Origin of the sequence: Methylobacterium sp. 275MFSha3.1 (genome assembly GCF_900108435.1) — a bacterium.
GTDB lineage: Bacteria > Pseudomonadota > Alphaproteobacteria > Rhizobiales > Beijerinckiaceae > Methylobacterium.
In genome coordinates, this window is the sequence record NZ_FNWP01000005.1 from 57,672 (window position 1) to 279,525 (window position 221,854).

Annotated in this window: 216 protein-coding genes and 2 tRNA genes (1 of these 218 running past the window's edge); 105 read left to right on the forward strand and 113 right to left on the reverse strand. The window is 71.4% G+C overall.

The window, feature by feature from the left end:
* Positions 1-600, forward strand: partial view of a methyl-accepting chemotaxis protein gene (locus BLW78_RS06660; RefSeq protein ID WP_091677827.1) — the end only. It extends 885 nt beyond the left edge of the window; 600 of the gene's 1,485 nt are visible here — the last part of the coding sequence; the start codon falls outside the window, past its left edge; its stop codon occupies positions 598-600.
* A 25-nt stretch (positions 601-625) separates the two neighbouring features.
* Here BLW78_RS06660 and BLW78_RS06665 read toward each other — a convergent pair whose 3' ends face one another.
* Positions 626-1,345, reverse strand: a complete 720-nt coding sequence (locus BLW78_RS06665) for an HWE histidine kinase domain-containing protein (RefSeq protein WP_091677830.1) — start codon at positions 1,343-1,345, stop codon at positions 626-628.
* A gap of 215 nt (positions 1,346-1,560) precedes the next feature.
* Positions 1,561-1,749, reverse strand: a complete 189-nt coding sequence (locus BLW78_RS30910) for a hypothetical protein (RefSeq protein WP_139215618.1) — start codon at positions 1,747-1,749, stop codon at positions 1,561-1,563.
* A 996-nt stretch (positions 1,750-2,745) separates the two neighbouring features.
* Here BLW78_RS30910 and BLW78_RS06670 point away from each other — a divergent pair.
* Together BLW78_RS06670 and BLW78_RS06675 are read left to right on the forward strand one after the other, a co-directional pair.
* Positions 2,746-4,374 carry a methyl-accepting chemotaxis protein gene (locus tag BLW78_RS06670; protein WP_091678271.1) on the forward strand — a complete coding sequence of 543 codons (1,629 nt, stop codon included), beginning with the start codon at positions 2,746-2,748 and terminating at the stop codon, positions 4,372-4,374.
* Between the two features lie 36 nt (positions 4,375-4,410).
* On the forward strand, positions 4,411-5,361 hold the full coding sequence (locus BLW78_RS06675) for a substrate-binding domain-containing protein (protein WP_091677833.1): 951 nt from the start codon (positions 4,411-4,413) through the stop codon (positions 5,359-5,361).
* A 48-nt stretch (positions 5,362-5,409) separates the two neighbouring features.
* Here the strand turns inward: BLW78_RS06675 and BLW78_RS31995 are convergent, their stop codons facing one another.
* Positions 5,410-5,538 carry a hypothetical protein gene (locus BLW78_RS31995; RefSeq protein WP_280142451.1) on the reverse strand — a complete coding sequence of 43 codons (129 nt, stop codon included), beginning with the start codon at positions 5,536-5,538 and terminating at the stop codon, positions 5,410-5,412.
* Between the two features lie 55 nt (positions 5,539-5,593).
* On the opposite strand from BLW78_RS31995, the gene BLW78_RS06680 reads away from it, so the two are divergent.
* Positions 5,594-7,036: a cytochrome ubiquinol oxidase subunit I gene (locus tag BLW78_RS06680; protein WP_091677835.1), complete on the forward strand. Its 1,443-nt coding sequence runs from the start codon at positions 5,594-5,596 to the stop codon at positions 7,034-7,036.
* A gap of 4 nt (positions 7,037-7,040) precedes the next feature.
* Positions 7,041-8,054 (forward strand): cytochrome d ubiquinol oxidase subunit II, encoded by a 1,014-nt coding sequence (cydB, locus tag BLW78_RS06685; protein ID WP_091677838.1) that lies wholly within the window; start codon positions 7,041-7,043, stop codon positions 8,052-8,054.
* Between the two features lie 72 nt (positions 8,055-8,126).
* Here the strand turns inward: cydB and BLW78_RS06690 are convergent, their stop codons facing one another.
* The 8 genes from BLW78_RS06690 to BLW78_RS06725 all read right to left on the reverse strand — a co-directional run bounded on the left by BLW78_RS06690 (position 8,127) and on the right by BLW78_RS06725 (position 17,854).
* Entirely contained in the window at positions 8,127-8,951 is an 825-nt protein-coding gene (locus BLW78_RS06690; RefSeq protein WP_091677841.1) for an alpha/beta hydrolase, read from the reverse strand.
* A gap of 64 nt (positions 8,952-9,015) precedes the next feature.
* On the reverse strand, positions 9,016-10,299 hold the full coding sequence (locus BLW78_RS06695) for a hypothetical protein (RefSeq protein ID WP_091677844.1): 1,284 nt from the start codon (positions 10,297-10,299) through the stop codon (positions 9,016-9,018).
* Entirely contained in the window at positions 10,296-12,080 is a 1,785-nt protein-coding gene (locus tag BLW78_RS06700) for an alpha/beta fold hydrolase (protein WP_091677846.1), read from the reverse strand. The genes BLW78_RS06695 and BLW78_RS06700 overlap by 4 nt, the downstream gene beginning before the upstream one ends.
* Complete coding sequence (locus BLW78_RS06705) at positions 12,070-14,505, reverse strand: glycosyl hydrolase 2 galactose-binding domain-containing protein (protein WP_091677849.1); 2,436 nt, start codon at positions 14,503-14,505, stop codon at positions 12,070-12,072. The genes BLW78_RS06700 and BLW78_RS06705 overlap by 11 nt, the downstream gene beginning before the upstream one ends.
* Before the next feature lie 8 nt (positions 14,506-14,513).
* Positions 14,514-15,485, reverse strand: coding sequence for a DUF1839 family protein (locus tag BLW78_RS06710; protein ID WP_091677852.1), 972 nt, complete (start codon positions 15,483-15,485; stop codon positions 14,514-14,516).
* Positions 15,486-15,489: 4 nt separating this feature from the next.
* Positions 15,490-16,446, reverse strand: a complete 957-nt coding sequence (locus BLW78_RS06715; protein WP_170855110.1) for an amino acid--[acyl-carrier-protein] ligase — start codon at positions 16,444-16,446, stop codon at positions 15,490-15,492.
* Positions 16,446-17,609 (reverse strand): acyl-CoA dehydrogenase family protein, encoded by a 1,164-nt coding sequence (locus BLW78_RS06720; RefSeq protein ID WP_091677854.1) that lies wholly within the window; start codon positions 17,607-17,609, stop codon positions 16,446-16,448. The genes BLW78_RS06715 and BLW78_RS06720 overlap by 1 nt, the downstream gene beginning before the upstream one ends.
* Positions 17,606-17,854: an acyl carrier protein gene (locus BLW78_RS06725; protein WP_170855117.1), complete on the reverse strand. Its 249-nt coding sequence runs from the start codon at positions 17,852-17,854 to the stop codon at positions 17,606-17,608. The genes BLW78_RS06720 and BLW78_RS06725 overlap by 4 nt, the downstream gene beginning before the upstream one ends.
* Before the next feature lie 390 nt (positions 17,855-18,244).
* Between BLW78_RS06725 and BLW78_RS06730 the strand changes: the two genes are divergently transcribed.
* From BLW78_RS06730 to BLW78_RS06770, 9 genes are all read left to right on the forward strand, one after another.
* Positions 18,245-19,333: an acyltransferase family protein gene (locus tag BLW78_RS06730; protein WP_091677857.1), complete on the forward strand. Its 1,089-nt coding sequence runs from the start codon at positions 18,245-18,247 to the stop codon at positions 19,331-19,333.
* A gap of 309 nt (positions 19,334-19,642) precedes the next feature.
* On the forward strand, positions 19,643-20,812 hold the full coding sequence (locus BLW78_RS06735; protein WP_091677860.1) for a glycosyltransferase: 1,170 nt from the start codon (positions 19,643-19,645) through the stop codon (positions 20,810-20,812).
* Between the two features lie 11 nt (positions 20,813-20,823).
* A complete protein-coding gene (locus BLW78_RS06740) occupies positions 20,824-23,019 on the forward strand; it encodes a GumC family protein (RefSeq protein WP_091677863.1) in 2,196 nt (731 codons plus the stop codon).
* The gene (locus tag BLW78_RS06745; protein ID WP_170855111.1) at positions 23,016-24,242 is read left to right on the forward strand and encodes a glycosyltransferase; all 1,227 of its coding nucleotides are present in this window, start codon (positions 23,016-23,018) and stop codon (positions 24,240-24,242) included. Before BLW78_RS06740 ends, BLW78_RS06745 begins: the two co-directional genes overlap by 4 nt.
* A 44-nt stretch (positions 24,243-24,286) precedes the next feature.
* Positions 24,287-25,423, forward strand: coding sequence for a glycosyltransferase family 4 protein (locus BLW78_RS06750; protein ID WP_091677865.1), 1,137 nt, complete (start codon positions 24,287-24,289; stop codon positions 25,421-25,423).
* Positions 25,404-26,660, forward strand: coding sequence for a glycosyltransferase family 4 protein (locus tag BLW78_RS06755; RefSeq protein WP_091677868.1), 1,257 nt, complete (start codon positions 25,404-25,406; stop codon positions 26,658-26,660). The genes BLW78_RS06750 and BLW78_RS06755 overlap by 20 nt, the downstream gene beginning before the upstream one ends.
* A gap of 110 nt (positions 26,661-26,770) precedes the next feature.
* Positions 26,771-27,994: a glycosyltransferase gene (locus tag BLW78_RS06760; protein WP_170855118.1), complete on the forward strand. Its 1,224-nt coding sequence runs from the start codon at positions 26,771-26,773 to the stop codon at positions 27,992-27,994.
* Positions 27,991-29,502 carry a lipopolysaccharide biosynthesis protein gene (locus BLW78_RS06765; protein ID WP_091677873.1) on the forward strand — a complete coding sequence of 504 codons (1,512 nt, stop codon included), beginning with the start codon at positions 27,991-27,993 and terminating at the stop codon, positions 29,500-29,502. Before BLW78_RS06760 ends, BLW78_RS06765 begins: the two co-directional genes overlap by 4 nt.
* Positions 29,503-29,602: 100 nt before the next feature.
* Positions 29,603-30,847: an O-antigen ligase family protein gene (locus BLW78_RS06770; RefSeq protein WP_091677876.1), complete on the forward strand. Its 1,245-nt coding sequence runs from the start codon at positions 29,603-29,605 to the stop codon at positions 30,845-30,847.
* Between the two features lie 38 nt (positions 30,848-30,885).
* On the opposite strand, the gene BLW78_RS06775 is transcribed toward BLW78_RS06770, so the two are convergent.
* The 8 genes from BLW78_RS06775 to mdcA all read right to left on the reverse strand — a co-directional run bounded on the left by BLW78_RS06775 (position 30,886) and on the right by mdcA (position 38,799).
* Entirely contained in the window at positions 30,886-32,367 is a 1,482-nt protein-coding gene (locus BLW78_RS06775; RefSeq protein ID WP_091677877.1) for an aldehyde dehydrogenase, read from the reverse strand.
* Positions 32,368-32,435: 68 nt separating this feature from the next.
* Positions 32,436-33,419, reverse strand: coding sequence for a GDP-mannose 4,6-dehydratase (gene gmd, locus BLW78_RS06780; RefSeq protein ID WP_091677880.1), 984 nt, complete (start codon positions 33,417-33,419; stop codon positions 32,436-32,438).
* 176 nt (positions 33,420-33,595) lie between these two features.
* Positions 33,596-34,522: an acyltransferase domain-containing protein gene (locus BLW78_RS06785; protein WP_091677882.1), complete on the reverse strand. Its 927-nt coding sequence runs from the start codon at positions 34,520-34,522 to the stop codon at positions 33,596-33,598.
* A complete protein-coding gene (mdcG, locus tag BLW78_RS06790) occupies positions 34,519-35,178 on the reverse strand; it encodes a malonate decarboxylase holo-[acyl-carrier-protein] synthase (RefSeq protein ID WP_091677885.1) in 660 nt (219 codons plus the stop codon). The genes BLW78_RS06785 and mdcG overlap by 4 nt, the downstream gene beginning before the upstream one ends.
* Positions 35,171-35,887: a biotin-independent malonate decarboxylase subunit gamma gene (mdcE, locus tag BLW78_RS06795; protein ID WP_091677888.1), complete on the reverse strand. Its 717-nt coding sequence runs from the start codon at positions 35,885-35,887 to the stop codon at positions 35,171-35,173. The genes mdcG and mdcE overlap by 8 nt, the downstream gene beginning before the upstream one ends.
* Entirely contained in the window at positions 35,874-36,803 is a 930-nt protein-coding gene (locus tag BLW78_RS06800; RefSeq protein ID WP_091677891.1) for a biotin-independent malonate decarboxylase subunit beta, read from the reverse strand. Before BLW78_RS06800 ends, mdcE begins: the two co-directional genes overlap by 14 nt.
* A 2-nt stretch (positions 36,804-36,805) precedes the next feature.
* Positions 36,806-37,114: a malonate decarboxylase acyl carrier protein gene (gene mdcC, locus BLW78_RS06805; protein ID WP_091677894.1), complete on the reverse strand. Its 309-nt coding sequence runs from the start codon at positions 37,112-37,114 to the stop codon at positions 36,806-36,808.
* Positions 37,115-37,152: 38 nt separating this feature from the next.
* Positions 37,153-38,799 carry a malonate decarboxylase subunit alpha gene (gene mdcA, locus BLW78_RS06810; RefSeq protein WP_091677896.1) on the reverse strand — a complete coding sequence of 549 codons (1,647 nt, stop codon included), beginning with the start codon at positions 38,797-38,799 and terminating at the stop codon, positions 37,153-37,155.
* A gap of 227 nt (positions 38,800-39,026) precedes the next feature.
* Between mdcA and madL the strand changes: the two genes are divergently transcribed.
* The 3 genes from madL to BLW78_RS06825 all read left to right on the forward strand — a co-directional run bounded on the left by madL (position 39,027) and on the right by BLW78_RS06825 (position 41,031).
* Positions 39,027-39,458 (forward strand): malonate transporter subunit MadL, encoded by a 432-nt coding sequence (gene madL / locus BLW78_RS06815; RefSeq protein ID WP_091677899.1) that lies wholly within the window; start codon positions 39,027-39,029, stop codon positions 39,456-39,458.
* Between the two features lie 17 nt (positions 39,459-39,475).
* Entirely contained in the window at positions 39,476-40,240 is a 765-nt protein-coding gene (madM, locus tag BLW78_RS06820) for a malonate transporter subunit MadM (RefSeq protein ID WP_091678279.1), read from the forward strand.
* A 122-nt stretch (positions 40,241-40,362) separates the two neighbouring features.
* Complete coding sequence (locus BLW78_RS06825) at positions 40,363-41,031, forward strand: GntR family transcriptional regulator (RefSeq protein WP_020091534.1); 669 nt, start codon at positions 40,363-40,365, stop codon at positions 41,029-41,031.
* Positions 41,032-41,046: 15 nt separating this feature from the next.
* Here the strand turns inward: BLW78_RS06825 and BLW78_RS06830 are convergent, their stop codons facing one another.
* Entirely contained in the window at positions 41,047-41,931 is an 885-nt protein-coding gene (locus BLW78_RS06830) for an NmrA family NAD(P)-binding protein (protein ID WP_091677902.1), read from the reverse strand.
* A 74-nt stretch (positions 41,932-42,005) separates the two neighbouring features.
* Between BLW78_RS06830 and BLW78_RS06835 the strand changes: the two genes are divergently transcribed.
* Positions 42,006-42,440 carry a winged helix-turn-helix transcriptional regulator gene (locus BLW78_RS06835; protein WP_091677906.1) on the forward strand — a complete coding sequence of 145 codons (435 nt, stop codon included), beginning with the start codon at positions 42,006-42,008 and terminating at the stop codon, positions 42,438-42,440.
* A 72-nt stretch (positions 42,441-42,512) separates the two neighbouring features.
* Here BLW78_RS06835 and BLW78_RS06840 read toward each other — a convergent pair whose 3' ends face one another.
* Positions 42,513-42,884 (reverse strand): cell division protein ZapA, encoded by a 372-nt coding sequence (locus BLW78_RS06840; RefSeq protein ID WP_020091531.1) that lies wholly within the window; start codon positions 42,882-42,884, stop codon positions 42,513-42,515.
* Positions 42,885-42,926: 42 nt separating this feature from the next.
* Positions 42,927-43,211 (reverse strand): DUF4164 domain-containing protein, encoded by a 285-nt coding sequence (locus tag BLW78_RS06845; RefSeq protein ID WP_091677909.1) that lies wholly within the window; start codon positions 43,209-43,211, stop codon positions 42,927-42,929.
* Between the two features lie 452 nt (positions 43,212-43,663).
* Between BLW78_RS06845 and gap the strand changes: the two genes are divergently transcribed.
* The 7 genes from gap to BLW78_RS06880 all read left to right on the forward strand — a co-directional run bounded on the left by gap (position 43,664) and on the right by BLW78_RS06880 (position 49,652).
* Entirely contained in the window at positions 43,664-44,668 is a 1,005-nt protein-coding gene (gap, locus tag BLW78_RS06850) for a type I glyceraldehyde-3-phosphate dehydrogenase (RefSeq protein WP_091677911.1), read from the forward strand.
* Between the two features lie 89 nt (positions 44,669-44,757).
* The gene (locus BLW78_RS06855; RefSeq protein WP_026604681.1) at positions 44,758-45,252 is read left to right on the forward strand and encodes a hypothetical protein; all 495 of its coding nucleotides are present in this window, start codon (positions 44,758-44,760) and stop codon (positions 45,250-45,252) included.
* Positions 45,253-45,286: 34 nt separating this feature from the next.
* Positions 45,287-46,489, forward strand: a complete 1,203-nt coding sequence (locus tag BLW78_RS06860; RefSeq protein WP_091677914.1) for a phosphoglycerate kinase — start codon at positions 45,287-45,289, stop codon at positions 46,487-46,489.
* Between the two features lie 91 nt (positions 46,490-46,580).
* A complete protein-coding gene (locus BLW78_RS06865) occupies positions 46,581-46,805 on the forward strand; it encodes a hypothetical protein (protein WP_139307679.1) in 225 nt (74 codons plus the stop codon).
* Between the two features lie 63 nt (positions 46,806-46,868).
* Positions 46,869-47,939 carry a class II fructose-bisphosphate aldolase gene (gene fba, locus BLW78_RS06870; protein WP_020091526.1) on the forward strand — a complete coding sequence of 357 codons (1,071 nt, stop codon included), beginning with the start codon at positions 46,869-46,871 and terminating at the stop codon, positions 47,937-47,939.
* A gap of 19 nt (positions 47,940-47,958) precedes the next feature.
* Complete coding sequence (locus BLW78_RS06875) at positions 47,959-48,603, forward strand: thiamine phosphate synthase (protein ID WP_091677919.1); 645 nt, start codon at positions 47,959-47,961, stop codon at positions 48,601-48,603.
* A gap of 17 nt (positions 48,604-48,620) precedes the next feature.
* Entirely contained in the window at positions 48,621-49,652 is a 1,032-nt protein-coding gene (locus BLW78_RS06880; RefSeq protein ID WP_020091524.1) for a tetratricopeptide repeat protein, read from the forward strand.
* 4 nt (positions 49,653-49,656) lie between these two features.
* Here BLW78_RS06880 and BLW78_RS06885 read toward each other — a convergent pair whose 3' ends face one another.
* From BLW78_RS06885 to BLW78_RS32000, 9 genes are all read right to left on the reverse strand, one after another.
* Positions 49,657-50,097: a cupin domain-containing protein gene (locus tag BLW78_RS06885; protein WP_091677922.1), complete on the reverse strand. Its 441-nt coding sequence runs from the start codon at positions 50,095-50,097 to the stop codon at positions 49,657-49,659.
* Positions 50,094-50,507, reverse strand: a complete 414-nt coding sequence (locus BLW78_RS06890) for a carboxymuconolactone decarboxylase family protein (RefSeq protein WP_091677924.1) — start codon at positions 50,505-50,507, stop codon at positions 50,094-50,096. The genes BLW78_RS06885 and BLW78_RS06890 overlap by 4 nt, the downstream gene beginning before the upstream one ends.
* Before the next feature lie 28 nt (positions 50,508-50,535).
* Complete coding sequence (locus tag BLW78_RS06895) at positions 50,536-50,961, reverse strand: DUF779 domain-containing protein (protein ID WP_026604679.1); 426 nt, start codon at positions 50,959-50,961, stop codon at positions 50,536-50,538.
* Between the two features lie 162 nt (positions 50,962-51,123).
* A complete protein-coding gene (gene adh / locus BLW78_RS06900) occupies positions 51,124-52,647 on the reverse strand; it encodes an aldehyde dehydrogenase (RefSeq protein WP_020091519.1) in 1,524 nt (507 codons plus the stop codon).
* A gap of 308 nt (positions 52,648-52,955) precedes the next feature.
* Positions 52,956-53,303: a DUF3325 domain-containing protein gene (locus BLW78_RS06905; protein WP_020091518.1), complete on the reverse strand. Its 348-nt coding sequence runs from the start codon at positions 53,301-53,303 to the stop codon at positions 52,956-52,958.
* The gene (locus tag BLW78_RS06910) at positions 53,300-54,793 is read right to left on the reverse strand and encodes a PepSY-associated TM helix domain-containing protein (RefSeq protein ID WP_091677927.1); all 1,494 of its coding nucleotides are present in this window, start codon (positions 54,791-54,793) and stop codon (positions 53,300-53,302) included. The genes BLW78_RS06905 and BLW78_RS06910 overlap by 4 nt, the downstream gene beginning before the upstream one ends.
* 26 nt (positions 54,794-54,819) lie before the next feature.
* Complete coding sequence (locus BLW78_RS06915; RefSeq protein ID WP_091677930.1) at positions 54,820-55,131, reverse strand: iron transporter; 312 nt, start codon at positions 55,129-55,131, stop codon at positions 54,820-54,822.
* A gap of 161 nt (positions 55,132-55,292) precedes the next feature.
* On the reverse strand, positions 55,293-55,547 hold the full coding sequence (locus tag BLW78_RS06920; protein ID WP_244526817.1) for a hypothetical protein: 255 nt from the start codon (positions 55,545-55,547) through the stop codon (positions 55,293-55,295).
* Between the two features lie 108 nt (positions 55,548-55,655).
* Complete coding sequence (locus BLW78_RS32000) at positions 55,656-56,438, reverse strand: cold-shock protein (RefSeq protein WP_091677933.1); 783 nt, start codon at positions 56,436-56,438, stop codon at positions 55,656-55,658.
* A 314-nt stretch (positions 56,439-56,752) separates the two neighbouring features.
* Between BLW78_RS32000 and BLW78_RS06930 the strand changes: the two genes are divergently transcribed.
* The 4 genes from BLW78_RS06930 to BLW78_RS06945 all read left to right on the forward strand — a co-directional run bounded on the left by BLW78_RS06930 (position 56,753) and on the right by BLW78_RS06945 (position 59,928).
* Positions 56,753-57,226, forward strand: coding sequence for a response regulator (locus tag BLW78_RS06930; protein WP_012317168.1), 474 nt, complete (start codon positions 56,753-56,755; stop codon positions 57,224-57,226).
* A 110-nt stretch (positions 57,227-57,336) separates the two neighbouring features.
* Positions 57,337-58,419, forward strand: coding sequence for a Ppx/GppA phosphatase family protein (locus tag BLW78_RS06935; RefSeq protein WP_020091512.1), 1,083 nt, complete (start codon positions 57,337-57,339; stop codon positions 58,417-58,419).
* Positions 58,420-58,429: 10 nt separating this feature from the next.
* Entirely contained in the window at positions 58,430-59,155 is a 726-nt protein-coding gene (locus BLW78_RS06940) for an RlmE family RNA methyltransferase (RefSeq protein WP_020091511.1), read from the forward strand.
* A gap of 11 nt (positions 59,156-59,166) precedes the next feature.
* Positions 59,167-59,928, forward strand: a complete 762-nt coding sequence (locus BLW78_RS06945; RefSeq protein ID WP_091677936.1) for a hypothetical protein — start codon at positions 59,167-59,169, stop codon at positions 59,926-59,928.
* A gap of 69 nt (positions 59,929-59,997) precedes the next feature.
* Here the strand turns inward: BLW78_RS06945 and BLW78_RS06950 are convergent, their stop codons facing one another.
* The 5 genes from BLW78_RS06950 to BLW78_RS06970 all read right to left on the reverse strand — a co-directional run bounded on the left by BLW78_RS06950 (position 59,998) and on the right by BLW78_RS06970 (position 67,369).
* Positions 59,998-61,050: a DUF4167 domain-containing protein gene (locus BLW78_RS06950; protein WP_091677939.1), complete on the reverse strand. Its 1,053-nt coding sequence runs from the start codon at positions 61,048-61,050 to the stop codon at positions 59,998-60,000.
* Positions 61,051-61,470: 420 nt separating this feature from the next.
* Entirely contained in the window at positions 61,471-62,370 is a 900-nt protein-coding gene (gene prmC / locus BLW78_RS06955) for a peptide chain release factor N(5)-glutamine methyltransferase (RefSeq protein ID WP_091677941.1), read from the reverse strand.
* 8 nt (positions 62,371-62,378) lie between these two features.
* Positions 62,379-63,464: a peptide chain release factor 1 gene (gene prfA / locus BLW78_RS06960; protein WP_056521837.1), complete on the reverse strand. Its 1,086-nt coding sequence runs from the start codon at positions 63,462-63,464 to the stop codon at positions 62,379-62,381.
* A 221-nt stretch (positions 63,465-63,685) separates the two neighbouring features.
* Positions 63,686-65,947, reverse strand: coding sequence for a phosphoenolpyruvate--protein phosphotransferase (ptsP, locus tag BLW78_RS06965; protein WP_020091506.1), 2,262 nt, complete (start codon positions 65,945-65,947; stop codon positions 63,686-63,688).
* A gap of 186 nt (positions 65,948-66,133) precedes the next feature.
* The gene (locus BLW78_RS06970; protein ID WP_091677944.1) at positions 66,134-67,369 is read right to left on the reverse strand and encodes an aspartate kinase; all 1,236 of its coding nucleotides are present in this window, start codon (positions 67,367-67,369) and stop codon (positions 66,134-66,136) included.
* Between the two features lie 226 nt (positions 67,370-67,595).
* Here BLW78_RS06970 and ubiG point away from each other — a divergent pair, with 226 nt between their 5' ends.
* From ubiG to BLW78_RS07000, 6 genes are all read left to right on the forward strand, one after another.
* Complete coding sequence (gene ubiG, locus BLW78_RS06975; RefSeq protein WP_091677946.1) at positions 67,596-68,357, forward strand: bifunctional 2-polyprenyl-6-hydroxyphenol methylase/3-demethylubiquinol 3-O-methyltransferase UbiG; 762 nt, start codon at positions 67,596-67,598, stop codon at positions 68,355-68,357.
* 46 nt (positions 68,358-68,403) lie between these two features.
* Positions 68,404-68,976: a YbhB/YbcL family Raf kinase inhibitor-like protein gene (locus tag BLW78_RS06980; RefSeq protein ID WP_091677949.1), complete on the forward strand. Its 573-nt coding sequence runs from the start codon at positions 68,404-68,406 to the stop codon at positions 68,974-68,976.
* Between the two features lie 133 nt (positions 68,977-69,109).
* Positions 69,110-69,730, forward strand: a complete 621-nt coding sequence (locus BLW78_RS06985) for a PAS domain-containing protein (RefSeq protein ID WP_091677951.1) — start codon at positions 69,110-69,112, stop codon at positions 69,728-69,730.
* Between the two features lie 175 nt (positions 69,731-69,905).
* Entirely contained in the window at positions 69,906-70,031 is a 126-nt protein-coding gene (gene ykgO, locus BLW78_RS06990) for a type B 50S ribosomal protein L36 (RefSeq protein ID WP_003601867.1), read from the forward strand.
* Positions 70,032-70,164: 133 nt separating this feature from the next.
* The gene (locus BLW78_RS06995) at positions 70,165-70,776 is read left to right on the forward strand and encodes a tetratricopeptide repeat protein (protein WP_091677954.1); all 612 of its coding nucleotides are present in this window, start codon (positions 70,165-70,167) and stop codon (positions 70,774-70,776) included.
* Positions 70,773-71,789 carry an alpha/beta fold hydrolase gene (locus BLW78_RS07000; RefSeq protein ID WP_091677957.1) on the forward strand — a complete coding sequence of 339 codons (1,017 nt, stop codon included), beginning with the start codon at positions 70,773-70,775 and terminating at the stop codon, positions 71,787-71,789. The genes BLW78_RS06995 and BLW78_RS07000 overlap by 4 nt, the downstream gene beginning before the upstream one ends.
* 36 nt (positions 71,790-71,825) lie before the next feature.
* On the opposite strand, the gene pyk is transcribed toward BLW78_RS07000, so the two are convergent.
* The 3 genes from pyk to BLW78_RS07015 form a co-directional block, all read right to left on the reverse strand.
* Complete coding sequence (pyk, locus tag BLW78_RS07005) at positions 71,826-73,262, reverse strand: pyruvate kinase (RefSeq protein WP_056521857.1); 1,437 nt, start codon at positions 73,260-73,262, stop codon at positions 71,826-71,828.
* Positions 73,263-73,401: 139 nt separating this feature from the next.
* Positions 73,402-73,884 (reverse strand): DUF1036 domain-containing protein, encoded by a 483-nt coding sequence (locus BLW78_RS07010; RefSeq protein ID WP_026604677.1) that lies wholly within the window; start codon positions 73,882-73,884, stop codon positions 73,402-73,404.
* Positions 73,850-75,169, reverse strand: coding sequence for a glycerate kinase type-2 family protein (locus BLW78_RS07015; RefSeq protein ID WP_091677959.1), 1,320 nt, complete (start codon positions 75,167-75,169; stop codon positions 73,850-73,852). Before BLW78_RS07015 ends, BLW78_RS07010 begins: the two co-directional genes overlap by 35 nt.
* A gap of 190 nt (positions 75,170-75,359) precedes the next feature.
* Between BLW78_RS07015 and BLW78_RS07020 the strand changes: the two genes are divergently transcribed.
* The 3 genes from BLW78_RS07020 to BLW78_RS07030 all read left to right on the forward strand — a co-directional run bounded on the left by BLW78_RS07020 (position 75,360) and on the right by BLW78_RS07030 (position 76,904).
* Positions 75,360-76,124: an N-formylglutamate amidohydrolase gene (locus BLW78_RS07020; protein ID WP_091677962.1), complete on the forward strand. Its 765-nt coding sequence runs from the start codon at positions 75,360-75,362 to the stop codon at positions 76,122-76,124.
* Positions 76,125-76,186: 62 nt separating this feature from the next.
* Positions 76,187-76,495: a DUF1244 domain-containing protein gene (locus tag BLW78_RS07025; RefSeq protein WP_091677964.1), complete on the forward strand. Its 309-nt coding sequence runs from the start codon at positions 76,187-76,189 to the stop codon at positions 76,493-76,495.
* Positions 76,496-76,625: 130 nt separating this feature from the next.
* The gene (locus tag BLW78_RS07030) at positions 76,626-76,904 is read left to right on the forward strand and encodes a DUF2312 domain-containing protein (RefSeq protein WP_026604676.1); all 279 of its coding nucleotides are present in this window, start codon (positions 76,626-76,628) and stop codon (positions 76,902-76,904) included.
* 360 nt (positions 76,905-77,264) lie between these two features.
* Here the strand turns inward: BLW78_RS07030 and BLW78_RS07035 are convergent, their stop codons facing one another.
* Complete coding sequence (locus tag BLW78_RS07035; RefSeq protein ID WP_020091495.1) at positions 77,265-78,302, reverse strand: aspartate-semialdehyde dehydrogenase; 1,038 nt, start codon at positions 78,300-78,302, stop codon at positions 77,265-77,267.
* 361 nt (positions 78,303-78,663) lie between these two features.
* Here BLW78_RS07035 and BLW78_RS07040 point away from each other — a divergent pair, with 361 nt between their 5' ends.
* The 3 genes from BLW78_RS07040 to BLW78_RS07050 all read left to right on the forward strand — a co-directional run bounded on the left by BLW78_RS07040 (position 78,664) and on the right by BLW78_RS07050 (position 81,803).
* Complete coding sequence (locus BLW78_RS07040; RefSeq protein ID WP_091677967.1) at positions 78,664-79,467, forward strand: hypothetical protein; 804 nt, start codon at positions 78,664-78,666, stop codon at positions 79,465-79,467.
* Between the two features lie 136 nt (positions 79,468-79,603).
* Positions 79,604-80,026, forward strand: coding sequence for a hypothetical protein (locus tag BLW78_RS07045; protein ID WP_020091493.1), 423 nt, complete (start codon positions 79,604-79,606; stop codon positions 80,024-80,026).
* A gap of 157 nt (positions 80,027-80,183) precedes the next feature.
* Positions 80,184-81,803 carry a gamma-glutamyltransferase family protein gene (locus tag BLW78_RS07050; RefSeq protein WP_091677971.1) on the forward strand — a complete coding sequence of 540 codons (1,620 nt, stop codon included), beginning with the start codon at positions 80,184-80,186 and terminating at the stop codon, positions 81,801-81,803.
* Positions 81,804-81,807: 4 nt separating this feature from the next.
* Here the strand turns inward: BLW78_RS07050 and BLW78_RS07055 are convergent, their stop codons facing one another.
* From BLW78_RS07055 to ruvA, 8 genes are all read right to left on the reverse strand, one after another.
* Entirely contained in the window at positions 81,808-82,776 is a 969-nt protein-coding gene (locus tag BLW78_RS07055) for a hypothetical protein (protein ID WP_091677974.1), read from the reverse strand.
* A gap of 75 nt (positions 82,777-82,851) precedes the next feature.
* Entirely contained in the window at positions 82,852-84,210 is a 1,359-nt protein-coding gene (locus tag BLW78_RS32160) for a DUF817 family protein (protein ID WP_091677976.1), read from the reverse strand.
* A 13-nt stretch (positions 84,211-84,223) separates the two neighbouring features.
* Complete coding sequence (locus tag BLW78_RS07065) at positions 84,224-84,871, reverse strand: alpha-ketoglutarate-dependent dioxygenase AlkB (protein ID WP_091677979.1); 648 nt, start codon at positions 84,869-84,871, stop codon at positions 84,224-84,226.
* Positions 84,872-85,510: a 2,3-bisphosphoglycerate-dependent phosphoglycerate mutase gene (locus BLW78_RS07070; protein WP_091678281.1), complete on the reverse strand. Its 639-nt coding sequence runs from the start codon at positions 85,508-85,510 to the stop codon at positions 84,872-84,874.
* A 17-nt stretch (positions 85,511-85,527) separates the two neighbouring features.
* Entirely contained in the window at positions 85,528-86,325 is a 798-nt protein-coding gene (gene dapB / locus BLW78_RS07075; RefSeq protein WP_091677982.1) for a 4-hydroxy-tetrahydrodipicolinate reductase, read from the reverse strand.
* 119 nt (positions 86,326-86,444) lie between these two features.
* A complete protein-coding gene (bfr, locus tag BLW78_RS07080; protein WP_012317139.1) occupies positions 86,445-86,942 on the reverse strand; it encodes a bacterioferritin in 498 nt (165 codons plus the stop codon).
* A 44-nt stretch (positions 86,943-86,986) separates the two neighbouring features.
* Positions 86,987-87,259, reverse strand: coding sequence for a (2Fe-2S)-binding protein (locus BLW78_RS31725; protein WP_083916283.1), 273 nt, complete (start codon positions 87,257-87,259; stop codon positions 86,987-86,989).
* Positions 87,260-87,452: 193 nt separating this feature from the next.
* A complete protein-coding gene (ruvA, locus tag BLW78_RS07090) occupies positions 87,453-88,070 on the reverse strand; it encodes a Holliday junction branch migration protein RuvA (protein WP_020091486.1) in 618 nt (205 codons plus the stop codon).
* Between the two features lie 131 nt (positions 88,071-88,201).
* Between ruvA and BLW78_RS07095 the strand changes: the two genes are divergently transcribed.
* The 16 genes from BLW78_RS07095 (at position 88,202) to BLW78_RS07170 (ending at position 101,909) form a co-directional block, all read left to right on the forward strand.
* Complete coding sequence (locus BLW78_RS07095; RefSeq protein WP_091677984.1) at positions 88,202-88,834, forward strand: YceI family protein; 633 nt, start codon at positions 88,202-88,204, stop codon at positions 88,832-88,834.
* A 197-nt stretch (positions 88,835-89,031) separates the two neighbouring features.
* A complete protein-coding gene (locus tag BLW78_RS07100; RefSeq protein WP_234081062.1) occupies positions 89,032-89,436 on the forward strand; it encodes a hypothetical protein in 405 nt (134 codons plus the stop codon).
* Between the two features lie 190 nt (positions 89,437-89,626).
* A complete protein-coding gene (rplU, locus tag BLW78_RS07105; RefSeq protein ID WP_010683509.1) occupies positions 89,627-89,941 on the forward strand; it encodes a 50S ribosomal protein L21 in 315 nt (104 codons plus the stop codon).
* 86 nt (positions 89,942-90,027) lie between these two features.
* Positions 90,028-90,294 carry a 50S ribosomal protein L27 gene (rpmA, locus tag BLW78_RS07110; protein WP_012317134.1) on the forward strand — a complete coding sequence of 89 codons (267 nt, stop codon included), beginning with the start codon at positions 90,028-90,030 and terminating at the stop codon, positions 90,292-90,294.
* 186 nt (positions 90,295-90,480) lie between these two features.
* A complete protein-coding gene (locus BLW78_RS07115) occupies positions 90,481-91,077 on the forward strand; it encodes a GNAT family N-acetyltransferase (RefSeq protein WP_091677987.1) in 597 nt (198 codons plus the stop codon).
* A gap of 88 nt (positions 91,078-91,165) precedes the next feature.
* Entirely contained in the window at positions 91,166-92,194 is a 1,029-nt protein-coding gene (gene obgE, locus BLW78_RS07120; protein WP_091678284.1) for a GTPase ObgE, read from the forward strand.
* A gap of 70 nt (positions 92,195-92,264) precedes the next feature.
* Positions 92,265-93,380, forward strand: a complete 1,116-nt coding sequence (proB, locus tag BLW78_RS07125; RefSeq protein WP_091677989.1) for a glutamate 5-kinase — start codon at positions 92,265-92,267, stop codon at positions 93,378-93,380.
* 157 nt (positions 93,381-93,537) lie between these two features.
* Positions 93,538-94,836 carry a glutamate-5-semialdehyde dehydrogenase gene (locus tag BLW78_RS07130; RefSeq protein WP_091677992.1) on the forward strand — a complete coding sequence of 433 codons (1,299 nt, stop codon included), beginning with the start codon at positions 93,538-93,540 and terminating at the stop codon, positions 94,834-94,836.
* A gap of 19 nt (positions 94,837-94,855) precedes the next feature.
* The gene (locus BLW78_RS07135; RefSeq protein ID WP_091677995.1) at positions 94,856-95,515 is read left to right on the forward strand and encodes a nicotinate-nucleotide adenylyltransferase; all 660 of its coding nucleotides are present in this window, start codon (positions 94,856-94,858) and stop codon (positions 95,513-95,515) included.
* A gap of 129 nt (positions 95,516-95,644) precedes the next feature.
* Positions 95,645-95,977, forward strand: a complete 333-nt coding sequence (rsfS, locus tag BLW78_RS07140; RefSeq protein ID WP_085986769.1) for a ribosome silencing factor — start codon at positions 95,645-95,647, stop codon at positions 95,975-95,977.
* Between the two features lie 15 nt (positions 95,978-95,992).
* Positions 95,993-96,487 carry a 23S rRNA (pseudouridine(1915)-N(3))-methyltransferase RlmH gene (gene rlmH, locus BLW78_RS07145; protein WP_091677997.1) on the forward strand — a complete coding sequence of 165 codons (495 nt, stop codon included), beginning with the start codon at positions 95,993-95,995 and terminating at the stop codon, positions 96,485-96,487.
* 12 nt (positions 96,488-96,499) lie between these two features.
* A complete protein-coding gene (locus BLW78_RS07150) occupies positions 96,500-97,855 on the forward strand; it encodes a murein hydrolase activator EnvC family protein (protein ID WP_091678000.1) in 1,356 nt (451 codons plus the stop codon).
* A complete protein-coding gene (locus BLW78_RS07155; RefSeq protein WP_056521910.1) occupies positions 97,855-99,195 on the forward strand; it encodes a S41 family peptidase in 1,341 nt (446 codons plus the stop codon). The genes BLW78_RS07150 and BLW78_RS07155 overlap by 1 nt, the downstream gene beginning before the upstream one ends.
* Before the next feature lie 175 nt (positions 99,196-99,370).
* On the forward strand, positions 99,371-100,606 hold the full coding sequence (locus tag BLW78_RS07160; RefSeq protein WP_091678001.1) for a divergent polysaccharide deacetylase family protein: 1,236 nt from the start codon (positions 99,371-99,373) through the stop codon (positions 100,604-100,606).
* Between the two features lie 94 nt (positions 100,607-100,700).
* Positions 100,701-101,255, forward strand: coding sequence for an RNA pyrophosphohydrolase (locus tag BLW78_RS07165; protein ID WP_091678004.1), 555 nt, complete (start codon positions 100,701-100,703; stop codon positions 101,253-101,255).
* 24 nt (positions 101,256-101,279) lie between these two features.
* On the forward strand, positions 101,280-101,909 hold the full coding sequence (locus tag BLW78_RS07170; protein WP_020091472.1) for a DUF2939 domain-containing protein: 630 nt from the start codon (positions 101,280-101,282) through the stop codon (positions 101,907-101,909).
* Positions 101,910-101,938: 29 nt separating this feature from the next.
* Here BLW78_RS07170 and BLW78_RS07175 read toward each other — a convergent pair whose 3' ends face one another.
* Positions 101,939-102,325 (reverse strand): photosystem reaction center subunit H, encoded by a 387-nt coding sequence (locus tag BLW78_RS07175; RefSeq protein ID WP_091678006.1) that lies wholly within the window; start codon positions 102,323-102,325, stop codon positions 101,939-101,941.
* A gap of 24 nt (positions 102,326-102,349) precedes the next feature.
* Positions 102,350-102,781, reverse strand: coding sequence for a response regulator (locus BLW78_RS07180; protein WP_020091470.1), 432 nt, complete (start codon positions 102,779-102,781; stop codon positions 102,350-102,352).
* A 207-nt stretch (positions 102,782-102,988) separates the two neighbouring features.
* Here BLW78_RS07180 and BLW78_RS07185 point away from each other — a divergent pair, with 207 nt between their 5' ends.
* From BLW78_RS07185 to BLW78_RS07200, 4 genes are all read left to right on the forward strand, one after another.
* On the forward strand, positions 102,989-103,663 hold the full coding sequence (locus tag BLW78_RS07185; protein WP_026604673.1) for a YoaK family protein: 675 nt from the start codon (positions 102,989-102,991) through the stop codon (positions 103,661-103,663).
* The gene (locus BLW78_RS07190; RefSeq protein WP_091678009.1) at positions 103,660-104,673 is read left to right on the forward strand and encodes a WD40 repeat domain-containing protein; all 1,014 of its coding nucleotides are present in this window, start codon (positions 103,660-103,662) and stop codon (positions 104,671-104,673) included. Before BLW78_RS07185 ends, BLW78_RS07190 begins: the two co-directional genes overlap by 4 nt.
* 93 nt (positions 104,674-104,766) lie before the next feature.
* Positions 104,767-105,291, forward strand: coding sequence for a DUF2937 family protein (locus BLW78_RS07195; RefSeq protein ID WP_091678012.1), 525 nt, complete (start codon positions 104,767-104,769; stop codon positions 105,289-105,291).
* A gap of 106 nt (positions 105,292-105,397) precedes the next feature.
* On the forward strand, positions 105,398-106,636 hold the full coding sequence (locus tag BLW78_RS07200) for a hypothetical protein (protein WP_056521927.1): 1,239 nt from the start codon (positions 105,398-105,400) through the stop codon (positions 106,634-106,636).
* 4 nt (positions 106,637-106,640) lie between these two features.
* Here the strand turns inward: BLW78_RS07200 and BLW78_RS07205 are convergent, their stop codons facing one another.
* Positions 106,641-107,654, reverse strand: coding sequence for an alpha/beta hydrolase (locus BLW78_RS07205; RefSeq protein WP_091678014.1), 1,014 nt, complete (start codon positions 107,652-107,654; stop codon positions 106,641-106,643).
* 115 nt (positions 107,655-107,769) lie between these two features.
* The gene (locus BLW78_RS07210) at positions 107,770-109,152 is read right to left on the reverse strand and encodes an RsmB/NOP family class I SAM-dependent RNA methyltransferase (RefSeq protein ID WP_244526819.1); all 1,383 of its coding nucleotides are present in this window, start codon (positions 109,150-109,152) and stop codon (positions 107,770-107,772) included.
* A 155-nt stretch (positions 109,153-109,307) separates the two neighbouring features.
* Between BLW78_RS07210 and BLW78_RS31305 the strand changes: the two genes are divergently transcribed.
* Entirely contained in the window at positions 109,308-109,481 is a 174-nt protein-coding gene (locus BLW78_RS31305) for a hypothetical protein (RefSeq protein ID WP_165923052.1), read from the forward strand.
* A gap of 21 nt (positions 109,482-109,502) precedes the next feature.
* On the opposite strand, the gene panE is transcribed toward BLW78_RS31305, so the two are convergent.
* The 3 genes from panE to BLW78_RS07225 form a co-directional block, all read right to left on the reverse strand.
* Positions 109,503-110,447 (reverse strand): 2-dehydropantoate 2-reductase, encoded by a 945-nt coding sequence (panE, locus tag BLW78_RS07215; RefSeq protein ID WP_091678017.1) that lies wholly within the window; start codon positions 110,445-110,447, stop codon positions 109,503-109,505.
* A gap of 7 nt (positions 110,448-110,454) precedes the next feature.
* The gene (gene guaB, locus BLW78_RS07220; protein WP_091678020.1) at positions 110,455-111,948 is read right to left on the reverse strand and encodes an IMP dehydrogenase; all 1,494 of its coding nucleotides are present in this window, start codon (positions 111,946-111,948) and stop codon (positions 110,455-110,457) included.
* Between the two features lie 218 nt (positions 111,949-112,166).
* On the reverse strand, positions 112,167-113,057 hold the full coding sequence (locus BLW78_RS07225) for a DUF3313 domain-containing protein (RefSeq protein WP_091678023.1): 891 nt from the start codon (positions 113,055-113,057) through the stop codon (positions 112,167-112,169).
* A gap of 207 nt (positions 113,058-113,264) precedes the next feature.
* On the opposite strand from BLW78_RS07225, the gene BLW78_RS07230 reads away from it, so the two are divergent.
* Entirely contained in the window at positions 113,265-114,713 is a 1,449-nt protein-coding gene (locus tag BLW78_RS07230) for an MFS transporter (RefSeq protein ID WP_091678293.1), read from the forward strand.
* Here the strand turns inward: BLW78_RS07230 and BLW78_RS07235 are convergent, their stop codons facing one another.
* The 4 genes from BLW78_RS07235 to BLW78_RS07250 all read right to left on the reverse strand — a co-directional run bounded on the left by BLW78_RS07235 (position 114,714) and on the right by BLW78_RS07250 (position 118,419).
* Positions 114,714-115,241: a DoxX family protein gene (locus tag BLW78_RS07235; protein ID WP_091678025.1), complete on the reverse strand. Its 528-nt coding sequence runs from the start codon at positions 115,239-115,241 to the stop codon at positions 114,714-114,716.
* A gap of 86 nt (positions 115,242-115,327) precedes the next feature.
* Positions 115,328-116,494 carry a multidrug effflux MFS transporter gene (locus tag BLW78_RS07240; RefSeq protein ID WP_091678296.1) on the reverse strand — a complete coding sequence of 389 codons (1,167 nt, stop codon included), beginning with the start codon at positions 116,492-116,494 and terminating at the stop codon, positions 115,328-115,330.
* Positions 116,495-116,686: 192 nt separating this feature from the next.
* Positions 116,687-117,973 carry an MFS transporter gene (locus BLW78_RS07245; protein WP_091678028.1) on the reverse strand — a complete coding sequence of 429 codons (1,287 nt, stop codon included), beginning with the start codon at positions 117,971-117,973 and terminating at the stop codon, positions 116,687-116,689.
* A 29-nt stretch (positions 117,974-118,002) separates the two neighbouring features.
* The gene (locus BLW78_RS07250) at positions 118,003-118,419 is read right to left on the reverse strand and encodes a MarR family winged helix-turn-helix transcriptional regulator (protein WP_091678033.1); all 417 of its coding nucleotides are present in this window, start codon (positions 118,417-118,419) and stop codon (positions 118,003-118,005) included.
* A gap of 159 nt (positions 118,420-118,578) precedes the next feature.
* Here BLW78_RS07250 and BLW78_RS07255 point away from each other — a divergent pair, with 159 nt between their 5' ends.
* Positions 118,579-123,423 carry an NAD-glutamate dehydrogenase gene (locus tag BLW78_RS07255; protein ID WP_091678036.1) on the forward strand — a complete coding sequence of 1,615 codons (4,845 nt, stop codon included), beginning with the start codon at positions 118,579-118,581 and terminating at the stop codon, positions 123,421-123,423.
* Positions 123,424-123,427: 4 nt separating this feature from the next.
* On the opposite strand, the gene BLW78_RS07260 is transcribed toward BLW78_RS07255, so the two are convergent.
* Both BLW78_RS07260 and BLW78_RS07265 read right to left on the reverse strand, forming a co-directional pair.
* Positions 123,428-124,603 (reverse strand): MFS transporter, encoded by a 1,176-nt coding sequence (locus BLW78_RS07260; RefSeq protein ID WP_020091453.1) that lies wholly within the window; start codon positions 124,601-124,603, stop codon positions 123,428-123,430.
* 153 nt (positions 124,604-124,756) lie between these two features.
* On the reverse strand, positions 124,757-125,257 hold the full coding sequence (locus BLW78_RS07265) for a Ros/MucR family transcriptional regulator (protein WP_091678299.1): 501 nt from the start codon (positions 125,255-125,257) through the stop codon (positions 124,757-124,759).
* Between the two features lie 316 nt (positions 125,258-125,573).
* Between BLW78_RS07265 and BLW78_RS07270 the strand changes: the two genes are divergently transcribed.
* Positions 125,574-127,352: an outer membrane beta-barrel protein gene (locus BLW78_RS07270; RefSeq protein WP_091678037.1), complete on the forward strand. Its 1,779-nt coding sequence runs from the start codon at positions 125,574-125,576 to the stop codon at positions 127,350-127,352.
* Positions 127,353-127,359: 7 nt separating this feature from the next.
* Here the strand turns inward: BLW78_RS07270 and BLW78_RS07275 are convergent, their stop codons facing one another.
* Both BLW78_RS07275 and BLW78_RS07280 read right to left on the reverse strand, forming a co-directional pair.
* On the reverse strand, positions 127,360-128,064 hold the full coding sequence (locus BLW78_RS07275; RefSeq protein WP_091678040.1) for an SDR family oxidoreductase: 705 nt from the start codon (positions 128,062-128,064) through the stop codon (positions 127,360-127,362).
* Between the two features lie 58 nt (positions 128,065-128,122).
* On the reverse strand, positions 128,123-128,611 hold the full coding sequence (locus tag BLW78_RS07280; RefSeq protein ID WP_020091449.1) for a nucleoside deaminase: 489 nt from the start codon (positions 128,609-128,611) through the stop codon (positions 128,123-128,125).
* Positions 128,612-128,757: 146 nt separating this feature from the next.
* Between BLW78_RS07280 and BLW78_RS07285 the strand changes: the two genes are divergently transcribed.
* From BLW78_RS07285 to rsmD, 4 genes are all read left to right on the forward strand, one after another.
* On the forward strand, positions 128,758-128,949 hold the full coding sequence (locus BLW78_RS07285) for a CsbD family protein (RefSeq protein WP_020091448.1): 192 nt from the start codon (positions 128,758-128,760) through the stop codon (positions 128,947-128,949).
* A gap of 77 nt (positions 128,950-129,026) precedes the next feature.
* Positions 129,027-129,203, forward strand: coding sequence for a DUF1328 domain-containing protein (locus tag BLW78_RS07290; protein WP_012317097.1), 177 nt, complete (start codon positions 129,027-129,029; stop codon positions 129,201-129,203).
* 132 nt (positions 129,204-129,335) lie between these two features.
* Positions 129,336-131,165, forward strand: coding sequence for a pseudouridine synthase (locus BLW78_RS07295; protein WP_091678042.1), 1,830 nt, complete (start codon positions 129,336-129,338; stop codon positions 131,163-131,165).
* On the forward strand, positions 131,162-131,719 hold the full coding sequence (gene rsmD, locus BLW78_RS07300) for a 16S rRNA (guanine(966)-N(2))-methyltransferase RsmD (RefSeq protein WP_091678045.1): 558 nt from the start codon (positions 131,162-131,164) through the stop codon (positions 131,717-131,719). Before BLW78_RS07295 ends, rsmD begins: the two co-directional genes overlap by 4 nt.
* Before the next feature lie 7 nt (positions 131,720-131,726).
* Here rsmD and BLW78_RS07305 read toward each other — a convergent pair whose 3' ends face one another.
* From BLW78_RS07305 to BLW78_RS07320, 4 genes are all read right to left on the reverse strand, one after another.
* The gene (locus tag BLW78_RS07305; protein ID WP_091678048.1) at positions 131,727-132,101 is read right to left on the reverse strand and encodes a cupin domain-containing protein; all 375 of its coding nucleotides are present in this window, start codon (positions 132,099-132,101) and stop codon (positions 131,727-131,729) included.
* A gap of 56 nt (positions 132,102-132,157) precedes the next feature.
* The gene (locus BLW78_RS07310; protein WP_056521969.1) at positions 132,158-132,598 is read right to left on the reverse strand and encodes a helix-turn-helix domain-containing protein; all 441 of its coding nucleotides are present in this window, start codon (positions 132,596-132,598) and stop codon (positions 132,158-132,160) included.
* 397 nt (positions 132,599-132,995) lie between these two features.
* On the reverse strand, positions 132,996-133,934 hold the full coding sequence (locus BLW78_RS07315) for an alpha/beta fold hydrolase (protein ID WP_091678051.1): 939 nt from the start codon (positions 133,932-133,934) through the stop codon (positions 132,996-132,998).
* Complete coding sequence (locus BLW78_RS07320) at positions 133,931-134,470, reverse strand: phasin family protein (RefSeq protein ID WP_091678054.1); 540 nt, start codon at positions 134,468-134,470, stop codon at positions 133,931-133,933. Before BLW78_RS07320 ends, BLW78_RS07315 begins: the two co-directional genes overlap by 4 nt.
* A 220-nt stretch (positions 134,471-134,690) precedes the next feature.
* On the opposite strand from BLW78_RS07320, the gene BLW78_RS07325 reads away from it, so the two are divergent.
* Complete coding sequence (locus BLW78_RS07325) at positions 134,691-136,343, forward strand: AMP-binding protein (protein ID WP_091678056.1); 1,653 nt, start codon at positions 134,691-134,693, stop codon at positions 136,341-136,343.
* A 40-nt stretch (positions 136,344-136,383) separates the two neighbouring features.
* On the opposite strand, the gene BLW78_RS07330 is transcribed toward BLW78_RS07325, so the two are convergent.
* The 8 genes from BLW78_RS07330 to BLW78_RS07365 all read right to left on the reverse strand — a co-directional run bounded on the left by BLW78_RS07330 (position 136,384) and on the right by BLW78_RS07365 (position 144,556).
* Positions 136,384-137,151: an SDR family NAD(P)-dependent oxidoreductase gene (locus tag BLW78_RS07330; RefSeq protein ID WP_091678059.1), complete on the reverse strand. Its 768-nt coding sequence runs from the start codon at positions 137,149-137,151 to the stop codon at positions 136,384-136,386.
* Positions 137,152-137,326: 175 nt separating this feature from the next.
* Entirely contained in the window at positions 137,327-139,273 is a 1,947-nt protein-coding gene (gene mutL, locus BLW78_RS07335; RefSeq protein WP_091678062.1) for a DNA mismatch repair endonuclease MutL, read from the reverse strand.
* A 58-nt stretch (positions 139,274-139,331) separates the two neighbouring features.
* Positions 139,332-139,685, reverse strand: coding sequence for a hypothetical protein (locus BLW78_RS07340; protein WP_020091438.1), 354 nt, complete (start codon positions 139,683-139,685; stop codon positions 139,332-139,334).
* Between the two features lie 144 nt (positions 139,686-139,829).
* A complete protein-coding gene (locus tag BLW78_RS07345) occupies positions 139,830-140,816 on the reverse strand; it encodes a branched-chain amino acid ABC transporter permease (protein ID WP_020091437.1) in 987 nt (328 codons plus the stop codon).
* 20 nt (positions 140,817-140,836) lie between these two features.
* A complete protein-coding gene (locus tag BLW78_RS07350) occupies positions 140,837-141,724 on the reverse strand; it encodes a branched-chain amino acid ABC transporter permease (protein WP_043380394.1) in 888 nt (295 codons plus the stop codon).
* 28 nt (positions 141,725-141,752) lie between these two features.
* On the reverse strand, positions 141,753-142,970 hold the full coding sequence (locus BLW78_RS07355) for an ABC transporter substrate-binding protein (RefSeq protein ID WP_020091435.1): 1,218 nt from the start codon (positions 142,968-142,970) through the stop codon (positions 141,753-141,755).
* Between the two features lie 94 nt (positions 142,971-143,064).
* Entirely contained in the window at positions 143,065-143,805 is a 741-nt protein-coding gene (locus tag BLW78_RS07360) for an ABC transporter ATP-binding protein (protein ID WP_042674624.1), read from the reverse strand.
* Entirely contained in the window at positions 143,798-144,556 is a 759-nt protein-coding gene (locus BLW78_RS07365) for an ABC transporter ATP-binding protein (RefSeq protein WP_026604669.1), read from the reverse strand. The genes BLW78_RS07360 and BLW78_RS07365 overlap by 8 nt, the downstream gene beginning before the upstream one ends.
* 211 nt (positions 144,557-144,767) lie before the next feature.
* On the opposite strand from BLW78_RS07365, the gene BLW78_RS07370 reads away from it, so the two are divergent.
* Together BLW78_RS07370 and BLW78_RS07375 are read left to right on the forward strand one after the other, a co-directional pair.
* On the forward strand, positions 144,768-145,646 hold the full coding sequence (locus BLW78_RS07370; RefSeq protein ID WP_091678065.1) for a 2-dehydro-3-deoxygalactonokinase: 879 nt from the start codon (positions 144,768-144,770) through the stop codon (positions 145,644-145,646).
* Positions 145,643-146,278, forward strand: a complete 636-nt coding sequence (locus BLW78_RS07375; protein WP_091678067.1) for a 2-dehydro-3-deoxy-6-phosphogalactonate aldolase — start codon at positions 145,643-145,645, stop codon at positions 146,276-146,278. The genes BLW78_RS07370 and BLW78_RS07375 overlap by 4 nt, the downstream gene beginning before the upstream one ends.
* Positions 146,279-146,487: 209 nt before the next feature.
* Here BLW78_RS07375 and BLW78_RS07380 read toward each other — a convergent pair whose 3' ends face one another.
* The 5 genes from BLW78_RS07380 to BLW78_RS07395 form a co-directional block, all read right to left on the reverse strand.
* Positions 146,488-146,730, reverse strand: coding sequence for a hypothetical protein (locus BLW78_RS07380; protein ID WP_091678070.1), 243 nt, complete (start codon positions 146,728-146,730; stop codon positions 146,488-146,490).
* 143 nt (positions 146,731-146,873) lie between these two features.
* Complete coding sequence (locus BLW78_RS31310; RefSeq protein WP_165923050.1) at positions 146,874-147,047, reverse strand: hypothetical protein; 174 nt, start codon at positions 147,045-147,047, stop codon at positions 146,874-146,876.
* Between the two features lie 185 nt (positions 147,048-147,232).
* Positions 147,233-148,153, reverse strand: coding sequence for a histone deacetylase family protein (locus BLW78_RS07385; protein WP_170855113.1), 921 nt, complete (start codon positions 148,151-148,153; stop codon positions 147,233-147,235).
* Positions 148,150-149,091: an NAD(P)/FAD-dependent oxidoreductase gene (locus BLW78_RS07390; protein ID WP_280142452.1), complete on the reverse strand. Its 942-nt coding sequence runs from the start codon at positions 149,089-149,091 to the stop codon at positions 148,150-148,152. Before BLW78_RS07390 ends, BLW78_RS07385 begins: the two co-directional genes overlap by 4 nt.
* Before the next feature lie 171 nt (positions 149,092-149,262).
* Positions 149,263-149,347 (reverse strand) — tRNA-Leu (locus tag BLW78_RS07395).
* A gap of 124 nt (positions 149,348-149,471) precedes the next feature.
* On the opposite strand from BLW78_RS07395, the gene BLW78_RS07400 reads away from it, so the two are divergent.
* Positions 149,472-150,053 (forward strand): YqaA family protein, encoded by a 582-nt coding sequence (locus tag BLW78_RS07400; RefSeq protein WP_056522002.1) that lies wholly within the window; start codon positions 149,472-149,474, stop codon positions 150,051-150,053.
* A gap of 2 nt (positions 150,054-150,055) precedes the next feature.
* Complete coding sequence (locus BLW78_RS07405; protein ID WP_020091425.1) at positions 150,056-150,544, forward strand: disulfide bond formation protein B; 489 nt, start codon at positions 150,056-150,058, stop codon at positions 150,542-150,544.
* Positions 150,545-150,567: 23 nt separating this feature from the next.
* Here BLW78_RS07405 and BLW78_RS07410 read toward each other — a convergent pair whose 3' ends face one another.
* The 4 genes from BLW78_RS07410 to BLW78_RS07425 all read right to left on the reverse strand — a co-directional run bounded on the left by BLW78_RS07410 (position 150,568) and on the right by BLW78_RS07425 (position 152,633).
* Positions 150,568-151,020: a DUF1178 family protein gene (locus tag BLW78_RS07410; RefSeq protein WP_091678075.1), complete on the reverse strand. Its 453-nt coding sequence runs from the start codon at positions 151,018-151,020 to the stop codon at positions 150,568-150,570.
* Positions 151,021-151,040: 20 nt separating this feature from the next.
* On the reverse strand, positions 151,041-151,898 hold the full coding sequence (locus BLW78_RS07415) for a carbon-nitrogen hydrolase family protein (protein WP_091678078.1): 858 nt from the start codon (positions 151,896-151,898) through the stop codon (positions 151,041-151,043).
* Positions 151,891-152,160, reverse strand: a complete 270-nt coding sequence (gene grxC / locus BLW78_RS07420; protein WP_091678081.1) for a glutaredoxin 3 — start codon at positions 152,158-152,160, stop codon at positions 151,891-151,893. The genes BLW78_RS07415 and grxC overlap by 8 nt, the downstream gene beginning before the upstream one ends.
* 116 nt (positions 152,161-152,276) lie before the next feature.
* Complete coding sequence (locus BLW78_RS07425; RefSeq protein ID WP_003603128.1) at positions 152,277-152,633, reverse strand: cell cycle two-component system response regulator CpdR; 357 nt, start codon at positions 152,631-152,633, stop codon at positions 152,277-152,279.
* A 206-nt stretch (positions 152,634-152,839) separates the two neighbouring features.
* Here BLW78_RS07425 and BLW78_RS07430 point away from each other — a divergent pair, with 206 nt between their 5' ends.
* Positions 152,840-153,742 (forward strand): N-formylglutamate amidohydrolase, encoded by a 903-nt coding sequence (locus BLW78_RS07430; RefSeq protein ID WP_056522017.1) that lies wholly within the window; start codon positions 152,840-152,842, stop codon positions 153,740-153,742.
* 339 nt (positions 153,743-154,081) lie between these two features.
* Here the strand turns inward: BLW78_RS07430 and galU are convergent, their stop codons facing one another.
* A complete protein-coding gene (gene galU, locus BLW78_RS07435; protein ID WP_020091420.1) occupies positions 154,082-154,951 on the reverse strand; it encodes a UTP--glucose-1-phosphate uridylyltransferase GalU in 870 nt (289 codons plus the stop codon).
* Between the two features lie 171 nt (positions 154,952-155,122).
* On the opposite strand from galU, the gene galE reads away from it, so the two are divergent.
* From galE to BLW78_RS07450, 3 genes are all read left to right on the forward strand, one after another.
* Entirely contained in the window at positions 155,123-156,115 is a 993-nt protein-coding gene (galE, locus tag BLW78_RS07440) for a UDP-glucose 4-epimerase GalE (RefSeq protein ID WP_091678083.1), read from the forward strand.
* A 4-nt stretch (positions 156,116-156,119) separates the two neighbouring features.
* Complete coding sequence (locus BLW78_RS07445; protein ID WP_091678086.1) at positions 156,120-157,307, forward strand: lytic murein transglycosylase; 1,188 nt, start codon at positions 156,120-156,122, stop codon at positions 157,305-157,307.
* A gap of 93 nt (positions 157,308-157,400) precedes the next feature.
* A complete protein-coding gene (locus tag BLW78_RS07450) occupies positions 157,401-158,828 on the forward strand; it encodes an SGNH/GDSL hydrolase family protein (protein WP_091678304.1) in 1,428 nt (475 codons plus the stop codon).
* 35 nt (positions 158,829-158,863) lie between these two features.
* Here the strand turns inward: BLW78_RS07450 and BLW78_RS07455 are convergent, their stop codons facing one another.
* The gene (locus tag BLW78_RS07455) at positions 158,864-160,297 is read right to left on the reverse strand and encodes a glutamate synthase subunit beta (RefSeq protein WP_091678088.1); all 1,434 of its coding nucleotides are present in this window, start codon (positions 160,295-160,297) and stop codon (positions 158,864-158,866) included.
* Between the two features lie 102 nt (positions 160,298-160,399).
* Entirely contained in the window at positions 160,400-165,115 is a 4,716-nt protein-coding gene (gltB, locus tag BLW78_RS07460) for a glutamate synthase large subunit (RefSeq protein WP_091678091.1), read from the reverse strand.
* Positions 165,116-165,664: 549 nt separating this feature from the next.
* Here gltB and BLW78_RS07465 point away from each other — a divergent pair.
* Positions 165,665-166,525, forward strand: coding sequence for a hypothetical protein (locus BLW78_RS07465; protein ID WP_244526821.1), 861 nt, complete (start codon positions 165,665-165,667; stop codon positions 166,523-166,525).
* A 23-nt stretch (positions 166,526-166,548) separates the two neighbouring features.
* Here the strand turns inward: BLW78_RS07465 and fdhD are convergent, their stop codons facing one another.
* Positions 166,549-167,322 (reverse strand): formate dehydrogenase accessory sulfurtransferase FdhD, encoded by a 774-nt coding sequence (gene fdhD / locus BLW78_RS07470; RefSeq protein ID WP_244526839.1) that lies wholly within the window; start codon positions 167,320-167,322, stop codon positions 166,549-166,551.
* A 370-nt stretch (positions 167,323-167,692) separates the two neighbouring features.
* Here fdhD and coxB point away from each other — a divergent pair, with 370 nt between their 5' ends.
* The 10 genes from coxB (at position 167,693) to BLW78_RS07515 (ending at position 177,094) form a co-directional block, all read left to right on the forward strand.
* A complete protein-coding gene (gene coxB / locus BLW78_RS07475) occupies positions 167,693-168,532 on the forward strand; it encodes a cytochrome c oxidase subunit II (RefSeq protein WP_056522032.1) in 840 nt (279 codons plus the stop codon).
* Between the two features lie 50 nt (positions 168,533-168,582).
* The gene (gene ctaD, locus BLW78_RS07480) at positions 168,583-170,211 is read left to right on the forward strand and encodes a cytochrome c oxidase subunit I (RefSeq protein ID WP_020091411.1); all 1,629 of its coding nucleotides are present in this window, start codon (positions 168,583-168,585) and stop codon (positions 170,209-170,211) included.
* Positions 170,212-170,426: 215 nt separating this feature from the next.
* On the forward strand, positions 170,427-171,377 hold the full coding sequence (locus BLW78_RS07485) for a heme o synthase (protein WP_020091410.1): 951 nt from the start codon (positions 170,427-170,429) through the stop codon (positions 171,375-171,377).
* A gap of 5 nt (positions 171,378-171,382) precedes the next feature.
* Complete coding sequence (locus BLW78_RS31315; protein ID WP_020091409.1) at positions 171,383-171,547, forward strand: hypothetical protein; 165 nt, start codon at positions 171,383-171,385, stop codon at positions 171,545-171,547.
* 10 nt (positions 171,548-171,557) lie between these two features.
* Positions 171,558-172,169 carry a cytochrome c oxidase assembly protein gene (locus BLW78_RS07490; RefSeq protein ID WP_091678098.1) on the forward strand — a complete coding sequence of 204 codons (612 nt, stop codon included), beginning with the start codon at positions 171,558-171,560 and terminating at the stop codon, positions 172,167-172,169.
* Positions 172,170-172,316: 147 nt separating this feature from the next.
* Positions 172,317-173,180, forward strand: a complete 864-nt coding sequence (locus tag BLW78_RS07495; RefSeq protein WP_020091407.1) for a cytochrome c oxidase subunit 3 — start codon at positions 172,317-172,319, stop codon at positions 173,178-173,180.
* Between the two features lie 115 nt (positions 173,181-173,295).
* Complete coding sequence (locus BLW78_RS07500) at positions 173,296-173,706, forward strand: DUF983 domain-containing protein (protein WP_170855114.1); 411 nt, start codon at positions 173,296-173,298, stop codon at positions 173,704-173,706.
* Entirely contained in the window at positions 173,703-174,467 is a 765-nt protein-coding gene (locus BLW78_RS07505; RefSeq protein WP_091678101.1) for an SURF1 family protein, read from the forward strand. The genes BLW78_RS07500 and BLW78_RS07505 overlap by 4 nt, the downstream gene beginning before the upstream one ends.
* 212 nt (positions 174,468-174,679) lie before the next feature.
* Positions 174,680-175,795 carry a dimethylsulfone monooxygenase SfnG gene (gene sfnG, locus BLW78_RS07510; RefSeq protein ID WP_091678104.1) on the forward strand — a complete coding sequence of 372 codons (1,116 nt, stop codon included), beginning with the start codon at positions 174,680-174,682 and terminating at the stop codon, positions 175,793-175,795.
* A gap of 42 nt (positions 175,796-175,837) precedes the next feature.
* The gene (locus tag BLW78_RS07515; protein ID WP_091678107.1) at positions 175,838-177,094 is read left to right on the forward strand and encodes an SfnB family sulfur acquisition oxidoreductase; all 1,257 of its coding nucleotides are present in this window, start codon (positions 175,838-175,840) and stop codon (positions 177,092-177,094) included.
* Between the two features lie 8 nt (positions 177,095-177,102).
* Here the strand turns inward: BLW78_RS07515 and BLW78_RS07520 are convergent, their stop codons facing one another.
* The 3 genes from BLW78_RS07520 to BLW78_RS07530 all read right to left on the reverse strand — a co-directional run bounded on the left by BLW78_RS07520 (position 177,103) and on the right by BLW78_RS07530 (position 178,560).
* Positions 177,103-177,990 carry a cation diffusion facilitator family transporter gene (locus BLW78_RS07520; RefSeq protein WP_056522056.1) on the reverse strand — a complete coding sequence of 296 codons (888 nt, stop codon included), beginning with the start codon at positions 177,988-177,990 and terminating at the stop codon, positions 177,103-177,105.
* A 97-nt stretch (positions 177,991-178,087) separates the two neighbouring features.
* A complete protein-coding gene (locus tag BLW78_RS07525) occupies positions 178,088-178,306 on the reverse strand; it encodes a hypothetical protein (RefSeq protein WP_020091401.1) in 219 nt (72 codons plus the stop codon).
* Positions 178,303-178,560 (reverse strand): hypothetical protein, encoded by a 258-nt coding sequence (locus BLW78_RS07530; RefSeq protein ID WP_091678110.1) that lies wholly within the window; start codon positions 178,558-178,560, stop codon positions 178,303-178,305. Before BLW78_RS07530 ends, BLW78_RS07525 begins: the two co-directional genes overlap by 4 nt.
* Before the next feature lie 98 nt (positions 178,561-178,658).
* Here BLW78_RS07530 and queA point away from each other — a divergent pair, with 98 nt between their 5' ends.
* Together queA and tgt are read left to right on the forward strand one after the other, a co-directional pair.
* Positions 178,659-179,723 (forward strand): tRNA preQ1(34) S-adenosylmethionine ribosyltransferase-isomerase QueA, encoded by a 1,065-nt coding sequence (gene queA / locus BLW78_RS07535; RefSeq protein WP_091678112.1) that lies wholly within the window; start codon positions 178,659-178,661, stop codon positions 179,721-179,723.
* Complete coding sequence (gene tgt, locus BLW78_RS07540; protein ID WP_091678115.1) at positions 179,720-180,856, forward strand: tRNA guanosine(34) transglycosylase Tgt; 1,137 nt, start codon at positions 179,720-179,722, stop codon at positions 180,854-180,856. Before queA ends, tgt begins: the two co-directional genes overlap by 4 nt.
* A 7-nt stretch (positions 180,857-180,863) precedes the next feature.
* On the opposite strand, the gene BLW78_RS07545 is transcribed toward tgt, so the two are convergent.
* Positions 180,864-181,907 (reverse strand): hypothetical protein, encoded by a 1,044-nt coding sequence (locus tag BLW78_RS07545; protein WP_091678117.1) that lies wholly within the window; start codon positions 181,905-181,907, stop codon positions 180,864-180,866.
* Positions 181,908-182,118: 211 nt separating this feature from the next.
* Here BLW78_RS07545 and BLW78_RS07550 point away from each other — a divergent pair, with 211 nt between their 5' ends.
* Both BLW78_RS07550 and BLW78_RS07555 read left to right on the forward strand, forming a co-directional pair.
* The gene (locus BLW78_RS07550) at positions 182,119-182,871 is read left to right on the forward strand and encodes a class I SAM-dependent methyltransferase (RefSeq protein WP_091678120.1); all 753 of its coding nucleotides are present in this window, start codon (positions 182,119-182,121) and stop codon (positions 182,869-182,871) included.
* A gap of 148 nt (positions 182,872-183,019) precedes the next feature.
* Positions 183,020-183,730, forward strand: coding sequence for a restriction endonuclease (locus BLW78_RS07555; RefSeq protein ID WP_091678122.1), 711 nt, complete (start codon positions 183,020-183,022; stop codon positions 183,728-183,730).
* Positions 183,731-184,513: 783 nt separating this feature from the next.
* Here BLW78_RS07555 and BLW78_RS07565 read toward each other — a convergent pair.
* Positions 184,514-184,590, reverse strand: a tRNA-Pro gene (locus tag BLW78_RS07565).
* An 85-nt stretch (positions 184,591-184,675) separates the two neighbouring features.
* Positions 184,676-185,392, reverse strand: a complete 717-nt coding sequence (locus tag BLW78_RS07570) for a 4'-phosphopantetheinyl transferase family protein (protein WP_091678127.1) — start codon at positions 185,390-185,392, stop codon at positions 184,676-184,678.
* A gap of 130 nt (positions 185,393-185,522) precedes the next feature.
* On the opposite strand from BLW78_RS07570, the gene BLW78_RS07575 reads away from it, so the two are divergent.
* The 3 genes from BLW78_RS07575 to BLW78_RS07585 all read left to right on the forward strand — a co-directional run bounded on the left by BLW78_RS07575 (position 185,523) and on the right by BLW78_RS07585 (position 190,254).
* Positions 185,523-186,815 (forward strand): MFS transporter, encoded by a 1,293-nt coding sequence (locus BLW78_RS07575; RefSeq protein WP_091678130.1) that lies wholly within the window; start codon positions 185,523-185,525, stop codon positions 186,813-186,815.
* Positions 186,816-186,879: 64 nt separating this feature from the next.
* On the forward strand, positions 186,880-189,312 hold the full coding sequence (gene ligA / locus BLW78_RS07580) for an NAD-dependent DNA ligase LigA (RefSeq protein WP_091678133.1): 2,433 nt from the start codon (positions 186,880-186,882) through the stop codon (positions 189,310-189,312).
* A gap of 72 nt (positions 189,313-189,384) precedes the next feature.
* Positions 189,385-190,254 carry a 3'-5' exonuclease gene (locus tag BLW78_RS07585; RefSeq protein ID WP_091678135.1) on the forward strand — a complete coding sequence of 290 codons (870 nt, stop codon included), beginning with the start codon at positions 189,385-189,387 and terminating at the stop codon, positions 190,252-190,254.
* A gap of 6 nt (positions 190,255-190,260) precedes the next feature.
* On the opposite strand, the gene BLW78_RS07590 is transcribed toward BLW78_RS07585, so the two are convergent.
* Both BLW78_RS07590 and BLW78_RS07595 read right to left on the reverse strand, forming a co-directional pair.
* Positions 190,261-191,319, reverse strand: coding sequence for a GntG family PLP-dependent aldolase (locus tag BLW78_RS07590; RefSeq protein WP_091678138.1), 1,059 nt, complete (start codon positions 191,317-191,319; stop codon positions 190,261-190,263).
* Between the two features lie 15 nt (positions 191,320-191,334).
* Positions 191,335-192,219, reverse strand: coding sequence for an amino acid ABC transporter substrate-binding protein (locus tag BLW78_RS07595; protein ID WP_244526823.1), 885 nt, complete (start codon positions 192,217-192,219; stop codon positions 191,335-191,337).
* A gap of 170 nt (positions 192,220-192,389) precedes the next feature.
* Here BLW78_RS07595 and BLW78_RS07600 point away from each other — a divergent pair, with 170 nt between their 5' ends.
* Positions 192,390-193,367: a LysR substrate-binding domain-containing protein gene (locus BLW78_RS07600; protein ID WP_091678143.1), complete on the forward strand. Its 978-nt coding sequence runs from the start codon at positions 192,390-192,392 to the stop codon at positions 193,365-193,367.
* Here BLW78_RS07600 and BLW78_RS07605 read toward each other — a convergent pair.
* A complete protein-coding gene (locus BLW78_RS07605; protein WP_091678146.1) occupies positions 193,337-195,538 on the reverse strand; it encodes a 3-hydroxyacyl-CoA dehydrogenase NAD-binding domain-containing protein in 2,202 nt (733 codons plus the stop codon). The two genes, BLW78_RS07600 and BLW78_RS07605, sit on opposite strands and share 31 nt — an antisense overlap.
* Before the next feature lie 113 nt (positions 195,539-195,651).
* Between BLW78_RS07605 and BLW78_RS07610 the strand changes: the two genes are divergently transcribed.
* Positions 195,652-196,431: an EAL domain-containing protein gene (locus BLW78_RS07610; RefSeq protein ID WP_091678149.1), complete on the forward strand. Its 780-nt coding sequence runs from the start codon at positions 195,652-195,654 to the stop codon at positions 196,429-196,431.
* A gap of 30 nt (positions 196,432-196,461) precedes the next feature.
* On the opposite strand, the gene BLW78_RS07615 is transcribed toward BLW78_RS07610, so the two are convergent.
* The 6 genes from BLW78_RS07615 to ccmA form a co-directional block, all read right to left on the reverse strand.
* Positions 196,462-196,977 (reverse strand): hypothetical protein, encoded by a 516-nt coding sequence (locus tag BLW78_RS07615; protein ID WP_056522105.1) that lies wholly within the window; start codon positions 196,975-196,977, stop codon positions 196,462-196,464.
* Positions 196,978-197,097: 120 nt separating this feature from the next.
* The gene (locus BLW78_RS07620; protein ID WP_091678307.1) at positions 197,098-198,306 is read right to left on the reverse strand and encodes an acetyl-CoA C-acetyltransferase; all 1,209 of its coding nucleotides are present in this window, start codon (positions 198,304-198,306) and stop codon (positions 197,098-197,100) included.
* A 279-nt stretch (positions 198,307-198,585) separates the two neighbouring features.
* The gene (gene dnaA, locus BLW78_RS07625) at positions 198,586-200,085 is read right to left on the reverse strand and encodes a chromosomal replication initiator protein DnaA (protein ID WP_091678152.1); all 1,500 of its coding nucleotides are present in this window, start codon (positions 200,083-200,085) and stop codon (positions 198,586-198,588) included.
* Between the two features lie 489 nt (positions 200,086-200,574).
* Entirely contained in the window at positions 200,575-200,841 is a 267-nt protein-coding gene (gene rpsT / locus BLW78_RS07630) for a 30S ribosomal protein S20 (RefSeq protein ID WP_007561677.1), read from the reverse strand.
* 311 nt (positions 200,842-201,152) lie between these two features.
* Positions 201,153-201,821 (reverse strand): heme exporter protein CcmB, encoded by a 669-nt coding sequence (gene ccmB / locus BLW78_RS07635; RefSeq protein ID WP_056522298.1) that lies wholly within the window; start codon positions 201,819-201,821, stop codon positions 201,153-201,155.
* Positions 201,818-202,456, reverse strand: coding sequence for a heme ABC exporter ATP-binding protein CcmA (ccmA, locus tag BLW78_RS07640; protein WP_091678155.1), 639 nt, complete (start codon positions 202,454-202,456; stop codon positions 201,818-201,820). The genes ccmB and ccmA overlap by 4 nt, the downstream gene beginning before the upstream one ends.
* A gap of 127 nt (positions 202,457-202,583) precedes the next feature.
* Between ccmA and BLW78_RS07645 the strand changes: the two genes are divergently transcribed.
* On the forward strand, positions 202,584-202,769 hold the full coding sequence (locus BLW78_RS07645; protein WP_056522110.1) for a hypothetical protein: 186 nt from the start codon (positions 202,584-202,586) through the stop codon (positions 202,767-202,769).
* Here BLW78_RS07645 and BLW78_RS07650 read toward each other — a convergent pair whose 3' ends face one another.
* Complete coding sequence (locus BLW78_RS07650; protein WP_091678157.1) at positions 202,770-203,555, reverse strand: RNA methyltransferase; 786 nt, start codon at positions 203,553-203,555, stop codon at positions 202,770-202,772. It abuts the gene before it with no gap.
* A gap of 206 nt (positions 203,556-203,761) precedes the next feature.
* Here BLW78_RS07650 and BLW78_RS07655 point away from each other — a divergent pair, with 206 nt between their 5' ends.
* The gene (locus BLW78_RS07655) at positions 203,762-204,976 is read left to right on the forward strand and encodes an NADP-dependent isocitrate dehydrogenase (protein WP_020091377.1); all 1,215 of its coding nucleotides are present in this window, start codon (positions 203,762-203,764) and stop codon (positions 204,974-204,976) included.
* A gap of 78 nt (positions 204,977-205,054) precedes the next feature.
* Here the strand turns inward: BLW78_RS07655 and BLW78_RS07660 are convergent, their stop codons facing one another.
* The 3 genes from BLW78_RS07660 to BLW78_RS07670 all read right to left on the reverse strand — a co-directional run bounded on the left by BLW78_RS07660 (position 205,055) and on the right by BLW78_RS07670 (position 206,764).
* Entirely contained in the window at positions 205,055-205,234 is a 180-nt protein-coding gene (locus BLW78_RS07660; RefSeq protein ID WP_020091376.1) for a hypothetical protein, read from the reverse strand.
* Between the two features lie 2 nt (positions 205,235-205,236).
* On the reverse strand, positions 205,237-205,860 hold the full coding sequence (locus tag BLW78_RS07665; protein WP_091678309.1) for an acyl-homoserine-lactone synthase: 624 nt from the start codon (positions 205,858-205,860) through the stop codon (positions 205,237-205,239).
* Positions 205,861-206,035: 175 nt separating this feature from the next.
* Positions 206,036-206,764 carry an autoinducer binding domain-containing protein gene (locus BLW78_RS07670; protein WP_020091374.1) on the reverse strand — a complete coding sequence of 243 codons (729 nt, stop codon included), beginning with the start codon at positions 206,762-206,764 and terminating at the stop codon, positions 206,036-206,038.
* Between the two features lie 150 nt (positions 206,765-206,914).
* Here BLW78_RS07670 and BLW78_RS07675 point away from each other — a divergent pair, with 150 nt between their 5' ends.
* The gene (locus BLW78_RS07675) at positions 206,915-207,145 is read left to right on the forward strand and encodes a hypothetical protein (protein WP_020091373.1); all 231 of its coding nucleotides are present in this window, start codon (positions 206,915-206,917) and stop codon (positions 207,143-207,145) included.
* 31 nt (positions 207,146-207,176) lie between these two features.
* Here the strand turns inward: BLW78_RS07675 and BLW78_RS07680 are convergent, their stop codons facing one another.
* Together BLW78_RS07680 and BLW78_RS07685 are read right to left on the reverse strand one after the other, a co-directional pair.
* Positions 207,177-207,614 (reverse strand): DUF3429 domain-containing protein, encoded by a 438-nt coding sequence (locus BLW78_RS07680; RefSeq protein WP_020091372.1) that lies wholly within the window; start codon positions 207,612-207,614, stop codon positions 207,177-207,179.
* Between the two features lie 138 nt (positions 207,615-207,752).
* Positions 207,753-211,010, reverse strand: coding sequence for an SEL1-like repeat protein (locus tag BLW78_RS07685; protein ID WP_091678160.1), 3,258 nt, complete (start codon positions 211,008-211,010; stop codon positions 207,753-207,755).
* 301 nt (positions 211,011-211,311) lie between these two features.
* Between BLW78_RS07685 and BLW78_RS07690 the strand changes: the two genes are divergently transcribed.
* Positions 211,312-213,099, forward strand: a complete 1,788-nt coding sequence (locus BLW78_RS07690) for an acyl-CoA dehydrogenase C-terminal domain-containing protein (protein ID WP_091678163.1) — start codon at positions 211,312-211,314, stop codon at positions 213,097-213,099.
* 163 nt (positions 213,100-213,262) lie between these two features.
* Here BLW78_RS07690 and BLW78_RS07695 read toward each other — a convergent pair whose 3' ends face one another.
* From BLW78_RS07695 to BLW78_RS07705, 3 genes are all read right to left on the reverse strand, one after another.
* Positions 213,263-214,543 carry an O-acetylhomoserine aminocarboxypropyltransferase gene (locus BLW78_RS07695; protein WP_020091369.1) on the reverse strand — a complete coding sequence of 427 codons (1,281 nt, stop codon included), beginning with the start codon at positions 214,541-214,543 and terminating at the stop codon, positions 213,263-213,265.
* Between the two features lie 101 nt (positions 214,544-214,644).
* A complete protein-coding gene (locus tag BLW78_RS07700) occupies positions 214,645-214,860 on the reverse strand; it encodes a hypothetical protein (RefSeq protein WP_056522126.1) in 216 nt (71 codons plus the stop codon).
* A gap of 34 nt (positions 214,861-214,894) precedes the next feature.
* The gene (locus tag BLW78_RS07705) at positions 214,895-215,137 is read right to left on the reverse strand and encodes a hypothetical protein (RefSeq protein WP_020091367.1); all 243 of its coding nucleotides are present in this window, start codon (positions 215,135-215,137) and stop codon (positions 214,895-214,897) included.
* A 190-nt stretch (positions 215,138-215,327) separates the two neighbouring features.
* On the opposite strand from BLW78_RS07705, the gene BLW78_RS07710 reads away from it, so the two are divergent.
* The 3 genes from BLW78_RS07710 to BLW78_RS07720 all read left to right on the forward strand — a co-directional run bounded on the left by BLW78_RS07710 (position 215,328) and on the right by BLW78_RS07720 (position 219,342).
* Complete coding sequence (locus BLW78_RS07710) at positions 215,328-215,528, forward strand: hypothetical protein (protein WP_056522129.1); 201 nt, start codon at positions 215,328-215,330, stop codon at positions 215,526-215,528.
* 290 nt (positions 215,529-215,818) lie between these two features.
* Positions 215,819-217,657 (forward strand): ATP-binding protein, encoded by a 1,839-nt coding sequence (locus BLW78_RS07715; protein WP_091678165.1) that lies wholly within the window; start codon positions 215,819-215,821, stop codon positions 217,655-217,657.
* Positions 217,654-219,342, forward strand: coding sequence for a putative bifunctional diguanylate cyclase/phosphodiesterase (locus BLW78_RS07720; RefSeq protein WP_091678168.1), 1,689 nt, complete (start codon positions 217,654-217,656; stop codon positions 219,340-219,342). The genes BLW78_RS07715 and BLW78_RS07720 overlap by 4 nt, the downstream gene beginning before the upstream one ends.
* Before the next feature lie 26 nt (positions 219,343-219,368).
* On the opposite strand, the gene BLW78_RS07725 is transcribed toward BLW78_RS07720, so the two are convergent.
* The gene (locus BLW78_RS07725) at positions 219,369-221,243 is read right to left on the reverse strand and encodes a Hint domain-containing protein (RefSeq protein WP_091678170.1); all 1,875 of its coding nucleotides are present in this window, start codon (positions 221,241-221,243) and stop codon (positions 219,369-219,371) included.
* Between the last annotated feature and the right edge of the window lie 611 nt (positions 221,244-221,854).

Genomic DNA, 221,854 nt, shown 5'->3' on the forward strand with positions numbered 1-221,854 from the left:
TCGGTGGCCACCGGCGCGGAGCAGCTGTCGGCCTCGGTGGACGAGATCAGCCAGCAGGTGAGCCACGCCGCCGAGATGGCCGGGCAGGCCGTGGAGCAGGCGCAGCGCACCGGCCGGATCGTGACCGGCCTCAGCGACCAGGCCGCGCAGATCGGCGCGGTGCTGAGCCTCATCTCCGGCATCGCCGCCCAGACCAATCTCCTCGCGCTCAACGCCACCATCGAGGCGGCCCGTGCCGGCGAGGCCGGTCGCGGCTTCGCGGTGGTGGCGTCGGAGGTGAAGACACTGGCCGCGCAGACGGGGCGCGCGACGGAACAGATCCGCCAGCAGATCGCCTCGACGCAGGCGGCGACCCGGGAGGCCGTCGACGCCATCGACACGATCCAGGGCACGATCCGGACCCTGGACGCGGCCTCGTCGACCATCGCGGCAGCCGTCGAGGAGCAATCCGCGGTGATGCGCGAGATGTCGGGCACCATGCAGACCGCCGCACAGGACGTCTCCGCGATCTCCGGCGGGATGACCACGATCGCGCGGGCGAGCGGCCGTGCCGACCGCGCGACGCGGCAGGTCCGGGAGACCGCGCGGGCTTTCGGCTGAGGCGATCCGGGCGGTCGCCGCCGGGTCAGCCCGGATCGCCGCCTTCGTCCGCGCGCTCGTCCTCGACCAAGCGCCCGATCCGGGGGATCAGCGGGCAGGTGACCGTGCAGCGCAGGCCGTCGGGCTCGAAGGCGAGCGCGACGGTTGCCCGCAGCTCGTAGCTCAGCATCTCGGTGAGCACCTGCATGCCGAAGCCGCGCCGGCTCGGCTGCGCGACGCCCGACCCTCCCGATTCCTTCCAGACGAGCGTCAGGTCGCCGGGCGGGCTCGCCCCGGCGCCGGCGACGGCCCAGGTGACGTCGACGCCCCCCTTCGAGAGACCGAAGGCGCCGTGCTCGATCGCGTTGCTGCAGAGTTCGTGGACCGCGAGGGCCATGAGTTGCGCGGCCTTCGGCCGGAGGCGCACGGTCGGCCCCGCCAGCGTCGCCTGCTCGCCTTCGCGGATCAGGTGGATCATCAGCTCGTCGGAGATGAGCGTGTGCAGGCTGACCTCGCCGAACGTGTCTGCCGCGACCCGCACGCGCGCGATGGCGTCCAGCCGACCTTCGAGATGCGTCGCGTAGCCGTCGACGGTCTCGGCGGTCTCGGCCGAGAGACGCAGGACCGCCCGCAGCATCGCCAGCGTGTCGCGCAAGCCGTGACGCAGACCGTCCGGTGTCCCGGACTCGTCCAGGAGGCGGCGAAGACGGGCGTTGTCCGCTTCGAGGTGCGCGACGCGCGCGGCCATTGCTTGAGGCTCTGCCATGTTCGCTCTCTCAGCGCCGAAAGCCAGGAGGTTCCGTTCAGCTCACATAACGTATCGCGGACCTGCGCCAGCATCACAGACCGGAGATTTTCGCTGAACCGGGCGGGAAGTGCCGGCTCGTGCCCGTCTGACCTGAACACGCCCCGCCGCGGAGCGATCATCGAGCTCCGAGATGCTGTCAGCCAATGCCGGCAATCATTCGTCCAGGTTTCAGGCTACGTTCTGACCAGAGGCCGATCTTCGACGAAGCACCTCCGAGCCGCACGCAAAGCTTCGGCCTTGATCACCCCGAGCGACAGTCCGGCCGCGTCGACGGTCGCGATCATCCCGAGCCGGCCGAATGCCGGATGGCGGTTTCGGCATGATCCGAGCGTCGTCGTCGGGCCCGGTTCGACCTGCACCATCCGCCGGCGATCCGGAAAACGCCAGCGGTAGGGCGGCGGACGCGCCCGCCCAGGGGGCCTCGCATACGCCCCACGCCGGGCCGGAGTCCGACCCTTGTTTCGGTTCGGCTAACCATCCCTGCCCCGGTCGCCTACCCGTGGCCGCACTTCGATGTGTGGGAGACGGATGCGTGGCGGGACAAAGCTTGCGGAAAGCAGGACGGCTGAAGCGGCTCTGGCCCGGGCGCGCGGCTGCCCTTCCGCCGGCACCGCGTTCGCCGAAACTGGCCGACCTGCCTGAACCGCCGCCGCCGCGCGGTCTCACGGCCTCCGAGCTGATCGCCATGGCGCGCCAAGCCCGGGCCATGTCCGATCAGAGGGATCCGGCAAAAACCACGAGCGTTTCCTGAGGTCCGCTGCACGCTGTCGGGAGGTCGTCATGGGGCTGGTCGCCTTCATCGTCTTCGTCTGTCCCTGGATGGGCATCGCCGGCCTGCTGTGGATGCGGGCACAGCAGGCCAAGCCGCTCTGACCGAGGCTCCGTCGCCGCGTCGCCCGGCGATCGTCTCGGCTGCGATATGCCCTCCGAGCAGCCCGCCCGGAGGCACGCCATGGCCCGCGCGTCGGCCTGTATCGAGCCGGTCCTGAAGCTCACTGACGAGCACGGCCGCGCGGCTCTCCGGCAGCGGCAGAATCGGACGCCTAGCAGCTTCCCCTACAATAATGCATCGCCATCTCGCTCGCCATTCCGATATTTGTCTTATATAGTTTGCTCGTGTAAATCATAAGTCTGCCGATATAAGCATATGATCCAGCTTAACCGAGGGTCGAAGCGAAATTTCAAAAATTTTGACACATTTGTTGGCCCATTGAAGGCAATTGATTTTTTCCGGTCCTTAAAATAGACGCACCCTGGTGATCCTTCATAGGGTCAGGATTGTGGTGCCATTCATTATCCGAACAACCCATCGCTGCACCCCGCGTTTCAGAACGATCGTGATCGTCTTCGCAGGGTCGATGACCTCGCTCACATTTGGAATTGTCTACGTCCTGCTATTGCAGGTCGGCGCGATCGACGCTGCCAGCCGCACTCTGGCTCAGGAGATCGGGGCTGTCCGGGCTCTCGGCACCATGAAGCAGCGGACACAGGAGCTCGGTGCGTCGGAACGTCCCGCGCGCGCCGTATCGTCCGAGGCCGACCCTCGGGAGGACATCGACCGGACAATTGAGCCGCACGAGGCATTCCTCAAGGCCTGGACCACCTATGTGGCGACGATCAGGACGGCGGACGAGCAGGAGCGCGCTCGAGGTCTGTGGGACGCGTGGCAGCATTTCCTCGCCGTGGAGGCGGAAGCGGCCGCCCTCGACAGGGCTGGGGAACGCGATCTCGCCGACAGGGTGCGGGCGACGGCGCTTCAGGCCGACGCGGCAGCCGTCGCACGGGATGTCGACGCGCTGCTGACCGACCGCGACGCCTCGGTCGCCGAGCAACTCGGAGCTGTCGACGCCGCCGGCTCGACCTTGCGCCCGAGTCTCGTGGCCGGCCTGTCCGCTGCTGCACTGGCTGCCCTGGTCGCGGTGCAGGCCATCCTGCGCGGCGTCGGGCAGCCGATGACAGCGCTCGCCTGCGCCATGCAGCGACTGGCCGACCACGATCTCACCGTCGCGGTCCCGGCAGCAGCGGGCTGCACCGAACTCGGCGTCATGGCGGCCGCGACGAGAGCTGTTCAGGAAACGCTGCGGCAGGCCGTGTTGCGGGACGCGGAGGCCGATCGGTCGCGCGCTCAGAGCGAGCAGCGCCGCGCCGTGATCGAGCACGCGACCGAGCGGGTCGAGACCACGATCGGTGGCATGGTCGAGGCTGTGTCTTCGACCGCCGCGGCACTGCGCGTCACCGCCGACGACGTCGGCCAAGCGATCCGCGATGGGGCGGTTCGATCGACCACGTTGGGCGCCGCGCTCGCGCAGACGCGATCGAAGGTCCGGCAGATCACCGTCTCTGCCGAGACGTTCGGCGCGGCGGTCGAAGACGTCGGGGCGCAGGCTGAGGCCACCGCGGCCCTGGCCGGAAGCGCCGCGGCGGACGCGGCCCGGACGACCGCCCGCGTTCAGGCGCTGAGCAGCGCCGTCGACCGGATCGGCGACGAGGTCCGCCTCATCGCCAAGATCGCCGCACAGACGAACCTGCTGGCCCTCAACGCCACGATCGAGGCCGCCCGGGCCGGCGACGCGGGCCGCGGCTTCGCGGTGGTCGCCTCAGAAGTGAAGGCCCTGGCCGCGCAGACCAGGGAGGCCACCGAGATCATCGGCCAGCACGTCTCCGAGATCCGAGGCTCGACCGACGCGGCGGTGTCGGCGATCGCGGGCATCACGGCGCGGGTCGAGGACATGAGCCGCGCGGCGAACGCCATCGTCGAGTCCGTGGAGCGGCAGGGTGCGACCGCGCGGGAGATCGTGACGGCCATCGCGGAGGCGACCGACGGCACCGAGGGGTTCGACGCGGAGGGCGCGGGCGTCGCCGAGATTCCCGGGGCGGCCGAGCCCACGACGACGGCCGTGTTGACCGCGGCCGACGGCCTGACCCAGGACGCCGCCCGTCTCGGCGAGGCGCTCGCTGACCTCCTGGAGAGTCTCCGTGCGGCGTGAGGCGGGGCGCGCTGAGAGCGGGACGGAACAGGCCGCATGAACTGGATTGAGTGGGCACGCGGCCGCTCGATCGGCGGGTCGCTCTGGAGGGGATCCCTCGTCCTCGCTCTCGCGGCTTGGGCGCTGCCGGCCTCGGCCACCACCATCGCGTTCCTGACACCGGCAGGCGTCGCCCGGCGCCTGCACGATGGCCTCGACGAGCAGGCGCGCGCGCGGGGCGTCGCGACTCGCTTCGCCTACGCGCCCGACGGTGCGGGCGACGAGCAGATCGCGCAGGCGCGGCGGCTGATCGCCGAGAGAGCCGACGCCCTCGTGGTCGTGCCGGTCGACTCCGCGGCGCGCGAGGAGATCACCCGGCTGGCCCTGGAAGCCGACGTACCGCTCGTCCTCATCGGCCACGGCGCACGGACTGACTGGTTCGCCGGACGCGTCACCCAGGTCGTGCCGAGCGATCTCGTCGCCGGGCGGCTGCAGATGCGGAAGCTCGCCCAGATGTCGGGTGGGGCCGGGCGCGTCGCGATCCTCGCGGGCAGCGCCACCGATCCCGTCTCGGCGCTCCGCAGCAGGGGTGCCAGGGAGGTGCTGGCGGAGAGCCCGCGCCTCCGCCTGGTCGCGGAGGCCGCGACGGATGCGAGCCGCACGACGGCGCGGGCCACCGTCGCCGGGTGGCTCGCCCGAGGCATCGGCATCGACGCGATCGCCGCGACCAGCGACGAGATGGCGCTCGGCGCCGCCGAGGCGGTCGAAGCTGCCAGGATTCCGGCGGGCCGGATCCGCATCGGCGGGGTGGATGCCACCGCCGAGGGCATGCAGGCGATGCAGGACCTGCGCCTCGCCGTGACGATCTTCCAGGACGCGGGCGTCCAGGGCCGGCGCGCGGTCGACGACGCCCTGGCGCTGATCCGTCGCGAGCCGGCTCCGCCCAGCGACTGGGTCCCGTCCGAGCTGATCACGGACCGCATGTCGACCACGCACTTCTCGCGCTAGACCGCGCCGGCGGGCAAACGCCAGTCGTCCCGGCGCCGGTTCGGCCCGTCAGTGCGCCATGAGGCAGCAGAGGGTGCACGCCTGCAGGATGTCGCGGGTGGCGCGGGCGAGGGCCTTGATCCAGCGCAATCGCGCCGACGCCCTCAGATTCACGGCACCGGCCTTGAGCTGAATCAACGCGTCGCGATCCGGGCCACGGCAGAGCTGCCGCGTTCGTCCCCTGGAGACCGCGATGTCCGCTCTCGAACTGCCGAGTGCAGTCAATCTCGCGCGAGCCCAATTCGCGCTCACCGTCGTCTGGCACTTCCTGTTCCCGGCCTTCACCATCGGGCTCGCGAGCTACCTCGCCGTGCTCGAAGGCTTCTGGCTGCGCACCGGGAGGGCCGTCTATCTGGACACCTACCGCTACTGGCTCCGCATCTTCGCGGTTGCCTTCGCGATGGGCGTCGTGTCCGGCCTGGTCATGAGCTACCAGTTCGGCACGAACTGGTCGGTCTTCGCCGACCGGACGGCGCCGGTGCTCGGGCCGCTTCTCGGCTACGAGGTGCTCACGGCCTTCTTCCTGGAGGCGGGCTTCCTCGGCGTCATGCTGTTCGGCCTCGAGCGGGTCGGCAAAGGGCTCCACTTCCTGGCGACCTGCCTCGTCGCCGTCGGCACCCTGACCTCCGCGTTCTGGATCCTCTCGGCCAATTCCTGGATGCAGACACCCACCGGCCACGTCGTCGCGCCGGACGGCCGCTTCAACCCGGCCGACTGGTGGGCGATCGTCTTCAACCCGTCCTTCCCCTACCGCTTCGCCCACACGGTCACCGGGGCCTACCTCACCACCGCGATGATCGTCGGCGCCGTGGGCGCGTGGCACCTGCTGCGGGACCGGGCCAATCCCCGGGCCCGGCTGATGTTCTCGATGGCCATGTGGATGGCCGCCGCTGTGGCTCCGGCCCAGCTGGTGATCGGCGACCTGCACGGCGGCAATTCCTACGCGCACCAGCCCGCCAAGGTCGCCGCCATGGAGGGTCATTTCCGGACGGAGCGCCGGGCCCCCGCGATCCTGTTCGGGTGGCCGGACGCGGAGGCGGGCGCGGTGCGGGGCCGGATCGAGATTCCCGGCCTCGCCAGCCTCTACCTGACCCACGATCTCGACGGTGAGGTCCGCGGGCTCAACGACATGCCGCGCGACCTCTGGCCGACCAACCTCCCCCTGGTGTTCTGGTCGTTCCGGATCATGGTCGGCCTCGGCCTGCTGATGATCGCCCTCGGTCTCGCCGCGCTCTGGCTGCGCCACTGCGGGCGGCTCTACGACACGCCCTGGCTGCACCGCTTCGCGGTCGGCATGGGGCCGTCCGGCCTGATCGCCGTCACGGCCGGCTGGACGGTGACCGAGGCGGGGCGTCAGCCCTTCACCGTCTACGGCGCGCTGCGCACCGTCGACAGCGTGTCACCGGTGGCGGCCCCGGCCGTCGCCGCCTCGCTGGCGGCCTTCGCGGCGGTCTACCTCGCGGTGTTCGGCGCGGGCATCTGGTACCTCCTGCACCTGTTCAATCAGGCGCCGCACGCCCACGAGCCCGGCCCGCCGCCCGGACAGCCGATCCGCACCGCCGGCATCACGCCCGCCCCCGCCCTCGTCGCCGGCGCTCCGACTGCCGGCCGCCCCCTAGCGCAGCCTGCGGAGTAGCCCGATGCCCCTCGATCTCACGCTCATCTGGGCGCTCCTCATCGCCACGGCGGTCTTCCTCTACGTGGTGATGGACGGCTTCGACCTCGGTGTCGGCATCCTGTTCCCGGCGGTGCGCGGCAAGGCGGACCGGGACGTCATGGTCAACACCGTGGCGCCGGTCTGGGACGGGAACGAGACCTGGCTCATCCTCGGCGGCGGCGGGCTGTTCGCGGTGTTCCCGCTGGCCTACGCCACGATCCTGCCGGCGCTCTACATGCCGCTGATCCTGATGCTCCTCGCGCTGGTCTTCCGCGGCGTCGCCTTCGAGATGCGGTTCCGCGCGGCCTCGCCCGCGAGCCAGCGGACCTGGGACCGATCCTTCTCGTGGGGCAGCTACGTGGCGACTTTCTGCCAGGGCATCTGCCTCGGGGCCCTGGTCCAGGGCATCCGGGTCGAGGGTCGCGCCTACGCGGGCGGCTGGTGGGACTGGCTGACGCCGTTCTCGGTGCTGACCGGGGCCGCCCTGGTCGCCGGCTACGGTCTGCTCGGCGCCTGCTGGCTGATCTGGAAGACAGAGGGCGAGCTCCAGCTTCGGGCCTACCGGCTCGCGCGCCGGCTCGGTCTCGTCACGCTGGTGGCCATCGTGGTCATCTCGGCGGCGATGCCGATCCTCAGCGACGCGTTCCGCGCGCGGTGGTTGTCCTGGCCGAATCTCGCCTTGGCCGCGCCGGTGCCGGCCCTGGTCGCGCTGCTGGCGTGGCGCTTCTTCGTCGCGCTCGATCGGCGGGCCGAAGTGACGCCGTTCCTCTGCGCCCTGGGCCTGTTCCTCATGTCGTATGTCGGGCTCGGCATCAGTCTGTGGCCGATGATCGTCCCGCCGGTGGTCACGATCTGGGACGCGGCGACCCACCCGAGCAGCCAGGCGTTCCTTCTGGCCGGCGCGGTGATCCTGGTCCCGATGATCCTGGCTTACACCGGCTACGTCTACTGGCTGTTCCGCGGCAAGGTCGCGGCGGGCGCGCCGGGCTATCACTGAGACCCGCGGCCCGTCGAATGGGGACGCAGGGATCGGCGCGCCGCGCCGGTCCCTGCCCTCGCGCGCTCGGCCTCAAGGGCCGGCACGGGCGCCCTTAACGAAACGCGCGACGTCGTCCGCGATCGAGTACCGGAGACTGAACGGGAAGCTCATCGCGTGGACGATCTGCCCGTGCCCGAGACCCGGGTAGGTCTTCATCGTCTCCCTGCCGTCGAAGCCGCGCAGCGCCCGGTCGAGCGACAGGGTTCCGGCGGGGTTTACGTCGAGATCGGCCGCGCCGGTGGCCAGCAGCATCGCCGGATGGGGATCCGCGGCGTGGTTGATCGGCTGCAGGGCCGGATCGCTGCCCGCGAACACCTGGCGATCCAGCGGATCGGTCAGCGCCGAAGTTGCGTAGGGTCCGGCCAGCCCGACGATCCCGGCGAGCTTGGCGGGACTGGAACCGGCCCGCTGGAGCCAGGTCGCGTCGAGGCCCAGCATCGCGGCGGCCCAGGCCCCTGAGGAATGCCCCACGACGGTGACGCGGGCGGGATCGCCGCCGTACTCGGCCGCGTGCGCGAGGGTCCAGGCGACGGCGGCGGCGTTGTCCGCGAGGATGTCCTGGAGGCTCGCCGCCGGCACGTGGCGGTGCTCGGGGATGACCGCGACGACGCCCCGCCGCGCGAAGGCCGCGCCCACGTAGGCAACCTCGTCCTTCGATCCGGTCCGCCACCCGCCGCCGTACAGGAACACGGCGACCGGACGCGGCTTCCCGGCGGCTGGCCGGTAGATGTCGGCGCGGTGCGCGCTCCCGTCGGCATAGGGGACGCCCTTGTCCACGTGGACTTCGAGCGGCGCCAGCGCGTTCAGGACCGCGAGGGTCAGGCCGACGATCGTGTCACCCAGGTAGCTCAGCATGGATCAGGCCTCCGCGAGGGTCGGAGATCGGGCGCGTCACGGAACGCCTCCGTCGGCGGCGACCCTAGGTGAGCTCGACGACGCCGAGGCGGTCCGTGACCGGGACCGGCACCCGCCTGTCCGCGGGAAGCTCCACCACGCTCACGGCGCCGTCGTCGTCGAAGCGATGGAGGCGCACCCGCCGGGGCTGCCGTGACAGCCGGAGCTCGGCGGTCCGCGCCGGAAAGTCCGGCCGGGGTGCCCGGCTACGCCGGTCCCAGCCGTCGAGGCCGAGCCAGATCGGGACGAGCGTCGCCCCGTCTCGCCGCGCGAACCGCGCGGTGATGAGATCGGGAACGGGGCTGCCGAGCGTGACGTCGCGATCGGCCGGAACGACGGCGATCTCCCCGGCGGGGGCGCCGAACAGCCGGACGAGGTTGCGCACCGCCGCAAAGGCGGGTGTGGGGCGACCGTCGTGGGCGAGAAGGCCGAAGCGGCTCTCGGGATCGGCGTCGCCGCGGTCGAAGCTGGAGATCAGCTCGTACAGGTAGGTCCGCCGCACGCCCTGGAGGTAGCTCCAGAGCAGCATCCGCGGGAGGTAGCGGGCGCGCAGTCCCGGCGAGATCGGCAGGTGGGCGCTGCCGGTGGCGAGCGCCGTGTGGTAGCCGTTCTCGGTCGCGATCACGGGCGCGTCGCCGAAGACCGGGCGCGCGGCCGCGACGAAGCGCGCGAGGCTGCCGCCGCCGTCGGTTTCCGGGTGCTCGGCCCCGGGATAGGCGTGGATGTTGGCGAGGTCGACGACCGCCGCGAGGTTCTGCGCCGCCGCGACGTTACCCTGGATGTAGCTCGGTCCGGCCACGCGGACGGCCTCGGCCCGCGTGTCCGCCCGCACCGCGCGGAACAGGGCCGCCTGATGATCGGCCGAGAGCCGCGCGAGGCCCGGCCGCGCCGCGACCGGCGGCTCGTTGCCGCCCTCCGCCACGATGAGCCCGTCGCCGGCCCAGCCGGCGATCTCGGCGAAGCGCTCCGGCGGCACCCGCGGCCCCGGCGTGAGCCCGTCGTAGAAGATCAGGCTGAAACGGTAGCCCCGGTCGGCCAGATCGGCGATGCGCTCGAACTGCCCGGCCGGCTCGTCGCCGACGAGCACGATGTCGTCGCGCAGGTGCCGGATCCCGAGTTCGTCGAGCGCCTGGGCGCAGGCGGCGAAGCGGTCGACGTAGGGGGTGCCGCGATGGCCGAGATGCACGTTGACGCCGATCGAGTCGATCAGCGCCTCGCAGCGGTGCAGCGGCTCGGCCGCGGCGGCCCGACCGGCCGCGAGCGCGCCCGCCGCCAGTGCGAGGGCCGACCGGCGCGTGAGTCGGGTCACGTCCGGCCCGCCAGGGTGAGACCGCTTCCCGGCGCGGCAGCCTTCGCCGCGACGGTGCGCGTCGCGTGGGCGCGGCGGACGGCGCGCAGGAGGTCCTGCAGCGCCTCCGCGACCCGGGCCTGGGCCTCGCGGGAACCGAAATTGTGGTCCACGCCCGGTACCACCGTCACGGGCGCTCCGACACGGCGGTCGGCCGGTCCGGGCGAGCGTCCCAGATGGCGGCGGACGGCCGCGAGGCCCGGATCGCCCGCGCTGTAGAGCAGGCGGATCTCCGCGCCCCGCCGACGGAGGGCCGCGACCCGCCGGGCGGGCGAGCCCCCGAGCGGACTGGGGCGGAGAGCCCGGCGCAGGCGGCGGATCCCGGCCTCGATGCCGCGCCGGGCGAGGACCGAGGCGATGGCGGCGATCCGGATCTCGCCGCGGATCAGCCGGCGCCAGGTCGCGCCCCGCTTGAGCAGGGCCGCGTAGGTGGACGCGCTTCCGAAGGTCTGCCGGATGACCTGGTCGAGGTCCTGATCCGGGTCCCAGTCGAAGCAGTAGAGGTTGAGCAGGAGCGCGCCGTCGATCCGGCGGTCCCGGCAGAGCGCGTGGAAGGCCGCGTAGGCGCCGCTGCACCCGCCCACCAGCAGGATCGGGCCGCCCGCGCCGGCGATCAGGTCGACCGCCGCCGTGACGTCGGCGAAGCCGTCCGCGGCGAAGAGGGGCTTGCGGCCGTCCGGCCGCTCGTCGCTGTCGCCGATGCCGCGCAGGTCGAACCGGACCGACGCGATCCCCTCCGCGGCGAGGCGCCGGGCGAGATCCGTGGTCTGGCGCCCCCATCCGGAATGCACGCTCATGCCCGTCGAGACGAACAGGATCGTCGGCGCCGCGCTCTCCGCCCGGTCGGGCCGGCAGCGGATGCCGATCAGGCCGCGCCCGAAGCGGACCGGCGCCTCCGCCCAGCCCGGTCCGGTCAGCCCGTTCCGGCGCCCGTCGATGGCGATGCCGCCGGGTCGCGGCCCGGCGGCCGCCATCCCGTCGGTCGCGAAGCCGATGACGCGGGCGAAATCCGCGGTCGGGACATCCGAGAAGATCGGATCGGCGACGAGCGCCGCGAGACCCGGGAACGCTCCCGTCGCCACGTCGCAGCCGAGAGCGCCGAGGTTCGCGGCCAGCGCCTTGGTCTCGGGTGCGAGGAGCAACGCGTGGCGGGCCGGCGCCCGCGCGAGCCGCGCGAGGTTCAGGTCGGCGAGATCGGTGAGGAACGCCGCCTCCATCCGGAAGCCGCCCACGGTGAGGCTGTCCGGCTCCTGCGCCGGGGCGGACCCGTCCGGCAGGCGGCCGATCGTCTGCGCCCGCAGCCGCATCTCGCGCAGATACGCGCGCCCGGTCGTGACCGGCGCCAGCAGGACGAGGCGGTCGACGGCCTCCGCCTCGCCGGCCAGAGCCGCGAAGGTCGCGCCGAGCCGCAGGCCGACGACGACGATCTCCGCGACGCCGGTCGTCGCGCGCAGGTACGCGATGGCCCCACGCACCGCAGCGACGCAGCCAGCGACCCGCGCCTCGTCCAGATCGGCCGAGTCGCCCTCGCCCGGATAGTCGAAGCGCAGCGTCGGGCAGCCCGCCGCGGCGAGGCCCTCGGCCAGGGAGCGCCAGGGCCGATGCGCGGCCATCTGCTCGAAGCCGTAGGCCCCACAGAGGACGACGCCCCGCGTCCCGGCCGCCGGATGAAGCCACCCGAACAGCCCGTCGAAGGTCACCGGCACCGACACCGCGGCCTCGGACCCGACTTCACCCGTCATGACCGAATTCCACGATCTCGTCGCTGTTGATGGCCCGCACCCGCCCGCGCGGGAACCGGGCGGCCTCCGCGAAGGTGATGATCCGGCTCGACCCCGGGGCGACGTGGAAGCCGCTGTCGGTCGGCCGTGCCCCCGGGGCCAGCACCTGGACGCCGCGGGCGAAGCGCTCGGTGCTGATCCGCAGACCCGGCCCCGCCGCGGTCGCGACAGCTTCGGCCCGGAGGCCGACGGCCGACCGGTCGAGCGGCCCCGCGCTCAGGATGTGGAAGCTCTCGGCGATCACGCGCCCGTCGGAGTCGGTCAGCCGCGCGTGCGCGAGATCGTGGATCCGGGGCCCGAATCGGTAGCTGTCGGTGGCGTCGAAGAAGCGCCCGAGAAGGGTCGCGGAGGTGAACGTGAGCGCCGCCCGCGGGCCGGCCACGAGATCGCGCTCGGCGCGCGCCGCGACGCGGCCCGCCACATCGCAGAAGATCAGGGACAGCGTCAGCGCCCGGGCCGTCGCAGTCTCGTTGAGGACGTGGACATGGAGGCCGTCGAGGCCCTCATCGGTGAGGAGGACTTGGACCGGACGGAAGGCGCGCCTCAGCGCGTACCAGGCCGATTTCGGGCGCTGCGTCCAGTCGATCACGCCCCAGCCGGCTCCGGGCGCGAGGTCGCGCATCATCAGGACGAGGCCGCCGGCCGTCGGCGAGCGCGGCCGGCGCCACTCGGAGAAAGTCGCCTCCATGACCTCGGCCACCGCGGCGCGGCCGAGCTCGAGGTAGCGGTCCGGGTCCTCGGCGCGCAGGGACGCCGGATCGACGCCGTAGAGCGCGCCGACGTAGTGGTCGCGCACCGTCTCGAAGTCCCAATCGGCGCCGCGGTCCTGCGGGATGCCGGCCTGCCAGAGCGGGTCGGCCGGTCCGGTCGGGCCCGGCGTGCCGGGTTCGGGCGGGTTGGCGAAGGCGAGGCACTCGCTGGCGAAGCCGACCTCGGCCCGGCGGGCATCTTCCAGGGGCCGTCGATAGGCGCCGACGCCGAAATAGTGCGTGCAACCCCCGCGCGGCGAGAACGGCACGTCGCCGCCGGAGGGCGAGTTCGGCACGACGACGAGATCGGGCCGCCACGCTGCCACCCGCTCCGCCAGCGTCTCCGCGCAGTAGGCGTCGGCCCAGACGGCGCGCGGCGCCCCGAGCATCGCCGCCTGCTGCCAGACCTCGCTGCCGCCGCAGACGACGCAGAGCGACGGCGCGGTCTGCGTGCGGTCGAGGAATCCGGTCAACTCGCGGTCGAGCGCGGCCGCGAAGGCCGGTTCGGCGTGCGGGTAGTCGAAGTTGGCGAGCATCAAGTCCTGCCAAACCAGGATGCCGAGCTCGTCGCAGAGATCGTAGAAATCCGGGGCCGGATAGAGCGTCGTCCCGGGCACGCGCAGCATGTTCATGCCGGCCTCGCGCGCCAGCTCGAGCAAGGCGCGGGTGCCGTCCGAGCCCAGCCCGACGAGGTCCGGCGGCGTCCAGACGGCGCCCCGGCAGAAGAGCGGCACGCCGTTCACGGCCAGCGCGAGCCCCTCCGCGAACGGCCGCGTGAGCGACAAGGTCCGGAAGCCGACGCGGCCCAGGTCGATTTGCGCCCCGTCGACGCGGACTTCGACCGGGTGGAGGTTCGGTGCGCCGTGGGTATGCGGCCACCAGGGCGCGATGCCGGGCAGCGCCAGCGCGCCCGCGAACAGGCCCGGCTCGACCTCCGCGAGCGGGGCTTCGCCGCCGCCGCATCGGAGGAGGACGGTGCCGACCGGACCGTCGACCCGCAGGCGCACGGCCACCCGGCCGACGGCGCCGTCGAGGGTCGTACGCACATCCGCGGCGCTCGCGCGGGGGCGGACCGGCTCGACGGTTATCGGGCGGTAGGGCCCGACGAGGTCGATCTCGGGACACCAGCCCGGCATGAAGCCGAGGACGCTGGCGCGCACATGGCGCAGCGACCCGGGCGTGATCATCCGCGGCCGCCAGCGCCCGCGCTTGGCCGGGCGGTCGAGTTCCGCGCGGAGCGCGCGGAAGCACAGCGCGAGGTCGGAGGCGCCGCCGAGGTCCACGTCGACGACGTGCTCCTCGAACATCGCGCGGGCGCACAGGACTGGGACACCGTCGAGCCAGACCTCGGCGAGGGTGGCGAGGCCCCCGAAGCGCAGCCGGGCCAGGCCGGAACCGGAGATGCGTGTCCGATACCAGACGTCGCGGTCGTGGATCGGCTCCGGCGCCGCCTCGCTCCAGCGTCCGGCGGCTCGAAGGGCGTCGGCGGCGGTGCCCGGAACCTCGGCGCCGATCCAGTCGGTGACCCCGTCCAGATCGCCGGGACCCGCGCAGGCGCCCGGCGGCGTCGCGGCGAGCCGCCAGGGCCCGAATCGGACCTCCGGCGCGCGGTCGTCAACGCTGCGGATGCGGGCCATGACGCCTCTCAGCGGTCCAGCGCGCGGTCGAGATCCGCGAAGACGCGGTCGTAGGTCGCCGCGAGGCGGTCGAGGCGCGGCGCCAGGCCCTCGGCCGAGCGGCGATGGAACGCGCGGGCGAGCTGGAACTGGAAGGCCTTGGCCTCGCGGCTCAGGTCCGCGGCGGCCGCGGCGGCTGGCCCGAATCCGCCGGCCTCCCGGGCCTCGAGCCACGTGAGATGGCTGGCGAGCATCTCGAAGTTGCCGCCAAGCTGGCGCGTCGTGCTGAAGGCGTAGGCGTGGAACACGCTGAGCGGCCGGACGACCAGCTCCGCGGCCGTCGCCGCGAGGGTGTCGCGGAACGCCAGGACGGGGTTGCGCCGGGGCGCCCGGGCGCGATGCCGGACGAGCAGTTCGCGCGCGACCGCCGGCAGATCCGCCGGGCCGAGCGACGGTGCGACGGTCTTCACGAACTCGGCGTAGGGCGGCAGCGTCGCCGGCCCGAAGATCCCGGCGTAATCCTTCCCGGCGAGGCGGAAGCGACCCGCATTGTGCAGGTAATCGAGCTCCTGCGCGGCCGTATCGAGGGCCAGGATCCCGATCGTGGTCTTGCCGTGCTCGCGTCCGTAGGTGGTCCCCTGGGTGTCCGGCAGGTAGATCGCGTCGACCTCGACCAGCACGGGCCGGCCGGCCGCGGCCTGGATCACGGCGTGGTTCTCGAGGCCGCCGTAGACCGCGAGTTCCAGCACCTCCAGACCGTAGAGGCGCTCGATATCGCCGGTCGGCGGTTTGAAGAAGGTGAACTGGTCGCCCTCGAAATCCTGCCTCACGGTGAAGCCCAGCATCGCCTCCGGCACGAGGCCGCGTCCGTGCAGGAGCTCGATCCAGAGGTCGACGTAGCAGTTCGTCTCCGGCCAGTCGCGGCCGGAATCGTGGAGCGGGTGCGGGACGTAGGGTCCCGCGGCTCCGAGACCCTCCGGCAGGCGTAGCGCGGCGGTCACCGCCTCAGCCCCACAGCTCGGCGCGCACGGCGGCCGGCCACGCGGCGAGATCGAGCCCGTGGTGGCGCAGGAGCGCCAGCGTGATCCGCTCCAGGCCGAAACCGACGCAGGCCGTGTGGGCGACCTCGCCGTCGGCCTGGCGCAGCTCCCAGGTGCTGCCGAAATGGTCCTGGTGATAGTTGAAGCTGAGGCAGGCCGTCGGCTTGTCGACGCTGTTGACCGGGACGTTCAGCTCGAACTTCAGTCCCTGCGCCCGCTGGTTGTTGGCGAGCATCCGGCCGGCGCGGCCGAAGAACGGGTCGTTGGCCGCGTCGATCGCGAGCGGGAGACCGAGGGCGCGGATCATGGCCGTGCCGCGCTCGAGCCAGGCTTCGCGGAAGGCCAGGACCTGCTCGGGGCTGCCCATGCGCACGTATTCGCGCATCCGGAACAGCTGCATCCGGGTCGGCTCGAGCGAGGGCTCGCGCCGGAAGCAGTAGGATTGCAGGTCGAACAGGCGGCCTTCGGCCGGCAGCGCGCCCCGCGCGGCGGCGACCGGGTAGACCGGGTAGCAGGCCGCGGGCGTCAGCACGATGTCGGTGGCCTCCTGCTGCCCGGTCCAGTCGGTCCCGGCTTCGAGGCAGGCGAGGATCTCGGCGTGGCCGCGCGCGTCGCCGCAGAAGCTGTGTACGGTGCCGGCGAGGTTCGGGAAGCCCTTCAGGTAGCCGCTGCGCTCGAAGGCCGGGCGGCTCATGGCCGGCGGGAAGCGCAGCACCTCGGCCTCCTCGGCGGCTCCGAGTCGCGTGATCATCCGGTCGAGGGCGTCGACGACGCTCTCGAAGCCGCCGCTGCGGCCGTAGAGGCCTTCGACGCCGGTCCGGACGAGCAGGCCGTGATCGAACAGGCGGTCGAGGAAGGTCGGGCCGCCGGCCGGCTCGTCCTCGAGCACGACGTCGCCGGGGGGAGAGGAGATCGATTCCATCACGCGCTCATGAGCTGGCCGCTGCCCTTCTGCACGAGCAGGAGCTTGGCGGTGTTGGCGAGGATGCGGTCGTTGCCGATCATCAGCGGCGCGGAGAGGACGTCGCGCAGCGGCCGGCCCAGGCTGAAGGGCGTGTCGTTGCGGTAGCCGGCGAGGCCGACGATCGCGAGCGCCCGCCGGACGATGTCGACCGCCATGTCGGAGACGGTGATCTTCAGGTTGTTGAGCATCACGCAGAAGCCGACGGAGCCGATCGTGTCGGCGTCGCCGTGGGCGTCCTCGAAGCGGCGCAGGGCCCACACGATGGTGCCGCGCATGGCCTGGTGCGCGCTGGAGACCTCGGCGAGGCGCGTCGCGGTCGGCGGGACCTGCCCGGGCCGGCGCCGCGCCTCGGCCTGCACGAAGGCGCGGGCGCGGTCGACCGCGTAGGTCGCGATCCCGTACCAGACGCTGCTCCACAGCAGGTGCGAGGAGGCCAGCATCGACTGGGCGGCGATCTCCGCGAACGGCTTCGGCAGGATCTGCTCGACCGGGACATTTCGGGCCTCCAGGCGGAAGCCGTCGCTGCAGGTCCCGCGCATCCCGAGCGTGTCCCAGTCGCCCGTTCGCGCGAGGGAGATCTGGTCGGCCATCAGCGCGACGAGGACCTGATCGGACGTCGCGGCGTCCGGATGGCGCCGGGCCGTGGCGAGGATCAGGTCGGCCTGTGCGCCGTAGGAGATCACCGACGCGTCCTTGCCGAGGGCGAAGACCTCGCCGGTCGTCTCCACGGCGCAGAGGCTGTTGCGCAGGTCCCCGCCGATGCCCGCCTCCGTGGTCGAGGAGGCGACCAGCAGCTGCTCGCGCGCGACGCGCTCCATCAGGCGCCCGTGCCACGGGCTGTCGATGCCGTGGGTCACGAGGCTGGAGACCTTGATGTGGTGCATCGCGAAGACCATCGCGGCCGCGCTGCAGGCCTGACCGAGCGTGCTGCACAGCTCGGCGATCTGCGTCAGCCCGGCGCCCTCGCCGCCGAACTGGCCGGGGATCTGGAGGCCGAGCAGCCGCTCGGACCTCATCGCGGCCACGGCCTCCTCGGGAAAGCGGCCTTCGCGGTCGACGGCGTCGGCGTGGCGGGCCGCGACCGCCGCGGCCCGCTCGGCGCGCGCGGCGAGCGTGCTCATGCGGCTTCCTGCTGGATCAGGGTGGAGACGGCCTCGCGGATCGCGCGGATCGACGAGAACGACTTGCGGTTCAGGAGCTCGTCGGGGAACTCGATGCTGAAACGCTCCTCGAGGCCCAGCATCAGCTGGACGGAACCGAACGAGTCCAGCCCGAGATCGAACAGGCTGTCATCCTCGGAGAGCTGGTCGGCCTTCCCGGCGAAGGCTTCGTTCGCCCCGAGAATCTCACGGATGTCTTGAGCGATGTTCAAGGCGGAACTCCTTATTCCAGTTATCACGACGCTATTGAACGGATCGGCTCGGCGTCAAATTATCTATTGATTAATAGTAAATAGCGGTCCGTAGAGGGCGACACAGGGTTGCGCGCCGTGCAGACAGGAACCGGATGTGGCCGGCGGCCTACATTCGGCCGCGCCACCTTTACGATCACTTTCCAGCTCTTGCTTTCGTGATCGTCCGTCCAGAGATTTCGCGGATTTAGCAACTCATGCGTGTAAATGCCCTGCCTGATCTTAAATTCGAGACGCGGGCCATTTAGGACGTTTCCGGACTCGTCGTGACGCGGCGGGGCCATCTCGGCCATAAGGGCGCGACGTCGCCCGTCCCGGGCGGGCCCAGCGATCAGCCGGCGCGCGATGATCTACAACCTTCAAATCCTGCGCGCCGTCGCCTCGTACCTCGTCTTCCTCACGCATTTCGGACTCTACATCGGCCCCGTGCTGCCGAGGCCGGATCTGTTCGCCTTCGGCGCGAGCGGGGTCGACGTGTTCTTCGTGCTCTCCGGGTTCATCATGTTCGTGAGCACGAGCGGGCGCCGCGAGAGCCCGGGCGAGTTCTTGCTCCGCCGCGCGTCGCGCGTTGTCCCGGTCTACTGGCTCGTCACGCTCGCCCTGGCGCTGATCGCGCTGACGGGCCTGAAGCCCATCGGGATCGTGGAGATCCGGCCAGATTACGTCGTCCAGTCCCTGGTGTTCCTGCCGTTCTCACGCGGCGGCTTCGTCGAGCCGCTCAACTCCGTGGGCTGGACACTCAATTACGAAATGTTCTTCTACGTGGTCTTCGCGGCGCTGCTCATGGTGCCGAGACCCGCCTTCCGGGCGATCGGTGCGGCCGCGATCTTCCTGGCGCTGATCCTGCTCGGATTGCTGCCCGCGTCGAATCTCTACTGGGCGTACTACACGAAGCCGATCCTGATCGAGTTCGCCGCCGGCATCGGGCTGGGATACGCCTACCTGCGGCTCCGGGCGCCGGCCGCGGGCTTCCCGGTCCGGCGCTTGGCGTGCGCGGCCGTCGCGGCCGCTCTTCTGCTCATCCTCGGCGGCCAGATCGTGACCGACGCGCTCGGCGTCAGCCCCGAGCTGTCCGGGTTCGCGCGCCCGCTGATCTGGGGGTCAGCGGCCGTCCTGATCGTCGGTGCGATGCTGCTGCTGGAGCGGGGCGGCATCGCCCTGAAGTCGCGCTGGCTGCTGTCGCAGGGCAATGCCAGCTATTCCTTCTACCTGGTCCACAACCTGCTGCTGCACAGCGTCGCCAAGATCGCGGCGCTCGTCGTCGCGCCCGGCTTCGCGCGCGCCGCCCTGATCTTCGCGATCGCGTTCCCGGCGGCGGTCGCCGCCGGCGAGTTGCTGTTCCGGTATGTCGAGACGCCGGTGATCGCGGCCCTGCGGCGCCGGCTCGACCGGCGGCCCTCGCCCGATCCCCTGCCCGTTCCGGCCGCTTCGTAGGCCGCGCAGCCGGGCCCCCGCCGCCGGTGTGCCGACCCGGCGCAGCGGGCACCCACGGGGAGTCATGCCGAAGATTGCAGGTCTGAGAACACCCTTCGCTTAACGTTAATTATTGGCAAAAATTAAGTTTACACGCCGCGTCTCGCGTCTAAACAGGCCCTATTTTCGACTGTTGCTGCGGCAGTGACCCCTTTTTTACAGATCACGCTGCTATTACCCTCTCGTGTGTGCCTTGGCCCGCTGTCACCGGCGGGACCGGCGGGACGGAATGCATGGTCCAGCGTCCGGCGCACCGACGAGGAAGCTGTGATGCGTGTCGCGATCGTTCACGACTGGTTGTACATCGTCGGTGGCGCCGAGCGTGTCCTCGAGCAGCTGCTGCGGATCTACCGGGACGCGGATGTCTTCGCGCTCTTCGACTTCCTGCCCGAAGCGGACCGGGCGCGGCTGGGCTACACCCAGGCGCATACGAGCTTCATCCAGCGCATGCCCTTCGCGCGGACGCGGCACCGCAACTACCTGCCGCTGATGCCGCTCGCGATCGAGCAGTTCGACCTGTCGGCCTACGATCTCGTCATCTCGAGCAGCTACGCGGTGGCGAAGGGCGTCCTCACCGGGCCCGACCAGCTCCACGTCTCCTACATCCACTCGCCCATGCGCTACGCCTGGGACATGCAGCACACCTACCTGCGGGAGAGCGGCTGCGACGCGGGCATGAAGAGCGTGCTCGCCCGGCTGATCCTGCACCGGATGCGCGTCTGGGATTTTCGCACGGCGGCCGGTCCCAACGCGATCGTGGCCAACTCCGCCTTCGTCGCCCGCCGCATCCACAAGGTCTACGGCCGCACCGCCGAGGTCATCCACCCGCCGATCACGCTGCCGAGCCAGCGGTATGACGGGCCGCGCGGCAACCACTTCCTCGTGGCCAGCCGGCTCGTGCCGTACAAGAACGTCGAGGCGGTGATCCGCGCGTTCGCGTTGCTCCCCGACCTCGAACTCGTGGTGGCGGGCACCGGGCCCGATGCCGCGCGGCTGCGCGAGATCGCGGGGCCGAACGTGTCGTTCTCCGGCTTCGTGCCCGACGCGGAGCTGCGCCACCTCATGGCCACGGCCCGCGCCTTCATCTTCGCGGCCGAGGAGGATTTCGGGATCATCGTGGTCGAGGCCACGTCGGAGGGCACGCCGGTCCTCGCGCTGGGCCGCGGGGGCGCCCGCGAGACGGTCCAGACCCGCGGCCCGCAGCGCACCGGGATGTTCTTCGACACGCCCGAGCCCGTGGCGATCGCCGAGTGCGTCCAGCGCTTCCTGCTGCAGGAGAGCCACTTCACCCGCGAGGCCTGCTGGGCACAGGCCGAGCAGTTCTCGGCCGAGCTGTTCCGCAGCCGGTTCTCGACCTTCGTCGACGACCAGATGGCGATGCACCGGGCCGCCTGCGAGACGCGCCCGCGGATCCTACCGCGCCTCGAAGCCGTCGGCTGAGGACGCGCCGCATGTCCTTCCTGACTGTCGATCTGGCCGACCGGACGCCGGTTCGCGCCCTCGCCCAGGAGCCGGCGCGCGGCGGTCCGCTGGCCGCGGCCCTCGCCCGGATCTGGCAGCGCCGCTACCTGTTCGCGGCGGTGTTCGCCACCGTCCTCGGCCTCGCCGTGACCGCCCTGCTGATGATCCAGCGGCAATACGTGGCGAGCGGCTCGGTCATCGTGGCCGAGGCGGAACCGGGCGCCAACAACGCCTCGATGGCCTGGATCCAGAAGATCGGCGACCCGGCCGACATTGAGAGTCAGATCCTGGTGATCCGCTCGCCGCGGCTCCTGCGCCTCGCGATCGACGACAACCTCGTCGCCGCGGTGCTGGCCGAATGCCGCTACGCGGCCTCGGGCGGGCATCCCGACCGGATCAGCGAGAAGAAGGACGCCGCCTGCACGAAGCTCACGACCGACCGCAACGCGCTCGTCGAGTACCTGCAGAAGCGCTACACGGTCCTGAGCTCCGGCCGCTCGCGCATCATCACCATCGGCTACAAGTCGCCGCTGCCCGAGACGGCGCAGACGATGGCCAACGGTCTGATCAACGCCTTCCTGGACGACCAGCGCGAGGCGCAGGCCTCGAGCCGCAAGGCCGCGGCCGACTGGCTGCACACCGAGATCAGCCAGCTGGACGCCTCGATCCGGGCCGACGAGACCCGCATCCAGACCTTCCGGCGCCGCAAGGGCCTGCTGAAGGGCTCGCTCGCCCCGATCAGCGCGGAGCGGCTCACCAGCATCAGCCAGCAACTCGCCGCGGCCGAGACCGCCAAGGCGGACGCGGCCGCGCGGCTCTCCGAGATCGAGGCCAAGGGTGCCCGCGGTGCCGACAGCGCCCCGGCCGTCCTGGCGAGCCCCACGGTCGTCTCGCTGAAGCAGCAGCTCAGCGGCGTCAGCGCGCAGCTCGCCAACCAGAGCACCCTGCTGGGCACGAACCACCCGGTGATCCGGGCGCTCGAGACCGAGCAGGCGAGTCTGCGCGCTCGAATCGAGCAGGAGATTGGCAACGTCGCCAAGGGCCTGCGCAAGTCCTACGAGGCTTCGAACGCCCTGGCCAAGTCGCTGCGCGCCCAGCTCGAGGCGGCGAAGACCGACGCCGCCGCCGCCATGGACGACGAGGCGTCGATCGAGGGCATGGTGCGCAACGCCGAGATCAAGCGCACCCGCTACGCCGATCTGGTCAAGCGGGCGGGCGAGCTGGAGACCGAGCGGCGCATCCTCACCGGCAGCACGCGGCTCGTCAGCCTCGCCGAGCTGCCGCAGGAGCCGTTCTCGCCCAAGGCCGTGCCGTTCCTGGCGGGCGGCATCGTGCTGGCGGGCGTGCTCGCGGCCGCCGCCGCGCTGCTGCGCGACTACACCGACCGGCGCGTGCGCACCTCGGCGCAGCTCATGGCCGGCACCGGCGCCCCGGTCTTCGCGCAGCTGCCGAGCCTGGAGCCCGCCGGCCTCGTCGGCCGCTTCTCCGAGCGGCAGCGCGAGCTCGACCTCGCGGAGGCCCTGGCTCGGGCGCGGGTCGACCCGGTGATGCAGAACGTCCTGCGCAACCTGCACGCCCATCTCGTGCTGGCGGGCGCCGGCAAGTCCCGCGTCATCCTGGTGACTTCAGCGAAGCCGCGGGAGGGCAAGTCGTTCACGGCCTTCGCGCTGGCCGGCATCGGCGCAGCGAGCGGCCGCCGGGTGCTGGTGGTCGAGTGCGACCTGCGGCGGCCGAACTTCGAGGCCTCCCTCGGGCTCGGCCGCGGCCCCGGCCTCGGCGGCGTGCTCCGCGGCGAGATCGACCCGGCCGACGTGGTGGTCCAGGCCGGACGCTTCGACGTCATCCCCGCGGGAACGCCGACGGCCGACTCGACCGAGCTCCTGATGGGCGACCGGATGGCCGACTTCCTCAAGTGGAGCCGCCGCTACGACCTCGTCCTCCTGGACACCCCGCCGACCAGCCTCCTGATGGATGCGGCGATGCTGGCCCGCCACGTCGACGGCGTGCTCTGCTGCGCCCGCTACGGGCGCTCGCAGCTCTCCGACACGGTCGAGACCGTGGCGAACCTGCGCCGCGCCGGCGGACACGTCCTCGGGATCGCCATGACGATGGTCCGCCCGGGCATCCAGTCGACCTACGACGTGATGCCGCTGCCCGATCCCCGCACGGCCGCGAGCGCGCGATGACCGAAGTGCTCCCCGCCGACGCGCTCGCGAAGCGCGGCCTCCTGGACCGGGCGCAGGCCGCGCGGTCCGTCGTCGCCGCGCGGCCGCGGGTCCTGTTCGTGAGCCATACCGGAACGATGTCCGGTGCCGAGCTGGTGCTCCGCGACGCAGTTCGGCCTTGGGCGGGCTCCAGCGCCTTCCTGTTCGAGGACGGCGCGCTGACCGCGGCCCTCCGCGACGCGGGTCTGGAGATCCGTCTCGCGCGCCGCCGGTCCGCCCTGGCAGGCCTCCGGCGGGACGTGTCACCGCTGAGCGCGCTACCGGTCCTTGGACAGCTCGGTTCCCTGGCGCTGGAGATCGCCCGATCGGCCCGGTCCTGCGACGTGGTCTACGCCAACTCGCAGAAGGCTTTCCTGCTCTCGTCCCTGGCCGCCTGCGCCGCCGGGCGCCCCCTGATCTGGCACCTCCATGACATCCTCGACGGGGCGCATTTCGGCCGGGCGCAGCGCATCCTGCAGATCCGGCTCGCCAATCTCTGCGCCACCCGGGTGATCGTTCCCTCCGAGGCCGCCGCGCGGGCCTTCGTCCAGTCCGGCGGGCGCCGGTCGCTGATCCGCGTCGTGCCGAACGGCCTCGACGTCGATCCGGCACCCTGCTCCGCCGCCGTTCTGCGCGCGGAACTCGGCCTGCCGGACGGCCCCCTCGTCGGCGTCTTCAGCCGCCTCGCGCCCTGGAAGGGGCAGGACGTTCTGATCGAGGCGCTGGCGACCCTGTCCGGCCTCCGCTGCGTCGTGGTCGGGGCGCCGCTCTTCGGCGAGGATGCCTACGCGGCGCACCTGCGCGACCTCGCGGCGCGGCGCGGCCTCTCGGACCGGGTGCTGTTCCTCGGACAGCGCGACGACGTCCCCCGGCTGATGCAGGCGGTCGACGCGGTCGTGCACCCCTCGGTCGATCCCGAACCGTTCGGTCGCACCCTGGTCGAGGCGATGCTGGTCGGCGTGCCGGTGATCGCCACCGACGCCGGCGCCTCCGCCGAGATCCTCGACGGCGGCGCGGCCGGGACGCTGCTGCCGCCGCGTCGGCCGGATCGACTCGCGGCGGCCCTGTCGGCGCTGTTCGCCGATCCCGGCGCCTTCAGGGCGCGCGCCGCGCTCGCGCGCGAGCGGGCGCTGTCCCGCTACGGCGCGGAGCGCATGCAGCGCGATCTCGCCGACATCATCCTCCAGGTCGCCGGCCGGGCCTGACGGGCCGGCGATCCCCCCTCCCGTTCGGAGCCGTCAGACCCGCCATGCCGCGCGTCCTCGTCAACATGCCGAGCCAGCATGCCGGTCGGCCGTCGGGCGTCGCGCTCGTCGCCTTCCGGGTGATCGCCGGCCTGGTCGCGCGCGGCACCTTCGCGGTGGTGCTCCGCTCCCCGTGGCGCCGCGACCAGCTGCCGGCGTCGATCCGCGACCGCGTCGAGGTCGTGACGGTGCCGCGGCCGCGGATCATGCTGCTCGACGTCCTGCGCCAGTGCCTCGCTGTCCCGCGGCTGTGCCGCGCCGGCGCCATCGACGTGGTGCTGAACATCGACCCGTACGGGGCGGCCTTCGGCGGCCGCGCCCGCGTCAGCGTGGTGCACGACCTCTATTTCCGCACCCTGCCCGAGCGCATACGCTCCCGCGAGGCCCTGACCACCGACCCGATCTTCCGCCTGGTCCTCGGCAACAGCGCCCGGGTAATCGCCGTCTCGGACGCGACACGGCGCGATCTGGAGTACCATTACCCGCGGCTCCGCGGCCGGACGCGCACCGTGCCGTCCGCGGCCATGCTGGACCCCTCGGCGGGCGGATCCGCCGCCGGTGTCCCGGCGGCGCCCTACGTGCTGGCCGTCGGCAACGCCCTCTACAACAAGAACTTCGCGACCCTTGCGCGCGCCGTGGTCGCGCTCGGGAGGCCGGGGATCGGGATCGTCCACGTCGGCGAGGATTCCGACGAGGCCATCGCCGCCGCACTCGGCGACGCGCCGGTCCCCCTGACCCGCCTGTCGGGCATCGGCGACGACAGGCTGGCGGCCCTCTATCGCGGCGCGCTGTGCCTGTGCGTCCCGTCCTTCGCCGAGGGATTCTGCCTGCCCGTTCTGGAGGCGCAGGCCCTCGACTGTCCGGTGATCTGCTCGGACCGCTCCGCGACGCCCGAGATCGCGGGAGCCGGCGCCCTCACCTTCGATCCCGACGACGCGGCGGCGCTGACCGAATGCCTGCGCCGCCTGCTCGACGAGTCGGGACTCAGGGCCGCGCTGATCGCCCGCGGCCGCGACAATGTCCGGCGCTACGACTGGGCCGAGACCGCGCGCCGCTACGAGACACTGCTGCTCGACGCGCTGCAAGACGGCGCGGCGGCGCGTTCCGCCCGGGAGGTGCCGCATGCGCATCCTGCACCTTAGCTCGCTCTACGCGCCCGAGCAGGTCGGCGGCGCCGAACTGATGGTCGAGACGCTCGCCCGGACCCAGGCGGATCTCGGCCACAGCGTCGCCGTTGCCTGCGCGGCGCGGACCGAAGGCGGACCGGTTCTGCAGGACGGCGTCACGGTTTACCGGATCGGCTACGGGACGCCGTTCCACATCCTCGATTGGCCGCAGCGCGGGCGGGTCGAGCGCCTCCGCTACAAGGTCGCGGCGCAGTGGAACCGCCACGCCGTCGACCGAATGGCGCGGGCGGTCCGGGACTTCGCCCCCGACCTCGTGAACACGCATTCCATCTCCGAGCTGCCGCCAGCGCTCTGGCCGATGCTCCGGCGGCTCCGGGTGCCGGTCGTGCACACGCTGCACGACTTCACCAGCCTCTGCACCAACGGCGCGATGGTGCGCCACGGGCGTCCCTGCGCCCAGCAGCATCTCAAGTGCCGCCTCTACGCCGCGCCGCACCGGCGCTGCCAGCGCGCCGTGACGGCCGTCGCCGCCGTGGGCTCGGACATCCTCGACCGCCACCTCGCGGCCGGCCTCTTCACCCACGTGCCGCCGGCGCTGCGCCGGGTGATCTGGAACCCGATCCCGCCCGGCTCGCCGGTGACGCGGGCGAAGCGGGCGCCCGGCGCGCCGGTCCGGTTCGGCTATCTGGGCCGGATCGAGGGTGCGAAGGGACTCGATGTCCTCCTCGAGGCCTGCCGGCGCCTGCCGGAGGCGGGCTGGCGCCTCGCTGTTGCGGGTCGCGCCGTGGACGGACTGGACCGCTACCGAGCCCTGGCCGAGGGCCTGCCTGTGACCTTCCCGGGCTACGCCGAGCGCGACGCCTTCCTGGACGATCTCGACTGCCTCGTGGTCCCGCCGATCTGGCCCGAGCCTTTCGGCCGGACGGTGGCAGAGGCCTACGGGCGCGGCGTCCCGGTGATCGGCACCGCGACCGGCGGCATCGGCGAGCAGGTCGGGTCCGGCCCCTGGCTGGTCCCGCCCGGCGACGCGCCGGCGCTCGCCGCCGCGATGGCCCGGATCATCGCGGAGCCGGCCCGTCTCGCCGAGGGGCTCGCCCGCGCCGCACGCATCCGCGTTGGCACCGAGCCGGTCGCTGTGGCGACCGCCTATCTCGATCTCTACGCCGCGACCCGCGACGCGGCCTCCATCGAACCGCTTCCCGAGCCTTCCGCCCGCGCGGAGCGCCCGCACCTCAGCGAGTGCCGTTCATGATGACCCCCACCCTGTCGTCGAGCTACGCCCGGGTCCTCTCGGAGGAACCCCGCGCCCAGGACCGGGACCGCCCGAGGGATCAGGCGGCCGCACGCGCGGTGACCGGCCCCCTGCGGATCCTGCATCTCAGCGCCCTCTACCCGCCCTACATCGTGGGCGGCGCCGAGCGCTCGGTGGAGCACCTCGCCGAGGAACTCGTCGCGGCCGGCCACACGGTGGCGGCGGCCTGCATCGCCCGGGAGCCCGAGCCCAAGAGCGTGCGCGGCGGCGTCACTGTCTACCGCATGGCCCACCACAACGATTTCTGGCTCGAGGACTGGCCCCAGGCGAGCCGCTTCGGCCGCGCCTGGGCGAAGCTCAAGCAGCAGTGGAATTTCGCCGTCGCGGCCGAGTTCGGCCGCGTCCTCGACGATTTCCGGCCCGACATCGTGAACACGCACTCGCTGCTCGACGTCTCGACTCTCGTCTGGCGCGAGGCGGCCAAGCGCGGGATCCCGATCGTCCACACGGTCTGCGAGTACGACCTGATCTGCGGCAACGCCGCGATGTTCAGGGACGGCAAGCCGTGCGACCGCTGGCACCTGGGCTGCAAGGTGGTCAACGCCGCCAAGCAGATCACGAACCGGTCGGTGGACGCGGTCGTCAGCGTCGGGACCGAGATCCTCAAGACCCATGTCGACCACGGGTTGTTCGCGCATCTCGCGCCCGAGCGGCGCCGGGTGATTTTCTATTCCTGCACCGTCCCAGAGGGCGACCCGGAGGCCAGGCGCCGGATCGACCGGACCGGCCAGCCGATAACCTTCGGCTATCTCGGCCGGATCAACACCGAGAAGGGGGTCGGCACGATGATCGACGCCTTTCGGCGGATCGGTCCCGGCGATTGGCGCTGCCTCGTTGCCGGCCACGCGATGGACGACTCGATCGAGCGGTTCAAGGCGCAGGCCGAGGGCCTGCCCATCGACTTCGTCGGCTGGGCGAAACCCGCCGAGTTCCTCAGCGCGATCGACGTGCTCATCGTCCCGTCGTTCTGGGCCGAGCCGTCGCCGCGGACGATCTACGAGGCCTACACGATGGGCGTTCCGGTGATCGGGGCGGGCTCGGGCGGCATCCCCGAGCTGATCGGCGAGGACAACGCCGACTGGCTGTTCACGCCGGGCGACGACGCCGACCTCGCCGCACGGCTGCGGACCGTGATCGCCCGCGGCCGCGGTGACCTGCCGGACGAGCGCGCCTTCCAGCACGTCATCCGCGAGTCGACCTCGGAGCGCGTCGCCGAGAAGTACCTCGATCTCTACGCCGAACTCGTTGCCGAGCGTCGGACGAGCCGCCCGTGAGCGCCGCCGCGCCGGTCCTGTCGGAGGCGGCCGCCGCCGAGGAGGAGCCGGGGCTCGCCTCCGGCGCCGCAGTGACGCGGCGCTCGTTCGACGCCGCGCGCTGGGTGGCGGTGGCCTCGGTCGGCAACGTGGTCCTCAGCTTCGGGGTGTTCCTCGTGCTCGCCCGCCTCATCGGGCCCGCCGAGTTCGGTATGGTGGCGATCGCCGCGGTCTTCATCGACATCCTGCAGATCGTCGCCCGCTGCGGCCTGCCCGACGCGGTGGTCCAGCGCGCCGACCTCGACGAGGACTTCGCCGGCACCGCCTTCTGGGTGATGCTCGCCACGGGTGTCCTGTGCGCCGTGGGCCTCGTGGCCCTGGCCGGCCCGATCGCCTGGATCTTCGACCTACCGGCGCTGCGGCCGGTCCTGTGCGCGCTCTCCGCCTGTTTCGTCATCACCGCAGCGGGTGCGATCCACGAAGCGCGGCTCCAGCGGAGCTTCGGCTTCCGCAAGCTCGCCCTGCGGGCGCTCGGCGCCAACGTGCTCGGCGGCGCCGCGGCCCTCGTTCTGGCCCTCGACGGCTACGGCGTCTGGAGCCTGGTGGTGCAGCGGCTCGTCGCCGCGACCGCGACCACGCTCCTGACCTGGGCGGCGGCCCGCTGGATTCCGCCGCTGCGGCTGCACCTCGCCTCCGTGCGCGAGCAGATCGCGTTCGGCTCGCGGCTGTTCTGCACCTATCTTCTGCTCGTCGCCTCTATCCGGAGCCAGGAAGTCATCGCGGCCTACTTCCTGTCCGCCACCGATGTCGGCTACCTGCGCCTCGCGTGGCGCTGCATCGACCTTGTGAGCCAGGTCGCGGTCATCCCGCTGACCACGGTCGGGCTGACCACCTACGCGCGCCTCCAGGACCGTCCGGGCGAGCTGGCCGCGGCCTTCCACGGATTCACCGAGGCCTCCGCGTTCCTAGCCGTGCCCGCCTTCTTCGGCATGGCGGCCGTCGCCCCGACCCTCATCCCGTTCCTGTTCGGCGACCAGTGGCACGACGCGGCGCCGGTACTGCGGACGCTCGCGCTCCTCGCCCCGGAATTCGTCGCCACCTCGATGCTGTGGATGATCTTCACGGCCCTGGGCCGCAACGGCACGGCCCTGCGGCTCGCCGGCGCGCAGTTCGGCCTCGGCGCCGCGGCGGCCCTCGTCACCGCGCCCTTCGGCCTCGCCGCCCTGGTCGCCGGGCATGTGGTGAGGGCCTACCTGTTCACGCCCGCGATCGTCGCCAGCGTCGGGCGCGTCGTCCCGGTCACGAACGGGCGGCTCGTGCGGCTCCTCGCGCCGATCACGCTCTGCGCCGGCGCGATGGCCGGGCTGGTGCTGGTCGTCCAGGGGCCGATCCACGCCGCCCTGGGGGACCGGGTCGGCCTGTTCGCGGCGGTCGGAATCGGGATCGCGGCCTATCTGGGCCTCGCCTGGATCTTCATGCGCGGCACGCTCCGCACGGCCGTCGGTCTGTTCCTGAGACGCCCCGCCTGATCTGCACCCTCCGCCAACCTTTGTGGGCGACACTGCCCGCTAGAGGCCGCGGCCGGCGGAGGGTTCATCGGCGGTCGATGCGCGGGGACGGTGCAGGGTGATGGCGGAACAGGCGTTGCCGATCGAGACGCGTGCGCCGGCCGCGTCCCTCCTCGCGGACCGCGTCGCCGTGTTCCTGCTTGGCGCCGCCCTGAACTTCAACGTCCTGACCTCGACCTTCGGGCTGCCGTTCCAGCGCCTGTCCGACCTGCTGCCGTTCCTGCTCATCCCCTGGCTCGGGTTGCGCCGCGCCGTCGTCGCGGAGGCACTGCGGCAGGCCGCGCCCCTCGCCGGCATCCTGGCGCTAATCGCGGCCTCGTTGGTGCTGAAGGCGCACAAGCAGGCGGGCGACGTCTACCTGACCCTCGTCCTGCTGCTCTACGTGGTCCAGGCGTTCATCCTGCTGGTGATGTTCCGCGACCGGCGCGTCGAGGACGCATTCTGCGTCGGCCTGCTCGCCGGAATGCTCGCCTCCCTCGCGGTCCTGCTGCTCGCCGCCTCCGGCATGCCGCTCGACCGGTTCGGACTCGCCGTTCCCACGGACGGGCTCGACGAGGAGCTGAAGCTGTTCGTGCAGGACAAGCAGGGCGGCCTCTGGGCCTCGGGCAACGAGACCGGCCACGTCTTCGCCCTGGCCGGGGCCGCGGCCCTGCTGCTCAGCCTGCGCTATCGCCTGAAGATCGTCTATCTCGCCTACTTCGCGGCCCTCCTGGCGAGCTTCCCGTTCACCAACAACCGCGCCGGCCTGTTCATGCCGATCCTGTTCCTCGGCCTGCTGATGCGGCGGAACCTCAAGGCGCCCGCGGTGCTGGCCGCGCTCGGCGTCCTGGGCGTCCTGCTCGTGGCCTGGGCGGTGACGGGGGAGATCCCGCTGCCGGGGACGCTGTCCCAGGCGATCGAGCGGCGCTTCGCCGAGGACCACAACGTCACGGGCAATTTCGACGAACGGTTCCTGTCCGGCGTGACCGCGCTCCAGCTGGTCCTCGAGTACCCGTTCGGTGTCGGCGAGGTCGCCCGCCGGGAGGAGCTGCAGGCCCTGACCGGGCTCGTGACACCACACAACGGCTTCGTGTCGCTGGCACTCCAGAGCGGCATCGCCGCGGCGCTGCTGCTCGTCGCCGGCCTCGGGCGGATCCTGCTGGCGCCCGCCGCCTTCGGGCCGTTCCTGACCTACAGCGCGGTGTTCCTGATCCCGTCGCTCATGTTCGAGGAACTGTCGGTCAACCAGTACTTCCTCTTCTTCATGGGCTTCGTCCTGGCATCCCTCGCGCTGCCGCCGGACCGCGCCCAATCGGCCCCGGTTTAGGGACCGCGCCGCCACGGATCGCGGCGCGGCCCGCGGGCTCAGCGCATGACGAAGGGGTTCTCCGGCGCGTCGCGGCTCGTGGAGATCCAGACGCTCTTGGTCTCCAAGTACTCGCGGATCGACTCGATGCCGCTCTCGCGGCCGATGCCCGAGCGCTTCATGCCGCCGAACGGCATCATGTAGCTCACCGCCCGGTAGGTGTTCACCCAGACGGTGCCGGCTCGCAGCCCCTTCGACATCCGCATCGCGCGGCCGATATCCTGGGTCCAGACGCCGGCCGCGAGCCCGTAGATCACGTCGTTGCCGACTCTCAGCGCCTCGGCCTCGTCTTCGAAGCCGATGATCGACAGCACCGGGCCGAACACCTCCTCCTGGGCGATGCGCATGTCGTTGGTGACGCCCGTGAAGATCGTCGGCTCGACGAACTGGCCGCCGAGCACGCCGGGACCGGAGGCGGGATTGCCGCCGAACACGCAGCGCGCGCCCTCGCTCTTGGCGAGCGCGATGTAGTCGAGCACCTTTGTGTACTGGGGCGGCGTCGTGATCGGCCCGATATTGGTGTCGGCCTGCATCGGGTCGCCGAGCTTGGCGGTCCGGGCGAGCTCGATCAGGCGCTCAGTGAATTCCTGGCGGATGCTGTTCTGCACCAGCAGGCGCGATCCGGCGATGCAGGTCTGCCCGGTGGCCGCGAAGATGCCCGAGATCGCGCCGGCGGCGGCGGCCTTCAGGTCGGCATCGGCGAAGACGATGTTGGGCGACTTCCCGCCGAGTTCCAGGGACACGCGCTTGATCTGGCGGGCGGCCGCCTCGTAGACCTTCGCGCCGGTGACGTCCGAGCCCGTGAAGGTGATCTTGGCGACGTCCGGATGCTCGACGATGGCGGTGCCGGCCTCGCCGCCGTAGCCGGTGACGACGTTGAACATGCCGTCGGGCAGCCCGGCCTCCTTGGTCAGGCGGGCGAATTCCAGCGTGCTGGCGGAGGCGAATTCCGAGGGCTTCACCACGACCGCGCAGCCGGCCGCGAGCGCGGGCGCGCATTTCCAGGCGACGAACAGGAGCGGCGAGTTCCACGCCGTCAGCGCTCCGACCACGCCCACCGGCTCGTGCCGGGTGAACGCGAAGGTCTCGGGCTTGTCGATCGGCACCTGGGCGCCCTCGACCTTGTCGGCGAGGCCCCCGTAGTACCACCACCATTCCGGCTGGTAGCGGGTCTGGCCGTACATCTCGGCGAAGAGCTTGCCGTTGTCGCGGACCTCGATCTTGGCCAGCGCCTCGGCCTCGCGCTCGACGAGATCGCCGATCCGGCGCAGGACCTTGCCGCGGGCCGAGGCCGTCATGGTCGCCCAGGGTCCGTCCCACATGGCGCGCTTGGCCGCGGCTACCGCCCGGTCGACGTCGGCCCGCCCGGCACGCGGGATCCGGGCCCAGGGCTCGCCGCGATAGGGGTCGATGGACTCGAACCACGAGCCCTCGACCGGATCGACGGACTGGCCGTCGATGTAGAGCTGGTAGGTCTTCACGGCGCGCCTCTCCGTCCGGGGATGCGCGCCATATGGACCCGGAGCCCGCCCGCGGCGAGCCCGACGGCTCAGGCGTTGGCGCTGAGGCGCTTGATGTCGGCGTCGACCATCTCAGTGATCAGCGCCTCCAGGCTGGTCTCGGCCTCCCAGCCGAAGGTCGCCTTGGCCTTGGCGGGGTTGCCCAGCAGCACCTCGACCTCCGCCGGGCGGAACAGCGCCGGGTCGACGATCAGGTGGTCGTCCACCTTTAGGCCGACATGCTTGAACGCGATCTCGCACATGTCCCGCACCGTCGTGGTCCGGCCGGTGGCGATCACGTAATCGTCCGGGCGGTCCTGCTGCAGCATCAGCCACATCGCCTTCACGTAGTCGCGGGCGTGGCCCCAGTCGCGCTTGGCGTCGATGTTGCCCAGCCGCAGCTCCCTCTGCTGGCCGAGCTTGATCCGCGCCACCGCGTCGGTGACCTTGCGGGTCACGAACTCGACGCCGCGCAGCGGGCTCTCGTGGTTGAACAGGATGCCGTTCGACGCGTGCAGCCCGAAGCTCTCGCGGTAGTTGATGGTCATCCAGTGCGCGTAGAGCTTGGCCACGCCGTAGGGCGAGCGCGGGTAGAACGGCGTCGACTCGCTCTGCTTGGCCTCCTGGATCAGGCCGAACATCTCCGAGGTCGAGGCCTGGTAGTAGCGCGCCTGGGGGGCCGCCGAGCGCAGGCATTCGAGCATGTGCACGGCGCCGAGGCCGGTCACCTGCCCGGTGAGCAGCGGCTGCTGCCAGGACGAGGTCACGAACGACTGGGCGGCGAGGTTGTAGATCTCGTCGGGCTTCGTGGCCTGGACGATGCGCAGCAGGGCGGACTGGTCGAGCAGGTTGCCGTCGACCAGCTCGACATCGTCGGTGATGCCGAGCCACTTCAACCGGTGGTCGAAGACGCCGGCATGGCTGGAGCGCCGCACGATGCCGGTGACGGCGTAGCCCTTCTGCAGGAGCAGCTGCGCCAGATACGCGCCGTCCTGGCCCGTCACACCCGTGATCAGCGCTCGCTTGGCCGTCATGAACCCGTCCCGTCCCGAAGATGCCCGGCTGCTACGACCGCAACGGGCCGCGCGTCAAGGCGATGTGTCGACATCAGTATTGCGCCAAGCAAGCGGAGCCGGAGCGGCACATCGCCAGACTAGCGTCGCAACTCGACAGCCTACTGCAATGGTCGTGCGGCCCCAGTGCGGCACGGCTAAGGTCGCGCGAGCCAGTCCGCCACGCCGTCGAGCGAGCGGAATTCCTCGACGGCGTGGACGCGCGCCGCCGGGAGCGCGGCCCGGGCCATGGTGGCGAGGGCGTGGCCCGGCCCGAGTTCGAGCACGCGGTCCGCGCCGTACTCGCGGCACGCTTCCAGGCAGGCGGCCCAGTCGATCGTGCGCGAGATCTGGAGCGCCAGCTTGTCGCGACCCTCGGCATCCCGAAACACCGTGCTTCCGTCCAGCCCACTGACCAGCCGGGGCATGCGAGGGGGCGGGCGGCGCGGCGGTACCGCGGCGAGCGCGTCCCGGAAGGCCGCCGTCGCAGCGTCCAGCAGCGGCGTGTGCGACGGGGTGTGGACGGGCAGGACCACGGCACGCTGCGCGCCGGCGCCGGTCGCCTCTCGGCACAGCGCCACCAGCGCCGCGCGCGGACCGCCGACGACGCCGCTGTCGGCCGCGTTGCGGATGGCGAGGTGGCAGCCGTGTCGCGCCGCGAGATCCTCGAGCGTCGCGAGGCTCAGGCCGCGGATCCCCGCCAGCCCGAACCCCGCGCCGGACGCGGCGTCCATGGCCTCCGCACGCCGGGCGGCCAGGGCGAGCACGTCCGCGGTGTCGAGGCGCCCGGCGACGCCCCAGGCGGCCAGATCGCCGATGCTGTACCCGGCCACGATCGACCGGTCCGGCATCGCCTCGGCCAGGGCCCGCCACGCCGACAGGGCGGCGACGCAGCAAAGGATCTGGCCGGTCCGATTGGCGTTCAGGGTGTCGCCGCCCGCGCGGGCCAGGTCGCGCGGGTCGGCGCCGTCGAGGAGCGGTCTCGCGGCCGCGAACACGTCCTGGGTCGCCGGATGTTCGGCCGTGATGTCGAACATCGCCGGGTGCTGGCCGCCCTGGCCGGAGAGGAGGATCGCGAGGGTCATGCCGGGGGCGCGCCCCGCAGGCTCCCGACCGGCCGCAGGACCAGCCGGTCCAGGCTCTTGGCGAGCACCGAACCGTCCTCCGGCGCGTCGCGCAGCTCGCGCCAGTGCAGACCGGCGCCGTCCGGCAGCAGGATCTCGCCGTCGATGCCCATCGGCGCCGTCTCCGCCACGGCGGCGATGCCGTCGAGAAGGTCGACCGGCACCGGTGGTGGGCACGGCCAGAGCAGGTCGAGATCGGAGCTGGCGCTCAGGTAGGTCAGGCCGGTGACCGCCTGCCAGAGCAGGCTGCCGAAGGGGCGCGGCACGAGGCCGTGCCGTCGGCCGAGCGCCGTCAGGGCGTCGAGGCTCGGGCCCCAGGCCGCCGGCGCGCGGGCGACGGCCTCGGCGAGGGTCACCACCGGTGCGGGCGCCAGTGCCGAAGCCGGCAGCGCTAGCCCGATCCGCCGCTTGCCGTCCGCGGGCGGCAGCGGCAGGCCGAGCGGCACCGCGTCGCCGGTCTCTCCGGGGACGCGGCGGCGGACGATCAGCGGCCGGCCCGCAGCGGCCCACCCCTCGAGATGGGGGACGGCGCCGAGGTCGGGCCGGTCCGCGCGCCACGCCGCCCAGGCCGCCGGATCGACCCGGACGAGGTCGTGGCGTCGGAACGGCTCAGCCAAGACGGGCTTGGTCGGCCACGGCCGCCGCGACGGTGCGGGCGACCGGGCGACCGCCCCGCTCGGCGCCCAGCCGGTCGCGGATATCCTCCGCCGGCAGGGTATCGATCACCGCGCGGATCTGGCCCTCCAGGGACAGGTCCGGGTTTAGAACCACGTGGACGGCGCCGGTCGCCACCATGTTGTCGAGGCCGGGCGCGAAGACGGGCGTCGACTTCGCCATGTCCTTCAGCGTGTCGAGCGGCAGCTTGGTCACCCGGGCGACGGACGGCAGGTCCATCACGCTCGGGTTCGCCCCGGGTAGGGCCGCGAGGACCCGCGTCGCGAGCGCCGTGGCGATGAAGGCGCCGGCGGCCGAGTGGCCGTAGATCAGCCCGATCGTGGGATGGCCCGACCGGTCGGCCAGGAGCAGCGCCTTGGCGAGATGCGCGAGGCACTCGTTGAGACCCAGCAACTCGTCGCGGCGGCTCATGCGCTGGCTGTCGGAATCCACCGCCACGAGGATCGGCGCGCGGTCGCCGGCCCGGACGGCGTCGAGCACGGCGCGCGACAGGACCAGCGCCCCGTCGACGCCCAGGGGCGTGTCGCCGTCGACGCCCACGACGTGCATCCGGCCGTCCGCGAAGGGGCCGGTGCCGGTCACGAGGCCGTCGCGCACCGCCACCGCGTGTCCCCGCGGGAACAGGGAGGCGAGGATCTCAGCGAGCGTCATGGTCTGCCTCCGGGCTCCGGGCCACGGTCTCGTCGAAGGCGGGCGTGTCCATCGCCGGCACCGCGTCGGGATCGTTCACGCCGAGGCGCGCCCAGACCTCGGTGGCGTCGCGGCAATCGCCGAATCGCTCGATCCGGGCCTCCAGGCGCGCCTGCTCGGCGTCCAGGGTCGCCAGATCGAAGGCCGCCGCTCGGCCGACGAGGTCGCGGGCGGCCGCGCGGAAGGCCGCGACCGTGTCGGCGCAGAAGGCGTCGGCGCCCCCGATCAGGCGACGGTGCTTGCCACCCATGGTCCGCCAGACCAGAGCGCGGTCGCGGGAATCGAACTCCTCGGCGCCCTTGTTGGTCTCGATCACCTCGGGGCCGGAGACCGAGATGCGCCCGCTCTCCGACACGGCGAGCCGCGAGCAGGTGCCGGCGATGAGGCCGCCGCCGCCGTAGCAGCCGGCCCGCCCGCCGATCAGCCCGACGACCGGGATGCCGGCCGCGCGGACGTCGACGATGGCCCGCATGGTCTCGGCGATGGCCGTCTCGCCGGCATTGGCCTCCTGGAGGCGGACGCCGCCGGTGTCGAACAAGATAAGGACCGCCTTCGGCTTCAGCTCCAAGGCCGCGCGGAGCAGGCCGACCAGCTTGCCGCCGTGCACCTCGCCGAAAGCGCCGCCCATGAAGCGGCCCTCCTGGGCGGCGACCAGGACCGGGTCGCCGTCGAGGCGCGCGCTCCCGACCACGATACCGTCGTCGAAGGCGCGGGGCAGGTCGAAGAGCGGCAGGTGCGGGCTCATCCGCCGCTCGGTCGGCGGCAGGAACTCGCGGAAGCTTCCCGGATCGGTGAGCGCCAGCACGCGCTGGCGGGCGGTGGCCTCGTACCAGCTCAGGGCGTCCGGATCGAAGCGCGCGGCGCGGTCGGCAGCCATGGTCAGGCCTCCATCAGCCGCGCGCCCTGGAGCAGGCGCAGCGACACGGTGTCGGGGCGGGCGCCGCCGTCGTTGATGCTGATGCGGAGGCCGCCCGGCTGCGCCCGGGCAACGAAATCGGCCACCACCGCCTCCCAGACGTCGCCGAAGCCGGCGATCGGGGTCTCGATGGCCACCTCGCAGGCATCCGGCGGCAGCACCCGCTCCAGCAGGATCTCCAGGTTGCCGGAGGCGACGACGCCGGTGATCGCGCTCGGCGCCGAGCCGGCCAGCGGCTTCCTGGTGGTGTGGCGGAAGGTCAGGGATTCCATCGCCGGCTCCTCGGGTGCGGATACGTCATCGCGCGACGCTACCAGTTCCGGAAGCGGGCGGGCGGCTCGTAGAGCCCGCCGGACCAGTGCACGAGATCCTTGATCGACTTCGCGGCGAGCAGTGCGCGGTCGGCGTCGAGCGGCTCGATGCCCAGATCCTCCGGGCGTCGGATGACGCCCCGGGCGCGCAGTTCCTCGACCTTCGCCCGGTCTCGACCGCGACCGACCTCGGTGTAGCCGGCCACGCCCCGGATCGCCTGCTCGCGCTCGTCGGCGTCGCGGCAGAGCAGGAGGTTGGCGATGCCTTCCTCGGTGACGATGTGAGTGACGTCGTCCGCGTAGATCATGACCGGCGCCAGCTCGAGGCCGATCTTTTTGGCCAGCTCGAGGGCGTCGAGCTTCTCCACGAAGGTCGGCACCAGCTTGTCGCCGAAGGTCTCGACCAGCTGCACGACGAGCTTTCGCCCGCGCATCAGTGCCGGATCGCCGACGATCTGGCCCTCGCGGCCGGCCTTCATCCAAGCGTCGGAGGGGTGGCGTCGTCCGTGCGGGTCCGACCCCATGTTGGGCGCCCCGCCGAAGCCCGCCACCCGCGACTGCGTGATGGTCGAGGAATGGCCCATCAGGTCGATCTGCAGGGTCGCACCGATGAACATGTCGCAGGCGTAGAGGCCGGCGGTCTGGCAGAAGGCCCGGTTCGAGCGCAGGCTCCCGTCGGCGCCGGTGAAGAAGACGTCCGGACGCTCGCGGATGTAGCGGTCCATCCCGACCTCGGAGCCGAAGCAGTGGACCTGCTTGACCCATCCGGACTCGATCGCCGGGATCAGGGTCGGGTGCGGATTCAGCGCCCAGTGCGTGGCGATCTTGCCCTTGAGGCCGAGCTTCTCGCCGTAGGTCGGCAGCAGCAGCTCGATCGCGGCCGTGCCGAACCCGATGCCGTGGTTGAGCCGCTTGATGCCGTACTCCGCGTAGATGCCCTTGATCGCCATCATGGCGATCAGGATCTGCGTCTCGGTCATCGCCGCCGGGTCGCGGGTGAAGAGCGGCTCCACGTAGAAGGGCCTGTCGGCCTCGACCACGAAGTCGATCCGGTCGCCCGGGATGTCGACTCGCGGGACCGCGTCGACGATCTCGTTGACCTGCGCAACCACGACGCCGTTCTTGAAGGCGGTCGCCTCCACGACGGTCGGCGTGTCCTCGGTGTTCGGCCCCGTATACAGGTTGCCGTTCCGGTCGGCCGAGACGCCGGCGATCAGCGCCACGTTGGGCGTCAGGTCGACGAAGTAGCGGGCGAACAGCTCCAGGTAGGTGTGCACCGCCCCGAGCTCGATCTGGCCGCCGTAGAGCATCCTGGCGATGCGGGCGCCCTGCGGGCCCGAATACGAGTAGTCGAGCCGCTTGGCGATCCCGGTCTCGAACACGTCGAGGTGCTCGGGCAGCACGATCCCCGACTGGACCATGTGCAGGTCGTGGATCTTCCCGGGATCGCAGGCGCTCAGGCCGCGGGCGAGGCAGTCGGCCTGCTTCTGGTTGTCGCCCTCGAGGCAGACGCGGTCGCCGGGCCGCAGGATGGCCTCCAAGAGGTCGACCACGGCTCCGGCCGGCACGACCTTGCCGTCCGCATGGGCGCGCCCCGCCGCGATCCGCGCGTCGCGCGCCTGCCTCTCACCGCGCCACTCGCCCATCCGCGTGCTCCCACCGGTGTACCGAACGTCATATAGCGGGCGCTCTGGTATTCTCAAACCCTTAGTTATCACAGTTTCGTATACGGGATTGCGCGCCTGTCAACATCTTGCATACTTTCACCAACGGCCCCCGAGGCCGATCTGGGAGGGCAACGCGCCATGTCGCACGCGTCCATACGGCCGTCGGATGCGGCCGGAAGAGCCGCTTCCTGGAAGGGGCAACGCCGATGATCGTCCTCGGTGTCGCCCTGCTCGCCGCCTGCACGCTGGTCGGCGTGTATCTCGGCGATCTCCTCGGCCTGGCCCTCGGCGTGAAGGCCAATGTCGGCGGCGTCGGCATCGCCATGATCCTGCTCATCGCCGCGCGCTTGTGGCTGTCCCGCCGGGGCCGCCTGACGAAGGGCGTTCAGTTCGGCGTCGAGTTCTGGGCGGGGATGTACATCCCGATCGTGGTCGCCATGGCGGCCCAGCAGAACGTCGTCGCCGCCGTGAGCGGCGGCCCGATCGTGCTGATCGCCGCGACCGGCTCCCTGGTCCTGTGCTTCGGCGCGGTCGCCCTGCTGAGCCGGATCGGCCGGCGCGATCCCGGAAGTGGCCCCGTCGAGCACGGCGGATCCGTGATCGACGGCGACGCCGAACCCGTCGCCAGGAAGGGGTGATCGCCATGGGACACGACATCTGGCACGGCATCGAGCACGTCTTAGTCGAGCAGAGCCTCGTGGCCGCCTTCGCGGTGGTCGGCGCGCTGATCCTGGTCTCGAACTTCGCCGCCAAGCACCTGACCAACGGCCGGGTCCACGGCTCCGCGATCGCGATCGTGCTCGGTCTGGTGCTCGCCTATGTCGGCGGGCTCTACACGGGCGGGAAGAAGGGCCTCGCCGACATCCCGGCGCTCGCCGGGATCGGCCTCATGGGCGGGGCGATGCTGCGCGACTTCGCCATCGTCGCCACCGCCTTCGAGGTCGACGTGATCGAGGCGAGGCGCGCGGGCCTACTGGGTGTCCTGGCGCTGGCGCTGGGCACGATCCTGCCGTTCATCGTCGGCACCCTGACCGCTGTGGCTTTCGGCTATCACGACGCGGTCTCGATCACGACGATCGGCGCCGGGGCGATCACCTACATCGTCGGGCCCGTCACCGGCGCGGCGATCGGCGCGGATTCCACCGTGATGGCGCTGTCCATCGCCACCGGAGTGACCAAGGCGGTGATGGTGATGGTCGGAACGCCCCTGGTCGCCCGGCTGATCGGCCTCGACAACCCGCGCTCGGCCATGGCGTATGGCGGCCTGATGGGTACGGTCAGCGGAGTCGCCGGGGGCCTCGCGGCGACGGATCCGAAGCTCGTACCCTACGGCGCACTGACGGCGACGTTCCACACCGGCATCGGTTGCCTCGTCGGACCCTCGATCCTGTTCCTGACGGTGCGGGCCCTGGTCGGCTGACGCGTCGGCTCACCGGCTTCCCGGCCGAACAGCGGATCCGCACGCGCGGATTAGGGTATGGTCCCGCATCGTCTTCCCGAGGACGGGCAGGCGCCGCTCACGGGACGCTCGAGGAACGGCGGATGCACGGCGACTTCCAGAAGATCGACAGCGGGCTGCTCTCGGACCGGATCCGCGACGCGCTCACCGACGCCATCGCGTCGGGGACGATCGCGGCCGGCACGGCCCTCGACGAGCAGAACCTCGCCGATCGCTACGGCGCATCGCGCACGCCCGTCCGTGAGGCGCTGCGCCAGCTCGCGGCCTCGGGCCTCGTGGAGATCCGGCCCCGGCGGGGCGTGGTGGTGGCGCGCCTGACGCCGCAGCGGATCGCCGACATGTTCGAGACGACCGCCGAGATCGAGGCGATGTGCGCCCGGCTGGCCACCTACCGGATGACGCCCCTCGAGCGCGGCGAGCTGATGGAGCTCCACGAAGAATCCGCCAAGGCGGTCGAGGCGGGCGACGTCGACGCCTACGACCGATTCAACCGCGCCTTCCACGAGGCACTCTACACGGCGACGCACAACGGCTTCATGGCCGAGCAGGCTCTGGCGATCCGCGAGCGGCTGGCCGCGTTCCGGCGCACGCAGCTCCGCCACGCCGACCGGATCCGCCGCTCGCGGGAGGAGCACGGCGAGATCCTGTCGGCCATCGCCGAGGGGGACGGCGAGACGGCCGCCCGTCGCATGCGCGCCCACATGCTCCGGGCCGCGGCGGCGCTGGGGCGCTACATCGCCGAGACGGAGTGACGGGCCGGCGCGGGTTCAGAGCCGTGCGACGGCGTCGCGCACCGTGGACCGGTAGGGCGTCGTCGGCCTGCCGATCAGCGCGCTCAGCTGACGCGTGTCGTCGTTGAGGGCGCCGCGGGCCGCGGCCGCGTCCGAGTCGGCGAGCAGCGCTGCGAGATCCTCCGGCAGGCCGGCGGCCACCAGCGCCGCGCGGTACTCGGCCTGCGGCAGATCGCGGTACGCGACCGGCCTGCTCGCGGCGGCAGAGATCGCAGCGGCGAACTCGGTCAGCGTGTAGGCCTCGTCGCCCGCCAGCTCGTAGATGCGGCCACTCTGCCCGTCGGCGGTGAGGACCGAGGCTGCCGCCGCGGCGTAGTCGGCGCGCGCGGCCGAGGCGATGCGCCCGTCGCTCGCGCAGCCGAGGGCGGCGCCGTGGGCGAGCGCCGACGCGATCCCGGCGGCGTAGTTCTCCGTGTACCAGCCGTTGCGCAGCAGGACGAACGGCACGCCGGAGGATTCGAGCAGCCGCTCGGTCCGGCGATGCTCCTCGGCCAGGGCGAGGGCCGACGTGTCGGCGTGCAGGACGCTCGTGTAGGCGATCAGGCCGACACCGACCCGCTTGGCGCTGTCGATGACGTTGCGATGCTGCGCCACGCGCCGGCCGATCTCGCTGGACGAGATTAGCAGGAGTCGCTGGATGCCCTCGAGCGCCGCGTCCAGGCTCGTCGGGTCCGCGTAGTCGGCCCGTCGGACCGCGACGCCGAGCCTTCGCAGGCTCCGTGCAGCCTCGCCTTCGGTGTCGCGCGCGCCGGCCACCACCGCGCTGGCCGGTACGCGCTGAAGGAGCGCCGCGACGACTTGGCGGCCGAGTTGGCCCGTGGCGCCGGTCACGAAGTAGGTCGGCTGACTGGTCGGGCTCATGCTCGCTCCTCATGGTTCAATATCGGAGCAAGGTCACTAGATGAGACCGCCAGCGCGGTGAAGGAGGCAGGATTTTGGGACCAGGTTACTCGGAGGAAACCGCGGTGCCGCTCGCCCGCGCCGAGCTGGCGGCCAAGTACGCGGCCTGGCAGGCCGGAACCCTCGATCCGGCGGCGTGCCCGGTGCGGGACGTGCTGGATCGGGTCGGCGACAAGTGGTCGATGCTGCTCCTGATCGCCCTGGCCGACGGGCCGCACCGGTTCAGCGCCCTCCTCCGGACGCTGCCCGACATCTCGAAGCGGATGCTGACGCAGACGCTCCGGGACCTGGAGCGGGACGGTTTCGTCGCGCGGACCGTGTTCCCGACGAAGCCGCCCAGCGTCGAGTACCGGCTCACGGATCTCGGGGCCGCCTTGCTCGAGCCGCTGGCGCGCCTCGTGCAATGGGCGGAGGAGCGTCACGGCGCAATCCGGGCGGCGCGGACCCGGTTCGACGCGGAGCCCTTCTAGGAGCGTCGCGCGCGGCCTGCCACGGCTTCTTGAGGACGTCCGGCCTCGCGCTGTCCGCCCGCGCGAAGAGGGTCAGGCCCGCGGCGCCGATCCGCCGAGGGCGTCGGCGAGCCGCCCGATATGCTCGGCCGCCCGGCCGATCCCGAACGCCGCCCGCTCGGCATCGTCGACCCGCCCGCGCTCCGCGGTCTCGGCGGCGGCGCGCAGCTCCGCCACGCTGCTCTCCAGCGACGCGATCCGCGACCGCAGTTCCGCGAGTTCGTCGGCGATGGTCAGCGCCGCCATGACCTGCAGGCGCATATCGCCGATCTCACCGAAGCTCTTGCGCATCTCGCCGATGCGCCCGTCGAGGAGGGCGGCGAGACCGGTGAGATGCGCCTCCTCACCCTCGCCGCAGGCCATGCGGTAGCTGCGGCCGTCGATGGTCACGTTGATCTGCGGCAAGGATCGCTCCGGTGGTCGCTCCGACAGGCTTGAGCGTTGGTGTCAGGCGCGTCCGAGCACATCCTGAACGGTCTCGATGGCCCGGTCGAGCCGGTGGCCGACCTCCCCGGTCGTCGCCGAGACCGTGGCGAGGCGGGCGCTCGCCGTGTCCAGGGCGGCGGCGAGCCGGGCCCGGTCCTCGTCCATCAGGGCGAGTTCCGCGTCCCGGTCGTCGGGCTGCGCGTCGGTCTCGAGGCGATGCTGGACGACGGCGTCGAGGCGGTTGATCGCCGCTTCGAGCCGGTTGAGGGCGTCGTCGATGGAACGGGTCTCGGTCTCGTCGGCCATGGTTCTTCGTCTACCCCGACGCGAAGCTTTCCGTCGAATGCAGGCGAAATTCCAGCGCGAAAACGCGTTCGATCCCCGATCCGGTCGCTGATCGAATGGATCGTCGCGATCCCTGTTTATTGGTCGGTGGATCGAAGGTCTTTGTCACAGCCACGCGTTTGACAGGTCGAGGCTCCATGCTAGACAGCCGCGCGATCCCGAGAGGGACCGCGCGAGACATGCCGGAGGGCCGGTCCGCGACAGTTCCGAGGCCTCAGCCAGCACCGTCCGAATTGACGGTCACGGGCGTGGAAGCCCGGCCTCTCCCGGTCCGGTTCATCGCAGGTTCAAACCCGCCCGCCCAGATCCCGCCCGGCCCGGCCCGGACGGTATGGCGGGCCGCCGAGACCGCTCCGCGGACCGCCCCCCTGAGGTCCGGCGCGCGGCGAGCCGCATCAGGAAGGAGTCACGCCGTGACGAAGGTTGCCATCAACGGGTTCGGGCGCATCGGCCGCAACGTCCTGCGCGCGATCGCGGAAGCCGGCCGCAGCGACATCGAGGTCGTGGCGATCAACGATCTCGGCCCGGTGGAGACCAACGCCCACCTGCTCCGCTACGATTCCGTGCACGGCCGCTTCCCCGGCGAGGTCGCGGTCGACGGCGAGTTCCTCGTGGTCAACGGCAAGCGCATCAAGGTCACGGCCGTGCGCAACCCGGCCGAGCTGCCGCACCGCGACCTCGGCGTCGACATCGCCCTGGAATGCACCGGTATCTTCACCTCGAAGGACAAGGCGAAGGCCCATCTCGACGCCGGCGCCAAGCGCGTTCTCGTCTCGGCCCCGGCCGACGGCGCCGACCTGACGGTGGTCTACGGCGTCAACCACGACAAGCTCACGGGCGAGCACCACGTCGTCTCGAACGCCTCCTGCACCACGAACTGCCTCGCCCCGGTGGCGAAGGTTCTGGACGAGGCCGTCGGCATCGAGCGCGGCTTCATGACCACGATCCACTCCTACACCAACGACCAGCCCTCGCTGGACCAGATGCACAAGGATCTCTACCGGGCCCGCGCCGCGGCGCTCTCGATGATCCCGACCTCGACCGGCGCCGCCAAGGCCGTCGGCCTCGTGCTCCCGGAGCTGAAGGGCAAGCTCGACGGCACCGCGATCCGCGTGCCGACCCCGAACGTCTCGGCGGTCGACCTCGTGTTTACGGCCAAGCGCGCGACCACGGCCCAGGAGATCAACGACGCCATCAAGGCGGCCGCCTCCGGCCCGCTCAAGGGCGTCCTCGGCGTCACCGACCGGCCGAACGTCTCGATCGACTTCAACCACGATCCGCACTCGTCGACCTTCCACCTCGATCAGACCAAGGTCATGGACGGCGTGCTGGTGCGCATCCTGACCTGGTACGACAACGAGTGGGGCTTCTCGAACCGCATGGCCGACACGGCCGTGGCGATGGCCAAGCTCATCTGAGCCGGACTTGAGCGGTCGCCGCCTCCCTTGAGGCCGGCGGCCGCACCTCTCTTCGGACGGCCTTTCTTCGAACCAGGGACTCTCCAGGGATGACCGACGCTTCGCAGGGCACGTCGAGCGGGCCGGCTGCCGTGCCGCCCGCCCCCAGGCCGGCTCCGCCGCCGCCCACCACCCAGACCGCACCACCTCCCGTGGCGACCGCCGCACCCGCCGCCTCCGCGCTCCCGTCCCACGCGCTCCCGGCCAACCAGCTCTTCGATCAGCTCGCGCGCATCGAGGACAAGTGCTCGCGCATTGAGGACAAGTACGCCCGCTCCGAGGCGCTGCTGTCCCGCGTCGAGGACAAGGTCGAGAACGCCGCGAACCGGATGAACGAGTCCGCGCGCCAGTCCGACCTCGCAGCGCTCCGCACGGAGATGCGCGGCCTCGCCGAGCGCACCCGGCGCCTGCCCGGGACCGGCGCCCTCGTCCTCACCGCCGTGATCACCGCCATCCTGACCGTGGTCCTGATGGTCGCCGTCCAGCGGCTCAACCTCGACCGCCTACTGCCGCAGCGGGCCACCATCGGTACCACCGCGCAGTAACCGCCCCGCCCCGAACAGGACCGCACCAGACCGCATGAGCGCCTTCCGCACCCTCGACGATGCCGGCTCCCTCAAGGGTAAGCGGGTCCTCATGCGCGTCGACCTGAACGTGCCCATGGAGAACGGGCGGGTGACCGACGCGACCCGCATCGAGCGCGTGGCGCCGACGATCCGCGAGGTCGCCGAGCAGGGTGCCAAGGTGATCCTGCTCGCCCATTTCGGCCGCCCGAAGGGCAAGCGCGAGCCGAAGGATTCGCTGGAGCCGGTGGTCCCCGCCCTCGGCGCGGCCCTGGGGCGCAGCGTCGCGTTCGCGGCGGACTGCGTCGGCGACGCGGCCGCGCAGGCGGTGGCGGCCCTGAAGGACGGCGATGTCCTCCTGCTCGAGAACACCCGCTACCACGCGGGCGAGGAGAAGAACGACGCGGCCTTCGCGGACGCCCTGGCGGCGAACGGCGACGTCTACGTCAACGAGGCCTTCTCGGCGGCTCACCGCGCGCACGCCTCCACCGAGGGTCTGGCGCACCGGCTGCCGGCCTACGCGGGCCGCGAGATGCAGGCCGAACTCGACGCGCTGACCAAGGGCCTGGAATCGCCCCAGCGCCCGGTGATCGCGCTGGTCGGCGGCGCCAAGGTCTCCTCGAAGATCGACCTCCTCGAGAACCTCGTCGCCAAGGTCGACATGCTGGTGATCGGCGGCGGCATGGCCAACACCTTCCTGCACGCGCAGGGCAAGGCGGTGGGCAAGTCCCTCTGCGAGAAGGATCTCGCAGAGACCGCCACGCGCATCCTGGCGGCGGCAGAGAAGGCCGGCTGCCGGATCATCCTGCCGGTCGATGCCGTCGCCGCGACCGAATTCAAGGCGCAGGCCCCGCACGAGACCGTGCCGGTCGATGCCGTGCCGGACGCGAGCATGATCCTCGACGCCGGTCCGCGCTCGGTCGCCGAAATCAACGCGGCCATCGACGGGGCCAAGACCCTGGTGTGGAACGGCCCGCTGGGCGCCTTCGAGCTCGCCCCGTTCGACGCCGCGACCGTGGCCGCCGCCAAGCACGCGGCGTCCCAGACCAAGGCCGGCCAGCTCGTCTCGGTGGCGGGCGGTGGCGACACGGTGGCCGCACTCAACCATGCCGGCGTGGCGCAAGACTTCACCTACGTCTCGACCGCCGGCGGTGCCTTCCTCGAGTGGCTGGAAGGCAAGGCCCTCCCGGGCGTCGAGGCGCTGCGGGCGAAGGGCTGAGAAAGCCGCCTTGCTCTCCTCGCCCTCCGACCGAGCCCTATCTACTGGACCGGCCTTCATCGGCTGGGGGGCCGAGTCGATCGGTGACGACGTGGCGAACGCGACCTTCGAGATCCTGAAGGGCATCCGGGCGCGCGTGGCGATGCCGGCTATGGCGGGCGGCTTCGACGCGCGTGTCAGCGCGATCGCGGAGGCCGTCGTTGCCCTGGAGAACCGGTCCAGGTGCCGATCATCCGCCGAAAGAATGCCCTGCGCCGCGTCGGAGATTGACCGAAAGCAAGGCACTCGGCAGAGCGACACGATACAGCTCAGCTGAGGGCCTGACGGCAACTCCGGCGATCGGGCGGACGACGAAACGGGAAACGGGAAGACACGCACGATGGCACGCATCACCCTCCGGCAGCTCCTCGATCACGCCGCTGAGTACGAGTACGGCGTGCCCGCCTTCAACCTGAACAACATGGAGCAGGGGCTCGCCATCATGGCGGCCGCCGACGCCACCGACTCGCCGGTGATCCTCCAAGCGAGCCGCGGCGCCCGCGCGTACGCCAACGACGTCGTGCTCGCGAAGCTGATCGACGGCCTCGTCGAGATCTACCCGCACATCCCGGTCTGCATGCATCTCGACCACGGCAACAACGAAGCCACCTGCGCCACCGCCATCCAGTACGGCTTCACCTCGGTGATGATGGACGGCTCGCTGAAGGCCGACGGCAAGACCCCGGCCGATTACAACTACAACGTCGAGATCACCCGCAACGTCACCAAGATGGCCCATTGGGCCGGCGTCTCGGTCGAGGGCGAGCTGGGCGTGCTCGGCTCGCTGGAGAGCGGCCAGGGCGAGGCCGAGGACGGCCACGGCGCCGAGGGCACCCTCAGCCACGACCAGCTCCTGACCGACCCGGACGAGGCGGTGAAGTTCGTCGAGGCGACCAAGGTGGACGCGCTGGCGGTCGCCATGGGCACGAGCCACGGCGCCTACAAGTTCACCCGCAAGCCCGACGGCGAGGTGCTGGCGATGAACGTGATCGAGGAGATCCACCGCCGCCTGCCGACGACCCACCTCGTCATGCACGGCTCCTCCTCGGTGCCGCAGGACCTACAGGACATCATCAACCAGTACGGCGGCCAGATGAAGCCGACCTGGGGCGTCCCGGTCGAGGAGATCCAGCGCGGCATCAAGCACGGTGTGCGCAAGATCAACATCGACACCGACAACCGCATGGCGATGACCGGCCAGATCCGGAAGGTGCTCACCGAGAACCCCTCCGAGTTCGACCCGCGCAAGTACCTGAAGCCCGCCATGGAGGCGATGACGAAGCTCTGCAAGCAGCGCTTCGAGGAGTTCAACACCGCCGGGAAAGGCTCGAAGCTCCGCCCGATCTCCGTCGCCGAGATGGCCAAGCGCTACGCCAGCGGCGCCCTCGACCCGAAGATCGGCCCGCAGTAGGCGCGAGTTCTCGGTTTCCATGAGCAACAGCGCCCGTCTCGCCCTGCTCGGACCGCACGGTCTCGACGCGGAGGGCATCGCGGATTTCGTGACGGCCCTGAAGGCCGCCTGCGAAGCCGGCGACGTCGCCGCCGTGATCCTGCGGCTCGCCGCCACCGACGAGCGCGGGCTGACGGCCCGCGTCAAGTCGGTCGCCCCGATCGTGCAAGAGCGCGGCGCGGCGCTGGTCGTCGCCTGCCCGGGCTTCACCGGCGACCTCGCCACGGTGGCGATCCGCGGCGGGGCCGACGGCATCCACATCGACAAGCCGCGCGACCTGAAGGACCTGCGCGGCCGGCTCCGGGACGGGCGCATCCTCGGCGCCGGCGGCCTCGAGACCAAGCACGGCGCGATGGAGGCCGGCGAGGCCGGCATCGACTACCTGATGTTCGGCGGCCTCTACCCGGACGGCGTCGCGCCCGAGGCGGAGACGGTCCGGGCCCGCGCCGCGTGGTGGGCCGAGATCTTCGAGACGCCCTGCATCGCGGTGGCGGCCGCCGCCGACGAGATCGCGCCGCTCGCCGCGACGGGCGCGGAGTTCGTCGGCCTCGAGAGTGGCCTCTGGATGCAGGATTCCGGCGCGGTCGAGCGGGCCCAGCGCGCCGTCCGGGAGATCGAGGCGTGAGGGGCCGCGACGTTCGCTTGGCGGCTGCTCTCGCCGGGGCCGCGCTGCTGGCGGCGCCGGCCTGGGCGGCCTCGGGGCCGGCCGATCCGGCCCGGACCGCGGCGCCCGGCTCGCTCGGACCCGCGGCGCAGACCGGCAAGGCGTCGATGCCGGAGCTGCCGAGCCCCTACACGCCGAACTACGCGCGGGGCGCCGTGCCGCCGCCGGGCAGCCAGCCGCCGGATTTCGCCTACGGCGCCTACCAGAAGGGCCAGTACGTCACCGCCTTCCGCGAGGCGACGAAGCGCATCGAGGCGAATCCCAAGGACGCCGCCGCCATGACGCTGCTCGGGGAACTGTACAATCAGGGCCTCGGCGTGAAGCAGGATCCGGTGAAGGCGGCCGACTGGTACCGCCTGGCCGCGGCGCAGAACGACGCCTCCGCCATGGCGTCCCTCGGGTTGATGGCCCTCGACGGCCGCGGCATGCCGAAGGACCCGAAGGGCGGGCGGCGCTGGCTCGAGCAGGCGACGGCCCAAGGTTCGCCGACCGCGGCCTACAATCTCGGACTGATCCTGATTGGCACCGGCGCGACCGCCGACGAGGCGGCGGCGGCGGCGCAGTTCCGCAAGGCGGCCGACGCCGAGATCGGCCCGGCCCAGCACGACCTCGGCGTGCTCTACCTGCAGGGCCGCGGCGTGCCCAAGGACCCGTCGAAGGCCGCGGAGCTGTTCCGGCGCGGCGCCGACAACGGCGATCTCGCCAGCGAGGTCGAGTACGCGATCCTGCTGTTCAACGGCACCGGCGTCACCAAGGACGAGCGGGCGGCCGCGCGGTACTTCTTGCATGCGGCCTCGCGCGGCAACGCCATCGCGCAGAACCGCGTCGCGCGGCTCTACGCCGTGGGTCGCGGTGTCGCCAAGAATCCCGTGGAGGCGGCCGCCTGGAACCTCGCGGCGGCCGGACAGGGCCTGTCCGACGCGTGGCTGGATCAGACCCTCTCCGGTCTCTCGGCCGACGAGCGCACCCGGGCGGAGCGTCTCGCCAACGAGCGGATCGAGCAGCGCTGAGCCGCTAGACCTCGGCCTTCGACCAGTCGACGCCGGCCTCGAGGTGCGGCAGCAGGACGACGCTCTCCTGCTCGTTCGGGTCCGTCCGGGCGATCACCGCGGTGACGGGTTCCGTCTGGCTGCGGTTGTAGGGCAGGTGTGGCACGTCGGCGGCGATGTAGACGAACTCGCCGGCGCTCGCGATCGCGTGGTTCTCCAGCCGCTCGCCCCAGAAGCAGCCGGACACGCCCGACAGCACGTAGATCGCCGTCTCGTGGGATTCGTGCTTGTGAGCGTGGGCCCGCTCCCCGGGCGGGATCTCCAGGAGCTGCATGTGCAGCGCCTTCGAAGCCACGGACTCGGCCGAGACGGCCGGTCGGTAGATGTGCCCCTGCTTGCCGCGGAACGGCGCACTCTCGTGCACCACCCGGAACCCCTGCTTGTCCGTGCCGGACGCGGAACTCATGGACCTTCCTCCACTCTGAAGGCGGGATCGACGGGGATCTGCATGCCGTTGACCAGTGCGTTCGTCTGGTTGGCCATCCCGACGACCGCCAGGAACTCGCCGTGCTGGGCCTCCGTCAAGCCCTTGGCCCGTGCCGCCGCGGTGTGGGAATGGATGCAATAGGGGCAGCCATTCGCGATCGACACCGCGATGTAGACCAATTCCTTCGTCAGGGGATCGAGGGTTCCCAGGCCCATGACGGTCTTGAGCGTCGACCAAGTCCGCTCCAGCAGTGCCGGATCGTTGGCCAGGCCCCGCCAGAAGTTGTTGACGAAGTCGGATCCGCGGGTCGCCCGGATGTCGGCGAAGACCGCGCGGACGCGCGGGTCGGCCTCGACCTCGGAATCGGACCAGAGTTTCACGGTCGCCATCGCAGTCCCTTCCTCGAAGCTCGCGCCGTCAGAGCCTGCACGCCTCCTCGAGCGCCCGGTTCTCCGCTTCGGAGAACAGGCGCGAGCGGATGTGGAAGCGCTTCTCCCGCCCGTTCTCCAGCGAGAACATGCCACCGCGGCCCGGCACCACGTCGAGGATCAGGTGCGTGTGCTTCCAGACCTCGAACTGCGACCGGCTGATGTAGAAGTCCGCGCCGCCGACGGTGCCGAGATGGACGTCGCCGTCGCTCACCAGGAAATCGCCGACGGGATAGCACATGGGAGACGAGCCGTCGCAGCAGCCACCCGACTGGTGGAACATGACCGGACCGTACTCGCCCCGCAATTCGTCGATCAGCGCGAGGGCCGCCGGGGTTGCGGTGACCCGCAGCGGCGTCCCGTCGGCGCCGGCCTGCTCGGCGACGTTGGCGTCCACACTCTGCTCCGAACTCATGCGATCCTCCCGGTCGATGCCTGAATATGCGTGCGCGCCGGCCGGTTTCCACTGCGGCGCCCTTCGGAGCGCGGAGTGCATAGTCACCGGGTCCGGGATCGAAAAAGCCCCGGCCTTGCGGCCGGGGCTGAAGTTGTCTCGGGGGTTGACCCGGGAAGAAACTCAGAAGAACCCGAGCTTCTTGGCCGAGTAGCTGACCAGCATGTTCTTGGTCTGCTGGTAGTGATCGAGCATCATCTTGTGGGTCTCGCGGCCGATGCCGGACTGCTTGTAGCCGCCGAAGGCCGCGTGGGCCGGGTAGGCGTGGTAGCAGTTCGTCCAGACGCGGCCGGCCTGGATCGCCCGGCCGAAGCGGTAGGCGCGGGTCCCGTCGCGGGTCCAGACGCCAGCGCCGAGGCCGTAGAGCGTGTCGTTGGCGATGGAGAGCGCCTCGGCATCGTCCTTGAAGGTCGTGACCGACAGGACCGGCCCGAAGATCTCCTCCTGGAAGATGCGCATCTTGTTGTGGCCGCGGAACACGGTCGGCTTCACGTAGAAGCCCTCGGCGAACTCGCCGTCCTTGACGTTCCGCTCACCGCCCGTGAGCAACTGCGCGCCCTCCTGCCGGCCGATGTCGATATAGGAGAGGATCTTCTCCATCTGCTCGCCCGAGGCCTGGGCGCCGATCATCGTGGCCGGATCCAGCGGCGAGCCCTGGGTGATCGCCTCGACGCGCTTCACTGCGCGCTCCATGAACCGGTCGTAGATCGACTCGTGCACGAGCGCGCGGCTCGGGCAGGTGCAGACCTCGCCCTGGTTGAGGGCGAACATCGTGAAGCCCTCGAGGGCCTTGTCGAGGAAGTCGTCGTCCTCGTTCGCCACGTCGGCGAAGAAGATGTTCGGCGACTTGCCGCCGAGCTCCAGCGTCACTGGGATCAGGTTCTGCGAGGCGTACTGCATGATGAGGCGGCCGGTGGTCGTCTCACCCGTGAAGGCGATCTTGGCGATCCGCGGCGACGAGGCGAGCGGCTTGCCGGCCTCGAGGCCGAAGCCGTTGACGATGTTCAGCACGCCCGGGGGCAGCAGGTCGCCGACGATCTCGGCCAGCACCAGCACCGAGGCAGGGGTCTGCTCGGCGGGCTTCAGGACCACGCAGTTGCCGGCGGCGAGCGCCGGGGCGAGCTTCCACACCGCCATCAGGATCGGGAAGTTCCACGGGATGATCTGGCCGACGACGCCCAGCGGCTCGTGGAAGTGGTACGCGACGGTGTCGTGGTCGATCTCGGAGATCGAGCCTTCCTGCGCCCGCACGCAGCCGGCGAAGTAGCGGAAGTGGTCGATCGCCAGCGGGATGTCCGCGTGGGTCGTCTCGCGGATCGGCTTGCCGTTGTCCCAGGTCTCGGCCAGGGCGAGCAGATCGAGATTCTCCTCCATCCGGTCGGCCATCTTGAGGAGGATGCGGGCGCGCTCGGCCGGCGCCGTCTGGCCCCAGGCCTCCCGGGCGGCGTGGGCGGCGTCGAGGGCCTTCTCGACGTCCTGGGCGTCGGAGCGGGCGACCTCGCACACCACCTTGCCGGTGATCGGCGAGGTGTTCTCGAAGTAGCGGCCGGCCGCGGGGGCGACCCACTGGCCGCCGATGAAGTTGTCGTAGCGGGCCGAGAAGGGCGACTTGACCTTCGAGTCGCCGAGGAATTCCGGCTTGTTCATCGCTGTGTTCCCTCCGTGGGCCCCGGCCTCGCGAACCGCGGCTCTTGGGCTTAAGCTGGCGCTCGGGCGACCGATCCTGGGGGCCGCATCCGCTTCCGCTCTGTTCGCAGCCAATGGCTTTTGGCCTGCCGAATCAAGGTGGACTTTTGGCCAGTGCGCGAGTGCGCCGATCCTACGCGCTTCCCGGCATCACCGCGAGCGGGCAAAAGAGCCTCGTCTCCGGCACCGTCCGGCCGGCCGCCGGGCGACGATCGGCCGGACCCGGCGACCGGCCGAATCGATGATGTGCCGAATCGGCGCGCCGTCCCTCAGCCGAGCAGGGCCAGCGGAACGGACGCCGCCGCGAGCGGGAGCGCCGCCAGGGCCGCGTTCCGCAGCCACGTGGGCCGGTACGCGACGATCGCCACCACGGCGAGGGCGGAGCCCGTCAGCGATCCGACCCACTGTACCGGGCCGAAATTCCAGCCCCCCGCCGCGACGGCCGCCGCGAACGAGAGGCCGAGCCCGCACCAGCCCGCCATCCGCAGGCTGCCGACCCGCGCTTTCGGCACGCCGACGCGGTAGGCGGCCCGATGGTGCCGGTCGAGGCTGAGGGCCAGGGCCGCGAAGCCGGAGAAGCTCAGGAGCAGGCTGAGGATCAGCGCGGCGGCTGTCATGCTTCGATCGTCCGGGACAGGGTTACCTTGGCCGGACGGGCCGCGGCCACGCCCCGCCGCGTGGCCAGCCGGGCCGCGAGGCCGAGCGCGAGGCCGACGGCCGCCATGGCGGCGTCGAAGGCGAGGAAGCGCTGCTGGCCGATGAGGATCACGTCCACCAGCGGGATCGCCAGGAAGGCGCAGGCCGGCACCGCCAGGGCGAGCGACCACGCGCGCCGTCGCGGGTACAGGGACGCCGCGAGGGCGGCCACGAGCCAGGCGGCGAAGAAGGCGCGCACCTCCCAGTCCGCCCGGGCCCCGAGCCCGTCGGGCAGCAGCCGGTTCGCCAGGAAATACGCGGCGAGGCCCACCGGCAGACCCGCGATGGTGCCGAGGTTGAGGAACCGCACGAGACGCAGGCCGAAACCCTCGGGATCCGCGCCCTTCGGCGCCCGGGCCACGGTCCAGAGCACGAGGCCGCTGGCGACCGTGGCGGCACCCATCACGCCGCAGAGGAAGAACAGGAGGCGCAGTGGGGCGGCGGCGAAGTGCGCCTCGTGCAGCCCCACCATCACGGCCCCGGTCCGGGTCGCCGCGCCGGCCTCGCCGACCCGGGCGATCTCCGAACCGGTATCGGCCGCGTAGGCGATCTGCGGGTGCAGGTGCGCGAGCCCGTGCGGCTCCTCGAAATACGCCGTCACGGTGGCGCCGGCGTCGCCCGGCCGCGTGACCAGCACCACCTCAGGCACCTCGCCCCCGGCGGCCGTGGCGCGCGCGACGATCTCGCCGAGCGGCAGCGGCGTGCCGGGGCGCCCGACCGGGGCCGCGCCCGGGATCGCCAGGCCGGCCTCGGCGTAGTAGCGCAGCATGTCGTCGCCGTAGACGGCCTTCATGCCCCAGGGCATCAGCATCGCCGACAGGGTGACGAGGCCCGTGTAGACGATCATCAGGTGGAACGGCAGCGCCAGGACGCCGACCACGTTGTGGGCGTCGAGCCAGCCGCGCTGCGCCGAGCGGTCGCGCCGGAAGGTGAAGAAGTCGGCGAAGATGCGCCGGTGCGTCACGATCCCGGAGATCAGCGCGATCAGCAGGACCATGGCGCAGGCCGAGACGATCCAGCGCCCCCAGATCGGCGGCAGGCTCAGCTCGAAGTGGAATCGGTAGAGGAAGTCGCCGCCGCGCGTGTCGCGGATGCGCGCGGGCTCGCCCGTGGCGGGATCGAGGAGCGCGTGGTGGAACGGGCCACCCGGACGCGGCCACCAGTAGACCTCGACGGCCGGGGTCTCGGCATTCGGCAGCTTGACCGACCATCCGGCCGCGTCCGGCATGGTCCGGCGCAGGAACGCCCCGGCCCGCGTCGCCGCTGCGGCGGGATCCGGTGCGGTCGCGGACAGTTCGGGCCGCATCCAGTGCGAGATGTCGGTGCGATAATAGCTGGCGGTGCCGGTGACGAAGATCGCGAACAGCACCCAGCCGACCACGAGGCCGGACCACGTGTGCAGCCACGCCATCGCCTGGCGGACACTCCGCGCCGGGCTCACGCGGCCGCCCCGTGCGCGAAGGCGCCGGCGAGCCACAGGGCACCGGTCAGCAGGAGCGCCGTCAGGCCCAGGACGACGGCCGCCCGGCCGAGCGTGCGGGCCGCGAACACCCAGATCGCCGCCGCCGCCATGATGGCGAAGCTCGCCAGCGTCCCGGCCGAGACCGCCTCGGCCCGCGGGAAGGGAAGAACCAGGGCCAGCAGCGCGCTCGACAGGGCGGCGACCCCGTAGCCGCCGAGGATCGCGAGCAGTACCCGGCCGGCGACCGCCGCGCGGTTTGCCAGCGTCGGCATGGCGCGGGCGCTCATGGCGCCATCCCTCGTTCCCGTGAGCCCATGGCGCGACGTACCAGCGGTCCGGGCCGCCGCGCAACGCCTATGTTCCGGAACGATTCCAGTGTGAAAAGAGGCGTTTAGGACGCCGGAAAGCGGCGCGCTCCGAGGTCGGGTCCGACGCTCGCCGCCCCGCGCTACGGGCCGGCGGTTCCCGACGCGCCGTCGCGGCTCGGCCTGCGGATCGCCACCGCCGCATTCCGCGCGCTCGGCGGCAGATCGGCCCCGGGATCGGGTTTGCTGAACGCCGCGGCCGATCCGGACGCCGGGCCGACCGCGCGGCCGTCGCGCGCGTGTCCCCAGCCGTAGCCGGCGTTGATCCCCGCATAGAAGCCCGTGAAGTCCTCCGCTCGCGCAGTTCCCGCGAGCAGCACCAGGGCCGTGGACAGCACAAGGCGGCGCATCGATCGTCCCCGAACGAGAAAGGCGGCGGCCCCGCTCGGAGCCGCCGCCTCATGATCTTCGCGGAACGCGGCGGCAAAGAGACCGCCGCGGGATCCTCAATCCTCGACGTTGATGCTCTGGGCCTCACGACCCTTCTGGCCCTCGACCACGCCGAGCGTGACCTGCTGGCCCTCGGCGAGCGAATCGAGACCGGCGCGGGACAGCGCGGAGCGGTGCACGAACACGTCCTTGCCGCCGTCGTTGACCGAGACGAAGCCGAAGCCCTTGGCGGGATCGTACCACTTCACGGTGCCGCTCATCTCGACCGACGGGCCGCTGGCGAAACGGCCACCGCCGCCACCACCGCCGCCGCCGTAGCCGCCGCCACCGCCGTAACCACCGCGATCGCGGTCGCCGTAGCCGCCGCCGGCCCCGGCGCCGAAGCCGCCGGTGCGCGGACGGAACTCACGCCGGGGCGCGGGCGCCTCGGCCGTGGAGGTGTCGACGCTGGTGACGCTCGTGACCTGCGGGCCCTTCTGACCCTGGGCCGTCGTGACCGTCAGCCGGGTGCCCGGCATCAGATCGTCGTGCCCGGCCGCCTCGACAGCGCGGATGTGGAGGAAGGCATCGCCCGAACCGTCGCCGAGTTCGACGAAGCCGAAGCCCTTCTCCTTGTTGAACCACTTGACCGTCGCATCGCGCTCCGGTCCGGACGCGACGGGAGCCGCGCCACGCGACGGGCCGCGATCGAAACCGCCCCCGCCGAAACCACCGCCGCCACCGCCGAAACCGCCGCCGCCGTATCCGCCGCTGGGGGGAGCCTGATCAGGCCATCTCGGCTCGCCACTCTCGTCGAAGCCGCGCTTCTGCGGCCCTCTGAAATCACGACCACGTCCCATAGAAAGCTCGCAAAAACCGTCCGCCGCCCTTGTCTCGAATACCGCGTGCGCGCCATCCCAGACAGCCCACGCCCCGCACTATCATTACCCCAGGTCGCGGTAACCAAGAATAACGCCCCAGTCCTGACGCAATCGGGCCTTGACCGCAAGGACCTTCTTGGCTCAGAGGCGCCCGTTTCGTTACTTTCTTGCGGCAAACAACGGAGTCCGCCCCCGCTCCCGGGCCGGCCCTTTCTCATTCGAGGGAAGGCGTTAGCGAAACGCAAAGGCTGTCCGGCTAGACTCGGCCCCGCGCCCCGCAGAACCGGCCGGCCATGATCGCGACACCGACTTTCCCCGATCTCTCCGCTCTTGTGGTCGACGAGAGTCTCTACATCCGCCGAATCGTGCGCGACATGCTGATGCGCGTCGGCATCAAGCGTGTGCTGGAGGCGCCGGACGGGGCCGAGGCGCTGGGCGTGCTCGCCGAGAGCAAGCCCGACATCAGCATCATCGACTGGGACCTGTCGATCCTGTCGGGCGAGGAGTTCATTCGGCTCGCGCGGACCCCGACCACCTCCCCCTGCCCCACGATCCCGATCATCCTGATGCTGGCCCAGCCCCGCCGGAACGTGGTCGACCGGGCGGTGGCGCTCGGCGTCAACGAGATCATCGCCAAGCCGTTCTCGCCCAAGACCCTGTGGTCGCGGTTGGACGAGGTGATCAACCGGCCCCGCCCCTACTCGCAGGTGAAGAGCCTCCTGCGGCCGATCCCGCGCCGGGCCAGCGCGATGAAGGCCGTCGCCTGAGCGCGACCGCGATGGGGCGTTGCAGTTCCCCGCCGAGCCTGTAGGGTCGCAGTTCAACAGAGTCCGAGCGCGCTGCTCAGGGCCGACCCGAAGGATCGACGGCCGCGCCGATGAGGGACGAGACCGCCGCGGCCGCGCCGTCCCGAATCCAGACCGGCGCGGTGCCGCTCCAGACGCAAGCCCCCGTGCCGGGCCGCGAGCGTCGCCGCGCCGCCTACGCGGCGCTCGACCTCGGCACCAACAATTGCCGCCTGCTGGTCGCGGAGCCGACCTTCAGCGGCTTCCGCGTGATCGACGCGTTCTCGCGGATCGTGCGCCTCGGCGAGGGCCTCGGCACGTCCGACCGCCTGAGCGAGGCGGCGATCGAGCGGACCGTGGAGGCCCTGCGGATCTGCCGGGCCAAGATGCAGGCCCGCGGGGTGCAGCGGGCCAAGATCATCGCCACGGAGGCCTGCCGCCTCGCGGTGAACGGCGCCGCCTTCGTGGAGCGCGTCCGCCGCGGCGTCGGCCTCGACCTCGAGATCGTCGACCGGCAGACGGAGGCGTATCTCGCGGTCACCGGCTGCGCGGCGCTCGCGGACCCGCTGGCCGAATCGGTCATCATCTTCGACATCGGCGGCGGCTCGACCGAGATCGCGTGGCTGGACGGGGCGGCCGCCAACCCGTCGACCGACCCGACGCTGCGGATCCGGGCCTGGGATTCGCTGCCGGTCGGCGTGGTCACGCTCGCCGAGCGGCACGGCGGCGCCGAGGTCACCCGGCGCATGTTCGAGGGCATGGTCGAGGAGGTGGCCGAGAAGCTCTCGGCCTTCGCGCTCCGCGCCGCGCCCGCGGCGACGGCGCCGCATTTCCACCTGCTCGGCACGTCCGGCACCGTGACGACCATCGCGGCGATGCATCTGCGCCTCGCCCGCTACGAGCGTCGGCGGGTCGACGGGCTGTGGATGAGCGACGACGCGGTCTCGACCGCGATCGACGACCTGCTCGACACGCGCCTGGAGCAGCGCGCCGACAACCCCTGCATCGGCCGCGACCGCGCCGATCTCGTGCTCGCGGGCTGCGCGATCCTTGAGGCGATCCGCAGGGCGTTCCCCTCGGAGCGCCTGCGCATCGCCGACCGCGGCCTGCGCGAAGGATTGCTGATGAACATGATGCGGGAGGACGGGGTCTGGAACCGGAAGGCGGTCCGATGAGGGCGGCGCGATGAGCGACCGGCGCGGCGGCGCGAGTTCCGGCGGCGGTGTCCGGGGCGAACTGAAGCAGCGGGTGAAGACCGGCCGCGGACGGACCCTGTCCCAGAAGCGCTGGCTCGAGCGCCAGCTCAACGATCCCTACGTGGCCCGCGCCAAGCGCGAGGGCTACCGGTCGCGGGCGGCCTACAAGCTCCTGGAGATCGACGAGCGCTACAAGCTCCTGCGGCCCGGCCAGAAGATCGTCGATCTCGGCGCCGCGCCGGGGGGCTGGTCGCAGGTGGCCGCGCGGGTGGTCGGGCCGACGGGCCGCGTGGTGGGCATCGATCTCCTGGAGATCGAGCCGATGGCCGGGGTCGAGTTCATCACCCTGGACTTCCTCGACCCCGAGGCGCCTGACCGGCTGACCGGCATGCTCGGCGGCCCCGCCGACCTCGTCATGTCCGACATGGCCGCCAACGCCACCGGCCACAAGAAGACCGACCACCTGCGGATCATCGGCCTCGCCGAGACGGCGGCGGAGTTCGCCCGCGAGATCCTGGGCCCCGGCGGCGCCTACCTCGCCAAGGTGCTCCAGGGCGGCACCGAGGGCGCGCTGCTCACCGACCTGAAGCGCGACTTCGCCACGGTCCGGCACGTCAAGCCGGCCGCGAGCCGGGCCGATTCGAGCGAACTCTACGTCCTCGCGACCGGCTACCGGGGTGCGCCGGGCCGGGCGGCGTCCGCCGACGAGGGCTGAGCCGCCCGGCGATGCTCCTCGCCTGGACCCTGTCCGTCCTCAACCCGGCGCCGCTGCCCCTGCGCCGGCTCGGCTATGTCCGCCAGAGCGGCCTGCTCCACGCCCGCTCGCGCCGCTGCCGGGCAGCCTGGGCGCCGCACCTCGCGCGGGCTCGGTCCGTGATCGCGGCGGCGGCCGAAGCGACCCGGCAGCGCCGGCACGCGGTGGTGCTGGGCTCGGGCCTGCTCGACGACGTGCCGCTCGACGCCCTCGCCCGCCGGTTCGACCGGGTCAGCCTCGTGGACGCCGTCCATCCCTGGCCGGCGCGCCTCGCCGCCCGCCGCGTCCCGAACGTCGCGCTGGCGACCGCGGAGATCAGCGCCGGTCTCGCGGGGGCCTGGGCCGACCTCTGCGCGGACGCCGACCTGATCGTCTCGGCGAATCTGCTGTCGCAGATCCCGCTCCTCCCGATCGAGGCCCACGAGACCCGGGGCCGCGAGGCCCCCCCGCGACTCGGCGCGCACCTCGTCGAGACCCACCTGGCGGCGCTCGACGCGCTCGCCGGGCGCGTCGAGCGCGTCTGCCTGATCACCGACACGGTACAGCGCGAGGAGGACCGGGCAGGCCGGACCGTCGACAGCGCCGATCTGCTGTTCGGGATCACGCTGCCGCCCGCGCCGGAAGCCTGGGACTGGGAGATCGCGCCGTTCGGCGAGATCGGCCGGCGTCGCCGCCTGATCCACCGCGTGCACGCCTACCCGGACTGGAAGGCCGCGCGGCGGTCTGCGCGCTGAGCCGCGAAAGAAGAAGGCCGCCCCGGTTCCCCGGAACGGCCTCGCTTCAACGTCATCCGCGATGTCGGATCACTCGGTCGGCACGTCCGCCGCCGGCGTGGTCGCGCCGCCCTCGTCAGCGGCGCTCTCGAAGCGCGGGCGCCGACGGCGGCGGGGCTTGGCGGCCGGAGCCTCGTCGGCCGCCGCCTCGGGCTCGGGAGCGCTCGACGGCTCGACCGCGGGCGCGGGGCGCGCGGGCGCCATCAGGAAGGCCGGCAGGCCCGTAGGCTCCTCGGCCTCCGCGGCGGGCGCGGTCTCGCGGCGGCGCTCGCGGCGCGGTGCGGCCTCGGCGCGGGGGGCCCGCTCCGGGCGAGCCTCGGGACGGGCCTCCTGCCGGGCCTCGGCGCGCGGGGCATCGCCGCGCCCGTTGTCGTAGCGGCCCTGGTCGCCGCGATTGTCCTGACGGTTGTCCGGACGCGCGTCCTGGCGGCCATCCTGCCGGTTGTCCGGACGGTCCTGGCGATCCGGCCGGCCTTCGTGCCGCTCCTGGCGGTAGTCCGGACGGCCGTAATCCTGACGATCCTGACGATCCTGCCGGTTCTCCTGGCGATAATCCTGACGCTGGTAGTCCTGGCGCTGATAATCCTGACGCGGCTGGTCCTGGCGCCGGTAGTCCTGACGGCCGTTGTTGTCGAACCGGCGCTGGTCGCGGTTCTGGAACCGGTCGCGGCCCTGGCGGCCGTCCTGATTCCCGTCCGGACGGCTCTCGTAGGGCTGCGGCTGCTGGCCGGGATCGTTGTCGTCGTAGCCGTTATAGGCGTGACCGTTCTGCGACCCGCCATTGCCCTGGGCGTCGTCGTCGCCCTCGTCCATGTCGTCGTCGTAGGGACGACTGGCATAGCCACCGGTGTTAGCCGGTCGATTCTGGTCCTGCGCACCGGAGACAATACGGAAGTAGTGCTCGCCGTGCTGAAAGTAGTTTTCGGCGGCGACCGGATCGCCGGCGGCAAGGGCATCCCGCGCGAGCTGCGCGTACTTGTCGGCGATGTGCTGCGCGGTGCCGCGGATTTTGACGTCGGGACCGTTGGATTCGTAGGAGCGCGTCAGCGGATTCGGACCCTTCGGCCGGTTCCGGCCGCGCATCCGTCGATTCTGGTTTGGTCTCATCGGTCTGTTATGACCCTCGTTCACGCAAACGACTGTCTACGGAGGCGCCCGGGCGGATCTCGTGGCGCGAACCGGCCAAGCGCATCCGGCGGCGCCGCGCGTGGGACCGCTCTTCGGTCCGCGCGTCTGCCTGACCACCCCTCGAACCGGGCGCCCGGTGAAGGCCGCCGATCCTCAGTCGATTGTCAGGTTCGAATGTGTCGTCCCGCCGCGCTGGCACCGGCGCGTTCTGGTTCGACGAGTTAGGGGGATCAGCGAACCAATCGGCGACCCATGGTCACCACCGACCTTACAGCCGTCCGTCTTAACGGACGGTTCGCGATCTTCAAGCCGACTCTAGCGTTCCCCGGTTGATGCAACAAGCAATTTTTCGGTGCCGGGATGGTCGACTCAGACTTAGGCATCCCTGTGGCCGGATAAAAGACCCTCCGGCCGGTCGAAACACAGGACTCGGTCATGACCGGCAAGATCGCGGGTCAGCCCGCGCTCGCGATAGCCGGCGGCGCGCGCGAGCTCCGTGACGGCCGCCGCCTGATCGTAGCCGATCTCGAGCACGAGCAGGCCGCCCGGGGCGAGACGCGCGCCCGCGCCGTCCAGGATCCGCCGGTAGGCGTCGAGTCCGTCGGTGCCGCCGTCGAGGGCGGCCTCCGGGTCGTGGCCGCGGACCTCGCGCGCCAGGGTCGCGATCACGGCGCGGGCGATGTAGGGCGGGTTCGAGACCACGAGGTCGAAGCGGCCGCGCAGGGCGTCGCACCAGTCGCCGGCGACGAAGCGCGCCCGGTCGTCGACGGCGTTCAAGACGGCGTTGTCCCGGGCGACGCGCAGGGCCCCCTCGGAGCGGTCGAGCCCGACGCCGGTGGCCCGCGGCCGCTCGGACAGGAGGGCCGTCAGGATGCAGCCCGTCCCGGTCCCGAGGTCCAGGCAGCGGAGCGGCGCGGCGCGCTCGGGCAGCGCCGCCAGCGCGACCTCGACCAGGATCTCGGTGTCCGGGCGCGGCACGAGCGTGTCGGGGCCCAGCCGGAACGGCAGGCCCCAGAACTCCCAGGCGCCGAGGATGCGGGCGACCGGCTCGCCGGCGAGCCGCCGGGTCAGCGCCGCCGCGAGGGCGGCCGCACCCGCCGCGCCGACGCGGCGATCTCCCTCGATCAGCAGGTCGCGGGTCTCCAGGCCGAGGAGGCCGAGAAGCAGGAACCGGGCATCGCCCGCCGCCTCGGCGACGCCACCGGCGTGCAGGCGCGCCGTCAGCGCGCGCAGCGCCTCGCGGCGGGTCAGGTCCTGCATCGCGTCCGGCGTCACGGCGCGGATCAGGCCATGCCCTCGGCGGCCAGCAATTCCGCCTGGTGCTCGGTGATGAGGGCGTCCACCACCTCGTCGAGGGCGGTCCCGGCCATCACCTCCTCGAGCTTGTAGAGGGTCAGGTTGATCCGGTGGTCGGTCACGCGGCCCTGCGGGAAGTTGTAGGTCCGGATCCGCTCGCTGCGGTCGCCGGAGCCGACCTGCGCCTTGCGGTCGGCCGCCCGGGCCGAATCCTTGGCGCTGCGCTCGGCGTCGTAGAGCCGCGCCCGCAGGAGCGCCATGGCACGGGCCCGGTTCTTGTGCTGCGACCGCTCCTCCTGGACGAAGACCACGATGCCGGTCGGCAGGTGCGTGATCCGGATCGCCGATTCCGTCTTGTTGACGTGCTGGCCGCCCGCGCCCTGGGCCCGCATCGTGTCGATCTTCAGGTCCGCGTCGTTGACGTGGATGTCGACCTCCTCGGCCTCCGGGAGCACCGCGACGGTGGCGGCGGAGGTGTGGATCCGACCCTGCGTCTCGGTGTCGGGCACGCGCTGGACCCGGTGGGCGCCGCTCTCGAACTTGAGGCGGGCGAACACACCCCGGCCCTTCACCTCGGCCACGACCTCGCGGAAGCCGCCGACCGTGCCCTCGCTCTCGGAGATCACCTCGACCCGCCAGCCCTTCGACTCGGCGTACTTCGCGTACATCCGGAACAGGTCGCCGGCGAACAGCGCGGCCTCGTCGCCGCCGGTCCCGGCGCGGACCTCCAGGATCGCGCTCTTCTCGTCGGCGGCGTCCTTGGGCAGGAGCAGCAGCTGGAGGTCCCGGTGGGCGGCCTCGAGCGCCTCCTGCGCCTCCGGCTTCTCCTCGGCGGCGAGGGCCCGCATCTCCGGATCCGTGCCGGGCTCGTCGATCAGGGCCTCGACGCCCGCGAGGTTCTCCAGGGCGGCGCGGTAGGCGCGGATCGCCGCCACGACCGGGTCGAGGTCGGACAGCTCGCGGGAGAGCTGGACCACCGTCTCGGGATCGATCTCGCCGGAGGCGAGCTGCGCGGTGACGATGTCGTGCCGCGCCAGGATGGCGTCGAGGCGCTCGGTGGGAAAGGGGATCATCGCCCGTGTTTCTGCAGGTCTGCGCGTGCGGTTGCGGGCCGGGCGCGCGTCTCGTCCTGCGGGACGGAGCTGCGTGGCTTGGAGGGTGTAGGACCCGGCAGGACGTCCCCCAAATCCACGCCTCGTCCGTCCGAGAGCGGAAGCCGCGGCGCGTCGACCGAAATCGTCGTGGCGTTGCCGTACAACCCCGGCCGAATGTTCGGCAAGGGTCGCGTTCGCGCTTAGATAGGGATGCCGTGCGCGTGCGCGAAGGCCGTCAGCGCCGGGCGCAGGGAATCGCCGTCGTGCATCCGCGCCATCTCGGCGTCGATCAGCGCGGCGATCGCGGCCGCGTCGAGGCTCAGCACCATCGCCTTGACCGGGCCGATGGCGGCCGGCGACATCGACAGCTGTCGGTAGCCGAGGCCGATCAACGCCATGGCGTCGAGGGGCCGGCCGCCGATCTCGCCGCACACCGTCACCGGGCAGGAGGCCGCGTTGGCCCGCTCGGCGATCAGACGGAACGCGCGGAGCGCCGCGACGCTCAGCGGATCGAACCGGTCGGCGACCCGCCGGTTCTCGCGGTCCACCGCGAACAGGAACTGCATCAGGTCGTTCGAGCCGACCGAGAGGAAGTCGGCCTCCTTGGCGATCTCGTCGATCTGGAACAGGAGCGACGGCACCTCGATCATCGCGCCGAGGCGGCAATCGGTCGGGAGCCGGTAGCCGTGGCGCTTGAGGTAGGCCTTCTCGCGCTCGACGATGCCGCGGGCGCGCACGAACTCGTCCACCGTGGCGACCATCGGGAACATGATCTTGAGCGGGTCGCCGTCGGCGGCCTTCAGGAGGGCGCGCAGCTGCATGCGCAGCAGCGCCGGCCGGTCGAGGCCGATGCGGATCGCCCGCCAGCCCAGCGCCGGGTTCTCCTCCTCGAGCTTGGCCATGTAGGGCAGGATCTTGTCGCCGCCGATGTCGAGGGTGCGGACCGTGACGGACTTGCCGGCCGAGGCCGCGAAGACCTTGCGGTACAGCTCCTCCTGCTCAGCCGCCGACGGCATGCGCTGCGCCACCATGAACTGCAGCTCGGTGCGGAACAGGCCGACGCCCTCGGCCCCCGTCTCCTGCAGGTGGCTGAAATCCACCAGCAGGCCGGCGTTGAGGTGCAGGCCGACGCGCACGCCGTCGCGGGTCTGGGCCGGGACGTCGCGCAGCGCCCGGTACTGCTCCTGCCGGCGGGCGCGCAGACGCACCATCTCGGCGTAAGCGGCCTCGACCTCGGGACCGGGCCGGACATGGATCTCGCCGGCCACGCCGTCGACGATGATCGCGTCGCCGGCGTCGCACAGGGCGGTGGCGTTCTCGACCTCGCCCACAGCCGGGATGCCGAGCGCCCGGGCGACGATGGCGACGTGGCTGGTCGGACCGCCCTCCTCCAGGACGATTCCGCGCAGGGTCGAGGCCTCGTAGTCCAGGAGCGCCGCCGGCCCCATGGTGCGCGCCACGAGGATGGCGTTCTCGGGCAGCACCAGGGCGCCGGCCGCCTCGGGGCCGATGAGCGTGCGCAGGACGCGATTGGCGAGGTCGTCGAGATCGTGCAGCCGCTCGCGCAGGTACGGATCCGATTGCCGCATCATCCGGGCGCGGTTGTCCGACTGGACCCGCTCGACCGCGGCCTCCGCGGTCAGGCCCGAGCCCACGGCCTCGCGCATCCGGCGGAGCCAGCCCTTGTCGTGGGCGAACATCCGGACGGTCTCGAGAACTTCGCGGGACTCCGCCGTGCCGATCCGGTCGCCGCGCTCCACCAGGGCGTCGATCGCCGAGCGGACCTCCTCGATCGCCGCGTCGAGGCGCGCGACCTCGCGCTCGACGTTCTCGGCGATCAGCGTCTTCACGACGACGCGGGGCTCGTGCAGCACCACATAGCCGAGGCCGATGCCGTCCGCGAGGGCGATGCCCCGGGCCAGGACCGGGCGGCGGGCCGCGGTGCCGGCGTCCGGCGCGAGCCCCTCCAGCTCGCCCGAGGCGATCATCTCCGAGAGCACCATGGCGGTGGTCTGGAGCGCCTCGATCTCCTCCTCGGAGTAGACGCGGTAGGTCTTGTTCTGGACCGTCAGGACGCCGAGCGTGTTGCCGGCGCGCAGCAGCGGCACGCCCAGGAAGGCGTGGTAGGCCTCCTCGCCCGTCTCAGGCCGGTACGAGAAGGCCGGGTGGTTCTGGGCGTCCGAGAGCGAGAGCGGCTCCGCCGTGCGCGCGATGAGGCCGACGAGGCCCTCGTCGGTGCGCATGCGGGTCTGGTGCACCGCCTCGCGGTTCAGACCTTCCGTGGCGAACAGCTCGAGGGTGTTGTCGTCGCGCAGCACGTAGACCGAGCAGACCTCGGCCACCACGTTGGCGGCGATCAGGACGACGATGCGGTCGAGGCGCGCCTGGGGGCTGACCGGCTCCGCCATCGCTTCGCGGAGGCGGCGCAGCAGCAGGCGCGGGCCTCCGGGCGCAGCGGGCATCGGTTCGTCGTTCCAGCGTCGGTGAGCGGCCTTGGCGTCGACCACCCTGCAACCTTGGCGCCAGACCCGGGACGGCCGGCGCCGGATGGACCGGGTCGCTGGTCCCAGAGGCGTTCTGGGATCGGCGGATCGGCCCGTGACTGTTCAGTTCACACCACGCGCCCCGCTCGAACCCGCGTCCCAGGCTCAGGCCTGATCCAGGCCGTATAGCGAGTGAAGCGTGCGCACGGCAAGCTCCGTATAGGCGGCGTCGATCAGCACGGAGAACTTGATCTCCGAGGTGGTGATCGCGCGGATGTTGATGCCCTTCTCGGCGAGCGCCCGGAACGCCTTGGCGGCGACGCCCGCGTGGCTGCGCATCCCGACGCCGATCGCCGACACCTTCACCACGTCGGTGGCGCCCTCGATCTGCGCGTAGCCGATCTGCGCGCGGGCCTCGTCGAGGATCTTCCGGGCCCGCTCGTACTCGGCGGACGGCACCGTGAAGGTCATGTCGGTGGTCGACTGGTCGCCCGACACGGTCTGGATGATCATGTCCACGTTGATGTTGGCATCCGCCAGCGGCCCGAAGATCGCGGCGGCGACGCCCGGGCTGTCCTTGACCTTGCGCAGGGTGATCTGCGCCTCGTCCCGGGAGAAGGCGATCCCGGTGATGATCTGCTGTTCCACGATGTCGTCCTCGTCGCAGATGAGGGTGCCCGGGCGCGCGGCGTCCGGCGGATCGAAGGAGGACCGGACCGTGGTCGGCACCCGGTGGACCATGGCGAGCTCCACCGAGCGGACCTGCAGCACCTTGGCGCCCAGCGAGGCCATCTCCAGCATCTCCTCGAAGGTGACCCGCTCCATGCGACGGGCCTTCGGGACGATGCGCGGATCGGTGGTGTAGACGCCGTCGACGTCCGTGTAGATGTCGCAGCGCTCGGCCCCGATCGCGGCCGCAACGGCCACCGCGGAGGTGTCGGAGCCGCCGCGGCCGAGCGTCGTGACGCGGCCGGTCTCGTCGTGGACGCCCTGGAAGCCGGCGATGACCGCGACCTCTCCCTTGGCGAAGCCCGCCTCGAGATTCTTCGGGTCGATGTCGGCGATGCGGGCCGAGCCGTGCGCGTTCGACGTCACGACCGGGATCTGCCAGCCCTGCCAGGAGCGGGCCTTGAGCCCGTCCTTCTGCAGGGCGATCGCCAGGAGGCCGGCGGTGACGAGCTCGCCGGACGCCACGACGGCGTCGTACTCGCGCGGATCGTAGATCGGGTTCGCGTCCTTGACCCAGTCGACCAGTTCGTTGGTCTTGCCCGACATGGCGGACACGATCACGGCGACGTCGTAGCCAGCCGCCACCTCGCGGGCGACGTGGCGCGCCACGTTGCGGATGCGGTCGACGTTGGCGACGGAGGTGCCGCCGAATTTCATCACCAGACGGGGCATGGTCTCTCGGTCGCGGGTTCCCGGTGGCGATTGGACGGGCCGCTGCAGCCCCGTCCGGACGGTGCCCGGCGGGTACAAGCGGCCCGGAGGAGTGTCAACAACCGGCCAAGCATGGCGCCCGCGCGCCGCGGCGACGTCCGGGCGATCGCCGTGCTAGAGCGCGGTCTCGACGCGGCCACGACGCCGCGCGGCGGATCCCACCCGCCGGCATGAGGACGGAACACGCATGGACAGGTCAGCCACGGACCGGGTCACGGAAGGGTTCGTCGACCGCGGCGAGGTCGCGCGCTTCGACGCGCTCGCAGCCACGTGGTGGGACGAGACCGGCCCGATGCGCGTCCTGCACCGGTTCAATCCGGTGCGGCTCACCTACATCCGCGACGCCCTCTGCCGCAGGTTCGGCCGCGACCCGAAGGCGCCCTTCCCCCTCGACGGGCTGACGATCTGCGACGTCGGCTGCGGCGGCGGCGTCCTCTCGGAGCCGCTGGCCCGGCTCGGCGCCCGGGTGACCGGCCTCGACCCGGCCGAGCAGAACGTCGCGGTGGCCCGGGCCCACGCCGAGGCGGCCGGGGTGCCGGTGGATTACCGCGGGCAGACGATCGAGGCGGTGGTCGCCGGCGGCGAGACCTTCGACGCGGTGCTGATCATGGAGGTCGTCGAGCACGTCTCCGACATGCCGGCCTTCGTGCGGACCGCCTGCGCGGCGGTGAAGCCCGACGGAATGCTGTTCGGAGCCACCCTCAACCGCACGCTGCGCTCCTTCGCGCTCGCCATCGTCGGGGCCGAGTACGTGCTCGGCTGGCTCCCGCGCGGCACGCACGACTGGGAGAAGTTCGTGACGCCGGACGAGCTCGCCCGCGCGATCCGGGCCGGCGGCCTCGACGTCACCGACACGGTCGGCGTCGTCTACAATCCGCTGACGGACGGGTGGCGCACCAGCCGCGACAAGGCGGTGAACTACATGGTCGCGGCCGAGCGGTCGGCGTGAACGGGTCGCGTCCTCCGCCGTTGCCATCGCGGCGGAGGAGGCGGCGATGCTCGAGAATATTCCCGGTGTGCTCGGCGAGGCGCTGTCGGGGCTGAAGGCGGGCCTGGAGAAGACGACGTCCCGCGCGGACTTCCCCGACGTGCCCGAGACCGTGACGCTGTCGAGCCCGGCCTTCGCCGACGGGGCGGACCTGCCCGCGCGCTTCACGGCCGACGGCGCGGGCGTGTCGCCGCCCCTCGCCTGGAGCGGGCTGCCGGCGGGTACCGCCGCCCTCGTCCTCCTCGTGGAGGATGCGGGCAGCCCGACGCCCCGGCCGCTGGTCCATCTCATCGCCTGGTCGGTCCCGCCGGAGCCTGCCGGCCTGCCGGAGGGCGCGCTGCCGGGGACCGGCCACGCGGGCACCGTCGAGGCCGTGGGCCGGAACAGCTTCCTGCGCGCGGAGTGGCTGCCGCCGGACCCGCCGACCGGCCACGGGCCTCACCCGTACCTCTTCCAGATCTACGCGCTGCGGCAGCCCCTCGCCCTCGCCGAGGCGCCGGGCCGCGGCGCGCTGATCGAGGCTATGCGCGGTCAGGTCCTCGCGAAGGGGATATTGACCGGCGTTTACCATCGTCCCTGATCCGGCCGATACCGGTGCGATACAGCTCAGCCCTGCAGAACTCGCGCGTTGTGCCGCATTCGTGATCTCAGTATTGTGTCGACCAACGAAGCGGTCTGGGCAGACCGCCTGAAAATGGCTGGAGATCGAGCCTGTGGGCGTCGGCGTGCGCACGAAGCGGCGGGGCGGCAGCAGTGTGGCGCGCGCGCTCGCTGTGTCGGATGTCGGGACTTGGACCTGGCACATCGCCGACGATGTTCTGCGGTGCGACCCCGTCGCCGCGACGATGCTGGGCCTGCCCAGGACGAAAAGCGGCAGCGGCACGACCTTCGGAAGCTTCCTGGACCGCATCCACCCGGAGGATCAGCGTCGGATCGCGTCGACCCTCGATGACCTCCGCCGGCAGGGCGGCCTTTACATCGCGCAGTACCGGACCGTCCCGGAGCCGGGCGAGGTCCGGTGGATCCTCGCGCGCGGCCGCTTCATCCTCGACGCGCAGGGCGGCGTCAGCGAGGCCCACGGGATCGTCATCGACGTGACCGAGTGCGGCCGCGACGGCTTCCTCGACGAATCCGCCTTCTGCGCCACCGACGTGGCGGCCGGCGGCATCGACCGGGTCGCCGAGATGGCCCTGGCCCTCTACAACGCCGCCGAGGACGGCCTGCCCCAGCCGGGGTTCGAGCGCCTGAAGCCGCTGCTCGACGTGCTGCTGCACGAGATCGGCCGGCAGCTCGTGCTGGCACCGGCGGTGCCGGATCTCGACAGGGTTCACTGAGCCGCCCCCTCCGCCCGATGCCTGTCGCGCCTTGCCTTCCGGGGGCGAATCCTGATATGGCCGCGCCATCCCGCGATGCGTGAGCCGTGATCGCCGGACGCGACCCCGCGTCCAGCCTCGTGACCACGTTCCCGACACCCTACACAACGGACGGCCCTCCGGGCTCGAGAGACCCATGAAGATCCGCAACTCCCTCAAGTCCCTGCGTGGCCGCCACCGCGACAACCAGCTCGTGCGCCGCAAGGGCCGGGTCTACGTGATCAACAAGACCCAGAAGCGCTTCAAGGCCCGCCAGGGCTGAGGCCGCCCGGTCAGGCCGGGTCGGACGACGATCGACGTTGGGACGGCCGTACCCGAAGGGGCGCGGCCGTTTCCGCATGCGCGCGGCACCGCGGCACGTTGACGGATCCCGGACCGGCGCACAGTCTGGCCGCATGACGCCGACCCGCCTCCTCGCCGCCCTGGTCTGCCTGTCGGCCCTCGCCCTGGACATCCCGGCGGCGCGGGCGGCCCCGGAGGCCGGGCGTCCCGGCCGCGCCGCCCCCGAGGGGAAGCCGGCGCCCAAGCCGCCGAGCCTCGACGACCTGTTCGCCCGCCTGCGCGCCAGCGAGGACCCGGCCGAGGCCAAGGGCATCGCCCGGCTGATCGAGCGGCGCATGGCCGGGTCGGGCAGCCCGACCGCCGACCTCCTCACCGACCGCGCCCGTCAGGCGGTCACCGCACACGACTTCCCCCTGGCGGCCGAGCTGATGGACCGCGTCACCGCCCTCGAACCGAACTGGTCGGAGGGCTGGAATCGGCGCGCGACGGTGTTCTGGCTCCTGTCCGACAAGGACGACGCCCTGGCGGACCTGCAGCGGGCCCTGGTGCTGGAGCCGCGCCACTTCGAGGCCTGGGCCGCGATGGGCCGGATCTACGAATCGCTCGACGACAAGGCGCGGGCGCTCGCCGCCTTCCGGCGGGCGCGGTCGCTCTACCCGCAGATGGAGAAGATCGGCGAGGCGATCAACCGCCTCACTCCGGAGGTCGACGGCCGCGACCTGTGAGCCGGGTGACCGCCGTCCTCCTCACCCTCCTGGCCCTGCCCCTCGCCCTCGCCGGGCTCGTCCTCGCGGCCGGCGCGCTGGCGACGCTGGTCATCACCCTGTGGGTCGGCGCAGCCAACCCGCCGGCCGGCCCGTTCGTGGCGGTGACCGGCGGCCGGCTCGCGACCCTGCAGGACGGACCGGCCGACGGGCCGCCCGTCGTGCTCCTGCACGGCGCCTCGGCCAACGCGTCGGATCCGATGGAGGGGATCGGCCGCCGGCTCGCGGCGCGGGGTTTCCGGGTCATCGCGTTCGACCGGCCGGGCTTCGGCTGGAGCGACCGGATCGGCGGCGGCGACGCCGCACCCCCGGCCGCGCAGGCCGCCCTGATCGCCGAGGCGCTGGAACGGATGGGTGTCGGCCCGGCGCTCGTCTTCGGCCATTCCTGGGCCGGCGCCCTCGCCCTGGCCCTCGCCCTGGGCCACCCGGACAGGGTCTCGGCCCTCGCCCTCGCGGCGCCGGTGGCGATGCCCATGCCGGACCGGATGCCCGATCTGCCGTGGTACTGGCGGCTCGCCGTGACCCCGCCGGTGGCGTGGCTGCTCAGCCGGACGGTCGGGCCGCCCATCGCGCGACACTTCCTGCCCGAGGCGGCGCGCCGGGTCTTCCAGCCGCAACCGCCGCGGGCGGATTACCCGGACTTGGCGCGGTCGGACCTGGTCCTGCGGCCCGGAACGCTCCTCGCCAACGTCCAGGACCTGCTCGGCCTGCCGCGTGCCCTCGCGACACAGAGCCCGCGCTACGGCGCGATCCGCGTGCCCACCCTGGTGATCTCCGGCGAGGCGGACCCGATCGTCCGCGCCGACACGCAGGCGGTGCCGCTGGCCCGCGCGATCCCCGGCGCGCGGCTGGTTCTGCTGCCGGGCATCGGCCACATGCTCCAGTACGTCGCCGCCGATCGAGTCGCCGAGGAGGTCGCCCGGCTGGCCGGCGCGACGGGCGCGGCCGGTCCGGAGTCGGCCGTCGCGCACTGACGCGCCGGCCGGTCCCGCTCTCCTATCCGGGTGCGGTCACGCCTTCTCGGCGTGCTCGCGGGTGATGAAGGTCAGCCGCACGAGGTTGGTGGCGCCCGGCGTGCCGAACGGCAGGCCGGCCACGACGATCACCCGGTCCCCCACGGCGGCGAACTTCTCGCGCACCGCGAACTTGGCGGCGCGGAACGACATGTCGTCCACGTCGCTCGCGTCCTTGGTGACGATCGGGTGCGTGCCCCAGGCCAGGGCGAGGCGGCGGGCGGTCTCGCGCCGCGGCGTCAGCGCGATCACGGTGGCGTTCGGGCGCTCGCGCGACAGGCGCAGGGCCGTCGAGCCGGAATTGGTCCAGGCCATGATCGCGTCGAGGCTCAGCGCGTCGACCATCTGGTGCGCCGCCGCCGCGATGGCGTCGGCGGCCGTCTCGTCGGGGGTCGCGCTCTGCGCCCGGATGATCGACCAGTAGATCGCGTCCCGCTCCACCTGCTCGGCGATGCGGTTCATGGTCTCCACCGCCCCGATCGGGTGGGCGCCCGAGGCGCTCTCCGCGGAGAGCATCACGGCGTCCGCCCCTTCGTAGACCGCCGTGGCGACGTCGGAGACCTCGGCCCGGGTCGGCACCGGCGCGGTGATCATGGATTCGAGCATCTGGGTGGCGACGACCACCGGCTTGCCGTAGCGCCGGGCGCCGCGGGTGATGCGCTTCTGCACGCCCGGCACCTGCTCCAGGGGCATCTCCACGCCAAGGTCACCGCGGGCGACCATCAGCCCGTCGGAGATCTCGATGATCTCGTCGAGGCGCGCCAGCGCCTGCGGCTTCTCGATCTTGGCCATCACCAGGGCGCGGCCGGCGCAGACCTTCTTCACCTCAGCCACGTCCTCGGGCCGCTGGACGAACGAGACGGCGATCCAGTCGGCGCCGGCGTTCAGGCCGGCATCGAGGTCGGCCCGGTCCTTGTCGGTCATCGCCGGCACCGGGATCACGGTGTGCGGCAGGGACACGCCCTTCCGGTTCGAGATCCGGCCGCCGACCTCGACGCGGGTCACGGCCCGGTTGTGCGCGGTCTCGAGCACGGTCAGCCGCAGCTTGCCGTCGTCGACCAGGATGGCGTGGCCCGGCTCCAGCGCCTCGAGGATCTCCGGATGCGGCAGGTGGCAGCGCGCGGCGTCGCCAGGGGTCGGGTCGCCGTCGAGCACGAAGGTGGCACCGGCCTCGATCATCGCGGCGCCCTCCGCGAAGGTGCCGAGCCGCAGCTTGGGTCCCTGCAGGTCGACCAGGATGCCGATCGGCCGCTTGGCCTCGCGCTCGATGGTGCGGATCGCCTCCACCTTCTCGGGCAGCTTCTCGCGCGGCAGGTGGCTCATGTTGAGCCGGAATACGTCGACGCCCGCGCGGAACAGCCGCTCGATCATCTCCGGCGAATCGGAGGCCGGACCGAGGGTGGCGACGATCTTCGTGCGGCGTGACCGTTTCAAGCGTATTTCCTCCGTGTTCTCGTTGCCGCGCGGCGTCGAGCGCCGGCGGTTGAAAGATCTGGCTCAGGGAGCGCAGATCGGCTGTGAGCATCTCGGGCCGGACAGCGTCAAGACCGCAGTCTCGGCCGCCGCCTTCACATTACGGTTTCGCCGGCGCGTCCGGCCGGTTCGGATCCGTGAGCTGGATGGTCCAGCTCTTCTGCTCGCCGGTGTCGACTTCGAAGAAGCCGTTGCGGTCGTAGCCGCGGGCGAGACAATCCTCGATGCCGCGAATCGTGAACTCCGAATCGCGGGTGCACATCAGCGAACGGCCGCTCCACTCGCCGCCGCGCGTGTAGTCGACCGCGAAGACGTAGTAGAACCGCGCCGCCAGCGCGCCCTTGAGCAGCGTCTCGCAGGCCTTCGGCGCCAGATCCCACCAGCCCTCCGTCACCCAGCCCTGGGGATCGCGGTAGCCCAGCGAGATCCCGACCTTGCTGGCGGTCTGGTTGCACAGGCGCAGGTCCGCCCGGGCGGGGCTCGCGCCGAGGAGCGCGAGGCCGAGGACCGTGACTGCCGGGAGGAGCTGAGCCGCCGAGACGCGAGAGCTAATTGACGAGGATGATGCGGCAGTCGTTGACATTGGTACAGGTCGGACCGGGGTTCACGAGGTCGCCGAGGGCCGCGAAGAAGGCGGTGGAGTCGTTCTGCTCCAGCATCGCGGCCGGGTCGAGGCCGGCGGCCCGGGCCCGTTCGAGGGTCGTGGGGTCGACGAGGCCGCCCGCCGGGTCGGTGGCGAGGCCCCGCCCGCCGTCGGTTCCGTCGGTGTCGGCGCTGATGCCGAAGATGCCGGGCTCGCCGTCGAGCGCGACCGCCAGCGCCAGGGCGTATTCCTGGTTCGGGCCGCCATGGCCCTCGCCGCGGATGGTGACGGTGAGTTCGCCGCCGGAGATCAGCGCGACGCGCTTGCCGGCCGCCTTGTGGCGCTTGGCCTCAGCCGCGTGCTCGGCCGCGACCTCGCGGGCCTCGCCCTCTAGGTCGGCGCCCAGGAGGATCGGCTCGTAGCCGGCCGCGCGGGCCGCCTCGGCGGCGGCGTTCAGGGCGTCGATCGGCCGGGCGATGATGCGATACTCGGCGCGGGCGAAGGCGGGATCGCCGGCCTTCGGCGTCTCGTTGTTGGGGTCGTTCAGGAGGCGCACCGCCTCCTCGGGCAGCGGGATGCCGCGCTTCTCGCAGATGGCCCGGGCATCGGCCAGGGTCGACGGATCGGGCACGGTCGGCCCGGAGGCGATCACCGCCGGATCGTCGAAGGGCACGTCGGAGATCGCCAGCGTCAGGACGCGCCGGGCATTGCGGGCCGCGAGGGCCAGGCGGCCGCCCTTGATCCGCGAGATGTGCTTGCGCACCGTGTTGATCTCGCCGATCGGCGCGCCGGAGCGGAGCATCGCCCGGGTGATCGCCTGCTTCTCGATCAGCGTCAGGTCGCCGGCGGGGGCGATCCAGTTGGCCGAGCCGCCGCCCGAGAGCAGCACCAGGACCTCGTCGTCGGGCCCGGCCTCGGTGGCGAGCCGCAGCGCTTCGCGGGTCGCCGAGATGCCGGCCTCGTCGGGGACTGGGTGGCCCGCCTCGACCATGTGGATCCCCGGCGCTTCCTGCCCGTAGCCGTGGCGCGCCACCGCGAGGCCGACGATCCGGTCGTCACCCAGCCCGTGCTTCTGCCGGTAGAAGCGGCTCGCCACGGCGCTCATGCTGCCCGCGGCCTTGCCGGCGGCCAGGATGATCAGGCGGCCCGGGCTCGGCTCCGGCAGGTGCGGCGGCAGGCAGAGATCCGGATGGGCGGCGCGGATCGCGGCCGTGAGGATCGAATCGAGGAGCGCGCGCTGGTCCCAGGTGGCCGCGTCGGTGACGGGCGGAACGGTGTCGGTCATGGCGTCGAACGGGCTCCTCTCTCCATTGTGTCGCGCGATCCCCGCCCGTTTCTTCCCTGGGCGGCGGGCCCGTTTCTTGCCGTGAGCGCACGATCCTTGATAGGTGATCTGCCCGAGCGGCCGCGCGACGGCAAGCGCCATCGGTGCCCTCGCACAGATCTGAAGACCTCTCTGAAGACCTCGGAGCCCCGTGACCCGTCCGGAGACACAATCGGCCGTTCCGCCCGCGCATCCCTGCGAGATCATTCCCGGCGACCCCGCCTGCGGCCTCGTCATCGCCTGCGACCACGCCTCGAACTTCGTGCCGCCGGACATCGCGCTCGGCGTGCCCGCGTCGGAATACGCCCGGCACATCGCCTACGACATCGGCGCGGCGGCGGTGACGCGGAGCCTCGCGGCGCAGCTCGGCGCCCCGGCGATCCTGACGAACTTCTCCCGCCTCATCATCGACCCGAATCGCGGGCGCGCCGATCCGACCCTGGTGATGCGCCTGTCCGACGGCGCCGTCGTGCCGGGCAATGCCCGGATCGACGAGGCCGGCAAGCAGGCCCGGATCGCGCGGTTCTACGTGCCGTTCGACGCGGCCATCGACGACGCGATCGCCGCCGCCCAGGCTGCGGGCCGGCCGCCCGTGCTCCTGACCATGCACAGCTTCACGCCCTACTGGCGCGGAATCGCGCGGCCCTGGCAGGTCGGCATCCTGTACGACCGGGACGACCGCTTCGCCCGCCCGCTGATCCGCGCGCTGGAGGCCGATCCGGCCGGGCTCACCGTCGGCGACAACGCGCCCTACGGCGGCGGCCTGCCGGGCGACACGATCGACCGCCACGCCACGGCGCGGGGCCTCGCGAACGCCTTGGTTGAGATCCGCCAGGACCTGATCGCGGGGGCGGACGGCCAGGCGGAGTGGGCGGCGCGCTTCGCCCGCGTGCTGCGCCCGCTGCTCGCGGCTTGATCTCCGCCGGGCCGACCCCGAAATCGGGTGTGGCCCGCCCGACCCGAAGAGAGTTGCGACCGATGAGCGAGATCGATCCCAGGACCCAGACGGAACTCGAGGCCGCGGTCTTCCGCCGCCTCGTCGCGCATCTGCGCAACCGGACGGACGTGCAGAACATCGACCTGATGAACCTGGCGGGCTTCTGCCGGAACTGCCTGTCGAACTGGCTGAAGGACGCCGCCGACGAGACGGGCGTCGCGCTGACCAAGGACGCGAGCCGCGAGGCGGTCTACGGGATGCCCTACGCCGAGTGGAAGGCGCGCTTCCAGACGGAGGCGAGTGCGGAGCAGCAGGCGGGCTTCTCGGCCGCGCAGGCCAAGGACCATTGATTAAGGACCATTGATGCGGCGGCCGGACGGCGGCGAATCGGCTAAGCTTCCGGTAAGGCGCGCCCGTTAACCACGGGTCCAGGGCGCAATTGCGCCGTGCATTCGGGAGAGCCCCATGAACGCCCATTCGATGCCCACCGCCGCGCAGCGGCCCGGCGGCGACGTCTCGTCGGCCGAGGGTGTGGCCGCCGACGAGCTGAAGCAGTTCATCGAGCGCCTGGAGCGTCTCGAGGAAGAGAAGGCCGGCATCATGGGCGACATCAAGGAGGTGTTCGCCGAGCTGAAGGGCCGGGGCTTCGACGCGAAGGCCGTCCGGACGATCCTGCGCATCCGCAAGCAGGACCACAGCGAGCGCCAGGAGCAGGAGGCGATCCTCGAGCTCTACATGCAGGCCCTCGGCATGGCGTAGCCGGAACGGGCGGCGAGAAGGCCGCCCGGTCCGCGCCTGCCGCATCCGACGGAGCCGCACAGCGGTGTTCGACGAGGCGACGGTCGGTAACAGCGATCGGGCGTCGGTGAACCGCCCCCCGGCCCGCTTCGGGCCGTCGATGACCGGGATGGTCGCGGCGCTCAAGGGGCTGCCGCGAAGCCTCTTGGCGTTGAAGAGCCGGACCCGAGCACGCAGTGCGGACACGCCGCGGACGGAAGGTCCGCGCCACCGATCCGCGTCACGATCCCGAGCCGTGACGGACGCGTGACGGATCCTCGGGACCGTGTCCCGAGGATCCGCCGGACAGAGCCCCCTCCCCCAGCGGGAGAGGAAACAGTCTCAGGCGGCGCGCTTGGCGCGGTTCAGCAGCTTGCGGTTGACCAGCACCTCGGCGATCTGGATCGCGTTGAGGGCCGCGCCCTTGCGCAGGTTGTCCGAGACACACCAGAAGTTCAGGCCGTTCTCCACCGTCGCGTCCTCGCGGATGCGCGAGATGTAGGTCGCGTCCTCGCCGGCCGCCTCGTGGGGGGTCATGTAGCCGCCGTTCTCGCGCTTATCGATCACCAGCACGCCGGGGGCGGCGCGCAGGATCTCGGTCGCCTTCTCGGCCGTGAGCGGCTGCTCGAACTCGACGTTCACCGATTCCGCGTGACCGATGAAGACCGGCACGCGGACGGCGGTCGCCGTCAGCTTGATCTTCGGGTCGAGCATCTTCTTGGTCTCGGCGACCATCTTCCACTCTTCCTTCGTGTAGCCATCCTCCATGAACACGTCGATGTGAGGGATGACGTTGAAGGCGATGCGCTTCGTGAACTTGCCGCCCTGCTTGATCTCGCCGGCGGTGAACACGGCGCGGGTCTGATTGAACAGCTCGTCCATCGCCTCCTTGCCGGCGCCGGAGACCGACTGGTAGGTCGACACGACGACGCGCTTGATCGTGGCCGCCTCGTGGAGGGGCTTGAGCGCGACGACCAGCTGGGCGGTCGAGCAGTTCGGGTTGGCGATGATGTTGCGCTTGGTGAAGCCCACCACCGCGTCGGCGTTCACCTCGGGCACGATCAGCGGCACGTCGGCGTCGTAGCGGAACGCCGACGAGTTATCGATGACCACGCAGCCCTGCTGGCCAATGCGGGGCGACCACTCCTTCGACGCCTCGCCGCCGGCCGACATCAGGCAGATGTCGGTGTCGGAGAAGTCGTACGTGTCCAGCGTTTTGACCTTGAGCGTCTTGTCGCCGTAGGAGACTTCCTGACCCTGGCTGCGGCGCGAGGCCAGCGCCACGACCTCGTCGGCGGGGAAAGCCCGCTCGGCCAGGATATCGAGCATCTCGCGGCCCACGTTGCCCGTGGCGCCGACGACGGCGACCTTGTAACCCATCTCTCGTCTCCGCGCGGAAAACCCCGACCGATCCGGGTGCCGCGCCTGTGCCAGTACAATCGGCCGAAGGATCGTTCGTGCCGGACGCGCCCGCCAAACGGGCGCGGCCGCAGACCCCGTCCTCCGCGGAGGTGGGGGCGACGGCCGGGTCGAGCAAGGCGCGCAAGGGCGCGCGCTGTCAAGGCCGCCGACGGCGCAACACTCGATTCACCCTGCCTCCGGAAACCCGGTGACGGCCTCGGGCCGGCAGAGGGAATTCAATCCTTCGGCGCGACGCTGGCGTCCACCCCGCGGCCTCCCGCCGCCACGGAGCACGCCCCTGACCGGAACAGCGCCCCTCGTCGATCGGATCGGGCTCGGCGTGCCGGGCGGCCGGGCCGCGCGCGCGCCGGACGCCCCGGTCTCCCCGGGATCTCTCGGCCTGCGCATCGCCCTCGCCGCGGCGGCGATCGCCGCCCTGTGGGCCGTCCCCCGCTGGCCCGGCGAGACCCCAACCTCCGCGCCCGCGCCGCCGCCGGCCGCGGAGACCGCCTTCGTTCCGTCGGTCCAGGCCTCGCCGGCGCCGCCCGCGGCCTCGGTCGCCCAGTTCGGGCTCGCGGAACCCGGGCTCGATCCGGTGCGCGTGTCCGCCCGCGTCGATCCGCGGACCGGGCTGCGCGAGGACACCCTCATCCGGGGCGACGTCGCGGCGATCGAGGCGCCGGCCCTGCGGGTCCAGCTCACCCGCGGGCCCCGCTCGGGCACACCGCCGACGCTCTTCGTGCTCATGGCCCGGCGCGCCGCGAACGGTCCGGCCCTCGACCGGCCGGCCCTGGCGGTGGCCCGGACCGGCGCCCGCGATCAGATCCGCACGAAGTTCGGTGCGGTCGAGACCCTGGAGGTGACCTTCGCGGGCCCCGCGCAGCGGACCTGCACCGGCTTCGTCACGCGCGACACGGCTTTCCAGCTCGACGGATGGCTCTGCGCGCCCCTCGCGCGCCCGCCGGAGCCGCAGGCCCTCGGCTGCATGCTCGACGCGCTGAGCCTCGTCGACCTCGCCGATGCCGCCACGACGGCGGCCTTCTCGGTCGCGCCCGATCCGGCGGGCGCGTGCCCGGCATCGGCCGCGACAGAGCCTCCCGGGAGGGTCGGATCGTTAATCCGGCGGCCGCAAAATAAAAAATGAGGCCGGAGTGTGGCAAAACGCACAAGCTCAGCCATAAGGGCGGAACAACAGCCTCGCCCAAGCGTCTTATCGTCAAAGGCGGCGAACTGTTAAGCTTCGGTCGCCATACTGATGGCACTCAAGGACAAGGTTGGCCATGCGCTCGCTCAAGATCGCCCTTCTCGGCGTCGTCGCCGCCACCGGCCTCGGCGCTCTGGCCTCCGCGCCCGCCCAGGCTCAGGATGGCTACGTCCCCGGCCCGATCTACCGGGTCAGCCGGCCGCTCCCGATCCGCGTGCGCCCGCGCAGCTGGCTCGATGCCGGCAATGTGCCGCTGACCTCGAACGTTCCGGGCGCCGGCGGCTCGCGCAACCCGGCCCTAAACCCCTACCTGATCGCGGCGTCCAACCAGCTGACCCCGCCCTACGGCCCGACGGACCGCTTCGGCCGCGGCATCCTGCCGGATCCGATCACCAACGGGCCGTTCATCGGCGCCCGCTCCTCGGCGATCCGCAACGTCGACCTCTCCTTCGTCGACCGGCTGGACCCGACCTCGCCGCTCTACGGCCGCCCCTACTGAGCGGCCCGACAAGGCAGCATCACGTTTACGAAGCGCGGGTCCTCGGGCCCGCGTTTTTCGTTGGCGGGCATGCCCGGCCACGCCTTCACCGGGGCCCGATATCCTGTATGCCAAGTGCCGCGGGAGCGCGTGGGCTGCCGAGACCGGGAACTGAGCGATGAAGCCGTTCGACTGGGTGACCGGGTATCCGTCGTTGCGGATGCCGATGTTCGGGCGCAACTGCGTGGCGACCTCGCACGCGCTGGCGGCGCAGGCCGGCATCCAGATGCTCCAGGCCGGCGGCAACGCGGTCGACGCCGCGATCGCCACGGCGGCCGCCAAGACCGTCACCGAGCCGTGCAGCAACGGTCTCGGCTCCGACGCCTTCTGCATCCTGTGGGACGGGAAGGCGCTGCACGGCCTCAACGCTTCCGGCGGGGCGCCGGCCGCCTGGAGCCGGGACTACTTCCTGAAGAAGTACGGCGCCGGCGAGCGGCCGCCGATGCGCGGCTGGGACTCGGTCACCGTGCCAGGCGCGGTCGCCGCCTGGGCGGCGCTGAGCGAGCGCTTCGGCCGCCTCCCCTTCGCCGACCTGATGCAGCCCGCGATCCGCATCGCCGAGCGGGGCTACCTCGCGCCGGTGGTGGTCCAGCAGAAATGGGCGGCCGCGGCCCGGATCGAGGCGATCACCCGCCAGCCGGGCTTCTCTGAGTTCTTCCTGCCGCGGGGCCGGGCGCCGGATGTCGGCGAGCTGGTGACCTTCCCGGGCGCCGAGAAGACCCTTCGACTGATCGGCGAGACCAAGGGCGAGGCCTTCTACCGGGGCGAGATCGCCGAGGCGATCGCCGCGCACGCGCGGGCCAACGGCGGCGCGATGACCGCCGCCGACCTCGCGGCGTTCCGCCCCGAATGGGTCACGCCGACCGCGAAGGACTATCACGGCTACACGCTGCACGAGATCCCGCCGAACGGCCAGGGTATCGCGGCGCAGATCGCGCTGGGCCTCCTCGAGCAGTTCGACCTCGGCGGCCTGCCGGTCGATGGGCCGGAGTCGCAGCACCTGCAGATCGAGGCGATGAAGCTCGCCTTCAGCGACACCTACCGGTACGTCGCCGACCCCCGCGGGATGGAGGTGACGCCGGAGGCCATGCTCGACCCCGCCTACCTCGCGGAGCGCGCCAAGCTGATCGACCGGAACCGCGCCCAGGTCTTCGGGCCGGGCAAGCCGCCCGCGGGCGGCACGATCTACCTCACCGCGGCCGACGAGTCCGGCATGATGGTGAGCTTCATCCAGTCGAACTTCATGGGCTTCGGCTCCGGCGTGGTCGTCCCGGGCTGGGGCATCTCCCTGCAGAATCGCGGCTACGGCTTCGTGCTCGATCCGGAGAGCCCCAACGTGGTGGCGCCCGGCAAGCGCCCGTTCCACACCATCATCCCGGGCTTCCTCACGAAGGACGGAGCCCCGGTGATGAGCTTCGGCGTGATGGGCGGCAACATGCAGCCGCAGGGGCACGTCCAGACGCTGGTGCGGATGATCGATTACGGCCAGAACCCGCAGGCGGCCTGCGACGCGCCGCGGTGGCGGGTGAACGAGGGCCTGGACATCAACGTCGAGGCGGCGATGCCGCGCGCGACCCTGGAGCGCCTGAAGGCCCTCGGCCACGAACTCGAGGTGATCGAGGACAGCTACCAGGATTTCGGCGCCGGCCAGTTCATCTGGCGGATGGGCGATCCAGCCGTCGAGGGCTACGTGGCCGCGAGCGACCCGCGCCGCGACGGGCAGGCCGTAGTCTGGTGACGCGCTACTTGACCTGCACGCTGTCCACCACCTGGCGGAACTTGGCGAGGACGCCGTCGCGCTGATCCTGCCGCACGACGCCGAGGGCGCGGACGTAGCCGTCCGGTGTGAACCGGATGGTCTGCATGACCACAACGGGCTGGTTGGTCGGCTGATCGAGGGCGCGGGCCACGATCTCGTGCCAGTCGACGCCGTTCGAGCGGTAGCTCTGCGCCCGCTCGATGACGAAGTCCTTGAGGGTCTGATTGGACGCCAGGGCGGCGCGGGCGAAGCCGTCCCGCTGCTCGGCCCCGGGCGGCTGCTGCACGGCCTGCGCGAGGACGAGGATCGGCTGTTCCAGATTCTGCATCTGGTCCTTCGGGCCGCTGGTGAGGAGGACCGAGTTGCCGGCCATCACCCGCACGGGCCGGAAGCCCGCCATGTCGGCGATGCGGAAGGGCAGCGCGTCGACCTGCTGGGTCAGCGACAGGGCCGGCCGCAGGGTGACGCCGGTCACCATCTTGCGCATCGAGGCCTCGGTCTCGGCGTCGGGCAGCGCCTGGGCGATGATCAGCCCGGTCACGGTCGGCGTTCCGACCACGAGGATCCACTTCCGGATCGCCGGCGCGGACGAGCCGGGATCGGCGGGCTGCTCACCGGTGTAGAGCATGCCCTCGTTGTCGCCGATCTTGACCTCCTCGCGCTTCTCGACCGCGAAGCCCTGGCTGAGCAGGTTGGCGTCGGTGAAGCCGCTGACGAGCTCCGCGAAGGCGTTCGCCGGCAATTCGACGACCGACACGGTCGCGCCACCCTCTTTCCGCTCGAAGCCCGAGAAGCGCCGCGACAGCGACATGTCGGCGGGCGGGTCGAAGCCGAAGCGCGAGCCCGCGGGATAGACGGGATCGCCGGCCCGGGCAGCCGAGCCGAGGCTGGCCGCCAGCGCGGCTGCGCACAGAACCCGTCCGAGACGCAGCGTCAGGTTGCGCATCCGCATCGAAAACCGGTTCTCCTGGTGGACCCAACTTTGGGTTAGTCCGCACCCGATGGGTCTGCTGGGCGACCTGTTCTGTCAAGCCGGCAACGCGGCGCGCCTGCGTTCACGATGAAGGGAAAGCGCGAGCGCGGCGGCGGCGCCGATCCCGACGCCGTAGGCGAGGAGATTCCACGGCGAGAAGATGGAGCCGAGGAGGAGCTGACCCGGCAAGGTCGTCCGGAAGGCGTCGAGGGCCGGCGTGTGGACGAGCCGGCTGCTCTCGATGAGCGCGGCGGCCGCGAAGGCGGCGATCAGGCAGGCACGCAGGCCCCAGTTGCCGGGTCGCAGGGCCGCGACCAGCAGGAACAGCATCGCCCCCCACAGGATCCCGCCGCCGTAATGGTGGATCGCGAGCGGCAGGCCCCAGTGCGGCACGCGCAGCAGCAGGCCGAGGGCGATCACCGCGGCCACGAGGCCGAGATGGGTCGCGCGGGCCATCGGCAGCTCGCGACGCGCGGGCGCGGCCGGCACGGCCGGCCAAGTCGCGATGCCGTTCACCCGCGCGACCAGCGTGTAGGACACGATCATCAGCAGGAACCAGGACGAGAGCTTGGCCACCGGGACGATGGACCAGTGCTGCCGCTGGTTCGGGTAGAGCCACGTGCCGGACAGCGTGCCGAGATTCTCGGCGAACCAGATGAACAGCGCGACGAGCAGCAGGCCGAGCAGGAGCGGCATGGTGCGGTGCTCCCGCCAGACCTTGAAGTACACGGTCGCGGGGGCGAAGGCCGCGACCGCGACCGCGATGAGTCCGAAACGCAGGTCGATGCCGCGATGATCGATGAGGAAATTGACGTAGATCGCCACCGACAGGACCGCGAGCAGGCGCAGGCTCGGGTGCCGCGTGAACCGGAAATCGAACAGGCGCCAGACGCGGGCGAGGTAGCTGCCGACCGCCGCGTACATGAAGCCCGTGAACAGCGGGACGCCGCCGAGCCGGAACAGGTTCGCCTCCGGGTAGACCCAGCTGCCGATCGCGGTCTTGTGGATCTCCATGGCCGTGCCGATGACATGGAAAACCAGGATCACCCGGGCCTCCGACCACGTCTCCATCCGCAGCCGCAGCATCGCGACCTGGAGCACGAGGGCGGCGAGGAACAGCGCGTCGTACCGGGCGACGGGCGCGTGGGCCGGCCAGACGAGGCGCGTGCCGAGCATGAGCGCCAGGAGCAGGCCGCCGAACAGGCAGGCCCAGCCCTGCTTGAGCCCGAACCGGACGAACTCGTAGAGCCCGGCCGTGACGCGCCCGCGCGCCAGGGCCGCCTCCTGGAGGCGGGCCTCGGCCGCGACGAAGCCGGCGAGCGCCGGCCACTGCGCCGCCGCGCTGACGCGCCCGCCGGGGATCGCCGGCGGCATCGCGGTCGGCACCGGCTCCGGATCTCGCTCGCGCGTCATGGCGTGTCGCGCATCATGGCGTGGCCGGCACCGTGACGCGTCGCAGGGTGAGATTGCAGCGGCCGCCCGGCGGCAGGAACCCGGACCCGTCCGCCGCTTCCAGCAGGTCGCCGTCCGGGTAGAGCCGGTCGATGCCGTGGAAGACGAGCCGCGCGGCGCCACCCATCACCAATGCGTCGCCGGCCTGCAGCCGGACCGAGCGGGTCGGGTCGGACCGGCTCGGACCACCGTAGCGGAACAGGGCCGCCGCGCCGAGGGACAGCGACACGACCGGCGCGGCGAGATCCGCCTCGTCGCGGTCCTGGTGGAGGCCCATGCGCGTCCCCGGCGCGTAGATGTTGATGAGGCAGGCTTCCGGCGGAGCCGGATAGGCCGCCAGCGTCTCCCAGGCCGCGCGGGCGGTCGGCGGCAGGGCCGGCCAGGGTCGACCGGTTTCGGAATGGTGCGGCTGGTAGCGGTAGCCCGCGACGTCGGAGACCCAGCCGAGGGGTCCGGCATTCGACATCCGCACCGAGAACGGCTTGCCGGTGCGGGGCATGCGCGGCGTCACGGGCGGCGCCTCGGCGAGAACCGCGGCGATCTCCGCGGCGAGCCGCGCGCGGGCCGCCGCGTCGAGGAAGCCCGGATGGTGGATCAGGCCCGGTGCGAGTTCCGTCGCCACTCAGCGGTCCGCGTCGACGACCTGCTCCAGCACCGTCTTGGAGGCGACCGTGGTGTCGGCGTTCAGGCGGTAGACCAGCGGCACGCCGGTCCGGATCTGGAGATCGGGCACCTGCGCCTCGGTCAGTCCGTCGAGGACCATCACCAGGGCGCGGAGCGAGTTCCCGTGGGCCGCCACAAGGACCCGCTGGCCGGCCATCACGCGCGGCAGGATCGTCGCGACGTAGCAGGGCAGAACCCGCGCGGCCGTGTCCTTCAGGCTCTCGCCGCCGGGCGGCCGCACGTCGTAGCCCCGGCGCCAGGCGTGGACTTGCGCGTCGCCCCAGCGGGCGCGGGCCTCGTCCTTGTTAAGGCCGGAGAGGTCGCCGTAATCGCGCTCGTTGAGGGCGCGCTCGCGCAGGACCGGGATCTCGGACAGGCCCATCTCCTCGAGGACCAGCGCGCAGGTCCGCTGCGCGCGGACCAGGTCGGAGGTGAAGGCCACGTCGAACCCGTAGCCGTCCCTCTTGAGGCCGCGCCCGGCGGCCCGGGCCTCGGCGACGCCGCGCTCGGTGAGGTCCGGGTCGCGCCAGCCGGTGAACAGGTTCTGCAGGTTCCACTCGCTCTGGCCGTGCCGGACGAGGACGAGGAGCCGCTCCATCGCCGTCGCGCCGCCGGTCACAGGCCGAGCACGTCGGTCATGGTGTAGAGCCCCGGCGGCTTGGGATGCGCCCAGAGCGCGGCCTTGACGGCGCCCGTGGCGAACAGGCCCCGGTCGGCGGCGTGGTGGCTGATCGTCAGGCTCTCGCCGGTGCCGGCGAAGATCACGCTGTGGTCGCCGACGACGCTGCCGCCCCGCAGGGTGGCGAAGCCGATATCGCCGGGCCGGCGGGCGCCGGTATGCCCGTCTCGGGTCGAGACCCGGACGGCCTTCAGGTCGACGCCGCGGCCCTCCGCGGCGGCCTCGCCGAGCATCAGCGCGGTGCCGGAGGGGGCGTCCACCTTCATGCGGTGGTGCATCTCGGCGATCTCGATGTCGAACTCGTCGCCCAGGGCCTTGGCGACCCGCCGGACCAGGGCGGCCATCAGGTTGATGCCGAGCGACATGTTGCCCGACTGCACGATGCGGGCGTGGTACGAAGCCGCCTTCAGCTTGGCGAAATCGTCCTCCGAGAGGCCGGTCGTGCCGACGACGTGGACGATGCGCGCCTGGGCGGCGAGCTCGGCGAAGGCGACCGTGGCGGCCGGCGCGGTGAAGTCGAGGACGCCGTCGGCGCCCGCGAAGGCCGTGAGGGCGTCGTCGGTGACGGTAACGTCGAGGGGTGGAAGCCCAGCGAGCACACCGGCGTCCTGGCCGAGCGCCGGCGAGCCGTCGCGCTCGATCGCCGCTGAGAGCGTGCAGCCCTCGGCCTGCGCCACCGCGCGGATCAGCATCCGCCCCATGCGCCCGTCGGCGCCGACCACCACGAGCCGCATCCCGTTCCCCAGCTTGCCGTCTCAGGCGGGCAGGAACGCGGCCGCGCCGGCCCCACCCCTGCCCGCATCGCTGTCCGGGCTCCCGCTCCGCCGCGCGGGCGGCGGGAGCCCGGGCGCTCTCACTCCTTCTCGGGGGCGATCTGCTCGAGCCCGCCGATATGCTTCTGCGCGTAGAGCGGCAGGCCGATCTGCTTGATCAGCTCCAGCTGGGTCTCGAGGAAGTCGATGTGCCCCTCCTCGTCCTCGGCCAGATCCTCGAAGAGGCGCTTCGACACGCGGTCGTTGATCGAATCGCAGTACTTCGCGGCCTCGAGGTAGAGGCTGCGGGCCTCGTTCTCGGCGGCGAGATCGGATTCCAGGATCTCCTGGACGTTCTGGCCGATCCGCAGCGGGTCGAGCTCCTGCAGGTTCGGGAACCCGTCGAGGAACAGGATCCGGTCGATGAACCGGTCGGCGTGGTTCATCTCCTCGATCGATTCCTTGCGCCAGAACTTCGCCAGCTCGACGTAGCCCCAGTCATTGAGCATGCGGAAATGCAGCCAGTACTGGCTGACGGCCGTCAGCTCGCTGCGCAGGCCGCGATTCAGATACTCGATGACCTTGGTGTCGCCCTTCATGCCCCCGTACTCCTTACCGTGCTCTCAGGCGGGGGGTAGAAGCATCAGGCCGCTACTCCCTCATCCGCAGTTTGGAATTTCACCAAACTACAGGCGCTCGCGCAAGCCGTCGTGCAAGCATGGCTGCTCTCCGCCGCCGCGGCCTCGCCCAGCGCGGTCTGCATGATCGCGCGGATCGTGCGGGCGCAGCGCCCGCATTTCGGGCTGCAGCCGAGGCAGGCGTAGACCTGCGCGGGCGTGCGCGGGCAGCCGGGTCCGGGGGCGAGGCAGCCGCGCACGGCGCCGTCCGATAAGACGTTACAAGAACAGACGATCATGCGCGCCGCAAATCCCGTCATCCCCGTGCCCGCCGCGGTCGTCGACGACCGTCCGGGGCACCCGCGCCAGTTTAGAAGAATTGAAAAGTAGCTGGCTTTTCAATACCTTATTGGCCGCGGTCGACATGGCACCGCCGCCCGCGCGGGTCAAGGGCGTGCGATCTAAGTGCGCCCCAACTGTCAGGTCGGGCCGTCAGCGGGCGAGTTCGCGCAGGCCGAGCCGGATGAGCACCTTGGCCTCGGCGCCCTCCCCCGCACCCTTGAGCGCAGCCGCGATGGCGGCGGCGGCCTGGACCTGCGGATAGCCGAGATTGACCAGTGCCGAGACGGCGTCCGCCACCGGCTGCGGGGCGGCGCCCTCCTCGACGGCGCCTGCAAGGGCGACCAGCGCGGGATCGACGGGCGCGAAGGCCGGGGCCTTGTCCTTGAGCTCGGCGGCGAGCCTGGCGGCGAGGCGCGGACCGACGCCCGGGGCTCGGCTGATCGAGCCCTTGTCGCCGGTGGCGATGGCGCTCGCCAGCGCCTCGGGCTCCAGCACCGACAGAACGCCGAGCGCCACCCGCGCGCCGACGCCCTGGACGGTCTGGAGCAGGCGGAACCACTCGCGCTCGGCGTCCGAGCGGAAGCCGTAGAGGCGGATCATGTCCTCGCGGACGTGGGTCTCGATCGACAGCGCCGCGGGCTCGCCGACCTTGGGCATGCGCTGCAAGGTCCGCGCCGAGCAGTGAACGATGTAGCCAACCCCCGACACGTCAAGGATCACGAAATCCTCGCCGAACGAGTCCACGACGCCCTTGAGCTTGCCGATCATGCCACGCCTGCCGCTACCTCGGCTTGCCTACAGAACCGCGGCGGCCTTCGCCAGACGTGCTTGAGCGCGCAGGGAGATCATGAAATCACGGGCCCGCGCCGGCCGAGCTTGGCCGGTCACGGGGGGATGACATGCGCGCGCCACTTCTTGTCCTGATCGGCCTGCTCTGCGCCGGCCCGGCCCGGGCGGCGGACAACCCGGCAGCCCCGCCCGCACCGGTAGCGCCGAGCGCGGATCCGACGCAGGTCAGGCCCGGCAGCTACGTCCTCGATCCGGATCACGGCAAGATCACGTGGTCGGTCTCGCATCTCGGCTATTCGACCTATTACGGTCAGTTCACCGGCCTGAGCGGCACGCTCCAGCTCGACCCGAAGGCGCCCGAGAAGAGCCGCCTCGAGGTGACTGTGCCGCTCGGCGGCGTCATCACCGGCAGCACCCGGCTTAACGAGCACCTCGCGGCCCCGGATTTCTTCGACACGGCCAAGTTCCCGAGCGCCACCTTCACCGCCACCAAGGTCGAGCCCACCAGCCCGACCACCGCGCGGATCACCGGCGACCTCAACCTGCGTGGAACGATCCGGCCGTTCGCGATCGACGCCACCTTCAACCAGGCCGGCATCCACCCTGTGGACCAGCGCTACACCGTGGGCTTCGACGGGCGCGCGGTCGTCAAGCGCTCGGATTTCGGCATCAACGCCTACCTGCCGCAGCTCGGCGACGAGGTGAGTCTGCGCATCGAGGGCGAGTTCAAGGCCGCGCCCTGACGGCCGGTCCGTCTGCCGACCGCGCGCCGACGCGGCGGGTGACGCCCCGTCGCCGGGCGTGTAGTCAGCCGCCGTCGCGGCGCCGCGGCGAGGGTCGCGCCCAAGGGAACGCGCGTCTCCCGGTCGGCGCCCGGCATCGTCGCGAAGGTGCGGGTGCGCCACCGCGCCGATCGATGCTTACCCTGGAGGTCTCAGCCGTGCGGCGTGTCGGTGTCCCCACCCTTGCCCTGACGCTAGCCCTGACGCTGAATCTCGCGGGGACGGCCGCCGCGCAGGCGCCCGCCGCGCCGGCCAATCCGGCCGCGCCGGCCTCGGCCCTCGACAATTACGCCTCAGCGGCGGCCACGACCATCATCGCCGAGCAGGCCTGCCCGGGCGTGCAGGTCCGGGCCGGCCAGCTGACGACACTCCGCCTCGCGGCACGCGTCAATGCCGGGCAGGAGGCGATCCTGGAGGAGAAGCTGCGCACCCGCGCCACGCAGGTGCGCCAGCAGCTCGCCGCCGATGGCCGGGAGACGTGGTGCGCGCAGGCCCTCGCCGCCTTCGGCCCGGCAGGCAGCGTCGCGAAGGGCATCCTGGCGACCGGCGCGCCGATCCGGTGACACCGCCCGGCAGGCCGCCGCGGATTGACACGGCGCCGCCGCGCCCGTACTGACCCCCGCATGGCGCGCGGCCTCAGCTGGGGTCCGCGCGTTTCGCGTTGTCCGGGCCGAACGCCCGTTCAATGACTTCAAACAAGAAGCCGGTCCAGGGGCAGCCGCCCCGGAGGCCGTTCGAGAACACGAGAGAACGATGTTCGCAGTCATCAAGACGGGCGGTAAGCAGTACCGCGTCGCCGCCAACGACACCATCACCATCGCCTCCCTGGCGGGCGAGGCCGGCGAGGCCGTGACCTTCGGCGAGGTCCTCCTGTTCGCCGACGGCGCGGGCGCGACCCAGGTCGGCGCCCCGACCCTGTCGGGCATCAGCGTCACGGGCGAGATCGTGCGCCACGGCCGCGACAAGAAGGTCATCGCCTTCAAGAAGCGCCGCCGGCAGAACTCGCGCCGCAAGCGCGGCCATCGCCAGGACCACACGGTCGTGCGCATCACCGGCATCTCGGCCTGAGGCCGGCGCACCGCTGGGCGCGTAGCGGTCCCTGAGGACCCGATCCGCGACCGCATCCCGACAGATCAGAATTCGGAGTTCATCCCATGGCACACAAGAAGGCAGGCGGCTCGTCCCGCAACGGTCGCGACTCGGAAGGCCGGCGCCTCGGCGTCAAGAAGTTCGGCTCGGAGGCCGTCATTCCGGGCAACATCATCGTGCGTCAGCGCGGCACCAAATGGCATCCCGGCGCCAATGTCGGCATGGGTAAGGACCACACGATCTTCGCGCTGGTACCGGGCCATGTCCGCTTCGAGACGCGCCGCGGGCGCGCCTTCGTAGGTGTTACCCCGCTGGCCGAGGCCGCGGAATAAGAGGCGGGCGCCCTGAGTGGCGAAGCTGGCGTCCCGCCCGGTGTCCCACACCGGACCGGAGACGTCGTTGCCGAGCCCCTGACGGGCCAGGTCGGACGGAACACCGGGGAGGATGGGACGCCATCCTCCCCTTCGTCGTCTTGAGGCGGTGCCCCGGAGCCGGGAGCGCCGCCCTGCGAGGGCACGATGTTCCCCGATCTGACCCGTGATGACGTTTTTCGGATCGAGACGCGGCGGCTGTGGCTGCGCTGGCCGACCGCCAAGGACAGGGACGCGATCCTGAAGCTGGCCGGCGACCCGTCGGTCGCCGCGATGCTGGCGCGGGTGCCGCACCCGCTCCCGGCCCCGGAGGTGGACGCGTTCCTGCTGCAGGCGCGCTCGCGGAACGCCGCCGGTTCGGCGCTCACGCTCGCCCTCGCGCCCCGGGCGGCGCCGGGCAGCCTCATCGGCGTCGTCAGCATCGAGGGGCGGACCGACGGACCTCCGGAACTCGGCTACTGGCTCGGGCAGCCCCACTGGGGCAGCGGCCTGATGGCCGAGGCCGTGACGGCCCTGTGCCACGCGTTCTTCGCCTATACGGGCGGGACGGAACTCGCCGCCTCGGCCCGCACGGTCAACCCGGCGTCCCGGCGCGTGCTGGAGACCTGCGGCTTCGCGCAGGCCGGCAGCGCGATCCGGCCCTTTCCGGCGCGCGGCGCGGACCTTCCGGTCGATCTCTTCAGCCTCGACCGGCAGCGCTGGCAGACTCCGCCGTCCGAGCCGGCGATGACGCGGGCCGCCTGAGGCGGCCCCGCGGCGCCGGACTGGCCGGCGGCCGCCGACAGGGTGATGGTGCGGGTCGCGAATCCGCGCCCGACAAAGGATTCAGGTGGTGAAGTTCCTCGACGAAGCCAAGGTCTATGTCCGCTCCGGTGATGGCGGTCCCGGCTGCGTCTCGTTCCGGCGCGAGAAGTTCATCGAGTTCGGTGGACCGAACGGCGGTGACGGCGGCCGCGGCGGCGATGTCTGGGTGGAGTGCGTCGAGGGTCTCAACACCCTGATCGACTACCGCTACCAGCAGCACTTCAAGGCCAAGAAGGGCGAGCACGGCATGGGCTCGAACTGCCACGGCGCCAACGGCGCCGACACGGTCCTGAAGGTCCCGGCCGGCACGCAGATCTTCTCCGAGGACGGCGAGACGCTGCTCGCCGACCTGACCGAGGTCGGCCAGAAGATCCGCCTCGCCAAGGGCGGCAACGGCGGCTTCGGCAACGCCTACTTCACGACCTCCACGAACCGGGCCCCGAAACACGCCAATCCCGGCCTGGAAGGCCAGGAGATGTGGATCTGGCTGCGGCTCAAGCTGATCGCCGATGCCGGCCTCGTCGGCCTCCCCAACGCCGGCAAGTCGACCTTCCTGGCGAGCGTCACCGCGGCGAAGCCGAAGATCGCCGACTACCCGTTCACGACCCTGCATCCCGGCCTCGGCGTGGTGCGGTCGGACGGGCGCGAGTTCGTGCTCGCCGACATCCCGGGCCTGATCGAGGGCGCGCACGAGGGTGTCGGCCTCGGCGACAGGTTCCTCGCCCATGTCGAGCGCTGCCGGGTGCTGCTGCACCTCGTCGACGGCACGAGCGAGCATGCCGGCAAGACCTACAAGCTGGTGCGCGGCGAGATCGAGGCCTACGGCAACGGCCTGGCGGAGAAGCCCGAGATCGTGGCGCTCTCGAAGGCCGACGCCCTCGACGCCGACACGCTCAAGAGCCAGGTGGCCAAGCTGAAGCGCGCCGCCGGCCGCGCGCCGCTGGTCCTGTCCTCGGCGAGCCGCAAGGGCGTTCCCGAGGCGCTGCGCGCGCTTCAGGCCGAGATCGACGCCAGCGCCGAGGCCGAGCGGAAGCCGGCGGCCGCCTGGCAGCCGTAGCCCTCGACCGACTGTTCAAAGGGCGGGTCTTGGTTCACACCCGCCCCGAACGCGCCGTCCCGCAAGAATCATGATCCCTGCCCTCGAAGAATTCCGCCGCGTGGTCATCAAGGTCGGCTCGGCCCTGCTGGTCGACCGCAATGCCGGCCGCCTCCGCCACGCTTGGCTCGCCGCGCTGGCCGAGGACATCGCGGAGCTGCACGGGCGCGGCGTCGACGTCCTGGTCGTGTCCTCGGGCAGCATCGCCCTCGGCCGGACGGTGCTGGGCCTGCCGCCCGGCGTCCTGCGCCTGGAGGAGAGCCAGGGCGCGGCCTCGGTGGGGCAGATCACGCTGGCGCGCCACTGGGCCGAGGCGCTGGGCCATCACGGCATCGTCGCCGGCCAGATCCTCGTGACGCCGCAGGATACCGAGGAGCGCCGCCGCTACCTCAACGCCCGCGCCACCGTGCTGAAGCTCCTGGAGATGCGCGCGGTGCCGGTCGTGAACGAGAACGACACGGTGGCGACCTCGGAGATCCGCTACGGCGACAACGACCGGCTCGCCGCCCGGGTCGCCACCATGATCGACGCCGACGTGCTGGTGCTGTTCTCGGACATCGACGGCCTCTACACCGCCCCGCCCAGGAGCGATCCGGAGGCCCGCCACCTCGCCGTGGTCGACCGGATCACTCCCGAGATCGAGGCGATGGCCGGCGGCCCGGCCTCCGAGCTGTCGCGGGGCGGCATGCGCACCAAGGTCGAGGCCGCCAAGATCGCGGCCTCGGGCGGCACGCACCTGGTCATCGCGGACGGGCGCGGAAAGAACCCGCTGAAGGCCGTGCGGGACGGCGCGCGCTGCACGTGGTTCCTCTCGGGGTCCACGCCCACGGCCGCCCGGAAGACCTGGATCGCCGGCTCGCTGGAGCCGCGCGGCACCCTGACGATCGACGCGGGCGCCGAGCAGGCGCTCCGGAGCGGGGCCAGCCTGCTTCCCGTGGGCGTGCGCGCGATCGAGGGCAGCTTCTCCCGCGGCGACGCCGTGATGATCCGCGATCCAGAAGGCCGGATCCTCGGCCGCGGTCTGGTGGCCTATGACAGCGCCGAGGCCGCGCTGATCATCGGTCATCCGAGCGCGCGCATTCCGGAACTGCTCAACTATCCCGGTCGCGCATGGATGGTGCACCGCGATGACTTGGCACTATTCTAGAAATCGTCGACACAAGCTAATCTATTTACAATTTTTGTCTCGATGATCGCCACCGTTCCCGGCCCGGCACTCTTGTCGGGACGGCGCGCGATGTGCAAATACGGCGCTCTCTCCCCGTCCGGGCCGCGCGCGGCCGTCGACAACCGAGGACGCCAGCGTGCCCGTCCTGAACCTGAGATCGGACTTCGCCGAGGCCGACGCCCTTCCGGAGCAGATGGCGGCGATCGGCCGCCGCGCCCGGGCGGCGGCGCGGCGCATGGCGCTGGCCTCGGCGCGGACGAAGGACGTCGCGCTCAAGCTGATCGCCGAGCGGATCCGCGCGAGCCGCGACGAGATCCTGGGCGAGAACGCCCGGGACGTGGCCGCCGCCCGGAGCGCGGGCCAGACCGCCGCGCTGATCGACCGTCTGACGCTCGACCCCGGGCGCCTCGCGGCCATCGCGGACGCGGTCGAGAAGGTCGGGTCGCTCGCCGACCCGGTCGGGCGCCAGCTCGCCGCGATCGAGCGGCCGAACGGCCTCCTGATCGAGCGCATCGCGGTGCCGCTCGGCGTCGTCGGCGTCATCTTCGAGGCGCGCCCCAACGTGACGGCGGATGCCGGCGCGCTCTGCCTCAAGGCCGGCAACGCCGCGATCCTCCGGGCCGGCTCGGACAGCCATCGCAGCGCGATGGCGATCGCGAAGGCCATGAGCCGCGGGCTCGCCGATGCGGGCCTGCCGGAGGACGCGATCCAGCTCGTGCCGACCCGCGACCGCGCCGCGGTCGGCCTGATGCTCGCCGGCCTCGACGGCTGCGTCGACGTGATCGTCCCGCGCGGCGGCCGCGGTCTCGTGGAGCGCGTCCAGGCCGAGGCGCGCGTGCCGGTCTTCGCCCATCTCGACGGCATCAACCACGTCTACGTCGCCGCGGCGGCGGACCTCGACATGGCCCGCACCGTGCTGCTCAACAGCAAGATGCGCCGCACCAGCGTCTGCGGCGCCGCCGAGACCCTGCTGGTCGACCGCGCCTGCGCGGCGACGCACCTCGCGCCGCTGGTCCAGGCCCTGCTCGACGCCGGCTGCGCCGTCCGGGGCGATGCCGCGACGCGCGCGGTCGATCCGCGCGTGACGGCCGCCTCAGAGGAGGACTGGCACACCGAGTACCTCGACGCGATCATCGCGGTGCGGGTGGTCGACGGGATCGAGGCCGCCATCGAGCACATCGAGACCTACGGCTCGCATCACACCGACGCGATCATCACCGAGAACGACGCCGAGGCGACCCGTTTCCTGGCCGAGGTCGACTCGGCGATCGTCACCCACAACGCCTCCACGCAGTTCGCCGACGGCGGCGAGTTCGGCTTCGGGGCCGAGATCGGCATCGCCACGGGGCGGATGCACGCGCGCGGGCCGGTGGGCGTCGAGCAGCTGACCACGTTCAAGTACCGGGTCCACGGCAGCGGCCAGATCCGCCCGTGACGCGCACTGACGGTTCGGCGTGCGGCTGACCCTGCCGCCGAGCGCTCCCGGCATGCGGATCGGCCTCTACGGCGGATCCTTCAATCCCGCCCATCTGGGCCACCGGCACGTGACGCTCGCGGCCCTGCGTCGGCTCGGGCTCGACCGGGTCTGGTGGCTGGTGAGCCCGGGGAACCCGCTCAAGAGCCGGAGTGCTCTCCCCTCCGTCGCGGCGCGGTGCGATCAGGCGCGCCAGATCGCCCGGCACCCGCGGATCGCCGTGACCGGGATCGAGGCTGCGCTCGGCGTCCGCTTCACGGTGCAGACGCTGCGCTTCCTCACGCGCCGGTGCCCAGGCGTTCACTTCGTCTGGGTCATGGGAGCCGATTCCCTCGGGACCTTCCATCGCTGGAAGGGCTTCGCCGAGATCGCCCGCCTCGTGCCGATCGCCGTCATCGACCGGCCCGGCTTCACCATGACGCCGCTGAGTGCCCGCGCGGCCCGACGCCTGGCCGGTGCCCGGGTCCCCGAGGCGGCGGCGTCGACGCTCGCGCTGCAGTCGCCGCCGGCCTGGATGTTCCTGCACGGGCCGCGCTCGACCCTGTCGTCCACGCAGATCCGCGCGCGCACGGGTCGGGGGACGGCGCCGCCGAAGTCTGCGCGGTTGCAATCGCGGCCCGATACCGCCAATTTCACCTGATCCCGCAAGGCCCGACATCGCCGTGCGGCAGAACGAGGAACCAGGACTCTGCCCGAAACCAGTCACACGGAGACGATCCGCACCCCCGTCCAGGCCCCGGTCGAAGCCAGTCAGGCGCGCTCGGTCGACCTGAAGGCGCTCGCCCTCGAATGCCTCGACGACATGAAGGCCGAGGAGACGATCGCGATCGATCTGGCCGGCAAGACCTCGCTCGCCGACACGATGATCATCACGTCGGGTCGCTCGCAGCGTCACGTCGGCTCGATCGCCGACAAGATCATCCAGGAGATGAAGAATCGTGGCTACGGGAACGCCCGGGTCGAGGGCATGCCGGCCTGCGACTGGGTGCTGATCGACGCCGGCGACGTGCTGGTGCACATCTTCCGCCCCGAGGTCCGCGGCTTCTACAACCTCGAGAAGATGTGGGGCGCCGACCGCCCCGTCGGGATCGCGGCCGGCTAGGCCGGATCCGAATCCGTGCGCTTGGTCCTGGCCGCGGTCGGACGGCTGAAGGCCGGGCCGGAGCGCGAACTCGCGTCACGATATCGCGACCGCGCCGCGCAACTCGGACGCGGCCTCGGCTTCCCGTCCTGCGACAGCGTCGAGATCCCGGAATCCCGCGCCCGTCGCGCGCCCGACCGGTGCGCCGAGGAGGCCGCGGCGCTCGCGACCCATCTGCCCGCGGGCGGTGTCCTCGTCGCCTATGACGAGCGCGGTCGGGCCGATCTCGCCAGCGAGGCCATGGCCGAGCGCGTCGCCGCTTGGCGCGACGCGGCCCGGCCGGCCCTGGTCGTGGTGATCGGCGGACCGGACGGGCTGGACGCCTCAATTCGGACGCGCGCGGGGCTGATCCTGTCGTTCGGGGCCGCCACCCTGCCCCACGGACTCGTTCGCGTGCTCGCCCTCGAACAACTCTATCGCAGCCTCACCATCCTGGCCGGTCACCCGTACCATCGCGGTGAGGCGGGCTGAGCAGCCGTGAGGATGTCCGAGCCCGAGTCGAAGCCTGGGTCGCGGCGCGCGCGCGCGGCACTCGCCCTGCTGGCCGCGCTGTCGATCACTGTCGCCGCGCGCGCCGAGACCCCGAAGCCCACGGATCCCGAGGCGATCCAGCGGGCCAACGAGGAGCGGGAGCGCCGGGCCGAGAACCTGAAGCGCGTGCAGGACGCCCTCGCCGCCAGCGCGGGGCAGCGCGCGCAGTTCGAATCCGAGATCGCGGCGATCGGGTCCGACCGCGCGAAGCTCGACACCGCCCTCCTCGACGCGAATCGACAGGCGCAGGCGACGGAAGACCGCCTCAGCCGCCTGGAGGAGCGCCTGAAGGCGATGAGCGAGAGCGAGGCCGCGATCCGGCACTCGCTGCAGGGTCGGCGCGGCATCGTCGCCGAGATCCTGGCGGCGCTCCAGCGGATGGGCCGCCGCCCGCCGCCGGCGGTGCTGGTGAGCCCCGAGGACGTGCTGGCCGCGATCCGAACCTCGATGCTGCTCGGTGCGGTGGTGCCGGAACTGCGCGGCGAGGTGGACACGCTCGCGGCCGATCTCGCGGAAATGATCAGGCTGCGCGGTTTGATCGCGCAGGACAAGGAAGGCCTCTCGAACGACCTCGCCGGCTGGGCGCGCGAGCAGCAGCGCCTGCAGGCCCTGGTCGCCGCCCGGCGCGCGCGGCAGGCGGAGGTGGAGAGCGGCCTCACGGCCGAGCGGCGCCGCGCCACCGAGCTCGGCGCGCAGGCCAAGAACCTGAAGGACCTGCTCGACCGCACAGAGGCGGAGGTCGCCGCGGCGAAGCGCTCCGCCGAGGAGGCCAAGGCCGCCGCGGAGCGCGAGGTGCGCATCACGCAGGAGCGGTTCGCCGCGGCCGGCTTCCGCGATCCGGCGCGGCTCGCGCCCAAGGTGCATTTCGCCGAGGCGCGGGGCGAAGTGCCGCGGCCGGTGAGCGGACGCGTCGCACGCGGCTTCAACCAGCCCGACGGCAACGGCGGGACGACCCGCGGCGTGTCGTTCACAACCCGCCCGAAGGCGTCGGTCTCGTCCCCGGCCGACGGGTGGGTGCAGTTCGCCGGGCCGTTTCGGTCCTATGGCCAACTCTTGATCATCAACGCGGGCGACGGCTACTATCTTCTGCTCGCGGGAATGGACCAGATCAGCGTCGAGGTCGGTCAGTTCGTGCTCGCGGGCGAACCGGTCGGCAGCATGGGCGACAGGGGTGCGGGTCCCGGCGGGTCCGAGGGTGATCCCACGCTCTACGTCGAGTTCAAGAAGGACGGCGGCTCCATCGATCCGGAGCCGTGGTGGGCGAAGAGCCCGAATAATACGGTACTTGGCGAGAAGGTTCGCGGCTGATGCGCAAGACTTCCCTGATCATGCTCGGCGCCTTCCTCGGTGCCGGAACGTCCATGGTGGCGACCCAGACCGACTTCCTGTCGGGTCCGCGGGCCGTGGCCGCCTCGGCCGAGACCTACCGCCAGCTCAGCCTGTTCGGCGACGTCTTCGAGAAGGTCCGCACCGACTACGTCGAGAAGCCGGACGAGTCGAAGATGATCGAGGCGGCCGTCAACGGCATGCTGACGTCGCTCGACCCGCACTCGAGCTACATGGACGCCAAGGCGTTCCGCGACATGCAGACCACCACCCGCGGCGAGTTCGGCGGCCTCGGCATCGAGGTCACGATGGAGGACGGCCTGATCAAGGTCGTCACGCCGATCGACGACACCCCGGCGGCGAAGGCGGGCCTGCTCGCGAACGACATCATCACGCAGATCGATGACGACCAGGTCCAGGGCCTCACCCTGAACCAGGCGGTCGACAAGATGCGCGGCCCGGTCAACTCGAGCGTCAAGCTCAAGATCAGCCGCAAGGAGTCGAAGGACCCGATCGACGTCACGCTCACCCGCGACGTGATCAAGATCAAGCCGGTGCGCTCGAAGATCGAGGGTGGCGACGTCGCCTACATCCGCCTGACCCAGTTCAACGAGCAGACCTTCGACGGGATGCGGGCCGCCATCGACAAGCTCACGGGCGAGATCGGTGCCGACAAGATCAAGGGCTACATCGTTGACCTGCGCAACAACCCGGGCGGGCTGCTCGATCAGGCCGTGATGGTCTCCGACGCCTTCCTCGATCGCGGCGAGATCGTCTCCACCCGCGGCCGCAACCCGGACGAGACGCAGCGGTTCTCGGCCAAGGCCGGCGATCTGACCAAGGGCAAGCCCATCGTGGTGCTGGTCAACGGCGGCTCCGCCTCGGCCTCCGAGATCGTGGCCGGCGCCCTCCAGGATCACAAGCGCGCGACCATCATGGGCACGCGCTCCTTCGGCAAGGGCTCGGTCCAGTCCATCATCCCGCTCGGCGGCTCCGGCGCCCTCCGGCTCACCACGGCGCGCTACTACACGCCGTCGGGCCGCTCGATCCAGGCCAAGGGCATCGAGCCGGACGTCGAGGTCACGCAGGACGTGCCGGACGAGCTCAAGGGCAAGGACGAGACCAAGGGTGAGGCCGGGCTGAAGGGTCACCTGAAGCAGAAGGACACCGACGAGCGCGGCGGATCCTCCGCCTACGTCCCGCCGGATCCGGCCAAGGACAAGCAGCTGATCTCGGCCGTGGACTTCTTGCACGGCATCCAGAAGGGCGCCGCCAACGGCACGCCCGCGCAGCAGCAGCAGAAGCCGAGCCTGCCGAACTGATCGCGCGGTAACCCCGCGCCCCTCTGACCCGATCCCGTCCGGCCACCCGCCGGGCGGGATTTCCCGTTCTGGGACCGGGCGTTAGCGGAACGTTAACCATACCCGGCCGCAATGGATGCGAGGGTTGGGACCGCGCCGACCCGCGCAGGAACCGCGATCCCGTATCGAGAGCCGCTTGACCGAGTCCACCGACGATATCCTCACGCGCCCCCTCGGGGTGCCGGAGGCGGCGCCGGAGCAGCCCGCAGGCCGGATCGGTCGGCTGATCGCGGCTGCCCGCAGGCCCCGGGTCGCGGCCGCGGCGCTCGCGGCCGGCTTCGCGGTGGCGGCCGGCCTCGTGCTCGCGCTGGGCGACCCCCACGGCGGTGAGCCCCGCGTGCAGGTGGCGATCGCGACGCGCGAACCCGCGGCCCGTCCGGCCGCACAGGCCCCCGTAGCCCAGCAGCCCCAGGTCATCACGACGGCGCCGGGAACGGCGCCCCTCCAGCGCAGCGCCGAGGAGGTCGAGACCGCGTCCGGCGTGACGGTCGTGCGCCCAGCCGGCAGCGGGCCGAGCGAGGCGGTGGTGATCCGCGTGCCGCCGCCGAGCGCCCCCCGTCTCGCCCAGGCCCCCGACCCGCGGATCAGCGAGGCGGGCCGCCACGGTCTCATGCCGAAGCTCGGCGAGGGCCGCATCCGCGCCCTCGACGTCTACGCCCGGACCGAGGAGGCCGGCAGCGGGCCGCGCATCGCGATCGTGGTGACCGGTCTCGGCGTCGGTCAGGCCGCGACCGCGGGCGCCACCGCGCGCCTGCCCGCCGCCGTGAGCCTCGCCTTCCTACCCTACGGGGGCGAGGCCGAGCGCGCCGCGGCGCGCGCGCGGGACGCCGGCCACGAGATCTTCCTGCAACTCCCGATGGAACCCTTCGACTATCCCGACAGCGATCCGGGTCCGCAGACGCTGCTGACCGCGCTGCGGGGACCGGAGAACGCGGACCGCCTCGCCTGGGCGATGAGCCGATTCCCGGGCTACGTCGGCGCGGTGAACTTCATGGGCTCCAAGCTGATGGCAGACGCGGCTTTCGAGCCGATCCTGCGCGAGATCGGCGCCCGCGGTCTCGGGTTCCTCGATGACGGCACGGCCCCGAAACCCGCGGCGGCGCCCGCCAACAAGGGCAAGACGCCGGTGGCCCGTGCCGAGATCGTCCTCGACGCCACGCCGCGCGCCGACGCGATCGACGCCGCGCTCGCCCAGGCCGAAGCCCGGGCCCGCGCCAACGGCTTCGCCCTGGTCTCGGCGACCGGGACACCGCTGAGCATCGATCGGATCGCCCGCTGGGCGAAGGAGATCGACTCGCGCGGGCTGCGCCTCGTGCCGGCGAGCGTGGCGCTGCGGGGCGCTCGCGACAAGCGGGTCTCGACTGCCGATTGAGCGTGTCCGTGTCCAAAGTCAGCGCAAGTAGATCCGGCGCCTTCCGGGCCGGTGAAGACTTGGTCGACGTTGCCGCCTCGCCTCCCCCTGACCTATGGTCGCCGCGATGGTAACGGATTCCGACCCGGGCATCGCCCTGCCCTACCGCCCCTGCGTGGGCATCGCCCTGATCGCGCCGTCCGGCGGCGTCTTCGTCGGGCGTCGCAGAAAGGATGCCGGTCCCGAGCACGTCGACGGTCCGCACATGTGGCAGATGCCGCAGGGCGGCATCGATCCCGGCGAGGACGCGGAGGCCGCCGCCCGCCGCGAGCTCTACGAGGAAACCAACGTTCCGCCCGAGGCCGTGAAGCTCCTGGCCGAGATTCCGGACTGGCTCCCCTACGATCTGCCACCGGCGGTGATGAAGCAGGCTTGGAAGGGCCGCTACCGCGGACAGACGCAGAAATGGTTCGCCTACGGCTTCGTCGGCAGCGAGGATCTGATCGACGTGCTCCGGCTTGGCGGCGGCGCCCACAAGGCGGAGTTCGACGCCTGGCGGTGGGCGCGATTTTCAGAGCTTCCGGACCTGATCGTTCCCTTCAAGCGGCCGGTCTACGAGCGCGTCGTGGCCGCCTTCGCCGGCCTCGATCGATGGGCGGCGCGGTCATGACCGCGCGGACGGGGCACTGAGGCCGTGCGCTGGCTCGCGGTCCCGGTCGCCCTCGCCCTGGCGTGGCTCGCCTTTACGATGAGCCCGCTCTGGTCGCTCTACGACCTAGCGCAGGCGGTGCGCCGGCACGATGCCGCCTATGTCGAGAGCCACGTGAACTTCCGGACGCTGCGCCTGTCGCTCGTTCGGCAGATCACCGCCGCGATGCGCGCGGCGTCCGAGACCGATCCCGACCTCGAGCCCCGCGACCGCCAGCGTCTCAACGACGCCGCCTACGGCCTCGCCCTGGCGCTCGCTGAGACGATGGTGACGCCGGAGACGGTGATGGACCTGCTGGCCAATGGCTGGCCCGACAAGCTCGACCTCGAGCGCCCGGCCGGCACACGGCCGGAGGGGCTGGTCATCCGCGGCCTCGGGCGGCTCATGCCGTACTACGCGGCCCTGGAGATGCGCGGCTTCCGCGCGGTCGTGATCCCGATCCCGCCGGAAGGGTCACGCGCCGAGCGCACGCGGATCCGGCTGCGGCTGCGTGGCCTGAGCTGGCGCCTGGTGGATATCGAGATGGCGGAGATGCTGCGCGCGCAGATCGCCGCCAAGCTCAGCCGCGCCCTGGCACGCGCCAAGATCGGAGCCAGTGCCGGCGAGGAGCGCTGAGGCGGCGCGGCGGCCCGGACGGCGAGGCGCTACTTCGCCTTCGGCCCGCCCGGCGCGTTCTTGGGCTCGCCCGCCGCGGCCTTGGGCTCGCGCGCCTCGATCAGGTCCTCGGCCTTCTCCTCGTCGGTGTCGCCGCTCTGCTCGATGGTCTTGCCCGGATTGGCCAGCAGGGAGCGCACGATCCCCAGCAGGACCTCGCACTCGCCGGGGAACTTGTAGCTCTCGAGGACGATCGCGGCGTCGCGCAGGGTCCGCAGATCGCGCACCAGCTGGGCGTTGGCGTCCTCGCGCAGCTCGCTCTTCTTGGCGATCGCCTCCTCGATCTGCGCGCCCTTCACGTCGCAGGCGGCCCCGGCCGGCGATGCAGCGAGCGCGGCGGCGAGTGCGAGACCGAGTGCGGGAAGAGAGCGCCACATGGCGGTGATCCTCGAAGATCCAGTTCAGAGGGTGTGCAGGGGCGCGGCGCGCAGGACATCCTGCGTCAGCGCCACGAGTTGGCTCGGACGGTAGGGCTTCGGCACGAAGACCGAGCCCGGAACGGCCTCGCAGCCCGCCAGGGAAGCCCGGCCCCCGGAGGTGTAGACGACCGGGAGGTCGGGCGAGAGCCGGCGGGCGCACCGGGCGAGCGACAGGCCGTCCGTGTTGCGGGCCAGATCGATATCGGTGAAGAGCAGGTCGACGCTCTCCCGGGCCAGGATCGCCTCGGCTTCCCAGGCATCCGCGGCGGTGAGCACCCGGTACCCCTCTTCGAGGAGCGCCTCGGCGGCCAGCTCGCACACGGTCGGCTCATCCTCGACGACCAGGATCGTGGCGGCGCCCCGGTCCGGAACGGGCAGGGTCGGGCAGACGAACGCGGCGGCGAACGGAACCATGACGCAACTCCCACTCACCCGGCGGGGGCACGGTGTTCCCGAGCCGGATCGCTGGGGCAACGACCCCTTCCGACGCGGCGTTCACCGTGTTTGCATCGAATTGCTCGGGTTTGGTGAGCGGCGCGTTAACCGCGGCCCGTCACCCCTGAACGAAGGCGTCCGAATGGTTAACAGAGCGTTACCGATCTGCGACCGCGGGGCCGAACCGTGAACCGCCCGGCCCAGTTGGGCGTCGGCCTGCTCCTTACCGGTATGGCCGGCTACGTCGACGCCCTCGGCTTCGTACGGCTCGGCGGCCTCTACACGTCCTTCATGAGCGGCAACACCACGCAGCTCGCCGTTCTCGGCGCCCAGGTCGAGCTGCACCACATGATCCTCCCGGCGATCCTGATCCTGGCGTTCCTGACGGGATCGGTCCTCGGGAGCGGGCTGGCGATCCTGGTGCCGCCGCGCTGGGCGACGCCGGCGGTCCTCGCCTACGAGTCGCTCCTGATCCTCGCCGGTCTGGGGCTCGGACTCCAGTCGCCCGAACTCGGCGTCGCGGCCTTCTTCGTCGCCTTGGCGATGGGATCCCAGAACGCGGTCCTGGCGCAGGTGAAGGGCTTCCGGGCCGGCACCACCTTCGTCACCGGCGCGCTGTTCAGCCTCGGCCAGAAGATCGCGCAGGCCCTGACCCGCACCGGAGATCCGCTCGGCTGGCTCGGCGACGCCTCCGTCTGGATCTCGCTGCTGTTCGGCGCCTACCTGGGCGCGCGGGCCTACCAGCAATTCGGTCTCTACGCGCTGATCGCCCCGGCGGCGATCTCGGGTGGCCTGGCGTTGATTACCGCCTTCCTGGTCTTGCGCACCGCGCCGCCGGCCGCAAATGTCCCCCCGACATGAGCAGCCCCGTCAGCAACCCGTCCCTCACCAGTCACGTCGCCGCGCTGGAGCCCGGCGAGCACGTGCTCGCCGCGCATTTCCTCAAGGACGTGCCGGCCCTGGCGCTCAGCGACGGCACGGTCGCGCTGGTGCGGGAGGACGGGATCACCCGCGTCGCCGCGCATCCCGACAGCGGGATCCTCGTCGCGGCCGGCGGAGTCGACCGGCTGCTCACCGGGGGCGACGATGGCCGCGTGGTGGCGATCCGCGCCGACGGCGCGATGGAGCAGCTCGGCCTCGCCAAGGGCGGCGCCTGGATCGACGCGCTCGCCGCCCATCCCGACGGCGCGGTGGCTTGGTCGGCCGGCCGGACCGTCGTGGTCCGCGACGCGAAGGGCCGCGAGAAGACCTTCGAGGCGCCGTCCTCCGCCCGCGGCCTCGTCTTCGCGCCCAAGGGCTACCGGCTCGGCGTCGCCCACTACAACGGCGTGAGCCTCTGGTACCCCAATCTGGAGACGCCGGCCGAGGTGATCACCTGGAAGGGCTCGCATATCGACGTCACGTGGTCGCCGGACGGGCGCTTCGTGGTGTCGACCATGCAGGAGAACAGCCTGCACGGCTGGCGCCTCCAGCCGGATCGCGGGCACATGCGGATGTCGGGCTATCCCGGCAAGGTCCGCTCGATGTCGTGGTCGTTCGACGGGAACTGGCTCGCCACCAGCGGGGCCGAGGCGGCGATCGTGTGGCCCTTCGATTCCAAGGAAGGTCCGACCGGCAAGGCCCCGCGGGAATGCGGCGTCCGCCCGGCCCGTGTCTCCCGCGTGGCGTTCCACCCGAAGGCGCCGGTCCTGGCCATGGGCTACGAGGACGGCTGCATCCTGCTCGTCCGCTTCACCGACGCGGCCGAGTTGCTGGTGCGACCGGCCGTCCAGGGGAGCGGCGTCACGGCGCTCGGCTGGGACGCGCGCGGCGGCCGCCTGCTGTTCGGCTGCGCCGACGGCAAGGCCGGCCTCCTCACGCTGCCGGGCTGAGACGCAGGGTCAGGGGTCGTCTCACCCGCGGCTGGAACCACCGCCCCGCGCATGCTCTTTGTCGGGGGTCGATTCCCCCGTCGGAGGCCAGGCATGTTTCGCGTGTTCCGCACCTTCGGCCTCGCCCTCGGCCTGCTCGGAGGCGTGGTCGCCGCGCAGGCCCCGGAATTCGCGCAGCAATACGCGCAGCGCCTCGGGGGCGCCGCGGACGAGCTCCGTCGGCAGGTGGCAGTCCTCGAATCCGACGCGCAGGCGTCCGGGACGACGCGCGAGGGCGCCGTCGACCGGCTGCGCGCCAACCCGGACCAGCTCGTCGCCCGTCGCGGCGAGGCCGCGCGGGCCGACATCGCCCGTCTCGCCCGCCTCAGCGCCCAGCAGCAGGCCCTGAGTGCGGCGACGAGCCCACTCGGGCGCGTGGTGGCGATGCTCCGCGATCCCGACGTGCCGGTGGCCGAGGCCGCCTATCACGACTTCAGCCCGGCCGTGCCCACGAGCGCCGACGGCTTGGCCGCGGGTCTGATCGGGTTCTTCGTCGCGTGGGGCGGCTGGCGCGTCGCGTCGGATGTCGGCCGCCGGGCCGTGCGCCGGCGCCCGCGGGAGACCGCGACCGTCGCGTGAGCGCGGTTCGCGCGGGCCAGACTGTGGCGCAACGTCTACAGCAGCTTGCGCGAGCCTTGCGTATCGAGCAGGGATCCGGCCGTCCCGGTCCGGGAGAAGGCGCAAGATGCCGCGCGCGTCGAACTCCACCACCATCGATCCGGCGCTCGACGCCGCCGCGCTGCTGCGGCGTATCGGCTTCTTCGGCCTCTTCGTGGTTCTCCCCGTTCTCGCGCAGGTCGCCCGCCGCGCCTCGGTGATCCTCGCGCCGATCGCCGTGATCCTCCTGATCATCGCCAGCGTCATCGACCGGCGCCAGCGTCCGGTCCGCCCGGCGACCTACCGCCTCCTGACGGCTCCGGCCTTCCTGGCCGGCATGCTGGTCGTGCTGTGGTCGGCCCTGTCGCTGACCTGGACCCCCTTCCTCGGGCCGGCGCTGGAGCGGCTGGCCAATCTCGGCGCGACCATCGGACTCGCCCTCCTGGGTTACCTCGCCCTCCCCGACAGGATGCGCTCGGCGAACCTCTACCTCCTGCCGCTCGGCGTCGTGGCGGGCGCGATCGTGGCGATCATGCTCGGGCTGTTCGGCGCCCACATCGCGCCGCCCGGAGTCGAGGATGACGGGGCCCTCGATCGCGGCCTCGTCCTGCTCATCCTGCTGCTCTGGCCGGCCCTCGCGTGGCTGCGGTCCCGCCGCCGCGACCGGGAGGCGCTGGGCCTCGCGCTGCTCGTCGCCCTGGCGCTCACGGTCCAGCCTGACGGGACGCAGATCGCCGCCCTGTCGGTTGGCGCCGTCGCCTTCGCGGTGACGAGCTACCGGCCGCGGCTCGGGGTGACGCTCACCGCTCTCCTCTCGGCCGCCCTGCTGGCGGCGGCGCCGCTGCTGCCCTTCCTGGCGCGGCCGGTCGGAGCTGCGCTCCTGGGGCCGGTCGCCCCCGCGGTGCTGTCACTGAAGAGCTGGCAGAAGGTCGTCACCTCCGATCCGGTGCGGCTGATCACCGGGCACGGCTTCGAGACGGCCCTGCGCGGACGCCTGGTCGGCCTCCTGCCGGCCAACGCGCCGACCACGGCGCTCTTCGAGTTCTGGTACGAGCTCGGCATCGTCGGCGCGCTGGCCGCCGCCTTCGCCCTCTACGCCTCGATCCGGCGGGCCGGCCGGGACGGCCCGGCCCTCGTTCCCGGCGCGATGGGCTGCTTCGCCGCCGCCTTCACGGTGGCCTGCCTGAGCGTCGGGCTGACTGCCGTCTGGTGGCTCACGACGGTCGCCATCGCGATCGTGGTCTTCGTCGCGGTGGAGCGCGGCCAGTTCCGGACCAGCCGGCCGAAGGTCGCCAAGCTGCATCGCCTGCAGACGCGGGGCGAGTGAGCGGTCAGGCACGCAGGAAGCCGTGCAGGCGGATCCAGGCCAGGAACAGGCCCGGCCAGGCCGCCACGGGTGTCCCGGGCGCGCCGAGCCCGAAGCCGTGGCCGCCGCGCTCGAACAGGTGCAGCTCGGCCGGCACCCGCGCCTTGCGCAGCGCCGAGAACATCAGAAGCGGATGGTCGGCCACGGCGACGGGGTCGTCGATCGCCTGGACGAGGAAGGTCGGCGGCGTATCCGGCCCGACCTGCAGATCCACCGAGTAGGTCTTCATCTCGTCGGGGGTGACGTCGTCGCCGACGAGGATGCGGCGGGTCGCGGTCCGGTCGAACGGCTTGCGCATGGTGATGACGGGGTAGATCAGACCGGCCAGCGCGGGCCGGATCGGCTGGGCGTCGGCGGTGTCGACGCCCGCGTACAGGTCCCGGGCGCTCCCGACGGCGGTCTCGCCCATGAGGTGGCCGCCCGCCGAGAAGCCGAGGACGCCGACCCGCGCGGGATCGATGCCGAACTCGGCGCCGCGCGCCCGGACCAGCCGGAGGGCGCGCTGGGCATCCTGGCGCGGCGCGTCCGGCCCCGAGCCCCAGCCCTCCGCGGGCAGGCGGTAGACGAGGAGGAAGACCGTGATGCCGGCCGCGTTCAGGACGCGGCCGACCGGGACGCCCTCGTTGCCGAGGGCGATGAATTCGTAGCCGCCGCCCGCCGCGACGATCATCGCGGCGCCGTTCGGGTTGGCCGGACGCATGACCAGCAGACAGGGCCGCGCGACCCGGGTGACGTCGCCGAACGTCCCCTCGACGTAGCGGTAGCCGTCCGGGTTCGGCCCGTCGCCGCCGCCCGGCGGCGCGCCGGGCCACAGCTCGATCACCTGCAGATCCGCGCCGGGCAGCGAGCGCGGCAGAGCCCGGATCGACTCGTGCGGCGCGGGCTGCGGTGCCGTCTCCGCCGGCCCTTCCGCCCGGGCGTTGCGCAGCCCGAGGACGCTTCCGAGACCGGCGAGCAGGAGACGGCGGTCGAGGCGCAAAGGCATCTCCCGGGTGAGGCCGCGCGCGGGACCGCCCCCCGGCGAGCCCGGCTCCCGCGGGAGCGCGGGGGCAACGCCCAAGGACGCGAGGCGGGTTCCGTCGCGGCGGCGCGCCTCAGCTCTTTCGCGCGATGACGGCGACGTAGAAGCCGTCGGTCCCGGTCCGCAGCGGGCTCATCTGGATCCCGTGGGCCGTTTTCCGCACGGCTGACCGGAGCGAATCCGGCCCTGTTGCCAGCACCTCGTCCGCGGGGACGACGTCGAAGCGGCCGCGCCAGCCCGACAGGAGGCCGGAGACGGCCGCGTCGTTCTCCGCCGAGAGCAGCGAGCAGGTGATGTAGACGATCCGGCCGCCGGGCCTGACGAGTCGCGCCGCCCGATCGAGGACCTGCGCCTGCTCGGCGGTCCGCAGCGCGAGGCTCCCCGGCCGCAGGCGCCACTTGGCGTCCGGATTCCGACGCCACGTGCCGGACCCGGTGCAGGGCGCGTCGACCACGACCCGGTCGACTTTGCCGTCGAGGTCCTCGAGCACGTCGGCCCGCGCCTTGCCGCTGCGCGGAGTCCGCACCTCGGCCAGCGCGCCGGACCGGCGCAGGCGCTCGTGGATCGGCGCGAGCCGGCGCGGATCGCCGTCGGTGGCGATCAGGCGGGCGCCGTTGCCGGTCTCCGCCGCGAGGGCCAGGGTCTTGCCGCCGCCGCCCGCACAGAGGTCGACGATGGTCTCGCCGGCGCGCGGCGCGGCGAGGAGGGCGGCGAGCTGCGAGCCCTCGTCCTGGATCTCGTACCAGCCCTCCAGGAACTCGGCCTCGACGTGGAGCGCCGGACCGCGCCCGTCGGCGCCGATCGGGACGCGCAGGCCCGCCGGCGCGTGCGGTGTCGGCGCGGCGTCGTAGGCCGCGAGCGCCGGCAGGATCGCGTCGCGGTCGCCGCGCAGGGCGTTGACGCGGATATCGAGGGGCGCGCGCCGCGCCAGCGCCTTCAGCTCCGGGACGAGGTCGTCGCCGAGCGTAGCCGCGAGGTCCGGGAGCACGAAGGCCGGCGCGTCGCCCGCCACCTCCGGCGGCGCGTCCTGCAGCGTCCCGCCGTCGAGGCGCGCGCGCTCGTCGTCGCTGAGGGGAGCCGGCGCGAAGCGCTCGCCGGTGAACAGGGTCGCGACCGAACCCGCCGCGAGCCCCTGCTGGAGGCGCAGCGTGCCGATCAGGACGGCGCGCGGCGTGTCCGCGCCCATGATCCAGGCCGCCGACGCGCGCCGTCGCAGGGCGTCGTAGACGAGGCTGGCGATGCCCGCGCGGTCGCCCGAGCCGGCGAAGCGGTGGGCGAGACCCCAGTCCTTCAGGGCGTCGGCGGCCGGCCGACGCCGCTCGGCGATATCGGTGAGGACTTCGATGGCGGCGGAGCAGCGAGCGGCGGGGGTCAGGGTTCGGATCCTTCGGAATGCCTCAGCGACGCTATGAACGACGCCGTGAACTATGACGTGAAACGGCCACGCTTGGCCCACGATGCCGCCACGTTACGGCCGAGCTTCCTGCACCTTCGCGGCGCAGACCGTGCTGCGGTCGGTCCGCCCTGCGGGCCGCCGCGTGTCGTATGGCATCCGCCCGCCCCGGACCAGACCGGTCCGTCGCCGGGCGCATCCCGGGAGTACCCTAGCCCATGACGTCCACCGTTCGCGTCGCCCTCGCGGCCCTGGTCACCGCCTCGCTCGCCGCCTGCGCGAGCGCGCCCGCCGCCCAGCCGGAGCTGACGCCGGTGCCGCGTCCGCGGGTCGATGCCAAGACGCAGCTGGAATACGGCAACCCGCCCCCGCCGCCGCCCGGCCGCTACTGAGACATCCGCGCGGGGTGCGGCTCAGGCCGCCTCCCGCGCCCGCCGGGCCTCGTAGGCCTTGAGGCCGGTATAGACCGCGGTCAGGAGCGGGAACGGAACCTCCGGCGCCAGCCGCCTGCCGCGGGCGATCAGATCGCCGATCACGTGGTCCGCCTCGATGCGACCCCGGTTCTCGATGTCGCGCAGCATCGAGGCCGTGAAGGTGGACCCGGCCGCCGTCAGCTGCGCCCGCGCCCGCTCCGCCACCACGGCCCGCGGCTCGAAGCCGCTGGCCGCGGCAACGGTCGTGCACTCCGCGTGCAGCGCCGCGATCAGCGCGGCGCCCTCGGGTGCCGCCACGATGTCGCCGACCGCGGCGCGCATCAGCGTGGTCGCCCCGGCGAGCGTCGCCAGGAACACCCACTTCTCCCACATCTCCTGCAGGATCACGTCGCTCAGGCGCGGCTGGAACTTGAGGCCGCGCATCAGCGCGTCGACCGCCTCGATCCGCGCCGAGCGCGACCCGTCCCGCTCGCCGTAGGTGATGCTGCACAGCTCGCTCATGTGGCGGATCGCGCCGTCCGGCGCGAGCGTCGCGGCGATCGCGCACGAACCGCCGAGAACGCGGTCCGTACCGAACCGGGCGTCGAGCACGTCGAGATGCGACATGCCGTTGAGCACGGGCAGGATCGCGGTGTCGGGGCCCACGGCCGGCGCGAGGTCAGCGACGGCGCTGTCGAGGTCATAGGCCTTGCACGACAGCAGGATCAGGTCGAACCGCCCGGCCCCGGCCAGCCTATCGGCCGTGACGGTGGGCGGAGCGGGCAGGTGCAGGTCGCCGAGCGGCGAGCGGACGTTCAGGCCGTCCGCCGCCAGCTTCGCCGCCCGGGCCGGCCGGACCAGGAAGGTGACGTCGGCGCCCGCCTCGGCGAGGCGCGCCCCGTAATAGCCGCCGGTCGCGCCGGCCCCGACGATCAGCGTGCGCATCGGTCCCTCAGGTCCGCGACGGGTAGTTCGGGCTCTCGCGGGTGATCGTCACGTCGTGGACGTGGCTCTCGCGCAGGCCGGCATTGGTGATGCGGATGAACTGCGCCCGCTCCTGGAACTCGGGGATCGTGGCGCCGCCGACGTAGCCCATGGCGGCGCGCAAGCCGCCGGCGAGCTGGTGCAGGACATTGCCGACCGGGCCCTTGTAAGGGACCTGCCCCTCGATGCCCTCCGGCACGAGCTTGTGGGTGTCGTTCACCTCGGCCTGGAAGTAGCGGTCGGCCGAGCCGCGGGCCATGGCGCCCACTGAGCCCATGCCGCGGTACGACTTGTAGGAGCGGCCCTGGTAGAGGAACACCTCGCCGGGCGCCTCGTCGGTGCCGGCGAGCAGCGAGCCGAGCATCGCCACGGAGGCGCCGGCCGCGATCGCCTTGGCGAGGTCGCCCGAATACTTGATGCCGCCGTCGGCGATGACCGGGACGTCGGCCTCGCCGGCCGCCTCGACCGCCTCCATCAGCGCGGTGAGCTGCGGCACGCCCACGCCCGCCACGATGCGGGTCGTGCAGATCGAGCCCGGGCCGATGCCGACCTTGATGGCGTCGGCGCCGGCATCGATCAGCGCCTTGGCGCCGTCCCGCGTCGCGACGTTGCCGGCGATGACCTGAACGGCGTTCGAGAGCTGCTTCACGCGGGCGACGGCATCGAGCACCTTGATCGAGTGGCCGTGGGCGGTGTCGACCACAATCACGTCGCAGCCGGCGTCGATCAGGCGCTCGGCCCGCTCGAAGCCGCTGTCGCCCGTCGTCGTGGCGGCGGCGACGCGCAGCCGACCCTGCTCGTCCTTGACGGCGTTCGGGTAGGCGACGCGCTTCTCGATGTCCTTGACGGTGATCAGGCCGATGCAGCGGTAATGGTCGTCGACGACCAGCAGCTTCTCGATCCGGAACTGGTGAAGCAGCCGCTTGGCCTCGTCCTGGGTCACGCCCTCGCGGACCGTGATCAGGCGGTCGCGGGTCATCAGCTCGGCGACCGGCTGGTTGGAGTTCGTCGCGAAGCGGACGTCGCGGTTGGTCAGGATGCCGACGAGCTTGCCCCGCGAGCCGTTGGGGCCGCGCTCGACCACCGGGATGCCGGAGATCCGGTTGAGCTTCATCACCTCGAAGGCGTCGGCGAGCGTCTCGTCGGGGTGGATGGTGATGGGGTTCATAACCATGCCGGACTCGTACTTCTTGACGAGGCGGACCTGCTCGGCCTGCTCCGGCGGCTCGAGGTTGCGGTGGATGACGCCCATGCCGCCGTTGGCCGCCATGGCGATCGCCATCGGCGCCTCGGTGACCGTGTCCATCGCCGAGGCGAGGATCGGCAGGTTCAGCGGAATCGTGCGGGTCAGCCGCGAGGCGACGTTGACTTCGGTCGGCATCACCGAGGAGGCGGCGGGCCGCAGGAGCACGTCGTCGAAGGTGAGTCCCTCGATGATCGATGCGGTTTCTACTCGGGCCATGTGCCAACTTTCCTCGGACGGCAGCGCGCATGGAGGCCGCGCTGCGGGATCGGGTTGGCAAGTGCCAGTATCACGGGCTCCGCGAAGGCGCCAATGCGCGGTTGATGCGTCGCAGCGCGAAAACGTGCATGGCTCGAGGCTTATCCACGCCCGCTCGACGGGCGCGGCAGTGCCGTGAACGGACGTCCGCGGTCAGACGCGGAGTTGGCGCATGCGCCTCAGCGCATCGCCGGGCTGGCCGGGCCCTTGTCGGTGTACTCGGGCGGCAGGCCGATATAGTCGCCGAGCATGCCGTCGATGCCCGGCGCGCGGCCGAAGGCCTCGCAGTCCGGGTCGAGGGGCGCCTCGCCCAGGGTGGTGATGCGAATCCGGTCCCAAGTCGGGATCGTGTTGGGGGCCGTGAACGGGTCGTCGCCGGTCGCCAGCATGTAGCCGAAATCCTGGCCGAACTCCCCGGCGAGGTCGTAGGCGTCGCTGGCGCGGGAGAAGCGCGGCTGGCTGGTGAACGAGTTGGCCGCTCCGCCCCAGACCATGGCGGCCCGCTGCTCGCGGCGCCGGTCCAGAGCCTCGGCCTCGACCGTCAGGCTCCCGAGCCCGATCGGCACGCGCGGGATCGGCACGCGCCCGACACCCTCGGCGAAGCTCAGGCCGAGCTGCGAGGCGACCGTCACGCCCGCCGAGCCCGCGATGGTCGCGCCGGCACCGAGAAGGTCCGTCGGATCGACGCGGGTGACCTGCGCCCGCACGGTCAGGTCGGCGTCGCGGCTGGTAACGATGTCGTACTTCAGCGACAGGTCGTAGCACAGCGCCCGGTCGGCGGCGTTGGCGATGAGCCGCCGCTCGGCGGCCGTCAGCGGGGCGGCGCCGGACACGTCGGCGTGGAACGCCGTCGGGATGATGCGGACGGTGCGGGCCTTCGCCAGGGCCGGCCGGTCGACGTAGATCCGCGAGGCCGAGGCGACCTGATCGCTGGACTTGAGCCGGTCGTAGCGCGTCAGCGAGCCGCGATCGTTGAGCAGGACAGTGCCGCAGGCGGCGACCATCGAGAGAAGGGCGACGCCGGCGGCGATCCGCGCCACGGAGCGGACCTTGCTGGGGCTGGACTGCATCGAAATCCTCGCGCGCCGGCCCCGGGCCGGCTGGAGCGGCCTCACGGACGCGTGATGGAAACTTAGCCATTGGCGCACCCGCAAAAAAGGTGGCCCCGCGCTGCGGCTCAACCTCTGTTGCACGGGGGATACATTCGCGAAACACGAGGGTGCGAGGTGGCCGCGCTGCCGTACAACCGCGGCGGCGCCACATGCGTCTGCTGTATGATGCCCGCGACCATCCAAAGACCGCTCTGGATCGTCCCCCTGACGGTCGCCACCGCGCTGTTCATGGAGAACACCGATTCCACGGTGATCGCAACGGCGCTCCCGAGCATCGCCGCGAGCCTCCACGAGGACCCGATCGCCCTCAAGCTGGCGCTGACCTCCTACCTGGTCAGCCTCGCGATCTTCATCCCGGTGAGCGGCTGGATGGCCGACCGGTACGGGTCGCGGACGGTGTTCCGCGCGGCCCTCGTGGTGTTCATGGCCGGCTCGCTCGCCTGTGCGGCCGCGAACGGCCTCGCGTGGTTCGTCGCCGCGCGTTTCCTCCAGGGCATGGGGGGCGCCATGATGGTGCCGGTCGGGCGCCTCGTGGTGCTGCGCAGCGTGCCGAAATCGCAGCTCGTGACGGCGCTCGCCTACCTGACCTTCCCGGCGCTGGTCGGCCCGGTGCTCGGTCCGCCGGTCGGCGGCCTGATCACCACGTGGTTCGACTGGCGCTGGATCTTCTTCATCAACCTGCCGATCGGCTGCGCCGGGATCGTGCTGGCGAGCCTGTACTTCGAGGACGTGCGCGAGCCGGAGCGACCGCCCCTCGACTTGCTCGGCTTCGCGCTGCTCGGGACCGGCCTCGCCGCCCTGATGCTCGGCCTCGCCTCCCTCGGCCGCCACCTGCTGCCGGCGGAAGTGTCGTGGGGCTGCCTCGCCGCGGGCGCGGTGCTCCTGCCGCTCTACTGGGCACATGCCCGGCGGGTGCCCTACCCGATCGTCCGCCTCGACCTGATGCGGCGGCCGACCTTCCGGGTCGCGGTGCTCGGCGGCAGCCTGTTCCGGATCGGCACCGGGGCGATCCCGTTCCTGCTGCCGCTGATGCTGCAGGTCGGCTTCGGGCTCGACGCCCTGCAGTCGGGCCTGATCACCTTCGCGGCGGCGGCCGGGGCGATGTTCGTGAAGACCCTGGGGCCGCGGATCCTGCGCCGCACCGGCTTCCGCGCCCTGATGGTCTGGAACGCGCTGCTGGCCTCGGCCTTCCTGGCGGTCAACGGGTTCTACACCGCGCAGACGCCCCACTGGATCATGGTGATCCTGCTGTTCGTCGGCGGCTGCTCGCGCTCGATCCAGTTCACCTGCGTCAACGCCATCGCGTACGCCGACCTCGAATCGAAGGAGATGAGCGCGGCCACGAGCTTCGCCAGCGTCTGCCAGCAGCTGTCGCTCAGCCTCGGCGTCACGCTGGGCGCGCTGGCGCTCGAGGGGAATGCCGGGTTCCACGGCCGAACGGAGATCCAGGCCTCGGATTTCGGGCCGGCCTTCTTCGCCGTCGCCGTGATCTCGGCGGCCTCGGCACTGGCCTTCCGCAACCTGTCGCCGGATGCCGGCGCGGAGATCTCCGGGCGGAAGGTGGCTGCCGCGCCGCCCGCCCCGACGACCGAGATGAGGCCGCGGCACGGCTGATCAGGCCGCGGCGCGGGCCGGCGGCCGGCCGGCAGCGCGTTTGCCGGCGTTCCGCGGCGCGCTGCCCTTGCCGGAAGCCTTCGCGGAGGCGGGCTTCGCGCTGGGCGCCGCCGCGCGAGTTCCGGCGCGCCAGCCCTGCCAGCTGAGCGCGCCCGGACCGCTCAGGGCGTACATGAGGAACCCGCCGGCGAGGCCGAGATCGGCCAGCATCAGCGTGCGCTCGGCGACCGCGGCGGGTCCCACATAGTACCAGAACGGGTGGAGCACGAAGGCCGTCACGGCGGCGAAGAGCGCGAGCGCCAGCCCGGTGAGCCCCGGCAGGACGCCGAGGATCAGGGCGAGCGGTCCGAACACCTGCACCACCACGGCGGCGGTGGCGACGCCGTTGGGAAACGGCATCCCGGCCCCCGCGAGCGTCAGCGCGAACCCCGACACGTTGAGCGCCCGGGCGATCCCGGTCGGCAGGAGCGCGGCGGCCAGCAGCAGGCGCGCGACGAGGAGGGTTGCGTCCTGGGCGCGGGCGAGCATCGGCGTGTCCGGTCGGGTGGATCAGGACAGCAGTGTTGCAACTTTCCGCTGAAGACCCCGTTAAGGACGCCGCCTCAACCGACGCCTCAACCGCCGACGCCGCCGCGGAACAGGCGGCCACGCTCGGTCCAGGCGACGACGAGGAGCGACAGGGCGCCGAGACTCGCGTAGCCGATCGCCACGGGGAGCACCGTGCCGTCGAAGGACTGGCCGATCAGGAAGCCGCAGAACGCGCCCAGGATCGTGGTGTAGAAGCCCAGGAACGACGAGGCCGTGCCGGCGATGGCGCCGAGGGGCTCCAGCGCGAGGGCGTTGAAGTTCGGCATCGCGAAGCTGATCAGGAACTGGTTCACCGCGAGGACCGACAGGAACAGGGCCAGCGGCGGGTGGCCGTGATAGGCCAGCGCGACGCCGACCTGCGCGAGGCCGACGAGCGTGAAGGCGATGACGCCGCTGTGCGACATCGCCCGCATCCCGAGCCGCCGGACCACGCGGGCGTTGATCAGCGTCGCCGCCCCCATGGCGCCCGCCACGAGCCCGAAGGCCAGCGGGAAGAGCGGGCCGAGGTGGTACAGGCCGGTATCGAAGACCTGCTGCGCCGAGCCGACGTAGCCCATGATGCAGCCGGTCATCAGCCCGAGCGCGGTGGCGTAGCCGACGGCGACGCGGGTCTTCAGCGTCAGGCGGATCGCCTCCCAGGTCGCGGCCGGCGAGAGCGGCCGGCGATATTCCGGGTGCAGCGTCTCGGGCATCCGCAGGGAGAACCAGATCGTCAGCCAGAAGGCGAGGACCAGCATCGAGACGAAGACGTAGACCCAGGAGCCCAGCGCCAGCATCATGCCGCCGATCGCCGGCGCGATCATCGGGACAATCAGGAACACCATCATGGTGAGCGACATGACGCTCGCCATCTCGCGGCCGGCGAACCGGTCGCGCACGATCGCCACCGACAGCACCCGCCCACCGGCGGCGCCGATGCCCTGGATGATCCGGGCGGCGAGCAGCCAGCCGAAGCTCGGCGCCACCATGGCGAGGAAGCAGCCGATCACGTAGACGGCGAGGCTTGCCAGCAGCACCGGCCGTCGCCCGAGGGCGTCGGAGACCGGCCCGTAGACGATCTGCGCGAAGCCGAAGCCGATCATGTAGACGTAGACGAGGAGCTGCAGCCGGTTGGGATCGGCCACCGCGAACCGCGCCTCGATGGCCGGGAAGGCGGGCAGCAGGTTGTCGATGGAGATCGCCGTCACCGCCATCATCAGGGCGATGATGGCGACGAACTCGGCGAAGCCCGGCCCGGACCAGGGCCGCGGGGCGCGGACGTCCTGGACCGGCGGCACGGGCCGAATCGCGATGGTCACGGCGGGCTCTCGGGGTGCGCGGGAACGGGCCGATCAGGGCTCGTCCTTCACGGCACAGTTGTGACAACCCTGCCCGCGCCGCGCAGTTCAGGCCGGCAGCGGGCGCAGGGCCGGCGCGTCGGGCTTGCGGCCCACGAAGGCGGCCATCAGGGCGGCGACGAGGCAGAGCAGGCCGGCCGCCACGAAGGCGCCGAGATAGGTGCCGCTCTCGGTTCGGACCATGCCGGCGAGCCACGCCGCCGACGCCGCGCCGATCTGGTGCGCGGCCGCGATCCACCCGAACATCAGCGCGGCGTTCTCCTCCCCGAACGATTTGCCTGCGAGCTGGACGGTGGGCGGCACCGTGGCGATCCAGTCGAGCCCGTAGAAGACCGCGAACAGCGACAGGCCGTAGAAGCTGTAGTCGAAGGAATAGGGCAGGAAGATCAGCGAGAGTCCGCGCAGCCCGTAGTACCAGGCCAGGAGCTTGCGCGAGTCGAACCGGTCTGTGAGCCAACCCGACGCCGTAGTGCCGACCAAGTCGCAGATCCCCATCAGCGCCAGCAGGCCGGCGGCCGTGACCTCGGCGATGCCGTGATCGATGCAGGCCGGGATCAGGTGGGTGCCGATCAGGCCGTTGGTCGAGGCGCCGCAGATGAAGAACGTGCCGGCGAGCAGCCAGAAATCCCGGGAGCGCAGGCCGATGCGCAGGCCGCGGAGCGCCCGCACGGCCGGGTTCTCGGTCAGCACCGGCGTCGGCGTCACCGCGTCCTCGCCGTAGCGGGGCAGGCCGAGATCCGCCGGCCGGTCGCGCAGGAACAGGGCCGCCAGCGGGATCAGCGCCAGGGTCGCGGCGGCGACCACCAGAGAGACGGAGCGCCAGCCCTGCCCCACCGCGATCGAGGCCAGCATCGGCAGGAAGACCAGCTGACCCGTGGCGCTGCTCGCGGTCAGCAGGCCGAGCACGAGACCCCGGCGCCTGGCGAACCAGCGCCCGGCCACGGTGGCGCCGAGCACGTTGGCCACCATGCCGGACCCGGATCCCACGACGAGGCCCCAGAGCAGGACCATCTGCCAGGGCGCGGTCATCAGGCTCGTGGCGGCGGTGCCGATTGCCAGGATCAGGAGCGCACCGCAGACCGAGCGCCGCAGGCCGAACCGCTCGATGATCGCCACCGCGAAGGGGCCGATCATCCCGTACAGGAAGATGTTGAGCGCGATGCCGACGCTGATCGTGGCCGCGGTCCAGCCGAATTCCCGTTCCCAGGGGACGATCAGCACGCTCGGGGTGGCCCGGACCCCGGCCCCGACGAGCAGGACCAGGAAGGTCACCGCGACGACGATCCAGGCGTAGTGCAGGCGCGACCCGGGGCGCGTCTCTGTCAGGGCGGTCATGGACGGGCTCCGGAAGCGGGGCGGATCGGTCAGGCGGCGGAGATCAGGGACTCCGCCAGGGCGGAGACGGTCGCGGGATCGACCCGGGCGTTGATACGGCTCTGCGCCTCGCGCCAGTAGGGCGTCGCGGCCGCGAGGGCCTCGCGGCCCGACGCGGTCAGGGACACGCGGCGCTCGCGCGGATCCGACGCGCCGGGCGTGACCGAGACGAAGCCGCGGCGCTTGAGCGGGTCGAGGTTGCGGCCCATCGTGGTGCGCTCCAGCGCTGCCTCGGCGGCGAGGCGGGAGACCGGGACCGGTCCGAGCCGGTCCAGCAGCCGCAGGATCGCGAACTGGGTCACGCGGAGCCCGGTCGGCTTCAAGGCGGCGTCGTAGATCGCCGTCAGCGCCCGCGTGGCGCGACGCAGGGCGGAGCAGGTGCACGGCTCGGGTGACGGGGCGCTCAAGGTATGGGTGTATATGCACGCATCGGGCGTTCGGCAAGGCGAAGCTGACGGTTCGCAGCGATCGACACCCGTTGGCCCGGAAACGGGCGGGCGCTGTCATCGACACGGCCGGTCACGCTGCTATCGCTTGGGCGAGTGACCCGGTTCGGGAGAAGCGCGATGACACTCGAGACCGCGACGGCGTTGTCCTCCTCGGAGCAGAAGACGGCCCGCACCGGGCTGATAGAGGCGGCCGCCGACATCGTCACCGAGCAGGGCGGACCCGGCGGCTTCGTCCGCGACCTGTTCGGCCGCGTGACGCCGGAGGATCTCGCTCCCTACGATCCCTCTGTCCTGGCGGATCTCGCCGCCCGCGCCCGCGCCTTCCTGTCCGAGCCGCGGAGGCCGGGCGACCCGGCGCGGCTGCGCCTGAGCGACAGCCAGCTGGTGCGCGACGGCCGTGCGCGCGAGACGACGGTCCTGGAGGTGATCAACGACAACCGTCCGTTCCTGCTGGACTCGACCCTGGCCGAACTGACCGAGCAGGGCCTCGCCCCGCAGCTCGTGGCGCACCCGATCCTCGGGGTGGAGCGGGACGGTGCCGGCGGGCTCATCCGGGTGGTCGGGGAGACGACCGCGGACGCGCAGGGCAGTCTCGCGCGCGAGAGCTTCATCCACATCCACCTCGACCCCGTGGCGGCCGAGACCGGCGAGCGGCTCCTGAACGCCCTCGCGACGGTCTACCGGGATGTCGCCCTGGCGAGCGACGACCACGACGCCATGCTGGCGCGCCTCACCGACCTCGCCGCCGATCTCGGGCGCGGGCCAACCCCGATGCCGGAACCGGAGACCGAGGAGGCGCGCGCCTTTCTCGAATGGCTGACCGACGGCCAGTTCCTCATCCTCGGCATGCAGGAGCACGGCATCGCCGGCGACGCCCACCCGCTGGTCGAGGGGTCGAGCCTCGGCGTGCTCCGCGATCCCGGCGCGACGCCCCTGCGCCGCGGCCGGACGCCGGTGGACTACACGCCGGAGATCCTCGCCTTCCTGGAAGAGCCGCAGCCGCTGATCATCACCAAGGCCAGCGTGAAGTCCCGGGTCCACCGCTCAGCCTACCTGGACTATGTCGGCGTCAAGCTGTTCTCCGGTCTCGGCAAGCTGTCGGGCGAGGTGCGGATCGTCGGCCTGTTCACCGCCTCCGCCTACACGAGCCCGGCCCGCGACATTCCGGTTCTGCGCCGGAAGGTGGAGGCCGTCGTCCAGCGCGCCGGCCTCGACCCGACGAGCCATGCCGGCCGCAGCCTCCTCGCCGTGCTGGAGAGCTACCCGCGGGACGAACTCTTCCAGATCGACGGCGAGCGGCTCTACCGGTTCACCCTGGCCATCGCCGCCCTGGCCGACCGCCCGCGGGTCCGCGTGCTGTCCCGGCCCGACCGGTTCGGCCGCTTCGTGTCGCTGCTCGTCTACGTCCCGAAGGACCGCTACGATTCCGCGATCCGGGGACGGATCGGCAGCTACCTGGCCGAGACCTACGGCGGGCGGCTCAGCGCGTCCTACCCCGACTACCCGGAAGGCTCGCTCGCCCGGATCCACTACATCATCGGTCTGCCCGATCAGGGCAGCCCCGAGCACGATCCCGCCTCCCTGGAGGCCGGGATCGTCGCCCTGGTCCGGACCTGGGGCGACGCGCTGCGGGCGGCGCTGGCCGAATCCCAGGGGGGCGACCGCGCGCGGCAACTCGCCGCCCGCTACGGCGACGCGTTCTCGGCCGCCTATCGGGACAATTTTCAGCCTGAGGTCGCCGTCGCCGACGTGACGATCCTCGACAGCCTCGGCGAGACGCAGCCGCGGGCCGTCCATCTCGATCGGCGGCCCAGCGACCCCGCCGCACAGGTCCGCCTGAAGGCGTTCTCGCGCGGCACGGCGATCGCGCTGTCCGACCGGGTCCCGGCGCTCGAGAATCTCGGCTTCCGCGTCATCAACGAGCGCACGTACCAGATCGCGCCGTCCGAGACGGACGAGGCCGCGCGGGTCTGGCTGCACGACATGCTGATCGAGCGCGCCACCGGCGCCCCGATCGACCTCGCGGCGCTGGAACGCCCGCTGGAGGCCGCGATGCTCGCCATCGCGGACGGCATCGCCGAGTCCGACGGGTACAACCGGCTCGTCTTGGAGGCGGCCCTGCCCTGGCGTGAGGCGGCCCTGCTCCGGGCCCTCGGCCGCTACCTGCGCCAGCTGCGCATCCGCTACGGGCAGGACTACCTTGCGGGCACGCTGAGCCGCCACGCCGGGATCGCGCGCGCCGTCGTTGCCCTGTTCCGCGCCCGGTTCGACCCGGCCCTCGCCGGCGATCGGGCCGCCCGGGAGGCCGAGGTGCGCGCCGAGATCGAGACGGCGCTCGCCGAGGTCACGAGCCTCGACGACGACCGGATCCTCCGCCGGTTCGTCAACCTCGTCGAGGCGGCGGTGCGGACGAACTTCTATCAGACAGGCGCCGACGGGCAGCCGCGAGAGACGATCAGCTTCAAGTTCGCCTGCGCCAAGGTGACGGCGATGCCGCTGCCGCGGCCGTTCTTCGAGATCTTCGTCTACTCGCCCCGCGTCGAAGGCGTGCACCTCCGCTTCGGCTACGTGGCCCGCGGCGGCCTGCGCTGGTCCGACCGGCCGGAGGATTTCCGCACCGAGATCCTCGGCCTCGTGAAGGCCCAGCAGGTGAAGAACGCCGTGATCGTGCCGGTGGGCGCCAAGGGCGGCTTCTTCCCGAAGCGGCTGCCGCCGGCCTACGACCGCGCCGCCTGGATGCAAGAGGGGACCGAGAGCTACCGGATCTTCATCCGCACGCTGCTCGAACTGACCGACAACATCGTCGACAACGCCATCGTGCCGCCGCCCGACACGGTGCGGCACGATTCCGACGACGCCTACTTGGTGGTCGCCGCCGACAAGGGCACCGCCACCTTCTCGGACATCGCCAACGCCCTCTCGCTGGAGAAGGGCCACTGGCTCGGCGACGCCTTCGCGTCCGGCGGCAGTCAGGGCTACGATCACAAGGGCATGGGCATCACCGCCCGCGGCGCCTGGGAGGCGGTGCGCCGGCATTTCCGCGAGATCGACGTGGACGTGCAGACCGACCCGATCACCACGGTCGGCGTCGGCGACATGTCGGGCGACGTGTTCGGCAACGGCATGCTCCTCTCCGAGAGCATCCGCCTGATCGCGGCCTTCGACCACCGTGACATCTTCCTCGACCCGAACCCGGACGCCGCGGCGAGCTTCGCCGAGCGGCGGCGCCTGTTCGATCTGGGGCGGTCCTCCTGGGCGGATTACGACAAGAGCCAGATCTCGGAGGGCGGCGGCGTGTTCCCGCGCAGCCTTAAGACCGTGCCGCTCTCGGAGGCGATCCGGTCGGCGCTGGGCTTCGACCGGTCCGAGGCGACGCCCACCGAGCTGATGCAGGCGATCCTGAAGGCGCCGGCCGACCTGCTCTGGTTCGGCGGCATCGGCACCTATGTCCGGGCCACCACCGAGACCGACGAAGATGCCGGCGACCGCGCGAACGACGCCCTGCGCATCACCGGGCCGGAGCTGCGCGCGAAGGTCGTCGGCGAGGGCGCCAATCTCGGCCTGACGCAGCGCGGGCGCATCGAGGCGGCGCGCGCGGGCGTCCGCCTCAACACCGACGCGATCGACAACTCGGCCGGCGTGAACACGTCGGACGTCGAGGTGAACATCAAGATCGCGCTGATGACGCCGGAGCGGGACGGCAGGCTCAGCTACGAGGCGCGCAACACCCTGCTCGCCGACATGACCGACGAGGTCGGGCGCCTCGTGCTGCGCAACAACGAGTTGCAGACGCTCGCCCTGTCCCTCGCCCAGCGCGGGGGGCTGGGGGAGACCGGCTTCGCCATGCGGACGATGCAGGCACTGGAGGCGGAGGGCCGGCTCGACCGGGCGGTGGAGTTCCTGCCGGACGACGGCACGCTCGCCGAGCGCATGCGGCGGAACGAGGGGCTGACCCGCCCGGAATACGCCGTGCTGCTCGCCTACGCGAAGCTGTCGCTGCACGACGCGATCATTGAGAGCGCCGTGCCGAACGACCCGTACTTCGACCGGGAGCTGCAGCGCTACTTCCCGAAGGCACTGCGCGAACGCTTCCCCGATGCCGTCAAGGGACACCGCCTGCGCCGCGAGATCATCGCCACGGCGCTCGCCAACATCATCGTCAATCGCGGCGGCCCGTCGCTGGTGACGCGCCTCGTCGACGGCACCGGCGCGGACGCCGCGACCATCGCCAAGGCCTACGCGGTGACCCGCGACGCCTTCGGCCTGATGGAGCTGAACCTTGCCATCGACGGCCTCGGCGGTCGGATTCCCGGCCAGGGCCAGCTCGACCTCTACGCGGAGGTGCAGGATCTGCTGACGAACCGGATCGTGTGGTTCATCCGCAACCTCGACCTGGGCGGCGGCCTCGCCCCGGTGGTCGCCCGCTACCGGGACGGCATCGCCGCCGTGGAGGCCGCCCTCCCCAACGTGCTCGGCGACGAGGCGCTGGCGACGATCGGCGCCCGCGCGGCGGAGCTGACCGGGCACGGCATGGCCCCGGCCCAGGCGCGGCGCCTTGCCTCGCTCAGCGCGCTGATCTCCGCCCCCGACATCGTCCGGGTCGCCGAGGCCAGTGGGCGCCCAGTCGAGGAGGTCGCGGCCACGCATTTCGCCCTGGAGCACGCCTTCCGGCTGGACGACCTCGCCGCCGCGGCGCGGACCGTCCCGGTGGCCGACACGTTCGACCGCGTGGCCCTGGAGCGCGCGGGCGCCGGCATTGCTGCCGCGCACCGCAAGCTGACGGCCGAGGTCGTGGCGGATCTCGGCGCCGGGCCGGACGCGGTGGAGGCCTGGATCCGGGCGCGCGGCACCTCGCTCGCCCGGATCCGCGAGGCCGTGGACGCGATCAGCGCCTCCGGCCTCACGGTCTCCAAGGCGACGGTGGCGGCGAGCCTGCTCGGCGACCTCGTCCGGGCCGACTGATCGATCAGGCTCCGGGCGCGGATGCCGGTATGACGCTCCGGCGTCCGCGGCCGACCGCGGTGAGCACCAGTCCGAGCCCGGCGAGCGACACCGCGGCGGCGATCAGCGGGAGCTGGCCGTAGCCGGCCCCGAGGGTCAGCGCCGTGCCCCCGATCCAGGCGCCGGTGGCGTTGCCGAGGTTGAACGCGCCCTGGTTCAGCGTGGAGGCAAGGTTCGGCGCGTCGCTCGCCGCCTCCACGACCCAGATCTGGAGGGGCGAGACCAGGGCGAAGACCAGGCCCGACCAGAGCACCACGACCGCCACCGTGAGCGCCGGATGGTGCGCGACCGCGGCGAGCACCAGCAGGGCCGCCACGATGCCCAGGAAGCTGCCGACGATGGTGGCCATCGGGCCCCGGTCGGCCAGATGCCCACCGAGGAGATTGCCGACGGTCAGGCCCGTGCCGGCGGCGAACAGCACGCCGGTCACGCCCTGCGGCGTGAAGCCGGTCACGCCGGTCAGGAACGGCGTGATGTAGGTGAACACCGTGAAGAAGCTCACCGAGGACAGCGTCGAGATCAGCATCGGCCGCAGGACCGGCCAGCGCCCGAGCGCGCGAAACTCGCTGACGAGCCGGCCGCGGGTCCCGGGAAGCCCGTCCGGCACGCAGAGCTGGATCGCGAGCCCGGCCGCGAGCCCGATCACGACCACCGCCCAGAAGGTCGAGCGCCAGCCCGCCTCCTGCCCGAGGGCGGTGCCCAGCGGCACGCCGAGCACGTTGGCGAGGGTGAGGCCCGCGAACATCAGCGAGACCGCCTGCGTGCGCTTCTCCCGCGGCACGAGATCCCGCGCCACAACGGCGCCGATGCCGAAGAACGCGCCGTGCGCGAAGGCCGTCAGGATCCGCGCGGCCATGAGCAGGGCGTAGCTCGGCGCCAGCGCGCAACCGAGATTGCCGGCCAGGAACACCGCCATCAGCGCCAGCAGCGCGGTCTTGCGCGGCAGGCCCGCGGTCGCGATCGCCACGATCGGCGCGCCCACGACCACGCCCATGGCGTAGCCCGAGACGAGATAGCCGGCCTGGGGAATGGTGACGCCGAAGCTCTGCGCCACCTCCGGGAGCAGGCCCATGATGACGAATTCGGTCGTGCCGATCCCGAACGAGGCGACGGCGAGGGCGAGGATCGGCAGGGGCGGCACGGGGACATCCTTCGGCGCGGGCTGAGCTCGATGGTGCAGAGCAGCATCGCAGCGCGGTCGCCGATGGATAGCGTCGGAGGCGCGGCGCACAGTTGCGCGGCGCGCAAGGGCCGCCTCGCGGATACGACGCGGCTTAGCCCCCGCTCGGACCTCTCACTCAGCCGGTACCTTCTTCCGCCTCCGCGACTTCGCAGTCGGCGCAGGGGGCGCCTCGATGGTGGCCGCGGCCCCTCCGCGGGTCTTCCGGCGCTGCTGTCCGAGCCCGAGGGCGCGTGCCAACTCCGATCGCTGCGCCGAATAGCTCGCCGCGGTCATCGGATAGTCCCGGGGCAGGCCCCACTTCTCCCGGTAGGCTTCGGGCGTCAGGCCGCGCAGCGTCAGGTGACGCCGGAGCGTCTTGTACGGCTTCCCGTCCTCGAAGCTGACGATGTGATCATTCGTGACTGATTTGCGGATCTGCGACGGACTGAGCTTCTCGACGCTTGAGTTCGCGGCGCGACCTTGAGTTGTCAAACTGTTCAGCGCCGCGTGGATACCGCCGATCAATCCGGGAAGTTCGGACACCGGAACGGAGTTGTTCGACACGTAAGCGGCGACGATATCGACCGCGAGCCCGATCGCCGGGCTGAGCTCACTGCCTGCGTTCTCACTCACGGCAAACCTCAAGAGTTACAATCATTCAGGCCGATCAATTCCTCTCGGAGTCGACCGAAGTCTGCACCTATGTAGCATAGTGCACGAAATATCTCAAACGTATTCGTGATCGACAGGTGAGATCGGATCGATGGGCCGCAAACCTTCCGCCCCACCGCCGTTGACGGGGCATTAACCACGTCGCCGCTAGGGTTCATTAACCATACCGGCACTGTTCCGGGGTGGTGTGACCTGCAATCTCCGCGCTCTGGCCGGGGACTTTGGCGGAGACCGGGATCAGGTGCGGACGGCGGCTGACCGGTGGGAACGGCGGAGGATGCGGCTCGCCGCCGCGGCGCTCGGCGTCACGCTCGCGGCACCGGCGGCAGCCCAGCGGTTCGACGCGACCAGCCCGGTTACCGGCCAGCCCGACAATCCCGGCATCGGCCAGGACACGGGCCCGAACGGCCTGCCCACACTCAAGCGCACGATCCCGGACGGCCTGAGCCGCGACCAGAATCGCGGGGCGCTCGGCGGCGACGCGGCGGGCGGCGAGCAGACCGGCGGTGACAGCCTCCGGTCGCCGCTCTCGCCCCCCGCGCAGACGCAGATCCCGGGTCAGCCCGGCGTGTCCCAGCTCAGCACCCGCGTCACCACGGGGGGACGGCGCACCGGCGGATCTTCGACGGCACCGGCCAATCTCGCGCCGTCGCCTCTCCTGCGCACGCGCGCCGCTCCGCCGCGGCGGATCGGCTCGGCGACGCGGCGGGTCACTCAGGACGTCACGCAGATCCCGCCGCCGGCGCTGCGGCTGACGCCGGTGGTCCAGCAGGCGGTCGTCGGGGTCCCGAACCCGCAGGTCGTGACGCCGATCCGGCCGATCCTCCCGTTCCAGTCGATCGCGCCGGCCCTCGGCCTCCTGACCCCGGGCTTCATCCTCGGCACCGACCTGGCGCGCGCGATCCCCACCGATCCGGCCTACGCGCCGATCGGCTATCAGGTCGGCACCTTCACGGTCCTGCCCACCTTCGCCCAGAGCGTGGGCTACGATTCGAACCCGGACCAGACCACCCGCCAGATCGCCAAAAGCTCGGTCGCGCTGCGCACCGACGCCACGGTCGACTTTCGGAGCAACTGGTCCTCCAGCTCGCTGCAGGGCTCGCTCCGGGGCTCGTACCTCGAGACCCCGCAGAACGAGGCCGCGAGCCGCCCCGCGGCAGACGGCGTGGTCCGGCTGCGCATCGACGCCAACCGGGACCTGCGCATCGACGCGGAGGGGCGGTTCTTGGTGGATACGCAGCGCACGTCGAGCGCCAACCTCCAGGCTGCCACCGCCACGACACGGCCGCTCCTGGCCGTCTACGGCGGTTCGCTCGGGGCGACGGAGACGTTCAACCGCCTGTCGGTCAGCCTGCGCGGGTCCGTCGACCGCTCCGAGTTCGACAATGCGCGTTTGGCGGACGGGACGATCGTCAATCAGTCCGACCGCAACCTGAACCAGTACAGCCTGCAGCTGCGCACGGCCTACGAGATCAACCCGGATTTCAGCCCGTTCATCGACCTACTCGGCGACACGCGCGTCTACGACCGCCCCTTCGACGCGACGGGCGTCCGGCGCGACTCGGACGGCATTGCGGTCGCCTTCGGGACGAGCATCGGCCTCGCGCGCTCGGTGACGGGCGAGATCTCCGCCGGCATCCAGCATCGGACCTACGTCGATCCGAGCCTGCGCGACATCAACGCGCCGTTGCTCAACGCGGCCCTGGTCTGGGCGGCGAGTCCGCTCACGACCGTCCGTCTCACCGCCGCGACCGGCGTCACCGAGACGACGATCCCGGGCTCCAGCGGCGTGCTCACCGAGGTCGCGACGCTCGAGGTGCAGCACGACTTGCTGCGCAACCTCTCGATCGTCCTCGGCGGATCGTATCTCCGGAACGACTACCAGAGCAGCAGCATCCGCGAGAATGGGTTCTCGGCGACCGCGCGGCTCGACTACCACTTCACCCGCTGGCTGACCCTGCGCGGCACGTACATCTATCAGAAGTTCGACAGCACGGTCGCCGGGTCCAGCTTCCGGGAGAACACCTTCCTGCTCGGCCTGCGCGTGAATCCCTGAGGCGGCCTCAGAACCGCTCCGTCCAGGGACGCAGTTCCAGTTCGGAGGTCCAGGCGCTCCGATCCTGGCGCAGGAGGTCGCGATAGGCCCTGGCGATGGCGTCGGGATCGAGATGGCTGTCGGGGGCCTCCGGCGGCTCGCCGCCGCGCGCCGGATTGCGGATGGCGCCGTCGATCACGATGTGCGCGACGTGGATCCCGTGGGGCTGCAATTCCCGGGCGAGGCTCTGACCCAGTCCCCGCAGCGCGAACTTCCCCATCGCGAACGGGGCCGATCCCGCGAAGCCCTTCACGCTCGCCGAGGCGCCGGTGAGCAGGATCGCGCCGTGGCGATGCGGCAGCATGCGGCGCGCCGCGGCCTGCGCCACGAGGAAACCGCCATACGCGGACACCATCAGCGCCTGGGCGACCGCGTCCGGGTCGAGATCGGCGACCGGGCCGCGGAGACGACCGCTCGCGTTGTAGACGACGACGTCCGGCGGACCACCGAGCGCGGGCTCCAGGCGGGCGAACAGCGCCTCGACCTCAGCGGGCCGGCTGGCGTCGCAGGCATGGACCGCCGCGCCCGTCTCCTCCGCCAGTGCGGCGAGCTTGTCGACGTTCCGGGCGGCGAGGCCGATCGTCATGCCGTCGGCCGCGAACAGGCGCGCCAGCGATGCGCTGAGGCCGGAGCCCGCCCCGACGATCAGGGCTCTGGAATAGGTCGGGATCATCCTCTCCTCCTCTGCTGACCCGCCCAGGGCCGTTGGGAACCTGTACGCCCGCCCCGCGTCAGTCGCGGCGCTGCGCGAAGAACGCCCGGAGCAGATCGGCCGCCTCGCGCTCGCGGAACCCGCCGTAGACCTCGGGCACGTGGTGGCAGGTCGGCTGATCGAAGACGCGCGGCCCGTGCTCGACCCCACCCCCCTTCGGATCGGCCGCGCCGTAGTAGAGCCGCCGGATGCGCGCGAAGGATATCGCGCCCGCGCACATCGGGCACGGCTCCAGGGTGACGTAGAGATCGCAGCCGACGAGGCGCTCGGTGCCGAGGGCCGCGCAGGCCGCGCGGATCGCCAGGATCTCCGCGTGCGCCGTCGGGTCGTGCAATTCGCGCGGCCGATTATGCGCCACCGCCAGGATAACCCCGTCCCGGACCACCGCGGCGCCGACCGGGACCTCCCCGGCAGCGGCCGCGGCGCGGGCGGCCGCGAAAGCGTGATCGAGCGCGGTCAGCGGTCCGGACGTTTCCGCCCGCGCCGGATGGATCGGATCGGCAGCCAAGCTGTTCTCATCCCACTGACGCGACGGACCCAGGGCGGCGGGCTAGCCTGACCCAAGTCAATGTTAAGGCCTGGAACATTCCGCCGACCGTGACCGTTTCAGGAACCAGTGCGGCGCCGCCGCAGATCGAACAAGAGGACAACGCCATGAGCAGCACCACCGACAAGATCAAGGGCGTCGCCAACGAGGCCGTCGGCAAGGCCAAGCAGGGCATCGGCGACGTGACCGGTAACGACAAGCTCAAGGCCGAAGGTGCCGCCCAGGAACTCAAGGGCAAGGCCCAGGGCACCGTCGGCGACGCCAAGAGCGCGGTGAAGTCCGCCACCGACAAGCTCTGATCGTCGAGCGCGACCGGAACGGAACCCGCCTCGGGCGGGTTCCAGAACTGAACCGACCCGAATAACGCGAGGATGCCATGATCGGCTGGGCTGTCACGTTTCTCGTCGTCGCTCTCGTGGCGGCGCTCCTCGGTTTCGGCGGCATCGCCGGCACGGCGATGGAGGCGGCCAAGATCGTCTTCTTCGTGGCGATCGCGCTGTTCCTGATCTCCGCCGTGTTCGGCGTGATGCGCGGGCGCTCGCCGAGACTCTGACGAATGCGGGTCTTCGACCCGCCATCCAAGTCTTCGAGGCGGTCCCGACGGGCCGCCTCTTCGCGTTGAGGCGACTCGCACCGGTGCACAACCCGTCTCGCCTGTCGGAACCGGCTCTGATAAGCGGCAGGCATGAGCGACTTGCCGAACGACGATAAGCCGGAGGGGACCGCCCGTCCGGCCCCCGAGTCAGCGCGCACCGAGAGCTGGGCACCGCCCACCGATGCGGGCCGTGCCGATGCCGACACCGAGCGGCCTGCCAGTTCTGCCGCGAAGAAGACGGCGCGGAAGGCCAAGCCGCAGCCCGCCCCGCAGGCGGAGCCTCTGTTAGAGCCGCAGCCGGAGCCAGGTCCCGAAGCGTCCGCGGACGCCGAAGCCCTGATCGAGACGCCGCCCGGCGAGCGCATCGCGAAGGCGATGGCACGGGCCGGCGTCGCCTCGCGGCGCGACGCCGAGACGGTGATCCTGGCCGGACGCGTCAGCGTCAACGGCGAGACGCTGACATCCCCGGCCCGCAACGTCACCGAGAACGACCGGATCCTGATCGACGGCGAGCCGATGCCGTCGCGGGAGCGCAGCCGCCTGTGGATCTTCCACAAGCCGCGGGGCGTGGTGACGACCGCCCGGGACCCGGAGGGCCGCCAGACGGTGTTCGACGTGCTCCCGGAGGATCTGCCCCGGGTCGTGGCGGTCGGACGGCTCGACATCAACACCGAGGGGCTGCTGCTGCTCACCAATGACGGCGGGCTCGCCAAGGTGATCGCGCATCCCGACACGGGCTGGCTTCGCCGCTACCGAGTCCGCGCCCACGGCGACACCGATCAGGCGCAACTCGACCGGCTATCCAAGGGCGTCACCATCGACGGGATGGAGTACGGCCCCGTCGAGGCGACCCTCGACCGCGTCCAGGGCGATAACGTCTGGCTGACGCTCGGCCTGCGCGAGGGCAAGAATCGCGAGGTCAAGCGCATCCTCGAGCATCTCGGGCTGTCGGTGAACCGGCTGATCCGGCTCTCCTTCGGGCCGTTCCAGCTCGGCGACCTGGAAGTCGGCCTGGTCGAGGAGGTGCGGACCCGCGTCCTCAAGGATCAGCTCGGCAAGAGCCTCGCCGAGCAGGCCGGCGTGGATTTCGACAGTCCGGTCCGCGAGCCGATCTCGCCGTTCGGTGGCACCCGCCCGGCGGATCGGGACGCCCAATCGGCGCAGCCGGCATCTTCCCGGCGCAATGCGGCGCGTCCCGCGCCGGCGCCGCGCGTCTCGACCGGGGGCGCCGGTCCCGGACCGCGCAACTCCGCGTGGCGCGACGAGGACGCGGCCAAGACGCGGGGGACGCGCATTCCCCGGCGCGGCGCGGATCCCCGGGCCGCGCAGGCGGCCGCGGCAGAACGCGGCCGCGAGCGCGTCGGCTCGATCCGGGCCGGCGACCGCCGGGTCGTCGTCGAGCGCCTGTCCGCAACGCCGGCGGAGCCCGAGCCCGTCGCCAAGCCGAAGCGCCGCTTCGCCGACCGGGGGATGCCGGACCGGCAGGAGCGCCCCGCCGGTCGGCGCGATGAGCGCCGCGACGATGAGCGCCCGCGCCGCGAGAGCGCGCGGAGCGAGGCTCCGCGGGACGAGCGGCGATTCGACGAGCGCGGGGGCAAGCCCGGGGGCCGGCGCGACCGACCGTTCGACGCCGGGCCGGCGGAGGGCGCGTCGCGGAAACCGGGCGGCTTCCGCGGCCAGAAGCCCGCTGCCGCTGGGGGCAAGCCCGCGTTCGGTGGCCCGAAGACCGGGGGTGCGCGTCCCGGCGGAAGCCGCCCCGGCGGCAAGCCTGGCGGTTTCGCCGGCAAGGGGGCTGGCCAGGGTCGGCGCAACGGACCCGCGGGCGGGTCGGAGACGGGCGGTCGTCCTGGTGCTCGTCCCGGTGCACCGCGCGGGGGCGCCAAGCCCGGCGGCGGCCGGCCGCCGCGCGGGACGCGGTGAGGATCGTCGGCGGCGCGTGGCGGGGCCGCAGGCTCGCCACGCCGCGCACCGACGCCATTCGGCCGACATCGGACCGCCTGCGGGAATCGTTGTTCAACGTGCTCGCCCACGCCTACGACGACGCCGTCACCGGCGCCCGGGTCCTCGACCTGTTCGCCGGTACGGGTGCCCTCGGCTTCGAGGCGCTCTCGCGGGGCGCCGCCTACGCCCTCCTCGTCGACGAGGGCGCAGAGGCGCGCGCGGTGATCCGCGAGAACATCGAGGCCCTGGGTGCCGAAGGCGTGACGCGCCTGTTTCGGCGGGACGCGACCCGTCTCGGCCCGGCCTCAACGGCGGGCACCTTCTCGCTGGTCTTCTGCGATCCGCCCTACGGCCGTGATCTCGCGCCGCGCGCCCTGAAAAGCGCCGCCGAGGGCGCCTGGCTGGCGCCCGGGGCTCTCATCGTCGTCGAGGAGGTCGAGGCCGCGCAGGTCGTCTGGCCGGCCGGCTTCGCGGAACTGGAGCGGCGCGTCTACGGGGATACGGCCGTGGCGATCGCCCGATTCGCCGCCTGAATCGTGCTTAGTCCCGATCGCGCGAAGCCGTATCCGTAGCGCCGACCTGAGACCCGAAATGGATCGCCAGCCAAACGGTGGGTGAGTCGGTCCACTCCACCCGGTGCCGACGATGCGGCGCGATCAGCACGGCGTCACCCGCGACGAGGCGACGGGCCTCCGCCTCGTCGGCGAACCGAAGGTCGGCCGCGCCCGTCAGGACGGCGACCCACTCGGTATCCGGCTGGTCGTAGTAGAATCCCGGCGGGCTCGCCTGACCGGTCGAGACGATGCGCTCCACCCGCAGGCCCGGCTCGGAGACCAGGACCGACACGATCTCGTCGTCCGCCCGGAGCGGCAGGTCGGCGAGCAGGTGGGTCACACGCGTCGGGAGAGAGTCCATGATCCCGCCTGCAGGGACCGCACGGCGCCGGATCGGCGCCGGGCAAGGCCCGGATGTCAGGAGTTGCGCGGAGCGCCGCCCGCCTGCGGTGCCGCGCCGTCCGACGTCTTGGTCTGACCGATCCGCGCCGCGGATTTGACGAGGGAGAGCACGTCGCGGCGCATCTGATCGTCGGCGATCTGATTGTAGGCCCGGAGCAGTTCGACGGCGCCGGCGACGCGCAGCAGAGCGGGACCGCTATCCGTCGTCGCCTCGGGCTCGGGCTCGAAGAAGCTCGAGACCGGAACGCCGAGCCGCTCGGCGATCGCCTGCAGGCGGCCGGCACCGACGCGGTTCTTGCCGGTCTCGTACTTCTGGACCTGCTGGAAGCTGACGCCCAGCGCGCTGGCCAGCGCGGACTGGCTCAGTCCATTCGCCGCCCGAAGGAACGCGATGCGGCTGCCGACCCCGTGATCGATGGCTGTGGTCTGCTTCGGCTTGGGGGTTGGGTTCGCCATAGTGGGTAGTCCGGATGTTCATGCTGTCTGCAGGCTTGCTCGCCCGGATCCAGGGCGCCAATCACAACCGACAGGTGCAACATTGCGCGGCCAAGATCCAGACCTGACATCTGTTAGTGCCACAGGTCAGCCGCGCGTGCAACGAATGGTTACGCTCTCGAAATCTTAGGTCCGGAAGACCGCAATTTGGGCCCTCCAGTGCCAGCCGCGAGAACAACTCAAATACCGGGCCCGATCAAATATAAGTGAGCGAGATCAGCTAAAATTTCACTCTCGAACACTGCCGGGCGATATCGGGTTGCCTGCGCCGCGTTGGGCCCGCCGGGCCGATCCCAGTGAAATCCGTACGACAGCAAACGGTCGACTCAGGGCTCGGTGGCGCGCGCCGGCGACGGAATCACGCCGCCGGGCCGAGCCAATCGAGGACGATTCGCAACTGGTCGTCGTCGAGCAACGCGGGCGCGTGGCCGCAATCGGGAATCTCGACGCGGCGCGTCGGCGGTCCCCGGCGCGTCATCTCGTCGGCCGTCGAGGCGAGGAGGAGTTCCGAGTGCTCGCCGCGGAGCAGCAGGACCGGACAGGTGATCGCGTCCCAGTCGCGCCACATGCTCACGCTGTAGACGCGGCCCGGTCGGAAGGCGTCTCCGATGCCGGGATCGTAGTGGGGCCGCCAGCCGCCGTTGGGCTCCTGGAAGAAGCTGTGCTTGGCGATGTGGCGCCACTGCTCGTCGGTGAGCGGGCCGAACGCGCCCAGCACCGTGCGCAGACGCGATTCGCCCGAGGCGAGGTTATGGTGCAGCCGGGGCGCGTCCCGCAGGCGCGACCCGATCTCGCGGATGGGCGCCCAGGGCAGGAACGGGCCGATATCGTTGATCACCATCCGGCGGATCGGGGTGCGGGCGGCCGCGGCCAGGACCATGCCGGTCAGGCCGCCGAGAGACGTGCCCACCCAGTCGATCTTCCCGGGGACCCGGAGATGGGCGATGAGCGCGGCCATGTCGGCGGCGTATTGCGGCAGGCCGTAGAGTTCCGGGTCCTTCAGCCATCCGCTGAGGCCGCGCCCGGGCAGGTCCGGGCAGATCACCCGGTACCCGAGCTTCGCGAGGCGATAGCCGAGGGCGTCGAAATCGCGGCCCTGGCGGCTGAGACCGTGGACGCAGACGACGACGTGCGGGCTGTCCGGGTCACCCCATTCCACGTAGGCGATGCGGTGGAAGTCGTGGGGCGCGTAGGCCTGGAAATGGCCAGTCCGGAACGGCACGTCGGCGCGGCTCAGGTCGTCGAGCCGCGGCATCGCCTCAGGTCCGGGAGCGGGCGCCGCGGTGACGGCCGTCACGGGGTCTCCGTGCGCGCGGCGGCCTCGCGGGCGAGACGGCCGGTCGTCTGATGGAGGTCGACCATCTGGTCGGTCAGCCGGCGCGCCTGCTCCTGCAGGAACGCGATGTTCAGCGCCGCGACCTCGCGGGCATCTGCCGCCTTGGCGACGCGGTCCGCGAAGTCGAGGCTCGCGCGGACATTGGTGTCGGAGGCCACGAGCATCCGGTGGCCGATCTCGCGCATCGCCGCCATGGCGTGAACCGCGTTGTCCTCGAAGGCGTTGTAGAGGCGGGCTCCGGCGGCGTCCCACTGCTCGCGCACCCGGCGGGCGCCGGCCACGTTGCTGTCGGTGAGTTGGTGCGCGGTCTCGCGGCTGGAGCCCATCACCGCGCGCCAGCCCTCGAAGCTCTGCGCCATCGAGGCTTCGAAGGCGTTCAGCGCCATCTCGCCCGCCTCGGCGAAGCGCTCGTACGCCTCGCGCGCCCGGGCGACGCCGCCCTCCATCGCGGCGCGGCCGGTCTCCCCGGAGATCGCCGGCAGGTTGTCGTTCCCCACAATCGTCTCCCGCAGATGGGCCGGTCGCACGCGGTCCCGACGGCGCGTGGCTGGAATACGGGCATCCGCCAGGGGCGATCTCCCGTCAACAGGGCGCTGTAACAGAATCCGCGCGCGGCCCACATTGTCACGGTGGCCGCGATTGACAGGCACGACGGCGGCGAAATCTTCGTCGCGCGGAGCGCACGCCACGCCCGCCGCCCGATCAGAAGGCTGCACGATGACGGACACCCGTCCGACCCAGACCGAGGTCCGCGAGACGGGCTCTCATCCGTTCGAGGCCGGGCTCGCCCGCCGGCCGGCCAACTACGTCCCGCTGACCCCCGTCAGCCTGCTGGCGCGGGCCGCCGCCGCGGCGGGGGGGCGGATCGCCGTGATCGACGGCCACCGCCGCCTCACCTACGCGGACCTCTACGCGCGCTGCCGGCGCCTCGCCGCGGGCCTCGCGGCCCAGGGGGTCGGGCCACTCGACACCGTGGCGATCCTGGCGCCGAACGTCCCGGAGATGATCGAGGCGCACTTCGCCGTGCCGATGCTCGGCGCGGTGCTGAACCCGCTCAACACGCGCCTCGACGCGGCGACGATCGCGTTCTCGCTGCGGCACGGGGGCGCCCGGGCGCTCCTCGTCGAGGCCGAGTACGCCGCGCTGGCCGCGCGGGCGCTCGCGGAACTCGCCGAGCCGGTCCTCGTCGTGGCGATCGGCGCGACCGGGATCGACGGGGCCCTGCCCTACGAGGATCTGCTGGCCGAGGGCGATCCGGACTACGCCTGGCACGGCCCGGAGGACGAGTGGCAGTCGCTCTGCCTGCTCTACACGTCGGGGACGACCGGCGATCCCAAAGGCGCCGTCTACAGCCATCGCGGCGGCTATCTCCAGGCGCTCGGCAACGCCGTCACGTTCGGCCTGACCGGCGAGAGCGTGTATCTCTGGACGCTGCCGATGTTCCACTGCAGCGGCTGGTCCTACCCTTGGGCGAGCGTCGCGGCCTGCGCCACGCAGGTCTGCCTGCGCAAGGTCGAGCCGGCAGCGATCTTCAGGCTGATCGCCGAGCACGGGGTGACGCATCTGTGCGGCGCCCCAATCGTCCTCTCGATGATCGCGCACGCCCCGGCCCAGGACCGCGTGCCGTTCCCCCAGCGCGTGCGCTGCGCGGTCGGCGGCGCGGCGCCGTCCTCGACGATCATCCGCACCATGGAGGAGCTCGGCTTCCAGGTGACGCACCTCTACGGCGCCACCGAGAGCTACGGCCCCGCGACGGTCTGTCTGGCGCAGCCGGACTGGACCGATCTCCCCGACACCGAGCGACACGCCCGCATGGCCCGCCAGGGCGTGCCGCTGGCCACGCTCGAGGCGGTGAGCGTCGCCGACGTCGCGAGCGACGCGCCGGTGCCGCGGGACGGCACGACGGTCGGCGAGATCCGCCTGCGCGGCAACACGGTGATGAAGGGCTACCTCGGCAACCCGGGCGCGACCGAGGAGGCCCTCGCCGGCGGCTGGTACCGGACCGGCGACCTCGCGGTCTGGCATCCCGACGGGTCGGTGGAGATCAAGGACCGGGCGAAGGACATCATCATCTCGGGCGGCGAGAACATCTCCAGCCTGGAGGTGGAGGAGGTGCTGATGCGCCATCCCGCCGTGATGCTGGCGGCCGTCGTGGCGCGGCCGGATCCGACCTGGGGCGAGAGCCCCTGCGCGTTCCTGGAGGTGAAGCCCGGCGCAGCGGTGCCGAGCGACCAGGAGTTGATCGCGTTCTGTCGCGAGCACATGGCGCGGTTCAAGGTGCCGAAGACGGTGGTGTTCGGGCCGCTGCCGAAGACCTCGACCGGCAAGATCCAGAAATTCGTCCTGCGCGAGCAGGCGCGGACCCTCTGACCCGCGCCCGCCCCGCGAAGGGAGCCGTCCGGGGCGATCGCTACAGGCCGGAGACCAGGTGACCGCCGTCGACCGCCAGGACGCTGCCGGTCATGTAGGCGCCGGCCTCCGAGGCCAGCAGCAGGAGCGGCCCGTCGAGTTCGGCGGCCTCGCCCAGCCGGCGCTGCGGGATGCGCCTGATCAGCGCCCGGCCGGCGTCGGACTCGAAGAAGGCGTCGTTCAGCTCTGTCTTGATGTAGCCCGGCGCGAGGGCGTTCACCCGGATCCCGTAGCGGGCCCACTCGAGCGCGAGGCTCTTGGTGAGCTGGACGACCGCGGCCTTCGAGGTGGCGTAGGGCGCGAGTCCGCCGGTGACCCGCAGCCCGAGGATCGACGCGATGTTGACGATGCTGCCGCCCGCGCCGTGCCGGACCATGCGCCGGCCGGTGGCCTGGGCGACCTGCCAGACGCCTTTGAGATTCGTGTCGAGCACCGCGTCCCAGTCGGATTCCGCGAGGTCGAGGGCCGGCTTCGTCGCCGTCACGCCGGCGTTGTTCACCAGCACCGCCACGGGTCCGAAGCGCTCTTCGGCGGCGTCGAGCGCCCGCTCAACGCTCGCGGCATCGGTGACGTCCATGACGACGGCGTGGGCCTCCCCGCCCGCGGACGTGACGCGGGCGACGGTCTCGGCGAGGGCGTCGGCCCGGCGGGCGCCCAGCGAGAGGCGCGCGCCGGCGCGGGCTAGGGTCCCAGCGAAGTGACGGCCGAGGCCGCTGGAGGCCCCGGTGACGAGAACGTGGCGGCCAGCGAGGTCGAACGGATTCGCCATCTCAGCGGGCCGCGGCGACGCTCGGCAGGGCGACCCGGAACGCGCCGGTGATGACGAAAACGGTCATGGCTCTGCGCCTCCCCTGCACGCGCCGCCAGTCTTCAGGCCGCGGCGCCGGACCCTGTTGTGGACCGGCTCCGCCGGGTCCGCCAGCCGGCAAGGAGCCCCTGCCCGCTCATCGGCGGCCGAACAGCCGCTCGATGTCAGCGAGCTTCAGTTCGATCGAGGTCGGGCGACCGTGGTTGCACTGTCCGGAATTGGGCGTCGCCTCCATCTCGCGCAGCAGGGCATTCATCTCCTCCGGCCGCAGGCGTCGCCCGGCCCGGATCGAGCCGTGGCAGCTCATGCGCGACAGGACCGCGTCGAGGCGCCGCCCGAGCGGGCCGCCCTCGGTCGCCGGCTCTCCGCCCTCCTCGTCGCCGCTGGCCTCCAGGGCGTCGAGGATGTCGGTGACGAGCTTGCGCGTCGAGGCGCCGATCAGCGCGGCCGGCACCTCGCGCACGAGCACCGCCCCCGGCCCGAACGCCTCGATGGACAGTCCCAGCCGGTCGAGGTCCGGGGCGGCCGCGACCAGCCGGTCGGCCTCCTCGGGGCTCATCTCGACGACGTCCGGGATCAGGAGACCCTGGCGGGCGATGCCGCCTGCCTCCCGCTCGGTCTTCATCCGCTCGTAGACGAGGCGCTCGTGGGCGGCGTGCTGGTCGACGATCACAAGGCCGTCGCGGGTCTGGGCGAGGATGTAGGTCTCGTGGATCTGCGCGCGGGCGGCCCCCAGCGGATGATCGAGCGCCTCCACAGCGTCGGCGGCAACGCGGGTGTCGGCCTGGGGCGGGGCCGCCACGGCTTCGGGCTCGGGCCCGGCCCAGACGGCCTGAGCGGCCTCGCCGAAGCCGGTCGGCTCGACCCGCGCCGGCTGCGGCGCCGGCCTCCACGCCGCCGAGGAACGGTAGCCGGGCGGCGCTGCCACCGAGGGTGCACCGCTCGGGAAGGGGCCCGGCCGCGTCGGCCGGAACAGGCTCGGCGCGGTGGCGCCGCTGTGGGTGGCGAGCGGCGCCCCGGCCGGGCGCAGGGCGTCGAGGGTCCGCGCGGCGCCGGTGGTGGCCGAGCGGGCGCCGCCGCGGCGCAGGGCGTCGTTGATCGCGCTCACGATCAGCGCCCGCACGAGGCCCGGCTCGCGGAAGCGCACCTCGGTCTTGGCCGGGTGGACGTTCACGTCGACGAGGCCAGGGTCGCACGCGACGGCGAGGCCGAGCACCGGGTGCCGGTCGGAGGCGAGGGTGTCGGCGTAGGCGCCGCGGATCGCCCCGAGCAGGAGCCGGTCGCGGACCGGCCGGCCGTTGACCGCGAGGTGGATATGGGTCGCCGCACCGCGATGGTAGGTCGGCAGGCCGACATGACCGGCCACCGCGAAGCCCTCCCGGGCCAGGGAGACCGGCAGGGCGTTGGCGAGGAAGTCCTGCCCCAGCACCGCCGCGAGCCGGCGCAGCTCCGCCTCGGCCCCGGTCTCGGCCGGCAGGACCAGGGGCTGGCCGGAATCGGCCCGCAGGGTGAAGCGGATGCCCGGCTGCGTCGCGGCGAGGCGGCGCAGCGTCTCGGCGATGGCGGCGTTCTCGGCCCGGTCCGATTTCAGGAACTTGAGCCGCGCCGGCGTGGCGGCGAAGAGCTCGGTCACCTCGATCCGCGTGCCGCGCTGGGCCGGGGCCGGGCGGACCTGACCCTTCAGCCCCGCCTCGACCGTCAGACTCGCCCCCGCCTCGGCCTCGGGCGTGCGGGTGACGATGGCGAGCCGCGACACCGCGCCGATCGACGGCAGGGCCTCGCCGCGGAAGCCGAGGGTGTCGATCGCCGTGAGGTCGCCGCCCGGCAGCTTGGAAGTGGCGTGCCGCTCGACCGCGAGGTCGAGATCGTCCGGCGTCATGCCGCGGCCGTCGTCGACCACGCGGATCAGCCGGCGCCCCCCGGCCTCGACGGTGACCTCGATCGCCCGGGCCCCGGCATCGATCGCGTTCTCGACCAGCTCCTTCACGGCCGAGGCCGGGCGCTCGACCACCTCGCCCGCGGCGATGCGATCGACGAGGACGGGGTCGAGGCGGCGGACGGACGGCGCGGACAGGGAGGACATCGGCGCGCAGGATAGTCCCTGCGCGGCGGCGATCCAATCGGCCGGTCGTGCCGACCCGTCAGGCGCGGCGCTTCGACCCGCCCAGGGAGATGCGGCCGGCGCCCCCGCGCGGTCCGTGGCTCGCCGCCGCCACGGGACGGCGGGACAGGTCGTAGAGGACGTTCCCGACGAGGCCCGCGGTCCGCCGGAGGGTCGGGCCCTCGCAGGTCGCCGCGACGCGGACGCCGATCGCGTGGGTGTGACTGCGGCCGTAGAGCCAGACGGCGAGCCGGGCGCGCGTCGCCTCCGGGATCCCGTCGAGCAGAAGCGCGGCCCCGTCCGGGTCGGCCTTGATCAGGCGGCCGACCACGTCCGGTGCGACCGGGCAGTCGAGGGCCGGGTCGTCGATGCTGAGCGTTCGGTCCTGGGTCATGGTGGCCCTGACAGCGTGGAGCCGTCAGCGTGGGCAGTCTTGGTTAACGAAAGCTCACCACAAGTCGCAGCCCCGATCCGCCATTGCAGGTCGCGACGGGGGCGTTGCCGCGCTGCAACCGCCACCCGCCCCGGATCCCGCGTCCTAGAGCGGCCGTCGGATCAGCCGGGCGATCAGGCCGACGATGCCCTCGCGGAACAGCAGCACGCAGAGCACGAAGACGCAGCCCTGGATGATCGTCACCCAGGCACCGAACTGCGCCAGGTAGGTCTCCATCGTGACGATCACCAGCGCGCCGACGATCGGCCCGAACACCGTCCCCATGCCGCCGACGAGCGTCATCAGCACCACCTCGCCGGACATCGACCAGTGCACGTCGGTGAGCGAGGCGAGCTGGAACACGATCGCCTTGGTGGAGCCCGCGAGGCCGGCCAGGGTCGCCGAGAGCACGAACACCGCGAGCTTGTACTGGCTGGCGCGGTAGCCGAGCGAGATCGCCCTCGGCTCGTTGTCGCGGATCGCCTTCAGCACCTGCCCGAACGGCGAGTGGATGATCCGGTAGATCAGCAGCATCCCAGCCATGAAGACCACGGCCACCACCGCGTACATGACCCGGTCGTCGGCGAGGCTGATCGCGCCGAACAGGTTGCCGCGGGGCACCGCCTGGATGCCGTCCTCGCCGCCGGTGAACTTCGCCTGCAGGGAGAAAAAGAACACCATCTGGGCGAGCGCCAGGGTGATCATCGAGAAGTAGATGCCCTGCCGGCGGATCGCCAGGGCGCCGAAGACCAGACCCAGCAGGGCGGCCGTGACCGTGCCGGCGAGGATCGCCAGCTCCGGCGTGAAGCCCAGGCTCTTGGCCGTGTACGCGCAGAGGTAGCTCGCCATGCCGAAATAGGCGGCGTGGCCGAAGGAGAGCAGGCCGCCGTAGCCGAGCAGGAGGTTGAAGGCGAGCGCGAACAGCGCGAAGCACAGCACCTTCATCAGGTAGACGGGGTACAGGACGAGCGGTGCAACGACGAGCAGCACCGCTATGCCCACGAAGATGAGGCGGTGGAGCGCCTTGTCGTCCCGACTCGTCGGCACGGCGGCGGCGATCGGAGCGGCGTCGAGGGCGGCGGTGTCGGCCATGGGTGTGCCTCAGATCGCGATCAGGCCGTGCGCCCGAACAGGCCGGCGGGTTTGACGAGCAGCACCAGCACCATGATCACGAAGATCACGGTGGCGGACGCCTCCGGATAGAACACCTTGGTCAGTCCCTCGACGAGGCCCAGGGCGAAGCCCGTGATCACCGAGCCGATGATTGAGCCCATGCCGCCGATCACCACCACGGCGAAGACCACGATGATGATGTCGGCGCCCATGTTGGGATTGACCGAGTAGATCGGCGCAGCGAGCACCCCGGCGAAACCCGCGAGCGCGACGCCGAACCCGTAGGTCAGCGTCAGGAACAGCGGCACGTTGACCCCGAACGCCTGGACCAGGGTCGGGTTCTCGGTTGCGGCGCGCAGATAGGCGCCGAGCTTGGTCTTCTCGATCACGAGCCACGTCGCGATGCAGACGGTCAGCGAGGCGACCACCACCCAGGCGCGGTAGTTCGGCAGGAACATGAAGGGCAGGCGCTGGCCGCCGGACAACTCGGCCGGGATCGCGTAGGGCAGGCCCGACACGCCGTACTGGTTGCGGAACAGGCCCTGGATGATCAGCGCGAGACCGAAGGTCAGCAGCAGGCCGTAGAGGTGGTCGAGCTTGTAGAGCCGGGCGATGAGCACCCGCTCCAGCACGATGCCGAAGGCGCCCACCACGAGCGGTGCGAGCCCCAGCGCCCACCAGTAGCCGAGACCGACATAGGTGAGCAGCATCCAGGCCACGAACGCGCCCATCATGTAGAGCGCGCCGTGGGCGAAGTTGATGATGTTCAGGAGCCCGAAGATGATCGCGAGCCCGAGCGACAGGATCGCGTAGAACGAGCCGTTGATCAGGCCGAGCAGGAGCTGACCGAACAGGGCCTGCGTCGGCACACCGAAGATCGTGGTCATGGCCGGTCTCCGCGCCCCGAACCCACCGTCAGCCCTTCACCAGGGGGCAGTTGCCCTCGTTGAGCGGCCGGAAGACCTGGTCGCCCGGGATGGTCTCGAGCTTCTTGTAGAGGTCCCACTCGCCCTTCGACTCGGCGGGCTTCTTGACCTCGAACAGGTACATGTCGTGGATCTTGCGGCCGTCCGCGCGGATCACGCCCTTGCCGAACAGCGGATCGTCCGTCGGCATCGCCTTCATCTTGGCGACCGTGGCGGCGCCGTCGGCGGTCGACTTCGTCTCGGCCACCGCCTTCAGGTAGTGGAGCACGTCCGAGTAGACGCCCGCGTGGTTCGCGGTCGGCTTCGAGCCGTTCTTCATCTGCTTGGCGAACCGATCCGAGAAGGCGCGGGTCTGGTCGTTCAGGTCCCAGTAGAACGGCTCGGTGAGCACCAGCCCCTGCGCCACCTTGGTGCCCAGCGAGTGCACGTCCGACGAGAAGACCAGGAGGCCGGCGAGCGCCTGGCCGCCCTCGGTGATGCCGAACTCGCCCGCCTGCTTGATCGCGTTGATCGTGTCGGTGCCGGCATTGGCCAGCCCGATCACCTTGGCGCCCGACCCCTGCGCCTGCAGCAGGAAGGACGAGAAGTCGGAGGTCGGGAACGGCGTCTTCACCGAGCCGACGACCTTGCCGCCGTTCTTGGTGATGACCGTGCTGGTGTCGCGCTGGAGGGTCTGGCCGAAGACGTAGTCGGCGGTCAGGAAGAACCACGTGTTGCCGCCGCGCTTGACCATCGCGCCGCCGGTGCCGTTGGCGAGCGCCACCGTGTCGTAGACCCAGTGGATGGTGTTCGGCGTGCATTGCGGGCCGGTGAGGTCGGCGGTGCCGGCACCGGTATCGATGAAGACCTTGTTCTTCTCCTTGGTGACCTGGCTGATCGCCAGCGCCACCGAGGACGTCACGCCGTCCGTGATCATGTCGACGGCGTCGCGGTCGTACCATTGCCGGGCGATGGCCGCGCCGACATCCGGCTTGTTCTGGTGGTCGGCCGAGACGATCTCGACCTTCAGCCCGTGCTGCTCGGGCTTGAAATCCTCGACCGCGAGCTTCGCGGCCACGACCGAGCCCTCGCCACTGATATCCGAGTAGGCGCCCGAGCGGTCGCCCAGGATGCCGATCTTCACGTTCGTCTGCGCGGCTGCGGTGCCCATCATCAGGGCGCCGGCGAGGGCGGCGAGGGTCACGGGCCGGGCGATGCGTCCGAGCATTTTCGTTTCCATCCTCCAGCGGCGCGGCGGATCTCCGCCGGCCGAGTATCGGGTCGCCGTTTTCTGGCGCTTCTACGGTTTTCGCGTGCGAAATTCAGACGCCGAGATAGGCGTGCAGCTTGTCGATATTGGCGTCAAGCTCGGCATTGGGGATCATGTCGACCACCCGCCCCTGCTCGATCACGAAGTGCCGGTCCGCCAAAGTCTGGGCGAAGCGGAAATTCTGCTCCACCAGGACGATGGTGTAGCCCTGAGTCTTCAATTGCTGGATCGTCCGGCCAATCTGCTGGACGATGACCGGCGCGAGACCTTCCGTGGGCTCGTCGAGCAGGATCAGCTTGGCGCCGGTGCGCAGGATGCGCCCGATCGCCAGCATCTGCTGCTCGCCGCCCGAGAGCTTGGTGCCCTGGCTGCCGGCGCGTTCCTTGAGGTTCGGGAACAGCGTGTGGATATCGGCCACCGACATGCCGCCGGGCTTCACCCGCGGCGGCAGCATCAGGTTCTCGTGGACCGTCAGGCTCGCGAAGATGCCGCGCTCCTCCGGCACGTAGCCGATCCCGAGCCGGGCGATGTTGCGCGAGGCCATCCGGACCGTCTCGACGCCGTCGTAGACGATCGAGCCCGAGCGCTTGCCGAGGATCCCGATGATCGCCCGGAGGGTCGTCGTCTTGCCCGCGCCGTTGCGGCCGAGGAGCGTGATCACCTCGCCCGCGCGCACGTCGATGTCGATGCCGTGGAGGACGTGGCTCTCGCCGTACCAGCCCTCGAGGCCGCGGACGGTCAGCAGCGCGTCGGTCGCGGCCGCCGGAGGTGTCTTCAGAGCCGCCTCAGGCATGTCCCGCCCCGATATACGCTTCGACCACGCGCGGATCCTTCGAGACCGTGGCGTAGTCGCCCTCGGCCAGCACCTGCCCGCGGGCCAGCACGGTGATCCGGTCCGACAGCGAGGCGACCACCGAGAGGTTGTGCTCCACCATCAGGATGGTGCGGTCCTTCGAGACCCGGCGGATGAGTTGGGCCGTGCGCTCGACGTCCTCGTGGCCCATGCCGGCCATCGGCTCGTCGAGGAGCAGCATCTCCGGATCGAGGGCGAGGGTCGTGGCGATCTCGAGCGCGCGCTTGCGCCCGTAGGACAGCTCGACCGCGAGCACGTCGGCGAAGTCGGAGAGGCCCACCGCCTCGACGAGGGCGAGCGCCTCGCCGTTGAGCGCGCGCAGGACCCGCTCGGGCCGCCAGAAGTCGAAGGAATCGCCGCGACGCCGCCGCTGGAGGGCGATGCGGACATTCTCCATCACCGTGAGGTGCGGGAACACGGCCGAGATCTGGAAGGAGCGCACGAGCCCGAGACGGGCGACGTCCGCGGCCTTCAGGCCGGTGATGTCGCGGTCCTTGTAGCGGATCGTCCCCGCGGTCGGGATCAGGAACTTCGTCAGGAGGTTGAAGCAGGTGGTCTTGCCGGCTCCGTTCGGCCCGATGAGGGCGTGGATGGTGCCGCGCTCGACCTGCAACGCCACGCCGTTGACGGCCCGGAATCCGCGGAATTCCATCGTCAGGCCATCGGTCGCCAGGATTACATCCCGTGCCAAGCGTGTCCCTCCCGGGTTCGATTTCTTGCCGCCATATCGCCGATCCGCAGCCGTGCAGTCCATCGCAAACGCTCGTGGCGGCGCGACAATCCCCCGGGAGTGATATCAGTCGCCCTCCGTGTCACGACGGCCGCCGGACAGAACTTGACCACGCCGCGCGCCGCACTTAACTCAGACAATTCTTCGCGTGGCTCTTCTGAGAGGTTTCGGCATGGGCGATCGCCCGGCCTACATCGCCGTCGACTGGGGCACGACGAACCGGCGGGCCTTCTCCGTCTCGGAAGCGGGCGTCATTCTCGACAGCCTGCACGACGAGCGTGGCGTCCTCGCCCTGACGCCCGACGCCTATCCGGCGGAGATCGCGGCCCTGCGCGCGCGACTGGGCGCTGACCTCATCATCGCCGTCGGCATGATCGGCTCCAACCGGGGCTGGCAGGCGGCGCCCTACGTGGCCGCGCCGGCCACCCTCACCGCCCTGGCCGAAGCCTGCCTCGAGCCCGCCCCGGGCGTCCGGATCGTCCCCGGCGTCGCCCTGCGGGGCGGAGGCCGCCCCGACGTGATGCGGGGCGAGGAGATCCAGGTCTTCGGGGCGATCGGAGCGGGCGCGGTGCCGGCGACGGCCCTGTTCTGCCAGCCCGGTACGCACAACAAGTGGATCGAGACCGTCGACGGGGCCATCACGGATTTCACCACCGTGATGACCGGAGAACTCTTCGCCCTCCTGCGGGCACACGGGATCCTGGCCGGGACGCTCGACGGCACGGTCGGGGATGGGGCCCCCTTCCGCGCGGGTGTCCGGCGCGGCCTCGCGTCCCGCAATCTCGCCGCCACCCTGTTCGAGGTCCGCTCCGGCCTCCTGCTCGACCGGCTCGCCCCGGAGGACGCGGCGGCCCATGCCAGCGGGATCCTGATCGGCGCCGATATCGGCACCCGGGACGACCTCCGGCGGCGCCCGGTCCATCTCCTCGGCGGCGGCCGCCTCGGGGCACTCTACGCCGCCGCCATCACCGAAGCGGGCGGGGATCCGGTGATCGTGCCGGACGGTTCAACCACGGCCGGTATCCACGCCATCTGGAGTCTGCGGGCATGACCATCCTCGACCGGTTCGAGGCGGCCTTCGCGGCCTGCCCCCTCGTCGCCATCCTGCGGGGGCTCACGCCGGACGAGGCACCCGCCGTGGGGGAGGCGCTGGTCGGAGCCGGGTTCACCCTCGTCGAGGTGCCCCTCAACTCGCCGGACCCGCTCCGGAGCATCGCGACGCTCGCCGAGCGCCTCGCCGGGCGGGCGCTGGTCGGGGCCGGCACGGTCCTGACGCCGACTCAGGTCGGCGAGGTCGCCGCTGCTGGCGGAACCCTCGTGGTATCGCCAAACGCCGATCCGGCCGTCATCGGCGCCACCGTCGCGGCGGGCCTTGTCTCCCTTCCGGGCTATCAGACGCCCACGGAGGCTTTCGCGTGCCTGGCGGCGGGAGCAACCGCGCTGAAGCTGTTCCCGGCGGATGTCGCGACGCCCCTGGCGCTCCGGGCGCATCGCGCGGTCCTTCCGCCGGACACGCGGGTTCTGGCCGTCGGCGGAGTCTTGCCCGAGACCATCGCGGGCTGGCGGCAGGCGGGCGCCGACGGATTCGGCCTCGGGTCCAATCTTTACCGGCCCGGGAAGGCGGCGGCCGACGTCGCCCGCGACGCCGCGGCCTACGTGGCGGCGTTCGAGCGCTCCGCCTGAAGACACCGACGGCGGGCCGTCCGGTCGGGCCGAGCAGACACGGCAGAGCGTGCGGGCCGCGCCCCCTGACCTTCGCGCGATGCGCGCCTCCGCAGGCGGCCTGACCGCGCCTGCGCGACCGGTTCACAGCGCGATCGCCGCCGCGTCGTCGCGGTCGGCACTTCACCGGCGAGGCCCGGCCGCTCGTGGCAGGTTGCCGAGGTGTCGCGCTATCGGCGGTTCGCGATCTCGCGAGCCGGCCGATCGGACCGGTCGACCACCGTCCGGCACGCACCGCTCAGCGACACCCGCTTCTCGCGGAGGCAGAGTGTGATCGCCCCCGCGTTCGGGATCTGGGCGGCGCACAGGCGCATCACGTCCGGCGTGCAGGCGGCCCGTTCCGCGCCGGTCTCCGCGAGCGCGGGTGCCGTGCCGACGAGAACCGCGAGGAGGGCGAAAGTGGCGGACTTCATCAAGGATGTCTCCTGAGCGGATCGGGGCCGCGAGCGGCCAAGCCTCGGCGTCCGGCGAGAACGCCGAGGCCGGAAAAGATATCCCGTCGTGCTTGTTTCAATCTGACGCAGGTTCGCGGCCGCGGAGTGAGGGGCCGCTGACGTCACGGACGTATCGCCGGTGCGATCGCACCGGTCGTCGCAGGCTCGACCAGAGCCGCGCCGGCGACCGGTTGTGATCTCTGGCGATCGAGCTTGTCCGCCGAGACGAGGGCGGCGGCGATCAGGGCCGACACCGCCAGCGTCGCCTTCACCACGTCCCAGACCCGCGCGAGCATGGTCGATCCCCAACGGCGTCATCGAGTGCGAGCAGCGGATCCGCCTCATCAATCCGCCTGCCCCGCATCCTCGACCGGAGCCCTTCCCAAAACCTTTCCCGTGAACCCGAGGACTGCATATCGACCGTCGCGTGATGCAATCCGGTCTCACCCTGAGAACTCGCGCAGATTTCCCGCGCAGCATCTCACGCGAGCGTCGATCCCGCGGCCGCCTCGGCGGCCAGCGCCTCGAAGACCAGGGCGTGACGGCGCGCCAGGGCCTCGACATCGTGCGTGTACCCGCCGCCGATCACCGCGGCGAGCGCGATCCCACGGGCGCGGGCCTGCGCCAAGACGTAGCGATCGCGGGCGAGCAGTCCGTCATCGGTGAGGCAGAGACGGCCGAGACGGTCGTCCCGATGGGGATCGACGCCCGCGTTATAGAAGACGAGATCCGGCGCGAACGCGTCGAGGAGCGGCGGCAGGCGGGCGCGCAGGACATCGAGATAGGCGGCGTCGTCGAGCCGGTCGGGCAGACCGATGTCGAGGTCGCCGGCGATCTTCTGGGCCGGGTAGTTGTTCTCGCAATGGATCGAGAGCGTGAACAGGTCGGGACTGAGGGCGAGGCAGTCCGCGGTCCCGTCGCCCTGATGCACGTCGAGGTCGACCACGAGGACGCGCCGGACCAGACCTTCGGCCTGGAGGGTGCGGGCCGCCACCGCGACATCGTTCAGCACGCAGAAACCGGCGCCCTGCCGGCGCCGCGCGTGGTGGCTGCCGCCGGCGGCGCTGCCCGCGAGGCCTTCCGCGAGGGCGAGGCGCCCGGCCAAGAGGGTGCCGCCCACCGAGGCGCGGGAGCGGCGGACAAGGGCGGCGTCGACCGGCAAGCCGATCGCCCGCTCAATGTCCCGGCCGACATCGCAGGCGAGCACCGCGTCCACGTAGGCCGGATCGTGGGCGCGTAGCAGGATCTCGGCACTGGCGGGCTCCGGCGTGACGAAGCCTAGGGGCGCCAGACCCTTGGCGACCAAGGTCTCGGCGAGCAGGCCGTACTTGCGCATCGGGAACCGGTGGCCTGACGGGAGCGGCGCCTCGTAGGCCGGATGGAAGGCAATCGGCGGGATCACGCGGGCCGGCCCAGATCGGCCAGGAGGCACCGGGCCAGTGCCTGACCGCTGTCGTAGGCCGCCTCGATCCGGGCGCCGAGGCACCAATCCCCGCCTGCCCCGAGACGCAGGTCCGGATCGTACAGGCAGGGTTGCTCCAGGGCGGTCTCGACCTGGGCGTAGCGCCAGCGATGTGCCTCCGCGTGGGACGGCCGGAGCGTGGCGCCGAGGACGTCCTCGGCCGCTCCGAGAAGCGCGGCGATGACCGCCTCGCGCGGGGCCTCGAGATGTCCGCGGGACCAGGCGGGCGTCGCGTGCACCGTGAGCCGCGAGCCGGCAGGCCTCCCGGGCTTCGCGGAATCGTGCGCGATCAGGCTGATCAGATCGGTCCCAGGCTGGACGAGGACATCCCGCGGTCGCGTCTCCGTTGCCACCATGAGCGACCAGCACGGCGCATAGGTGGCGCGCCGGACACCGGGCAACGCGACGCCCGATGCCTCGAGCAGCGTCGTGACCTGAGGGGCCGGGAAGGTGATCGCGACGGCGTCGAACGGGCCGTGCATGGTGCCGGCCGCGTCCTCGAGGTGCCAGCGCGCTCCCTGCCGTCGAAGCCGCACGACGGTCGTCGCGCTCGATACCGGAAGGTCCGAGAGCAGGGCGCGGACGGGCTCCGTCATGCCCGGCACGCCGACATGGCGGTCGGAGCCGGCCCAGGGCGCAACGATGCCCAGCCGCGTCCACCGGCCGAGCTCGGCCGCGAAGGCGGGCCCGCGCGCACGCATGAATTGCGCGCCGTGGTCGAACTGCATCTCACCGACCCGCCGGGTCGCCATGCGTCCCCCGACCCCGCGCCCCTTGTCGAAGACCCGGACGCGGAAGCCCGCCTCGGCCAGCCGGCGCGCGGCGGCCGCGCCTGCCATGCCGGCTCCGAGGACCGCGACAATTCCTTGCTCGTTCACGCCCCTGCCCCGTCTGAACGACCGGCCCCGCCGCCGCGTGAGGGCGAAGATAGGGGCCGAGCCACGCGGCGTCAGAGCGACGGAATCGCGCTTGTCATGGACGGGATCGGTGTACGCGACGCGGATACGGTCCGGCTGTCCGGCGAAGTCCCGCGGTGATCGGTGGCGCCGTGGTGCGGGTAGAGGGAATCGAACCCCCACGCCTTGCGGCTGGCGATTTTGAGTCGCCCGCGTCTACCAATTCCGCCATACCCGCGTGCCAGCGCTCTTCGCATAGGTCGGCGGCTCCGGCCAAGTGTTGTTTTGCGTCGGTCAGCGATCTGGCCAAGGCGGGGCGCCTATGCTCAAAGGGCGGCCGATCTCATAATCCGGGACCTTGAATGCTCCGCCGGCTCTACGCGTGGATCCTGGCCCTCAGTGACCGGCCGTCCGCGCCCTACGCGCTCGGTGCCGTGGCCTTCGCCGAAAGCTCCTTCTTTCCGGTTCCACCGGACGTGATGCTCGTCCCGATGGCGGTCGCCCGGCCGGATCGGGTCTGGTTCTACGCCACGATCACGACGGTCGCCTCGGTCCTCGGCGGTCTGGTCGGCTACGCCATCGGAGCCCTGCTGTTCGACTCAGTCGGTGAGTGGCTCATCCGCCTCTACGGCTTGCAGAACTCGGCCGCCACCTTCCAGGACTCCTACGCGCGCTACGGCCACTGGGTGATCCTGCTGAAGGGGCTCACGCCGATCCCCTACAAGCTCGTGACGATCACGTCGGGTTTCGCGCATTACAGCCTGTTCTGGTTCACGATCCTGTCGATCGTGACCCGCGGCGCCCGCTTCTTCATTCTCGCCGGACTGCTCGGCCGCTACGGTGTCCAGATCCGCGGCGTGCTCGACCGGCACCTGAACGCGGTCGCGGCGATCTCCGTCGCCGTCATCGTCCTCGGCTTCCTGCTCTTCAAGGTGATCCTGTAGCGATGAACACGGCGGCTGCCCTGCGCCTCAAGACCGCTGGCCTCTGGCTCGCGATCGCCTCCGCGCTCACCGTCGGGGCCGCGCTCGTCCTCCAGTACGGATACGGCTACGCGCCGTGCAAGCTCTGCCTGACCGAGCGGCTGCCCTACTACGCCGCCGTGCCGCTGGGTCTGCTGGCCCTGTTCCTGCCGGAGCGTTTGGCGCGGATCGCCCTCGGGCTCGCGGCCCTCGGCCTGCTCTACGGGGCCGGGATCGGGGTCTACCACGCTGGCGCGGAATGGGGCTTCTGGCCGGGACCCGCCGATTGCGGCGGCGGCACCGGCGCCAATCCGGGCCAGGTCGGCGACTTCCTCAACAGCCTGCAGACCACGAAGGTGGTCGACTGCTCGGTGGCCGCGCTCCGAGTGCTGGGCGTGTCGCTCGCCGGCTGGAGCGCCGCGATCTCGGCCGTGCTGGCCTCCTTCGCGGGGACCGCCGCGCTGCGTCCCTGACGCGCGCGGACCGGCGAGGCCGGTCAGTTCCGGTCGTCGGGCAGGACCGGAATCGCCGCTACCTCGATGCCCTCGTCGATCAGGGCCCGCGCCTCCGCGGGGCTCGCTTCACCGTAGATCGAACGCCCCTCCGCCTCGCCGTAGTGGATCTTGCGCGCCTCCTCGGGGAAGCGCGCCCCGACATGCTCGGCATTCGCCACGACGTGCTCCCGGAGCGCGCGCAGCATCGCCCGCACCTGACGCTCCGGCTCGGCGATCATGGTCACCGGCGCCTCCGCCTTCGGGGCCGGTGGCGCCGCGCGCTCCCGATCCGTGCGGGCGACGCTCGGCACCATCAGGGCCTTGCTGACCTTGGCGCTGTCGCAGACCGGGCACGTCACGAGGCCGCGCGTGACCTGCGTGTCGTAGGAATCGGAGGATTGGAACCAGCTCTCGAAGCCGTGCCCGGCATCGCAGACGAGACTGTACCGAATCATTCTGTTGCTTGCTGTGGTGACTACTGCGCGGCCCGAGTCCGCGGACCGACGCGCTCGACGGTGAAGGGCCGGCCGTGCTGCAGCGAGGGGATGCGGGCCCGGGCCTCCGCGACCTGCGCGAGGTCGATCTCCGCCAGGATGATCCCCGGCTCGTCCCCGCCGGCATCGGCCAGGACCCGGCCCCAGGGATCGACGATCAGCGAGTGGCCGTAAGTCTCGCGCCCGTCCTCGTGCCGACCGCCCTGCGCCGCCGAGATCACGAAGGCGCCGGTCTCGATGGCCCGGGCCCGTTGCAGGACGTGCCAGTGGGCCTCGCCGGTCTGCCGGGTGAAGCAGGCGGGGGCCGTCAGCACATCCGCGCCCGCCTCGGCGAGGGCGCGGTACAGCGCGGGGAAGCGGATGTCGTAGCAGATCGTCAGGCCGAGCGTGGCCCACGGCGTCTCGGCGAGCACCGCGCAGGCGCCACCGGAATAGGTCGCGGATTCCCGCCAGCGCTCGCCGCTCGGCAGGTCGACGTCGAAGAGATGCAGCTTGTCGTAGGAGGCCAGGATCTCCCCGTCGGCGCCGATCAGGTAGGCGCGGTTGGCGATCTTGTCGCCGGCCCTGACCGCGATCGAGCCGATCTGGACGACCGTTCCGGTCTGACGCGCGGCCTCGCGGAGCGCCGCCAGGGTCGGGTCCTGCTCCTCGGTGGTGACGTGGGCGAACAGACGCTCGCGGCTCCGCTCCACCAGGGACGTCATCTCGGGAGTCTGCACGTAGGCCGCGCCCCGCGCCGACGCCTCGCGCACGCCCGCCACGGCCGCGTCGCGATTGGCGGCAGGGTCGCGCCCCGACCGCATCTGCACGCAGGCAGCCGTGAAGCGGGGCTCAGGCATCGGCCGTGTCCTTGAGCAGCGGGTCGAGCTTGCCGGCGCGATCGAGGGCGTACAGGTCGTCGCAGCCGCCGACATGCGTGGCGCCGACGAAGATTTGGGGCACGCTGGTCCGGCCGCCGGCGCGCTCGACCATGGCGGACCGGGCGCCCTGCACGCGCTCGACGTCGATCTCCTGGAAGGCGGCGCCCTTCTCCTTCAGCAGGCTCTTGGCCGCCGAGCAGTAGGGGCACCAGGCCGTGGTGTAGATTGTGACCGGCTGCATCGCGATCGTCGTCCCGCGCGTGAACTTGGGACATATAGGAGCGCGGGGCGCGCCTTGCCTATGCCCGTGTGGTCACAGGGCAACGCGCGCGCGCCGTCGACGAAGCACCGGCAGGATCAGGCGGCTAGGAGCTTCTCGACCTCGTTCACGAGATCGCGGAGGTGGAAGGGCTTCGACAGGACCTTGGCATCCTTCGGGGCCTTCGAATCCGGGTTGAGGGCGACCGCCGCGAAGCCGGTGATGAACATCACCTTGATGTCGGGATCGAGCTCGGTGGCGCGGCGGGCCAGCTCGATGCCGTCCATCTCGGGCATCACGATGTCGGTCAGCAGCAGCTCGAAAGGCTCCTCGCGCAGCCGGTTGTAGGCGGAGAGGCCGTTGTCGAAGGACAGGACATCGTAGCCCGCGTTCTGCAGCGCCTTGGCCAGAAACCGGCGCATGTCGTTGTCGTCTTCCGCCAGCAGGATTTTCATCGGCCGGATCCGAGCCTTCGAGTCGAGAAGTTGATCCCATAAAGGGAGGCGATGGTAAACAAGGTGTTAGGATGGAGCGCGCAGCCGCCGCCGCGTGTCTCCCGGGCGACTGCGTCGGCCGCCGGTGCGGAGTGGACAGGCGATCGATCGCACACCACAGTGAGCGCCTGCCGTCCTCGTTCAACCGCCGGGGTGTCCACCAGCCGATGACTGCAACCGAACCGGTACAGCCAGACGCCTTCGGATTTGCCCCGGCCTTCGCGGTCGACGAGCCCGCGGCGCACACCCTGCCTTTCGTCTTCAATACCGGTCATTCCGGGGCCGTCTACCCCCCCGACTTCATCGCGGCCTCGCGGCTCGACGCGCTGACCCTGCGCCGCTCCGAGGATGCCCACGTCGACCGCCTGTTCGGATCGGTCGTCGGACTGGGCGCGCCGCTCCTGCGGGCCAACTTCCCCCGCGCCTTCCTCGACGTGAACCGGGAGCCCTACGAACTCGACCCGCGCATGTTCGAGGGGCGCCTGCCGCCCTTCGCCAACACCCGGTCGATGCGCGTCGCGGGCGGTCTCGGGACCGTGCCCCGGGTCGTCGCCGACGGCCAGGAGATCTACGCCCGGCGCCTGCCTGTTGCCGAGGCGACCGCCCGGATCGAGAGCCTGTACAAGCCGTATCATCGCGCGCTGCGCGGACTGGTCCAGCGCACGGCGCGCACCCACGGCCACTGCATGCTCGTCGATTGCCACTCGATGCCCTCCTCGAGCCTCGGCCGCGATCCGGACATGAAAGCCGACGTGGTGCTGGGCGACCGCTACGGCACGGCGTGCGCACCCGTCCTGATCGACGGATTCGAGGCCGCGTTCCGGGCCCGGGGTTTCCGCGTGGTCCGCAACAAGCCCTACGCCGGCGGCTTCATCACGGAGCATTACGGCGAGCCGAACCTCGACCGCCACGCGCTCCAGATCGAGCTGAATCGGGGCCTCTACATGAACGAGGCCAGCCTCGCGATGACGGCGGGCTTCCCGGCACTGGTCGAGGCGCTGCGCGGCGTCGTCGCCGATGTTGCCAAGGACCTCGACGATCTCGTCCCCCGCCGGATGGCCGCGGAATAGGGGCGCTGCCCCGACCGTTCACAAAGAAGAGCGGCGGTATGCCGGAAAGAAAAAAGGCCACTCCCGAAGGAGCGGCCCGAAGTCTAGGGAGGAAACGCCCAAGAAGGGCAGCGAGACCGCGACGCCATCGCGATCTCGCAATGCACAAACTAAAGTGCGCCGCACAAGAAGCAAGCGCAATTCGCCCGTCGCGGCCGCTCTGCGCGCATACCTGAAGCGCGTTCGCTGGCCGCCGCGCTTCGCCGCGTGCAGGCATAGCTCGGACGAGAGCGAGAACCGATGCGGTCGCACGTGTCGCCTAGCGGGGCGCGGTGATCGGATCCGCGCCCGCAGCGCCGTTCAGCCCTGGCTCTTGAGCAGCTTCTCGATCTCGGCCCGCAGGGGTCCTGCGAGATCGTTCCGCTCCAGGGCGTAGGCGAGATTCGCCGTGAGGAAGCCGAGCTTCGAGCCGGTATCGTAGGTCCGGCCCTCGTAGCGCATGCCGTAGAACGCCTGCTTCTCCATCAGGTCGATCATGGCGTCCGTGAGCTGGATCTCGCCGCCCGCGCCCTTCTTGCCGTGCTCGAGGATCCCGAAGATCTCGGGCTGGAGGATGTAGCGCCCGGAGATGATGAAGTTCGACGGCGCCGTGCCCTGCTTGGGCTTCTCGACCATCCCTGTGATCTGGAAGGACTGGCCGTAGGTCTCGCCCACGCTGACGATGCCGTACTGGTGCGTCTCCTCGGGCGCCACCTCCTCGACGGCGATGATGTTGCCGCCGTGGCGATCGTAGGCGGCCAGCATCTGCTGCATGCAGCCGCGGCTCAGCATGTCGGGGAGCAGCACCGCGAACGGCTCGTCGCCGACGATCTCGCGGGCGCACCACACCGCGTGGCCGAGGCCGAGCGGCGCCTGCTGGCGGGTGAAGCTGGTCTGGCCGGCCTTCGGCAGGTCCTTCTTCAGCTCCTCGTAGGCGGCCGTCTTCCCGCGCTCCTGAAGGGTGTGGTCGAGCTCGAACGCGATGTCGAAATGGTCCTCGATCACCGCCTTGCCGCGGCCGGTGACGAAGATGAAGTGCTCGATCCCGGCCGCGCGCGCCTCGTCAACGACGTGCTGCACCACTGGCCGGTCGACGACCGTGAGCATCTCCTTCGGGACCGCCTTCGTGGCGGGCAGGAAGCGCGTGCCGAGGCCCGCGACGGGGAGGACGGCCTTGCGGATCGGTTTCATCGAGCGGTAACCCCGGAACTGGATGGAACGACGTGGTCAGCTGTGCGGTCAGTGAGATAGCTTAACGCGAGCCGTCGCAAGCATGTACATCGTTAGTATGAGGCGGCGGGGCGTAAATTTCCCGTCTGCAAAGGCGTAAGCAGTTGCCGGGATGGCGGCAGTGAGGGCGAGATGGCGGTTCTGGTGACGGGGGGTGCCGGCTACATCGGCAGCCACATGGTGCTGGCGCTCCTCGACGCCGGCCATGAGGAGGTCGTCGTCCTCGACGATCTCTCCACCGGCTTCGACTGGGCGGTCCCAGAGGGTGTGAAGCTCGTCGTCGGCGACGTGGCCGACCAGGCCCTCGTGACACAGACCATCCTGCAGCACCGCATCGATGCCCTGGCCCACTTCGCGGCCAAGATCGTCGTGCCCGAATCCGTAGCCGACCCCCTGGGCTACTACCTCGCCAACACGGTGAAGACCCGCGCGCTGATCGAGGCGTCGGTGCGTGCCGGCGTCAAGAATGTCATCTTCTCCTCGACCGCGGCCGTCTACGGTGAGCCCGAGGCCTCGCCGGTTCCCGAGGACCTGCCGCTGAAGCCGATCAATCCCTACGGCCGCTCGAAGCTGATGAGCGAGTGGATGATCGCCGACGCCGCCGCGGCGCACGGCTTCTCCTACGTGGTCCTGCGCTACTTCAACGTCGCCGGCGCGGATCCGGAGGGACGGTCCGGCCAGTCGACGCCCAACGCCACGCACCTGATCAAGGTGGCCACGCAGGCGGCGCTCGGCCAGCGCGCCCGGCTCGACGTCTTCGGGACCGACTACCCGACCCCGGACGGGTCGTGCCTGCGCGACTACATCCAGGTCTCGGACCTCGCGGAGGCGCATCGCCTCGCCCTCGACCATCTGCGCTCCGGTGGCGAGAGCCTGACGCTGAACTGCGGCTACGGGCGCGGCTACTCGGTCCTCGAGGTCGTCGAGGTCGTGAAGCGGATCTCGGGCCGCGACTTCGAGGTGCGGCTGTGCCCGCGCCGGGCCGGCGATCCGGCCCAAATCGTCGCCGAGGCGGCGCGCATCCGCGATCGCCTGGGCTGGCAGCCCCGGCACGACGACCTCGACGCCATCGTCGGCCAAGCCCTCGCCTGGGAAGAACGCCTGGAGAAGCGCAATCGGATCTGACCGGATGCATTCCCGTCGATGGATCCTGGCCGCGGCGGCGTGCCTCGCGACCGGCCTGGCCCGCGCCGAGGACGCCTTCCAGGCGTTCGTCGAGGCCCTGCGTCCGGACGCGGCGGCGCGGGGCGTCTCCGCCGCGACCTTCGACGCGGCGTTCCGCGGGATCACAGGCCCCGATCCCGGCATCCTGGCGCGAACCCGCCGCCAGAGCGAGTTCAGCCGGCCTGTCTGGGAGTACCTCGTCGGCGCGGTCTCGGCCGGCCGCATCGCGCGCGGCCGCGACCGCGCCGCCACCCTCGCGTCGACCCTGACGGCGATCGAGGCCCGCTACGGCGTTCCGGGTCCGATGGTGATGGCGTTCTGGGGCGTCGAATCGGATTTCGGAGCGAGTGCGGGCAACGTCCCGACCGTCCGGGCGCTGGCGACGCTCGCCGAGGCGCGGCACCGCGGCAGCCTATTCCGCGACGAGCTCCTCGCCGCCCTCACGATCTTGCAGCGCGGCGACATCGCGCCCGATCGGATGAGCGGCAGCTGGGCTGGCGCGATGGGTCAGGTGCAATTCCTGCCCTCCACCTACCTGGCCCACGCGGTCGACTTCGACGGCGACGGCCGGCGCGACATCTGGACCAGCGCGGCGGATTCGCTGGCCTCGATCGCCGCCTATCTCAAGGATCTCGGCTGGAATCCGACCTTCTCCTGGGGCTACGAGGTGCGCCTGCCGAAGGAGTTCGACCTGAGCCGCTACGCGGGCGATCTCGCGAGCTTCGCCGAGCGCGGCGTTCGCCGCACCGACGGGCAGCCGCTGCCGGGGGCCGGGCGCGCCAGCCTGTTCCTGCCCGGAGGCCTCGGCGCGCCGGTCTTCCTGATCACCGACAATTTCGAGGTGGTCCGGGGCTACAACACCTCGGATTCCTACGCGCTGGCAGTGGGTCACCTTGCCGACCGCCTCGCCGGCGGTCCGCCGCTGGCCGCGCCGTGGCCCGCCGGAGCCCGCCTCGACGGGCCGGGCCTCCGCGCCCTGCAGACCGGCCTCGCGGCTTCCGGCTTCTACGACGGGCCGACGGATGGACGCGCGGGCCCGAAGCTGCGCGAGGCGGTGCGGCGCTATCAGATCAGCGTTGGATTGCCGGCCGACGGGTACGCAACGCCGGCCCTGCTCGCCCGCGTGGCCGGGAAGGCAGCGCCGCGACGCTGAGCCCGGCGAGAGGTTTAGACCCGCGCGCGGCTTCCACCTATAGTGGCCGCGGTCCGAACGGGCCCGGTTCGGCGTAAAGCGTACGGGATGCGCATGGTCCTCGCTCGTCGGCGTCCTTCGGAACGCCCCCTCATCCTCGGGCTCTCGGTCCTGTTGGGGCTCGCGGAGGTGTCGACCTTCGGGGGCGGTCCGGCCCGCGCGCAGTGGGGCGACAGCTACCAGCAGCAGGGCGGCACCTATTACCAGGCGCCGCCGCGCCGGCGGCCGCGGGACGCCTATTACCGCGACGACGGGACGTCCGGGCGCCAGCCCCGCTACGCGCCGCAGCAGGAGGCGCCGCGCCAGTTCTACTGGCCCTGGGAGGACAGGCCGCAGCCGGTGGCGCCGCAGCCGGAGCGCACCTACCGGGCCCCGCGCCAGCGCACCAATCCCTACGCGACCGGAGAGGCGCAGCGTCCGCCCCCCGCCGTGAAGCGGCGGGTCCGTCCGGCCCGGGCGCCGACACCGCCGAAGCCCGCGGTCGCCAAGACCGAGCCGAACGTCCAGATCGCCGTCTTCGGCGATTCCCTCGCCGACCATCTCGCCAAGGGCCTCGACGACGTGTTCGAGGACAATGCCGACGTCGCCGTGATCGACCGCGCGAAGGGCGACAGCGGTCTGGTGCGCAAGGACGTGGTCGACTGGCCGAAGGTCGCGCAGGACTACCTCCAGAGCAACGCGAAGGTGCGCTACGCCCTGGTGATGTTGGGCGCCAACGATCGGCAGCCGATCCGCGAGGGCGACGAGACGGCCGATCCCCTCACGGACCGCTGGCGCGCCCTCTACCGCGCCCGGGTGGAGGCGCTGGCGAAAGTCTTCACCGACCGCAAGATCCCGCTGATCTGGGTCGGGCTGCCGCCGGTCCAGAGCGAGTCCCTGAGCCGGGACCTCGCGTCGCTGAATGACATCGTCCGGGACACCGTGACCAAGGCCGGCGGCACCTACGTCGATATCTGGCCGGGCTTCGTCGACGACCGGGACCGGTACGCCGCGTCGGGCCCGGATCCGGAAGGCCAGATCGCCAAGCTCCGTACCGCGGACGGTGTCCATTTCACCAAGGCGGGCGATCGGAAGCTGGCCCACTTCGCCGATGTCGAGCTGAAGCGGCTGATGGGCGCGGTGCCGGGCACGGCCGAGCCGTCGCCGACCGCGACCGTGGCGCCGACCGCACCGCCCGCGACACCCGGGCCGAGCCTCGACGGTACCGCGCCGGCCACCGATACCGCGGCGATCGATCGTCAGATCACCGCGATGCTGCCGAGCCTGCCGGAGCCGCCCGGCGTGCCGGCGCTCCCGGTGAAGCCCGCGGCCGGCCCTGTGGTACCGTTGAGCCGGAGCGAGGTGTCGCCCGGCGGCGCGCTGCTGAATGGCCGTCCGCGCGATCCGGACAATTCCGGGACCGTGGAGCGGACGCTGCTGCGCGGCAACGCGCCGATGCCGCAGCCCGGCCGAGCCGACGATTTCCGCTGGCCGCCCGGCTGAGCCGGGCGGGCCCTTCGCGCGCTCTCAGCAGGCCGTCAGCGCGGCAGGACGCTGGCGCCCATCAGCATCTCGTCGATGGCGCGCGCTGCCTGACGGCCCTCGCGGATCGCCCAGACCACCAGGGACTGGCCGCGCCGCATATCGCCGGCGGCCCAGATCTTCGCGTCCGACGTGCGGTAGTCGTCCTCGTTCGCCTCGACATTGCCGCGCTTGTCGACGCCGACCCCGGACTGCTCCAGCAGACCCTTCTGGACCGAGCCCGCGAAGCCGATCGCCATGAAGACAAGATCGGCCGGCAGCACGAACTCGGTGCCGGCGATCGGCTGGCGCTTGGCATCGACGCGGGCGCAGACCACGCCGGTGAGCTGACCCTTCTTGTTCCCCTCGAGCCGCAGGGTCGCGGCCTGGAACTCGCGCTCCGCGCCCTCCGCCTGGCTGGACGAGGTCCGCATCTTGGTCGGCCAGTAGGGCCACACGGTGAGCTTGTCCTCCCGCTCCGGCGGGCGCGGGCGGATGTCGAGCTGCGTCACCGACAGGGCCCCCTGGCGGAACGCGGTGCCGACGCAATCGGAGGCGGTGTCGCCGCCGCCGACGACCACCACGTTCTTGCCCGCGGCCAGGATCGGCTGCTCGCCGTTGCCGCGCATCGGCTCGGCGCTCACGCGCCGGTTCGACTGGACGAGGTAGGGCATCGCGTAGTGGACGCCCTCGAGGTCCTGGCCGGGGAGCTGCGGGTTGCGCGGATCCTCGGCGCCACCGCAGAACATCACGGCGTCGAACTCGGCCTTGAGCTCGTCGACCGACTTTGTCACACCGATGTTCTGGTTGTAGTGGAAGACGACGCCCTCGGCCTCCATCTGGCGCACGCGCCGGTCGATATGGCGCTTCTCCATCTTGAAGTCCGGGATGCCGTAGCGGAGAAGGCCACCCGCCTTCGGCTCGCGCTCGAACACGTGGACGTCGTGCCCGACGCGGGCGAGCTGCTGCGCCGCCGCCATACCGGCCGGTCCGGAGCCCACGATCGCGACGCGCTTGCCGGTGCGGGTCTGCGCCGGCTCCGGCTTCACCCAGCCCATGTTCCAGGCGCGGTCGGCGATCGCCTGCTCGATCGTCTTGATGGCGACCGGCTGGTTCTCGAGGTTAAGCGTGCACGCCTCCTCGCAGGGCGCGGGGCAGACGCGGCCGGTAAACTCCGGGAAGTTGTTCGTGGAGTGGAGGTTGCGGGACGCCTCCTCCCAATCCGACTGGAAGACGAGGTCGTTCCAGTCCGGGATCTGGTTGTGGACCGGGCAGCCCGTCGGCCCGTGGCAGAACGGGATGCCGCAATCCATGCAGCGCGCGGCCTGTTTCGTCAGGTCGTGCTCGTCGAGCGGGAGTGTGAACTCGCGGAAGTGCCGGACTCGGTCGGCGGCGAGCTGGTACTTCTGCTCCTGCCGGTCGAACTCGAGGAAGCCTGTGATCTTGCCCATTGGTCAGCCCCTGGGCCGGCCAGTCTCTGACTGCGCTGCCCGCGTCGTCGTCTCGTGTGGGTGCGTGACCGGGCGGGAGCCCGCCCGGTCTCAGGAAGCCGCCTACTCGGCGGCCACCGGCATCCGCGCCATCTCCATCTCGCGAAGCGCCCGGCGGTACTCCACCGGCATCACCTTCACGAACTTGGTGCGGTAGCCGCTCCAGTCGTCGAGGATCGCCTTGGCGCGGGGGCTGCCCGTGTACTTGAGATGGTTGGTGATGAGCTGCGTCAGCCGCTCCTCGTCGTGCCCGGACATGTCGGCCAGGATGTCGACCCGCCCCTTGGTCTCCAGGTCGCCGTCCTGATGGAAGCGACGCATCAGGTCGTCCTCCTCCTCGACCGGCTCCAGGTCGACCATCGACAGGTTGCAGCGCGCCGAGAAGGAGCCGTCCTCATCGAGCACGTAGGCGATGCCGCCCGACATGCCGGCCGCGAAGTTGCGCCCGGTCTCGCCGATCGACACGACCACGCCGCCGGTCATGTACTCGCAGCCGTGGTCGCCCATGCCCTCGACCACTGTGATCGCGCCGGAGTTCCTGACCGCGAAGCGCTCGCCCGCGGAGCCGCGGATGTAGCACTCGCCCGCGATCGCCCCGTACAGCACGGTGTTGCCGACCATGATCGTCCGGTCCTGCGGCGACTTCAGCGCGTCGCTCGGCCGGATGATCAGCTTGCCGCCCGACAGACCCTTGCCGACGTAGTCGTTGCCGTGGCCGGTCAGCTCGACGGTCACGCCGGCCGCCACCCAGGCGCCGAAGCTCTGGCCCGCCGTGCCGGCGAGCTTCACCACGATCGTGTCGTCGGGCAGGCCCTCGTGGCCGTGCGCCTTGGCGACCATGCCGGAGAGCATCGCGCCCGCCGCCCGGTCCGAGTTCCGGATGGTGTCGGTGATGACCACCGGCTCGCCGGTCTCGATCGCGTGCTGCGCCTTCTCGATCAGGCGCCGGTCGAGGACCGTGTCGATTGGGTGGTGCTGCACCTCCACGTGGCGGATCGCCGTGCCCTCGGCCACCTTCGGCCGGTGGAACAGCTTGGTGAAGTCGAGCCCGCGCGCCTTCCAGTGAGCGATGGCCTCGACCTTGTCGAGCACGTCGGACCGGCCGACCGCCTCCTCCAGCTTCGTGAAGCCGAGCGAGGCGAGGATCTCCCGCACCTCCTCGGCCACGAAGAAGAAGTAGTTCACCACGTGCTCCGGCGTGCCCTTGAAGCGCTTGCGCAGCACCGGATCCTGGGTGGCGACGCCCACCGGGCAAGTGTTCAGGTGGCACTTGCGCATCATGATGCAGCCGGCCGCGATCAGCGGGGCCGTCGAGAAGCCCATCTGGTCGGCGCCGAGCAGCGCCGCGATCATCACGTCGCGCCCGGTCCGGATGCCGCCGTCGGCCTGAAGGGCGACGCGGCCGCGCAGACCGTTCAGCACCAGCGTCTGCTGGGTCTCGGCCAGCCCGGTCTCCCAGGGTCCGCCCGCGTGCTTGAGCGAGGTCAGCGGCGCCGCGCCGGTGCCGCCGTCGAAGCCCGAGATCGTGATGTGGTCGGCCCGCGCCTTGGCGACACCGGCCGCGACCGTGCCGACGCCAACCTCGGAGACGAGCTTCACCGACACGTCCGCCGACGGGTTCACGTTCTTCAGGTCGAAGATCAGCTGGGCCAGATCCTCGATCGAGTAGATGTCGTGGTGCGGCGGCGGCGAGATCAGGCCCACCCCCGGGGTGGCGTAGCGGACCTTGGCGATCTTGGCGTCGACCTTGTGGCCGGGCAGCTGGCCGCCCTCGCCGGGCTTGGCGCCCTGCGCGACCTTGATCTGCATCATGTCGGAATTGACGAGGTACTCCGTCGTGACGCCGAAGCGGCCGGAGGCGACCTGCTTGATCGCGGACCGGCGCGAGCGCCCGTCCGGCAGCGGCTTGAACCGCTCGACCTCCTCGCCGCCCTCGCCCGAGTTCGATCGCCCGCCGAACGAGTTCAGCGCGATGGCGAGGGTCTCGTGCGCCTCCTTGGAGATGGAGCCGTACGACATGGCGCCCGTGGCGAAGCGCTTGACGATCTCGGAGGCCGGCTCGACCGAGTCCAGCGGGACCGGCGCGCGACCGAGCTCGGCGGCGGACTTGATGCGGAACAGGCCGCGGAGCGTCTTCAGCTGGTGCTCCTGGCGGTTCACCAGCTCGGCGTATTCGCGGTAGCGCTCCGGCACGTTGAGGCGCACCGCGTGCTGCAGCGTCGCCACCGTGTCGGGCGTCCAGGTGTGGGTCTCGCCGCGCAGGCGGTAGGCGTACTCGCCGCCGACATCCAGGGCGTTCCGGTAGACCGGCGCGTCGCCGAAGGCGTCGCGGTGTCGGCGCGCGGTCTCCTCGGCGATCTCCGCCATGCCGACGCCCTCGATGGTCGTCGCCGTGCCGAAGAAGTCGCGGCCGACGAAGGTCGAGTTCAGGCCGACCGCGTCGAAGATCTGCGCGCCGCAATAGGACTGGTAGGTGGAGATGCCCATCTTGGACATCACCTTCAGCAGGCCCTTATCGATCGCCTTGATGTAGCGGTAGATGATCTCGTCGTCGGTGAGGTCCGGCGGGAACTCGTCCTTCATGTCGAGCAGCGTCTCGAAGGCGAGGTACGGGTTCACCGCCTCGGCGCCGTAGCCGGCGAGACAGGCGAAGTGGTGCACCTCGCGCGGCTCGCCCGACTCGACCACGAGGCCGACCGAGGTCCGGAGCCCCTTGCGGATCAGGTAATTGTGCACGGACGCCGTGGCCAGCAGCGCCGGGATCGGGATCCGATCCGGCCCGACCGCCCGGTCGGTGAGCACGATGATGTTGTAGCCGCCGCGCACCGCCGCCTCGGCGCGGTCGCAGAGGCGGTCGAGCGCCCCGTCCATGGCCGCCGCGCCGGTCTCGGCCGGGTAGGTCATGTCGAGGGTCTTGGTGTCAAACCGATCCTCGAAATGGCCGATCGAGCGGATCTTCTCCAGATCGGCGTTGGTGAGGATCGGCTGGCGGACCTCCAGGCGCTTGCGCCGGGACGCGCCCTCCATGTCGAGCAGGTTCGGTCGCGGCCCGATGAACGAGACGAGGCTCATCACGGCCTCCTCGCGGATCGGGTCGATCGGCGGGTTCGTGACCTGCGCGAAGTTCTGCTTGAAGTAGGTGTAGAGCAGCTTCGACTTCTCGGAGAGGGCCGAGAGCGGCGTGTCCGTGCCCATAGAGCCGACCGCCTCCTGGCCGGTGACGGCCATGGGCTGCATCAGCAGCTTGAGGTCTTCCTGCGTGTAGCCGAAGGCCTGCTGGCGATCGAGCAGGCTGACGTCGCCGCGGGACTCGCGCGGCTGCACCGGGCGCAGGTCCTCCAGGACGATCTGGGTGTTCTTGACCCAGTCGGCGTAGGGATGCGCGGCGGCGAGCTCGCCCTTGATCTCCTCGTCGGAGACGATGCGGCCCTTCTGCAGGTCGATCAGCAGCATGCGGCCCGGCTGCAGGCGCCAGGACTGGACGATCTTCTCGTCCGGGATCGGCAGGGTGCCCATCTCGGAGGCGAGCACCACGAGGCCGTCGTCGGTGACGATGTAGCGCGCCGGGCGCAGGCCGTTGCGGTCGAGGGTGGCGCCGATCTGGCGGCCGTCGGTGAAGGCCACGGCGGCGGGACCGTCCCACGGCTCCATCAGGGCGGCGTGGTACTCGTAGAAGGCGCGCCGCTCCTCGCTCATGAGCGGGTTGCCGGCCCAGGCCTCCGGGATGAGCATCATCATCGCGTGGGCGAGCGGGTAGCCGCCCTGCACGAGGAACTCGAGGGCGTTGTCGAAGCAGGCGGTGTCGGACTGGCCCTCGTAGGAGATCGGCCACAGCTTCGAGATGTCGTTGCCGAACAGGTCGGAATCGACGCTCGCCTGGCGCGCCGCCATCCAGTTGACGTTGCCGCGCAGCGTGTTGATCTCGCCGTTATGCGCGACCATCCGGTAGGGGTGCGAGAGCCGCCAGGTCGGGAAGGTGTTGGTGGCGAAGCGCTGGTGGACGAGGGCGATCGCCGAGACGAAGCGGTCGTCCTTCAGGTCCAGGAAGTAGCCGCCGAGCTGCGTGACCAGCACCATGCCCTTGTAGACGATGGTCCGGGTCGACACGGAGACCGGGTAGAACTCCTTCACCCGCGGATCGTCGAGGCCGTAGACCTTGTTGGAGATCACCTTGCGGGCGACGTAGACCCGGCGCTCGAACGCGTCCTGGTCGGTGACCGAGGCGGGCCGGCCGATGAAGACCTGACGGTGGTGCGGCTCGGTCGCCTTCACGGCGTCGCCGAGATCCTCCGGGTCCACCGGCACGTCGCGCCAGCCGAGGAGCGGCAGGCCCTCGGCAGCCAGGGACGATTCGACGATCTCCTGGATGATCGCCCGCGGCTCCTCCGCCTTCGGCATGAAGAACTGCCCGATGGCGTACGAGCCCGCCGGCGGCAGCTCGAAACCGAGGCGCGAGCACTCCTCGGCGAAGAAGCCGTGCGGGATCTGCGTGAGGATGCCGCAGCCGTCGCCCATCTTGGGATCGGCGCCCACAGCGCCGCGGTGATCAAGGTTCTCCAGGATCTTCAGACCCTGCTCGACGATCGCGTGGGTCCGGCGGTCGTGCATGTCGGCAATGAAACCGACGCCGCAGGCGTCGCGCTCGCGGGCCGGATCGTAGGAACCCTGGGCTTTCGGAAAGGCGGGGTCGCGCACGATGAGCGGCATCGCGCCGCCGCGGGGGGCGGCAGCCTGGGCCGTGGACGCAGCAAACTCTTCGGCGGGTCTGCGTTGTGACATGCTTCGTCTCGTCCTTCCCTCGAACCCGTCCGCAGCCAAGAACCCGCGAGCATGTTCCATGCCCGCAAGCCGTCGGCGCCACGCGCCCGGCCTCTTGCCGCAGGCCATCCGGCCGGTCCGGGAGGACACGTCCGTCGGCCTGCGTTCATCGAGGACCCGGACCGCTCGGAGAGCGGTGCGCTGGCGCGCCCGCGTCCGTCTGCCGAAACTTCTCGCCCGCGCGCGAGACGGCGACGGCCGGGATGCACGGCCGATGGGACAGTTGTGCTGTCCTAAGTCGCGAAACTGCCAGATTGAAATGTTTTCAGCAAGAGACTGCAGGCCGCGACGGTGTCGCCGCTCTGGATGACGGGCCGCGACCCGCTCCGCGCCTCCGCAATCTCGCCCGAATCGCGGGTTCTACGGGTCGTGCCGAGCACAAGCGGCATGCGGGGCAACGACCTCGCCGGCATGGTCGAGGTCCGGGTCTACCGGCCCGGACCATGCCGGAACCGGACACGAACCGGACACTCTGCCGGGTCTTCAAACCCAGAACGCACAAGAGTGACGATGACGAGCAGAGCCGCTGCGCGCTTCCCACGCCCGATGAGCCGGACGCTTCGCGCCGCGTGCCTGTCGGCGCTCGCTCTCCTGGGCGCATCGGGCGGGGCGCGCGCGCAATTCGCCTTCGAGGAAGAGGTCCTTCCGCCTCGCGTCGTCGCTTGGCGCCTCGCAGATCGCGGGTTCAGCGGCCTGAGCCGCCCGCGCTTCGACGGGCGGGTCTACGTGGTCGACGCCGTCGGTCCCGCCGGCGCGCCCGTCCGGCTGTTCGTCGATCCCATGACGGGCGGGATCGTCGGCCGCCGGCCGATCGGTGCGCCCGAGACCGTCGCTCGGCTGGAGCGACCCGCACCGGGCTTCGGCTGGACCGAGGACGAGGTCGTGCCCCGCCGCGCGATGCGTCCGGTCCCGCCCGAGGACGGTCCGGTGGCTCGGCCCCAGCGCCGGCCGGGCACCGAGGCCCTGCGGCCCGAGGCCAATCCCGAAGGTGTTAATCCCGACAGCGTCGGCCGGACCGCTCCGCCCAACGCTCCGCCAAAGCGGGTCGCGCGCGGAGCGCTCGCCCGGACGCCAGAGCTGAAGCCGCCGCCCCGCACGTCTCCCGAGGCACCGGCCCCCAAGCTCCCGCCGGCCGATACGGCCAAGGCGGATCCGAACGCGGGTCCCGCGCCCGAGACCAAGGCGGCGGCGATCGAGAAGGCCCCGGCCCCGGTTCCCGCTGCGCGACCCGCCGCGCCGTCGAGGCCGGCCGACGCCGGGGTGGCCGAGACGGCCAAGCCGGCCGCGAAGGATTGGAAGGATCCGCCCACGGACAAGAAGCCGGTTCGGGTGATCGGCGGCGCGACCATCGTCCCGGGCCAGGCCGAGTAAATTCGGCGGACGGGACCGGCGCGTCACGCGGTGTCCGTCAGCCGCTCGGCTCCCGTGAACACCGTCACCGTGTCGGCACGCGCGATGGCGCAGAGCGTGATGCCGTAGGACCGGGCCCGCTCGAGGGCCAGGGACGTCGGCGCCGAGATGGCGACGATCACGGCCGCGCCGAGGCGCGCGGCCTTCTCGACCATCTCGAACGAGCAGCGGCTGGTGATGACCAGGAAGCCCGAGTCCACGGGCGTCCCGGTGCGCATCAGGGTGCCGATCAGCTTGTCGAGAGCGTTGTGCCGGCCGACATCCTCGCGCACCGCCGCGAGGCCGCCGTCGAGGCGCGCCCAGGCCGCGGCGTGGACCGCGCGCGTCTCCGCGCCGAGGCGCTGGGCGCTGTCGAGATTCGACAGGGCGCGGGCGATGGCGGGCAGCCCGACCCGGACCTCGGAGTCCGCCCGCTTACCGGCCTGCGGCAGTTGCGCCAGGTCCTCGATGCCGCAGACCCCGCAGCCGGTGCGGCCGCTGATGGCGCGCTTGCGCGCCAGATGCTCGCGGAGCCGGCCCGGCGCGAGATCGACGTGAAGGCGCAGGCCGTCCGGCGCCGTCTCGACGCGGGTCGCGCGGATCTCCTCCGCGCTGTCGACGATGCCCTCCGTCAGGCTGAAGCCGTAGGCGAAATCCTCAAGGTCGGCGGGCGTCGCCATCATGACGGCGTGCGGCACGCTGCCGTAGACGAGGTTGACCGGCGCCTCGACGGCCAGCGCCCGCGTGTCCGGCCTCGGCGCCGAGCCCGTGTAGGTCATCACCTGCATCGGCGCCGGCACCGCGCAGGGCAGAGGACCGGAGGTGGGGCTGCCGATTTGGGTGGACATCTCGAACTCCGCAGGCGTGGCACGAACGCGTCGCAACGCTTCATCCCCGGCGCGACGCGACAGGGAACGATTTCGCCGGCCCCTAGTGCGCCGACGCCACGAGGCGCCGTCAACTGGCGGGAAAGCGCGCGATGCGACGCTTGTGCGGTTGCACGTGGCCGGCCCTTGTGGTCTGAAGCGCCGGTCGGATAATGCCGGGTGACACAACCGGTACTCCGTCACGTCGGTACAATCCCGCACGCGTTCAAGACGGGGAGGTCCGGCGGCAGCCAGACAGTTTCAGGGGAGCCACGAGAGGCAGATGCGGACGGTGCGGACGATCAACCGGTCACTCTGGAGCCTCGCCGCTCTCGGCGCCCTGCTCTTCCCGATATCCGGCGCGCAGGCCGCGGGCTTCGGTCAGCCCGTGCCGTGGGAGATGGACCGGCAGATCCCGGTCACCGAGAACGCGCGCGACATCCTGAACTTCGAGATCGGCCTGCACTGGCTGTCCCTCGCCATCTCGGTGTTCGTCCTCGGGCTCATCCTGTGGTGCGTCTACCGCTTCGGCGAGAAGCGGAACCCGACGCCGTCGCGCACCACGCACAACACCGCCATCGAGGTCGCCTGGACGATCGTGCCGGTGCTGATCCTGGTCGCCGTGGCGATCCCGTCCTTCCGCCTGCTGCGCACGCAGCTCTCGGATCCGAAGGCCGACATGATCGTCAAGGTCGTCGGCCACGCCTGGTACTGGTCCTACGAGTACCCGCAGACCGAGGCCGGCGGCGGCTTCACGTTCGATGCCAACATCGACGAGGACAAGCAGCCGCGCCTGCTCCAGACCGACAACGAGATGGTCGTTCCGGTCAACAAGATCGTGAAGATCCAGGTCACCGCCGCCGACGTGCTGCATTCCTGGGCGATGCCGGCCTTCGGCTTCAAGATCGACGCCGTCCCCGGCCGCCTGAACCAGATGTGGTTCAAGGCCGACAAGGAGGGCACCTTCCACGGCCAGTGCTCCGAGCTGTGCGGCCAGCGCCACGCCTACATGCCCATCGTGGTCCGCGTGGTCAGCGAGCAGGCCTACGCCGACTGGCTGAAGGAGGCGAAGACCAAGTACGCCCGCATCGACAACGGCACGAGCTTCGCCGAGGCCCGCTGAGCCCCGGCTGATCGAACAGACCCCATCAGATCCACAAGGCATTCGAATCCATGGCTACAGCCGCAGCCCATGCCGGGGCCCATGAGGTCCACGACCACAAGCCGTCGTTCTTCGCCCGCTGGTTCCTGTCGACGAACCACAAGGACATCGGCACCCTCTACCTGCTGTTCGCCTTCTGCGCCGGAATCATCGGCGCGTTCCTCTCCTTCGGCATCCGGATGGAGATGGAGGCGCCCGGCCTGCAGTATTTCTCGAACCCCGCGACCTACAACGTGTTCGTCACGGGCCACGGGCTCATCATGGTGTTCTTCATGGTGATGCCGGCGCTGATCGGCGGCTTCGGCAACTGGTTCGTGCCCCTCATGATCGGCGCGCCCGACATGGCGTTCCCGCGCATGAACAACATCTCGTTCTGGCTGACGGTGGCGGGCTTCTGCTCCCTGCTCTGCTCGCTGTTCGTCGAGGGCGCGCCCGGCGCGTCCGGCGCCGGCACCGGCTGGACCGTCTACCCGCCGCTCTCCACCGCCGGCCATCCCGGCCCGGCCGTCGACTTCGCGATCTTCGCGCTCCACCTGTCGGGCGCGGGCTCCATCCTCGGCGCGATCAACTTCATCACCACGATCCTGAACATGCGTGCCCCGGGCATGACGCTGCACAAGATGCCGCTCTTCGCCTGGGCCGAGCTGGTCACCGCGTTTCTGCTGCTGCTCTCGCTGCCGGTGCTCGCGGGCGCGATCACGATGCTGCTGACCGACCGCAACTTCGGTACGACCTTCTTCGACCCGGCCGGCGGCGGTGACCCGATCCTGTACCAGCACCTGTTCTGGTTCTTCGGTCACCCCGAAGTGTACATCATGATCCTGCCGGCCTTCGGCATCGTGTCGCACATCATCGCCACGTTCTCGCGCAAGCCGGTCTTCGGCTACCTCGCGATGGCCTACGCCATGGTGGCGATCGGCGTCGTCGGCTTCGTCGTGTGGGCGCACCACATGTACACGGTCGGCCTGTCGCTGCAGACGCAGTCCTACTTCGTGTTCGCCACGATGGTGATTGCGGTCCCGACCGGCGTGAAGATCTTCTCGTGGATCGCCACCATGTGGGGCGGCTCCATCCGCTTCACCGCCGCGATGCACTGGGCGGTGGGCTTCATCTTCCTGTTCACGGTCGGCGGCGTCACCGGCGTCGTGCTGGCCAACTCGGCGGTCGATAAGTACCTGCACGACACCTACTACGTGGTCGCGCACTTCCACTACGTGCTGTCCCTCGGGGCCGTGTTCATCATCTTCGCCGGTGTCTACTACTGGTTCCCGAAGATGACCGGTCACATCATCCCCGAATGGGCCGGCAAGCTGCACTTCTGGCTGGCCTTCATCGGCGCGAACGTCCTGTTCTTCCCGATGCACTTCCTGGGCCTCGCCGGCATGCCGCGCCGCTACGCCGACTACCCGGACGCGTTCGCCCAGTGGCACAAGGTGTCGACCTACGGCGGCCACATCTTCGCGCTCGGCATGTTCGTGTTCGTGATCGGCGTGATCCTCGCCTTCCGCTCGAAGGAGCGGGCCGCGGACAACCCGTGGGGCGAAGGCGCCACCACCCTCGAGTGGACGCTCTCCTCCCCGCCCCCGTTCCACCAGTTCGAGACGCTGCCCCGCATCGTCGACGAGCCCGGCGCGCACTGATAGACATCCCGCGAGGGCCGCGTCCGCGGCCCTCGCCCTTCCCCGGAGGCCGGTCGGCCGACCTCCCGGCAAGGGCGAGCGATGAGGGCGACCCGCACGGGCCGAGGGAGAAGTCCCGGGCCCCGCTCACGCCGATCCTTGGAACACGTCGATTTCGAGACACGACTCGGCCGTGACGCGCGCGGCCGGGCGCCGACACAGCAGCGGCAGACGCGATGACGAGCCTGACGAACACGATCGGACCGGACGTTCCGGCCCCGGCCCTCACGACCGCCGGCGGCGACGTTCCGGACTACTTCGCCCTGCTGAAGCCGCGGGTGATGGTCCTCGTGATCTTCACCGCGCTGGTCGGAATGGTGGTCTCGCAGGGCCATGTGCAGCCGGCCATCGGCGCGATCTCGCTCCTCGCCATCGCGGTCGGCGCCGGTGCGTCCGGCTGCCTCAACATGTGGTGGGACGCCGACATCGACGCGGTCATGAGTCGGACCGCAACCCGGCCGATCCCTTCGGGCCGGATCACCTCCCAGGAAGCACTGGGCTTCGGACTGTTCCTCTCGGTCGCCTCCGTGGTGGTGCTCGGGCTCGCCGCCAATCTGCTGGCGGCCGCGCTCCTCGCCTTCACCATCGTGTTCTACGCGGTGGTCTACTCGATGTGGCTGAAGCGGGCGACCGCGCAGAACATCGTCATCGGCGGCGCCGCCGGAGCCCTGCCGCCGGTCATCGGGCAGGCGGTGGTGACCGGCTCGGTCGGCGTCGAGTCGCTGATCCTGTTCGCCATCATCTTCATCTGGACGCCGCCGCACTTCTGGGCGCTCGCCCTGATCAAGGCCGACGAGTACGCCCGCGCCGGCATCCCGATGATGCCGAACGTCGCCGGCCCGGCCTCCACCCGCCGCCAGATCGTGTGGTACTCGCTGCTGCTCGCCCCCCTCGGCCTCGTCCCGGTGGCTCTGGGCTTCGGTGGCCTCGTCTACGCGGTGGTCGGCCTCGTGGGCGGCCTGGGCATGGTGGCCTTCAGCATCCGCGTGCTGCGGAACCGCGAGGGCGATGCCGAGCGGCGCGCCGCCATGGGCATGTTCGGCTTCTCGATCCTCTACCTGTTCGCGCTGTTCTCGGCGCTCCTGGCCGAGCAGAGCTTCGGCCTGTTCCGTCCGGTCCTGGGTTGAGCGCCATGGCGGATCCCGAGATCCAGTACCGGCCGCTCACGCCCGAGCAGGAGGCGCGCCGCCGCAAGCGCTCGATCGCGATCGCGCTCGCCCTCGGAGCCTGGGTCCTGCTGTTCTTCGTGCTGACGATCGTCAAGCTCGGCCCTCAGATCCTGACCCGGCCGCTCTGAGGCGCCCCCGATGACAGTTCCTCCATCAGGATCGAACCGGGCCGCCACGCGCACCGCCCTCGCCTGCGCGGGTCTCGCCGTGGGCATGATCGGCCTCGCCTTCGCGTCGGTGCCGCTCTACGACGCCTTCTGCAAGGCGACCGGCTACGACGGCACGCCCCGGCAGGGACCGGCCCTCTCGGCCTCCGCGGCGCGGACCGACGACAGCATGGTCGTCCATTTCGACACCAACGTCGCGCCGGGGCTGCCCTGGAAATTCATCCCGGAAGTGAGCAGCGTCGAGGCGAAGCTCGGTGAGACCAAGACGGTCTTCTTCCGCGTGCAGAACACCGGCAGCACGCCCTCGGCGGGTGTGGCGACCTTCAACGTCCAGCCCGGGTTGATGGGTGGTTACTTCGTCAAGATCGCGTGCTTCTGCTTCAACGAGCAGACGCTCCAGCCGGGCGAGACGCTGGACGTGCCGGTGGTGTTCTACGTCGATCCGGCCGTTCGGGACGACTCGAACACCGCGCATCTCTCGGAGATGACGCTCTCCTACACGTACTTCGCCTCCAAGAACGGTCAGCCCGTGAAGGCGGCGATGGCGAAATCGTCTTCCTCGGGAACGAAGGGCGATTTCTGATCGCGGACCCGTGACAACACGGGGCCGCAGCGACTAAAGCTGCGAGCAAGCTTGGGTGTGGTGCGTGCCGCGCCCGGCCTAGGGCAAGCAACGAACAGCGTTAGGCCGGGAACGGTGCAGGGCGCGAGGGTGAGGAGCGACGGGACGATGGCCGAGGCGCACGCCAAGAATCACGACTACCACATCCTGAATCCGAGCCCGTGGCCGTTGATCGGGGCCTTCTCGGGCTTTCTGATGGCGTTCGGCGCCGTGTTCTGGATGAAGAGCCTCACGATCGGCACCCTGGCTCCCGGTCCCTACATCTTCGGGGCCGGCACGATCGGCGTCCTCTACACCATGTTCTCGTGGTGGAAGGACGTCGCGCACGAGGCCAATTCCGGCGACCATACCCGCGTCGTCCAGCTTCACCACCGCTACGGCATGATGATGTTCATCGCCTCCGAGGTGATGTTCTTCGTCGCGTGGTTCTGGGCCTACTTCGAGGCCGCCCTCTACACCGCCGACCCGATCCAGGTCTCGCGCGTGGAGTTCACCGGCGGTGTCTGGCCGCCGAAGGGCATCGAGGCGTTCGATCCCTGGCACCTGCCGCTCCTGAACACGCTGATCCTGCTGACCTCGGGCACCACCGTCACCTGGGCGCACCACGCGCTGATCGAGGGCGACCGCAAGGGCCTGAAGTACGGCCTGTGGCTGACGATCATCCTCGGCGTGCTGTTCACCGCCTGCCAGGCCTACGAGTACAGCCACGCCGAGTTCGGCTTCTCGGGCAGCATCTACTCGTCGACCTTCTTCATGGCGACGGGCTTCCACGGCGCCCACGTCATCATCGGCACGATCTTCCTGGCGGTGTGCCTGTTCCGCGTCTACGCGGGCCAGTTCACCCCGCGTCAGCACCTCGGCTTCGAGTTCGCCGCTTGGTACTGGCACTTCGTCGATGTCGTGTGGCTGTTCCTGTTCGCCGCCATCTACGTGTGGGGTTCGGGGGTCTTCCACGGCGGCGGCGCTCACTGAGCGGAACCATCCCGTCGCCGCATGGCGGATCTGCGAAGGGCGGCTCAGGCCGCCCTTCTGCGTTTCCGACGCCGCGCGAACCCCGTATCGACGAGAACGACCCGCGCGCGGGTCGATGGGGTCCCGCACGGAACAGGTCTGGAGTGTGCCCGTGAACAACCGAACCTACTCGCCGCCTCCGCCGATCCCGACCGGCCTGCGCGGCCGGTGCCCGCGCTGCGGTGAGGGTCACCTGTTCAAAGGGTTCCTGAGCCTGCGCCCCTCCTGCGAGGCGTGCGGGCTCGACTACGCGCATTTCGACTCCGCGGACGGGCCGGCCTTCTTCGTCATGTCGATCGTCGGCCTGATCGTGGTCGGTCTCGCCCTCTGGCTGGAGATCACCTACGAGCCGCCGATCTGGGTCCACGCCCTGGTCGCCCTGACCCTCTCGGTCGGGCTCAGCCTGATCCTGGTGCGGCCCCTCAAGGGCCTGCTGATCGCCCTGCAGTTCAGCAACCGGGCGGAGCAAGGGCGCTTCGAGCCGTGACCGCGAGCGGACCGCACCGGGCCGGCTGGCGCGACCTCGTCGCGCCGGGACTCGCCTCGCTGATCGCCCTGGCCATCCTGCTCGGTCTCGGGACGTGGCAGCTCGAGCGCAGGGCCTGGAAGGAGGATCTCATCGCCCGGATCGTGCGCCAGAGCCGCGCGGAGCCGGTGGCGCCTCCGGCCGCGGATGTCTGGGATGCGGCGCGCGACGAGTTCCGGCATGTCCGGGTTAACGGTCAGTTCCTCAACGACCGGGAGACCCTCGTGCACGGGCTGGCGCCCGGCGAGACGCCGGGCCGCGCCCTGCAGGGCTACTACGTGCTCACGCCGTTCCGCCGGGACGACGGGAGCATGGTGATCATCAACCGGGGTTTCGTTCCCACGGAACTGAAGGCGCAGGGCGATCGCCGGGACGGCCTGATCGACGGGTCGACGACGGTCACCGGCATCCTCCGCGCGAGCGAGGCCCGGGGGATGTTCGTGCCGGAACCGGATCCCGCCCGCGGGGAGTGGTTCAACCGGGACATCGCCGGCATCGCGGCGGCGCGCGGCCTCGGAACGGTCGAGCCCTACCTGATCGAGGCCGACGCCGTTCCCGGGCAGACGACGTGGCCGCGCGGCGGCCAGCTCCGGGTCGACCTGCCGAACAACCACCTGCAATACGCATTCACGTGGTTCGGCCTCGCCGCCTGCCTGATCGGCGTGTTCTCGGTCTTCGCGTGGCGCCGCCTGCACGATTCGCCCGCGGCCCGCGCCGTCTAGGACAAAGCCGCGCGCGCAGGATCTCGGCGAAGAAGAGTCTCGCCGAGATCGGCTGAAAAACGGCAACCCGTTCCTTTGACCGACGGCCATCGCCCCGGAATACTTTCGGTGTTCTTGAGCGATCGGCCGCATTCTGCATAGTGTATTCAGTTCGCGGCGATCATCCGAAGACGACACGGCGCCGGACCGCCGTGCAACTGAGGTAACGCCGGATGACCAGCCATCTCGCCGACGCGGCGGCGCGCGAGCCGATCCGCTTCGCCTACTGGGTGCCCAACGTCTCCGGGGGGCTTGTCATCAGCAAGATCCCCCAGCGCACGAGCTGGGACGCCGAGTACAATCGGAAGCTGGCGCAGATCGCCGAGGAGGCGGGGTTCGATTACGGGCTGACGCAGATCCGGTTCACCGCGGGCTACGGCGCCGAGTACCAGCACGAATCGGTCGCCTTCAGCCACGCCCTGCTGGCCGCGACCACCAAGCTCAAGGTGATCGCCGCGCTCCTGCCCGGTCCCTGGCATCCGACCCTCGCCGCCAAGCAGATCGCCACGATCTCGCAACTCACCGAAGGCCGCATCGCGGTGAACATCGTCTCCGGCTGGTTCTCGGGCGAGTTCCGGGCGATCGGCGAGCCCTGGCTCGACCACGACGAGCGCTACCGCCGGTCGGAGGAGTTCATACGGAGCCTGCGCGGGATCTGGACGCAGGACAGCTTCACCTTCCGCGGCGACTTCTACCGCTACAGCGACTACACGCTGAAGCCGAAGCCGGCGCAGCCGCTGCCCGAGATCTTTCAGGGCGGCTCGTCGCGCGCCGCGCGCGACATGGCGACCCGCGTGTCGGACTGGTACTTCACGAATGGCGGCACGCCGGAGACGATCCGCGCCCAGGTGGACGATATCCGCGCCAAGTCGGCCGAGACCGGCAATCATCCCCGGATCGGCGTCAACGCCTTCGTCATCGCCCGCGACACCGAGGAGGAGGCCCGCGCCGTCCTTCAGGAGATCATCGACAACGCCGACCCGGACGCCGTGAAGGCCTTCGGTCACGAGGTCAAGAATGCCGGCAAGGCCTCGCCGGAAGGGGAAGGCAACTGGGCCAAGTCGAGCTTCGAGGATCTCGTCCAGTACAACGACGGCTTCAAGACCGACCTGATCGGCACGCCCGACCAGATCGCCGAGCGGATCCTGGCGCTCAAGGATGCCGGAGCGGACCTCGCCCTGCTGGCCTTCCTGCATTTCCAGGAGGACGTCGCGTATTTCGGCGCGCACGTGATCCCGCGGGTCCGCGCCCTCGAGGCCGCCCGCGACCGGCGCGCCGAGGCCGCCTGAGCGCCGCCCGCCGAACCGTATCCCGACTGATCGGAGTGAGCCATGAACATCGCCGTCGATGCGCGCACGCTCGAGCCGGAGCACCGCCCGGGCGCTCCCGGCCCCGCGCGGCCGCCCTCACCCGCCCACGTGATCCGTGACGACGCCGAGGCGCTGGCCGTGGCCCACGGGCTCGCGGCCGAGTTCCGGACCGGCGCGTCGGAGCGGGACCGCCACGCCGTGCGACCGCTCGAGGAGCTCGATGCCTTCTCGCAGAGCGGCCTCTGGTCGATCAACGTGCCGCGCGCCTATGGCGGCCCCGAAGTCTCCTACCGGACCCTCGCGCAGGTCATCGCCATCGTCGCGGCCGCCGATCCCGCCATCGCGCAGATCGCCCAGAACCATCTCGGCATCCTGGCGGCGATCCGGACGGTGTCGGACGAGGCGCAGAAGCACCTGCTGTTCGGCGAGGTCTTGCGCGGAACGCGGTTCGGCAACGCCTTCTCGGAGCGCGGCACCAAGCGGGCGGCCGATTTCGACACGCGCTTCACCGATCACGGCGACCACGTCGTGGTGCGGGGCCGGAAGTTCTACGCCACCGGCGCCCTCCTCGCGCACCTGGTCCCGATCGTCGCCCTCGATGCCGAGGGACGCGCCTGGTACGCCATCGCCGAGCGGGACGCGCCCGGGCTCACGGTGATCGACGACTGGTCGAGCTTCGGCCAGCGCGGCACGGCGAGCGGGACCGTGCTGATCGACGACGTGCGCGTGCCCAAGACCCATCTGGTGCCGGCCTGGAAGGGCTACGCAGCGCCGACCGCCGACGGCGCCGTGTTCCAGATCATCCAGGCCGCGGTCGATGCCGGGATCGGCCGCGAGGCCCTCGACGACACCATCGGCTACGTCCGCGAGAAGGCCCGCCCCTGGATCGACAGCGGGCTGGAGCGGGCGTCCGACGATCCCTACACGATCCAGGCGGTCGGCGACCTGACCATCCGGCAGCACGCCGCCGAGGCGCTGCTCGACCGGGCCGGTCTCGCCCTCGACGCGGCCGTCGCGCGGCCGGACGCCGAGACGGTCGCGGTGGCCCAGATCGCGGTCGCCGAGGCGAAGGTGCTGACCACCGAGGTCGCCCTGGCGGCGTCGAACAAGCTGTTCGAGCTGTCGGGGACCCGCTCGACCCTGGCCGCCGAGAATCTCGACCGTCACTGGCGGAACGCGCGCACGCACACGCTGCACGATCCCGTCCGCTGGAAATACGCGATCGTCGGCAACCACGCCCTCAATGGCGTGAACCCGCCGCTCCACGCCTGGAGCTGATCGGCGGCCTACAGCACTGGCAATCCCCGCGCCTTGGCCTCCTCGCCCGGCTCGACGTGGATGGTCACCACCGCCCCGGGGATCGTCGTCTCCAGGGCTGATTCCAGCCGGTCGCAGATCGCGTGCGAATCCTCGACGGTCATCGCGCCGGGGACGACGAGGTGGAAGTCGATGAAGGTCGCCTGACCGGCGGAGCGCGTGCGCACGTCGTGCGCCTCCAGCGCGCCCTCGCCGTGCTGGGAGATGAGCGACCGGATCTGGCTCACCATCTCGGCCGGGGCGGCCCTGTCCATGAGGCCGTCGACCGATTCCCGGACCATGCGGAAGCCGGACCACAGGATGTTCATGGCGACCAGCCCGGCCACCACGGGGTCGAGGACCGGGTAGCCCGTCACCACCACGGCGCCGACGCCGGCCAGGACGCCGCAGGACGTGATTACGTCGGCGAAAACGTGGCGCGCGTCGGCGATCAGGGCCGGCGACCGCCACCGCCTTCCCCAGCGCATCAGTGCCGCCGCCCAGACCGCGTTGACGATCCCGGCCGCGAAGTTGATCGCGAGGCCCACCGCGGGCGCGTCGAGGGCCTTCGGGGCGAGCAGCCCGAAATAGGATTCGCGCAGGATCAGCAGCGCCGCCACCACGATCAGCGCGCCCTCGATCACCGCCGAGAAGAACTCGGCCTTGTGGTGACCGTAGGGATGGTCCTCGTCCGCCGGGCGCGCGGCGACCCGCAGGGCCACGAAGGCGCCGATTGCGGCGACCACGTTGATGATGCTCTCCAGCGCGTCGGAGTACAGGGCGAGGCTGCCGGTGAGCCACGCCGCGTAGAACTTCATCGCCGTGACGGCGAGGCCGATGCCCGCGCTGAAGAGGGCGGCTTTCTGGGTGCGGTCCATGGTTCGCGCCGTTGGGGTGACGCCGCGCCCATACGGCACCGGCCGCGGCCAAGGCCACGGCAAAGGTTCGACGCCGCCGAAAACGTGTTAGCCGCGGCTAAGTCTCCGACGCGCCGCCGTTGTCGCGGGCGGCCTCGCGCCGCCGGCTCGGCTCCGCCTTGGCGCGCGCGGCCTCCGCCTTGCGCAGGAAGCGACGGCGCTGCCAGGCGAAGCGCGCTCCGGCGGCGAGGGTCTCCAGCCGGGCGGCCTCGCGCTCCCAGTACCCGAGGAGCTGCCCGTCGAGGGTGACCCGCCGGGGGCGACCGCGGGGCGTCACGCGTCGCTCCCCCGCGGCGCCGGCGGCTCGCCCGTCTCGGCCACGACCAGGGCGTCCGGATCGCCGCGGAAGCTGCCGGCGCCGGTATTCGGCACCGGGATTCCGGGGCTGCCGAAGGGCTGGCTCGGGTAGGCCGATTCGAACTTCGCGCGGGCGGTGTCGGGATCCTCGGCCTTCAGCACGATCTCGGGCGTGCCGGGGAGCGGCCAGCGGGGATCGGCGGCGTCACGGGGGCGAACGGCGTACCAGGGCATGGATCGGAGGCCTCGCGTCTCGGTGACGCTGGAAACGGACGCGCCCCCCGGCGGTTCCGCGGTTGAAACCGCGTGCCGTTCGGTGCAGGCAGCCGGCGATGCGCGTGGACCTCTTCGATTTCGATCTGCCGGAGACCAGCATCGCCCTGCGCCCGGCCGAGCCGCGCGACGCCGGGCGGATGCTCGTGGTCCGCCCCGGCGCGCCGCTGGCCGACCGGACCGTGCGCGACCTGCCCAACGCCCTCCGGGCCGGCGACGCCCTGGTCTTCAACGACACGCGGGTGATCCCGGCCCGGCTGAACGGCGTGCGCACACGGCCCGGCGCCCCCGGCCAGCGCACCGAGGTGATGCTCCACCTGCGGGAAGCCCCCGACCGCTGGCGCGCCTTCGCGCGTCCGGCCAAGCGGCTCGCGGCGGGCGACGCGCTGCGCTTCGGCGATCTGGCGGCGACCGTTCTCGAGAAGGCCGAGGCCGGGGAGATCGTCCTCGCCTTCGACCGGGCCGGACCAGACCTCGACGCGGCCATCGCCGCGGAGGGTGCCCTGCCGCTGCCCCCCTACATCGCGGGGAAGCGCGCCACGGATGACCGCGACGCCACCGATTACCAGACGGTCTACGCCCGCAATCCGGGGGCGGTCGCGGCTCCCACGGCCGGCCTGCACTTCTCCGACGCGCTGCTGGCCGATCTCGACGCCGCCGGTCTGCGGCGCCACCACGTCACACTGCATGTCGGCGCCGGGACCTTCCTGCCGGTCAAGGCCGAAGATACCGAGGCCCACCGCATGCACGCGGAGATCGGCATCCTCGACGCCGCCACGGCCGAGGCCCTGAACGCCGCGCGGGCCGCGGGCGGCCGGATCGTCGCGGTCGGGACCACGGCGCTGCGGCTGCTGGAGAGCGCGGCCCGACCGGACGGCACGCTCGCGCCCTTCTCGGGACCCACCGAGATCTTCATCACGCCGGGCTACCGGTTCCGCGCGGTCGACGCCCTCGTGACCAATTTCCACCTGCCGCGCTCGACGCTGTTCATGCTGGTCTCGGCGTTCTCAGGTCTCGCGACGATGCGCGCGGCCTACGCGCACGCGATCGCCGCCGGGTACCGGTTCTACTCCTACGGCGACGCCAGCCTGCTCTTCCCGGGCCCGGGCGCGGACACCCCATGACCGACAGCGCACACTTCCGCTTCGACCTGCTGGCCCGGGACGGCACCGCCCGCACCGGCGTGATCGGGACGCCGCGCGGCGAGATCCGGACCCCGGCCTTCATGCCGGTGGGCACGGCCGCGACCGTCAAGGCCATGTACCCCGGCCAGGTCCGCGATCTCGGCGCAGACGTGGTCCTGGGCAACACCTACCACCTGATGCTGCGGCCCGGCCCCGAGCGCATGGCCCGGCTCGGCGGCCTTCACCGCTTCATGAACTGGGACCGGCCGATCCTGACCGATTCCGGCGGCTTCCAGGTGATGTCGCTCTCCGCACTGCGGAAGATCGACGAGCAGGGTGTGACCTTCCGCTCGCACATCGACGGCACCGCGCATCACATGAGCCCGGAGCGCTCCATCGAGATCCAGGGTCTGCTCGGCTCCGACATCCAGATGCAGCTCGACGAGTGCGTCCGCCTGCCGGCGGACCACGGGGCCATCGAGAAGGCCATGCACCTGTCGCTGCGCTGGGCCGAGCGCTGCCGCGTCGCGTTCGGCGAGCAGCCGGGACGGGCCCTGTTCGGCATCGTCCAGGGCGGCGACGTGCCGGCCCTGCGCGTCGAGAGCGCCCGCGCGCTGACGGATCTCGATCTCAAGGGCTACGCGGTGGGCGGCCTCGCCGTCGGCGAGCCGCAGGCGGTCATGTTCGCCATGATCGAGACGGTCGAGCCGCACCTGCCCGCCGGCAAGCCCCGCTACCTGATGGGCGTCGGCACGCCGGACGACATCCTCGGCGCGGTCGCCCGCGGCATCGACATGTTCGACTGCGTGATGCCGACCCGCGCCGGCCGGCACGGCCTCGCCTACACGCGCCACGGACGGGTCAACCTGCGCAACGCCCGCCACGCCGAGGACACCGCGCCGCTCGACGAGAGCTCGACCTGTCCGGCCGCGCGGGACTATTCCCGTGCCTACCTGCATCACCTCGTGCGCTCGAACGAGATCCTCGGGATGATGCTGCTGACCTGGAACAACCTCGCCTACTACCAGGACCTTATGGCCGGCGCGCGCGCGGCGATCCGGGACGGCCGCTACGCGGAGTACTGCGCCGAGACCCGCGCGGGCTGGGCGAGCGCCGAGCGCGCCGCCGCCTGACCGGGCGTCACGGGTGCGCGAGCACCCGGTAGATTCCATCCGGATCGTCGCGGCCGGTGGCGACGGCGCGCGCGAGATCCGAGACGACGCGCGCCGCCACGGGCAGGCGGTAATGCAGCGCGTCCCAGTAATTCGCGTCCCGGGTCGTCAGCGGCGAGATCCGGCGAAAATCCACCACGACCGCGCCCCGGCGCTTCCCGATCGCCGCGGCGCGCGCCTTGCAGGCTTCCTCGCGACGGCCCGCCGCCGATCCCGGTGAGCCCTGCGCCCCCGCGTGCACCGGCATGAAGGCCACGATCTTCAGGGCCTCGGCGGGCACGCGACCGAGGAGATCGTCCAGGCGGTCGAGGGCCGGCATCGGCAGCTCGGGGGCGTCCGCCGCCGCCGAGTCCACGCGGCCTGCGCGGATATGGGCCTGGGCGCGTGCGAGGTCGTAGCGCGCCTCGGGCGGCGTGAAGACCGCGTAGCCGTCTCCGCGAATCCGCGCCCGCGTCAGCCCGAGATCGGCGAGTCCGGCCCGGACGGCCGTCGTGACCGAGCGCAGGCTGACCTGACGCAGGACATCGCCGGGCACGCGGTCCGCGTAGAGCCAGTCGGGAAAGGCATGGGCGGTCCGGGCCGGCGGATCGGCGGCGCACCACGGGGCATCGAGGCCGAACAGGACCGCGCGGATCGGCCGGCGGGCCAGGAACAGCGCGGCGAGCCGACCCTGCTCGTCGGGCGTCGCGGCATTCACCGCCAGATTGGCGAACCGGACACCGAAGGCCGCGTCGAGAGCCTGCGGGTCGAGCAGTCGCGCCGTCGAGGTGCCGAAGACCGCCGCGTCGAACGGCCCCCCGCGGGCGATCTGCGGATAGGAGAGCCGCTGATTGGCATCCATGATCGGTCCCGGCGGATGCCCGGGCGCGGCCCGCAGTCCGTAGGGATCGACCGCGGCCACGAAGCCGATCAGCGCCAAGCCCATGAGGGTGGCGCAGACGAGGAAGCTGCGCGCGAAGCCGACCCATCCAGCGGGTCGCCGGCCGGCTCGATGGTGAGAGGACGGATCCATCGGGCGGCTACATACGCCGTTCGACGGGCCCCGTCGCGGGCATCGCGTGCCCGGCCGCACCGTGGAGGCGGCGGTCGCGCCGACCTGACCCATCCCGCCGGTCGACCGTTCGATACGGGCGAAACGACAAAGCGCGTGAACCGATCGGCCGCCGCCCGTATAGACGGACGAAGGCGTTGCCCGGCACGAGTGGGCGGCGTGGGGAGTCGGCATGACGTTCACGGCACACAACATCCGCCTCGCGGACGGGTCCGAGACCTTGCCCGAGGCGGGCTGGCTGATCGCCGACAGCCCCTGGACCCAGGCGGCCCTGCGCTCGCTCCGGCTGTTCTACGGGCACAGGCTGGCCGGCCGGTCGATCGTCGATCTGGGCTGCCTCGAGGGCGGCTACACGCTCGAATTCGCCCGCGCCGGGATGCGCGCCACCGGTGTCGAGGTGCGCCGCTCCAACTTCGAGAACTGCCTGCGGGTCAAGGAGGGGACGGGCGTCCCCGGCCTCGCCTTCGTCAACGACGACGTGTGGAATCTGGCGGCCCACGGCCCCTTCGATGCCGCCTTCTGCTGCGGACTGCTCTACCACCTCGACAGGCCGGCCGCCTTCATCCGCCTCATGGCCGAATGCGTCCGCGACGTGGTCATCCTGCACACGCATTTCGCGACCGAAACCAACGAGGCCCTGTTCCAGCTCTCGCCGCCCGCCGAGAACGAAGGTCTGCCGGGTCGCTGGATGCACGAGCACGATCTCGACGACACGAGCCAGCTCGAGGCGCACAAATGGACCTCGTGGAGCAACAAGCGCTCCTTCTGGCCCACCAAGCCGGCCCTGATCCAGCTTCTCAAGGAGTGCGGCTTCGACATGGTCTACGAGCAGTACGACATGCTGGGGCACGACATCCGCGGCTCGATGGAGAGCGGCTACTATCACCAGCAGGGCCGGAGCATGTTCGTGGCTATGCGGACCTGAGCGGCTGCGGGGCGGACATAAATTTAGAATTCACCATCTCCAAAGACTTGCACTGATCGGTTCAGTACGCATGTGACCGGCAATGTCCGCTTAATTCCTGCGGCGGATAAATGGCGACATCGGCCTTTTTTCGCAAAGTCCCGCCGCCATGTTCGCGACGAGCCTCGCCCTATGGGTGATAGCCATCCTGCTTCTGCTCTCTTGGTTGCATCTGCAGGAGCGGGTCACCGAGCGGTGTCGCCGCGCGATCCGACCGCAGATCGAGCGCCTGATCATCGAGAACCGGTGGATGGAGCACCACGCGCGCGGAGCGGCCGCGTTCGAGGCGCTCTGGGACCGGGAACTCGTCAGGCTGCACCGCGCCCATCTCTCGCCCCCGCTCCGCGCCTTCGTCCGGTTCCGCGGCTTCAGGCGTCTGGTCAGCGCGGAATTCGCGTCGATCCTGCCGGCCGAGGTCGCGTCCTGGACCTTCGTCGACCGCGTGAGCGCCTCGCAGGCGCATTACGAGGCGCTGATGCTGCGGTGCCTGAAGGCGGCCGGCTGGCGCCTGGATTACCAGGATCAGGACCACTTCGTGCTCCTCCGGGCCCGAAAGCGCGTCGTCGTTTGCCTGCATTGGGCGGACCGCGACGTCGCGTGTCTCCCGATCTCGGACGTCGCGGCGGCGGCGGAGCGCGCCGGGTCGACCACGGCGTGCGTGATGACCAATGGCCGTTTCAGCGGCGCGGCGCGCGCCATGGCGGAGGAGCAGAACGTCCTGGCGCTGCACTGCTCGCAGTTCGACCTGCTGCTGCCCCGGGACAAGTCGACGGTCGCGCCCCGCACGGCCCGCGGAACCGGTTTCAAACTCGCCGCCTGACCGCGCTCGGACCCCGCGTCGTGCGATGAGGGCCCATGAGAATGACGACAACCCGCACGGCCGCGCGCCGGGTCCATTCCTCGACGCGCCTCCCTCTGTCCCGCCGATGAACTGACCGGCTCACTTGCTTTCGTCAGGGACAGGCGCGATGCTCCTCTACGCATCGAGCGCCCCAGGCCTCGCCCGCCGGTCCGCCGTTGCGGGCATCGTCTTCCGCGATCGGACTAACGCTCGCTTCACCATCCCGGCCGGACGCTGAGGCCGAATCGTGGTCCGAGCCGTTGAGGCGCATGGATCAGTCCGCAGCCCTCAGAACGGACCACCCCGCGACCGAACAGGACGCTCTCGCCGAGTTGCCGGCGGGCGATTTCGTCAGGCGATGGCGGCAGATCACCGGCGAGCCGCCGGCCATTCTCCTGAGCTCACGGTCCGAGATGATCGCGCTGCTCGTGGAGAGCGTGCCCATGGCGCCCCTGATCCCGCAGGGCGAGAGCCCCGGCACGGCGGGGTCCGGGGAGACTCCGTCCCAGGATCGCGGCTCGGACGGGCCAGACGGGGCGGCCTCAGGATCCTCCACGCGCAGTAATCAGCGGGGCGCGAGCCAGGGACCGGCCTGATGCGGAGCCGGGATGGCGCGACGCCTTCGGTCCGGTCGAGGTGGCCGCGTTCGCGAGAGTCTGGGAATATGCGGACGCCGACCAGCGAGGCCACACGTCATCCGTCCGCGAGGTCCCTTGCGAAGGGTGACCGTTCGTCTCGCTGAACTTGAGATCGCGGGAATTTTGGTCGGAGTGGCAGGATTTGAACCTGCGACCCCCACGTCCCGAACGTGGTGCGCTACCAGACTGCGCTACACTCCGAAGGCCGTCCCGCGTGTCCGCCAGGGCCAGCGAGCGGGTGTATAGCCGCGCCTTTCCCGCACCGCAAGCGCGCTGTTGCGCCTTTTCAGCCCAGATGATCGGGCCAGTCGTCCGGGAGACGGTGGCAGGTGATCTCCGCCTCCGCGGATCGGGTCGCCACCGTGGCGACGTGATCGCGCCCGCAATCGACCTCGGCTAGGCTCCAAGGACCGTCCAGGTTCCAGGACGCGTCGCCGTCGGCCCGGAGAAGGCGCGGCGCTTCGGGCGGAACGCTGACGCTGAACCGATCGAGGGGCAGCGACAGGCCGCTGCCCAAAGCCTTCACCACCGCCTCCTTGCGGGTCCACAGTCCGAAGAAGCGCCGTTCGACCGAGCTTCGCGGGGCCCCGGCCAGGGCCGTCACCTCGTCGGCGGCGAAATGGGCCGCCGCGATCCGCAGCGCGTCCGCGATCGGCCGCACGGCCTCGACATCGACGCCGATCGCCGCGCCGCGGGTGAGCCCGATCAGCGCGCGCGCCCCGGAATGGGAGAGGTTGAAGTCGGCGGCGCCCCGTGCCGGGCCCGCGAGCTCCGGCCTGCCGCCGGCTCCGGCGGCGAACTCGACGTCGGCCGGCGCGAGACTGAGCGCGTCGCCGAGGACCAGCCGCAGCGCGGCGTGGCTGGCGCGGAACCGCGCCCGATCCGCCGGACGCAGGAAACGGTCAGCCCGCGCGCGCTCCGCGGCGTCGAGGATGGCATCGCACCGGTCGAGCTGGCTCGGAGACAGGACGAGGTCGACGATCCAGACCTGCACCGCGCTCACGCGACACCTCGCGAGGCGGGAGCTGGGGCGCTAGCGTCGGGAGAGCGAAACGGCACGGGCGACGATCCGATGGGGCAGGAATGAGCAGCATCGGATCGCGGCCCGTCTCCTGCAAGAAGCGCCGCGCGCGGTGACGCGGTCCAGCGCGGATCTCCGCGTCGGCCTCCTGGGTAGACCGAGCCTCGGCCAGCGGTCCGTCCGCTACGCCGTCTTCTTCGCCACCTACCTCTACCAGGGCCTCGTCGCGGGTTTCTCGCTGACGGCGCTCGCCAACCACCTCGCGGCCAGGGGCGTCCCGGCAACCGAGGTCGGGCTGCACTTCGCCCTGACCGGCCTGCCCTGGACGCTGCAGCCGCTGCTGTGGGGGCCCTGGGTGGACCGGGCCGGGGACACGCGGATGGGACGGCGCCGGCCCTTCGCGGTCGCCGCGCTGGTCGGATGCCACGCGACGCTGGCGCTGCTCCTCATCGCCGGGGGCGACGCCGTCGGCGCGCTCGGTCCGGTCTTCCTCGTCCACAGCCTGTTCGCCTCGCTCCTCGATACCGCCTGCGACCGGATGATCATGGACCACGTCCCCACCCGGGAACTCGGCCGGGTCAGCGCCTGCACCCGCGCGGGCTTCGTGGCCGGAACGAGCCTCAGCGCCGCCGTGTTCGGATGGACGCTCGCGAACTGGGGTTTCGCCGCGAGCGCCCGCTGGCTGCTCGTCGCCGCGCTCGTCGCGAGCCTGCCGATGCTGCTGGTCCGCGAGGCGCCGGCCGATCCGCTCTGGTCGCTCGAGCGCCGGGGACCGGCGCCGCGGCGCCTCCCGTTCCGCCGCTTCCTGCGCCGCACCGTGATCGCCCTGCGCCGCCCGCGCGCCCTGCGGCTGCTCGCCCTGTGCTTCGGCCTCGACGCGGCCCTCGGCCTGTTCGAGCTGCCCTTCTCGATCGACCTCCTCCAGCGTCAGGGCTGGGAGGCCGCGAGCCTGTCGCGTCTCCAGGCTTTCCTGACCCTGGTGAGCGGCACGGCCGGTGCGGTCGCGGTGGGACTCTGGTCGGACCGCGCGGGCGCGGCGTCGCCGCTTCGCGCCCTGCTGCTGGGCAGTGCCGTCACCTTCGTGCTGGCCGGGATCCTGATCGGCGCCGGCCTCGTCGGGGCCGCGGCGCCGGCGATCCTGGCGCTCACCAGCGTGCTGCCCGGCCTGCTGATCGTCGCCCTGATGCCGGCCCTGCTCGCGGCGAGCCGGGGCCGCCCGGGCGCGGCCACGCAGTTCGAGGTCTACATGGCGGCCATGAACCTCGGCTCGGTCGCCGGGACGGCGGTCGCGGGCTGGCTGGCCCCGGTCCTGCCGCTGCAAGCAATCGCCGCCCTCGTCGCCGCGACGTTCTTCGCGGCCTTCCGGATGGCGGGGCGCGGCGATCTGCTCGGTGCCCGCCGGTGAGGGAATCGGGGATCGCGCGCCGCGGCCGGCTCCCCGCCGGCCGCCGATGCGTTAGAACCCCGGCATGGCCGCCACGAAATCCGAACCGCTCGATCTCGACCTCAGCGCCGAGGAAGCGCGCGCCGAGTACGCGCGGCTGTCGGACGCGCTCCTGGAGGCCGACCGCCTCTACTACCAGGAGGACGCGCCCGAGATATCGGACGCCGAGTACGACCGGCTGCGCCGCCGCCTGGAGGACATCGAGGCCCGATTCCCCGATCTCGCCGGCACGGGCGCCGCCAGCACGTCGGTCGGCGCCAAGCCCTCGGAGAAGTTCGCCAAGGTGCGGCACGCCGTGCCGATGCTCTCGCTGGGCAACGCCTTCGACGACGCGGAGGTGGCCGAGTTCGTCGCGCGCGTGCGCCGCTTCCTCGGCTGGCCGGACGACGCCCCCCTCGCCTTCACGGCAGAGCCGAAGATCGACGGCCTGTCCCTGTCCCTGCGCTACGTGAACGGCCGGCTCGACACCGCCGCCACCCGCGGCGACGGCGAGGTGGGCGAGAACGTCACGGCCAACGCCCGCACGGTGCAGGACATCCCGGCGGTGCTCGCGGGGTCCGGCTGGCCGGAGATCTGCGAGGTGCGCGGGGAGGTCTACCTGTCCCACGCCGACTTCGCCGCCATCAACGCCCGGCAGGAGGCGGCCGGCAAGCCGCTCTTCGCCAACCCGCGCAACGCCGCCGCCGGCAGCCTGCGCCAGCTCGATCCCGCGATCACCGCGTCCCGGCCGCTGCGATTCTTCGCCTATGCCTGGGGCGAGCTGTCGGCGCCGATCGCCGACACGCAGACCGGCGTGCTGGAGCACTTCGCGGCCTGGGGCCTGCCGGTGAACCCGCGGACCCAGACCTTCACCGACACGGAGGCGATGCTCGCCCATTACCGCGGCATCGAGGCCGACCGGGCCGGGCTCGGCTACGACATCGACGGCGTCGTCTACAAGGTCGACGACCTCGCGCTCCAGAAGCGGCTGGGCTTCGTCTCGCGCTCGCCCCGCTGGGCGCTCGCCCACAAATTCGCTGCCCAGGAAGCCACCACGGTCGTCGAGGACATCGTCATCAATGTCGGCCGCACAGGCTCGCTGAACCCGCTCGCCAAGCTCCGTCCCGTGACGGTCGGCGGCGTCGTCGTGTCGAACGCCACCCTGCACAACGAGGGCTACGTGAAGGGCGTCGGCGCCGACGGCGAGCCGATCCGCGACGGCCGCGACATCCGCGTCGGCGACACGGTCACGGTGGTCCGGGCCGGCGACGTCATCCCGAAGGTCATGGATGTCGACCTCACGAAGCGCCCGGCCGACTCGCGGCCCTACGCCTTCCCGGAGACCTGCCCGGCCTGCGGCAGCCGCGCCGTCCGCGCCGTCAACCCCCGCACCGGCCGGCCCGACGCGGTGCGCCGCTGCACCGGCGGGCTGATCTGCCCGGCGCAGGGCGTCGAGCGGATGAAGCACTTCGTGTCGCGCAACGGCTTCGACCTCGAGGGTTTCGGCGAGACCTACATCGAGGTCCTGTTCGAGGCCGGGCTCGTGCGCCAGCCCGCCGACCTGTTCCGCCTCGACTTCGAGGAACTCAAAGCCGCCATCGTGGCGCGGCGCGAGGCGCTCTCGGCCGAGCGGCGCGCAGATTCGGGGACGGCCGAGCCGCCGAAGAAGGCCGCCAAGAAGAAGGGCGACGACGAAGACAAGGCGATCCGGAACCTGCTCGCCGCCGTCGAGGCGCGGCGCGCCGTGCCGATGAACCGCCTGCTCTTCGCCCTCGGCATCCCGCAGATCGGCGAGGCGACCGCCAAGGCGCTGGCGAAGCGCTTCGCCGAGATGCCGACGCTGATCGCGGCGATCCGCGAGGCCGCGGCGGCGCAGCCCGGTCCCGACTGGGTCGAGCTCACCGCGGTGCCGCGCGTCGGGGGCACGACCCGGGACCGGCTCCTCGATCTCGGCTTCCCGGAGGACGACGCGGCGCCGGCCAAGGAGCGGGCGCGCCTGAGCGCCGTCCAGCGCGAGAACCTCCTCGCCCATTACGGCGACGTCGACGCGGTACGCGCGGCGATCGCGCGGGCTGCGGCGCAGCGTCCCGGCGACGCCTACCGGGTCTTCGCCGACGACGGCGAGATCGGCCCGGTGGCGACCGACGCGCTGCTCCTGTTCTTCTCCGAGCCGCACAATGCCGACGCCGTCACGGCCCTGCTCGACGCGGTCGCGGTGCAGCCGATGGAGCGGGCCGCCGCGGCCTCAGCGTTCGCGGGAAAGACCGTGGTCTTCACCGGCACCCTGGAGAAGATGACCCGCAACGAGGCCAAGGCGGTAGCCGAGCGCCTGGGCGCGAAGGTCTCGGGCTCGGTCTCGGCCAAGACCGACCTGGTGGTGGCCGGCCCCGGTGCGGGCTCGAAACTGAAGGACGCGCAGAAGCACGGCGTCCGGGTCGTCTCGGAGGACGACTGGCTGGCGATGGTGGCGCAGGGTTGAAGCCCGAGTCCGGGCGGCCTAGACCTCTCGGGGAACACCCCGAGAACTTCCACCCGGCATGGTTGAGCCTCGATGACGGTCCTGGCCCTCGACTTCGAGACGGCCAACGAGCGGCGCGACAGCGCCTGCGCGGTGGGTCTGGCCTGGATCGCCGACGGCCGCGTCGTGCGCCGCGAGAGCCACCTGATCCGGCCGCCCGAGATGCGGTTCGCACCGGGCAACATCCGCGTCCACGGGATCCTGCCGGCCGACGTCGCCGACAAGCCCGACTTCGCCGCCGTCATGGCGCCCTATCTCGGCGATCTCGGGCGGGGGCTGATCCTGGCGCACAACGCGAGCTTCGATATCGGCGTCCTGCGCGCCGGGCTGACGCGGGCCGGCCTGCCGGTCCCCGATCTCGCCTATCTCTGCACGGTCCAGGTGGCACGCCGGGTCTTCCCGGCGCCGGAGGGCTGCGGGCTCGGCAAGGTCGCGCGGCGCCTCGGCATCCGCTTCGAGCACCACGACGCCGGCGAGGACGCCTTCGCCTGCGCGGAGATCGCGCTCGCCGCGATGCGCGAGCGGGCGGTCGCGGACGTGCACGCCCTCGCGGCCGCGCTCGGCCTCCCGGTCGCGCGGGCGGTCGGCGGTCCCGCCGTGCCGCGCCGCGTGCCGGGTGCGATCAGCGCCCGGGCCGTGGCAAGCTTCCCCGACGCGCCGGCGGCCCTGCGGTTCGCCATGCGCGGCTCGACCGGCAACCGCTACCACGTCAGCCTGGAGGAGCGGCCGGGGGGCCCGGAGCTGCGCTGCACCTGCACGGCCGGCCGCTACGGCATGCGCTGCCGCCACGTGAAGGCGCTGGAGGTCGGCGACATCACCGATCTGCTCTCGGACAATGCCGGCGACGTCGTGCTCCTCGCCCGCATGCTCGGCGCGAAGACCCGGGTCGCGGGCGCGGCCTGACCGGGCTCAGGCCGCGTCGAGGCAGGCGCGGAAGGCCGCGACGGCGCGGTCGATGTCGGCCGCCGCGATGTGCCGGTGCGTGACGAGCCGCAGCCGCCGCGGGCCGAGCGGGCGCGTGCGGATGCCGGCCGCGTCGAGATCCGCGACCCAGCGCGCGCTGTCCCGCCCGGTCCGAGAGAGGTCGACCTGCACGATGTTGGTCTGCGGCAGGTTCGCCGCGAGGCGCGGCAGGGCGTTCAGCCCGGCGCTCAGCTGCCGGGCCCGGTCGTGGTCCTCGACGAGGCGCGCGCCCATGACGGTGATCGCCTCGAGACCGGCGGCCGCCACGATCCCGACCTGCCGCTGCGTCCCGCCGATCATCTTCCGCAGGCGCCGTGCCGCCGCGATCACCGGTCCGTCGCCGGCGAGCACGGCGCCGACCGGGGCGCTGAGGCCCTTCGAGAGGCACAGCGACACGGTGTCGACATGGGCCGCGAGGTCCGCCGGCGCGACCCCGAGATGGGTGGCGGCATTGAACAGGCGGGCCCCGTCGAGATGGACCGTGATGCCGCGCGCGCGGGCGATCTGCGCCACCGCGGCCATGTGGTCCGGCGGCAGCACGGTGCCGCCGGCGGCGTTGTGCGAGGTCTCCAGCGCGATCATGGCCGTCGACAGCGGGCTCGCGCTCGGCCGGAGGGCGTCCTCGAGCCGGTCGAGGTCCATGGCGCCGTCGGTCCCGGCGATCCCGTCCAGGAACGCCCCGGTCAGGGTGGCGGCCCCGCGCTCGGTGTGGAGCATGTGGGCCTGGGCCTCGAGCAGCACCTGCTCGCTGCGCTGAACCTGGGCCAGGATCGCCAGCAGGTTGCCCATCGTGCAGCTCGGCACGAACAGGGCCGCCGCCTTGCCGAGCATCGCGGCGGCGGTCTCCTCCAGCGCGCGGGCGGTCGGGTCGGCGTCGAGCCCGTCGTCGCCCAGCGGCGCCGACCGCATCCGGGCGTACATCGCCTCGGTCGGCCGCGTGACGGTGTCGCTCCGCAGGTCGACCGCGGACGGCGCGTCCGTGGCTTCGCCGTGATCGTCTCGCATGTCGGTCTCGCCGCCCTACCGGTAGGCCGCCTCGTCGCCGGAATCGGTCGGGTTGGCGAGGGCCCGCTTGAGCACGTCGCTCATCGGCAACTCCAAGTTGATACCCTTCGGCGGGATCGGCTGCTCGAAATACTTGCCGTAGAGCCGCGCCACGGTCCCGTCCTGGATCAGCTCGACCACCGCCCTGTCGACCGCAGCCTTGAAGGCCGCGTCGTCCTTCGGCTCCAGGATCCCGTAGGGCGCGAATTCCAGGCCCTTGGTGCCGATCTTGTAATCCGCCGGCCGCTTGGCGCCCGCCACCGTGGCGTGGGCCAGGGCATCGTCGTTGATGGCGCCCGCCGCGCGGCCGGTCTCCACGAGCAGGAACACCTCGGCGGTGTCCTTGGCCGGCATCACCTGGATGTCGAGCTTGTCGCGGACGTTGATCCGGGTGGCGACGCGCTGGGTCTCGCCGCCGGCCTGCGCCGAGATGGCCTTGCCGCGGAACGAGGCGATGTCGTCGACATCAACCGGCGTGTCCTTCTTGGCCACCAGCACCACCTGCGCCACGAAGGTGGTCGGCGCGAACGAGACCAGCTTGTGCCGCTCGGGCAGGTTGCTGGCGGTGCCGCATTCCAGGTCGATCGTCCCGTTGTTGATCAGCGGGATCCGGGTCGCCGACATCACCGGCACGTGGCGCACCTCGAGCCTGGGCAGGCCGAGCGCGGCCTTGAGCTTCTGCGCGACGTGCTCGCATATCTCCAGCGAATAGCCTACCGGCTTGGCGTTCTGGTCGAGGAAGCCGAAGGGCGGCGACGCGTCCGGGAAGCCGAGGCTGATCTGTCCGGTCGCGCGGATCTTGTCGAGGCGCCCTTCGGCGACCGACGGCGCGGCGAGGCCGGCCCAGCACAGAGTGGCCAACAGAAGCGGCAGCGTCCTCGACACGATCCGAACCCCCTCGCTATGTCTGAACCGGCGCAGCGCCCGGCCGCCCCGACGGGGAGTCGGCCCGAAGCTTTGCCGACTGATCCTAGGAGCGGCCGCGCGCGTGCGTCCAATGCCGATTCACCTGCCGAGCATACGGATCTGATATGGCCGAGCGGCGCATGACCTTCCGGCACATCGAGGCCTTCCGGGCCGTGGTGGCCACCGGGTCCATGACCGAGGCGAGCCGCCGGCTCCACACCTCGCAGCCTCAGGTCAGCCGGCTGATCGCGCAGCTGGAGGTGATCACCGGCCTGCCCCTGTTCGACCGCAGCGGGAGCCGGGTCGTCCCCTCCCTCGACGGGACGCGGTTCCACGCGGAGGTCGAGCGCGCCTTCGTGGGCCTCACGAGCCTGGAATCGGCGGCCGCGCGCATCCGCGCCTTCGGGGCGGAGCGGCTGCGGGTGGCCGCGATGCCCCGACTGGCGGGCGGGCTCCTCGCGCGCGCGGTCGTCCGCTTCCGGGCCGCGCATCCGGACGTGATCGTGGCGATCCATTCCGGCGACGACGAGACCGTGAACCACTGGCTCGCCACCGGCTCCTGCGACGCCGCGCTGACGATGCTGTACGGCGACGCCCCGGAGGCGCGCGCCGAGCATGTCGAGACGCGCGCCTGCGTCGCCGTCCTGCCGCGGGACCATCCCCTCGCCGCGCGGGAATCGCTCGCGCCCGCGGATTTTCAGGGCGTGCCCTTCGTCGCCGCGTCGCTCGGGAGCGCCCTGCGCGGCCGGACCGAGGCCGTCTTCGAGGCCGCCGGCATCGGCCTGACCATCACCGCCGAGGCCGGCCTCGGCGCCTCGATCTGCACCCTCGTCTCGGCCGGGCTCGGGGTCAGCGTGATGAACCCCCTGGCCGCCCACGAGGAGGCGAAGGTCTCGCCGATCGCGATCCGTCCCTTCGCCCCCGCGCTCCCGGTGCATTTCGCGCTGCTGTTCCCCCCGGACCACGCCCGGGGGCGGCTGATGCGGGCCTTCGGCACCTGCGCGCGCACGGTCCTGCTGGAGGAGCTCGCCCAGCTGCCGGACGCCGCGGGCGGGCGTCCGGCCGACGTCGCTCAGGCGGCGCGCTTCTCGGCGCCGGCGTAGAAGGTGCCCCCGTTCTCGGCCATGGCGGCCAGGTTGTCGGGCACGTGGAAACGGGGCCCGTGCTTGGCCTCGAGCGCCCGCGCGAGGTCGACGAAGGCCGCCGCCCCCATGAAGTCGATGTACGACAGGGTCCCGCCGGTGAACGGCGCGAAGCCGAAGCCGAGGATCGAGCCGACATCGGCCTCGCGCGGATCGGTGACCACGCCCTCGCCGACCGTGCGGGCGGCCTCCAGCGCCTGGACCACGAGGAGCCGCTGCTTCAGCTCGGTGAAGTCGACGGCGTCGGGGTCGAGGCGGTTCGGCTGCAGGTCCTTCAGGCCGGGCCACAGGCGCTTCGGCGCGCCCTCCGGGTAGTCGTAGAAGCCCTTGCGGTTCTTGCGGCCGAGCCGGCCCTGGTTCTCGACCATCTCGGCGAGGATCGCCTTCTGCGCCGGGTCGACGGCGCCCTGCCCGACCTGCGCCTCGGTGGCCTTGGCGATCTTGAGCACGAGGTCGAGGGCGACCTCGTCGTTGAGCGACAGCGGCCCGACCGGCATGCCCGCCTGGCGGCCGGCGCTCTCGATTATCGCCGGCGGCACGCCCTCGAAGAGCATCTTGTGGCCTTCGAGGATGTAGGCGCCGACGCAGCGGTTGGCGAAGAAGCCGCGGGCGTCGTTGACGACGATCGGGGTCTTCTTGATCAGCCGCACGTAGTCGAGGGCGGTGGCGAGCGCCGCGTCCCCGGTCGCCTCGCCCTTGATGATCTCGACGAGCATCATCTTCTCCACGGGCGAGAAGAAGTGGATGCCGACGAACTGCGCGGGCCGCTGCGACGCCTTGGCCAGGCCGGTGATCGGCAGGGTCGAGGTGTTGGACGCGAAGATCGCGTCGGGGCGGATGACCGCCTCGACCTTCTGGATGACCTCGGCCTTCACCCGCGGATCCTCGAAGACGGCCTCGATCACGAGGTCGCATTCGGCGAGCGCGCCGTAATCCGCCGTGGCCTGGATCCGGCCGAGCAGCGCCTCCCGGTCGGCGGTCTTGGCCCGGCCCTTGTTGATCTGGCCGGTGATGAGCGTGTGGGCGTAGGCCTTGCCCTTCTCGGCCGCCTCGACCGACTGGTCGACCAGCACCACCTCGATCCCGGCCTGGGCGGTGACGTAGGCCACGCCCGCGCCCATGAAGCCGGCGCCGATCACCCCGACCTTGCGCAGGTTCGTGGCCGGCACGTCCTTCGGACGGCGCGCACCCTTGTTCAGCTCGCCCATGGAGATGAACAGCGTGCGGATCATGGCCGCCGCCTCGGTCGAGCGCAGGATATGCGCGAAGTACCGGCTCTCGACCCGCAGGGCGAGGTCCATCGGCAGCTGAAGGCCCTCGTAAACGGAGGTCAGGATCGCCTTGGCAGCCGGGTAGTTGTCGTGGGTCTCACGGCGGTAGATGGCGTTGGCCGGCGGCCAGATCATCATGCCGGCGGGCGAGTAGACCTTGCCGGACGGCGCCTTGAACTTCGGAACGTCCCAGGGTGCCACCGCCGAGCCGCCCTCGCGGATCCAGGCCTTGGCGCGCTCCACGATCTCGGCCTGCGGGGCCACGGCGTGGATCAGCCCCATGCCCTTGGCCATGGGCGCGCGGATCTGCTCGCCCTTGAACAGCATCTGCAGGGCGTCGCCGGTCTGCATCAGGCGGGCGACCCGCTGCGTGCCGCCGCCGCCCGGGAACAGGCCGACCTTGATCTCCGGCAGGCCGACCCGGGTCTTCCCGTCGTCGGAGGCGACGCGGTGATGGCACGACAGCGCCAGCTCGAAGGCGCCGCCCAGGCACAGGCCCTGGATCGCCGCCGCGAAGGGCTTGCCGCAGGTCTCCAGCCGCCGAAACAGCAGCGACAGGCGTCGGGAGGCCTCGAAGAAGTGGCGCATCGCCACCTCCTCGCCCTGCTCGGCCTTCAGCTGCTCGTAGGCCCGGCCCAGACCCTGGAGCATGGTGAGATCGGCGCCGCCGGAGAAATTGTCCTTGCCGGTGGCGATGACGCAGCCCTTGATCGCCGGGTCGGACGCGACCTGCTCGATGATCTGCTCGAGCTGGTCCATCACACCTTCGGTGATCACGTTCATCGAGCGGCCGGGCATGTCCCAGGTCGCCAGAGCGACGCCGTCGGGATCGGTCTCGAAGCGGAAATCGGTCAGCGTCACGGTGCCGTCCTCCCTGGGTTCCGCCGACGATCCGCCGGCGCGTTTGCGTTAAGGTTGTGTTGAGCGCGTCCGGCCATTGTCTGCCGGCCGGGGTCACTCACCGAAAGCCGCACATGACGAAGGATTCCGGCTGCCGCGCCTGTCGCGCCGGCACCAAGCTCGACTTCGACTTCACGATGGCGTTCCAGCCGATCCTCGACCTCGCGGACGGCAGCGTCTGGGCCTACGAGGCGCTGGTGCGCGGCCCGAAGGGTGAGCCGGCCTACACGATCCTCGACCGGGTGACCGACGAGACCCGCTACCAGTTCGACCAGGCCGCCCGCGTCAAGGCGATCGAGCTCGCCGGCAGGCTGTTTCCCCGCGACAGCGCCACCCGGCTGTCCATCAACTTCATGCCCAACGCGGTCTACGAGCCGAACGCCTGCATCCGCGCGTCGCTCGAGGCGGCGCGGCGCATCGACTTCGCACACCGGCGGATCATGTTCGAGTTCACCGAGCAGGAGCGCTTCCGGGACATCGATCACGTCAAGGGCATCGTCGCCGCCTACCGGAAGCAGGGGTTCCTGACGGCGCTCGACGATTTCGGCGCCGGCTTCGCGGGCCTGAGCCTGCTCGCCAATTTCCGCCCCGACCTGATCAAGATCGACATGGACGTGCTGCGCGGCCTCGACAGCGATGCCGGGCGCTACGCCATCGTCTCGGGCGTGGTCGCCATCGCCCGAGCCCTCGACGTGGCGGTGCTCGCCGAGGGCGTGGAGACCGCGGCGGAGCTCGACGCCCTGCGCAGCATCGGGATCACGCTCGTCCAGGGCTACCACTTCGCCAAGCCCCTCCTGGAGGGGCTGCCCCCGGTCGCGGGATTCACCCCCATGGTGGCCGCGCGCGCGGCCTGACACCCGACCGACGCGCGCGGCGTTCATCGCCTACTTCGGCGCCGGGGCCGGAGCCGCGGCCGGCGGAACCGTCGGCGCCGGCGGGGCGCCGGGCTTCGGTCCGTTGTCGGTCGCCGCGGCCACCGCCAGCATGTTGAGCAGCTTGGTGACGGAGTTCTGCGAGATCGCCGTCACCGACGAGTTCGGGTCGGCGTTCATCGTCTGGAACTTGAGGTAGGTCGGGTCCGAGTAGATCTCGTCGAGGTGCTTGAGCTCGGCGAGGCTGAACTTCTCGGCGTAGTCCTTCGAGAGCCCCTGGACCATGAGGGTCCGCTGCTTCTCGAACTCGTCCAGCAGCTCCTTGCGCACGGCTTCGGCGCGGGCCTCCGGCATCGGCGCCACGGTCTTCTCGAGGGCGACGTTGAACCCGGTCTGGAGGTTCTTGATCAGGGTCTTGTTGACGAGGTTGGTGGCCGCGGCGACGCGGTCCGCCGCGTCATCGGCGCGAGCGGCCACCGGCAGGCTCAGGGTGACGCCCAGACAGAGCGTCGCAATCAGGCGGTTCAAGGGCTTGTCTCCCGTTGTTTTATCGTCCGGACCACGAAAGGGCCGAGCGTCGCCCGCGCCTCTAGCAGCGTTCCCGGACTTTGGGGAGCGGCGCGGCGCCGCTCCCGGCCGCGCGGGGGTTCACACCCGCTCGATGATGGTCGCGGTGCCCATGCCGGCGCCGATGCACAGCGTGACCAGCGCGCGCTCCTTGCCGGTCCGCTCCAGCTCGTCGAGCACGGTTCCGAGGATCATCGCGCCGGTGGCGCCGAGCGGGTGGCCGAGGGCGATGGCCCCGCCGTTTACGTTGACCGCCTCCGGGTTGAGGTCGAAGGCTTGGCAGAAGCGCAGGACCACGGCCGCGAAGGCCTCGTTGACCTCGAACAGGTCGATGTCCGAGAGGCTCAGGCCCGACTTCGCCAGCACCTTGCGGGTGACGTCCACCGGCCCGGTAAGCATCAGGGCCGGGTCGGACCCGATATTGGCGAAGGCGCGGATCCGGGCGCGCGGGCGCAGGCCCGCGGCCTCGCCGGCAGCGCGGGAACCGATCAGCACGGCGGCGGCGCCGTCGACGATGCCGGAGGAGTTGCCGGCGTGGTGGACGTGCTCGACGCTCTCCACGTCCGGATGCGCGTCCGTCGCGACGGCGTCGAAGCCGCCCATCTGGCCCATCTGCACGAACGAGGCCTTCAGCGCGGCGAGCGACTGCATGTCGGTGCCGGGGCGCATGTGCTCGTCGCGGTCGAGCAGCGTGATGCCGTTCACGTCGCGGACCGGAACCACCGAGCGGTCGAACAGCCCCTCACCCCAGGATTTCGCGGCGCGCTCCTGGGAGCGGACCGCGTAGGCGTCGCAATCGTCCCGTGTGAAGCCGTACTTGGTGGCGATCAGGTCGGCCGAGACGCCTTGCGGCATGAAGTAGGACTTGATGGCGATCGCCGGGTCGACCGGCCAGGCGCCGCCCGAGGCGCCGATGCCGATGCGACTCATCGATTCGACGCCGCCGCCCACCGCCATCTCGTGCTGGCCGCTCATGACCTGCGCGGCGGCGAAGTTCACCGCGTCGAGGCCGGAGGCGCAGAAGCGGTTGATCTGCACGCCTGGGACGTGCGCGCCGTAATCCGCCACGAGGGCGGCAGCGCGGGCGATGTCGCCCCCCGCCTCGCCCACCGGATCGACGCAGCCCAGCACCACGTCGTCGACGAGGCCGGTATCGAGTCCGTTGCGGTCCTTGAGGGCGCGGAGCGCGGTCTCGGCGAGGCGCAGGGCGGTGACTTCGTGGAGGGAGCCGTCCGCCTTGCCGCGCCCGCGCGGCGTGCGAACGTGGTCGTAGATGAAGGCGTCCGTCATCAGCACTCCCCCGGGGCGTCGATCTTCGCCGGTCGGCGACGCGGCCTTACAGGGCCGTCTCGGTTCGCGCCAGTCTGCCACGGCGCGCGCGCCCTCGGCCAGCCCCGATAGCGGGGAGCTGGCGAAGGGCGCGTGACAGCGGGGGTGGTTTGGTCGTGCTCGTGCGGGCTCGGCCAGATCAGCCGGATGCCCGGCCGTCCCCGCACCCGCCCGGATCGAACCTGCTCCTGAAAGAGCAAACTCATCCCGGGCGCGTTGCGGGAAATCTTGCGCGTTCGACTAGTCCTGAAGCATCCGCTTCAGCAGCTCGACCTCGTCGCCGAGCACCGAATCTTCGCCGATCTGCTTCTCGATCTTACGCACGGCGTGCAGCACCGTGGTGTGGTCGCGGCCTCCGAAGCGGCGGCCGATCTCCGGCAGCGAGCGCAGCGTCAGGACCTTCGACAGGTACATGGCGATCTGGCGCGGCTTCACCACCGCGGCGGTGCGCCGTTCCGACAGGATGTCGGACCGCGAGACGTTGTAGCGCGAGGCGACCAGCTTCTGGATGTCCTCGATCTTGATCCGCTTCGGCTCGCGGTTCTTCACGAGGTCGCGGATCGCGCTCTCGGCCGTCTCCATCGTCACGGCGGTGCCGGTGAGCGTGGCGTGGGCCAGCAGGCGGTTGACCGCGCCCTCGAGGTCGCGGCCGTTGGCGGTGATCGCGCGGGCCACGTAGGCCGCCACCTGCGGCGAGACGTCGAAGCCCGGATGCGCGGCCCGCACGGCGGCGAGGCGTGCCGACAGGATCGAGACGCGCAGGGCCTCGTCGAGGGCCGTGATCTCGACCACGAGGCCACCGCCGAGCCGCGAGCGCACCCGCTCGTCCAGGGCCTCGAGTTCGGTCGGGGGCCGGTCGGAGGCGACCACGACCTGACGGCCGGCATCGATGAGCGCGTTGATCGTGTGGCCGAACTCGGCCTGGATCGACTTGCCCTGGATGAACTGGACGTCGTCCAGGATCAGCAGGTCGATGCCCCGCAGCCGCTCCTTGTAGGCGAGCGCCGACTGGGTCTTCAGGGCGTTGACGAAGCCGTACATGAAGCGGTCGGCGGTCAGGTAGATCACCCGGCGGCCGGCCTCGCGGGCGGCGTGGCCGATCCCGTGCAGCAGGTGGGTCTTGCCCAGCCCGACGCCCGCGTGGAGGTAGAGCGGGTTGTAGAGCGCGCCCTCCCCCTGGTGATTGGCGACCCGCTCGGCGGCGGCGTGCGCCAGCGCGTTCGAGCGCCCGATCACGAAGCTCGCGAAGGTCAGCCGCGCGTCGAGCGGCGTGCCGCTCAGGTCACCGCCGGCCTCGGCGCCGCGCGCCTCGGGCGTCGGTGCGACCGCGGCGACCGGCATCGGCGCGCTGGTCGCGTGGAGGCGGGCGAGCGGGCCGCTGACCGGGCCTGCCTTCGCGGCTCCGACGGCGACCGGACGGACCGGCGCCCCGGTCCCGCGCACGCCGACCTCGATCCGCGCGATCTCCTCGACCTCGGCCTTGAAGGTGTTGAGGACGCGGTCGAGGTAGTGCGACTCGATCCAGCTCTTCAGGAAGCGGGTCGGGACCGTCAGGCGGGCCGTTCCGCCGGCCACGGCCTCCAGCTCCAGCCGGGCGAACCAGCTGGCGAACACGTCCTCGCCGAGTTCGGCCCGCAGCCGGCGCTTCACCCGGGCCCAGGCAGACCCGTAATCCGTGTTGCCGCCGCCGTCGTTGCGGCCCCCGTCGTCGTCGCTCGCCACCGTTCCGTCGACACGCATCACTGGCTCTCCCGACGCTGCCCACGGAATCCCGCAGGCGGCGCGTACGCACGAATTACGCCCTCAGCGTCCCGCAAGAACGGGCGGGACAGAGTCCTCTGGACGGAGTCAACCCCACCGCGAGGAACTTTTGCCGATTGGGAGAGCCTATCAACAATTACCTACGGTTCCTTTAACAGTGGGACTTGTGGGGACGGCGCCGATTCCCATTCGCAAGTGTTCCCGCGGGAGCTGAACACGGCGGCTAGAGTCTTGGCGAATCAGATCGATTCGCTGGAGTCCCGAAATCGTCGTGTTTTGCTTGTCCGGTGTCAATTTCTGTTAAGTTACACGCCGTTTCCGGGAACCGCAATCGTGCCGATTCTTGGATAGGGTTAACGCTTTGGACTCATGGCGCCGCCGGCAGCGCGCGGCCCGATCCGGATAGCGCGCACGAAAAAGCCCGGCGCGAAGGCCGGGCTCGAGACCGTCTCGGTGGTGCGTGGCGTCTTAGGCGGCGAGCGCCTTCACGCGGGCGGCGAGGCGCGAGACCTTCCGCGAGGCGTTGTTCTTGTGAACGATGCCGTGCTGGGCGGCGCGCATCATCTCGGGCTCGGCGGCGCGGAGTGCGGCCAGCGCGTCCTGCTGGTTACCGGTGGCGATGGCCTCCTCGACCTTGCGGACGAAGGTCCGCATGCGCGAGCGGCGCGAGCGGTTGATCGCCGTGCGCTTGGCGATCTTGCGGGTCATCTTCTTGGCCGAAGCGGTGTTGGCCATGTACGTCCTCGTGTTTCTCGTCGGGCGATGCCGACGGGCCGGCTGTGCCGGAAATCGGTCGTCGCGTCAGGTTGTCTGGCGATGGCCGAGACGCAGCGCGCGCGAAAGCGCGGCCCCTCGGCGAAGCGGCTTCTATAGTCAGGGGGGCGCCGCGCGTCAACGCGCTCGGGGGCGAAACCGGATCGCGGGCCTCGGCCTCAGTCCGGGCGCCGGGACGCATCCGGCAGACCTCCCCGAAGACGTCGGATCGCGGGAGGCCGCATCGCCGCGACGATGACGGGCGCCGGCCGGCTCTCGCAGGAGCGCTCCGGCTATTCGGGCCAGCGCAGGGCCGCCGCCGCCGCCAGCGTCCCGACCACGGCGGCGATCAGCGTCAGCGCCGCCAGCACCGCCAGCGGCACGAGGAACGGCACCGTGCCGCCGCTCGCCGCCTGCGCGGCCGAGACGCCGAAGATCAGCGTCGGGATCATCAGCGGCAGGACCAGCACGGCCAGGATCAGGCCGCCCCGGCGAATCGAGGCGGTGAGCGCCGCGCCCACCGCGCCGATGAAGCTCAGGGCCGGGGTGCCGGCGAGCAGCGTCAGGGACGTCGCGCCCATGGCGGTGCCGTCGAGGGCCACCAGCAGCCCGAAGAGCGGCGCGGCCAGGGCGAGCGGCAGGCCCGTGGTCAGCCAGTGCGCCGCGACCTTGCCGAGCACCACAAGCTCGAGGGGCACCGGCGCGGCGGTCATCAGGTCGAGGGAGCCGTCCTCCTCGTCGGCCTGGAACAGGCGGTCGAGGCCGATCAGCGTGGCCAGAACGGCGGCGAGCCACAGGATCGCCGGGCCGATCCGCGACAGCAGGTTGAGGTCGGGCCCGAGGGCGAAGGGCACCAGCGCGACGATCATCAGGAAGAAGACCAGCGACAGGGCGCCGGAACCGCCGACCCGGCCGGCGAGGCGCAGGTCGCGGGCGACGAGGGCGAGGACCGCGCGAATCACGCCCACTCCTCCAGCACGTCCGCGACCGGTGCCGCGGCCGCGGTCTCGATGCGCAGCTCGGCCGCGCCGGCGAGGCCGAGCGACTGGTGGGTGGCGGCGATCACGAGACCGCCGCCGGCCCGATGGCCCTCCATCAGCTCGGCGAGCACCGCCTGCGAGGCCGTGTCGAGGGCGGCGGTCGGCTCGTCCAGGAGCCAGAGCGGCCGGGCACAGACGAGGAGCCGCGCCAGGGCCACGCGCCGCCGCTGGCCCGCCGAGAGATAAGCCACCGGCAGGTCGTGCGCGTGGCCGAGGCCGAGCCGCTCCAGCGCGGCGCGCGGGTCCAGGCGCGGCGCTCCCAGGAGCCGCTGGGCGAACAGGAGGTTCTCGCCCGCCGTGAGCGAGCTCTTCAGCCCGTCGCGGTGGCCGACCGCGTGGAGGCACTCGGGCAGGCTCGCCTCGCCGACGTCGGAGACGTCGACCCGCCCGGCATCGGCCCGCAGCCGGCCCGACAGGATGGCGAGGAGGCTCGACTTGCCCGCGCCGTTCCGCCCGGTGATCGCCAGGGCGTCGCCGGGTCCAAGGGCGAAGGACAGGTTGGCGAAGATGCGGCGGCCGGAGCGGCGGCAGGCCAGATTGTCCACGCTGAGCCGCACCCGATACCCCGCCCTCTTCCCGCCACCGCGCGGCCGCTCCGCGAATCGCCGACTCCATGCCCGATTGCGCCGCGGAACGGAACCGCACGGCCCAGCTGCGCTTTCGTTCTGCAACGGAGGATTGCCCATGGCCGAGGCGAGGAACCCGAGCGAGACCGAGGTCGCCGCGACGCCCGACGCGGTGGCGGGACGCGCCAAGGTCGAGGCGCGCATGGCGCAGTGCACCCCCGAGGAGCAGACGGCGTTCTGGGAGGCGGTCGGCCGCTGCTTCGGCGGCGGCAAGCCGCCGGAGATGACGCCGGCCTCCGGCTGATCAGCCGCCCTTCCGCGCCAGGGCCCGCAGCGCCCCGCGAAACGTCCGGACGTCCTGCTCGGTCAGGCTCATGCGGTGGAGCATGTCGCGCATGTTGCGGGCGATGATCTCCTTCTTCTCCGGCGGGTAGAAGCCGGCCCCGTCGAGCGCCGCCTCCAGGCTCCCGAACAGCGCGATCAGCGCCTCGCGGCTCGCCGGCGGCGAGAGCAGCTCGCCCGTGAAGGGCAGGCGCGCCCGGCCGCTCGCCTGCCGCCACGCGTAGCCGACGAGCAGCACCGCCTGGGCGAGGTTGAGCGAGGGAAAGTCCGGGGAGACCGGGAAGGTGACGATCGCGTCGGCGAGCGACACCTCGTCGTTGGTGAGGCCGACCCGCTCGCGGCCGAACATCACTGCGGTGCGCTGGCCCTCGCGCGCCGCGAGCTCGCCCATGGCCTCATCGGGTGCGAAGACCCGCTTCATCTGCCCGCGCTCCCGCGCCGTGGTCGCCAGCACGTACCGGCAGTCGGCGACGGCCTCGGCGACGCTGCCGTAGATCGTGGCCGCGTCCAGGACGTGTGTCGCGCCCGAGGCCGCCTCACGCACGCCCTTCTTGGGCCAGCCGTTCTTCGGGTTGACGAGGCGCAGCTCCGAGAGGCCGAAATTGGCCATGGCGCGGGCGGTCATGCCGATATTCTCGGCGAGTTGCGGCTCCACCAAGATCACCGTGGGGGCGATCCCGGGCGGCAGTTCGGTGACCTTCCTCGGGGAAACCTCGGGGGCGTCGCCCTGTGCGTCTCGGCTCGTCATGGCGGCCGTCTGGCACGGCGGGCCCGCGCCCGTCGAGGGCCGAGTGACGATGCCGCCCGGATGACAGCGCCCGCCTTCCGTCGCCGGAAGGGCCGCGCTATGTCGCGGGGCGATTCCGGCCCGGGGCGCCCGTCAGGCCACTCGGGAAAACGACCGCACGGCCCTTGCATGCCGTGCGCGGGGACAACGCGGGAAGGCATCGGTCCATGGCGAAGATCAAGGTAGCGAACCCCGTCGTCGAGCTCGACGGCGACGAGATGACCCGGATCATCTGGGCCGAGATCAAGAACAAGCTCATCCACCCCTATCTCGACGTCGATCTCGAGTATTACGACCTCGGCGTCGAGCACCGCGACGCCACCAACGACAAGGTCACGGTCGACGCCGCCGAGGCGATCAAGCGCCACGGCGTCGGCGTGAAGTGCGCCACCATCACCCCCGACGAGCAGCGAGTGCAGGAATTCGGCCTCAAGGAGATGTGGCGCTCGCCCAACGGCACGATCCGCAACATCCTGGGCGGCGTGATCTTCCGCGAGCCGATCATCTGCAAGAACGTGCCCCGCCTGGTGCCCGGCTGGACCCAGCCCTTCGTGATCGGCCGCCACGCCTACGGCGACCAGTACCGCGCCACGGACTTCAAGGTGCCCGGCAAGGGCCGCCTGACCATCAAGTTCGAGGGCGATGACGGCACGGTCATCGAGAAGGAGGTGTTCAAGTTCCCCGAGGCCGGCGTCGCGATGTCGATGTACAACCTCGACCAGTCGATCATCGACTTCGCCCGCGCCTCGATGAACTACGGCCTCGCGCGCAAGTACCCGGTCTACCTGTCGACCAAGAACACGATCCTCAAGGCCTATGACGGCCGGTTCAAGGACCTGTTCCAGAAGGTCTACGAGGAGGAGTTCGAGTCGAAGTTCAAGCCGCTCGGCATCACCTACGAGCACCGCCTGATCGACGACATGGTGGCCTCCTGCCTGAAGTGGTCGGGCGGCTACGTCTGGGCCTGCAAGAACTACGACGGCGACGTGCAGTCCGACACGGCCGCGCAGGGCTTCGGCTCCCTCGGCCTGATGACCTCTGTGCTGATGACGCCGGACGGCCGGACCGTCGAGGCCGAGGCCGCGCACGGCACCGTCACCCGCCACTACCGCGAGCACCAGAAGGGCCGCGAGACCTCGACCAACTCGATCGCGTCGATCTTCGCCTGGACCCGGGGCCTTTCGCACCGCGCCAAGCTCGACGGCAACGACGATCTGGCGAAGTTCTCCGCCACCCTGGAGAAGGTCTGCGTCGACACGGTCGAGGCCGGCCACATGACCAAGGACCTCGCCCTCCTCGTCGGACCGGACCAGAAGTGGCTCTCGACCACCGGCTTCCTCGACAAGGTCGACCAGAACCTGAAGACCGCGATGGGCGCCTGAGGCTCCAGCCTCGACGCGAAAAGCGGCGGGCGCCCTCCGGGACGCCCGCCGCTTTCACATCCGCGTGCCGCCGGCGCCTCAGGCGCCGCTCGCCTGATCCTGCGGACCCGTCTGGGCGAGGGCCCGGGCGACCTCGAGAAGCAGGAGGTCGATGGCGGCCCGCATCAGCGGATCGCCGACCGAGTCGATGAGTTCGCGAACCCGCAGGCACTGCGCGGCGAGCGCGTCCAGCGCGGTATCCTTGCTGTCGAAGATCATGTTCAGGCCACCAGGTAAGCGGGTTCGGAGATGAGGACCGAGCGACTGTCGCCGCGGACGGCGCGGAGCTTGGCCAGGGTGCGGGCGTCGAACCGGGCGGTCGCCGCCATGATCTCCTCGCCGGCGATCTGGACGGGCAGGCCGAGCGGCTGCGGGCGGAAATGCAGCTGGATGACGTGGATCATGTAGAGGGTCGGCATCTGCAGCAGCAGGCTGTTGACCCCATGGGCGAGGCCCCACTCCACGATCCCGGTGAGCAGCGCGATCGAGACCGGATTGACGACGCGGCCCTTGGCCCGGTGCGAGCGAGCGACGCCCTGGCGGGTCCATTCCCAGATCTGGGGGCCGACTGGCCGCTCGCCCTCGCAGAGCTGCGGCAGGACGTCCGACAGGAGATGCGGGCGCGTGGTCGGCAGGAGCCGGCTGTAGCCGACGACGGTGTCGTCCTCCATGGCGAGGAAGTGGATCGCGTGCGGCGTGTCGAACTGGTCGATCTCGCGGCCGTCCGGCCTGGCCAGCTCGCTCCAGCCCTTCTCGGCGACGAAGATGTCGTGGCGCAGGCGCCAGGCCTGCTCCATCGCGTCGGCGTAGCGATCCGCGTTGGCGGGGGTGACGATGTGGATCACGAGCAAACCTCACGTTGGTCTGGCGTGAGTTTTCGTCGTTTCACCGGGGGCTGTGTACTACGAGAAACCGTAGGGTCCGCGAGCGCAGCCGCCAGCGGCGCCAAGGACTTGCCGCGGTCCGAACCGCGTTCACCGATGCCGGGCCGCGGAATGTGCGGACCGCGTGGCGCGTTCTCTAGGTTATCAGACCCGCTCGGAGCGCCTGCGCCACGGTGTGGGCGCGGTTGACGGTGTCGAGCTTCGCCCGGGCCGAGCGCAGATGGTAGTCGACGCCGGCGGCAGTGATGCCCATGACGATGCCGATCTCGACGTCGGTCTTGCCCTCCGCCGCCCATTGCAGGGTCTCGCGCTCCCGCGGCGAGAGGCGCACCGGCGCGCGCCCAGCCGGCCGGCTGTTCATCAGCAGCAGCTGACCGACCGCGTAGGTCGCGACGAGGTTGAGGGCGACGCGCTCGGCCGGATCGATCTCGATCCGCTCCCCCGAGACGCTGATCCCGCCCGGCTCGCCGTCGAGGGTCACGAACGGGATCGTGATGCCCGCGCGTATGCCGAAATCGCCGGCCTCGTTCATGACGCGCCCGGCCGTCGGGGTATCCGGCAGCACGGCGCTCCAGTCGAACGGCGTCGCCGTGGTGCACAGCCGCCGGACCGTGGGGTCGTGGAGCGCGTAGCCCTGCGTCACGTACCGGCGGGCCCAGCCCTCCGGCATGGTGCTCGCGAGCACGAACCCGGCGTGCCGCCGCTTCGGCAGGCCGGGTTCCGGGACGATCCCGGCCATGATGTACGAGACCCCGTAGCGGGTGAAGGCGTCGACCAGGAGCCGCGCGATCTCGTCGGGCGAGGCGGCCCGTTCCAGATCGCGCAACACGCTGAAGGTCCTGTCGAGGTGCTTCGAATGCGGCATGCCCTAGCTCGAAATTGATGCACGCACTGCGACAAATGATGAGTCGAACGCAACCTGAGGATGGCATCGCCGCCGCTGAAAGGCTAGGGTAGGCGCGGAAAGCTCTGCCGTTTGAATCGGTCCAGCGGGCGGAGTGCGAGTTTCAACGGTATGACTGACGACGCGACCCCGCCGACGACGCGCTGGCTACTGGAACGGATCGCAGCCACGCTGAATGTCTGTCCGACCTACTTCCTCCAGACGGAGCGGCCCGACGAGACCGCGGCGGACCAGGACGCGCGCGACTGCGCGGAGGTCGCCGCGCTGTTCCAGGCGATCAAGTCGCCGGCGCGCCGCACCGCCGTCCTGAACCTGCTGCGCGAGATGAGCCGCGAGACCTGACGGCGCGTGCCGCACGGCCGCCGCTCCGCGGTCAGGCCGCCACGAGGAGCGCGGCCCCGGCGACGCCCGAGAGGACCAGGCGCAGGCGGCCGAGCCAGAGGGGCGTGAGCCCGCGGCGGGGCAGATCCTGATCGATGAGGCCCCAGGCGAGCACGAGGCCGCCGAGGATGCGCAGGTCCCACGGTGCGGGGGCGGCCATCGCGGCCCAGGCGACCAGGGACGGCACGATGGCCACGAGATAATCGCCGTTGCCGCCATTGCGCGCCGCGGCGGCGCCCCAGCGGATCCCGCCGAGGAACGAGGCGATCACGGCGCCGTAGGCCGACAGGATGGTGCGCGGCGACAGGCCGATGCTGCTCAGGCCGCCGTCCGTGCCCGACACCGCCAGGGCAGCGAAGCCCAGGAACGGGATGAGTCCGGCCACGCCGAGAACGATTGCGCCGATCGGGACAGAGTTCCGGTGCGCCATCCATCCTCCGGGCATCGGCAAGGGTTGGCGACCCGCGCGATCCGACCCCGGTCCGACGCCGCCCTGCCGCAGCGTTCCCGCATCGCGGCGTGGCGGTCAAGGTCGGACCCGCGGCCGGGCCGCGGGCCCGGAGCGGCGTCAGCTCCGGCGCGGCGGCGCCGAGAACGGGACAGCGCCGGGCATCGGCGCGCCGAGGAGGGACATCGGCGCGCTCGCCGGCATCTTCGGCGCGGGCGGCTCGTTGACCGCCGCGTCGATCTTTCGCGGCTTGAAGTTCGCCGCGAGGCTCTTGGCGCTGGCGAGGTCGGCGGGGCTGAGCTTGTTGGCCACGTCGTCGCGCTTCTTGCCGGCATCGTCGTCGCCTTGGCTCGCGGCGGCGGAGAACCATGCGTAGGACTGGATCAGGTCCTGCGTCAGGCCGAGGCCGCGCGCGTAGAGGACGCCGAGATTGTACTGGCTGTCGCGGACGCCGAACTCGGCGCCCTGCCGGAACCACGAGGCCGCGGAGGCGAAATCCGGCTTGCCGTTGGCGGCCGGGTTCTCGGCGTAGAGCACCGCCAGATTGTGCATGGAACGGGCGTGGCCCTGCTCGGCGGCGCGGCCGTACCAGAGCTTCGCCTTGTCGAGGTCGCGGACGACGCCCGAACCCTTCTCGTAATGGCCCGCGACCTTGTACTGGGCGGGCGCGTAGCCGGCCGCGGCCAGCTTCTCGAAGAGCTTGGCGGCGATCGACAGATCGCGCGGCATGCCGCGGCCATCGGCCTCCCGCGTCGCGAGGTCCCAGATCGACGCGCCGTCACCGTCGAGGGCGGCGAGCTTCACCTTCGCCAGCGCCGGCGGCAGGTTGCCGAACTCGGCCTGCAGGCTGTTCATCCCCGAGACCTGCGGCACCGCCGCCTTGGCATTGGGCCGGGCGTCCGGGGGACCGGAGTTGGGCAGAGACTGGGTCGTCGTCGGATCAGCCGGCGCCGGCTTCGACTCCGCGCTCTCTTTGGCGGCGTCCTTCGAAGCGTCCTTGGAGACGTCCGCATTGTCCTTCTGGACCTCCGCGGCATCGCCGCGGGACGGCGCGACCTGGCTCGTCGGAGCCGCCGGCCGCGGCTCGTTTGCGCCCCGCATGGTGATCGCCTGGAGCGCGCCGAGAGCCAGCACGATGGCCGCGAGGCCGAGCAGCAGCGGCCGGCGCCGGCGATCGATCTCGGCGCGCAACCGTCCGAGGCGGCCGGTCGCTGCCCCCTGGAGAGCGGCGACCCGGTCACTCCGGGCTTCCCGGCGCTCGGCGGGCGCCTCGGTGGCCAGCTCCGCCTGGGCAGCCTGGGCCGCCCGGCGCGCGGCCGCGATGAAGCTGGTCTTGATGTCGGTCTCGGACTTGGAATCGGCCGCGGATCGCGCGGCGACGACGTCGCCGAGGCGCTCCTGCGCGGCCCGGCGGGCGGAGGGCTCGCGGGCAGCGCGCGGCTCGCGCGGCGGCCGGCCGCTGCCGGGCTCCAGAAGATCGTCGGCCAGGCGAGATGCCTCGGCACCGTCGCGCCGCAACCTTGCGCGCGCCTCGACGGGCGCGAGGGCCACATCCGGGCTCGTCGACGACATCAGGCGCTCGTCGAGGGACGGCCCCCGCGCCGGGACGGCCTCGGCGGGCCCGAGCCGGACGAGGAGCCGCTCCAGGGCCGACTGAACCCCGTCGAGGGTCGCGCCGAGGCGCTGATCGGAGGCCACCTGCCGGGCCTGCATGTCCGCGAGGCTGGCGCGCAGGAGGCCGATCTCGCCGGACTCGGCGGCACCGAGGCCGGATGTCTGAAGGGTCTGGGCGACCGCGTTGCGGGCGGCACGCTCCACCACGGCCTCGCTCGGCGCCGATTCCCGGAGCGCCGTGACCTGCCGCAGCAGGTCGCCCATCGTGCGCTCCAGCCCGGCCAGCGCCGGATCGGCGCTGTGCGGCGCGTCGAGGCGGCCGGCCAGCGAGATCACCTGCCGCTCAAGGGCGTCGAGGCCCTCGTGCTCGGACCGGGTGCCGACCTGATCGACCTTCTCGGCGAGGCTGCGGAGCATGGCGTGGATGGAGGCCATGTCGCCCGAGCGGGCCACGTTCACGTCGCCGGTGCGCTCGGACCAGTCGTCCCGCGCGCAGAGCACGTCGACCTTCTCGGCGAGTGCCTGGATCTGCTCCGCCAGCGCCGCCGGCGCGGCGATCTTCACGTCGCTGCGGATCTCCTCCAGGATCGGCCGCAGGTCCGGACCGGCGGCCGTCCGCTGCAGCTGGGCGATCTGCGCGCTCACCGCCTGCAGGCTCTGCGCGAGACCCTGGATGCGCTCCGGGCCGGCGAGCGCGGCGATCTGACGGCGGATCTCCTCGAGTTCGGCGAACAGGCCCGCGAGGGTCCGGTCGTCCGGACCGGCGGCGCCGGTCGCGGCGGCGGTGTCGAGGCGCTCGGCGAGGCGCCGGACGTCCTCCGCGACGCGGCTGTGGACGTTCTCGGCCACCTCCTCGGCGAGGCGCTCGACCTGGGCCCGGACCTGCTCGATCGGCACCGCGATGGCGGTGAGATCGGTCCCCGCCTGGGCGCGCTCGATGCCGCTCGCCAGGGTGACGACGGCCTGCTCGAGGGCGCCGATGTCCCGGCTCGTCGCGAGCTGGTTGATCGCCTCGCGCAGGCGCGTGGTCTCCTCCTGAAGCTCGATCAGGGCGGTCGACGGGGCGACGCCCTCCTCGATCCGCGCCTCCAGACGGCGGGCGAGGTCCAGGCGCATGCTGGCGACGACGCCGCCATCGGCCGCGGACGCGGCGAGCGCCGGCTCGGCGCCCTGTGCCAGCTCGCGCTGGCGCTGGCGGATGTCCTGGACGGCGCTGCGGATGTCGGCGGCGGCGGGACGCGGGCGACGGCCGGGCGGCCGGGTCGCCGCGACCTGCTCGCCGAGCTGGGACATGCGGCGCTCGATGTCGCCGAGTCGCTCGGTGACTTGCTGGACGGGGGCCGCCTTCAGGGCGCGTTCGATGCGGGCCTCGATCTCCGCGAGGCGGCGCGCCTCGGCGTCCTGGGCGGCGCGCCGCTCGTGGTCGAGGGCGCGGTCGAGACCGTCGAGGCGGTCCATCAGAGCGGCGATACCGTCGCCGTAGCCCTCGGCGCGCTGCGCCGTCCCGTGAGCCCGCTGGTCGGGCGAGGCCGGCGGGAGGGCGCGCTCGGCCGAGGCCTCGGGCCGGTTGCCGCCGAGAGCGAGCTGCTCGGCGCGGTGGCGCCGCCGGTGCCGGCGATTTCCCTGACCGGCCGATTGCTGCTGCGGCACCACCGACGCGATCCAGGTCTCGAGCGGGACCCCGGCCCGCGCCGCCACGTCGCGGGCCGCGTCGAGCACCTCGGGATCGAAACTGTCGAGCTGCGGCATCGCGTTGCGGGTCATCGGTGGCCTGTCGTCGGCAGCGTTCGGCGTCCGTTTCCTCGGCGCAGAGCGGGACCGGAATTCGGTATCCACGGACGCACGCGTCGGATCGTTCGAGCGTGACCATTAACTTTCTTGGTAAACACGAAGTTAAGGTTTGATGGGCCCGGTAATGGCCGCGACCACGCGGCTGCTGAGGAACGGCCGCGCCTGTCGCGCTCCGGGCGGGCGGAGCCGTTGCTCCGGGAGCGGCGCGGCGTTTACATGCGGCCAACGCGGCGGGCCGTTCCGAGAGGCCCGCACCAGACGGGGGAAGCCAGAGATGCCGCAGTATCGCGCTCCGGTCGAGGATACGCTGTTCTTGCTCACCGAGGTCCTCGACTTCCATGCCCGGGACAACCTGGCGGGCTTCGCCGACGCCTCGCCCGACGTGGTCGAGGCCGTCCTGCGCGAGGGGGCGAAGCTCGCCGAGGAGGTGCTCGCCCCGCTCAACCGCACGGGCGACGTCGAGGGCTGCCGCCGCGAGGCCGACGGGACGGTGCGCACGCCGACCGGCTTCAAGGCCGCCTACGACACCTACGCCAGCGGCGGCTGGATGGGCCTGTCGGTGCCGGAGGCCTATGGCGGCCAGGGCCTGCCGCACACCCTTAACACGGCGATCCAGGAATTCGCCTCGGGCGCGAACCTCGCCTTCGGCATGTATCCCGGCCTGACGCAGGGCGCGATGGCGGCGCTGCTGGTCCACGGCTCGGAGGAGCAGAAGGCGCTGTACCTGCCCAAGATGGTCGAGGGCGCCTGGACCGGGACCATGAACCTGACCGAGCCGCATTGCGGCACGGATCTCGGGCTTCTCAAGACCAAGGCCGTGCCGAACGGCGACGGCTCCTACAGCATCACCGGCACCAAGATCTTCATCTCGGCCGGCGAGCACGACCTCGCCGAGAACATCGTGCACCTCGTCATCGCGCGGATCGAGGGCGCGCCCGCCGGCACAAAGGGCATCTCGCTGTTCGTGGTGCCGAAATTCCTGGTGAACGCCGACGGGTCCCTCGGGGCGCGCAACGGCGTGTCCTGCGGCTCCCTCGAGCACAAGATGGGCATCCACGGCAACGCCACCTGCGTGATGAACTACGACGGGGCTACGGGCTGGCTCGTGGGCCAGGAGAATCGCGGCCTCAACGCCATGTTCGTGATGATGAACGAGGCGCGGCTCGCGGTGGGCGTCCAGGGCCTCGGCCAGTCCGAGGTCGCCTACCAGAATGCCGCCGCCTACGCGAAGGACCGGCTCCAGGGCCGGGCGCTGACCGGCGCCAAGGCGCCCGAGAAGGCCGCCGACCCGATCATCGTCCATCCGGACGTGCGCCGCACGCTGATGCAGATCCGCGCCTTCAACGAGGCGGCCCGGGCCCTCATGCTCTGGACCGCGCTCCAGGCCGACATCCTGCACCGCTCCGAGGATGCCAAGGAGCGGCAGGCCGCCGACGACCATCTCGGCCTGATGACCCCGGTGGTGAAGGGCGTATTCACCGACCGCGGCTTCGCCAACGCGGTCGAGGCCCAGCAGCTCCTCGGCGGCCACGGCTACATCGAGGAATGGGGCATGTCGCAGTTCGTGCGCGATGCCCGCATCGCCATGATCTACGAGGGCGCCAACGGCATCCAGGCCATGGACCTGATCGGCCGCAAGCTGCCGAAGGACGGCGGCCGGGCGATGATGACCTTCCTGGGCGAGGTCCAGACCTTCCTGAAGGACCACGGCGAGGATCCCGCCATGGCGCCGTTCACCAAGCCGCTCCAGGCCGGGCTAAACGACCTCCAGGGTGCCGTGATGTGGCTGATGCAGAACGCGTTCAGCAAGCCCGACAATGCCGGCGCCGGCGCGACCGACTTCATGCACCTCTTCGGCCTCGTGGCCCTCGGCTACATGTGGGCGAAGATCGCCAAGGCCGCCCAGGCCAAGCACGCCGAGGCCCCCTCCCCCCGCTGGGAGTCGAAGCTCACGAGCGGCCGGTTCTTCATGGAGCGGATGCTGCCGGAGACCGCCCTGCGCCTCAACCGGATCAAGGCCGGGGCCGAGAGCACCATGGCGCTGGAGGCGGAGGCGTTCTGAGCAGCCCGCCGGCTGTGCGCCTCGCGCCAGCCGGCGGCTTCTGGTCAGATCGCCGGAAGCACCGCCGTCCTTGCGAGCGGAGCGAAGCAAACCAGGGTCGCGCCCCGCTCAATGACGTCGCGCCGCCCTGGGTCGCTTCACCGCGCTCGCGATGTCGCCGGGCTCACGCACCGAGCGCCGCGTCCAGATCCTCGATCAGGTCGGCCGGATCCTCCAGGCCGATCGACAGCCGCACCACGTCGGGTCCCGCACCCGCGGCGGTCTTCTGCGCGTCGGTGAGCTGGCGGTGGGTCGTCGAGGCCGGGTGAATGATCAGGGAGCGCGTGTCGCCGATATTGGCGAGGTGCGAGAACAGCTGCAGGCTCGACACCAGCTTGACGCCCGCGTCGTAGCCGCCCTTGAGCCCGAAGGTGAAGACGGCCCCCGCGCCGTTCGGCGTGTAGCGCCGGGCGAGCTGATGGTACCGGTCGGTCTCCAGGCCGGGATAACTGACCCACGACACCGCCGGATGCGTCGACAGGTGCTTGGCCACCGTCAGCGCGTTGTCGGAGTGGCGCTGCATGCGCAGCGGCAGCGTCTCGATCCCGTTCAGGATCAGGAAGGCGTTGAACGGCGACAGCGCCGGTCCGAGATCGCGCAGGCCCAGCACCCGGCAGGCGATGGCGAAGCCGAAATTGCCGAAGGTCTCGGCCAACACCATGCCGGAATATTCCGGCCGCGGCTGGCTCATCATCGGGTAGCGGGCGTCGCCGGCCCACTGGAACGAGCCGCCGTCGACGATCAGGCCGCCGATCGAATTGCCGTGGCCGCCGAGGAACTTGGTCGCCGAGTGCACCACGATGTCGGCGCCGTGCTCGAACGGCCGGATCAGGTACGGCGTCGCCATGGTGTTGTCGACGACGAGCGGGATGTTGTGCTTCTTGGCGATCTGCGACAGCGCTGCCAGGTCGGTGATGACGCCGCCGGGATTGGCGATCGATTCGCAGAAGATCGCCTTGGTGCGCGGCGTGATCGCCGCCTCGAACGAGGCGGGGTCGTCGTTGTCGGCCCAGGCCACCGACCAGCCGAAGTTCTTGTACGAGTGGTTGAACTGGTTGATCGAGCCGCCGTAGAGCTTATTAGACGCCACGAACTCGTCGCCCGGCTGCATCAGGGCGTGCATGGTCAGGAACTCGGCCGCGTGGCCGGAGGCCACCGCCAAAGCTGCGGTCCCACCTTCGAGCGCGGCGATGCGCTCCTCGAGGACAGCGTTCGTCGGATTGGTGATCCGCGTGTAGATGTTGCCGAAGGCCTGGAGCCCGAACAGCGACGCGGCGTGGTCGACGTCGTCGAACACGAAGCTGGTGGTCTGGTAGATCGGCGTCGCCCGCGCGCCGGTGGCCGCGTCGGGGGCGGCGCCCGCGTGGATCGCCAGCGTGTTGAAGCCGGGCATGCGGTCGGACATCGTCGGGTCTCCTCAGAGCACCCGAGCCTGTACGCACGCCTGGGAGTGCGGCGCAAGACTCTGGCGCGAAGACTCGTCCGCGACCGAGCGCGCCGCAATCCCTAGGCGTCCGGCCGGTGGCCGATGTCGATATGCGGCTGGCCCGCATCGACCAGGGCGCGGTCCACGGCCTCGATGGCGAGCAGGGTCCGGGTCAGATCCTCGGCCATGGAGATCGGCGCCAGGTCGAGGCCGCCCAGGCGCCGCGCGATGGCGTTCCGCTGGCGGGCCAGGGCGGCGCGCGCCCGGTTCAGATCCTCGATCTCGTCGGCGGTCATCCGCGCTCCTTCTCCTCGGGGTGCCTCGCCGCGCTCAGGCGCCCGGCGTCCAGTCGATGTTCGGGCGCTGGGCCAGCATGCGCTCGAAGTAGTTGGCGACGGCCTGCGCCCCGTCCGTGTGCATCATCGCGACCGGATGCGCGAGGTAGGCGCGGGCAAGATCGACCGGAATTCGGCCGCCCTGGAGCGCGCTCAGCACCTCGTCGATGAAGGCGTCGTTGGCCTCGTTGAAGTCGTTCGACAGCTTCTTGCGGTCGTTGAGGGCCTTGATCGGCATGCAGCATCCTTGTCGCGCGGAGCCGGGTCGCGCCCGGCCGGAGGGCTCGGCCCGAACCGGGCCGCGGTGGGGAAGGTTCCGGCCACGGAACCTGACGGACAGGTCCAACTGGCGTGCGCGCCCACACCGCTCGGTAACCTTCCACACACGATCCGTGGAGCGGAGTCCCGCGCTCGAGCGTTTACCGGTCATGACGACCGAAATCACGCGCTCTCATACCGTCGAGATCGTCCCGTGCCTGGACGATCCGCGGTGTTTTCGCTGGATCATCCGCAGCCGCGGCGGCGCAGTTGTGGAACACTCGCCCTACGCGTTCGTGACGCAGAACGGAGCGCGGATCTCCGGAGAGTGCTGGATGCGCGAGCATTTCGGCGACGGTCAGGTCGCGTAGGCTGCGGCCGCGACCGGCTGGGGCGGGCACGACCTTCCATGTGGTATGTGCGCGGGTGTTTCCGCGCCGCGCCGGCATGTCGATGGCAGACGATCCCGCTGGATCATGCGCCGACCGGTCCGCGTCCTCCCGCGCGACCGTCGCGGCGGCGATCAAATACAACCTTGACGATGCTCACGAGCCGTAAGGCATCGGTTAAGCATTGTTTCGCTGACCATATTTCTTTGTCAGAACTTTAATCACGCCCGACCAGTATCGCGCCGATTCTGTTTCTGACCAGGGTGCGAACGATGCTGAGCGGCGACGGAACGGTCCGGCACGACGATGCCGCGTCGCCCATGGGCGCGGTGACGTCGATCGAGGGATCCAAGGTCCATCTCGAACTCATCGTGCAGGGCGGCCGGCCCAGGGTGCGCGTCACCGTCGGCAATCTGGTCCGGATCCGTGCCGGAGAGGCGATTCTCGTCGGCATCGTCACCACGCTGTCCTCGGGCAGCGAGCGCGGGCACCGGCCGGGCGCCTACGCGAGCCTCGACCTGCTCGGCGAGATCCACGCGGCACACGGCGCGCACCGCTTCAGCCGCGGCGTGAGCTGCTACCCGGCGATCGGCGACGATGTGGAACTCCTGTCCGCCACCGACCTCCGGATCGTCCATCAGGTCTCGGCGACCGGCACGGCGGCCGTGGGCGCGCTCTACCAGGATCCCGAGACCCCGGCCTGCATTAAGATCGACGACCTGCTCTCCAAGCACTTCGCGGTGCTCGGCGCGACCGGTGTCGGGAAGTCAAGCGGCGTCACCGTCATCCTCGACGAGGTGATGCGGGCGCGACCGTCCGTGCGCGTCTTCCTGCTGGACGTGCACAACGAGTACGCCGCCAGCTTCGGCGACCGCGCGAGCGTCATCAGCCCGCGGACCCTCAAGCTGCCGTTCTGGCTGTTCAACCTCGAGGAGATCGCCGACGTCATCTACGGCGGCAGGCCGGCCGTGGACGAGGAAATCGAGATCCTGGCCGAGGTGATCCCCCTCGCGAAGAGCAAGTACGGGCAGTACAAGGAGGCGAGCGACCGCCAGATCGTGAAGCGGCCCTTCGGCAAGGGCGCCGGCTACACGGTCGACACGCCAGTCCCCTACATGCTGCAGGATCTGCTCGCGCTCATCGACGAGCGGATGGGTCGGCTCGAGAACCGCGTCTCCCGGATGCACTATCACCGGCTGATCACCCGGATCGAGGCGATCCGGAACGATCCCCGGCACGGTTTCATGTTCGACAACGCCAATGTCGGCGGCGACATGATGGGCGAGATTCTGGCGCACCTGTTCCGGCTCGATCCCGACGGGCGGCCGATGACGATCATGCAGCTCGCCGGTCTGCCGATGGAGGTCGTCGACGCCGTCGTGTGCGTGCTGTGCCGCCTCGCCTTCGAGTTCGGCATCTGGAGCGAGGGCGCCGTCCCGCTGCTGTTCGTCTGCGAGGAGGCCCACCGCTTCGCCTCGGCCGACCGGTCGGTGGGCTTCACGCCGACGCGGCGCGCCCTGGCGCGGATCGCCCGCGAGGGCCGCAAGCACGGCGTCCATCTCGGGCTGGTCACCCAGCGCCCGGCCGAGCTCGACGCGACGATCATGTCGCAATGCAGCACCCTGTTCGCCATGCGCATGACCAACGCGCGCGACCAGGCCTTTTTAGCCGCGGCCGTTTCGGACGCCGCCAACCTCCTCACCTTCGTGCCGTCGCTGGGCACCGGCGAGGTCATCGCCTTCGGCGAGGGCGTCCCGATCCCGGCGCGGATGACCTTCCGGCCGCTGCCGTCGGCCCGTCACCCGCGCAACGACGCGAGCGGCAGGGCCGCCGAGGACGACGCGACCGTCGCTGGCGCGGCCTTCGTCGGCGCCGTCGTCGAGCGCTGGCGCGGCGCCACCATGAACAAGGTCGCCGGGTACGACGGCGATCCGGCCGCGGCGGCGCGCCTCGGGCGCGAGGCGGGCTCGGACAGCCCGCACGGCGCCGCCCTCGAACAGGTGCATCGCCGCCTCCTCCGCCGCCCCCTGGAGGGCGGCGACCAAGCTCAGACCGGCGCTCAGACCGGCACACAGACTGCCAAGCCTCTGTGGCAGCAGGGCGGAGCATGAGCGAGCCCGCTTTCCCGGAGCGTCGAAATTTGCTCGAGGCCGCCATCCAGGCGCTACCCGTCGGGGTCGTGGTCCATGACGGCCAGGGTCACTGCGTCCTCGCCAACGCCGCCGCGCGCGCCCTCGGGGACAGGGCCGTCCAGGCGCTTCCCGCCGCGGCGGCCGGCGCCCGGGACGCCGGGACCGTCGAGGCAGTCGACGACCGGATGCTCGAGGTGCGGACGCGGCCGGTCGCCGAAGACCGGGACGGTTTCACGCTGACGACCCTGATCGACGTCACGCACCATCACCGGATCCAGCGGGAGCTGATCACCAAGGCCTTCATCGACGCCCTGACCGGCCTGCCCAACCGGACGATGTTCGAGCAGAGCATCGCGGATGTCCTGGCTGGGTCCGCGCCGGGGGACCGATTCGCCCTGGCCTTCATCGATCTCGACAACTTCAAGCACATCAACGACTACTACAGCCACGCCGCGGGCGATGCCCTGCTGCGCAAGGTGTCCGACCGGATCGGCGGCGCGCTGCGCCCGAGCGACCTCCTGGCGCGGATCGGCGGCGACGAGTTCGTGCTGCTCCTCGCTCCCATCACCGACGGGGACGCGGCGCTGGCCGCCGTGCGCGCCATCTCGGAGCGCCTGAAGCAGCCGTTCTTCATCGACGGGCACGAGATCTTCGCCTCCGCCTCCATCGGCGTCAGCCTCTTCCCGGAGCACGGCGACAGCTACGAGACCCTCGCCCGACAGGCCGACAACGCGATGTACCGGGTGAAGGGCGAGCTGAAGGGCGGCGTCAGCGTCTTCGACGACGCGATGAGCCAGGCCGCCACGGCCCGCATGGCCGTGGAGCAGCGCCTCCGGCTGGCGATCCGCGACCGCTGCTTCTGCTGCGCCTTCCAGCCCAAGGTCGACATGCGCTCCCACGCGGTCACGGGCGTCGAGGTGCTCCTGCGCTGGCGCGACGAGGTCGGCATGATCCAGGCGCCCGGCGACTTCATCGCCCTCGCCATCGAGCTCGGGCTGATCAACGAGATCACCCTGCAGCTCCTGGCCGAGACGGTGCGGGCGATGCCCGACATCGACGAGGTTTTCGGACCCGACGTCACCGTGAGCCTCAACATCGCCGCCAAACAGGCCTGCGACGTGCCGTTCATGACCGCCTTCTGCGCGGCGCTCGGCGAGACGGGACTCGCGGAGCGCTTCGTGCTCGAACTGACCGAGGAGGCCTTCTTCACGACGGGCCGCTTTCAGCGCGAGGTCCTGCCGAAGATCCGGGCGATCGGCGCGCGCGTCTCGATCGACGATTTCGGCGTCGGCTACTCGTCCCTCGCGGCCCTGGCGGACATCACCGCGGACGAGTTGAAGATCGATCGCTCGTTCATCACCGACATCGACAAGCGGCCGCGCAGCCAGATCGTCCTGAAGGCGATCGAGTCGCTCGGTGCGGCGCTGGGCATGACGGTGGTGGCCGAAGGCGTCGAGACCTTCGAGGAGGTCGCCTACCTGCTCGGCGCCACGCAGATCCGCTGCGCCCAGGGCTACTACTTCGCGCGCCCGCTGCTGCTCGACCAGATCCGTCAGGCCGAGCCGCCGCGCATGGCCGGGTCGCGCGGTCCGGCCGCGCGCGGCCGCGCGTCGGACCTGCGCGCGTCGGACCTCCGCGCGTCCAGCCTGATGCGGCGCGCCTGACGTCCGCGCGCGGCCGCGGTGGCGCGTCAGGCGGCCAGCAGGGGCCGCCACACGCCCGCCGCGTCCGCGGCCATGGCGCAGATGACCGCCTCGTCGATCGAGCGGCGCACCTCGACCACGTGCGGCACACCGGGAGCGAGGGGCGCCTCGACGCCGAGGTCGAATCCGTGCCGGCCGTCGCCCACGCCCGCCGCCGCGATGTCGGCGCGGTACTCCGCCGCCACCGTCACCGCCACGATTGTCCCGTCGACCACGATGTCCAGGCATACGGGGGCGTCGGGCTGCGCGGCGTCGTGGGCCCAGCCGGCCACGCGCAGCGCGCCGTCCGCGCGCAGCGCGCAGCGATCCAGCCACGCCCGCACGGCGCCCGGACGCGACGTCGCGCCGGCCCGACGGATCAGCCGCCTGCGCAGGGCGGCGAGCTGGGGACCGAGCGCGGTGCGCGGCGCGTAGGCCTGCGGACCGATCGCGCTGTCGTCCGGATCGCGGCCGTCGAAGAGCCGCCGGAGGCCGGGAGCGGCCAGGAAGCTCTCGGCCGGCGCGCCCTCCGCCAGCAACAGGTCGTGGCTGTCGAGCTCGATATGCCAGTAGGTGAGATCGATCACGCGCTCACCGCGGGTGATGCTGGTTCCGTTGACGAGGTGGCCGGCGGCGACGAACAGCCCGTCCAGCCAGACGGCGTGGTCCGGCGAGACGAGCAGGTCGCGGGCGGGGACGCCGTCGTCGAGCGCGCCGGCCCGGATGCGCACGGGCCGCTCGGTCGGCGGGGCCGACGATCCGGGATAGGTGCGGCGACCGATCCACCGGATCGGCCGATGCAGGCCCGCGGCCGTGACGACCTTGTCGCCCACCGCGAGCCGCTCGACAGCGACGTCGCCGCGGTCGGTCCTGATGGACGTGCCGGTGCAGTAGCACGGGGCGTTTCCCGGCGCCGCGGTCCCTTGAGCCGTCCCCGAGGACGATTGAGAAGATCCATTCGACCCGTTGGCGCCCGATGCAGGCGCCGTCGAACCGGAGTTCGACCCGGTCGCGGCCGGCTGCGCTCCGGCCGCGCCGGCGCCCGACCGGAGACCGGCCGTCGCCCCGTACAGGCCTGGATCCCGGCCATCCGGCGACGACACGCGGTCCTGCGGCACCGCGACCGCGTTGGGGTTGTTCGAGTAGACGCGGATATAGTCGATGCTCGAGCTGAAGCGGGTGCCCGTCGTCGCCGTGCTCTGTACGGCCAGGTTGGCCAGCAGATACATGGGGCTGTGCAGGTCGGACGGCGTCGCCTGCGAACCGACGAGCTGACCGTCCACGTAGAAGCCGATGCGATCGGCCTGCCAGTTCATGCCGTAGGTGTGATACCCGTTGGGATTGGGCATCTCGCTGTAGACTTGGCGGGTCTGCTGCCAGGTCGTTCCGGGCGGCTGCGGGTCGGTCGTGTGGATCGTGCTGTAGACGCCGCGGTCGTTGTTTCCGTAATGCTCGACGACGTCGAGTTCCTGGTGCCCGTTGGCGCTGCTCGACTGCGGGCTCTGCTGATTCGGCAGCAGCCAGAAGGCGTCCCAGGCATCGGGATTGTTGGAGAAATCCGCGCGGATCTCGAAGTAGCCGTAAGTCTGCGAGAAGTTGCCCTGCGTGCTGATGAGGCCGGACTGCCAGCTCCCCGGATAGCCGGACGCGCTCGTCCCGGGCGGTGCCGCCGTGATCGTCAGGACACCGTTCTGGACGCTGAAGGGATCGTAACCGGACCCGGAATCGAGGAACGAGGACCGGCCGAAGCCGATGTCGGAGTTGGCGTCGTACCGCCACTCGGCGCGAATATCGCGGTAGGTCGTCCCGACGCCGTTCTGCGAGATGCTGCGCGCGTTGAACTCGTCGTCGTAGGTCAGGCGATAGCCCGTCAGATCAAGCATCGACGCCGTCTCATCACCATTCTGGTTCGCCGGACGTGGCGCGCTGTCAAATCAAGATTGCCAACAAGCAATCCGCGAATAGTTAATAATGTCCTGCGAGTCGCGCGGACGAAGTGAGCATCGGCTGCGACAGGCCATCGCCAGAACGCCCGCCGGTCGCGTCGCGCCATCGAGCAGGGAAAGACGACACGGTTAAGGCTGACTAACCGTATCGGCCACGTGGCGCAAATCAGTCACGCCGCCGCGCGGCTGCGGCCGAACTGGCTGACGATCAATCGAGGCGCCGCGCGGAATGGCCGTGACGGGCTGGAGGCCCGGTGACGGCGGGGGCCTCTACCGCGTCATCGCGGCCAGCGGATCGGAACGCTGGGTGATGCTCGACCGGATGCTCGGACGTCGCCGCGCGATGAGCCTCGGGTCCGCCCCTGCTGTCGCCGTAGAGGCTGTTCAGGCAGGCGATCGGTGCCGGCCCGCAAGCCATTGCAGCCCCGATCTTCCGGGCCAGAACGTGCGTGCATTGGAAGGAGCCCGCGCAGTCGCACGCGATCGCGGGGGCAAGCGGCGATCCGATCCAGCACATGGCCTTGTCCAGGGCGACCGATGAGCGACAG

Excerpts from the sequence above, each read along its gene's own strand:
- BLW78_RS06665 (WP_091677830.1), bottom strand. The coding sequence starts at position 1,345 with ATGGCAGAGCCTCAAGCAATGGCCGCGCGCGTCGCGCACCTCGAAGCG.
- BLW78_RS30910 (WP_139215618.1), bottom strand. The coding sequence starts at position 1,749 with ATGGTGCAGGTCGAACCGGGCCCGACGACGACGCTCGGATCATGCCGA.
- BLW78_RS06670 (WP_091678271.1), top strand. The coding sequence starts at position 2,746 with ATGACCTCGCTCACATTTGGAATTGTCTACGTCCTGCTATTGCAGGTC.
- BLW78_RS06675 (WP_091677833.1), top strand. The coding sequence starts at position 4,411 with ATGAACTGGATTGAGTGGGCACGCGGCCGCTCGATCGGCGGGTCGCTC.
- BLW78_RS06680 (WP_091677835.1), top strand. The coding sequence starts at position 5,594 with ATGTCCGCTCTCGAACTGCCGAGTGCAGTCAATCTCGCGCGAGCCCAA.
- cydB (WP_091677838.1), top strand. The coding sequence starts at position 7,041 with ATGCCCCTCGATCTCACGCTCATCTGGGCGCTCCTCATCGCCACGGCG.
- BLW78_RS06690 (WP_091677841.1), bottom strand. The coding sequence starts at position 8,951 with ATGCTGAGCTACCTGGGTGACACGATCGTCGGCCTGACCCTCGCGGTC.
- BLW78_RS06700 (WP_091677846.1), bottom strand. The coding sequence starts at position 12,080 with ATGACGGGTGAAGTCGGGTCCGAGGCCGCGGTGTCGGTGCCGGTGACC.
- BLW78_RS06705 (WP_091677849.1), bottom strand. The coding sequence starts at position 14,505 with ATGGCCCGCATCCGCAGCGTTGACGACCGCGCGCCGGAGGTCCGATTC.
- BLW78_RS06715 (WP_170855110.1), bottom strand. The coding sequence starts at position 16,446 with ATGGAATCGATCTCCTCTCCCCCCGGCGACGTCGTGCTCGAGGACGAG.
- BLW78_RS06720 (WP_091677854.1), bottom strand. The coding sequence starts at position 17,609 with ATGAGCACGCTCGCCGCGCGCGCCGAGCGGGCCGCGGCGGTCGCGGCC.
- BLW78_RS06730 (WP_091677857.1), top strand. The coding sequence starts at position 18,245 with ATGATCTACAACCTTCAAATCCTGCGCGCCGTCGCCTCGTACCTCGTC.
- BLW78_RS06735 (WP_091677860.1), top strand. The coding sequence starts at position 19,643 with ATGCGTGTCGCGATCGTTCACGACTGGTTGTACATCGTCGGTGGCGCC.
- BLW78_RS06740 (WP_091677863.1), top strand. The coding sequence starts at position 20,824 with ATGTCCTTCCTGACTGTCGATCTGGCCGACCGGACGCCGGTTCGCGCC.
- BLW78_RS06745 (WP_170855111.1), top strand. The coding sequence starts at position 23,016 with ATGACCGAAGTGCTCCCCGCCGACGCGCTCGCGAAGCGCGGCCTCCTG.
- BLW78_RS06750 (WP_091677865.1), top strand. The coding sequence starts at position 24,287 with ATGCCGCGCGTCCTCGTCAACATGCCGAGCCAGCATGCCGGTCGGCCG.
- BLW78_RS06755 (WP_091677868.1), top strand. The coding sequence starts at position 25,404 with ATGCGCATCCTGCACCTTAGCTCGCTCTACGCGCCCGAGCAGGTCGGC.
- BLW78_RS06770 (WP_091677876.1), top strand. The coding sequence starts at position 29,603 with ATGGCGGAACAGGCGTTGCCGATCGAGACGCGTGCGCCGGCCGCGTCC.
- gmd (WP_091677880.1), bottom strand. The coding sequence starts at position 33,419 with ATGACGGCCAAGCGAGCGCTGATCACGGGTGTGACGGGCCAGGACGGC.
- BLW78_RS06785 (WP_091677882.1), bottom strand. The coding sequence starts at position 34,522 with ATGACCCTCGCGATCCTCCTCTCCGGCCAGGGCGGCCAGCACCCGGCG.
- mdcE (WP_091677888.1), bottom strand. The coding sequence starts at position 35,887 with ATGACGCTCGCTGAGATCCTCGCCTCCCTGTTCCCGCGGGGACACGCG.
- BLW78_RS06800 (WP_091677891.1), bottom strand. The coding sequence starts at position 36,803 with ATGGCTGCCGACCGCGCCGCGCGCTTCGATCCGGACGCCCTGAGCTGG.
- mdcC (WP_091677894.1), bottom strand. The coding sequence starts at position 37,114 with ATGGAATCCCTGACCTTCCGCCACACCACCAGGAAGCCGCTGGCCGGC.
- mdcA (WP_091677896.1), bottom strand. The coding sequence starts at position 38,799 with ATGGGCGAGTGGCGCGGTGAGAGGCAGGCGCGCGACGCGCGGATCGCG.
- madL (WP_091677899.1), top strand. The coding sequence starts at position 39,027 with ATGATCGTCCTCGGTGTCGCCCTGCTCGCCGCCTGCACGCTGGTCGGC.
- BLW78_RS06825 (WP_020091534.1), top strand. The coding sequence starts at position 40,363 with ATGCACGGCGACTTCCAGAAGATCGACAGCGGGCTGCTCTCGGACCGG.
- BLW78_RS06830 (WP_091677902.1), bottom strand. The coding sequence starts at position 41,931 with ATGAGCCCGACCAGTCAGCCGACCTACTTCGTGACCGGCGCCACGGGC.
- BLW78_RS06845 (WP_091677909.1), bottom strand. The coding sequence starts at position 43,211 with ATGGCCGACGAGACCGAGACCCGTTCCATCGACGACGCCCTCAACCGG.
- BLW78_RS06855 (WP_026604681.1), top strand. The coding sequence starts at position 44,758 with ATGACCGACGCTTCGCAGGGCACGTCGAGCGGGCCGGCTGCCGTGCCG.
- BLW78_RS06860 (WP_091677914.1), top strand. The coding sequence starts at position 45,287 with ATGAGCGCCTTCCGCACCCTCGACGATGCCGGCTCCCTCAAGGGTAAG.
- fba (WP_020091526.1), top strand. The coding sequence starts at position 46,869 with ATGGCACGCATCACCCTCCGGCAGCTCCTCGATCACGCCGCTGAGTAC.
- BLW78_RS06875 (WP_091677919.1), top strand. The coding sequence starts at position 47,959 with ATGAGCAACAGCGCCCGTCTCGCCCTGCTCGGACCGCACGGTCTCGAC.
- BLW78_RS06885 (WP_091677922.1), bottom strand. The coding sequence starts at position 50,097 with ATGAGTTCCGCGTCCGGCACGGACAAGCAGGGGTTCCGGGTGGTGCAC.
- BLW78_RS06890 (WP_091677924.1), bottom strand. The coding sequence starts at position 50,507 with ATGGCGACCGTGAAACTCTGGTCCGATTCCGAGGTCGAGGCCGACCCG.
- BLW78_RS06895 (WP_026604679.1), bottom strand. The coding sequence starts at position 50,961 with ATGAGTTCGGAGCAGAGTGTGGACGCCAACGTCGCCGAGCAGGCCGGC.
- adh (WP_020091519.1), bottom strand. The coding sequence starts at position 52,647 with ATGAACAAGCCGGAATTCCTCGGCGACTCGAAGGTCAAGTCGCCCTTC.
- BLW78_RS06905 (WP_020091518.1), bottom strand. The coding sequence starts at position 53,303 with ATGACAGCCGCCGCGCTGATCCTCAGCCTGCTCCTGAGCTTCTCCGGC.
- BLW78_RS06910 (WP_091677927.1), bottom strand. The coding sequence starts at position 54,793 with ATGGCGTGGCTGCACACGTGGTCCGGCCTCGTGGTCGGCTGGGTGCTG.
- BLW78_RS06915 (WP_091677930.1), bottom strand. The coding sequence starts at position 55,131 with ATGAGCGCCCGCGCCATGCCGACGCTGGCAAACCGCGCGGCGGTCGCC.
- BLW78_RS32000 (WP_091677933.1), bottom strand. The coding sequence starts at position 56,438 with ATGGGACGTGGTCGTGATTTCAGAGGGCCGCAGAAGCGCGGCTTCGAC.
- BLW78_RS06930 (WP_012317168.1), top strand. The coding sequence starts at position 56,753 with ATGATCGCGACACCGACTTTCCCCGATCTCTCCGCTCTTGTGGTCGAC.
- BLW78_RS06935 (WP_020091512.1), top strand. The coding sequence starts at position 57,337 with ATGAGGGACGAGACCGCCGCGGCCGCGCCGTCCCGAATCCAGACCGGC.
- BLW78_RS06940 (WP_020091511.1), top strand. The coding sequence starts at position 58,430 with ATGAGCGACCGGCGCGGCGGCGCGAGTTCCGGCGGCGGTGTCCGGGGC.
- BLW78_RS06945 (WP_091677936.1), top strand. The coding sequence starts at position 59,167 with ATGCTCCTCGCCTGGACCCTGTCCGTCCTCAACCCGGCGCCGCTGCCC.
- BLW78_RS06950 (WP_091677939.1), bottom strand. The coding sequence starts at position 61,050 with ATGCGCGGCCGGAACCGGCCGAAGGGTCCGAATCCGCTGACGCGCTCC.
- prfA (WP_056521837.1), bottom strand. The coding sequence starts at position 63,464 with ATGATCCCCTTTCCCACCGAGCGCCTCGACGCCATCCTGGCGCGGCAC.
- ptsP (WP_020091506.1), bottom strand. The coding sequence starts at position 65,947 with ATGCCCGCTGCGCCCGGAGGCCCGCGCCTGCTGCTGCGCCGCCTCCGC.
- BLW78_RS06970 (WP_091677944.1), bottom strand. The coding sequence starts at position 67,369 with ATGCCCCGTCTGGTGATGAAATTCGGCGGCACCTCCGTCGCCAACGTC.
- ubiG (WP_091677946.1), top strand. The coding sequence starts at position 67,596 with ATGGACAGGTCAGCCACGGACCGGGTCACGGAAGGGTTCGTCGACCGC.
- BLW78_RS06980 (WP_091677949.1), top strand. The coding sequence starts at position 68,404 with ATGCTCGAGAATATTCCCGGTGTGCTCGGCGAGGCGCTGTCGGGGCTG.
- ykgO (WP_003601867.1), top strand. The coding sequence starts at position 69,906 with ATGAAGATCCGCAACTCCCTCAAGTCCCTGCGTGGCCGCCACCGCGAC.
- BLW78_RS06995 (WP_091677954.1), top strand. The coding sequence starts at position 70,165 with ATGACGCCGACCCGCCTCCTCGCCGCCCTGGTCTGCCTGTCGGCCCTC.
- BLW78_RS07010 (WP_026604677.1), bottom strand. The coding sequence starts at position 73,884 with ATGTCAACGACTGCCGCATCATCCTCGTCAATTAGCTCTCGCGTCTCG.
- BLW78_RS07015 (WP_091677959.1), bottom strand. The coding sequence starts at position 75,169 with ATGACCGACACCGTTCCGCCCGTCACCGACGCGGCCACCTGGGACCAG.
- BLW78_RS07025 (WP_091677964.1), top strand. The coding sequence starts at position 76,187 with ATGAGCGAGATCGATCCCAGGACCCAGACGGAACTCGAGGCCGCGGTC.
- BLW78_RS07030 (WP_026604676.1), top strand. The coding sequence starts at position 76,626 with ATGCCCACCGCCGCGCAGCGGCCCGGCGGCGACGTCTCGTCGGCCGAG.
- BLW78_RS07035 (WP_020091495.1), bottom strand. The coding sequence starts at position 78,302 with ATGGGTTACAAGGTCGCCGTCGTCGGCGCCACGGGCAACGTGGGCCGC.
- BLW78_RS07045 (WP_020091493.1), top strand. The coding sequence starts at position 79,604 with ATGCGCTCGCTCAAGATCGCCCTTCTCGGCGTCGTCGCCGCCACCGGC.
- BLW78_RS07050 (WP_091677971.1), top strand. The coding sequence starts at position 80,184 with ATGAAGCCGTTCGACTGGGTGACCGGGTATCCGTCGTTGCGGATGCCG.
- BLW78_RS07055 (WP_091677974.1), bottom strand. The coding sequence starts at position 82,776 with ATGCGGATGCGCAACCTGACGCTGCGTCTCGGACGGGTTCTGTGCGCA.
- BLW78_RS32160 (WP_091677976.1), bottom strand. The coding sequence starts at position 84,210 with ATGACGCGCGAGCGAGATCCGGAGCCGGTGCCGACCGCGATGCCGCCG.
- BLW78_RS07070 (WP_091678281.1), bottom strand. The coding sequence starts at position 85,510 with ATGGAGCGGCTCCTCGTCCTCGTCCGGCACGGCCAGAGCGAGTGGAAC.
- dapB (WP_091677982.1), bottom strand. The coding sequence starts at position 86,325 with ATGCGGCTCGTGGTGGTCGGCGCCGACGGGCGCATGGGGCGGATGCTG.
- bfr (WP_012317139.1), bottom strand. The coding sequence starts at position 86,942 with ATGAAGGGCGACACCAAGGTCATCGAGTATCTGAATCGCGGCCTGCGC.
- BLW78_RS31725 (WP_083916283.1), bottom strand. The coding sequence starts at position 87,259 with ATGATCGTCTGTTCTTGTAACGTCTTATCGGACGGCGCCGTGCGCGGC.
- ruvA (WP_020091486.1), bottom strand. The coding sequence starts at position 88,070 with ATGATCGGCAAGCTCAAGGGCGTCGTGGACTCGTTCGGCGAGGATTTC.
- BLW78_RS07095 (WP_091677984.1), top strand. The coding sequence starts at position 88,202 with ATGCGCGCGCCACTTCTTGTCCTGATCGGCCTGCTCTGCGCCGGCCCG.
- rplU (WP_010683509.1), top strand. The coding sequence starts at position 89,627 with ATGTTCGCAGTCATCAAGACGGGCGGTAAGCAGTACCGCGTCGCCGCC.
- rpmA (WP_012317134.1), top strand. The coding sequence starts at position 90,028 with ATGGCACACAAGAAGGCAGGCGGCTCGTCCCGCAACGGTCGCGACTCG.
- BLW78_RS07115 (WP_091677987.1), top strand. The coding sequence starts at position 90,481 with ATGTTCCCCGATCTGACCCGTGATGACGTTTTTCGGATCGAGACGCGG.
- proB (WP_091677989.1), top strand. The coding sequence starts at position 92,265 with ATGATCCCTGCCCTCGAAGAATTCCGCCGCGTGGTCATCAAGGTCGGC.
- BLW78_RS07150 (WP_091678000.1), top strand. The coding sequence starts at position 96,500 with ATGTCCGAGCCCGAGTCGAAGCCTGGGTCGCGGCGCGCGCGCGCGGCA.
- BLW78_RS07155 (WP_056521910.1), top strand. The coding sequence starts at position 97,855 with ATGCGCAAGACTTCCCTGATCATGCTCGGCGCCTTCCTCGGTGCCGGA.
- BLW78_RS07165 (WP_091678004.1), top strand. The coding sequence starts at position 100,701 with ATGGTCGCCGCGATGGTAACGGATTCCGACCCGGGCATCGCCCTGCCC.
- BLW78_RS07175 (WP_091678006.1), bottom strand. The coding sequence starts at position 102,325 with ATGTGGCGCTCTCTTCCCGCACTCGGTCTCGCACTCGCCGCCGCGCTC.
- BLW78_RS07180 (WP_020091470.1), bottom strand. The coding sequence starts at position 102,781 with ATGGTTCCGTTCGCCGCCGCGTTCGTCTGCCCGACCCTGCCCGTTCCG.
- BLW78_RS07190 (WP_091678009.1), top strand. The coding sequence starts at position 103,660 with ATGAGCAGCCCCGTCAGCAACCCGTCCCTCACCAGTCACGTCGCCGCG.
- BLW78_RS07195 (WP_091678012.1), top strand. The coding sequence starts at position 104,767 with ATGTTTCGCGTGTTCCGCACCTTCGGCCTCGCCCTCGGCCTGCTCGGA.
- BLW78_RS07200 (WP_056521927.1), top strand. The coding sequence starts at position 105,398 with ATGCCGCGCGCGTCGAACTCCACCACCATCGATCCGGCGCTCGACGCC.
- BLW78_RS31305 (WP_165923052.1), top strand. The coding sequence starts at position 109,308 with ATGACGTCCACCGTTCGCGTCGCCCTCGCGGCCCTGGTCACCGCCTCG.
- panE (WP_091678017.1), bottom strand. The coding sequence starts at position 110,447 with ATGCGCACGCTGATCGTCGGGGCCGGCGCGACCGGCGGCTATTACGGG.
- guaB (WP_091678020.1), bottom strand. The coding sequence starts at position 111,948 with ATGGCCCGAGTAGAAACCGCATCGATCATCGAGGGACTCACCTTCGAC.
- BLW78_RS07225 (WP_091678023.1), bottom strand. The coding sequence starts at position 113,057 with ATGCAGTCCAGCCCCAGCAAGGTCCGCTCCGTGGCGCGGATCGCCGCC.
- BLW78_RS07230 (WP_091678293.1), top strand. The coding sequence starts at position 113,265 with ATGCCCGCGACCATCCAAAGACCGCTCTGGATCGTCCCCCTGACGGTC.
- BLW78_RS07235 (WP_091678025.1), bottom strand. The coding sequence starts at position 115,241 with ATGCTCGCCCGCGCCCAGGACGCAACCCTCCTCGTCGCGCGCCTGCTG.
- BLW78_RS07240 (WP_091678296.1), bottom strand. The coding sequence starts at position 116,494 with ATGGCGGTGACGGCGATCTCCATCGACAACCTGCTGCCCGCCTTCCCG.
- BLW78_RS07245 (WP_091678028.1), bottom strand. The coding sequence starts at position 117,973 with ATGACCGCCCTGACAGAGACGCGCCCCGGGTCGCGCCTGCACTACGCC.
- BLW78_RS07255 (WP_091678036.1), top strand. The coding sequence starts at position 118,579 with ATGACACTCGAGACCGCGACGGCGTTGTCCTCCTCGGAGCAGAAGACG.
- BLW78_RS07270 (WP_091678037.1), top strand. The coding sequence starts at position 125,574 with ATGCGGCTCGCCGCCGCGGCGCTCGGCGTCACGCTCGCGGCACCGGCG.
- BLW78_RS07275 (WP_091678040.1), bottom strand. The coding sequence starts at position 128,064 with ATGATCCCGACCTATTCCAGAGCCCTGATCGTCGGGGCGGGCTCCGGC.
- BLW78_RS07285 (WP_020091448.1), top strand. The coding sequence starts at position 128,758 with ATGAGCAGCACCACCGACAAGATCAAGGGCGTCGCCAACGAGGCCGTC.
- BLW78_RS07290 (WP_012317097.1), top strand. The coding sequence starts at position 129,027 with ATGATCGGCTGGGCTGTCACGTTTCTCGTCGTCGCTCTCGTGGCGGCG.
- BLW78_RS07295 (WP_091678042.1), top strand. The coding sequence starts at position 129,336 with ATGAGCGACTTGCCGAACGACGATAAGCCGGAGGGGACCGCCCGTCCG.
- BLW78_RS07305 (WP_091678048.1), bottom strand. The coding sequence starts at position 132,101 with ATGGACTCTCTCCCGACGCGTGTGACCCACCTGCTCGCCGACCTGCCG.
- BLW78_RS07310 (WP_056521969.1), bottom strand. The coding sequence starts at position 132,598 with ATGGCGAACCCAACCCCCAAGCCGAAGCAGACCACAGCCATCGATCAC.
- BLW78_RS07325 (WP_091678056.1), top strand. The coding sequence starts at position 134,691 with ATGACGGACACCCGTCCGACCCAGACCGAGGTCCGCGAGACGGGCTCT.
- BLW78_RS07330 (WP_091678059.1), bottom strand. The coding sequence starts at position 137,151 with ATGGCGAATCCGTTCGACCTCGCTGGCCGCCACGTTCTCGTCACCGGG.
- mutL (WP_091678062.1), bottom strand. The coding sequence starts at position 139,273 with ATGTCCTCCCTGTCCGCGCCGTCCGTCCGCCGCCTCGACCCCGTCCTC.
- BLW78_RS07340 (WP_020091438.1), bottom strand. The coding sequence starts at position 139,685 with ATGACCCAGGACCGAACGCTCAGCATCGACGACCCGGCCCTCGACTGC.
- BLW78_RS07345 (WP_020091437.1), bottom strand. The coding sequence starts at position 140,816 with ATGGCCGACACCGCCGCCCTCGACGCCGCTCCGATCGCCGCCGCCGTG.
- BLW78_RS07350 (WP_043380394.1), bottom strand. The coding sequence starts at position 141,724 with ATGACCACGATCTTCGGTGTGCCGACGCAGGCCCTGTTCGGTCAGCTC.
- BLW78_RS07355 (WP_020091435.1), bottom strand. The coding sequence starts at position 142,970 with ATGCTCGGACGCATCGCCCGGCCCGTGACCCTCGCCGCCCTCGCCGGC.
- BLW78_RS07360 (WP_042674624.1), bottom strand. The coding sequence starts at position 143,805 with ATGCCTGAGGCGGCTCTGAAGACACCTCCGGCGGCCGCGACCGACGCG.
- BLW78_RS07370 (WP_091678065.1), top strand. The coding sequence starts at position 144,768 with ATGGGCGATCGCCCGGCCTACATCGCCGTCGACTGGGGCACGACGAAC.
- BLW78_RS07375 (WP_091678067.1), top strand. The coding sequence starts at position 145,643 with ATGACCATCCTCGACCGGTTCGAGGCGGCCTTCGCGGCCTGCCCCCTC.
- BLW78_RS07380 (WP_091678070.1), bottom strand. The coding sequence starts at position 146,730 with ATGAAGTCCGCCACTTTCGCCCTCCTCGCGGTTCTCGTCGGCACGGCA.
- BLW78_RS31310 (WP_165923050.1), bottom strand. The coding sequence starts at position 147,047 with ATGCTCGCGCGGGTCTGGGACGTGGTGAAGGCGACGCTGGCGGTGTCG.
- BLW78_RS07400 (WP_056522002.1), top strand. The coding sequence starts at position 149,472 with ATGCTCCGCCGGCTCTACGCGTGGATCCTGGCCCTCAGTGACCGGCCG.
- BLW78_RS07405 (WP_020091425.1), top strand. The coding sequence starts at position 150,056 with ATGAACACGGCGGCTGCCCTGCGCCTCAAGACCGCTGGCCTCTGGCTC.
- BLW78_RS07410 (WP_091678075.1), bottom strand. The coding sequence starts at position 151,020 with ATGATTCGGTACAGTCTCGTCTGCGATGCCGGGCACGGCTTCGAGAGC.
- BLW78_RS07415 (WP_091678078.1), bottom strand. The coding sequence starts at position 151,898 with ATGCCTGAGCCCCGCTTCACGGCTGCCTGCGTGCAGATGCGGTCGGGG.
- grxC (WP_091678081.1), bottom strand. The coding sequence starts at position 152,160 with ATGCAGCCGGTCACAATCTACACCACGGCCTGGTGCCCCTACTGCTCG.
- BLW78_RS07425 (WP_003603128.1), bottom strand. The coding sequence starts at position 152,633 with ATGAAAATCCTGCTGGCGGAAGACGACAACGACATGCGCCGGTTTCTG.
- BLW78_RS07430 (WP_056522017.1), top strand. The coding sequence starts at position 152,840 with ATGACTGCAACCGAACCGGTACAGCCAGACGCCTTCGGATTTGCCCCG.
- galU (WP_020091420.1), bottom strand. The coding sequence starts at position 154,951 with ATGAAACCGATCCGCAAGGCCGTCCTCCCCGTCGCGGGCCTCGGCACG.
- galE (WP_091678083.1), top strand. The coding sequence starts at position 155,123 with ATGGCGGTTCTGGTGACGGGGGGTGCCGGCTACATCGGCAGCCACATG.
- BLW78_RS07445 (WP_091678086.1), top strand. The coding sequence starts at position 156,120 with ATGCATTCCCGTCGATGGATCCTGGCCGCGGCGGCGTGCCTCGCGACC.
- BLW78_RS07450 (WP_091678304.1), top strand. The coding sequence starts at position 157,401 with ATGGTCCTCGCTCGTCGGCGTCCTTCGGAACGCCCCCTCATCCTCGGG.
- BLW78_RS07455 (WP_091678088.1), bottom strand. The coding sequence starts at position 160,297 with ATGGGCAAGATCACAGGCTTCCTCGAGTTCGACCGGCAGGAGCAGAAG.
- gltB (WP_091678091.1), bottom strand. The coding sequence starts at position 165,115 with ATGTCACAACGCAGACCCGCCGAAGAGTTTGCTGCGTCCACGGCCCAG.
- BLW78_RS07465 (WP_244526821.1), top strand. The coding sequence starts at position 165,665 with ATGACGAGCAGAGCCGCTGCGCGCTTCCCACGCCCGATGAGCCGGACG.
- fdhD (WP_244526839.1), bottom strand. The coding sequence starts at position 167,322 with ATGACCTACACGGGCTCGGCGCCGAGGCCGGACACGCGGGCGCTGGCC.
- coxB (WP_056522032.1), top strand. The coding sequence starts at position 167,693 with ATGCGGACGGTGCGGACGATCAACCGGTCACTCTGGAGCCTCGCCGCT.
- ctaD (WP_020091411.1), top strand. The coding sequence starts at position 168,583 with ATGGCTACAGCCGCAGCCCATGCCGGGGCCCATGAGGTCCACGACCAC.
- BLW78_RS07485 (WP_020091410.1), top strand. The coding sequence starts at position 170,427 with ATGACGAGCCTGACGAACACGATCGGACCGGACGTTCCGGCCCCGGCC.
- BLW78_RS31315 (WP_020091409.1), top strand. The coding sequence starts at position 171,383 with ATGGCGGATCCCGAGATCCAGTACCGGCCGCTCACGCCCGAGCAGGAG.
- BLW78_RS07490 (WP_091678098.1), top strand. The coding sequence starts at position 171,558 with ATGACAGTTCCTCCATCAGGATCGAACCGGGCCGCCACGCGCACCGCC.
- BLW78_RS07495 (WP_020091407.1), top strand. The coding sequence starts at position 172,317 with ATGGCCGAGGCGCACGCCAAGAATCACGACTACCACATCCTGAATCCG.
- BLW78_RS07500 (WP_170855114.1), top strand. The coding sequence starts at position 173,296 with ATGGGGTCCCGCACGGAACAGGTCTGGAGTGTGCCCGTGAACAACCGA.
- sfnG (WP_091678104.1), top strand. The coding sequence starts at position 174,680 with ATGACCAGCCATCTCGCCGACGCGGCGGCGCGCGAGCCGATCCGCTTC.
- BLW78_RS07515 (WP_091678107.1), top strand. The coding sequence starts at position 175,838 with ATGAACATCGCCGTCGATGCGCGCACGCTCGAGCCGGAGCACCGCCCG.
- BLW78_RS07520 (WP_056522056.1), bottom strand. The coding sequence starts at position 177,990 with ATGGACCGCACCCAGAAAGCCGCCCTCTTCAGCGCGGGCATCGGCCTC.
- BLW78_RS07530 (WP_091678110.1), bottom strand. The coding sequence starts at position 178,560 with ATGCCCTGGTACGCCGTTCGCCCCCGTGACGCCGCCGATCCCCGCTGG.
- queA (WP_091678112.1), top strand. The coding sequence starts at position 178,659 with ATGCGCGTGGACCTCTTCGATTTCGATCTGCCGGAGACCAGCATCGCC.
- tgt (WP_091678115.1), top strand. The coding sequence starts at position 179,720 with ATGACCGACAGCGCACACTTCCGCTTCGACCTGCTGGCCCGGGACGGC.
- BLW78_RS07545 (WP_091678117.1), bottom strand. The coding sequence starts at position 181,907 with ATGGATCCGTCCTCTCACCATCGAGCCGGCCGGCGACCCGCTGGATGG.
- BLW78_RS07550 (WP_091678120.1), top strand. The coding sequence starts at position 182,119 with ATGACGTTCACGGCACACAACATCCGCCTCGCGGACGGGTCCGAGACC.
- BLW78_RS07555 (WP_091678122.1), top strand. The coding sequence starts at position 183,020 with ATGTTCGCGACGAGCCTCGCCCTATGGGTGATAGCCATCCTGCTTCTG.
- ligA (WP_091678133.1), top strand. The coding sequence starts at position 186,880 with ATGGCCGCCACGAAATCCGAACCGCTCGATCTCGACCTCAGCGCCGAG.
- BLW78_RS07585 (WP_091678135.1), top strand. The coding sequence starts at position 189,385 with ATGACGGTCCTGGCCCTCGACTTCGAGACGGCCAACGAGCGGCGCGAC.
- BLW78_RS07590 (WP_091678138.1), bottom strand. The coding sequence starts at position 191,319 with ATGCGAGACGATCACGGCGAAGCCACGGACGCGCCGTCCGCGGTCGAC.
- BLW78_RS07600 (WP_091678143.1), top strand. The coding sequence starts at position 192,390 with ATGGCCGAGCGGCGCATGACCTTCCGGCACATCGAGGCCTTCCGGGCC.
- BLW78_RS07610 (WP_091678149.1), top strand. The coding sequence starts at position 195,652 with ATGACGAAGGATTCCGGCTGCCGCGCCTGTCGCGCCGGCACCAAGCTC.
- BLW78_RS07620 (WP_091678307.1), bottom strand. The coding sequence starts at position 198,306 with ATGACGGACGCCTTCATCTACGACCACGTTCGCACGCCGCGCGGGCGC.
- dnaA (WP_091678152.1), bottom strand. The coding sequence starts at position 200,085 with ATGCGTGTCGACGGAACGGTGGCGAGCGACGACGACGGGGGCCGCAAC.
- rpsT (WP_007561677.1), bottom strand. The coding sequence starts at position 200,841 with ATGGCCAACACCGCTTCGGCCAAGAAGATGACCCGCAAGATCGCCAAG.
- BLW78_RS07645 (WP_056522110.1), top strand. The coding sequence starts at position 202,584 with ATGGCCGAGGCGAGGAACCCGAGCGAGACCGAGGTCGCCGCGACGCCC.
- BLW78_RS07650 (WP_091678157.1), bottom strand. The coding sequence starts at position 203,555 with ATGACGAGCCGAGACGCACAGGGCGACGCCCCCGAGGTTTCCCCGAGG.
- BLW78_RS07655 (WP_020091377.1), top strand. The coding sequence starts at position 203,762 with ATGGCGAAGATCAAGGTAGCGAACCCCGTCGTCGAGCTCGACGGCGAC.
- BLW78_RS07660 (WP_020091376.1), bottom strand. The coding sequence starts at position 205,234 with ATGATCTTCGACAGCAAGGATACCGCGCTGGACGCGCTCGCCGCGCAG.
- BLW78_RS07670 (WP_020091374.1), bottom strand. The coding sequence starts at position 206,764 with ATGCCGCATTCGAAGCACCTCGACAGGACCTTCAGCGTGTTGCGCGAT.
- BLW78_RS07675 (WP_020091373.1), top strand. The coding sequence starts at position 206,915 with ATGACTGACGACGCGACCCCGCCGACGACGCGCTGGCTACTGGAACGG.
- BLW78_RS07680 (WP_020091372.1), bottom strand. The coding sequence starts at position 207,614 with ATGGCGCACCGGAACTCTGTCCCGATCGGCGCAATCGTTCTCGGCGTG.
- BLW78_RS07685 (WP_091678160.1), bottom strand. The coding sequence starts at position 211,010 with ATGACCCGCAACGCGATGCCGCAGCTCGACAGTTTCGATCCCGAGGTG.
- BLW78_RS07690 (WP_091678163.1), top strand. The coding sequence starts at position 211,312 with ATGCCGCAGTATCGCGCTCCGGTCGAGGATACGCTGTTCTTGCTCACC.
- BLW78_RS07695 (WP_020091369.1), bottom strand. The coding sequence starts at position 214,543 with ATGTCCGACCGCATGCCCGGCTTCAACACGCTGGCGATCCACGCGGGC.
- BLW78_RS07700 (WP_056522126.1), bottom strand. The coding sequence starts at position 214,860 with ATGACCGCCGACGAGATCGAGGATCTGAACCGGGCGCGCGCCGCCCTG.
- BLW78_RS07705 (WP_020091367.1), bottom strand. The coding sequence starts at position 215,137 with ATGCCGATCAAGGCCCTCAACGACCGCAAGAAGCTGTCGAACGACTTC.
- BLW78_RS07710 (WP_056522129.1), top strand. The coding sequence starts at position 215,328 with ATGACGACCGAAATCACGCGCTCTCATACCGTCGAGATCGTCCCGTGC.
- BLW78_RS07715 (WP_091678165.1), top strand. The coding sequence starts at position 215,819 with ATGCTGAGCGGCGACGGAACGGTCCGGCACGACGATGCCGCGTCGCCC.
- BLW78_RS07720 (WP_091678168.1), top strand. The coding sequence starts at position 217,654 with ATGAGCGAGCCCGCTTTCCCGGAGCGTCGAAATTTGCTCGAGGCCGCC.
- BLW78_RS07725 (WP_091678170.1), bottom strand. The coding sequence starts at position 221,243 with ATGCTTGATCTGACGGGCTATCGCCTGACCTACGACGACGAGTTCAAC.